The organism is Bradyrhizobium sp. MOS001 (assembly GCF_004634465.1).
GTDB classification, from domain to species: domain Bacteria; phylum Pseudomonadota; class Alphaproteobacteria; order Rhizobiales; family Xanthobacteraceae; genus Bradyrhizobium; species Bradyrhizobium barranii.
Map to the genome: position 1 here is coordinate 220,967 of NZ_SPVJ01000001.1, position 225,934 is coordinate 446,900.

At 64.2% G+C, this 225,934-nt stretch carries 214 protein-coding genes, 2 tRNA genes and 3 pseudogenes (2 of these 219 cut by a window edge); 112 read left to right on the top strand and 107 right to left on the bottom strand.

Going from position 1 to position 225,934, the window contains the following annotated elements; genetic code table 11:
• From CT676_RS01085 to CT676_RS01160, 16 genes and pseudogenes are all read left to right on the top strand, one after another.
• Positions 1–274: the end of an arylsulfatase gene (locus CT676_RS01085; RefSeq protein WP_135213602.1), read on the top strand. Its footprint begins 1,436 nt before the window's first position; 274 of the gene's 1,710 nt are visible here — the last part of the coding sequence; its start codon lies beyond the left edge, outside the window; it ends in the stop codon at positions 272–274.
• A gap of 72 nt (positions 275–346) precedes the next feature.
• Entirely contained in the window at positions 347–2,167 is a 1,821-nt protein-coding gene (locus tag CT676_RS01090) for an arylsulfatase (protein ID WP_135213603.1), read from the top strand.
• A gap of 83 nt (positions 2,168–2,250) precedes the next feature.
• A complete protein-coding gene (locus CT676_RS01095) occupies positions 2,251–3,294 on the top strand; it encodes an HAD family hydrolase (protein ID WP_135213604.1) in 1,044 nt (347 codons plus the stop codon).
• Positions 3,295–3,368: 74 nt separating this feature from the next.
• Positions 3,369–3,860, top strand: coding sequence for a hypothetical protein (locus CT676_RS01100; RefSeq protein WP_244623025.1), 492 nt, complete (start codon positions 3,369–3,371; stop codon positions 3,858–3,860).
• Between the two features lie 32 nt (positions 3,861–3,892).
• Positions 3,893–4,132 carry a DUF3302 domain-containing protein gene (locus CT676_RS01105; protein ID WP_014495358.1) on the top strand — a complete coding sequence of 80 codons (240 nt, stop codon included), beginning with the start codon at positions 3,893–3,895 and terminating at the stop codon, positions 4,130–4,132.
• A complete protein-coding gene (locus CT676_RS01110) occupies positions 4,132–5,073 on the top strand; it encodes an efflux RND transporter periplasmic adaptor subunit (RefSeq protein WP_085399542.1) in 942 nt (313 codons plus the stop codon). The genes CT676_RS01105 and CT676_RS01110 overlap by 1 nt, the downstream gene beginning before the upstream one ends.
• A gap of 11 nt (positions 5,074–5,084) precedes the next feature.
• Positions 5,085–6,103, top strand: a pseudogene (locus CT676_RS01115) (DUF1214 domain-containing protein).
• A 23-nt stretch (positions 6,104–6,126) separates the two neighbouring features.
• Positions 6,127–7,554, top strand: coding sequence for a DUF1254 domain-containing protein (locus tag CT676_RS01120; protein ID WP_244623026.1), 1,428 nt, complete (start codon positions 6,127–6,129; stop codon positions 7,552–7,554).
• Positions 7,555–7,615: 61 nt separating this feature from the next.
• Positions 7,616–8,632 carry a transporter gene (locus CT676_RS01125; RefSeq protein ID WP_135213606.1) on the top strand — a complete coding sequence of 339 codons (1,017 nt, stop codon included), beginning with the start codon at positions 7,616–7,618 and terminating at the stop codon, positions 8,630–8,632.
• Positions 8,633–8,654: 22 nt separating this feature from the next.
• A complete protein-coding gene (locus CT676_RS01130) occupies positions 8,655–10,760 on the top strand; it encodes an adenylate/guanylate cyclase domain-containing protein (RefSeq protein WP_135213607.1) in 2,106 nt (701 codons plus the stop codon).
• Complete coding sequence (locus CT676_RS01135) at positions 10,757–11,761, top strand: ABC transporter substrate-binding protein (protein ID WP_135213608.1); 1,005 nt, start codon at positions 10,757–10,759, stop codon at positions 11,759–11,761. Before CT676_RS01130 ends, CT676_RS01135 begins: the two co-directional genes overlap by 4 nt.
• Before the next feature lie 270 nt (positions 11,762–12,031).
• Entirely contained in the window at positions 12,032–12,208 is a 177-nt protein-coding gene (locus CT676_RS01140; RefSeq protein WP_094183926.1) for a hypothetical protein, read from the top strand.
• A 137-nt stretch (positions 12,209–12,345) separates the two neighbouring features.
• Positions 12,346–13,002, top strand: coding sequence for a protein-L-isoaspartate O-methyltransferase (locus CT676_RS01145; RefSeq protein ID WP_167767893.1), 657 nt, complete (start codon positions 12,346–12,348; stop codon positions 13,000–13,002).
• A gap of 217 nt (positions 13,003–13,219) precedes the next feature.
• Positions 13,220–14,611, top strand: coding sequence for a TolC family outer membrane protein (locus CT676_RS01150; protein WP_071914064.1), 1,392 nt, complete (start codon positions 13,220–13,222; stop codon positions 14,609–14,611).
• A gap of 339 nt (positions 14,612–14,950) precedes the next feature.
• A complete protein-coding gene (locus CT676_RS01155) occupies positions 14,951–15,685 on the top strand; it encodes a DUF2497 domain-containing protein (RefSeq protein ID WP_223154042.1) in 735 nt (244 codons plus the stop codon).
• A 150-nt stretch (positions 15,686–15,835) separates the two neighbouring features.
• Positions 15,836–18,712 (top strand): valine--tRNA ligase, encoded by a 2,877-nt coding sequence (locus tag CT676_RS01160; RefSeq protein WP_135213609.1) that lies wholly within the window; start codon positions 15,836–15,838, stop codon positions 18,710–18,712.
• An 86-nt stretch (positions 18,713–18,798) separates the two neighbouring features.
• On the opposite strand, the gene CT676_RS01165 is transcribed toward CT676_RS01160, so the two are convergent.
• The gene (locus tag CT676_RS01165; RefSeq protein ID WP_135213610.1) at positions 18,799–19,407 is read right to left on the bottom strand and encodes a DNA-3-methyladenine glycosylase; all 609 of its coding nucleotides are present in this window, start codon (positions 19,405–19,407) and stop codon (positions 18,799–18,801) included.
• Between the two features lie 130 nt (positions 19,408–19,537).
• On the opposite strand from CT676_RS01165, the gene lipA reads away from it, so the two are divergent.
• Together lipA and CT676_RS01175 are read left to right on the top strand one after the other, a co-directional pair.
• A complete protein-coding gene (gene lipA / locus CT676_RS01170; RefSeq protein ID WP_135213611.1) occupies positions 19,538–20,494 on the top strand; it encodes a lipoyl synthase in 957 nt (318 codons plus the stop codon).
• A 6-nt stretch (positions 20,495–20,500) separates the two neighbouring features.
• Complete coding sequence (locus tag CT676_RS01175) at positions 20,501–20,971, top strand: type II toxin-antitoxin system RatA family toxin (RefSeq protein WP_071914058.1); 471 nt, start codon at positions 20,501–20,503, stop codon at positions 20,969–20,971.
• A 110-nt stretch (positions 20,972–21,081) separates the two neighbouring features.
• Here CT676_RS01175 and CT676_RS01180 read toward each other — a convergent pair whose 3' ends face one another.
• Genes CT676_RS01180 through CT676_RS01200 form a run of 6 tightly spaced genes read right to left on the bottom strand, consistent with a single transcriptional unit; the run spans position 21,082 to position 26,138 of the window.
• Positions 21,082–21,897 carry a c-type cytochrome gene (locus CT676_RS01180; protein ID WP_166096541.1) on the bottom strand — a complete coding sequence of 272 codons (816 nt, stop codon included), beginning with the start codon at positions 21,895–21,897 and terminating at the stop codon, positions 21,082–21,084.
• Complete coding sequence (locus CT676_RS01185) at positions 21,897–23,519, bottom strand: b(o/a)3-type cytochrome-c oxidase subunit 1 (RefSeq protein ID WP_135213613.1); 1,623 nt, start codon at positions 23,517–23,519, stop codon at positions 21,897–21,899. Before CT676_RS01185 ends, CT676_RS01180 begins: the two co-directional genes overlap by 1 nt.
• On the bottom strand, positions 23,506–24,069 hold the full coding sequence (locus CT676_RS01190) for a cytochrome C oxidase subunit II (RefSeq protein ID WP_135213614.1): 564 nt from the start codon (positions 24,067–24,069) through the stop codon (positions 23,506–23,508). The genes CT676_RS01185 and CT676_RS01190 overlap by 14 nt, the downstream gene beginning before the upstream one ends.
• Positions 24,066–24,242 carry a hypothetical protein gene (locus tag CT676_RS43810; protein ID WP_166096542.1) on the bottom strand — a complete coding sequence of 59 codons (177 nt, stop codon included), beginning with the start codon at positions 24,240–24,242 and terminating at the stop codon, positions 24,066–24,068. The genes CT676_RS01190 and CT676_RS43810 overlap by 4 nt, the downstream gene beginning before the upstream one ends.
• A 19-nt stretch (positions 24,243–24,261) precedes the next feature.
• The gene (locus CT676_RS01195) at positions 24,262–25,518 is read right to left on the bottom strand and encodes a cytochrome c (RefSeq protein WP_135213615.1); all 1,257 of its coding nucleotides are present in this window, start codon (positions 25,516–25,518) and stop codon (positions 24,262–24,264) included.
• Positions 25,519–25,526: 8 nt separating this feature from the next.
• Positions 25,527–26,138, bottom strand: coding sequence for a c-type cytochrome (locus tag CT676_RS01200; RefSeq protein ID WP_225048829.1), 612 nt, complete (start codon positions 26,136–26,138; stop codon positions 25,527–25,529).
• Positions 26,139–26,700: 562 nt separating this feature from the next.
• Between CT676_RS01200 and CT676_RS01205 the strand changes: the two genes are divergently transcribed.
• Both CT676_RS01205 and CT676_RS01210 read left to right on the top strand, forming a co-directional pair.
• A complete protein-coding gene (locus CT676_RS01205; RefSeq protein ID WP_071914051.1) occupies positions 26,701–26,880 on the top strand; it encodes a hypothetical protein in 180 nt (59 codons plus the stop codon).
• A pseudogene (locus CT676_RS01210) lies at positions 26,881–26,997 on the top strand (small-conductance mechanosensitive channel); the annotation flags it as partial.
• A gap of 61 nt (positions 26,998–27,058) precedes the next feature.
• On the opposite strand, the gene CT676_RS01215 reads toward CT676_RS01210, so the two are convergent.
• Together CT676_RS01215 and CT676_RS01220 are read right to left on the bottom strand one after the other, a co-directional pair.
• Positions 27,059–27,670 (bottom strand): CinA family protein, encoded by a 612-nt coding sequence (locus CT676_RS01215; RefSeq protein WP_028161429.1) that lies wholly within the window; start codon positions 27,668–27,670, stop codon positions 27,059–27,061.
• 3 nt (positions 27,671–27,673) lie between these two features.
• Positions 27,674–28,855 carry a bifunctional 2-C-methyl-D-erythritol 4-phosphate cytidylyltransferase/2-C-methyl-D-erythritol 2,4-cyclodiphosphate synthase gene (locus tag CT676_RS01220; RefSeq protein WP_135213616.1) on the bottom strand — a complete coding sequence of 394 codons (1,182 nt, stop codon included), beginning with the start codon at positions 28,853–28,855 and terminating at the stop codon, positions 27,674–27,676.
• A gap of 282 nt (positions 28,856–29,137) precedes the next feature.
• Between CT676_RS01220 and dusB the strand changes: the two genes are divergently transcribed.
• Genes dusB through ntrC form a run of 3 tightly spaced genes read left to right on the top strand, consistent with a single transcriptional unit; the run spans position 29,138 to position 32,763 of the window.
• Entirely contained in the window at positions 29,138–30,139 is a 1,002-nt protein-coding gene (gene dusB / locus CT676_RS01225) for a tRNA dihydrouridine synthase DusB (protein WP_193560863.1), read from the top strand.
• Complete coding sequence (locus CT676_RS01230) at positions 30,136–31,311, top strand: nitrogen regulation protein NR(II) (protein ID WP_135213617.1); 1,176 nt, start codon at positions 30,136–30,138, stop codon at positions 31,309–31,311. The genes dusB and CT676_RS01230 overlap by 4 nt, the downstream gene beginning before the upstream one ends.
• 9 nt (positions 31,312–31,320) lie before the next feature.
• Complete coding sequence (ntrC, locus tag CT676_RS01235; RefSeq protein ID WP_008133472.1) at positions 31,321–32,763, top strand: nitrogen regulation protein NR(I); 1,443 nt, start codon at positions 31,321–31,323, stop codon at positions 32,761–32,763.
• 167 nt (positions 32,764–32,930) lie between these two features.
• On the opposite strand, the gene CT676_RS01240 is transcribed toward ntrC, so the two are convergent.
• Positions 32,931–33,215, bottom strand: coding sequence for a histidine kinase (locus tag CT676_RS01240; RefSeq protein ID WP_135213618.1), 285 nt, complete (start codon positions 33,213–33,215; stop codon positions 32,931–32,933).
• 45 nt (positions 33,216–33,260) lie between these two features.
• On the opposite strand from CT676_RS01240, the gene CT676_RS01245 reads away from it, so the two are divergent.
• From CT676_RS01245 to hflX, 4 genes are all read left to right on the top strand, one after another.
• Positions 33,261–35,648 (top strand): PAS domain-containing sensor histidine kinase, encoded by a 2,388-nt coding sequence (locus CT676_RS01245; protein WP_135213619.1) that lies wholly within the window; start codon positions 33,261–33,263, stop codon positions 35,646–35,648.
• A gap of 17 nt (positions 35,649–35,665) precedes the next feature.
• Positions 35,666–37,036, top strand: coding sequence for a sigma-54 dependent transcriptional regulator (locus CT676_RS01250; RefSeq protein ID WP_071914044.1), 1,371 nt, complete (start codon positions 35,666–35,668; stop codon positions 37,034–37,036).
• A gap of 248 nt (positions 37,037–37,284) precedes the next feature.
• Positions 37,285–37,533 (top strand): RNA chaperone Hfq, encoded by a 249-nt coding sequence (gene hfq / locus CT676_RS01255; RefSeq protein WP_007591126.1) that lies wholly within the window; start codon positions 37,285–37,287, stop codon positions 37,531–37,533.
• An 11-nt stretch (positions 37,534–37,544) separates the two neighbouring features.
• Positions 37,545–38,924, top strand: a complete 1,380-nt coding sequence (gene hflX / locus CT676_RS01260) for a GTPase HflX (protein WP_167767894.1) — start codon at positions 37,545–37,547, stop codon at positions 38,922–38,924.
• A gap of 78 nt (positions 38,925–39,002) precedes the next feature.
• Here hflX and CT676_RS01265 read toward each other — a convergent pair whose 3' ends face one another.
• The gene (locus CT676_RS01265; protein WP_135213621.1) at positions 39,003–40,025 is read right to left on the bottom strand and encodes a DUF2278 family protein; all 1,023 of its coding nucleotides are present in this window, start codon (positions 40,023–40,025) and stop codon (positions 39,003–39,005) included.
• Between the two features lie 194 nt (positions 40,026–40,219).
• A complete protein-coding gene (gene mazG, locus CT676_RS01270; protein WP_135213622.1) occupies positions 40,220–41,074 on the bottom strand; it encodes a nucleoside triphosphate pyrophosphohydrolase in 855 nt (284 codons plus the stop codon).
• A gap of 137 nt (positions 41,075–41,211) precedes the next feature.
• On the opposite strand from mazG, the gene queC reads away from it, so the two are divergent.
• Positions 41,212–41,925 (top strand): 7-cyano-7-deazaguanine synthase QueC, encoded by a 714-nt coding sequence (queC, locus tag CT676_RS01275; RefSeq protein WP_135213623.1) that lies wholly within the window; start codon positions 41,212–41,214, stop codon positions 41,923–41,925.
• A gap of 149 nt (positions 41,926–42,074) precedes the next feature.
• Here the strand turns inward: queC and CT676_RS01280 are convergent, their stop codons facing one another.
• From CT676_RS01280 to nthA, 3 genes are read right to left on the bottom strand one after another with little or no spacing between them, the layout of a single operon-like run.
• Positions 42,075–42,452: a nitrile hydratase accessory protein gene (locus CT676_RS01280; protein ID WP_167767895.1), complete on the bottom strand. Its 378-nt coding sequence runs from the start codon at positions 42,450–42,452 to the stop codon at positions 42,075–42,077.
• On the bottom strand, positions 42,452–43,111 hold the full coding sequence (gene nthB, locus CT676_RS01285; RefSeq protein ID WP_135213625.1) for a nitrile hydratase subunit beta: 660 nt from the start codon (positions 43,109–43,111) through the stop codon (positions 42,452–42,454). Before nthB ends, CT676_RS01280 begins: the two co-directional genes overlap by 1 nt.
• Positions 43,108–43,731 carry a nitrile hydratase subunit alpha gene (gene nthA / locus CT676_RS01290; RefSeq protein WP_135213626.1) on the bottom strand — a complete coding sequence of 208 codons (624 nt, stop codon included), beginning with the start codon at positions 43,729–43,731 and terminating at the stop codon, positions 43,108–43,110. Before nthA ends, nthB begins: the two co-directional genes overlap by 4 nt.
• Positions 43,732–43,851: 120 nt before the next feature.
• On the opposite strand from nthA, the gene CT676_RS01295 reads away from it, so the two are divergent.
• The 5 genes from CT676_RS01295 to CT676_RS01315 all read left to right on the top strand — a co-directional run bounded on the left by CT676_RS01295 (position 43,852) and on the right by CT676_RS01315 (position 49,088).
• The gene (locus tag CT676_RS01295) at positions 43,852–44,658 is read left to right on the top strand and encodes an enoyl-CoA hydratase/isomerase family protein (RefSeq protein ID WP_135213627.1); all 807 of its coding nucleotides are present in this window, start codon (positions 43,852–43,854) and stop codon (positions 44,656–44,658) included.
• Between the two features lie 128 nt (positions 44,659–44,786).
• The gene (locus tag CT676_RS01300) at positions 44,787–46,259 is read left to right on the top strand and encodes a DASS family sodium-coupled anion symporter (RefSeq protein ID WP_135213628.1); all 1,473 of its coding nucleotides are present in this window, start codon (positions 44,787–44,789) and stop codon (positions 46,257–46,259) included.
• A gap of 232 nt (positions 46,260–46,491) precedes the next feature.
• Positions 46,492–47,631 (top strand): methionine ABC transporter ATP-binding protein, encoded by a 1,140-nt coding sequence (locus CT676_RS01305; protein ID WP_193560861.1) that lies wholly within the window; start codon positions 46,492–46,494, stop codon positions 47,629–47,631.
• A complete protein-coding gene (locus CT676_RS01310; protein ID WP_135213629.1) occupies positions 47,621–48,286 on the top strand; it encodes a methionine ABC transporter permease in 666 nt (221 codons plus the stop codon). Before CT676_RS01305 ends, CT676_RS01310 begins: the two co-directional genes overlap by 11 nt.
• Before the next feature lie 28 nt (positions 48,287–48,314).
• Positions 48,315–49,088, top strand: coding sequence for a MetQ/NlpA family ABC transporter substrate-binding protein (locus CT676_RS01315; RefSeq protein ID WP_135213630.1), 774 nt, complete (start codon positions 48,315–48,317; stop codon positions 49,086–49,088).
• Between the two features lie 177 nt (positions 49,089–49,265).
• On the opposite strand, the gene CT676_RS01320 is transcribed toward CT676_RS01315, so the two are convergent.
• Positions 49,266–50,255, bottom strand: a complete 990-nt coding sequence (locus CT676_RS01320) for a helix-turn-helix domain-containing protein (RefSeq protein WP_135213631.1) — start codon at positions 50,253–50,255, stop codon at positions 49,266–49,268.
• A 179-nt stretch (positions 50,256–50,434) separates the two neighbouring features.
• Between CT676_RS01320 and CT676_RS01325 the strand changes: the two genes are divergently transcribed.
• The 5 genes from CT676_RS01325 to fsrB all read left to right on the top strand — a co-directional run bounded on the left by CT676_RS01325 (position 50,435) and on the right by fsrB (position 57,527).
• A complete protein-coding gene (locus CT676_RS01325; protein ID WP_135213632.1) occupies positions 50,435–51,631 on the top strand; it encodes a serine hydrolase in 1,197 nt (398 codons plus the stop codon).
• A 16-nt stretch (positions 51,632–51,647) separates the two neighbouring features.
• Positions 51,648–53,648, top strand: a complete 2,001-nt coding sequence (locus CT676_RS01330; RefSeq protein WP_135213633.1) for a primary-amine oxidase — start codon at positions 51,648–51,650, stop codon at positions 53,646–53,648.
• A gap of 247 nt (positions 53,649–53,895) precedes the next feature.
• A complete protein-coding gene (locus CT676_RS01335) occupies positions 53,896–54,252 on the top strand; it encodes a hypothetical protein (RefSeq protein WP_244623027.1) in 357 nt (118 codons plus the stop codon).
• 95 nt (positions 54,253–54,347) lie between these two features.
• Positions 54,348–55,736, top strand: a complete 1,389-nt coding sequence (locus CT676_RS01340) for a hypothetical protein (protein WP_244623029.1) — start codon at positions 54,348–54,350, stop codon at positions 55,734–55,736.
• A gap of 498 nt (positions 55,737–56,234) precedes the next feature.
• Positions 56,235–57,527 (top strand): siderophore utilization protein FsrB, encoded by a 1,293-nt coding sequence (gene fsrB, locus CT676_RS01350; protein WP_135213635.1) that lies wholly within the window; start codon positions 56,235–56,237, stop codon positions 57,525–57,527.
• A 30-nt stretch (positions 57,528–57,557) separates the two neighbouring features.
• Here the strand turns inward: fsrB and CT676_RS01355 are convergent, their stop codons facing one another.
• Complete coding sequence (locus CT676_RS01355) at positions 57,558–58,196, bottom strand: ClpX C4-type zinc finger protein (RefSeq protein WP_244623030.1); 639 nt, start codon at positions 58,194–58,196, stop codon at positions 57,558–57,560.
• A 290-nt stretch (positions 58,197–58,486) separates the two neighbouring features.
• Here CT676_RS01355 and CT676_RS01360 point away from each other — a divergent pair, with 290 nt between their 5' ends.
• On the top strand, positions 58,487–59,302 hold the full coding sequence (locus CT676_RS01360; protein ID WP_135213636.1) for a hypothetical protein: 816 nt from the start codon (positions 58,487–58,489) through the stop codon (positions 59,300–59,302).
• Between the two features lie 149 nt (positions 59,303–59,451).
• Here the strand turns inward: CT676_RS01360 and CT676_RS01365 are convergent, their stop codons facing one another.
• On the bottom strand, positions 59,452–60,648 hold the full coding sequence (locus CT676_RS01365) for a Xaa-Pro peptidase family protein (protein WP_135213637.1): 1,197 nt from the start codon (positions 60,646–60,648) through the stop codon (positions 59,452–59,454).
• 145 nt (positions 60,649–60,793) lie between these two features.
• Complete coding sequence (locus CT676_RS01370; protein WP_135213638.1) at positions 60,794–61,771, bottom strand: LysR family transcriptional regulator; 978 nt, start codon at positions 61,769–61,771, stop codon at positions 60,794–60,796.
• Between the two features lie 228 nt (positions 61,772–61,999).
• Between CT676_RS01370 and CT676_RS01375 the strand changes: the two genes are divergently transcribed.
• The 6 genes from CT676_RS01375 to CT676_RS01400 all read left to right on the top strand — a co-directional run bounded on the left by CT676_RS01375 (position 62,000) and on the right by CT676_RS01400 (position 69,591).
• A complete protein-coding gene (locus CT676_RS01375) occupies positions 62,000–63,208 on the top strand; it encodes an ABC transporter substrate-binding protein (protein ID WP_135213639.1) in 1,209 nt (402 codons plus the stop codon).
• Positions 63,205–63,954 carry a nitroreductase gene (locus tag CT676_RS01380; protein WP_244623031.1) on the top strand — a complete coding sequence of 250 codons (750 nt, stop codon included), beginning with the start codon at positions 63,205–63,207 and terminating at the stop codon, positions 63,952–63,954. Before CT676_RS01375 ends, CT676_RS01380 begins: the two co-directional genes overlap by 4 nt.
• Positions 63,933–64,472, top strand: a complete 540-nt coding sequence (locus tag CT676_RS01385) for a DUF4863 family protein (protein ID WP_135213641.1) — start codon at positions 63,933–63,935, stop codon at positions 64,470–64,472. Before CT676_RS01380 ends, CT676_RS01385 begins: the two co-directional genes overlap by 22 nt.
• Before the next feature lie 504 nt (positions 64,473–64,976).
• Entirely contained in the window at positions 64,977–65,996 is a 1,020-nt protein-coding gene (locus CT676_RS01390; protein WP_085401495.1) for a TRAP transporter substrate-binding protein, read from the top strand.
• Positions 65,997–66,028: 32 nt separating this feature from the next.
• Positions 66,029–67,918: a TRAP transporter large permease subunit gene (locus tag CT676_RS01395; protein WP_085401496.1), complete on the top strand. Its 1,890-nt coding sequence runs from the start codon at positions 66,029–66,031 to the stop codon at positions 67,916–67,918.
• Between the two features lie 23 nt (positions 67,919–67,941).
• Positions 67,942–69,591, top strand: a complete 1,650-nt coding sequence (locus CT676_RS01400; RefSeq protein ID WP_085401497.1) for an acyl-CoA synthetase — start codon at positions 67,942–67,944, stop codon at positions 69,589–69,591.
• A 15-nt stretch (positions 69,592–69,606) separates the two neighbouring features.
• Here CT676_RS01400 and CT676_RS01405 read toward each other — a convergent pair whose 3' ends face one another.
• The 6 genes from CT676_RS01405 to CT676_RS01430 all read right to left on the bottom strand — a co-directional run bounded on the left by CT676_RS01405 (position 69,607) and on the right by CT676_RS01430 (position 76,317).
• On the bottom strand, positions 69,607–70,404 hold the full coding sequence (locus tag CT676_RS01405; RefSeq protein ID WP_085401498.1) for an MBL fold metallo-hydrolase: 798 nt from the start codon (positions 70,402–70,404) through the stop codon (positions 69,607–69,609).
• 13 nt (positions 70,405–70,417) lie between these two features.
• Entirely contained in the window at positions 70,418–71,194 is a 777-nt protein-coding gene (locus CT676_RS01410) for a TatD family hydrolase (RefSeq protein ID WP_085401499.1), read from the bottom strand.
• Positions 71,195–71,206: 12 nt separating this feature from the next.
• Positions 71,207–73,213, bottom strand: a complete 2,007-nt coding sequence (gene metG, locus CT676_RS01415; protein WP_135213642.1) for a methionine--tRNA ligase — start codon at positions 73,211–73,213, stop codon at positions 71,207–71,209.
• A gap of 109 nt (positions 73,214–73,322) precedes the next feature.
• On the bottom strand, positions 73,323–74,369 hold the full coding sequence (locus tag CT676_RS01420) for a DNA polymerase III subunit delta' (protein ID WP_135213643.1): 1,047 nt from the start codon (positions 74,367–74,369) through the stop codon (positions 73,323–73,325).
• Entirely contained in the window at positions 74,366–75,052 is a 687-nt protein-coding gene (gene tmk / locus CT676_RS01425) for a dTMP kinase (protein WP_085401502.1), read from the bottom strand. Before tmk ends, CT676_RS01420 begins: the two co-directional genes overlap by 4 nt.
• 2 nt (positions 75,053–75,054) lie before the next feature.
• Complete coding sequence (locus CT676_RS01430; protein WP_085401503.1) at positions 75,055–76,317, bottom strand: D-alanyl-D-alanine carboxypeptidase family protein; 1,263 nt, start codon at positions 76,315–76,317, stop codon at positions 75,055–75,057.
• 152 nt (positions 76,318–76,469) lie between these two features.
• Here CT676_RS01430 and CT676_RS01435 point away from each other — a divergent pair, with 152 nt between their 5' ends.
• A complete protein-coding gene (locus CT676_RS01435; RefSeq protein ID WP_085401504.1) occupies positions 76,470–77,426 on the top strand; it encodes an alpha/beta hydrolase in 957 nt (318 codons plus the stop codon).
• Here CT676_RS01435 and CT676_RS01440 read toward each other — a convergent pair.
• The 4 genes from CT676_RS01440 to CT676_RS01455 all read right to left on the bottom strand — a co-directional run bounded on the left by CT676_RS01440 (position 77,423) and on the right by CT676_RS01455 (position 79,755).
• Complete coding sequence (locus CT676_RS01440) at positions 77,423–77,950, bottom strand: GNAT family N-acetyltransferase (RefSeq protein WP_244623032.1); 528 nt, start codon at positions 77,948–77,950, stop codon at positions 77,423–77,425. The genes CT676_RS01435 and CT676_RS01440 overlap by 4 nt on opposite strands.
• 10 nt (positions 77,951–77,960) lie before the next feature.
• The gene (locus CT676_RS01445; protein ID WP_085401505.1) at positions 77,961–78,509 is read right to left on the bottom strand and encodes a tail fiber protein; all 549 of its coding nucleotides are present in this window, start codon (positions 78,507–78,509) and stop codon (positions 77,961–77,963) included.
• A gap of 40 nt (positions 78,510–78,549) precedes the next feature.
• Positions 78,550–79,077 carry a tail fiber protein gene (locus CT676_RS01450; protein WP_085401506.1) on the bottom strand — a complete coding sequence of 176 codons (528 nt, stop codon included), beginning with the start codon at positions 79,075–79,077 and terminating at the stop codon, positions 78,550–78,552.
• A gap of 132 nt (positions 79,078–79,209) precedes the next feature.
• The gene (locus CT676_RS01455; protein ID WP_063983286.1) at positions 79,210–79,755 is read right to left on the bottom strand and encodes a tail fiber protein; all 546 of its coding nucleotides are present in this window, start codon (positions 79,753–79,755) and stop codon (positions 79,210–79,212) included.
• A 584-nt stretch (positions 79,756–80,339) separates the two neighbouring features.
• Here CT676_RS01455 and CT676_RS01460 point away from each other — a divergent pair.
• Positions 80,340–84,800 carry an IPT/TIG domain-containing protein gene (locus tag CT676_RS01460; RefSeq protein WP_244623033.1) on the top strand — a complete coding sequence of 1,487 codons (4,461 nt, stop codon included), beginning with the start codon at positions 80,340–80,342 and terminating at the stop codon, positions 84,798–84,800.
• Positions 84,801–84,847: 47 nt separating this feature from the next.
• On the opposite strand, the gene CT676_RS01465 is transcribed toward CT676_RS01460, so the two are convergent.
• A complete protein-coding gene (locus CT676_RS01465; protein ID WP_085401508.1) occupies positions 84,848–85,780 on the bottom strand; it encodes a septal ring lytic transglycosylase RlpA family protein in 933 nt (310 codons plus the stop codon).
• Positions 85,781–86,584: 804 nt separating this feature from the next.
• Here CT676_RS01465 and CT676_RS46025 point away from each other — a divergent pair.
• Entirely contained in the window at positions 86,585–86,713 is a 129-nt protein-coding gene (locus CT676_RS46025) for a hypothetical protein (protein WP_256374848.1), read from the top strand.
• Between the two features lie 31 nt (positions 86,714–86,744).
• Here CT676_RS46025 and CT676_RS01475 read toward each other — a convergent pair whose 3' ends face one another.
• Entirely contained in the window at positions 86,745–87,035 is a 291-nt protein-coding gene (locus CT676_RS01475) for a hypothetical protein (RefSeq protein ID WP_071913898.1), read from the bottom strand.
• Between the two features lie 162 nt (positions 87,036–87,197).
• Here CT676_RS01475 and CT676_RS01480 point away from each other — a divergent pair, with 162 nt between their 5' ends.
• Positions 87,198–87,788, top strand: coding sequence for a TIGR00645 family protein (locus CT676_RS01480; protein ID WP_063983282.1), 591 nt, complete (start codon positions 87,198–87,200; stop codon positions 87,786–87,788).
• Between the two features lie 18 nt (positions 87,789–87,806).
• Here CT676_RS01480 and CT676_RS01485 read toward each other — a convergent pair whose 3' ends face one another.
• On the bottom strand, positions 87,807–88,127 hold the full coding sequence (locus tag CT676_RS01485; RefSeq protein WP_063986370.1) for a DUF1476 domain-containing protein: 321 nt from the start codon (positions 88,125–88,127) through the stop codon (positions 87,807–87,809).
• A gap of 261 nt (positions 88,128–88,388) precedes the next feature.
• Between CT676_RS01485 and CT676_RS01490 the strand changes: the two genes are divergently transcribed.
• The gene (locus tag CT676_RS01490; protein ID WP_028153369.1) at positions 88,389–88,613 is read left to right on the top strand and encodes a hypothetical protein; all 225 of its coding nucleotides are present in this window, start codon (positions 88,389–88,391) and stop codon (positions 88,611–88,613) included.
• 58 nt (positions 88,614–88,671) lie between these two features.
• Here the strand turns inward: CT676_RS01490 and CT676_RS01495 are convergent, their stop codons facing one another.
• The 8 genes from CT676_RS01495 to CT676_RS01525 all read right to left on the bottom strand — a co-directional run bounded on the left by CT676_RS01495 (position 88,672) and on the right by CT676_RS01525 (position 97,816).
• Positions 88,672–88,863, bottom strand: coding sequence for a hypothetical protein (locus CT676_RS01495; protein ID WP_028153368.1), 192 nt, complete (start codon positions 88,861–88,863; stop codon positions 88,672–88,674).
• A 114-nt stretch (positions 88,864–88,977) separates the two neighbouring features.
• Positions 88,978–89,625, bottom strand: a complete 648-nt coding sequence (locus tag CT676_RS01500; RefSeq protein WP_135213645.1) for a DJ-1/PfpI family protein — start codon at positions 89,623–89,625, stop codon at positions 88,978–88,980.
• A gap of 31 nt (positions 89,626–89,656) precedes the next feature.
• Positions 89,657–91,864 carry a multicopper oxidase domain-containing protein gene (locus CT676_RS01505; protein WP_135213646.1) on the bottom strand — a complete coding sequence of 736 codons (2,208 nt, stop codon included), beginning with the start codon at positions 91,862–91,864 and terminating at the stop codon, positions 89,657–89,659.
• Positions 91,865–91,874: 10 nt separating this feature from the next.
• Positions 91,875–92,996 (bottom strand): tryptophan 7-halogenase, encoded by a 1,122-nt coding sequence (locus CT676_RS01510; RefSeq protein ID WP_244623034.1) that lies wholly within the window; start codon positions 92,994–92,996, stop codon positions 91,875–91,877.
• Positions 92,997–92,998: 2 nt separating this feature from the next.
• Positions 92,999–93,415 (bottom strand): hypothetical protein, encoded by a 417-nt coding sequence (locus tag CT676_RS01515; RefSeq protein ID WP_063983279.1) that lies wholly within the window; start codon positions 93,413–93,415, stop codon positions 92,999–93,001.
• The gene (locus CT676_RS45080) at positions 93,412–93,825 is read right to left on the bottom strand and encodes a hypothetical protein (RefSeq protein WP_343287525.1); all 414 of its coding nucleotides are present in this window, start codon (positions 93,823–93,825) and stop codon (positions 93,412–93,414) included. The genes CT676_RS01515 and CT676_RS45080 overlap by 4 nt, the downstream gene beginning before the upstream one ends.
• Positions 93,725–95,692 carry a LodA/GoxA family CTQ-dependent oxidase gene (locus CT676_RS01520; RefSeq protein WP_343287526.1) on the bottom strand — a complete coding sequence of 656 codons (1,968 nt, stop codon included), beginning with the start codon at positions 95,690–95,692 and terminating at the stop codon, positions 93,725–93,727. The genes CT676_RS45080 and CT676_RS01520 overlap by 101 nt, the downstream gene beginning before the upstream one ends.
• 18 nt (positions 95,693–95,710) lie before the next feature.
• Positions 95,711–97,816 carry a tyrosinase family protein gene (locus tag CT676_RS01525; protein WP_085401512.1) on the bottom strand — a complete coding sequence of 702 codons (2,106 nt, stop codon included), beginning with the start codon at positions 97,814–97,816 and terminating at the stop codon, positions 95,711–95,713.
• 458 nt (positions 97,817–98,274) lie between these two features.
• Between CT676_RS01525 and CT676_RS01530 the strand changes: the two genes are divergently transcribed.
• From CT676_RS01530 to CT676_RS01550, 5 genes are all read left to right on the top strand, one after another.
• Positions 98,275–98,361, top strand: a tRNA-Ser gene (locus tag CT676_RS01530).
• Positions 98,362–98,726: 365 nt separating this feature from the next.
• Positions 98,727–98,981, top strand: a complete 255-nt coding sequence (locus CT676_RS43815; protein ID WP_038937372.1) for a hypothetical protein — start codon at positions 98,727–98,729, stop codon at positions 98,979–98,981.
• A 42-nt stretch (positions 98,982–99,023) separates the two neighbouring features.
• On the top strand, positions 99,024–99,206 hold the full coding sequence (locus CT676_RS01540) for a hypothetical protein (protein ID WP_343287527.1): 183 nt from the start codon (positions 99,024–99,026) through the stop codon (positions 99,204–99,206).
• A 372-nt stretch (positions 99,207–99,578) separates the two neighbouring features.
• The gene (locus CT676_RS01545; protein ID WP_071911927.1) at positions 99,579–99,839 is read left to right on the top strand and encodes a DUF3551 domain-containing protein; all 261 of its coding nucleotides are present in this window, start codon (positions 99,579–99,581) and stop codon (positions 99,837–99,839) included.
• A gap of 815 nt (positions 99,840–100,654) precedes the next feature.
• A complete protein-coding gene (locus CT676_RS01550) occupies positions 100,655–104,053 on the top strand; it encodes an AAA family ATPase (RefSeq protein WP_085401513.1) in 3,399 nt (1,132 codons plus the stop codon).
• 47 nt (positions 104,054–104,100) lie between these two features.
• Here CT676_RS01550 and CT676_RS01555 read toward each other — a convergent pair whose 3' ends face one another.
• The 8 genes from CT676_RS01555 to CT676_RS01580 form a co-directional block, all read right to left on the bottom strand.
• A complete protein-coding gene (locus tag CT676_RS01555) occupies positions 104,101–104,292 on the bottom strand; it encodes a hypothetical protein (RefSeq protein WP_063983274.1) in 192 nt (63 codons plus the stop codon).
• 204 nt (positions 104,293–104,496) lie between these two features.
• On the bottom strand, positions 104,497–106,110 hold the full coding sequence (locus tag CT676_RS01560; protein ID WP_085401514.1) for an NAD(P)/FAD-dependent oxidoreductase: 1,614 nt from the start codon (positions 106,108–106,110) through the stop codon (positions 104,497–104,499).
• Positions 106,111–106,792: 682 nt separating this feature from the next.
• Complete coding sequence (locus CT676_RS01565; protein ID WP_085401515.1) at positions 106,793–107,482, bottom strand: MarC family protein; 690 nt, start codon at positions 107,480–107,482, stop codon at positions 106,793–106,795.
• A 24-nt stretch (positions 107,483–107,506) separates the two neighbouring features.
• Complete coding sequence (locus tag CT676_RS46030; protein ID WP_275552074.1) at positions 107,507–107,638, bottom strand: hypothetical protein; 132 nt, start codon at positions 107,636–107,638, stop codon at positions 107,507–107,509.
• 41 nt (positions 107,639–107,679) lie between these two features.
• On the bottom strand, positions 107,680–107,829 hold the full coding sequence (locus tag CT676_RS43820; RefSeq protein ID WP_167767879.1) for a hypothetical protein: 150 nt from the start codon (positions 107,827–107,829) through the stop codon (positions 107,680–107,682).
• 49 nt (positions 107,830–107,878) lie between these two features.
• Complete coding sequence (locus tag CT676_RS01570; RefSeq protein WP_071913875.1) at positions 107,879–108,229, bottom strand: phasin; 351 nt, start codon at positions 108,227–108,229, stop codon at positions 107,879–107,881.
• 27 nt (positions 108,230–108,256) lie between these two features.
• Positions 108,257–109,120, bottom strand: coding sequence for an alpha/beta hydrolase (locus tag CT676_RS01575; RefSeq protein WP_085401516.1), 864 nt, complete (start codon positions 109,118–109,120; stop codon positions 108,257–108,259).
• A gap of 9 nt (positions 109,121–109,129) precedes the next feature.
• A complete protein-coding gene (locus CT676_RS01580) occupies positions 109,130–111,637 on the bottom strand; it encodes an alpha/beta hydrolase (RefSeq protein ID WP_085401517.1) in 2,508 nt (835 codons plus the stop codon).
• A 132-nt stretch (positions 111,638–111,769) separates the two neighbouring features.
• On the opposite strand from CT676_RS01580, the gene CT676_RS01585 reads away from it, so the two are divergent.
• The 5 genes from CT676_RS01585 (at position 111,770) to CT676_RS01605 (ending at position 115,157) form a co-directional block, all read left to right on the top strand.
• Entirely contained in the window at positions 111,770–112,696 is a 927-nt protein-coding gene (locus CT676_RS01585; RefSeq protein ID WP_085401518.1) for an alpha/beta hydrolase, read from the top strand.
• The gene (locus tag CT676_RS01590; RefSeq protein WP_085401519.1) at positions 112,693–113,289 is read left to right on the top strand and encodes a hypothetical protein; all 597 of its coding nucleotides are present in this window, start codon (positions 112,693–112,695) and stop codon (positions 113,287–113,289) included. Before CT676_RS01585 ends, CT676_RS01590 begins: the two co-directional genes overlap by 4 nt.
• 93 nt (positions 113,290–113,382) lie before the next feature.
• Positions 113,383–114,030, top strand: coding sequence for a CoA transferase subunit A (locus tag CT676_RS01595; RefSeq protein ID WP_063983266.1), 648 nt, complete (start codon positions 113,383–113,385; stop codon positions 114,028–114,030).
• Positions 114,031–114,034: 4 nt separating this feature from the next.
• Positions 114,035–114,685, top strand: coding sequence for a 3-oxoacid CoA-transferase subunit B (locus tag CT676_RS01600; protein WP_071913865.1), 651 nt, complete (start codon positions 114,035–114,037; stop codon positions 114,683–114,685).
• Positions 114,686–114,698: 13 nt separating this feature from the next.
• Complete coding sequence (locus CT676_RS01605; protein WP_135213648.1) at positions 114,699–115,157, top strand: MaoC family dehydratase; 459 nt, start codon at positions 114,699–114,701, stop codon at positions 115,155–115,157.
• A 6-nt stretch (positions 115,158–115,163) separates the two neighbouring features.
• Here the strand turns inward: CT676_RS01605 and fabI are convergent, their stop codons facing one another.
• Genes fabI through CT676_RS01625 form a run of 4 tightly spaced genes read right to left on the bottom strand, consistent with a single transcriptional unit; the run spans position 115,164 to position 120,383 of the window.
• On the bottom strand, positions 115,164–115,952 hold the full coding sequence (fabI, locus tag CT676_RS01610) for an enoyl-ACP reductase FabI (protein WP_028147828.1): 789 nt from the start codon (positions 115,950–115,952) through the stop codon (positions 115,164–115,166).
• Complete coding sequence (locus tag CT676_RS01615; protein WP_135213649.1) at positions 115,949–117,163, bottom strand: acetate kinase; 1,215 nt, start codon at positions 117,161–117,163, stop codon at positions 115,949–115,951. The genes fabI and CT676_RS01615 overlap by 4 nt, the downstream gene beginning before the upstream one ends.
• A 5-nt stretch (positions 117,164–117,168) precedes the next feature.
• Positions 117,169–118,131: a phosphate acetyltransferase gene (locus CT676_RS01620; RefSeq protein ID WP_085401521.1), complete on the bottom strand. Its 963-nt coding sequence runs from the start codon at positions 118,129–118,131 to the stop codon at positions 117,169–117,171.
• 29 nt (positions 118,132–118,160) lie between these two features.
• A complete protein-coding gene (locus CT676_RS01625; protein WP_085401522.1) occupies positions 118,161–120,383 on the bottom strand; it encodes a DUF3141 domain-containing protein in 2,223 nt (740 codons plus the stop codon).
• Positions 120,384–120,535: 152 nt separating this feature from the next.
• Here CT676_RS01625 and CT676_RS01630 point away from each other — a divergent pair, with 152 nt between their 5' ends.
• Positions 120,536–121,057, top strand: coding sequence for a GNAT family N-acetyltransferase (locus tag CT676_RS01630; protein WP_085401523.1), 522 nt, complete (start codon positions 120,536–120,538; stop codon positions 121,055–121,057).
• A 350-nt stretch (positions 121,058–121,407) separates the two neighbouring features.
• On the opposite strand, the gene CT676_RS01635 is transcribed toward CT676_RS01630, so the two are convergent.
• The 3 genes from CT676_RS01635 to CT676_RS01645 all read right to left on the bottom strand — a co-directional run bounded on the left by CT676_RS01635 (position 121,408) and on the right by CT676_RS01645 (position 124,875).
• The gene (locus CT676_RS01635; RefSeq protein ID WP_085401524.1) at positions 121,408–121,731 is read right to left on the bottom strand and encodes a hypothetical protein; all 324 of its coding nucleotides are present in this window, start codon (positions 121,729–121,731) and stop codon (positions 121,408–121,410) included.
• 222 nt (positions 121,732–121,953) lie between these two features.
• Positions 121,954–123,804, bottom strand: a complete 1,851-nt coding sequence (ilvD, locus tag CT676_RS01640) for a dihydroxy-acid dehydratase (RefSeq protein WP_085401525.1) — start codon at positions 123,802–123,804, stop codon at positions 121,954–121,956.
• A gap of 201 nt (positions 123,805–124,005) precedes the next feature.
• Positions 124,006–124,875, bottom strand: coding sequence for a VOC family protein (locus tag CT676_RS01645; RefSeq protein ID WP_244623036.1), 870 nt, complete (start codon positions 124,873–124,875; stop codon positions 124,006–124,008).
• A gap of 905 nt (positions 124,876–125,780) precedes the next feature.
• On the opposite strand from CT676_RS01645, the gene CT676_RS01655 reads away from it, so the two are divergent.
• On the top strand, positions 125,781–128,027 hold the full coding sequence (locus CT676_RS01655; RefSeq protein WP_135213651.1) for a TOMM precursor leader peptide-binding protein: 2,247 nt from the start codon (positions 125,781–125,783) through the stop codon (positions 128,025–128,027).
• Positions 128,028–128,122: 95 nt separating this feature from the next.
• Positions 128,123–129,499, top strand: a complete 1,377-nt coding sequence (locus tag CT676_RS01660; RefSeq protein WP_167767923.1) for a SagB family peptide dehydrogenase — start codon at positions 128,123–128,125, stop codon at positions 129,497–129,499.
• Positions 129,500–129,546: 47 nt separating this feature from the next.
• Here CT676_RS01660 and CT676_RS01665 read toward each other — a convergent pair whose 3' ends face one another.
• The 9 genes from CT676_RS01665 to pncA all read right to left on the bottom strand — a co-directional run bounded on the left by CT676_RS01665 (position 129,547) and on the right by pncA (position 140,208).
• Entirely contained in the window at positions 129,547–130,407 is an 861-nt protein-coding gene (locus CT676_RS01665; RefSeq protein WP_135213653.1) for an ABC transporter permease, read from the bottom strand.
• Positions 130,404–131,333, bottom strand: coding sequence for an ABC transporter permease (locus CT676_RS01670; protein ID WP_167767896.1), 930 nt, complete (start codon positions 131,331–131,333; stop codon positions 130,404–130,406). The genes CT676_RS01665 and CT676_RS01670 overlap by 4 nt, the downstream gene beginning before the upstream one ends.
• Positions 131,333–132,325: an ABC transporter ATP-binding protein gene (locus CT676_RS01675; protein ID WP_085401530.1), complete on the bottom strand. Its 993-nt coding sequence runs from the start codon at positions 132,323–132,325 to the stop codon at positions 131,333–131,335. Before CT676_RS01675 ends, CT676_RS01670 begins: the two co-directional genes overlap by 1 nt.
• On the bottom strand, positions 132,322–133,308 hold the full coding sequence (locus CT676_RS01680) for an ABC transporter ATP-binding protein (RefSeq protein WP_085401531.1): 987 nt from the start codon (positions 133,306–133,308) through the stop codon (positions 132,322–132,324). The genes CT676_RS01675 and CT676_RS01680 overlap by 4 nt, the downstream gene beginning before the upstream one ends.
• Positions 133,309–134,946 (bottom strand): ABC transporter substrate-binding protein, encoded by a 1,638-nt coding sequence (locus tag CT676_RS01685; protein ID WP_135213655.1) that lies wholly within the window; start codon positions 134,944–134,946, stop codon positions 133,309–133,311. It lies immediately after the preceding gene.
• Positions 134,947–134,976: 30 nt separating this feature from the next.
• Entirely contained in the window at positions 134,977–135,792 is an 816-nt protein-coding gene (locus CT676_RS01690; protein WP_063983251.1) for a sugar phosphate isomerase/epimerase family protein, read from the bottom strand.
• Between the two features lie 472 nt (positions 135,793–136,264).
• The gene (locus tag CT676_RS01695) at positions 136,265–138,298 is read right to left on the bottom strand and encodes an NAD(+) synthase (RefSeq protein WP_085399013.1); all 2,034 of its coding nucleotides are present in this window, start codon (positions 138,296–138,298) and stop codon (positions 136,265–136,267) included.
• 151 nt (positions 138,299–138,449) lie between these two features.
• A complete protein-coding gene (locus CT676_RS01700) occupies positions 138,450–139,565 on the bottom strand; it encodes an alpha/beta fold hydrolase (protein ID WP_085399012.1) in 1,116 nt (371 codons plus the stop codon).
• Between the two features lie 16 nt (positions 139,566–139,581).
• Positions 139,582–140,208, bottom strand: coding sequence for a bifunctional nicotinamidase/pyrazinamidase (pncA, locus tag CT676_RS01705; RefSeq protein ID WP_085399011.1), 627 nt, complete (start codon positions 140,206–140,208; stop codon positions 139,582–139,584).
• Between the two features lie 257 nt (positions 140,209–140,465).
• On the opposite strand from pncA, the gene glk reads away from it, so the two are divergent.
• The 3 genes from glk to CT676_RS43825 all read left to right on the top strand — a co-directional run bounded on the left by glk (position 140,466) and on the right by CT676_RS43825 (position 142,097).
• Positions 140,466–141,452 (top strand): glucokinase, encoded by a 987-nt coding sequence (gene glk / locus CT676_RS01710; RefSeq protein WP_085399010.1) that lies wholly within the window; start codon positions 140,466–140,468, stop codon positions 141,450–141,452.
• Positions 141,453–141,591: 139 nt separating this feature from the next.
• Positions 141,592–141,795: a hypothetical protein gene (locus CT676_RS01715; protein ID WP_014495215.1), complete on the top strand. Its 204-nt coding sequence runs from the start codon at positions 141,592–141,594 to the stop codon at positions 141,793–141,795.
• Positions 141,796–141,941: 146 nt separating this feature from the next.
• Complete coding sequence (locus tag CT676_RS43825) at positions 141,942–142,097, top strand: hypothetical protein (RefSeq protein ID WP_166096600.1); 156 nt, start codon at positions 141,942–141,944, stop codon at positions 142,095–142,097.
• 95 nt (positions 142,098–142,192) lie between these two features.
• On the opposite strand, the gene CT676_RS01720 is transcribed toward CT676_RS43825, so the two are convergent.
• Positions 142,193–142,570 carry a response regulator gene (locus CT676_RS01720; protein ID WP_028158777.1) on the bottom strand — a complete coding sequence of 126 codons (378 nt, stop codon included), beginning with the start codon at positions 142,568–142,570 and terminating at the stop codon, positions 142,193–142,195.
• Between the two features lie 111 nt (positions 142,571–142,681).
• Positions 142,682–143,485, bottom strand: coding sequence for a Spy/CpxP family protein refolding chaperone (locus CT676_RS01725; protein WP_167767897.1), 804 nt, complete (start codon positions 143,483–143,485; stop codon positions 142,682–142,684).
• A 483-nt stretch (positions 143,486–143,968) separates the two neighbouring features.
• Between CT676_RS01725 and CT676_RS01730 the strand changes: the two genes are divergently transcribed.
• The 6 genes from CT676_RS01730 (at position 143,969) to CT676_RS43830 (ending at position 150,089) form a co-directional block, all read left to right on the top strand.
• A complete protein-coding gene (locus CT676_RS01730; protein WP_063983245.1) occupies positions 143,969–145,309 on the top strand; it encodes an extracellular solute-binding protein in 1,341 nt (446 codons plus the stop codon).
• Between the two features lie 148 nt (positions 145,310–145,457).
• Complete coding sequence (locus CT676_RS01735) at positions 145,458–146,396, top strand: sugar ABC transporter permease (protein WP_085399008.1); 939 nt, start codon at positions 145,458–145,460, stop codon at positions 146,394–146,396.
• Positions 146,396–147,307, top strand: coding sequence for a carbohydrate ABC transporter permease (locus CT676_RS01740; protein ID WP_063983243.1), 912 nt, complete (start codon positions 146,396–146,398; stop codon positions 147,305–147,307). Before CT676_RS01735 ends, CT676_RS01740 begins: the two co-directional genes overlap by 1 nt.
• Positions 147,308–147,313: 6 nt before the next feature.
• Entirely contained in the window at positions 147,314–148,414 is a 1,101-nt protein-coding gene (gene ugpC, locus CT676_RS01745) for a sn-glycerol-3-phosphate ABC transporter ATP-binding protein UgpC (protein ID WP_071913821.1), read from the top strand.
• A gap of 34 nt (positions 148,415–148,448) precedes the next feature.
• Positions 148,449–149,438 carry a hydroxyacid dehydrogenase gene (locus CT676_RS01750; RefSeq protein WP_135213657.1) on the top strand — a complete coding sequence of 330 codons (990 nt, stop codon included), beginning with the start codon at positions 148,449–148,451 and terminating at the stop codon, positions 149,436–149,438.
• A 168-nt stretch (positions 149,439–149,606) separates the two neighbouring features.
• Entirely contained in the window at positions 149,607–150,089 is a 483-nt protein-coding gene (locus CT676_RS43830; RefSeq protein WP_166096603.1) for a hypothetical protein, read from the top strand.
• Here the strand turns inward: CT676_RS43830 and CT676_RS01760 are convergent.
• Positions 150,086–150,589, bottom strand: a complete 504-nt coding sequence (locus CT676_RS01760) for a DUF1993 domain-containing protein (RefSeq protein ID WP_135213857.1) — start codon at positions 150,587–150,589, stop codon at positions 150,086–150,088. The genes CT676_RS43830 and CT676_RS01760 overlap by 4 nt on opposite strands.
• Positions 150,590–150,702: 113 nt before the next feature.
• On the opposite strand from CT676_RS01760, the gene CT676_RS01765 reads away from it, so the two are divergent.
• A complete protein-coding gene (locus CT676_RS01765) occupies positions 150,703–151,485 on the top strand; it encodes a transporter substrate-binding domain-containing protein (RefSeq protein ID WP_135213658.1) in 783 nt (260 codons plus the stop codon).
• Between the two features lie 16 nt (positions 151,486–151,501).
• On the opposite strand, the gene CT676_RS01770 is transcribed toward CT676_RS01765, so the two are convergent.
• Entirely contained in the window at positions 151,502–152,485 is a 984-nt protein-coding gene (locus CT676_RS01770; protein ID WP_135213659.1) for a dienelactone hydrolase, read from the bottom strand.
• 225 nt (positions 152,486–152,710) lie between these two features.
• On the opposite strand from CT676_RS01770, the gene CT676_RS01775 reads away from it, so the two are divergent.
• Positions 152,711–153,604, top strand: coding sequence for a DUF2147 domain-containing protein (locus CT676_RS01775; protein WP_135213660.1), 894 nt, complete (start codon positions 152,711–152,713; stop codon positions 153,602–153,604).
• Between the two features lie 180 nt (positions 153,605–153,784).
• Positions 153,785–154,141, top strand: coding sequence for a hypothetical protein (locus CT676_RS01780; protein ID WP_135213858.1), 357 nt, complete (start codon positions 153,785–153,787; stop codon positions 154,139–154,141).
• A gap of 142 nt (positions 154,142–154,283) precedes the next feature.
• On the opposite strand, the gene CT676_RS01785 is transcribed toward CT676_RS01780, so the two are convergent.
• Together CT676_RS01785 and CT676_RS01790 are read right to left on the bottom strand one after the other, a co-directional pair.
• Positions 154,284–154,688: a cupin domain-containing protein gene (locus tag CT676_RS01785; RefSeq protein WP_135213661.1), complete on the bottom strand. Its 405-nt coding sequence runs from the start codon at positions 154,686–154,688 to the stop codon at positions 154,284–154,286.
• Between the two features lie 18 nt (positions 154,689–154,706).
• On the bottom strand, positions 154,707–155,405 hold the full coding sequence (locus tag CT676_RS01790) for a ribonuclease activity regulator RraA (RefSeq protein ID WP_008129640.1): 699 nt from the start codon (positions 155,403–155,405) through the stop codon (positions 154,707–154,709).
• A 258-nt stretch (positions 155,406–155,663) separates the two neighbouring features.
• Between CT676_RS01790 and pxpB the strand changes: the two genes are divergently transcribed.
• Genes pxpB through CT676_RS01805 form a run of 3 tightly spaced genes read left to right on the top strand, consistent with a single transcriptional unit; the run spans position 155,664 to position 158,232 of the window.
• Positions 155,664–156,395, top strand: a complete 732-nt coding sequence (pxpB, locus tag CT676_RS01795; RefSeq protein ID WP_071913808.1) for a 5-oxoprolinase subunit PxpB — start codon at positions 155,664–155,666, stop codon at positions 156,393–156,395.
• The gene (locus tag CT676_RS01800; RefSeq protein ID WP_085399000.1) at positions 156,392–157,429 is read left to right on the top strand and encodes a biotin-dependent carboxyltransferase family protein; all 1,038 of its coding nucleotides are present in this window, start codon (positions 156,392–156,394) and stop codon (positions 157,427–157,429) included. Before pxpB ends, CT676_RS01800 begins: the two co-directional genes overlap by 4 nt.
• Positions 157,430–157,461: 32 nt before the next feature.
• Positions 157,462–158,232, top strand: a complete 771-nt coding sequence (locus tag CT676_RS01805) for a 5-oxoprolinase subunit PxpA (protein WP_135213662.1) — start codon at positions 157,462–157,464, stop codon at positions 158,230–158,232.
• On the opposite strand, the gene CT676_RS01810 is transcribed toward CT676_RS01805, so the two are convergent.
• From CT676_RS01810 to CT676_RS01830, 5 genes are all read right to left on the bottom strand, one after another.
• Positions 158,233–158,385, bottom strand: a complete 153-nt coding sequence (locus CT676_RS01810; protein ID WP_014495196.1) for a hypothetical protein — start codon at positions 158,383–158,385, stop codon at positions 158,233–158,235.
• Between the two features lie 331 nt (positions 158,386–158,716).
• Positions 158,717–160,324: a sulfite reductase subunit alpha gene (locus CT676_RS01815; protein ID WP_135213663.1), complete on the bottom strand. Its 1,608-nt coding sequence runs from the start codon at positions 160,322–160,324 to the stop codon at positions 158,717–158,719.
• Positions 160,321–162,102: a NirA family protein gene (locus tag CT676_RS01820; RefSeq protein ID WP_135213664.1), complete on the bottom strand. Its 1,782-nt coding sequence runs from the start codon at positions 162,100–162,102 to the stop codon at positions 160,321–160,323. Before CT676_RS01820 ends, CT676_RS01815 begins: the two co-directional genes overlap by 4 nt.
• Before the next feature lie 333 nt (positions 162,103–162,435).
• Positions 162,436–163,599: a CmpA/NrtA family ABC transporter substrate-binding protein gene (locus tag CT676_RS01825; protein ID WP_135213665.1), complete on the bottom strand. Its 1,164-nt coding sequence runs from the start codon at positions 163,597–163,599 to the stop codon at positions 162,436–162,438.
• Positions 163,596–164,186, bottom strand: coding sequence for an ANTAR domain-containing protein (locus CT676_RS01830; RefSeq protein WP_027559205.1), 591 nt, complete (start codon positions 164,184–164,186; stop codon positions 163,596–163,598). Before CT676_RS01830 ends, CT676_RS01825 begins: the two co-directional genes overlap by 4 nt.
• A gap of 111 nt (positions 164,187–164,297) precedes the next feature.
• On the opposite strand from CT676_RS01830, the gene rimO reads away from it, so the two are divergent.
• Positions 164,298–165,623, top strand: coding sequence for a 30S ribosomal protein S12 methylthiotransferase RimO (gene rimO / locus CT676_RS01835; protein ID WP_135213666.1), 1,326 nt, complete (start codon positions 164,298–164,300; stop codon positions 165,621–165,623).
• Positions 165,624–165,830: 207 nt separating this feature from the next.
• On the opposite strand, the gene CT676_RS46035 is transcribed toward rimO, so the two are convergent.
• The 5 genes from CT676_RS46035 to CT676_RS01855 all read right to left on the bottom strand — a co-directional run bounded on the left by CT676_RS46035 (position 165,831) and on the right by CT676_RS01855 (position 168,630).
• On the bottom strand, positions 165,831–165,956 hold the full coding sequence (locus CT676_RS46035; RefSeq protein ID WP_275552075.1) for a hypothetical protein: 126 nt from the start codon (positions 165,954–165,956) through the stop codon (positions 165,831–165,833).
• A complete protein-coding gene (locus CT676_RS01840; protein WP_014495189.1) occupies positions 165,953–166,372 on the bottom strand; it encodes a carboxymuconolactone decarboxylase family protein in 420 nt (139 codons plus the stop codon). The genes CT676_RS46035 and CT676_RS01840 overlap by 4 nt, the downstream gene beginning before the upstream one ends.
• Positions 166,305–166,736 (bottom strand): MerR family transcriptional regulator, encoded by a 432-nt coding sequence (locus tag CT676_RS01845; protein WP_071913796.1) that lies wholly within the window; start codon positions 166,734–166,736, stop codon positions 166,305–166,307. Before CT676_RS01845 ends, CT676_RS01840 begins: the two co-directional genes overlap by 68 nt.
• 142 nt (positions 166,737–166,878) lie before the next feature.
• Positions 166,879–167,646 carry an SH3 domain-containing protein gene (locus CT676_RS01850; RefSeq protein WP_135213667.1) on the bottom strand — a complete coding sequence of 256 codons (768 nt, stop codon included), beginning with the start codon at positions 167,644–167,646 and terminating at the stop codon, positions 166,879–166,881.
• 42 nt (positions 167,647–167,688) lie between these two features.
• On the bottom strand, positions 167,689–168,630 hold the full coding sequence (locus tag CT676_RS01855; RefSeq protein ID WP_063986364.1) for a hypothetical protein: 942 nt from the start codon (positions 168,628–168,630) through the stop codon (positions 167,689–167,691).
• Between the two features lie 358 nt (positions 168,631–168,988).
• On the opposite strand from CT676_RS01855, the pseudogene CT676_RS45085 reads away from it, so the two are divergent.
• The 3 genes and pseudogenes from CT676_RS45085 to CT676_RS01865 all read left to right on the top strand — a co-directional run.
• Positions 168,989–169,324 (top strand): annotated as a pseudogene (locus CT676_RS45085) (tetratricopeptide repeat protein); the annotation flags it as partial.
• A gap of 172 nt (positions 169,325–169,496) precedes the next feature.
• Entirely contained in the window at positions 169,497–169,910 is a 414-nt protein-coding gene (locus CT676_RS45090) for a tetratricopeptide repeat protein (protein WP_244623040.1), read from the top strand.
• A 287-nt stretch (positions 169,911–170,197) separates the two neighbouring features.
• A complete protein-coding gene (locus CT676_RS01865) occupies positions 170,198–171,388 on the top strand; it encodes an acetylornithine transaminase (RefSeq protein ID WP_135213668.1) in 1,191 nt (396 codons plus the stop codon).
• Between the two features lie 105 nt (positions 171,389–171,493).
• On the opposite strand, the gene CT676_RS01870 is transcribed toward CT676_RS01865, so the two are convergent.
• The 3 genes from CT676_RS01870 to pcsA form a co-directional block, all read right to left on the bottom strand.
• Positions 171,494–172,468: a quinone oxidoreductase gene (locus CT676_RS01870; RefSeq protein WP_014495182.1), complete on the bottom strand. Its 975-nt coding sequence runs from the start codon at positions 172,466–172,468 to the stop codon at positions 171,494–171,496.
• A gap of 81 nt (positions 172,469–172,549) precedes the next feature.
• Positions 172,550–173,284, bottom strand: a complete 735-nt coding sequence (locus CT676_RS01875) for a TerC family protein (RefSeq protein WP_063983222.1) — start codon at positions 173,282–173,284, stop codon at positions 172,550–172,552.
• Entirely contained in the window at positions 173,281–174,048 is a 768-nt protein-coding gene (gene pcsA, locus CT676_RS01880) for a phosphatidylcholine synthase (RefSeq protein WP_167767898.1), read from the bottom strand. The genes CT676_RS01875 and pcsA overlap by 4 nt, the downstream gene beginning before the upstream one ends.
• An 87-nt stretch (positions 174,049–174,135) precedes the next feature.
• On the opposite strand from pcsA, the gene CT676_RS01885 reads away from it, so the two are divergent.
• Positions 174,136–175,320, top strand: coding sequence for a UbiH/UbiF family hydroxylase (locus CT676_RS01885; RefSeq protein ID WP_135213669.1), 1,185 nt, complete (start codon positions 174,136–174,138; stop codon positions 175,318–175,320).
• Between the two features lie 6 nt (positions 175,321–175,326).
• On the opposite strand, the gene CT676_RS01890 is transcribed toward CT676_RS01885, so the two are convergent.
• Positions 175,327–176,280, bottom strand: a complete 954-nt coding sequence (locus CT676_RS01890) for an AEC family transporter (protein WP_135213670.1) — start codon at positions 176,278–176,280, stop codon at positions 175,327–175,329.
• Positions 176,281–176,386: 106 nt separating this feature from the next.
• On the opposite strand from CT676_RS01890, the gene hspQ reads away from it, so the two are divergent.
• Positions 176,387–176,719: a heat shock protein HspQ gene (gene hspQ, locus CT676_RS01895; RefSeq protein ID WP_014495177.1), complete on the top strand. Its 333-nt coding sequence runs from the start codon at positions 176,387–176,389 to the stop codon at positions 176,717–176,719.
• A 97-nt stretch (positions 176,720–176,816) separates the two neighbouring features.
• Here hspQ and CT676_RS01900 read toward each other — a convergent pair whose 3' ends face one another.
• The gene (locus tag CT676_RS01900; RefSeq protein ID WP_135213671.1) at positions 176,817–177,641 is read right to left on the bottom strand and encodes an invasion associated locus B family protein; all 825 of its coding nucleotides are present in this window, start codon (positions 177,639–177,641) and stop codon (positions 176,817–176,819) included.
• A 272-nt stretch (positions 177,642–177,913) separates the two neighbouring features.
• On the opposite strand from CT676_RS01900, the gene CT676_RS01905 reads away from it, so the two are divergent.
• From CT676_RS01905 to CT676_RS01915, 3 genes are all read left to right on the top strand, one after another.
• Positions 177,914–179,761, top strand: coding sequence for an extracellular solute-binding protein (locus CT676_RS01905; RefSeq protein WP_167767899.1), 1,848 nt, complete (start codon positions 177,914–177,916; stop codon positions 179,759–179,761).
• Between the two features lie 4 nt (positions 179,762–179,765).
• Positions 179,766–181,268: a class I adenylate-forming enzyme family protein gene (locus CT676_RS01910; RefSeq protein ID WP_135213673.1), complete on the top strand. Its 1,503-nt coding sequence runs from the start codon at positions 179,766–179,768 to the stop codon at positions 181,266–181,268.
• 84 nt (positions 181,269–181,352) lie between these two features.
• Positions 181,353–182,576 (top strand): GGDEF domain-containing protein, encoded by a 1,224-nt coding sequence (locus CT676_RS01915; protein WP_135213674.1) that lies wholly within the window; start codon positions 181,353–181,355, stop codon positions 182,574–182,576.
• 55 nt (positions 182,577–182,631) lie between these two features.
• On the opposite strand, the gene CT676_RS01920 is transcribed toward CT676_RS01915, so the two are convergent.
• From CT676_RS01920 to CT676_RS01930, 3 genes are all read right to left on the bottom strand, one after another.
• Entirely contained in the window at positions 182,632–183,762 is a 1,131-nt protein-coding gene (locus tag CT676_RS01920) for an acyl-CoA desaturase (protein WP_167767924.1), read from the bottom strand.
• A gap of 296 nt (positions 183,763–184,058) precedes the next feature.
• Positions 184,059–187,577 (bottom strand): transcription-repair coupling factor, encoded by a 3,519-nt coding sequence (gene mfd, locus CT676_RS01925; RefSeq protein ID WP_135213675.1) that lies wholly within the window; start codon positions 187,575–187,577, stop codon positions 184,059–184,061.
• Complete coding sequence (locus CT676_RS01930) at positions 187,574–187,864, bottom strand: succinate dehydrogenase assembly factor 2 (RefSeq protein WP_028147879.1); 291 nt, start codon at positions 187,862–187,864, stop codon at positions 187,574–187,576. The genes mfd and CT676_RS01930 overlap by 4 nt, the downstream gene beginning before the upstream one ends.
• A gap of 185 nt (positions 187,865–188,049) precedes the next feature.
• Here CT676_RS01930 and recG point away from each other — a divergent pair, with 185 nt between their 5' ends.
• Positions 188,050–190,158, top strand: coding sequence for an ATP-dependent DNA helicase RecG (gene recG, locus CT676_RS01935; protein WP_135213676.1), 2,109 nt, complete (start codon positions 188,050–188,052; stop codon positions 190,156–190,158).
• Here the strand turns inward: recG and panE are convergent.
• Positions 190,155–191,084 carry a 2-dehydropantoate 2-reductase gene (gene panE, locus CT676_RS01940; RefSeq protein WP_135213677.1) on the bottom strand — a complete coding sequence of 310 codons (930 nt, stop codon included), beginning with the start codon at positions 191,082–191,084 and terminating at the stop codon, positions 190,155–190,157. The two genes, recG and panE, sit on opposite strands and share 4 nt — an antisense overlap.
• A gap of 216 nt (positions 191,085–191,300) precedes the next feature.
• On the opposite strand from panE, the gene CT676_RS01945 reads away from it, so the two are divergent.
• The gene (locus CT676_RS01945; RefSeq protein ID WP_085404732.1) at positions 191,301–191,822 is read left to right on the top strand and encodes an AAA family ATPase; all 522 of its coding nucleotides are present in this window, start codon (positions 191,301–191,303) and stop codon (positions 191,820–191,822) included.
• Between the two features lie 28 nt (positions 191,823–191,850).
• Here CT676_RS01945 and CT676_RS01950 read toward each other — a convergent pair whose 3' ends face one another.
• The 3 genes from CT676_RS01950 to glmS all read right to left on the bottom strand — a co-directional run bounded on the left by CT676_RS01950 (position 191,851) and on the right by glmS (position 195,500).
• Positions 191,851–192,708 (bottom strand): NAD(P)-dependent oxidoreductase, encoded by an 858-nt coding sequence (locus CT676_RS01950; protein WP_135213678.1) that lies wholly within the window; start codon positions 192,706–192,708, stop codon positions 191,851–191,853.
• Between the two features lie 105 nt (positions 192,709–192,813).
• Positions 192,814–193,584, bottom strand: a complete 771-nt coding sequence (locus tag CT676_RS01955; RefSeq protein WP_135213679.1) for a DUF502 domain-containing protein — start codon at positions 193,582–193,584, stop codon at positions 192,814–192,816.
• 89 nt (positions 193,585–193,673) lie between these two features.
• Positions 193,674–195,500: a glutamine--fructose-6-phosphate transaminase (isomerizing) gene (gene glmS / locus CT676_RS01960; RefSeq protein WP_135213680.1), complete on the bottom strand. Its 1,827-nt coding sequence runs from the start codon at positions 195,498–195,500 to the stop codon at positions 193,674–193,676.
• A 220-nt stretch (positions 195,501–195,720) separates the two neighbouring features.
• On the opposite strand from glmS, the gene CT676_RS01965 reads away from it, so the two are divergent.
• A complete protein-coding gene (locus CT676_RS01965) occupies positions 195,721–195,939 on the top strand; it encodes a hypothetical protein (protein WP_071913760.1) in 219 nt (72 codons plus the stop codon).
• Between the two features lie 9 nt (positions 195,940–195,948).
• Here CT676_RS01965 and CT676_RS01970 read toward each other — a convergent pair whose 3' ends face one another.
• Positions 195,949–196,134, bottom strand: coding sequence for a hypothetical protein (locus CT676_RS01970; RefSeq protein ID WP_135213681.1), 186 nt, complete (start codon positions 196,132–196,134; stop codon positions 195,949–195,951).
• A gap of 12 nt (positions 196,135–196,146) precedes the next feature.
• The gene (gene glmU / locus CT676_RS01975) at positions 196,147–197,514 is read right to left on the bottom strand and encodes a bifunctional UDP-N-acetylglucosamine diphosphorylase/glucosamine-1-phosphate N-acetyltransferase GlmU (protein WP_135213861.1); all 1,368 of its coding nucleotides are present in this window, start codon (positions 197,512–197,514) and stop codon (positions 196,147–196,149) included.
• Positions 197,515–197,685: 171 nt separating this feature from the next.
• On the opposite strand from glmU, the gene CT676_RS01980 reads away from it, so the two are divergent.
• Complete coding sequence (locus tag CT676_RS01980; protein WP_135213682.1) at positions 197,686–199,056, top strand: hypothetical protein; 1,371 nt, start codon at positions 197,686–197,688, stop codon at positions 199,054–199,056.
• Positions 199,057–199,202: 146 nt separating this feature from the next.
• On the top strand, positions 199,203–199,583 hold the full coding sequence (locus CT676_RS01985; protein WP_028147889.1) for a hypothetical protein: 381 nt from the start codon (positions 199,203–199,205) through the stop codon (positions 199,581–199,583).
• Here the strand turns inward: CT676_RS01985 and CT676_RS01990 are convergent.
• Positions 199,543–201,207, bottom strand: coding sequence for a beta-(1-6) glucans synthase (locus CT676_RS01990; RefSeq protein ID WP_135213683.1), 1,665 nt, complete (start codon positions 201,205–201,207; stop codon positions 199,543–199,545). The two genes, CT676_RS01985 and CT676_RS01990, sit on opposite strands and share 41 nt — an antisense overlap.
• A 222-nt stretch (positions 201,208–201,429) precedes the next feature.
• Between CT676_RS01990 and CT676_RS01995 the strand changes: the two genes are divergently transcribed.
• From CT676_RS01995 to CT676_RS02005, 3 genes are all read left to right on the top strand, one after another.
• Positions 201,430–202,026, top strand: a complete 597-nt coding sequence (locus CT676_RS01995; RefSeq protein ID WP_135213684.1) for a beta-1-3, beta-1-6-glucan biosynthesis protein — start codon at positions 201,430–201,432, stop codon at positions 202,024–202,026.
• A gap of 214 nt (positions 202,027–202,240) precedes the next feature.
• Entirely contained in the window at positions 202,241–204,910 is a 2,670-nt protein-coding gene (locus CT676_RS02000; protein WP_063983203.1) for a glycosyltransferase, read from the top strand.
• 327 nt (positions 204,911–205,237) lie between these two features.
• Positions 205,238–205,313 (top strand) — tRNA-Lys (locus CT676_RS02005).
• A gap of 210 nt (positions 205,314–205,523) precedes the next feature.
• Here CT676_RS02005 and CT676_RS43835 read toward each other — a convergent pair.
• Positions 205,524–205,685 (bottom strand): hypothetical protein, encoded by a 162-nt coding sequence (locus CT676_RS43835; protein ID WP_167767900.1) that lies wholly within the window; start codon positions 205,683–205,685, stop codon positions 205,524–205,526.
• Positions 205,676–205,873 carry a hypothetical protein gene (locus CT676_RS02015; RefSeq protein ID WP_193560862.1) on the bottom strand — a complete coding sequence of 66 codons (198 nt, stop codon included), beginning with the start codon at positions 205,871–205,873 and terminating at the stop codon, positions 205,676–205,678. The genes CT676_RS43835 and CT676_RS02015 overlap by 10 nt, the downstream gene beginning before the upstream one ends.
• Positions 205,874–206,346: 473 nt before the next feature.
• Between CT676_RS02015 and CT676_RS02020 the strand changes: the two genes are divergently transcribed.
• From CT676_RS02020 to CT676_RS02040, 4 genes are all read left to right on the top strand, one after another.
• The gene (locus CT676_RS02020) at positions 206,347–206,619 is read left to right on the top strand and encodes a hypothetical protein (protein WP_135213685.1); all 273 of its coding nucleotides are present in this window, start codon (positions 206,347–206,349) and stop codon (positions 206,617–206,619) included.
• Between the two features lie 191 nt (positions 206,620–206,810).
• Positions 206,811–207,098: a hypothetical protein gene (locus CT676_RS02025; protein ID WP_135213686.1), complete on the top strand. Its 288-nt coding sequence runs from the start codon at positions 206,811–206,813 to the stop codon at positions 207,096–207,098.
• Positions 207,099–207,543: 445 nt separating this feature from the next.
• Entirely contained in the window at positions 207,544–207,702 is a 159-nt protein-coding gene (locus CT676_RS45095; RefSeq protein ID WP_244623041.1) for a hypothetical protein, read from the top strand.
• A 61-nt stretch (positions 207,703–207,763) separates the two neighbouring features.
• The gene (locus CT676_RS02040; protein WP_135213688.1) at positions 207,764–208,588 is read left to right on the top strand and encodes a hypothetical protein; all 825 of its coding nucleotides are present in this window, start codon (positions 207,764–207,766) and stop codon (positions 208,586–208,588) included.
• Positions 208,589–208,897: 309 nt separating this feature from the next.
• Here the strand turns inward: CT676_RS02040 and CT676_RS02045 are convergent, their stop codons facing one another.
• Positions 208,898–209,560: a hypothetical protein gene (locus CT676_RS02045; RefSeq protein ID WP_167767901.1), complete on the bottom strand. Its 663-nt coding sequence runs from the start codon at positions 209,558–209,560 to the stop codon at positions 208,898–208,900.
• Between the two features lie 271 nt (positions 209,561–209,831).
• Between CT676_RS02045 and CT676_RS43840 the strand changes: the two genes are divergently transcribed.
• The gene (locus CT676_RS43840; protein WP_166096634.1) at positions 209,832–210,002 is read left to right on the top strand and encodes a hypothetical protein; all 171 of its coding nucleotides are present in this window, start codon (positions 209,832–209,834) and stop codon (positions 210,000–210,002) included.
• A gap of 101 nt (positions 210,003–210,103) precedes the next feature.
• Here the strand turns inward: CT676_RS43840 and CT676_RS02050 are convergent, their stop codons facing one another.
• On the bottom strand, positions 210,104–210,472 hold the full coding sequence (locus CT676_RS02050; RefSeq protein ID WP_049807936.1) for a hypothetical protein: 369 nt from the start codon (positions 210,470–210,472) through the stop codon (positions 210,104–210,106).
• Between the two features lie 97 nt (positions 210,473–210,569).
• Here CT676_RS02050 and CT676_RS02055 point away from each other — a divergent pair, with 97 nt between their 5' ends.
• The 3 genes from CT676_RS02055 to CT676_RS02070 all read left to right on the top strand — a co-directional run bounded on the left by CT676_RS02055 (position 210,570) and on the right by CT676_RS02070 (position 212,211).
• Positions 210,570–210,860, top strand: coding sequence for a hypothetical protein (locus CT676_RS02055; protein WP_135213689.1), 291 nt, complete (start codon positions 210,570–210,572; stop codon positions 210,858–210,860).
• Positions 210,861–211,538: 678 nt separating this feature from the next.
• The gene (locus tag CT676_RS02065; protein ID WP_028152129.1) at positions 211,539–211,781 is read left to right on the top strand and encodes a hypothetical protein; all 243 of its coding nucleotides are present in this window, start codon (positions 211,539–211,541) and stop codon (positions 211,779–211,781) included.
• Between the two features lie 187 nt (positions 211,782–211,968).
• Positions 211,969–212,211, top strand: a complete 243-nt coding sequence (locus tag CT676_RS02070) for a hypothetical protein (RefSeq protein WP_063983193.1) — start codon at positions 211,969–211,971, stop codon at positions 212,209–212,211.
• A gap of 136 nt (positions 212,212–212,347) precedes the next feature.
• Here the strand turns inward: CT676_RS02070 and CT676_RS02075 are convergent, their stop codons facing one another.
• The 3 genes from CT676_RS02075 to CT676_RS02085 all read right to left on the bottom strand — a co-directional run bounded on the left by CT676_RS02075 (position 212,348) and on the right by CT676_RS02085 (position 214,833).
• Positions 212,348–212,740 carry an NUDIX hydrolase gene (locus CT676_RS02075; protein WP_028152127.1) on the bottom strand — a complete coding sequence of 131 codons (393 nt, stop codon included), beginning with the start codon at positions 212,738–212,740 and terminating at the stop codon, positions 212,348–212,350.
• 97 nt (positions 212,741–212,837) lie between these two features.
• Positions 212,838–213,923: an AI-2E family transporter gene (locus CT676_RS02080; protein WP_063983192.1), complete on the bottom strand. Its 1,086-nt coding sequence runs from the start codon at positions 213,921–213,923 to the stop codon at positions 212,838–212,840.
• Positions 213,924–214,113: 190 nt separating this feature from the next.
• On the bottom strand, positions 214,114–214,833 hold the full coding sequence (locus tag CT676_RS02085; protein WP_135213690.1) for an outer membrane beta-barrel protein: 720 nt from the start codon (positions 214,831–214,833) through the stop codon (positions 214,114–214,116).
• Between the two features lie 256 nt (positions 214,834–215,089).
• On the opposite strand from CT676_RS02085, the gene CT676_RS02090 reads away from it, so the two are divergent.
• Positions 215,090–215,317, top strand: coding sequence for a hypothetical protein (locus CT676_RS02090; RefSeq protein ID WP_135213691.1), 228 nt, complete (start codon positions 215,090–215,092; stop codon positions 215,315–215,317).
• Positions 215,318–215,874: 557 nt separating this feature from the next.
• Complete coding sequence (locus CT676_RS02095; RefSeq protein ID WP_135213692.1) at positions 215,875–217,920, top strand: acetoacetate--CoA ligase; 2,046 nt, start codon at positions 215,875–215,877, stop codon at positions 217,918–217,920.
• A 6-nt stretch (positions 217,921–217,926) separates the two neighbouring features.
• Here the strand turns inward: CT676_RS02095 and CT676_RS02100 are convergent, their stop codons facing one another.
• The gene (locus tag CT676_RS02100; RefSeq protein ID WP_244623042.1) at positions 217,927–218,142 is read right to left on the bottom strand and encodes a hypothetical protein; all 216 of its coding nucleotides are present in this window, start codon (positions 218,140–218,142) and stop codon (positions 217,927–217,929) included.
• Between the two features lie 203 nt (positions 218,143–218,345).
• Between CT676_RS02100 and CT676_RS02105 the strand changes: the two genes are divergently transcribed.
• Positions 218,346–218,648, top strand: a complete 303-nt coding sequence (locus tag CT676_RS02105) for a hypothetical protein (RefSeq protein ID WP_063983186.1) — start codon at positions 218,346–218,348, stop codon at positions 218,646–218,648.
• A 5-nt stretch (positions 218,649–218,653) separates the two neighbouring features.
• On the opposite strand, the gene CT676_RS02110 is transcribed toward CT676_RS02105, so the two are convergent.
• Positions 218,654–218,887: a hypothetical protein gene (locus CT676_RS02110; RefSeq protein WP_135213693.1), complete on the bottom strand. Its 234-nt coding sequence runs from the start codon at positions 218,885–218,887 to the stop codon at positions 218,654–218,656.
• 335 nt (positions 218,888–219,222) lie between these two features.
• On the bottom strand, positions 219,223–219,507 hold the full coding sequence (locus CT676_RS02115; protein ID WP_063986359.1) for a hypothetical protein: 285 nt from the start codon (positions 219,505–219,507) through the stop codon (positions 219,223–219,225).
• A 189-nt stretch (positions 219,508–219,696) separates the two neighbouring features.
• Between CT676_RS02115 and CT676_RS02120 the strand changes: the two genes are divergently transcribed.
• From CT676_RS02120 to CT676_RS02130, 3 genes are all read left to right on the top strand, one after another.
• Positions 219,697–220,284 carry a formyltransferase family protein gene (locus tag CT676_RS02120; protein WP_063983185.1) on the top strand — a complete coding sequence of 196 codons (588 nt, stop codon included), beginning with the start codon at positions 219,697–219,699 and terminating at the stop codon, positions 220,282–220,284.
• A gap of 208 nt (positions 220,285–220,492) precedes the next feature.
• Positions 220,493–220,837, top strand: coding sequence for a hypothetical protein (locus CT676_RS02125; protein WP_014495138.1), 345 nt, complete (start codon positions 220,493–220,495; stop codon positions 220,835–220,837).
• Positions 220,782–221,327 (top strand): hypothetical protein, encoded by a 546-nt coding sequence (locus CT676_RS02130; protein ID WP_167767902.1) that lies wholly within the window; start codon positions 220,782–220,784, stop codon positions 221,325–221,327. The genes CT676_RS02125 and CT676_RS02130 overlap by 56 nt, the downstream gene beginning before the upstream one ends.
• Positions 221,328–221,386: 59 nt before the next feature.
• On the opposite strand, the gene CT676_RS02135 is transcribed toward CT676_RS02130, so the two are convergent.
• Complete coding sequence (locus tag CT676_RS02135) at positions 221,387–221,785, bottom strand: RidA family protein (RefSeq protein WP_071913733.1); 399 nt, start codon at positions 221,783–221,785, stop codon at positions 221,387–221,389.
• A gap of 147 nt (positions 221,786–221,932) precedes the next feature.
• On the opposite strand from CT676_RS02135, the gene CT676_RS02140 reads away from it, so the two are divergent.
• Together CT676_RS02140 and CT676_RS02145 are read left to right on the top strand one after the other, a co-directional pair.
• Positions 221,933–222,808 (top strand): DMT family transporter, encoded by an 876-nt coding sequence (locus tag CT676_RS02140; RefSeq protein WP_135213695.1) that lies wholly within the window; start codon positions 221,933–221,935, stop codon positions 222,806–222,808.
• 205 nt (positions 222,809–223,013) lie between these two features.
• The gene (locus CT676_RS02145; protein ID WP_135213696.1) at positions 223,014–224,441 is read left to right on the top strand and encodes a caspase family protein; all 1,428 of its coding nucleotides are present in this window, start codon (positions 223,014–223,016) and stop codon (positions 224,439–224,441) included.
• 67 nt (positions 224,442–224,508) lie between these two features.
• On the opposite strand, the gene CT676_RS02150 is transcribed toward CT676_RS02145, so the two are convergent.
• Positions 224,509–225,474, bottom strand: a complete 966-nt coding sequence (locus tag CT676_RS02150) for a LysR family transcriptional regulator (RefSeq protein WP_343287528.1) — start codon at positions 225,472–225,474, stop codon at positions 224,509–224,511.
• A 119-nt stretch (positions 225,475–225,593) separates the two neighbouring features.
• Here CT676_RS02150 and solA point away from each other — a divergent pair, with 119 nt between their 5' ends.
• On the top strand, positions 225,594–225,934 hold the beginning of the coding sequence (solA, locus tag CT676_RS02155; protein WP_135213697.1) for an N-methyl-L-tryptophan oxidase. 829 nt of this gene lie beyond the right edge of the window; the window shows 341 of its 1,170 coding nt (coding positions 1–341); its start codon is at positions 225,594–225,596; its stop codon lies off the right edge, out of view.

A 225,934-nucleotide genomic window follows, 5' to 3' on the forward strand; every position in this document is an offset into this window, starting at 1 on the left:
TACATTAAGAATTTGGGCCGAGCCGTTTACCAAATTGCGCGTGCCGAAAATCTTCGATCTGCGCTCGGACCCCTACGAGCGCGCGGATATCACGTCGAACACCTACTACGACTGGCTCATGACGGACGGCGCGGGTGTGTTCATTGCTGCGCCTAGAATTGTGGGGGAGTTCCTCGCCACCTTCAAGGAATTTCCCCCGAGTCAGCGGCCGTCGAGCTTCAGCATCGATCAGATCGTCGAGAAGATGCAGAGGAGTTTTCAAGTCACGCAATAGCGTGGCGTGACCGCCTGGCAGCAACGCCGAGCGGCTGACGTGAACGACCAATGAAACACAGGGAGCGTAGAAATGAGCGGCGAACTAAAGAACAAGAACAATTCCTCCGACGCTGAACAAACGATCAACCGCAGAAATCTGCTCCTTGGAACATCATCGATCGTCGCAGCAGCGACGCTGACCTCGGAAGCACTGGCGCAAGCGCAGCAAGCAGCGCCCTCTCGCGCGCCGGCGGCAGCTCAGCCAGCGGGAGGCAAGCCCAACATTCTCGTGATCTGGGGCGACGATATCGGCATCGCCAACATCAGCGCCTACTCCAACGGATTGATGGGCTACGAGACGCCCAACATCGATCGCATCGGACGCGAGGGGATCAAGTTCCTCCACTATTACGGCGAACAATCATGCACGGCGGGTCGCGCGGCGTTCCTGACCGGCCAACACGGCATTCGCAGCGGCCTGACCAAAGTCGGCTTTCCCGGTGCGCCGATGGGCATGAGCCAGCTCGACCCATCGATTGGCGGCCTCCTTAAAAATCTCGGCTATGGCACCGGACAGTTCGGCAAGAACCACGTCGGCGACCGCAACGAGTCGCTGCCGACCGTCAACGGCTTCGACGAATTCTTCGGCAATCTCTATCATCTCAACGCCGAGGAGGAGCCGGAACTACCCGACTATCCCAAAGACCCCAGCTACCTCGCCAAGTTCGGCCCCCGAGGCGTGCTGAGGTGCAAGGCTGCAGACCGCGACGATCCGACCGTAGACCCCCGCTTCGGCAAGATCGGCAAACAGACCATCGAAGATACCGGCGCGCTGACCAAGAAGCGCATGGAAACGATCGACGACGAGACGTCGGCCGCGGCCATCGACTATATGAAACGGCAACAGGCCGCCGGCAAACCGTTCTTCTGCTGGTTCAACGCCACGCGCATGCATTTGCGCACCCATGTGCGTACCGATCATCGCGGCCGCTACACGCATGGCGACAGCGAATACATCGACGGCATGCAGGAGCATGACGATACGGTAGGTACTCTGCTCAAAGCCCTCGACGATATGGGGATCGCCAACAACACCATCGTCGTCTACTCCAGCGACAACGGTCCTCACATGAACAGCTGGCCGGACGGCGCGATGACCTGGTTCCGTTCCGAGAAGAACACCAACTGGGAAGGCGCTTTCCGCGTGCCGTGCCTGGTGCGCTGGCCGGGCGTCATCAAGCCGGGCACGGTCACCAATGAGCTGATGAGCCACAACGACTGGATTCCGACGTTGTGCTCGGCGGCAGGTGAGCCCGACATCGTCAACAGGCTGAGCGCCGGGTACACCGCCAACGGCATCAACTACAAGGTCCATCTCGACGGGTTCGACCAGACCGCATTCCTGCGCAACGTCAGCGGCACGGCCGGCAACAACAACGGCACCAAGAGCGCTCGTGACAAGTTCTTCTACTCGGATGATGACGGCTTGCTCGTGGCCTTGCGCAAGGGCGACTACAAGTATGTCTACGCCGAGCAGCGTCTGCCCGGCACACTGGGCGTCTGGGCCGAGCCCTTCACCAAGCTACGCCTCCAGAAGATATTCAACCTGCTTCAGGATCCGTTCGAGAGGGCTGACATCACCTCGAACACATTCTGGGACTGGCAACTCAACCATGTCGGGCAGGTCTACGGCGCGATGGACGACGTCGGCGCCTTCGTCATGACCTTCAAGGATTTTCCGCCGCGGTCGTTCCCACCGAGTTTCGTACCGGCCACGATCCTTGAAGAGCAGCTCGATGAGATCAAGGACAACCGCGCCAGGGCGGGACAACGCGCCCAGAGCATCGACAAGATACGCTCGGGCGTCAATCAGATGATCGAACAGCAGCTCCAGCAACGCGGAGTCAAATAGCTGACACCCCATCCTCACCGGCCCGCGTCGTTGCGGGCCGGTGCCACCTTCGTAGTTACTCACTTGCGCCTGTGAGATCCAGAATGCCCGTTTCCCTCGCATCTGCCACCCGGCGTGGGTTTCTGATCGGTTTCGCCGCCATCAATGCTGTCGCGGTCTGGAGTGCGGCAGCTTTTGCTCGAACCGGACCTCTACCTTCGTGGAACGACGGGGTCACGAAGACATCAATCATCGACTTTGTTGGGCGGGTGACCTCGCCAGGCGGAGTCGATTTCGTGCCGCCGGCGGAGCGCGTTGCCGTGTTCGACAACGACGGTACACTTTGGTGCGAACAGCCAATTTATTTCCAGGCGGCCTTCGGCCTCGATAGCGTCAGGGCGATGGCGCCGCAGCATCCCGAGTGGAAGCAGCAGCAGCCCTTCAAGGCGTTCCTCTCAGGCAACAAGGACGCGCTGGCGGCGCAGGGTGAGAAGGGTCTGCTGACACTGATCGCGGCCTCCCACAGCGGCGTGACGACCGACGCTTACGCTGCCTCGGTTGCCGACTGGCTCACCCGGGCGCAGCACCCGCGCTTTCATCGCCCTTATAACGAGCTCGTCTACCAGCCGATGGTGGAGCTGCTCGCCTACCTGCGCGCGAACGGCTTCAAGACCTTCATCGTATCAGGCGGCGGTGTCGAGTTCATGCGGGTCTGGGCCGAGAAGGCTTACGGCATTCCGCCGGAGCAGGTGGTCGGCTCCTCCGGCGTCACGCAATTCAAGATCGACGCCGATGGCAAACCCGTCCTGATGAAGCTGCCAAAGGTCGAGTTCATCGCCGACGGTCCCGGCAAGCCGTCGGGCATCAACCGCTTCATCGGCCGCCGCCCGATTCTTGCCTTCGGCAATTCGGACGGCGACCACCAGATGCTGCAATGGACTGCGGCCGGCCCCGGCGCGCGCTTCGTCGGCATCGTCCATCACACCGATGCGGCCCGCGAATATTCCTACGACAGGGAGTCCAAGATCGGAAAGCTCGACAAGGCCTGGGACGAGGCCATGCAGCTCGGCTGGACCGTCGTCGACATGACAAAGGACTGGACGACGATGTTTGCGTCCGAACGCGGCACCGCGGAAGCGTCGCAATGACGAGGACGCGTGCGGGAAGCTGCATCAATGACAGCAATAACAAAGGGAGGACAAGGATGTCTGGACATATGCGCATGTTTCGGTGGACGAACTGCCTGCTGGCGTTGGCAACCGGCGCGTCGCTTCCGGTCGGAACGGTGGCGGCGGCGCCGCTCCAGCCAGCGGCAATCCAGCAGGGCGCGACTGGACCATCCGATCTGATCGAGGTGCGTGCCGCTGTTCGCCGCGGCGGGGCCGCCATGGGGCCGCGTGGTGGGGCCGTGGTCCATCGTGGCGGCGCCGTGGTCGGCCCCCGAGGCGCCGCCTATCGCGGCCGGACCGCAGTGGTCGGACCGCGCGGCAACGTCGCCGTCCGCAGCACCACGGCCGTGGCCGGGCGCGGCGGCTGGGCGCGACCCGGCTATTACCACTGGCCGAGGGGCGGCGCGATCGCCGCCGGTGCTGCGATCGGCTTCGTGACAGCGGCCACGGCTGTGGCCTGGGCGGGTGCTGCGCCCGCGCCGGGGATGTGCTGGTACTACACCGATCCATCCCGCACGCAGGGTTTTTGGGACTACTGCCAATGAAGGCACGTCACTGACGCAATGAGGCGGCGGTCATGAGCGGCTACGACATCTTCGCCTGGATCGTGTTGGTGATCCTGCTCGCCAGCGCGATCGGCGTGGTCTGTATCGCGGGCTGGCTGCCCGGCCACATCGCGAAGTCGCGCAACCATCCTCATGCGCAGGCAGTGACTGTCGCCGGCTGGATCACGCTGTTCTTCGGCTTCGCGCTGTGGCCGATCGCGTTGATCTGGGCCTATCTCGACGTGCCCGCACGCAAGGCGGGAGATGCGTGATGGGTGTCGCGCTCTTTAATACCTATCTCGTGCTGCTGTTCCTGCTGGTGCATTTCGGGATCGTACGCTTCAACCTGTTCTGGAAGGCGTCGCCCGCGATCGTGCTGGTGCTGCTGCTGTTCGGACTGCTGATCCCGATGGGGTGGGGCGCACCGCAGGGCAATGCGCTGGTCGTGCGCAATGCAGTCTCGATCGTGCCTGATGTGGCGGGCGAGGTGACGGATGTTCCGGTTCTCGCCAACGCGCCGTTGAGGGCAGGCGATGTCCTGTTCAAGATCGACCCGACGCCTTACGCGGCGCAGGTCAAGGCGATCGACGCGCAGTTCAAGCTCGCCAAGACGCGCCTCGGCCAGATGACGCAGCTCTACGAGCGCGACGCCGGCCGCGGCTTCGATGTCGAACAGCGGCAATCGGAGGCCGACCAGCTCTCCGGCCAGCTCGAGGCCGCGCAGTGGAATCTCGACAAGACAGTGGTGCGCGCGCCGGCCGACGGCTACGTCACCAATCTCGCGCTGCGCAAGGGCGCGCGCGTGGCGAACCTGCCGCTGGCGCCGGTGATGGCGTTCATTGACGTCTCAAGCACCATCATCGGCGTCGAGATCAACCAGAACGATGCGCGCTACGTGGCGCCCGGCCAGGAGGTCGAGGCCACATTCAAATTCGCACCTGGGCAGATCTACTCCGGCAAGGTCGAGAGCGTGCTCCAGGCGATCGCGACCGGACAGGTGCAGACATCGGGCACGGCAGTCCTGCCGAAAGCCATCGAGGCCGCCCCCTTCGTCGTGCGCGTCAAGCTCGACGACGCCGATTTCGTCAAACGGTTGCCGGCCGGCAGCGCCGGAACGGCTGCGATCTACACCGATCACGTCAAACCGACCCACGTCGTGCGCCGCGTGATCCTGCGGCAGGTCGCGATCCTGAATTACGTCAATCCGTTCTAGCGAGAGGGCGCATGAAAAGAGCAGTGCTGACGGCTTCGTTCCTCATCCTCACCTCGGCCACGCAGGCGCAGTCGCCGGTCCCGGTGACGGTCGATAATTTTGGGCGCGCGGAATCCGACCTGTACTTCGGCAACGGCGTCAAGGACGCCGGTGGCATCGGCAAGCTGTTTCACCATCGCGAGCCGATGGCGATCGATAAGCAGGGCGTCATCCGGTCGAATCGTGACACGCTGTACTCCATGACCGTCGTTGATCTCGATGCGGGACCGGTAACGATCAAGTTGCCGGACGCTGGCAAGCGGTTCCGGTCGTTGATGGTGGTCAACGAGGATCACTACATCGTCGGCGACATAGAGTATCGCGCCGGAAGTTACACCTACGATCGGAAGAGGGTCGGCACACGCTATGCGCTGATCGGGCTTCGAACCCTCGTCGATCCCAACGATCCCAAGGATGTCGAGAAGGTCCGCGCAGTCCAGGACGCCGTCACGATCAGCCAGAAGGCCCCGGGCAAGTTCGAGATACCGAATTGGGATCCGGTCAGCCAGAAGAAGGTGCGGGACGCGCTCCTGGTGCTGTCCTCAACCGCAGGCGGCTTCAAGGATGCGTTTGGCGCCAAGGGGCAGGTCGATCCGATCCGGCACCTGATCGCGACCGCCGCGGGATGGGGCGGCAATCCCGACAAGGACGCCACCTATCTCAGCGTCACCCCCGAGAAGAACGACGGCAGCACCTCTACAAGCTGACCGTCCCCGGCAATGTGCCGGTGGACGGCTTCTGGTCGATCAGTCTCTACAACGCCGAGGGCTATTTCGAGAAAAACCCCTACAACGCTTACTCGCTCAACAATCTGACGGCGACGAAATCAGCCGACGGCTCCACGGTGGTCCAGTTCGGTGGCTGTGACGGCAAGATCCCGAACTGCCTGCCGATCATGAAGGGCTGGAATTACACCGTCCGGCTCTATCGGCCGCGCCCCGAAGTCCTGAACGGCAAGTGGAAATTCCCGGAGCCGAAGCCCGTGAGCTGAACGGCGAACAGATGGAGGTTGTCATGAGACATTTGATCACCGGGGTCGTCGCCGCGATGCTGATGGCCGCAAATGTGCACGCGCAGAGCCTGTCGCCGGATGAACTTGCCGCGCGCACTATCCAGCGTCGCGCGGTCGAGGCTATGATCTGGGGCATGCCGGCGGTGAATGCCGATCTCATGCTGCAGACCATGCTTGGGACGACCAAGGCAAAGCCGAACGAGGTCATTTACTGGTCGAAGCCGGTGAACTGGAAGAACCAGACGCTGACGCCCAATCCGGACTCGATCTATCTGATGTCGTTCTGGAACGTGAAGGACGGCCCGGTCGTGATCGACATTCCCCCGGCGCAAGGCGGCTCGATCGCGGGCAACATCGTCACGGCGTGGCAGATGCCGCTGGAGGACGCAGGTCCCGAAGGCGCCGACAAGGGGCAGGGCGGCAAATATTTGATCCTGCCGCCCGGTTACAAGGGCGACGCGCCCGCGGGCTACATCTCGCTTCAGTCGGACACGTTCAGCGGCTTCGCGCTGCTGCGCTCCAATCTCGCAAGCCACGGCGATGCCGACGTGGCGAAGTCGGTCTCCTACGGCAAGCAGGTCAAGGTCTACCCCCTCGCGCAGGCGAAGGATCCGCCGCAGACCAATTTCACCGACGCCTACGACGTGCTGTTCGACTCCACGATTCCCTTCGATGCGAGCTTCTATCGCAGCCTCGACCGCGTGGTGCAGAACGAGCCGTGGCTCGATCGCGATCGCGCCATGATCGACCAGCTCGCGAGCATTGGCATCGAGAAAGGCAAGGCTTTCAATCCGGATCAGAAGACCGTTGCGCTGCTCGATCAAGCCGCCCGCGAAGCCCACGCGATACTCGAACAGCGCTACGACGCCGGCTTCGCCGTAATCAACCCGGGCATCCGCTGGTTCCCGGCTGCGGTAGCGGAGATGGTCAAGGCGGCGAGCACTGGATACGCCGATCCGAACACCTATCCGGTCGACATGCGCGGCGTCTCCTACACGCTTGGCTTCACCGGTATCAAGCGACTGGGCACCGCGCAGTTCTACCTGTTGGCCAACAAGGACAGGGATGGCCAGCCGTTCGACGGCGCCGCCACCTATCGCCTGACGGTGCCCGCCAACGCGCCGGTCAAGCAATACTGGTCCGCAACCGTCTACGACCGCGAGACGCACGCGCTGGTGCGGAACATGCCGAGCGCAAGCCGGGCTTCGATCAGCCCGGGCATCCAGAAGAATGCCGACGGTTCGGTCGATGTCTATTTCGGTCCGAAGGCGCCGGAGGGCAAGGAAGCCAATTGGGTGCCGACCGATCCGGCGCGGAAGTTCGAGTTGCTATTCCGCCTCTACGGGCCCGAGCAGCCGCTGTTCGACCACAGCTGGAAACTGCCCGATGCCGAGCGTGTCGCCACCACGATCGGGGGCGCCAAGAAGTAGTGCAATTGGACGAGCGTGATGCGTTTGGGTGGAAGACGTGACGAGAATAGGGAGACGCGACGTGACGGGACACATTCGCAAAGCCGGGCTCGGGACTGCATTGGCGCTGGCGAGCTTTACCGCTCAGCCCGCGCTTGCCGCTTCCGGCGGCGTGAGCTTCTGGCTTCCGGGCATCTTCGGCAGCTTGGCCGCCGTTCCCGTAACGCCTGGATGGGCCTACTCGACGATCTACCTTCACCTCAACGAAAAGGCCGGAGGAGGGCAGAACTTCGTCACCAGCGGCGGCATACCCGGCTCGGTGACCGCCGGCCTCAACGCACATGCCGACGCGCTCGTCATGGGCATCACCTACACCTCGCCGATGCCGGTGCTCGGCGGCCAAGCCGGCTTCACCGTGCTCACCGCGCCCGGCAACATTGGCGCCGGCATCGATGCGACGCTGACCGGTCCGCGCGGCAATACGATCTCGGGCAGTGCCACCGACAACCGCACGACGCTGACCGACGTGTTCTACCAGGGCACGCTGAAATGGAATCAGGGCGTCCACAACGAGCTGGTCTACATCACCGGCAACATCCCGAGCGGCACCTATGATTCCAGCCGGCTCGCCAATCTGAGTTTTGGCTTCCCCGCGATCGACGTCGGTGCCGGCTACACCTATCTCGATCCGAAGACCGGACACGAATTCTCGATCGTCGGCGGCCTCACCTATAGTTTCATGAACGGGGCCCTCCAGTATCAGAACGGCATGGATTTTCATGTCGACTGGGCTGCCTCGCAGTTCGTCAGCAAGAACGTTCACATCGGCATCGCCGGCTATTTCTTCCAGCAGATCACCGACGATAGCGGTCCCGGCGCCAAGCTCGGTGGCTTCCGCGGCCAGGCGGTCGGCATCGGTCCGCAGATCGGCTTCATGATCCCGATGTCCGACGGCTACCAGGGCTATCTCAATGTCCGAGGCTACAAGGACCTTGAGACCGAGAACCGGCCGAACAGCTGGTCGACCTGGGTTACTTTCTCGGTCTCGCCGGCAGCGCCCGCGCCGGCGGCGACGAAGCCCATCGTTCGAAAGTACTGATGGAGGCGTTCAGGCAGCTCCGATGACCGGAGAGAAAACCAGCAAACGCGTATTTCGCATTGGCTACCAGACATCGATCATCACGGTGTTCGTGGGCGTGGTGCTGCTTGTGGGCCTGACGCTGGTCTATCTCAGCTTCGAACGCGTGACCGCCATCACCAGGACGGCCGCCTCTGGCTTCATCGAGAAGGTGGCGCAGCTTGGCGCCGATCACATCGACGAGCAGTTCAAGAATGTCCGCGACAATCTCGACATCCTGTCCGGCCTGCCGCCGATCCAGGAGGCCGACATCGCGGACAATACGCGGCTCTACAGCCTGATGGCGGCGATGCTGCGCAACAACCCGCAGCTCTTCAACCTCTATGTCGGCTACGAGGACGGCTCGTTCATCGAGATGGACGTGATCGATCGGGCCCAGCCGTCGTTCCGGAAGGGTTTGAATGTCGATGAGGATGCAGCCTTCCGGCTGGTCGTGATCTCGCGCACGGCGGGGGCCGCGCCTGTCACGCAGTATCTTTCCGAAAACCTCATTCAGGTTGCCGAGGTCGCCGGACCCGCGAGCTACGACCCGCGGCAGCGGCCCTGGTATGTCGAGGCGTTCAAGAACGACAAGACGCTGTTGACCGGTCCTTACGTCTTCTACGCCACGGGCGAGCCGGGCTACACGCTGAGGACGCCGTTGAGGGAAGGGCGCCGCGGCGTCATTGCGGGTGATTTGCTGCTGAACCGGTTCGAGGACATGCTGGCGGAGCAGAAGCTCGGCCAATCAGGGCTGGCGTTCCTGTTCAACGATGCCGGGCGCATCGTCGGTCATCCCGAGATGAACCGCCTGATGGCGGAGATTCCGGAGCGGCAGGACGACTTGCCACAGATCGGCGCGCTCCGGCTGCCTGCGCTCGTGCCGGTCATCCGCTCCTGGCGGGACGGCGGGGCGGCCCAGCAGTTCTTTGCCGACGCGTCGGGCCGAACCTACGTTGCAGCGGTTCACAGGCTCGAGACGGCCGGCTCGGCCAATATCCGGATGGCGATGGTCGCGCCGCTCGACGAGTTCTATGCGCAGATCATCGACGAGCGCCGCACGCTGTTCGCGTTGGCGCTGGCCTTTGTCGGAGCCACGCTGCCATTTGCGTTCTGGCTGGGATCGCTGATGGCGCAGCCGCTGCGCAAACTGGCCGACGAGACCGACGCGATCCAGCGGTTCGAGATTACCGAGCGGCCGCGCGTCCATTCCGTCATCGCCGAGATCGAGGAGCTTGGCCGCTCGGTGTTCACGATGCGCAGCGTGGTCCGCAGCTTTGCGAGCTTCATCCCGCGCCAGATCGTGCGGCAGCTGATCGAGACCGGCTCTTCGCTCAGCCTCGGCGGCTCCAGGCGTGAGGTCACGGTGCTGTTCACCGACGTCGCCGACTTTACCGCCAAGACGGAGCGCGCCGACCCGTCGCAGGTGATGATCCACACCTCACGTTATTTCGCGGTGCTGTCGGATGAGATCATGCGGCACCAGGGCACGGTCGACAAATATATCGGCGACGCCGTGATGGCGTTCTGGAACGCGCCGGCCGACGATCCCGACCACACCGTCAATGCCTGCCGCGCCATCCTGGCATGCCTTGCGGCCAACGAAGCGCTCAACCAGGAGTTTCGCCGCGAGGGTTGGCCGCCCTACGACACCCGCTTTGGCCTGCATGTCGGCGATGCCGTGGTCGGCAACATCGGCTCGAGCGACCGGATGAACTACACCGCGCTGGGCGCCACCATCAACCTGGCGTCGCGGCTGGAGGGACTGAACAAGAATTACGGCACGCGCGTGCTGGTCAGTGCGGCGGTCCGCGCCAGCGTCGGCGATACATTTCTGTTCCGCAGCGTCGACAGCATCACGCCCAAGGGATTTGCCGACGCGATCGAAGTCAGTGAGCTCCGCGGCGAGCTGGCGCACGCCGATGAAGCCGAGGTTGCGATGTGTCGACGCTGGGATGAAGTCTTTGCGGCGATCGCGCAGGACGGCGCGGCCGAGACGACGCGGGTCCGGCTGTCGGCCTTCCTGCACGACTATCCCAAGGATAGCGTCGCGCTATTTCATGCCCAGCGATTTCGGTCCGCGGCCCGGAATGCGGGAGCGGCGGCATGAACATCTTCGGTGTCAATCGCCGGCAGTTGCTGCGGCACGGCGCGGCGCTGGCGGCCGCGTCAATGTACGCGGCGCCAGCCATCGCGCAGGCGCGCAGCAGAATTCGGCTCGGTTATCTCCACGTGGTCGCCGTAGACGGACACATCTGGACCGGGCTCGATCGCGGCTCGTTCGACCGCGAGGGGATCGATTTCGAATTGCACGAGTTCAACACCGGACCTGAGGTCTTCGAGGCGATGGCGCGGGGTGAGCTCGACGTCCTCTCGGCCGGCGGCGTCATCTCCAACTATCTGGCGCTCGGCCGCGGCCGGGGCTTTCTCATCAACGACATTGAGATCGCGACCGCGCAGCTCTGGGTCCGGCCGACGCTCGGCGTCAAGGGGATGGCCGATCTCAGGGGCAAGCGGATCGCGACGACGATGAAAACCACGGCGCACATTTTTCTCGATCGCGCGCTGCGGGCCAACAACGTCAATCCGTCCGAGGTCGAGATCGTCAACGGCAGCATGGCCGCCGCCGTCAAGGCGTTCATTGCCGGCGAGGTGCCGGCCGTTGCGCTCTGGGTGCCGTTCAACATTGCCGTCCGCGAGGCGTTGCCGGATGCGGTCAAGCTGGTGGACGCCTCCGCCTTCTACCCGCAATCCGCTGTGCTCGGCGGCTGGGCCGCGCGGATGGATTTTTATGCGGGGAACAGGGACGTGCTGGCCCGGATCATCCGCGCCTGGGCGGAAGCGAACGACCACATGGTGCGCAACCCGGCGGCCGCAGCGGAGGCGCTCCAGACACATTACGGGCAGTCGCGTCCCGCCGACATCGCGGAAGCCTTCAAGGCCCAGAAGCTCTATTCCTCGCGCGAATGGAAGCGGCTGTATTCCGACGGGACCGTCGTGAAATGGCTCCAGCAGGTCAGTGACTTCTTCATGACGGATGCCGGCGTCACCACACCCGTGCGGGCCGCAGACTATTTCGACACGCAGCTCTACCTTGCAACCGTCGCCTGAACTTGCAGGGGGCACAGGCTCGCACGGACACTCCCTTCGGGCCATGCATCGGCGTGCCCAGCATCCAGATCATATTTCAATGTGTTTTCAATATCCTGCGCCCGCATTCTAATGTAGCCGCGGCACCTCTTCAGGTGATATCCGCCCCAGCGCAGAATCGCACTCAAGCAGTTGTGTTTGTCGGGCGCGGTCGCGTCATGAGGGCGACGCCAATTCGACCCAATTCAAATCGAGCTTGGCAGGCGCCGGATCCTTACGGAGGTGATTCCAATGCCAGACGTCCTCGACCGTTCCGAAATGGCCCCCTCGATTCTGCCGGCGGACGTTCCCGAGCTCAGCGATGATGAATGCCTGGCCTGCCTCGCGCGCGCCGTCGAGGCGCACGATTCGGCGCGGCTCGACGAAGTCGCCGCATTGATCGGCCGCCTCGCAGTCACGATCGAATAGCTCATCGATCACCTTGACGCCTCGGGTTGCGCAGCCTGGTCCGCCGGGCCAACGGACGTGTTGCGTTTTCGCGGAGCCTGTTCCAAAGATGCCGCCAAATTTCGTCCGCGGCATCGTCCGCATTGCAGGGTCCGCAAATGTCCGGTTTCTCGACCGCGCGCCTAAAAATGGTCGATGGCCAGGTGCGCACCAATGACGTCACCGATCGCCGTATTCTCGACGCGATGCTCACAGTTCCGCGCGAGGCGTTCGTGCCGGTTGCCAGGCAGGCATTGGCCTATCTCGACCTCGATCTCGACGTGAGCGAAGGCGGGGCCAAGCGGTTCCTGATCAAGCCGCAGCTGACCGGTAAGCTGCTCCAGGCCGCCGAAATCGGCGAGGGGGACAACGTGCTGGTGGTCGGCTGCGCCACGGGCTACCTCGCCGCGCTGACGGCTACGCTCGCCCGTCAGGTCACCGCGACGGAATGTGATTCGGCCCTGGCCGCGAAGGCCAAGGATGCTTGCGCCAGCCTCGCCAACGTCACGTGCAAGGCCGCAGCCTGCGCCGAAGGGGATCCCTCTGCCGCTCCCTATGACGTCATTATCCTCAACGGCGCCTTCGAGGTGACGCCTGAGGCGCTGCTCGGGCAGCTCAAGGAGGGCGGGCGCCTCGTGGGGGTGTCGGCCCAATCCACGCCCCCCCGGGCCATGATCGTGACCCATACCCACGGTGAATTCGGCCATCGGGCGCTGTTCGATGCCGCAGCTCCGGTTCTTCCCGGGTTGGAACGGGCCGCCGCTTTCGTCTTCTGAAGTCCCGATTGAGGGCTTTGGCCCGTTAAAATCCCGTTCTGAATCAGAAGTGTGGCCCGGATGCTGCACGTGAAGAGTTTCCACCGGGAACTACCTTCAGGTGGTTCCGTTGCGCCAATTGGCGGCCTATGTTGCTGAGGGGCAACGACTCCACTCGGTAGACGGTATCCTAGCTCGCGGGCACGAGCGGGGCGTTAGAATGAACGGAATTTAAGGGATGCATGGGGTGAAGCTCTTCACCGGAGCTGCGGTTTCGGTCCTGCTGCTGGCGCTTGCCGGGCCGACGCCTGCCTTGGCGGACACGATCGAGGCCGCCTTGGTGCGCGCCTATCAGAACAATCCGCAGCTCAACGCACAGCGCGCCCAGGTGCGCTCGACCGACGAGAACGTGCCTCAGGCGTTGTCGGGCTATCGCCCCAGGGTCGCGCTGACGGCGAACGGCGGCTATCAATATCAGGATACGTTGAGTTCGCCGGGGCCGGGTAACACACCAATCAACGGGCCCAGCGTGCCGCGCAGCGTGGGTGTGACCGTCACGCAGACGCTCTATAACGGCAACATCACCGGCAACAGGACGCGCGCCGCCGAGAGCCAGGTTTCCGGCTCCCGCGAAGCGCTGCGCAGCCTGGATCAGAGCGTGCTGCTTCAGGGCGCGTCGATCTACATGGACTATCTGCGCGATGCGGCTACGCTCGAAGTCCAGCGCAGCAACGTGCGCGTGCTCGAGCAGACGCTGAAGCAGACGCGTGATCGCTTCAACGTCGGCGAAGTGACGCGCACCGACGTTGCGCAATCGGAAGCGCAGCTGGCGGCTGGCAAGACGCAGGCCCTCACGGCCGAAGCAAATCTCACCACGACGCGCGCGAACTTCCGCCGCATCATCGGCAACGAGCCGACGAACCTCGCGCCCGGTTCGCCGGTGGATCGTTTCTTGCCCGCAAGCCTCGCCGGGGCAGTCGAGCTCGGCCTGATCGAACATCCCAACGTCACGGCCGCGATGTTCGGCATCGACGTCAACTTTCTGCAGGTCAAGGTCGCCGAAGGCGCGCTGCTGCCGACGATCGCGTTGCAGGTGGGGGCCACGCAGGGGAACGAACAGTCCTTGATTCAATACAGGTCGTTCAACGCGTCCGCCATCGCGCAGGCCAATTGGCAGCTCTACGATGGCGGCAATACATATTCGCTGATCCGCCAGTCCAAGGAAAACCTGGCGCAGCAGCGTCTCAACCTCGAAACCACCCGCGACCAGACCCGCGCGACGGTCGTGCAGTGGTGGGGTTCGCTGCAGGCCGGCAAGGCCCAGGTGCAGTCCGCGCAGGCGCAGGTCACGGCGTCCGAGATCGCGCTGAACGGCGTGCGCGAAGAAGCCAAGGCTGGTCAGCGTACCACCCTCGACGTGCTCAACGCGCAGCAGGCGCTGGTCAACGCGCGCGTCGCGCTGGTGACCGCACAGCACGACCGCGTGGTCGCGTCCTATCAGGTTCTGGCCGCCATCGGCCGTCTGTCGCCGCAGGTCCTCGGCCTTGCGACCACGGTTTATGATGCGAGCGTTCACTACCATCAGGTCCGCGACAGCTGGGCCGGCGTGCGCACGCCTGACGGACGCTAAGGTCCGTAGTCATCCGGTCGGCCTCGCAAACAGCCGAGGCCGACTGGTGCTTTGCTTGCAATCATCAAAATCCCTGACATAGCCTTGCCAAGAAGATGCGGGTCGATTCGCCCGGCACCTGATGTCGTGTGCGTAAAGGCTTGAGTGCCGAGGGCAGGGGCGCACCGCCGCACGTTGAGCCGTGAACTGGGGACAAGTCGGGCCGCCGCGACGAAAATGTCGGGGCGTCCGTTGCGGAACCGGCCAATCCTGTCGTGCTTGGTGTAAAACAACGCATGCGAGGGCGTTGATGATGTGGAGTCGGAGATGACGCAGCCTGCAAAGGTCACAGAACCCTCGATGGAGGAGATTCTGGCCTCGATCCGGCGCATCATTGCCGACGATGAGGCCAAGCCGCCGCCGGCCGAAGCTGCCAAGCCAGCGCCCGCTGCAGCTGCGCCGAAGCCGTCAGCAATGAACGACATTCCGCCATCCAAGGTCGCTCCCGCGAAACCTGCTGCCGAGAAGCCCGCGCCGCCGCCGGTTGCGAAGCCGGCTCCAGCGCCGCCGCCGCCCGCACCTGCGGCGGATGCATCCAATAACCAGGACGATATTGATGCTCTGCTGGCGGGGCTGGACGCGGCTACGCCTGCGCCCGAGGTCCGTGCACCTGAGCCAGAGCCCGAACCTGAACCCGACGTGCTCGAATTGACCGACGAGATGGCGGTGGATCCGGAGCCGACGCCGCCTCCGCCGCCGCCGAGCTTCCGCAAGGTCGAGCCGCGCGACGATCTGGAATTCGCCGAATCGCCGCTGCGCCTGATGCCGTCATCGTCCTATGCGGCGGTGGACTACGATGCGCCGCCGGTACCGCCCCAACAGCCGATCCTGGCCCAATCGACGGTCTCGGCGGTCGAATCCGCCTTCAATTCCCTGGCCCACACGGTGCTCAGCAGCAATGCGCGGACGCTGGAAGATCTGGTCAAGGAGATGCTGCGTCCGATGCTGAAATCCTGGCTCGACGACAACCTGCCGGGCCTCGTTGAACGCATCGTGAAGGCCGAAATCGAGCGGGTCTCGCGCGGCGGCAGGTGAGGGCGGCTCCCGAGCCCTCATAAAGCCCCTCTTATGCGCCTGTTTGGCCCGCCGACCGGCCGGAAAGCCGTTTTTCCGCCGGGCTTTCCGTTGATCCTCTCCCGGACCTTTTCGTTGACTTGCCCCCCGCGCGCGGCTTTCTAGCAGCCCATGATCGAGAAAAATTACCAGCCCGCCGATATCGAAGCCCGCATGTCCGTCGTGTGGGAGGACAGCCTTGCCTTCAGGGCCGGCCGCCCCGACCGCCGCGACGCAGTGCCCTTTACCATCGTGATCCCGCCGCCGAACGTGACGGGCTCGCTGCATATGGGCCACGCCCTCAACAACACCCTCCAGGACATCCTGTGCCGGTTCGAGCGCATGCGCGGCCGCGACGTGCTGTGGCAGCCCGGCACCGACCATGCCGGCATCGCCACCCAGATGGTGGTCGAGCGGCAGCTGATGGAGCGCCAGCAGCCCAGCCGCCGCGAGATGGGCCGCGAGAAGTTTCTGGAGCGGGTCTGGCAGTGGAAGGCCGAGAGCGGCGACACCATCATCAACCAGCTCAAGCGCCTCGGCGCCTCCTGCGACTGGTCGCGCGAACGCTTCACCATGGACGAGGGCCTGTCGAAGGCCGTCATCAAGGTGTTCGTCGAGCTGCATCGCGACGGCCTGATCTACAAGGACAAGCGGCTGGTGAACTGGGACACCAAGCTGCTGACCGCGATCTCCGATCTCGAAGTACAGCAGACCGAGGTCAAGGGCAGCCTGTGGTATCTGCGCTATCCGATCGAGGGCAAGACGTTCAGCCCCGAGGATCCCTCGAGCTTCATCGTCGTCGCCACCACGCGGCCCGAGACCATGCTCGGCGATACCGGCGTGGCCGTGCATCCCGACGACGAGCGTTATCAGAAGCTGGTCGGCAAGAACGTGATCCTGCCGTTGGTCGGTCGCAAGATTAAGATCATCACCGACGAGTATTCCGATCCGGAGAAGGGCTCGGGCGCGGTGAAGGTGACGCCGGCGCACGACTTCAACGACTTCGAGGTCGGCAATCGCCATGGCCTGCGCCGGATCAGCGTGCTCGACAAGGAAGGTTGTCTCGATCTCCTCGACAACGAGGATTACCTGCGCGACCTGCCGGAAGGCGCTTCGCAGTTCGCCGAGGAGTTCAACAAGGTCGACCGCTTCGTGGCGCGCAAGCGCATCGTCGAGCGACTGGAATCCTTCGGCTTCGTCGAGCGGATCGAGCCGCACACCCACATGGTGCCGCACGGCGACCGCTCGAACAGCGTGATCGAGCCCTATCTGACCGACCAGTGGTACGTCGACGCCAAGACGCTGGCAAAGCCCGCGATCGCGGCGGTGCGTTCGGGCGAAACGACGTTCGTGCCGAAGAACTGGGAAAAGACCTATTTCGAGTGGATGGAGAACATCCAGCCCTGGTGCATCTCGCGCCAGCTGTGGTGGGGTCATCAGATCCCGGCGTGGTACGGCCCCGATGGCAAGGTGTTCGTCGCCGAGACCGAGGAGGAGGCCGTCAGCCACGCGCTCGGCTATTACGTCGAGCAGGAGGTCATCACGGCCGAGCAGGGCCGCGAGATGGCGCTCGACCGCAACAAGCGCGAAGGCTTCATCACGCGTGACGAGGACGTGCTCGACACCTGGTTCTCCTCGGCACTGTGGCCGTTCTCGACGCTCGGCTGGCCCGAGGACGCGCCGGAAGTGCAGCGCTATTACCCGACGAACGCGCTGGTGACCGGCTTCGACATCATCTTCTTCTGGGTCGCCCGGATGATGATGATGGGCCTGCACTTCATGAAGGAAGTGCCGTTCTCGACGATCTACATCCACGCCCTCGTCCGCGACGAGAAGGGCGCCAAGATGTCGAAGTCGAAGGGCAACGTCATCGACCCCCTCAACCTGATCGACGAATACGGCGCCGACGCGTTGCGCTTCACGCTGGCCGCCATGGCGGCGCAGGGACGCGACATCAAGCTCGCCACCAGCCGTGTCGAGGGTTACCGCAATTTCGCGACGAAGCTCTGGAATGCGTCGCGCTTCGCGGAGATGAACCACTGCGCCGTGCCCGAAGGTTTCGAGCCGGCGAAGGCCAAGGAGACGCTGAACCGCTGGATCGCGCATGAGAGCGCCCACACCACGCGCGAGGTGACCGAGGCAATCGAAGCCTATCGCTTCAACGACGCGGCCGGTGCGATCTACCGCTTCGTCTGGAACGTCTATTGCGACTGGTATGTCGAGCTCGCAAAGCCCGTACTGCTCGGTCCGGACAGCCCCGCCAAGGACGAAACCCGCGCCATGGTCGCCTGGGCGCGCGACGAGATCCTGAAGCTGCTGCACCCCTTCATGCCCTTCATCACCGAAGAGCTGTGGGAGGTGACGGCCAAGCGCGACGGCCTGCTGGCGCTGGCGCAATGGCCGCTGAAACCGTCCGAGCCGACGCCGGAGCAACTCGCGATGCTCGCCGCGGCAGCCGGGCCGACTGATCCGCTGATCTCGCCGGTCCTGATCATGCCGATCTTCGACCATGCCGACTTCACCGATCCCAAGGCGGAAGCCGAGATCGGCTGGGTGATCGACCTCGTCACGCAGATCCGCTCGGTGCGCGCCGAGATGAACATCCCGCCGTCGACGCTGACGGCGCTGGTGCTCGCGGGCGCCTCGACCGAGACGAAGGAACGCGCGCCGCGCTGGACCGACGTCATCAAGCGCATGGCACGGCTGTCCGACATCTCCTTCGCCGACCGCGCACCTGATGGTGCGGTCCAGCTCCTCGTGCGCGGCGAGGTGGCCGCGTTGCCGCTGAAGGGCGTGATCGACGTCGCCGCCGAGCGCACGCGCCTCGACAAGGAGATCGGCAAGGCCGACGCCGACATCAAGCGCGCCGAGTCCAAGCTGGCGAACGAGAAGTTCGTCGCCAATGCGGCCGAAGAGGTCGTCGAGGAGGAGCGCGAAAAGCGCGAGGCGGCGCTGGCGCGGAAGGCCAAGCTGCTGGAGGCGCAGGAGCGGCTGAAGCAGGCGTCGTAGAGCGTTTTCGAGCGAAGTGGAAACCGGTTCGCGTCAAGAAAACGCGTCAAAACTAGAATCTAGAGCCCGTTCCATCGGAACGGGTTCTAGGCCTCCTTCGGGAACGGCTTGCTCAAGAACTTCGAGCCCTTGACGCCATAGCGCCAGGGCAGCTCGACGGCCTTGGTGATGCCGATCCGGATCCCGGCCGCCACCTCGACCTCCTCTGTCCGCGCATGCAGCGCGATCGGCGGCCGGTCCAACGGCAGGGCGTTGTGCGCGATGGTGATGCCCAGCGCCTCGGTCAGCTTGCCGGGGCCCGAGCACAGCGCGTGCGCCTCCTGGAGATGGCGGCGGCGGCGCATCGCCGCCAGGCCATGCGTCGGCTCCAGTGCGCGGATCAGCACGGCGCTGGCGGAGCCTTCCTCCTCGCAGACGAAGTTCACGCACCAGTGAATGCCGTAGGAGCGGTAGACATAGGCAAAGCCGGGCGGGCCAAACATGATTTGGTTCCGCGGCGTCGGGCCATTGTAGGAGTGCGCCGCCGGCTCGGTATGATGATAGGCCTCGACCTCGACGATGAGGCCGCCGACGCCATTGACCAGCATGGTGGCCCCGATCAGGTCGGGCGCGACCTCGTGGACGCTGCGGCCGAAAAACGCACGCTTCAGGGCTTTGCCGAGCCGCGGTGGTGAGGCTTTCGATGTTGGAGCCATTCGAGGTGAGAATCGCCTGAGAACAGAGCAGGATATTGCCCATATCTGCCATGTTCCCTGAAGCGGCGCGAGCCGGGTTGCGGCAGGCAGCCAGACCGACTAGGTAGGACCTGAACAGACCGGACAGCCCATGGTCGTTATTGTCGACACCATCTCGAACCCGTTGCGCCCCCGCCACCCTGAAAAGGTGAATCGCCCTGATTCCGCTTCGCCGCCGAAGCCGGACTGGATTCGCGTGCGCGCTCCCAATACCCGCGGCTATGCCGACACCCGCAACATCGTGCGCGCCAACGGCCTGCACACGGTGTGCGAGGAGGCGGGCTGCCCGAACATCGGCGAGTGCTGGGACAAGAAGCACGCGACCTTCATGATCATGGGGGACACCTGCACCCGGGCCTGCGCGTTCTGCAACGTCAAGACCGGCATGCCCAATGCGCTGGATGCGGTCGAGCCGCAGAACGTCGCCGAAGCCGTCGCCAAGCTGGGGCTGGCCCACGTCGTCATCACTTCCGTCGACCGCGACGATCTGGCCGATGGCGGCGCCGAGCATTTTGCAGAGACCATCCGTGCGATCCGGGCCGCGTGCCCGTCGACCACGATCGAGATCCTGACGCCGGACTTCCTGCGCAAGGAGGGCGCGCTGGAGGTCGTCGTCGCGGCGAGGCCCGACGTGTTCAACCACAATCTCGAGACCGTGCCATCGCGTTACCTCACTGTGCGGCCCGGCGCGCGCTACTTCCACTCGATCCGGCTGTTGCAGCGGGTCAAGGAGCTCGATCCCACCATCTTCACCAAGTCCGGCATCATGGTCGGCCTCGGCGAGGAGCGCCACGAGGTGCAGCAGGTGATGGACGATCTGCGCTCCGCCGACGTCGACTTCCTGACCATCGGGCAATATCTCCAGCCGACCCGCAAGCACCACGCCGTGATGCGCTATGTGCCGCCCGACGAGTTTTCGTCCTACGAGAAGGTCGCCTACACCAAGGGTTTCCTGATGGTGTCGGCGAGCCCGCTCACCCGTTCGTCGCATCATGCCGGCGAGGACTTTGCGAGACTGAAGGCCGCACGGGCCGCGTCTGCCCGCTGAACCGCCATGCCCAAGTTTTCAAGCAAGCGCCGTGTCCATCACAGCGCGTCCGAGATGTTTGATCTGGTCGCCGACGTCGAGCGCTACCCGGAGTTCGTGCCCCTGTGCAGCGCGCTCAAGATCCGCCAGCGGATGGCCAAACCCGACGGCACCGAGGTGCTGGTCGCCGACATGACGGTGTCGTTCAAGCTGGTCAAGGAGTCCTTCACCAGCCGCGTGACGCTCGACCGCGCCAATCTGAATATCCGGGTCGAATATCTGCAAGGCCCGTTCAGCAACCTCGAGAACCGCTGGACGTTCGAGCCCAAGGGTGAGGGCGTCTGCGACGTCGGATTCTTCCTGGCCTACGAGTTCAAGAGCCGGATGCTGGCGATGCTGATGGGCTCGATGTTCGATGCCGCGTTCGCGCGCTTCTCCATCGCATTCGAGAAGCGGGCGGATGCGATCTACGGCCGGCCAAAGCTGGCGTCGTCGTAAGGCGTACTCTCTCCGCCGTCATTGCGAGGAGCCCTTGCGACGAAGCAATCCAGGGTCTTTCCGCGGAGGGATTCTGGATTGCTTCGCTGCGCTCGCAATGACAGTGAGGCTCAATCCACCGCCTTCACCACATCCGGCGGCTGCGAGGCGTAATAGGCCGCGGCCGCCTCGATCTCTTGCGGCGTCATCGCGCGGGCGATGTTGCGCATCTGCTGGCTGATGTCGTTGCGCCGCTCGCCGGATGCGAAGGCCTGGAGCTGCGCCTTCATGTAAGCTTCGGACTGGCCTTCGAGCCACGGACTGCCGGTCTTGTTGTCGAGGCTGCCATGGCAGGAGCCGCAGGGCGCGATCCCGCGCATCGGCGCGCCGTAGATGACGATGCTCGGTTTCGGCAGCTGCGGCGTCGGGTGATAGGCTGCCGGCCGCGGCAGATAGGCGTAATAGTTCGAGAGATCGGCGATCTCCTGGTCCGTCAGATTGACGGCGAATGGCGACATCACGGCATTGGTGCGCGCGCCGGATCGGAAATCGTGCAGCTCCTTGTAGATGACGGCCGCGTACTGGCCGGCGAGATTGGGCGAATCCGCGCGGCTGATGCCGGTCGGGCCGTGGCAGATCGCGCAGCGCTGCGCCAGCGTCGCGCCGCGGCCGATCGCTTCCTGGCTCGGACGCGACAGCGTATGCGAGGTCAGCACGACCTCCGACAGGCGTTTTGTCTGCTCGGGCGCAGTAACATTCGCCGCGCGCTGTGGCACGCCGGCGGCGCTGCAGATCGCATCCCAGACATTGGCGAACTGAACCCAGGGCTGTGCGAAGGGCAGCACGATGAAGCCGGTGATCGCCGTCACGATCAGGATCGCGGCGGTGATGCCGACGCCCATCCTGAAATGGCTGTTGCGGAAGGTGAAGAGGTCGCGCGCGCTCATCACTGCGCTCCCACATAGACGGCCGGCACCGACGTGCCCTCGGTCAGCGCCAGCGTCACGATCGGGTAGCCGTAATTGGTGAGGGTGAGGACGATCATCAGCGCCACCCACAGCGCATGCGTGTTGAGCGCGACCGGCACGGTCGCGGGCTGATGCACAGCCAGCGCAAAGCGGTACGGGCCGGCGTCAACCCGGGGCGCACGCATGCCACGTGCGAGGATGACGATGAACATGATGCCCGACGCCAGCAGGATGAAGCCGCCGATCGCGGAGAACGTGACCGAGAGCGCCTGCGGCGCGATCGCGGGATCGCCGAAGTCGAAATAGGCCATGCGGCGCGGCATGCCCAGGATGCCGACCCAGTGCCACGGGAAGGTCGTGATGATCATACCGATGAACCAAAGCCAGAGCTGGGTGCGGATCAGGCGGATGTCGATGAGTTCGCGCCCGGTCAGATGCGGCCACAGATCATAGGCGATCGCAAAGTACATGATCACGATGGCGCCGCCGAAGATCAGGTGGAAATGGCCGGTGATCCACTGCGTGTTGTGGATCGACGCATCGAGCTGGTAGCTCATGTTGATCAGGCCGCCGGCGCCGCCGAAGCCGAGCATGACGAACGAGAACGCCAGCGCCAGCATCATCGGGTTGTCCCAGGGCAGCGCCTTGATCCAGCCGAATAGGCCGCGGCCGCCGCGCAGGCGCGCCGCGATCTCGACCGAGGCGCAGATCGTGAACACGGTCAGCAGCGTCGGCAGCGCGACCAGCGCCGTGAAGGCCGAATGGATGAACTTGAAGCCGGCGCCGACCTGCGGATCGGCGAAGGTGTGGTGCATGCCGATCGGCATCGCCACCACCAGGAACAGGATGAAGGAGATCCGCGCCATGCTGTCGGAATAAACCCGGCCGCCGATCGCGCGCGGCACGATGGTGTAATAGGCGATGTAGGTCGGCATCAGCCAGAAATAGACGATGGCGTGCAGCGTCCAGGAGAAGAACACGCGGGCAAGACCCGCGTCGATCGTGGCCTTCAGCCCGGCCGCGACGGGAATGATCTGGAGCAGCAGCTCGAGCGCGGCACCAACCGCGGTCCAGGCCCAGAGATAGGAGCCCGCAACATTGGCGAACATCGCCAGCGGCACCGGTGCACCGGGATGGGCCTTCCGCCAGACGCGCAGATTGATCGCCATCAGCGCGACCCAAATCCAGGAGCCGACCACGACCAGCACGACGCCGAGGTAGTAGAAAACGTTGCCGATCAGCGGCGGATAGAAGGTGTAGAGCACCGACGCGCGCCCCAGCGCGACCGGGATCAGCGCCATGACGCTGCCGATCACGATCAGCCAAAATCCGGTCCAGGCCCAGCGCACGCCGACCAGGCGCTGCTCCAGCGCGGACTCGCTGATGGCATAGCCAAAGCCCATCGCGACGAGCGTGGGAAAGACGTAGCCCATCACCGTGCCGTGCGCGGTCAGCGAGCGGTAATAGAGCTCGGGATTGGACAGCCAGGTGCCGATCGGGCTGCGGATGAACATCTGCCAGGCGCCGAGCGTGAGCGCGATGCCGAACACGCCGAAGGCCAGCCAGAAATGGGCGAGGATGAGTTTCCTATTCGCCAACACAGCTCAGCCTCCCGCCACCCTTCGCGCGATCGGCGAAGTCGGTCTTGTTGATCACCTTGACCTTGCCCCACATGCCCTCGTGGCCGAAGGAGCAAAACTCCTGGCAGGGCATCAGATAGTCGCCGGTCTTCGTAAAGCGCATCAATTGCTCGGAGATGTAGCCCGGCACCAGCATGGTGTTGATGTTGGTGCCCTGGATCAGGATGCCGTGGACGACGTCGGCGCTGGTGGCGCGCATCGTGATCGGCGTATCTACGGGCACCACGATGCAGGCCGGCGTGAAGGAATATTGCTGGCCGATCGCGCGCACGGTCACATTGCCATTGGCCTCCAGCACGCTGCCGAGATTGCTCTCGACGAATTCGCCGGACAGATGAATGCGCGAGGGATCGGTGGTCTCGACGCGCGGCTGCGGCATGGTGGCGCGATGGATGCCGGCGAAGGCTGCCAGAAGCGCCATGCCGACGACGATTATCACGGCAATGGTCGCCCAGCGCCGCTCGACGCGGGCCGCGACCTCGGCGCTGCCATGGGTGTCCTCTGCGCTCATTGCAGTGATCCGCGCGGCAGGAAGACGAAGAGATAGAAGGCAAGCCACATCGCGACCACGCAGGCCGTGGCGATGCCGGCCAGCACGATCGCGCCAGACGGTCCTTGCGAGACGACTTCCTCGACGGCCTGGTCGGCGGCGGCTGGGCTGGTCGGCGGATCGGAATTGAACATGACGGTTCTCTGGCGCCTCTCAGTTCAGCGGTGCGGAGCGCAGCTCGTTGGCCTCGCGCGCCGACACCGGCGTGCCGCGATTGCCCCAGGCGGTGCGGATGTAGGAGACGACGGCGGCGACCTCGTTGTCGGAGAGGAGGCCTGCGAAGGGCGGCATGCCGTAGGGCATCGGATTGCCCTTGGTGCCCGGCGGATAGCCGCCATTGAGCACCATGCGGATCGGGTTGACCGCCGACTGCATCTCGATCGACTGGTTGTTGGCGAGCGGCGGCCAGTGCGGCGGCTTGCCTTCGCCCTGGAGGCCGTGACAGCTCGCGCAATTCTTGTCGTAGACGGTCTTGCCGAGGCTGATCAGCAGGCTGCTCTCGGTGGTCGGCAGCGCCGAGCTCGGCGCCGGCGGAGGCGAGGGCTCCGCGATGCCCTTGAGGTACACCGCCATGGCGCGCGTGTCCTCGTCGTTGAGATATTGCAGGCTGTTGTGCACGACCTCGGCCATCGGGCCGTAGACCACGCCGCGCATGGAGACGCCGGTCTGGAGCAGGTCGGTGATGTCCTTGATGCTCCAGTCGCCGAGCCCCGCCTCACGGTTGGAGGTGAGGGACGGCGCGTACCAGTTCTGCATCGGGATCAGGCCGCCCTTGAAGGCGTCCGATTGCGAGGTGCCGCCAAGCGCGTTGATCGGCGAATGGCACATGCCGCAATGGCCGAGCCCCTCGACCAGATAGGCGCCACGATTCCATTCCGCCGACTTGGTGGGGTCGGACTTGAACTCACCCTCGCGGAAGAACAGCGTGCGCCAGCCGAGGATGAGCTGGCGGTTGTCATAGGGAAAGCGCAGCTCGTGCGGCTTGTTCTTCTGGTTCACCGGCTGAATCGAGCGCAGATAGGCGAAGATCGCGTCGCTGTCGGCGCGTGTCACCTTTGTGTAGGACGCGAACGGCATCGCCGGATAGATCAGCCCGCCATCCGGGAAACGGCCGTTGTGCATGGTTCTGTAGAAATCGTCCGCGCTCCACTTGCCGATGCCGGTCTCCGGATCGGGCGTGATGTTGGAGGTGTAGATCGTTCCGAACGGGGTCGGCATCGGGCGCCCGCCGGCAAACAGCCGGCCCTCAGCCGCAGTATGGCAGGCCGTGCAATCGCCGGCGCGGGCGAGATATTCACCCCGCGCAATGACGTCGCCGGCCTTGTCCTGCGCCTGCGCGGCCGTGATGAGCGCGGCGAGGGCCAGGAGCTTGATCGAAAGCAGCGTGATCGACAGTCTTGAGCCCATCATGCGCCTCGTCAGTTGGGCTGGCTGCCGCAGCCGAACGGCAGCGCGTAGGTGCCTTTCGGGACGGGGGCCGGGTTGGTGGGCGCGGGTCGCGTCGCGAGCCAGGCCGCAACGGCGGTAACATCTGCTTCCGTCAGATGGCCGGCGACGAGCTGCATGCAGTCCGGCGATTTTGCCGTTCGCGTGCCGTAGCGCCAGGCGCCGAGCTGCGCACTGACGTAAGCGGCGCGCAAGCCCAGCAGACCGGGGATGCCGGGCTGCATGCCGGTGAGGCCCGGGCCGTGACAGCTCACGCACGCCGGTATGTTACGACCGGCATCGCCGCTGGTCGCGAGCAGCTCGCCCTGCGCCAGCACTTCCTTGCTGACTTCGCTCGGCGCGGGCTGCGGCAGCGGCGGATGCTCGCTGGCGAAATATTCGGCCATCGCCTCCAGATACGGATCAGGCAGAAACTCCAGCAGATAGTTCATCGGCGGGTATTTGCGCCGGCCGCTGCGGAAGGCGAGGAGCTGGTTGTAGAGATAGCCGGCCGGCTTGCCGGCAAGCCGCGGGAAATAGACGTCGCTGGTGCCTTCGCCCTTGTTGCCGTGACAGGGCGTGCACGCCTCCACCCGCGCCGCCATGGTATCCGGCGGCTGGTTGGCCGTTTGTGCTGCAGTACCATCAATAGCGGCCAAGGTAGCAATAGCGATTGCCAGTGCAGTGTCGCGAGCGAACACGCCGTCGCCCTCCAGAAAGCAGGACCGGGTTGATTCCTGGCCACAGCGTAGAGCCGCATTATTGCGCCAATACAGTCGCGCGCAAGATCGGACATGGCGATGACGCTTGGTCGCGGTTGCACATTTGCGATCCTGATCGAATTCGACAAGAATTGCGTGCTTTTTGAAAACCGGCGTAACGCCGCGATCTCGCGGCGTATTCCGCCCGAGCTTTGCTTCACAAGCGGGAAGCGCGGCAATGTGGAATCCGTTCGCGCGCGCGCGGATGTTCTGCCGCTTGGGCCGGGCAGACGACCCATCATCAGAGTGCATCTTCCCGTCGGGCGACAAGTGCAGTTTGTGCCAAAACGCACCGCGCTGACGCAACACCCCTTGCCGGAAACGGCGCACCGCGAGCTCTGCCCTTCGCGAAAGGTTCGACTACAATCCGAGTCGGGCGCGGGCGCCTTATCGCGGGATCGGGGAGATGGGACGCTGGAAGCAGGCATGGAGCGAAGAAGACCTTGGCAGGCTGAAGGTCCTGGCAGGCACCAAGCCGATTGCGCTGATAGCGAAAGAGCTCGGCCGGACCCGCGGCACGGTGCTGGCGAAGGCGATTGAGCAGAAGCTCCCTGTCATTTGTCGGACGAAGCGCCAGGAACAATAGGGCGCGATATCGCTCGCGATCGGTCTGGCGTTACAGGGCACGCTGTCCAATCTCGCTGCCGGCGTGATGCTGCTGCTGTTCCGGCCCTTCCACATCGGCGCCGACGTCGAGGTCGGTGTGGGGCGTGGCGATCATCAATCACAGCGCGAGCGCGCTGCTGGCGGCGGCATGAAGTGGCTCAGCCGCGCGGTGACCGCGGCGTCCTGCGCTTCACCGCATGCCGGCGCGGCGAGCGGGTCACGCGGGGACGCAGGCGGGTTGCCGCGGCGGCGCGCCGGGGCTTGGGCTGGGCCTTCGGGCCGCGGGCGAGATCCATCAGCATGCGCAATGCCTCGACCACCGAGCGCTGGCGCACGGCGGTCCGGCCGATCGCGCCAAAGCGATGCTCGCGATGGACGATGCGGCCGTCGCGCGCGGCAACCGCGAAATGCACGAGACCGACCGGCTTGCCGGGCGTGGCGCCGCCGGGGCCGGCGATACCGGTAATGGCAACGGCGAGATCGACGCCGGCACGCTCCAGCGCGCCGACCGCCATCGCGGTTGCGGTCTCCTTGCTGACGGCGCCGAAATTCGCGAGCGTGCTCGCCTCGACCCCTAGCATCGCGCGCTTGGCGTCATTGGAATAAGTGACGAAGCCGCGGTCGATCACGTCGGAGGAGCCGGGAATGTCGGTCAGCGCGCCGGCAACCAGACCGCCGGTGCAGGACTCGGCGGTGGCAATCGTCAGCTTGCGCATCCGGCACAGATCGAGCAGCGAGCGGGAGAGGGCGCGTGCGTCGCTGCCGCCCATGACCTAGACGCTCCAGGGCAGACGGATGGTGGCGCTCGCGGTGGCCGCGATGCCTTCCTCGCGGCCGGTGAAGCCGAGCCGCTCGCTGGTGGTCGCCTTCACCGCGACGCGCGAGATATCGACCCCGGAGATCTCGGCGATGCGGGCGCGCATGGTGTCGCGCAAGGGGCCGATCTTCGGCCGCTCGCAGATCATCGTCACCTCGAGGTTGGCGACGCGGCCGCCGCGCTGCGCAACGCGCTCGATGGCGTATTTCAGGAACTGGTCGGAGGAAGCCCCCTTCCATTTCGCATCGCTCGGCGGAAAGTGCGAGCCGATATCGCCGTCGGCGAGTGCGCCGAGGATGGCGTCGACCAGCGCATGCAGGCCGACATCGCCGTCGGAATGGGCGAGGAAGCCTTTGGTGTGCGGCACCCGTACGCCACAGATCATCACGTGGTCGCCTTCGCCGAAGGCGTGCACGTCATAGCCGGTGCCGGTCCTGATGTCGCCGAGCAGGCTGGCCAGGCGCGCTTCCTCGCGCACGAAATCCTCGGGAGTGGTGAGCTTCATATTGGCAACATCGCCTTCAAAGGTTGCGACCGTCAATCCCGCCCATTCGGCAATCGCGGCATCGTCGGTGAAATCGCTGCGCCCATCCTTTGCCGCGCGACGATGCGCCTCGAGGATGACGTCGAAACGAAAGGATTGCGGCGTCTGCGCGATTCGCAAGGCTGCGCGGTCCGGCGTGTCCTCGACATTGCCGCTCTCGCCGGTGACCTTGATCGTGTCGGTGACAGGGACGACGGGGAGCGCAGCGCCGGTGCGGCTGGCCGCCTCGATCGCGCGCGAGATCACGCCTGCCGAGACGAAGGGGCGCGCGGCGTCGTGGATGAGCACGATATCGGGCTTATGCTTGGCGAGTGCTTCGAGCCCTGCGAGCACGGAGGCCTGCCGCGTCGCGCCGCCATTGGTCGGCGGCTCGTGGCTGAGACCTGCGACCGCTGCCGTGAACATGGCGCTGTCGTCGGGGTTCACTACCGGCTGCACGGCGAACACGTCGGGGTGGCGGCTGAAGGCTTCCATGGCGCGGTAGATCACGGGGACGCCGCCGATCTCGCGATATTGCTTGGGACCACCGGCGCCAGCCCGCAGGCCGCGTCCGGCCGCGACGAGGACGACTGCGGTGCGCTGTGATTTCGCCATAGGACTCAAATACTCAGTTGGTGATGAAGAGAGTCGGGGGAGTGGGGTGATTGCCGCATGCCTCTAGCACGGCAGGCCCGCAAAAAAAGGGGTTTCCCCGGATTGTGGGAAACAGCATTTTGCTGCACTGCACTTGAAAGATTTGCAGAACTGTCTAAACTGTAGGCATGACGCTTGACTGCACAAGAATTGTGCGCAAGATAGGTCATGGCAGGCGCGATGAGGCCCTGCCTACGCAACGAGACCCCTGTGACCGGCTCGGCAGTATCAGGCTCTAAGCCGTTGAAAATTGGCGATATCGAGGTCGCCACCCCGGTCTTCCTGGCGCCGATGTCGGGGGTCACCGACTCGCCCGTCCGCCGGCTCGCCGCCGAGCTCGGGGCCGGTCTGGTCGTGTCCGAAATGACCGCCAGCGATGAGCTCGCGAATGGCCACAAGATGTCACGGTTGCGCTGCGAAGCGACCGGGATCGGGCCTCATGTAGTCCAGCTCGCCGGCTGCGAGGCGCACTGGATGGCCGAAGGGGCCCGGATCGCCGAAGCCGGAGGCGCCGACATCATCGACATCAACATGGGCTGTCCGGCCCGGCATGTCACCGGCGGCCAGTCCGGCTCCGCCCTGATGCGCGATCTCGACCATGCCGTCAGCCTGATTGATGCGACGATCGCGGCGGTGAAGGTGCCGGTGACGCTGAAGATGCGGCTCGGCTGGGACGATCACACCCGCAACGCGCCGGAATTGGCGCGGCGTGCGGAAGCCGCCGGCATTGAGCTCGTCACCGTGCACGGCCGCACCCGCTGCCAGTTCTACAAGGGCGAGGCCGATTGGGATGCGATCCGCGCGGTGCGCGAAGCGATCTCCATTCCGCTTGTCGTCAATGGCGACATCACCACTTACGAGAAGGCGCTCGCGGCGTTGGAGGCCTCCGGCGCCGATGCCGTGATGATCGGCCGCGGCGCGCAGGGGCAGCCCTGGTTGCCCGGCGAGATCGGCCGCCGCCTGAAGGGCGGGGCGGTCGAAGCCGCGCCGTCGCTCGAGACCCAGCTGCATTATGTCCGCACGCTCTATGAGGGCGTCTGCGCGCTCTACGGCCTGCGGATCGGCCTCCGGCACGCGCGAAAACATCTCGGCTGGGCGCTCGACGTCGCGGCCGATGTGAGCCGTGCGCCGGCCGAGAAGCTGAAAGCCTGGCGCCAGAAGATCCTCACCTCCGAGGATCCGCGCCTCGTCCACCAGTCGCTGCAAGATGCCTTCGACGATTTCGCATGGAGCGCTGCTGCATGAGCTCAGTTGCTGACCATCGCCGGCCGCTTCCGTCCGAGAGCGACGCGATCCTGGATGCGCTGCCCAATCCCGTGCTCATGATCGGGCCGGACGGCAAGATCGTCGCCGCCAACATCGCGACCGAAGCCTTCTTCGACATCTCGACGCAGTTCCTGAAACGGCAGTCGCTGAAAGAGCTGGTGCCGTTCGGCAGCCCCTTGCTGGCGCTGATCGACCAGGTTCGTTCGTCGAACTCGCCGGTCAACGAATACAAGGTCGATCTGGGCACGCCGCGCATGGGCGGCGACCGCCAGGTCGACCTGCATGTCGCCCCGCTGACGGAGCGGCCCGGCCATATCGTGGTGATGCTCCAGGAGCGCTCCATCGCCGACAAGATGGACCGCCAGCTCACCCATCGCAGCGCCGCGCGCTCGGTGATCGCGCTGGCCGCCATGCTCGCGCATGAGATCAAGAATCCGCTCTCCGGCATCCGCGGCGCGGCGCAGCTGCTGGAGCAGCAGGCCTCGTCCGAGGACCGCATGCTGACGCGGCTGATCTGCGACGAGGCCGACCGCATCGTGACGCTGGTCGACCGCATGGAGGTGTTCGGCGACGAGCGCCCCGTGGTGCGCGGTCCCGTCAACATCCATTCCGTGCTCGATCACGTGAAGCGACTGGCGCAGTCGGGCTTTGCCCGCAACATCCGCTTCATCGAGGATTATGATCCCTCGCTGCCGCCGGTCCTGGCGAACCAGGATCAGCTCGTCCAGGTGTTCCTCAACCTCGTGAAGAACGCCGCGGAAGCGCTGATCGACGTCCCCGACGCCGAGATCCAGCTCACCACGGCGTTCCGTCCCGGCGTGCGCCTGTCAGTCCCCGGTCAAAAATCCCGTGTATCCCTGCCGCTCGAATTCTGCGTGAAGGACAACGGACCAGGCGTGCCGGACGATCTTCTGCCCAACCTGTTCGATCCCTTCGTGACCACCAAGCAGACCGGCTCGGGTCTTGGCCTGGCGCTGGTCGCAAAGATCATCGGAGATCACGGGGGCATCATCGAATGCGAGTCTCAGCCGCGCAAGACCACCTTCCGCGTGCTGATGCCGATGTATTCCACATCGGTCAAACATGCCGATCCAAGCAGCCGCGACGGCTCTGCCGGGAAGTCGTCGTCTGCGTCACAGGGGGCGAAATGAGGATTAACGATGCCCGCAGGTAGCATTCTCGTTGCTGATGACGACACCGCCATCCGCACGGTTCTCAATCAGGCGCTATCCCGCGCCGGCTATGAAGTCCGGCTCACCGGCAATGCCGCAACGCTGTGGCGCTGGGTCAGCCAGGGGGAGGGCGATCTCGTCATCACCGACGTGGTGATGCCGGACGAGAACGCCTTCGACCTGCTGCCGCGGATCAAGAAGATGCGGCCCAATCTGCCCGTCATCGTCATGAGCGCGCAGAACACGTTCATGACCGCGATCCGCGCCTCCGAACGCGGGGCGTACGAATATCTGCCAAAGCCCTTCGACCTGAAGGAGCTGATCGCCATCGTCGGCCGTGCGCTGGCCGAGCCGAAGGAACGGGTCTCGACGCCGGACGAGGACGCCGAGATGGAGGCGATCCCGCTGGTCGGCCGCTCGCCCGCGATGCAGGAAATCTACCGCGTGCTGGCGCGTCTGATGCAGACCGACCTCACCGTGATGATCACGGGCGAGTCCGGCACCGGTAAGGAGCTGGTGGCGCGCGCGCTGCACGATTACGGCAAGCGCCGCAACGGCCCGTTCGTCGCGGTCAACATGGCGGCGATCCCGCGTGACCTCATCGAGTCCGAACTGTTCGGCCACGAGCGCGGCGCCTTCACCGGCGCCAACACCCGCGCCTCGGGCCGGTTCGAGCAGGCCGAGGGCGGCACGCTGTTCCTGGACGAAATCGGCGACATGCCGATGGAGGCGCAGACCCGCCTGCTGCGCGTACTCCAGCAGGGCGAATACACCACCGTCGGCGGCCGCACTCCGATCAAGACCGACGTGCGGATCGTCGCGGCGTCCAACAAGGACTTGCGCGTCCTGATCCAGCAGGGCCTGTTCCGCGAGGATCTGTTCTTCCGCCTCAACGTCGTGCCGCTGCGGCTGCCCCCCTTGCGCGAGCGCATCGAAGACCTGCCGGACCTCGTGCGGCACTTCTTCACGCTGGCCGAGAAGGACGGCCTGCCGCCAAAGAAGCTCGATACGCTGGCGCTTGAGCGGATGAAGCAGCACCGCTGGCCCGGCAACGTGCGCGAGCTTGAGAACCTCGCCCGGCGCCTCGCGGCGCTCTATCCGCAGGACGTGATCACGGGCTCCGTCATCGACGGCGAGCTCGCGCCGCCCACGGTCAGCCCGGGTGCCGCTGTCCAGCAGGGCGTCGACAATCTCGGCGGCGCCGTCGAGGCGTATCTGTCCTCGCACTTCCAGGGCTTCCCGAACGGCGTACCGCCGCCGGGCCTCTATCACCGTATCCTCAAGGAGATCGAGGTGCCGCTGCTCACGGCCGCGCTCGCGGCCACTCGCGGCAACCAGATTCGCGCCGCCGATTTGCTCGGCCTCAACCGCAACACGCTGCGGAAGAAGATCCGGGACCTCGATATCCAGGTGTATCGGAGCGGGGGCTAGTTTTTTCGAACGGACGGTGGCTCAGCTCCCCCTACCAAAGCGGAGCTGAGCCTGTCCGGATCGCGCTGGCCGTTGTGGCTAACGCGGTGAGCAAAAGTCCGAATCAGACCGAAACGTTCCGCTGGAACGTATGAATTGTTATTCAACCGCCGAGCGCTGCGTCGCGCTCATCTGATCAGCCGCGCCGAGACCTGCTGGGCACTGGCGACGTTCGCCAGCGGCTGCTGCACCCCGAGACCATTGACCAGGAGGTCGGCGGCTACGATCAGCAGCAGCACGGCCGACACCATCATCGCGAGAAAGAACCTGTCCATGGCGGTCAAGCCGCAGGGGCGGGAATCCGTTCCCGCAGGCGAGGTTTGCCAGAACAGCGGCCTGTGGATGCGCCGGTCCGTCGCGGCGAGGGCGCCGCGGAATTGTCGCAATTCGGCAACAATGTGGTACGAATACATCAGTATCCGCCCGCCGCGGACCCCGTTTTCAGCACCATTGCCGGAATGACCAGCGCAGACACCTCGGCCGCACACTTCGACACGGCCCCAGCGGAAGAGCCCCGGCGTTGGTCGGTGCGTCGCTGGCTGGCACCCCTTGCCGTGGCGATGGCGTTGCTGTCGGCCCTCCTGACCTTCCTGGTCCTGACCGGTCTCACGAGGATCGAGCCGACGCCGGAGGTGGTCCGCTCTTTCTATCTGATCAATGCGGCCACGATCCTGCTGCTGGTCGGCATCATCGTCCGCGAGCTCTGGCAGCTGATCCTGGCGCGGCGGCGGGGCCGGGCGGCGGCGCGCCTCCATGTCCAGATCGTCAGCCTGTTCTCGATCGTGGCGGTGCTGCCGGCAGTGCTGGTCGCCGTCGTCGCCAACGTCACCATCGAGCGCGGCCTCGACCGGCTGTTCTCCGGCCCGACCAAGGAGGTGATCCAGAATTCGCTGACGATCGCGCGCGCCTACATGCAGGACCACGCGCAGCTGATCCGCGGCGACATTCTCGGCATGGCCAATGACATCGCCCACGCCCGGCCGCTCTACGACCAGGACCGCCGCTCGTTCCGCGAGCTGCTGACCGCCAGCGCCGGCTCCCGCAACCTGCCGGGCGCGATGATCATCGACAAGAACACCAATATCCTGGAATCGGCCGACACCGGCATGCGGCTAGCCTATTCGCCGCCGGCGCCGGACTTCCTCAGCAACGTCAACGAATCCGAGCCCGAGATCGCGGTGCTGCCGGATGCGAGCTTCGTCGCCGCGGTGATCCGCCTGCGCGCCTTCAGCGACACCTTCCTCTATGTCGCGCGGCCGCTCGATCCGAACGTCGTCAACCAGCTCAAGCAGACCGAGGTCAGCGTCGCCGAATACGCTCAGATCGAGTCGCGCCGGCTCGGCATCCAGGTCGCCTTCGCGCTGATGTTCGCGGTGATCGCGCTGACCATCCTGATGGCCTCGGTACTGATCGGCCTCAACTTCGCCAACTCGCTGGTGGCCCCGATCCGGCGGCTGATGAACGCGGCCCACACGGTCTCGACCGGCGACCTCCATGTGAAGGTGCCCGTGCATCAGTCGGAAGGCGACCTCGCCCAGCTGGGTGAGACCTTCAACAAGATGACGCAGGAATTGCGCAGCCAGCGTGACGAGCTCGTCAACGCCAGCGATCTCATCGACAGCCGCCGCCGCTTCATCGAGGCCGTGCTGTCCTCGGCGAGCGCCGGCATCATCGGCGTCGACAATTCGGGCAGCGTCGGCATCCTCAACCGCTCTGCCGAGAAGCTGATCGGGCACTCCGAAGCCGAGACGCTCGGCCATCCGCTCTCCGACGTGCTGCCCGAGCTCGAGGAGATGATGAAGACGGCGCGGGAAGGGACCCAGCGCCTGGTACAGGGCCAGATCACGATCACGCGCGACGGCACCGAGCGCAACCTGTCGGTCCGCGTCAGCGCCGAGAAGACCAGCCAGCCGCACGACAGCTACATCATCACGCTCGACGACATCACCGAGCTGGTCTCGGCGCAGCGCACCTCGGCCTGGGGCGACGTCGCGCGCCGCATCGCGCATGAGATCAAGAATCCGCTGACGCCGATCCAGCTCTCGGCCGAGCGCATCCGCCGCAAGTTCGGCAAGGACATCACCGAGACCAAGGACAAGCAGATCTTCGAGCAGTGCACCGATACCATCGTGCGCCAGGTCGACGATATCCGCCGCATGGTCGACGAGTTCTCGCGTTTCGCACGGATGCCGAAGCCGGTGATGGAGGGCGAGGACGTCGCCGACACCGTGCGGCAGGCGGTGTTCCTGATGAAGGTCGCCCATCCCGAGATCGATATCGAGGCCGAATTCAAGGAAGATCCGCTGCGCGCGCAGTTCGACCGGCGGCTGATCTCGCAGGCGGTCACCAACATCGTCAAGAACGCCACCGAGGCGGTCGAGCAGGTGCCGCCGGAGGAGCTCGGCAAGGATTACGGCAAGGGCCGCATCGACGTCGTGGTCTCGCGCGAGGGCGAGGACGTGCTGATCGATGTCATCGACAACGGCATCGGCCTGCCCAAGGTCGCGCGCTCGCGCCTCCTCGAGCCTTATGTGACGACGCGGGCCAAGGGCACCGGCCTTGGCCTGGCGATCGTCGGCCGCGTGCTCGAAGACCATGGCGGGCGTATCGAGCTGAAGGACGCTTCCGATTTCCGCGAGGGCCAGCGCGGCGCGTGGATGCGGATGCGTTTTGCAATCTCCGGTGCCCCCGCGAAGAGCGAGGGGACCGTGCAGGCAGCGTCGGCCGCAAACGCGGTCACGGACATCGCCAAGCCGCCCGAAACAAAACAGCCGGCCGCCGAAACCAAAGAGGCGGCTGAAAAGACCAATGATTCAACGAAGATCGAAGCCTCAACAGGCATCTGACAAGACAGGCACGAACCATGGCAAGTGAAATTCTGATTGTCGATGATGAGGCCGATATTCGCGATCTCGTCGCGGGCATTCTCGAAGACGAGGGCTTCGTGACAAGGACCGCTCGCGACAGCGATACGGCGCTCGCCGAGATCGCCAATCGCAGGCCGCATCTGGTGTTTCTGGACATCTGGCTCCAGGGCTCCAAGCTCGACGGCTTGCAGCTGCTGGAGCAGGTCAAGAAGGACAATGCCGATCTGCCGGTCGTGATGATCTCCGGCCACGGCAACATCGAGACCGCGGTCGCCGCGATCAAGCGCGGCGCCTACGACTTCATCGAGAAGCCGTTCAAGGCCGACCGGCTGATCCTGGTCGCGAACAGAGCGCTCGAGAACTCGCGGCTCAAGCGCGAGGTCAAGGAGCTGAAGCAGCTCGCGCCGAGCGCAAGCTCGCTCGTCGGCCGCTCGCCGAGCATGAACCAGCTGCGCCAGACAATCGACCGCGCGGCCAAGGCCAACAGCCGCATCCTGATCGTCGGCCCGGCCGGCGCCGGCAAGGAGCTGACCGCGCGCACGCTGCATACGGCCTCGGGCCGCGCCGATGGTCCGTTCGTCGTGATCAATGCCGCCGCGATCACGCCCGAGCGCATGGAGCACGAGATGTTCGGTGTCGAGCAATCTAACGGCGAGCAGGCGCGCAAGCCCGGTGCGCTCGAGGAAGCCCATGGCGGCACGCTGTTCATCGACGAGATCGCGGACATGCCGCGCGAGACCCAGAACAAGATTTTGCGCGTGCTGGTCGAGCAGTCGTTCCAGCGCGTCGGCGGCACCGGCAAGGTGCAGGTCGACGTCCGCATCATCTCCTCCACCGCGCGAAATCTCGAAGAGGAGATCGCGGCCGGCCATTTCCGCGAAGACCTCTATCATCGGCTCTCGGTGGTGCCGATCCGCGTGCCCGCGCTCTCGGAGCGGCGCGAGGACATTCCGGAATTGATCGACTATTTCATGGAGCAGATCTCGGCCGGCAGCGGCCTGCCCAAGCGGCAGATCGGGCAGGACGCGATGGCGGTGCTGCAATCGCATGTGTGGCCGGGCAACGTGCGCCAGCTCCGCAACAACGTTGAGAGAGTCATGATTCTGGCCGCGGGCGGACCGGAGGTGATCATCACCGCCGACATGCTGCCGCAGGACGTCGGCTCGATGGTGCCGGCGATGCCGACCAGCAACAATGGCGAGCACATCATGGGGCTGCCGCTGCGCGAAGCGCGCGAAGTGTTCGAGCGCGACTATTTGATTGCACAGATCAGCCGTTTTTCAGGAAATATTTCTCGCACGGCTGAGTTTGTTGGCATGGAACGTTCGGCGTTGCACCGGAAGCTGAAGGCGCTCGGTGTCGGCTGACACCGCGACGTCGCGGCCGCAGCTCAGGGATTAGCGAGGAAAATCATCGATTTCCGTAGTTTTTCGGGGCAATTGGGCGTTGCCTGCCGCGTGAAGCGGCTTGCCTAATAACCCGTCCTGTCCTCTAATCGAACCGCTGTTCCTCCGAGGGGGATCTCATGAGGAATAGCAACCGGAAGAGGCCCCGAATGTCACAAAGAGGGCCGCAACCGGCGCAATAAAAAGAAACTCAAAGCGAGAAAAAAACAATGGCGGCAGACCGCGCACAAAACCTACAGGACACCTTCCTCAATCACGTTCGCAAAACCAAGACGCCACTGACGATCTTTCTGGTCAACGGAGTGAAGCTCCAGGGCATCGTGACCTGGTTCGACAATTTCTGTTTGCTGCTTCGGCGCGACGGTCACTCGCAGCTTGTCTACAAGCATGCGATCTCGACCATCATGCCGGGCGCTCCGATCCAGTTGTTCGAAGGCGGCGAGGATCAGCCGGCTTGAGAGTGATCTGATTGGAACCCCGGAATTTCGACGGGGAGGCCGACCGTCCGCGGTCGGCAGGGGCGAAGCAGACGGGGCGTGTGCTTGTCATCGGCCCCTACTTGCGTGTGCGCGCGGGCGGTGCCGACGCGCAATCGGAAAGCCATGTTCAGCGTGACGCGGAGGCCCGGCTCGATGAGGCCGCCGGCCTCGCGCGGGCGATCGACCTCGTCATTGCCGATGCCATCATCGCGCCGATCAGCCAGATCCGCCCCGCGACCTATATCGGCAAGGGCAAGGTCGAGGAGATCGCCGCGCTGGCCAAGAGCCTCGATGTCGAGCTCGTCGTGATGGATTGCGCGCTGGCGCCGATCCAGCAGCGCAATCTCGAGAAGGAGTTGCACGCCAAGGTGCTCGACCGCACCGGCCTCATCCTGGAGATCTTCGGCCGCCGCGCCAAGACCAAGGAAGGCTCGCTCCAGGTCGAGCTTGCGCATCTCAACTACCAGCGCTCGCGCCTCGTTCGCTCCTGGACCCATCTGGAACGCCAGCGTGGCGGCTTCGGCTTCATGGGCGGTCCCGGCGAGACGCAGATCGAAGCCGATCGCCGCCTGATCCAGGAGCGCATCTCGAAACTCGAGGGCGAGCTGAAGAAGGTGCAGGCGACGCGGCGGCTGCATCGCGCCGGACGCCAGCGCGTGCCGTATCGCGTCGTCGCGCTGGTCGGCTACACCAATGCCGGCAAGTCGACGCTGTTCAACCGCCTGACCCGCGCCGACGTTCAGGCCGCCGACATGCTGTTCGCAACACTCGATCCGACCCTGCGCGCGCTCACTTTGCCGCATGGCGGCAAGGCGATGCTGTCTGACACCGTCGGCTTCATCTCCAACCTGCCGACCCAGCTCGTCGCGGCCTTCCGCGCCACGCTGGAAGAGGTGCTGGAGGCCGACGTCATCCTGCATGTGCGCGACATCTCGCACGAGGATGCCGAGGCCCAGCAGAGTGACGTCGACGCGGTGCTGCGCCAGCTCGGCATCAACCCCGACGATTCCGGCCGCATCATCGAGGTCTGGAACAAGATCGACCGTTACGAGCCTGACAAGCGCGAAGAGCTCTTGAACATCGCCGCGCGCCGGCCGGAGGATCATCCGGCGATGCTGGTGTCGGCCGTGTCAGGCGAGGGGATCGACGCTCTGCTTGCGGCGATCGAGGAACGGCTCGCCGCAAAACGCACCACGCTCGATCTCTCCATCGACGCCGCCGACGGCGCCGGCATCAGCTGGCTGCATCGAAATGCGGAGGTGCTGGCGAAAGAGCTGCACGACGGCCGCTTCGACATGACCGTACGGGTCGACGAGACCAAGCGGGATATCGTGGTGAACCGGTTCGATGCCGTGCCGCGCGTGGCGTGATCCGAAGGGCGCGGTGCGCCCGACCGGCTTGAGTGCGATATCGACCGTATCCGCGTTTCTGGGTTGAGACGCGTAACGCTAGAATGGAATGGTCAGGCCCGGATTCTTCGCTTGCGCCTTGGTATAGGCGACGCCGTGGATCTTGATCCCGCGCTCGTCCAGCAACGAAATGATGCCGCCCTGGTTCGACAATTCCATCGGCTTCTGCACGACGATTGCGAGCGTGCCCCCGGCTGCGATCTTCCCTGACAGGACCATCTTGTTCTTCTGCTTGTCGGCCAGCATCCAGCCGGTGAGATCGATGTCGCGATCGGCTGTATTGAGCAGCGTGACGACTTCCCGCTCGGGCGTCTTCAAGGCATTGACGAGTGCTGCGATGATGCGCACGAGTCCGTCCGGCATTTGCCCGGTCGGAGGAGCCGTCGGATCTGGCGGCTGTGTCGGCGCGCCGAGATCGATGGGGTCACCGGTCTTGTCGTCGGTGTGCCAGGCCTGCGTCTGGAATTTGAGGAAGACCGCCGTCCATAGCTTCTGATCCGGGAATTCGAACACCAGCCCGCCGTCTTGCCATGGCCCGTTGTCGCCCGAGAACCTTCCGATCGGATTTCCCTGATTCATATGGATGTCGTGAATGCCGCGACCCGGCCGGAAGCCGAAATAATTGTCCGCTTTGGTCTCCGGCCCCCACGTCTCACCGAATGCGTAGATCATCGCGCTTTCGTTTGAGAGCGCGCGCTGGACGAACTGGTCGAGCTTCTCGTTGAGGTCATTGTCGGGTCCGGGCACCGACAGCGGCAGCGGGATCATCTCCTGGGGCTGCATCAGATTGCCGCGAATGAAGTCCAGCGCGATGCTGGCCGGCTTCGGCGGCTGCGGGTGCAGGCCCTCCGGCAGCGCCGCGAGATGATCGGTGATCGGATGGACAAAGTGCGATCGCACCAGGAACTCGACTTCGCTTCCGTCGGCTGACTGCACATTGACGGCGATGCGGAAATCCGCGTTGTCGGCCACGACATGGACTTGATAGTGCGGCGACTGGCCGGTGCCGAAACGCATCGCGATCGGGCGTCCCTTGAGGACCGAATAGTGCTTTAATGGCATCGCACTCACCTGAGGTGGGATTTCGGCTGCGCGGGCTCCGTTGCTCAACTTTAGACTGCTTGTCGTGACGGTTTCATGGCTTGACTGCGATCCGCCATGACCGCCTCGCTGCATTCGGGAAAAGATGCTGACCTATATCTCCTTCGCGACCGCTTCGATCCTTGCGGGTACGCCGATGGAGCAGGCCCACAACGCTAGCGGCGGGCCTGCGAACGAGTCTCCGATACCGGTTTCGCCTCACTCTTAGCCGCATTCCACAGCGCGTCCATCTCCGCCAGCGACGCCTGCTGGAGCGTCCGGCCCTGCGCCTCGAGCGCGCGCTCGATGAAGGCGAACCGCCGCTCGAACTTTGCATTCGTCGCGCGCAGCGCGGCTTCCGGATCGGCGTCGACGTGGCGGGCGAGATTGACGAGTGCGAACATCAGATCGCCGGTTTCTTCCGCCAGCCCCTCGCTGTCGTTGCGGTCGAGCGCCGCCTCGATCTCGTCGGCTTCCTCGCGGATTTTCGCCAGCACCGCGCGCGGGTCGTTCCAGTCGAAGCCGACGGTGGAAGCCTTGCGCTGGAGCTCCATCGCGCGGGTCAGCGCGGGCTGACCGGCCTTGACGCCCGAGAGTAACGACTTGTGCGTCGGCGTTTCCTCCGGCGGCCGGCGCGCCGCACGTTCGGCTTTCTCCTCGGCCTTGATGCGGTCCCAGACTTCCTTGACGTGGGAGGCGGCGAGGTTGCCGTCCTTGTCGGCGAAGACATGGGGATGGCGCCGGATCATCTTGCGGGTGATGGCCTCCACGACGTCGCCGAAGGCAAAGGCATTCTGTTCTGAAGCCATCTGGGCGTGGAACACGACCTGGAGCAGGAGGTCGCCGAGCTCCTCGCGCAGATCGTCGAGATCGCCGCGGCTGATGGCCTCGACCACCTCATAGGCTTCCTCGATCGTGTAGGGCGCGATCGTCGCGAAATTCTGCTCGAGGTCCCAGGGGCAGCCGGTCACCGGCGTGCGCAGCGCCGCCATGATCTCGATCAGACGGGAAATGTCGCGGGAAGGGGTCATTGCGGGGCAGTCTCCTGGCTCCAAAGCCTTATGCCAAAAGCGGCCCGCCGTTCCCAGCGCGGCGCGGCGGAACAGGCCGATTTCCACCGATTGGCGGCAGATTGGCGAGGAGCGCCCGCAGTGCTAAAGCGCGGGCCATGAGTGACGCATTTTCATCACAAACCGCATTGGTGCTGTTTTCCGGCGGCCAGGATTCCACCACCTGCCTCGCCTGGGCGCTCAGCCGCTTTGCACGCGTGGAGACACTGGGTTTCGAGTATGGCCAGCGCCACGCCATCGAGCTCGCCTGCCGGGACCGGCTGTTCGACGGCATCAAGGGTCTGCGCGCAGACTGGGCCGCAAGGCTCGGCGAGAGCCACACGCTGTCGATCCCAACGCTGGCGGCCGTGTCCGAGACGGCGCTGACGCGCGACGTCGCCATCGCGATGGGCGCCGACGGCCTGCCGAATACGTTCGTGCCCGGCCGCAACCTGGTGTTCCTGACGTTTGCCGCGGCGCTCGCCTACCGGCGCGGCATCACCCACATCGTCGGCGGCATGTGCGAGACCGATTATTCCGGCTACCCCGATTGCCGCGACGACACCATCCGCGCCATGCAGGCCGCGCTCTCGCTCGGCATGGCCAGGCCATTCGAGCTGCATACGCCGCTGATGTGGATCGACAAGGCGGCAACGTGGAAGCTCGCCCACGAGCTCGGCGGCGCAGGACTGGTCGATCTCATCCGCGAGCACTCGCACACCTGCTATCTCGGCGAACGCGGCGCCCAGCATGAGTGGGGTTTCGGGTGCGGCGAGTGCCCGGCGTGCAGCCTGCGGGCTAAGGGGTGGCGGGAGTTTGTGGCGGGCCGCTGAGGCCACATATTCGGTGTCATCACCCGCGAAAGCGGGTGATCCAGTATCCCAGAGACCGTGCTTGAGTCGAGAGGCCGCGGCCTACTGGATTCCCCGCCTTCGCGGGGAATGACAGCGGAGGGCTTGGCACGAGCGTGCCTCTTACCGACCTACCGAAAATCCTCCGGCCGCAGCTCGATCGGCTTGCCGTGCGGGGTGCGGTCGGCGGCGTGGTCCCAGGCGTCGCGGTAGCGGTGCAGCGTCTCCGCCGATGCGACGCCCTTGCTTGCGACCAAACCTTCCAGCGTGGCGAGCCAGTGCAGGTAATAGGTCTCGCCCGTATCAGGATCGCCAGCGGCTTGCGCGCGCTTGATCTCGGAGGCCAAGGCTGCGGCCCATTCCGGCCAGGTGAAGACACCGCGCTCGTGCAGCGTCAGCGCCATCGCAAACGCATGCGCTTCCCAGGGCGCGCGGAACACCGGGCCGTCGTCATCGCGCGGAATGCTCGGAATGGCCGCCGTCGCGGCGGCCGCAGCCGTGCTGCTCATCACGCCGGGTCCAGATAGGGTTCGAAGGCATCGATCGAAACCTTCAAGGTCGGATCACCGTCCGCGCCCCAGAGATCGAGGCCCTCGAACACCACCGTGTAAAGCCATTGCGGATTTTCGCCGAGCTCCATCGCCGCCGAATCCGGAAATACGTGGCAGCCGTGGTTCAGCTCGACGACACCGACATGGCCGCGCACATAGCGCGGCAGCCGCGTATGCGTGGTCGGATGAATGTTCCTGGCGCGGACGCGGTCGCCGATGTTGAATTTTGCCGGCGCGGGGGCAGGGCGGGCGAACTTGCCGCGCACCATGACGCGCTCGACATTGGCGAGGTCGAACTTGCCGTGCTTGAGCGCCCTTGCAGGCTGCATCGCGTGCCCGGCAGCAACCTCGTCCCGGGTGAGGTAGCCCTTCTCGATCAGCATCTCCTCGAGCCCGAGAAACCATTTCTTGTAGTAGGAGCTCGAGAGATAGACGTGCGGCGGCAGCGTCTCGCGATAGAAGCGCGAGGTGTCGATGTTGAAGGCGCCGGCGGCGCCCATCGCGCGCACCATGGCGAGAACACGCGATTCCCACTCCTCGTGAAACATCGGCTCGTTCGGCTCGGCCTCGACCTTGCCGAACCCGTCCATGCCGCCCATGTCGTGGACGCCGTTCACGAGGGCGCTCCAGGCGTCTTGGGAAAGCCGGTGCCAATCATGGAATCGCGCGTGACGAGCTCGGCGAGCTGCTCCTCACTCCAGCCTTCGGTGCCCGCGGGGCGCATCGGCAGCACCAGGAAGCGGGTCTCGGCGGTGGAATCCCACACTCGGATTTCCATGTCCTTGGGCAGCGTGACGTCGAAATCGGCGAGCACGCCGCGCGGGTCCTTCACCGCGCGCGAGCGATAGGGCGCAGCCTTGTACCAGACCGGCGGCAGCCCCAGCATCTCCCAAGGGTAGCAGGAGCACAGCGTGCACACGACCATGTTGTGTCGCTCTGGCGTATTCTCGACCACGACGAGATGGTCGCCGACGCGGCTGACATGGCCGAGCGTGCCGATGGCCTTCGAGCCATCCTCCAGCAGCGCCTTTTTGAACGACGGATCGGTCCAGGCCTTGGCGACGACGCGCGCGCCATTGTGCGGTCCGATCCTGGTCTCATAGGCCTGGATGATGGCGTCGAGCGCGGCCGGCTCGACATAGCCTTTTTCTGTCAAGATCGTCTCGAGCGCGCGCACGCGCAGCTCGGTCTCCGACAGCTCGGAATGGTCGTGATGATGGTCGTGATCGTGGCTCATGGCGCAAAGATAGGCGCAATGGTCCCTGCCTGTCGAGTATGCGCTGGGGCGCAACCGGGTCCCATATTCGTGAGGCTGGATGTAGGCTAGCCTCGCAGCAAAGCGGATAGGGAGACATCGGTGACGGACTTCGTGACGATCGAGAAGGGGCTCGGACCGGAGGGGCGGATTGCGGTGGTACGGTTCGACCGCGGCGACGGCATCAACGCGCTCTCGCCGGAGGCGCTGCGCCAGCTCACCGCGGCCGCGCGCAGCTTCGAGGATGATGCCGCAACGTCCGTCGTGGTTCTGACGGGCAGCACCAGCGCCTTCAGCGCCGGCTTCGACTTGAAAGATGCCGAAGGGCGCTCGCGCAAGGACATGGATCTCGGCACGCTGCGGCGGCATCTCAAGCTCGGGCCGCGTCTGACCCATGCCTGGCATGAGATGGAGCAGATCACGATCGCCGCCATCGAGGGTTTTTGCGTCGGCGGCGGCGTCGCGCTGGCCGTGGCGCTCGACTTCCGCGTGATGGGGCACGACGCGCATCTGCGCGTGCCCGAGATCGGGCTCGGCATGAACATGAGCTGGCAGAGCATCCCGCGCATGCTGCATCTGATCGGGCCGGCCCGCACCAAGCAGGCGGTGATCCTGGCCGACCAGCGCATCTCGGCCGATGAGGCCTACGAGTGGGGTTTGGTGGAGCAGGTGGCCGATCCCGGCCATGCGTTCGATGCCGCCATGGAGCTTGCCCGGAAGGTCGCCGCGCAGCCGCCGCTCTCGGTCGCCATGACCAAACTGACCGTCAACCGGCTGGCACACGCGCTAGACGATCTCGCCAGCCACATGGACGTCGACCAGTTCGCGCTGGCGAGTCTCACCGAAGACCACAAGGAGGGCATCGAGGCGTTCCTGACCCGCCGCAAGCCGCGCTTCAAGGGGCGGTAGCAAGGGGCGGTAGAACGTGAAGTCAGGCCATTGATCGCGCCGCGGACAGTCCGTATACGCCGCGCTAGGACAAAAACGGCTCGGCCAACGGGCGGTACAATGCGACGACAATCGAGGGGGGAGGGCCCATGGCCGCTAGCTCGCAGACGCCTCAGGCAAAAGGGTTTAGCTGGAAGCTGATCGCGCCGCTCGTGGTGTGGCTGGCCATCTATCTGTGGCCGGTGCCGACGGGTCTCAACGCCAACCAGTGGCACTATTTTGCCGTGTTCGCGGCCGTGATCACCGGGCTCATCCTGGAATCGATGCCGGTCGGCGCGGTCGGGTTCATCGGGCTGACGGTCGCGGGCGTCGCCGGCTATATCGATCCCGATCCCGGCAAATCGCTGCGCTGGATGCTGGCGGGATTTGCCGAGAGCACGGTGTGGCTGATCGTCGGCGCCTTCGTATTCTCGATCGGTTATCGCAAGAGCCAGCTCGGCCGCCGTATCGCGCTGGTGCTGGTGCAGAAGCTCGGCCGCAACACGCTCGGTCTCGGCTACGCGGTGGCGATGTCGGACTTCCTGCTGGCACCAGCGACGCCATCCAACACCGCGCGCAGCGGCGGCATCGTCTATCCCATCATCAGCAACATCCCGCGCATCTACGGCTCCGAGCCGGGACCGACCGCCGGCAAGATCGGCACCTATGTGATGTGGACGGCGTTTGCGGCAACCGCGATCACCAGCTCGCTGTTCTTCACCGCGCTCGCGCCCAATGCGGCCGCGCTTGCTATCGCCAAGAAGACCGCCGGCGTCGAGGTGAGCTGGGCGCAGTGGTTCGTCGGCTTTGCGCCGCTCGGCATCCTCCTGATGATCCTCGTGCCGCTGCTCAGCTATGTGGTCTGCCGTCCCGAGGTGAAGCACAGCCCGGAGATCTCCGAATGGGCGGCCAGGGAGGTCAGCGAGATGGGCCCGATGTCGCGCAACGAGTGGATCATGCTGGCTCTGATCGTCCTCGCGATGTTCCTGTGGATCGCGGGCTCGAGCCCGGACATCCACGTGCCGCTGCTCGGCTCGAACTTCGTCAACGCCACCACCGTCGTGTTCATCGTGATCTCGCTGATGCTGGTGACGGGCGTGATCGAGTTCGCCGACATCGTCAGCGAGAAGAGCGCCTGGGAGGTGTTCTTCTATTTCACCTCGCTGCTGACGCTGGCCTCGGGCCTCAACGAAATCGGCTTCGTCAAATGGTTCGCGACCGAATACGCCAAACCGCTCGCGGGGCTGTCGCCGTCGACCGCGATGCTCCTGCTGGTCGCGCTATTCTTCTGGATCCACTACTTCTTCTCGAGCATCACCTCGCATGCCGCAGCCGTGCTGCCGGTGGTGCTCGCGGTCGGATCGGGCATTCCCGGCCTGCCGGTTACGACGCTCGCCATGCTCTGCATGTATTCGCTCGGCCTGATGGGCGTGATCTCGCCTTACGCGACGGGACCCGCGCCGATGTATTTCGGCAGCGGCTATATCGGGAAGGGCCAGTTCTGGGGCTTTGGGCTGCTGTTCGGGCTGCTCTATTTTGCGGGACTCCTGCTGATCGTGCTGCCCTGGTTGCAGATCAGCTGAGCGGGCCCGGAAGCTCATACCCCCGGCAGACGAATTTTCTTCGCCGGGGTGGGATTAGGAAAACTTCGTCCAACTCCCCGCAAATATCTGACATTGCAAGGAAGACCTGAAAAGGCGATGGTGCTTGCTGCAGTGCAGCGCGTTCCACCCGAACCCTCGCCGCGATTTCACTCTCCGTCGCTTGACGCGACCGGTTCCCGCATGCCCCACGGGGCAGCAGGAACTGTTGTGCATGAAGGCCGCCTCCATGAACGCCCACCAATCGCTCGCGATCGGACAGAAGATCGAAACGCTTGAAGCGATTTCACCTGCCGCCCAGAACGCTGACGCGATGGTCCGTTTCGAAGGCATCTCGAAGATTTATCCGGCCTATCGCGGCAAGCCCGGTGTCAACGCGCTGCAAGACATCGACTTCGCGATTGCGCGCGGCTCGATCACCGGCGTTATCGGCCGCTCCGGCGCCGGCAAGTCGAGCCTGGTCCGGCTGATCAACGGGCTGGAGAAGCCGACCACGGGCCGCGTGATCGTCGACAACAGCGACATCTCGGCGCTGGCAGGTCGCGAATTGCGGCTGGCGCAGCGCTCGATCGGGATGATCTTCCAGCATTTCAACCTGCTGTCGTCGCGCACGGCGGCCGACAACATCGCGCTGCCGCTGGAGATCGCCGGCTGGGCCAAGGCCGACATCAAGGCCCGCGTCGCCGAGCTGCTGGCGCTGGTCGGCATCGCCGACAAGCACGACCGCTACCCTTCTGAACTCTCGGGCGGCCAGAAGCAGCGCGTCGGCATTGCCCGTGCGCTGGCGACGCGGCCGAGCGTGCTGCTGTCGGACGAGGCGACTTCGGCGCTCGACCCGCAGACCACGCGCGCGATCCTCGATCTGCTCGCCAACATCAATCGCGAGCTCGGCGTGACCATCGTGCTGATCACCCACGAAATGTCCGTGGTGCGCCAGCTCGCCAAGGAAGTGGTGGTGCTCGACGCCGGCCATGTCGTCGAGAGCGGCCATGTCGCCGACATCTTCACGCACCCCAAGCATCCGATCACGCAGTCCTTCCTCGCCGAAGTCATCGGCGACAGCCTGCCGGTGTCGCTTGCGAGCCGGATCGTGGCGGAGCCGTCCGCCGGCGGGCAGGCCGTGATCCGCGTCCAGGTGCGCGGGGCAGGGGCCGGCGACACGGTGGTGGCGCGGCTTGCCCGCGAGCTCGGTCTCGACGTGGCGCTGCTGTCGGCGCGCATCGACGAGATCGGCGGCCAGCATGTGGGCTCATTGACCCTCGGTATTCCCGGTGGCGAGGACGCGGTGACGCGCACGCTCGCCTGGCTCTCTCAATATCAACTCCCGGCGGAGCGTCTCGGCTATGTCGCCTGAACTCATCAACCTCATCGTCCAGGCAACAGGCGAAAGCCTGTACATGGTCGGCATCGCGGCACTGCTCGGCACCGCCTTCGGCCTGCCGCTCGGCGTGTTCCTCGCGACCAGCCGGAAAGGCGAGCTGTTCGCGGCGCCCACCATCAATCGCGTGCTCGGCATCGTCGTCAATGCGACGCGCTCCACGCCCTTCATCATCCTGGTCGTCGCCATCATCCCGTTCACCCGGCTCATTGCCGGCACCTCGATCGGCTCGACCGCAGCGATCGTGCCGCTGGTCATCGCATCGACGCCGTTTATCGCGCGCCTGGTCGAAGCTGCGATCCGCGAGGTCGATGGCGGCCTGATCGAAACCGCGTCCTCGTTCGGGGCATCACCGATCCAGATCGTTCTCAAGGTACTGATCCCCGAAGCGTTGCCCGGCCTGCTCCTGGCACTGACGCTCGCGGTGGTCAGCCTGCTCGGCTACTCCGCCATGGTCGGTGCCGTCGGTGGCGGCGGGCTCGGCGATCTCGGCATCCGCTACGGCTATCAGCGCTTCATGCCGGAGATGATGCTCGCCGTCGTGGTCGTTCTGATCGCACTGGTGCAGCTCGTGCAGAGCGCGGGCGATTATCTCGCACGCCGGGTCAACCGCCGGCTGCGGCAGCGCTGATACACATTCCCTGAAACTGGAGACTACAATGCGCTTTCTCGCAACCCTTGCGGCTGCAGCCTTGCTTGCGACCACCGCTCAAGCTGAAACCATCCGCGTCGGCGTTACAGCCGGTCCCCATGCCGAGATCATGGACGTCGTGAAGAAGGTCGGCGCCGAGCGCGGCCTCGACATCAAGGTGGTCGAGTTCACCGACTACGTCATTCCGAACCAGGCGCTGGCGCTGAAGGACCTCGAAGCCAACTCGTTCCAACACGAGCCTTACCTGAAGAACCAGATCTCCAAGACCGGTTGGAAAATCGTCAAGGTCGCGAACACGATCGGCTCGCCGCAGGGCGTCTATTCGCAGAAATTCAAGAAGCTCGCCGATTTGCCAGAAGGCGCCCGCGTTGCAATTGCCAACGATCCCTCCAACGGCGCGCGCGGCCTGATGATCCTGGCGCTGCACGGCGTGATCAAGCTGAAGGACCCGACCAACGTCGCTTCGACCATCGCTGATATCACCGACAACCCGAAGAAGCTGCGCTTCGTCGAGCTCGATGCCGCCCAGCTTCCGCGCGCGCTGCAGGACGTCGACGTCGTCTCGATCAACAACAATTACGCCGTGCAGGCCGGCCTCAATCCGGCGACCGATGCGATCGCGCGCGAGAACCCCGATGGTCCCTGGGTCAACATCCTCGCCGTCCGCGAGGAGGACAAGGACAAGCCGTGGGTGAAGCAGTTGATCGCGGTCTATCACTCCGATCCCGTGAAGGCGTTTCTTGAGACGCGCTTCAAGGGTACGTATTTGCCGACCTGGTAACGTGCCCGGCCTGCATGGTTCGAGACGCCCGCTTGCGCGGGCTCCTCACCATGAGGGTCCAATATCTCGCCGCAAAACCCGACCTCATCCTGAGGGCCCGCCAGAGGCGGGCGTCTCGAAGGATGGCCGCAAGCGAGCTGCTAGCCACGACTTGTCCTGGAGTAGAAGACGCGCGCGTCAGGCGACAAGCCTCGCGCGCCGCAGCGTCTCCGAGGGCAGCTCGGAGAAGTGGCGCTTGTAGTCGAGCGAGAACTGGCTGAAGTGCCAGAAGCCGTGTTGCACGGCGACGTCGTAGATCGACGTCTCGGCGCCACTGGCGCGCTTCAGGTCCCGCCGCACCCGGTTCAGCCGCATCGCGCGCCAGTAATGCATCGGGCTCGTGCCCACGACTTCCTGAAAGCAATAGCCGAGCTTGCGCGGGCTCGCGCCGACCGCCTTGCAGACCTCCAGCAGCGACAGCGAGCGATCACCGCTGCCATGCATCAGCTCACGGGCGCGATCCACGGTGCGCTTGCGCGCCGTGGCGCTGCGGCCGGGATCGCTGGGCTGGGCCGTCGGCAGCATGTCCATGATCTCGACGAGGAGGGCGTCCTCCAGCGCTTGCCGCGCGGCCGGATCGTCGAACCGTTCGGGTGCGGCCGTGATGGTCTCGTGAATGGCGGCGAGGTGGGCGCGCAGCCGCGCGACCGGCGCCGCCGCCATCTCGATCACCCGCAACTGGTGCCAGACGGCGCGCGGCAATTCGATGTCGAGCCGTGCCGCAAGCTCCGCGATCAGCACCGCGCTGGCGACGACACCGCGCAACTCGAACGCCTTCGGCGTACACATGTCGATCTCGGCGTCGATGCTGGCGATGACCTGGGAGCCCGCAACACTGGCCCCGTTGCAATTCACCTCGCCATCGCCGTGCCAGGGCAGACCGATGCCAAAGCTGTCGGCACCTAACTGGCCATATTGGCGCACCTGCTGGCTGGTGATCTCGCAGAACACTTCGAGCCGGGGCAGGGAGAGTTGCGTGAAGCTGCCCCGGAACGCCCCGGCGCTGATCTGGTCGTAGCTCAGCCGCCAGCGGCCGAGCGTGGCGCAATGCTCGTCGACATCCGTGCTGCTCGCTTGAAGTAGATTGGCAGCCGAGTCTTGAATCGGAAGAGTTGCGCTTAAGGCCATGACAGCACGTCAGAATTTGCAAGCCGAATAGCCAGCAAGAACTACGCCAGACTGGCACGGCCATGGCCGCTGTCCAGCAAAATATTGCCGGATCTCGATAACGCCCGATGCGGCCTGTGTGCAGTCTTCTCCCTTGCCGTTCCGGCATCGCAGTCGGGATGGCCTTGCGGAGGATCGAGATGCGACCGACGGACATCATGCGCGGCAGCCCGCCCACGCCCGAGGCCCAGGTGACCCGCGCCAACTGGCGCAGCTTTCCCGCCATCCGCTGGGGCTTCACCCACACCCGCGAAGTGCTGCCGACCGCGGAGGTTCGCCGCTCCGCGCATCCCACACCGATGGCAAGCGCGCCGCGCGAGCTGCAAAAGCTCAGCTTCACCGCGCCGGACGGCAAGCCGACCACGGTCGAGGCCACCTTGCGCGAAACCTTCGGCGATGCGCTGCTGGTCATGCACCGGGGCACGCTGATCCACGAATGGTACGGCGACGGCATCAGCGTCACCACGCCGCATCTGATCTGCTCCATCAGCAAGTCGATCGCCGGCACGCTCGGCGGCGTGCTGGCCGCGCGCGGCCTGCTCGATCCGGAGGCAAGGGTGGTGCGCTACGTGCCGGAGCTGGAGAGCTCGGTCTATGGCAGCTGCACCGTCCGCAACGTCCTCGACATGGCGGTCGCGATCAAGTTCGAGGAGGATTACGAGGATCCGGCCGGCGACGTCGCACGCTATCGTTTCTCCTCGGGCTGGGACGTGCCGCCGCCGGGCGTCGAAGCCGGCCATCAGCGCGCCTATCTCACCACGCTGCGCGGGACCGGCAAGCCGCACGGCAAGGTGTTCCACTACGTCTCGACCAATACGGAAGTGCTCGGCTGGGTCTACGAGCGCGCCTGCGGCATGCCTTACCATCGCATCCTCTCCGACTATCTCTGGCAGCCCTTGGGTGCCGAAGAGGACGGCTCTCTCACGCTCGACAGCCACGGCATGGGCCGCATCGCTGGCGGCCTTTCCGTCACCGCACGCGATCTGCTGCGCTTCGGCGAAATGATCCGCTGCCGCGGCGTGGTCGAGGGACGGCAGGTGGTGCCGGGCTGGTGGATCGACGACATCCACGAGAACGGCGATCCCCAGGCGTGGAAAGACGGCGATCTCGCCGACATCTTCCCGGGCGCCCGCTACCGCAGCAAATGGTACACGATCGATCCGTCGCGGAACGATCTCGCGGGGATCGGCATTCACGGCCAGTGGCTCTACATCGACGCGGCCACCGACACCGTCATCGTCAAGCTCGCGACGCAGCCGAAGGCGATGGACGTTCCGCTCGACCACCGCTGGCTCGCCGCCTTCCGCGCCATCACCGCGCATCTCGCCCCGCGCTGATTTTTTGGTCATCATCATGCTCGATACCGTCAAAGCCAAATCACCGATTCAAGCGGCCGCACCGCATCCGCTCGATCCTCTGACAGCCGAAGAGATCACGGCCGCCTGCACGCTGGTTCGTGCCGCCGCGACCTCGCCGGAGAACTGCCGCTTCCCGACCGTCCGGCTGGAGGAGCCGACCAAACAGGAATTGGCTACGGGCGGAGCAGGGCGCCGCGCCTTCGCGCTGACGCTCGACGTCACCACGGGCGAGGCGATCGAGCACATCGTCGATCTCGGCCGCAACGAGATCGTCAGCCGCAAGGTCATTCCGAACCGCGAGGCGCCCTATGGGCAGCCGCCGGTGATGCTGGAAGAATTTTTCAAGTGCGAGGCCGTGGTGAAGGCCGATCCAGGCTGGCGCGCGGCGATGGTCCGCCGCGGGCTCACCGACAAGGATATCGAGCTGGTCCAGGTCGATCCGTTCTCCTCGGGCTTCTTCGATTTTGAGTACGAGCGCGGCGCCCGTATCGTGCGCGCCGTCAGCTTTTTCCGCGAGCACCTTCAGGACAACGGCTACGCGCATCCGATCGAGGGCGTGGTCGCCGTGGTCGACCTGATCGGCGGCAAGGTCATCGACCTCACGGACGCCGATCCGATCGTGCCGATCCCGCGCAAGAAGCGGAATTACGGCGCGCACGAGGTCAAAAACCCGCGCACCGACATCAAGCCGCTGCATATCGAGCAGCCGGAGGGCGCGAGCTTCAAGGTCGATGGCTGGAACGTCGACTGGCAGAAATGGAGCTTTCGCGTCGGCTTCACGCCGCGCGAGGGCCTGGTGCTGCATCAGCTTGCCTACCAGGACGGCGATCGCAAGCGCTCGCTGATCCATCGCGCCAGCGTCACCGAGATGGTGGTGCCTTACGCCGATCCGACCGAGAACCATTTCTGGAAGTCGGCGTTCGATGCCGGGGAATACGGGCTCGGCATGCTCGCCAACGCGCTCGAGCTCGGCTGCGACTGTCTCGGCAACATCCATTATTTCGACGTGCCCGCCGCCGACAACAAGGGCGAGCCCTTCGTCATGCAGAATGCCATCTGCATGCATGAAGAAGATTACGGAATTGCCTGGAAACACTACGAATTCCGCAACGGCCTGTTCGAGGTGCGCCGCTCGCGGCGCCTCGTCATCTCGTTCTTCGCCACCGTCGGCAATTACGACTACGGCTTCTACTGGTACCTGTACCAGGACGGCACGATCCAACTCGAAACAAAACTCACCGGCATCATCCAGACCGCCGCCGTGCCATCGGGCGAAAAATACAAATGGGGCGGCATGGTCGACGACAATCTGGGCGGCCCGACGCACCAGCATTTCTTCAACGTGCGCATGCACATGGATCTCGACGGCGGCGGCAACACGGTCACCGAGCACGAGTTCGTGCCGCGGCCCTGGGGCGCGGACAATCCGCACGGCAATGCGTTCGATACCACCACGCGCGTGCTGTCGCGCGAGCGTGATGCGGCTGCCATTGCGAACGGCGAGACCGGCCGGTTCTGGAAGATCAGCAATCCCAACGAGACCAACTCCGTCGGCAACGCGCCGGCCTACAAGCTCGTCGTCAATCCGAGCCCGCTGATGCTGGCGCAGGAGGGCAGCTACGTGCGCAAGCGCGGCGGCTTTGCGACGAAGCACGTCTGGGTCACGGCCTTCGACAAGGACGAGAAATACGCGAGCGGCGATTATCCCAACGTCCATGCCGGCGGCGACGGCCTGCCGCGCTACGCCGCGCAGAACCGCAACATCGAGAACACAGATCTCGTGGTGTGGCACTCCTTCGGCCACACCCATGTCTGCAAGCCCGAGGATTTTCCGATCATGCCGGTCGAATATGCCGGCTTCATGCTGAAGCCGACCGGATTCTTTTCGGCCAATGCCGCCGGCGACATTCCGCCGGAGCGCAACAGCCGCAGCGTGCTAGCGGGCGACCCGAAGGATGCCGCCGGCGGCTCGTGCTGCCACGCCGGCAAAGCCTAGACTCGTCGCGCGACAACAATGTTCGCAGCAGGCCGACCGGCGCTGGTTCGCTGGTCGCATGCGCTCGCGGTCGAATTGTCAGGGGAGTATTGCTGCCCCTTTCGAACGGCCCGCGACGCGACGGCCGGCCGCAGGTCGAAAAGATTGCTTCCAATTCCTTTCGAGAGTGATACCATCTTAAGGTTGTATTCTTTAAGGAGATTTCCCATGACCCATGCACTCAATCTCACGCTGCCGATCAAGCAGGATGCCGAGACCCTGGCAAAGCTGCGGAATCTCGAGGCGAGCTTCACTGAGAAGGTTCAGCGCGGCGGCGCTGAAGCAGTCCAGGATCGTTCATTTCGCCCGGGTCGTCGTCATCGAGGACAAGTACATCCAGGTCATCACCGAATATGAGGGAACGCACCAGGAATACACGGAGTTTTTCCGGCGAGCGCTCACGCCGATATTTGCCGCGATATTTTCCCTGGCAGATACGACTGGCCTGGACATCAACGATCCCAATGCGTTCTTCGAATTCTCGAAGAACCACAACGCGCGCTCGCTGGGCACTGCGACCGACGGCATGACTGTCGCAGACATTCTGGCAAAGCTCGGGAAATAGCTCAGCGTATTTGCGCTTTCGGGATAGGCCGGCTTTGAGGCTGCCTATCGGCTGACCGTTCTTGCAGGACAGGCGCCATGGTGGATCTCGACAATTTGCAGGCGATCGTCGCTCGAAGCTCCGCCAAGCCGCTACTCGCGGTTCTGTTGTTTAGGTTTGGCGACGCCGGCGGTGCCAGGTCCTTCCTGCGGCAATGGATACCGCGAGCCGCGGTGGGGGCGGGCCCGGACGCAGATGGTCCCGCGTTCCACTTCATGTTCAGTTGGAACGGCATCGCGACGTTGATGTCGGGTCGCCCCGACCTTGACGTCGCACAGGGGCGGCAGCAATTCGAGGTATCGTTCGTGGACCCGGCGCAGGCGCCGGATGGCGGCATTGCGACACAGCTTGGTTTCTTCGACGCCAGCGCTCCGGCGGGATGGTGGGATGGCAAGTTCAAGTCGGGCGATATCGATCTGGCCATCCATATCGGGTTCGATACGCCCGAGCAGAAAGCCGATTGCCTCGCGCAGGTGCGGCAGTCGGCGACAGGTTTCGGTGTCCGGGAATTGTCACTCGAAAGTTGGGACGACGGCGCGCTGTCCGGCTGTCGGCCAGCCGACGGCCGCCTGCATTTTGGCTATCGTGATGGAATCACCGCGCCCAATGTTGACTGGCAGGATGCGCCGGCTGCCAGGGCTTCCGACGCCGTCGATTGTCGCGAGATCGTCGTCGGCTATCCGAACAGCGATTTTCCCACTGCACCGTTCAAGCCCGGTCCGTGGCAGGACTTCGCGCGCGATGGATCGTTCGTCGGCCTGTCGTGGCTTTATCAGGACGTCGCGGCCTTCAACAAATTCCTGGTGGCGAATGCACCGCAGGCGGCGCCGCATGTCGGCCCGGAACTGGCCGAGGAATGGATCGCGGCCAAGATGATGGGGCGCTGGCGACACGGGTCGCCGCTGTCACGCTTTCCGGATGCACCACCGTCGACCCCGCAATTGAACGATGCTTTCGGCTATGGCGACGATCCAAACGGCGTCAAATGCCCGCTCGGGGCTCACATTCGCATTGTCAATTGCCGCGATCAGCCGCTGAAATTCGCCAATCAGATTCGTTTCCCCAAGGGGCCGCCGCGAGTCATACGCCGCGGATTTTCCTACGGCCCTCATCTGGAGGGCACGGAGGACGACGGCAAGGACCGCGGCATCGTAGGGCTGTTCTACTTCGCCAGGATCAACGAGCAATTCTATACCATCCTGCGGTGGATGCATCAGACGGACTTTGCCGACGCCTACATGCGCCTTCCGAACGGGGCCAACGCGCAGGATGCGTTGACCGGAAACCGGGCAGACCCAAAGGCCGAGACCCGGTTCCAGGTTCCGCTTGCGGGGGACGCCTCCGTGACGTTCCAGATGAAGCAATTTATCCGCTACAAGGGCGTCGCAGTGCTGTTTGCGCCGAGCGTTAAAGCGCTCAACACGATGATTGCCGCGCAAGGTTGAACTGCCGGGCTCCCGTCAGCCGTCGCATCGTCGCCGCAGCCATTCGTTCGCGGCAGCGAGTCCGCCGTTGTCACGCGTTTGCGGACAAGCGGCGAATGTTCTCACTCTAGAAGCATTCCATATCGAAGTGCTCATAGAAGCCGGCGATGCGCCTCGACGCGCAGATGGGCGCATTGGTCGCACGATTTATTCCCCGGTCTCGATAGATTCTAACTCCTCGTCCCTCGCACTGAAGATGTCCCCGCGTTAGGGCGAGAGTCCAAAAATCATTCCGGCAAAGCCGGCAGTGCGTGGGACCTCGATAGACGTGTCAGACTTCCAACTTCGTTCGTGCTCCAATGCGCTTGTTCGACAGCTTCAGGTGCTTTTCTTCGGCGCCGTCAGCATATTCGCTCTCTGCGTTCCCTTCGCGCCCGTGCAGGCGCAAACTCAAATTCCCACGGTCTCGGTGGAAGCGCCGGCGCAGCGCGCCGGACCCGCTTGATGAGAGTCGAGACGATGAGAGCGATATTCGGCAGGCTGCATCGCTGGGCGGGACTGCTCACGGCCGGATTCCTGTTCTTCTCCGGCATCACCGGCGCGATCATCTCATGGGATCATGAGATCGACGAGGTGCTGAACCACCACCTGTTCGATGTCACCAGCAAAGGCCCGGCGCTTCCCTCGATCGAGCTCGCGAAGATGATCGAGCAGCGCGATCCCCGCGCACGCGTCGTCTACCTCTTCATGACGCCGGAGGAGGGGCACTCGCTGTGGTTCTTCGTGATGCCGCGGATCGATCCGGCGACGGGAAAACGCTTCGCGATCGACTACAACCAGATTTTCCTCGATCCCAACACCGGTGTCGAGCTCGGCCGGCGCTATTGGGGCGCGGTGTGGCCGGTGACGCGCGAAAACTTCGTCTCGTTCCTCTACAAGCTCCACTACACCATGCACATCCCGGAATTCTGGGGCAGCGATCGCTGGGGCATGCGCGTGCTCGGCGTGATCGCCATCATCTGGACCATCGATTGCTTCGTCGGCTTCTATCTGACGCTGCCCTCGCGACGGCGCGCCAAGGCCGCGCGGGCACCCCAGGTCACGCGCCAGCTCGAACGGGGCTTCTGGGCGCGCTGGGCGCCGGCCTGGACCATCAAGGCATCGGGCAGCGCCTACCGGATCAATTTCGATAACCATCGCGCCTTCAGCCTGTGGACCTGGGGCGTGCTGTTCATCATCGCCTTCACGGCGTTCTCGCTGAACCTCTATTTCGAGGTGTTCTCGCCGATGATGAAGATGGTGTCGAACTACACGCCGACGCCCTATGAGCAGCGGCCCTATCGCGATCTCGACGATCCCATCGAGCCCAAGGTGACGTTTGACGACATCGCTGCGCGCGCGGCGGCCGACGGCAAGGGGCGAGGGTGGACCGTCCCGGTCGGCTCGATCAATTACGGCCCGGCCCATGGCGTCTATGCCGCGGCGTTCTTCCATCCCGGCGACGATCACGGCGCCGGCGGCGTCGGGCCGGCGCAGCTCTATTACGACAGCGAGGACGGCCGCCCGATCGGCGAACGGCTGCCCTGGGTCGGCACCGCCGCCGACATCTTCGTGCAGGCGCAATTCCCGCTGCATTCGGGCCGCATCGTCGGGCTGTTCGGCCGCATCCTGATCTCGATCATGGGCCTCGTGGTGGCGGCACTGTCGGTCACCGGCGTCGTGATCTGGTGGCGCAAGCGCCGCGCCCGCGTCCGGGCGCGCGAGACGGCGGCGATGCGCCTGAGCCGGCAGCAGCTCACGCCGGCGGAGTAGGGCCGGCGTGCCGCTCGATCGTCTGCGCATTTACCGGGTCCGCTCGTTGACGATGGGCATCGCGGTCTGCAGCGCCTGCTCGTAACGCTTCAACTGACTTAGCGAGAATTTCTTCATCGCCAGCAGTTCGTCGGACGTCTTGCCTCTCAATCGAGCGACTTTGGATGTCTTGAACACGTCATCATTCGCCGCCGAGGCGTTCTGTCGAAGCGCAAAAACCCTTTCGATGCTCTGCGACAACAGCCGATTGCGCTCCACCCCTTTGTTCGCGTGCTCCACATAGGGAAGCAGTCTATCGGTGGGCATGGCGCGAGCACTGTCTGCATCTCCTTCGATGAGGCGAAGCAGCTGCTCATCAACGATATCGGTGCATAGGTCGATACATTCGTCGCAGATAAAGACAGCCGGCCCGGCCACCAGCTTGCTCACTTCGTGCTGGTTCATGCCGCAGAACGAACAGTAGATGGGACGATCCTGCTGGGCAGGATTCTGCACGCCAGCACTCGGCTGCGCCGCATCAATCTTGGCCGACAGAATATTCCAGTTCTCGTACCCGAACGCTTTCGCGATCAGTTCCAAAGCTTCGCTGTGAGTGGTTTGCACGGCTTTGGCATTCAAGGCATCGCGCAAGGAACGAGCCATGGCCTTCGCATCGCGGAAATCGCGCATGAGAGCACCCGTATCGGCGAACGGAGAAGATCAGTGCCTGCCTTGCCGACCCGCTCGCCAATAGCGAGGGTGAGGGCGACTTTGATACGTTCACCATCCCCAAAGGGCGCAGGCAGCGGGTGTATCGACCCGATCGAATTTTGGCGCTGGACGGCCGCTCTTGTCAACCTGAAACGGGTACATCGACACCTCCGGCCGCCACGCACGTTCGCAGTTCAGGAGCCGATGAACCTTCCCGTCCGGCACCGGCACAAAGACTGGAGATCGCTCCCAGTCTTCCGGAAATTGCAATGAGATCGCTCGCGTTGCTCTGCCTGCTCGTTTTCGCGACGCCCACCTACGCGGCCACGCCCGAGCAGCACTATCTCGACCTGCGCGATCGCTACATCGCAAAATTCTCCAAAGCCAAGGAGAGCGACGAGACTTTCAAGCAGCACGATGCGGCGCTCAACGAGCTGACCGGTGTGCTGCGCGGCCTGGTCGGACCGGTCACGATCAAGGGGCTGCCGGCGGAGGGCAAGTCGAACGCCGACACGCTGTTCAAGGGCGACTCGGGCTTCGGCCATCTCGACGGTCTGGGCTTTGCCTCCGAAGGCGACAAGATGCAGGCCGTGGTGACCACCACAGGTCTGCTCAAGCACTGGCTGCGCGAGCACCGCGAGGATGGCCTGCCGCAGGAGATCGCCGCAGCCTTCAAGTCGGATCGCTTCTACTATCAAGCCATCCAAGACTCGGCCTTCGCCAAATATGCCGAGCTGCCGATCGCGAAGCCCGCATCCGCCAGTGCCGCGGTCGCCGTGCTCGGCGTGCGCGGCAACGGCGACCTGAAGGGCGCGCCGCACGAAATCGATGTCGTCGCGATCCAGGGCGAGAAGGTCTTCTTCCTCGCCGTCACCGATGCCGTGAAGACGGCCGAGATCCCGGCCTGCGAAAAAGTCTGGAAGCAAATGATGGCCAGGAAGACTCCAGAGGACGCCATGGCCAAGGAAGACCAGGCCATGGACGCCTACACAAAGTGTTTCGCCAAGGAAGCGCCGAGCCAGAGCTGGTTCGCGGGCGCGGTGAAGAAGGCACAGAGCCAGCTGGAGATGCTGTTGACGCGGTAATTGCGCAGCTTCACCACACTCCGCACCTCATCCTGAGGAGCCCGCAAAGCGGGCGTCTCGAAGGATGGCCACACGCGAGAGGCTGGCCTTCATGGTTCGAGACGCGCGTGCCGCGCTCCTCACCATGAGGGTCTTGCAACGTCCTTAGGCTAAAGCGCACTCCCACCCAAATTCCAGCCCCGGCCACCTTCGCCAAAAATCTCATACCCCGTCGCCGTCACCACAACCGTATCCTCGAGCTTGATGAAGCCGCGCTTCGGATGCTTCATCGTCGTCTCGATCGAGACCACCATGCCTGTTTCGAGCGGCAGCCGGGCGTCGGTGTCGTCGTAGGGGACCGGACCCTTGGCGGTCAGGCGAGGGGCCTCGTGGCTGACGAGACCCATGCCGTGGGCCAGGAAATCTGTGCAGTCGCGCTGGGTGATCCGGGCAAGCTGCCGCTCAGCCGCGACGTAGATGTCGCCGCCCAGGGCGCCCGGTCGGACCGCGGCAAAGGCGGCGCGCTGAACCGCCTCGATCTCGGCCAGGCAATCCTTCAGTTCGCTGTCGGGTTCGCCCAGCACGGCCATTCGGGCGAGGTCGCCGATATAGCCGTGATAATTGCCGCCGGAGTCGAGCGACAGCACGTCGCCTTGCTCCCAGCGCTGCGCAGACGGCGCCCGGTTGTGGCTGCTGCCGCAGGCCAGCAGGCAGTATTCGAAAGTCAGGCCGCGATTGGCCTCGGCGACACGCAAGCTGTCCGACAATTGCTGCTTGGTGGTGCCCGGCCCGTGCGCGGCGATCACCTCCAGCATTGATGCAATGACGAGCTCGGACGCCGTCTTGAGCTTGGCCAGCTCGTCCGCCGACTTGACCGCCCGCAGCCGCTCCAGCACCAGCAGCGCGTCCTTGAGCTCGGCACCGGGCAGGGCGTCAGCGAGCGCCCTTCCAGCATCCATCGGCAGGAACGCCATCTCGACGCCGACCCGCTTCAAGGGCACGCCGGCGTCGCGGATCAGGCCAATGGCCCGTGTGACCGCGTCGACCGAGCCATTGGATTCGGTGCGGACCTGCGGCACCCACGGCGGCGCCACGGCACGCTGATGGGTTTCCAGACGGTGACCGATATAGACCGCCTTGTCCGGCGCACCCCTGGGATAGATCAGGACCGGCAGATAGCGGCTGACGCCCATCGCGTCCATGTAGTCGAAGAAGATCGCGCGCTCGGCCCCCAGCAGGTACTGCACATTGTGCTTGGAGGTCGCGACCAGCACGTCGAGGCCGGCGGCCTCCATGAGACGGTCGAGCTTGGCGGCGTCGAACGGAATGGCGCGCGAGCTGTTCGCGCGGGTGACGTTCTCCTGCATGACGGGCTCCTTGAGCGGCGGTTGAGACCGCCTTGTATCGTTGACCTCTACAGGACTGCGACGCCCAGTCTAGCACAACCTCCACTCGCGCGCCCCAACCGAACGCCCCGATGGAAAATGGAACCACGACTGAGACCGTCTCCAGCTAGCGTCCACGCCTGAGGTCCGCGGTCGCACGCCTGAGGATATCGTGAAGCCAGTCATGCGATGGCTCGCCCTCGATACGTTCGTGCCACAGCAGCCGGACCTCGACCGGGGTTGTGGCGTAAGGCAGCTCGTACGTCGTGATGGCGTGCGCCTGTTCGAACGCCCGCGCCAATGGGCGCGGAACGATGGCCGCCAATTCGGAGTCCGCGAGCAGGGCGGGCAGCGCCAGGAAATGCGGCAGTGAAACCGCTATGCGCGGCGGCCGGTCGCTTTCGGACAATGCCCGTTCGAGTGCCGCACGGTCATACATTTCCGATCGCCTGGCGAGGCCGCGCTCGGAGATGAAGCCCCCGATCGCGCCCTCCTGCTCGCCGCCGAAGGAGACGACGACCAGCGGCATGCGCGCCAGGGCCGCGTTGTCGATCCGGCCGAGCTTGCGCTTTCCGCCGACGATCAGCACGTCGTCATATTCGAACAACAGCGAGGTCCGGAAGCGGCTCGGCGGATCCGAGAAGACGCCGATCGCAACGTCGATGCGACCAAGGTCGATCTGCTCGGCAAGGTCGATCCGTGTCACCGGCTTGATGATCAGGTCGATCGCCGGCGCCTCAAGCCCAAGGATCTTCAGGAGCGGTGAGGCCAGCACCATCGTGGTGAAGTCGTTGGCGGCGAGGGTGAATTGCCTGGTGGAGGCCGCCGGAACGAAGCGCGGCTGCTCGACCGCCGCCTCGAGAGATCGCAGCGCTTCGCGAACCTGTGGCGCCATCGTCAATGCGCGCGCGGTCGGCTGCATGCCGGTCGCCGTGCGCACGAACAAATCGTCTTCCAGCATCTCGCGGAGCCGGGCGAGCGAATGGCTCACGGCGGATTGACTGAGCGCGACCCTCTGGCTTGCCCGCAGCACGCTGCGCTCCTCCATCACAGCGTCGAAGACCTTGAGCAGGTTCAGGTCCAGGGTCTTGAAGGAAACAGCCACGTGCAGGACACCGTCGCAGGCGGATCGCGCGCCCGTTGCGTACTTGCGATCGATTCCAGTTAAGGCCAACCACGCAGCCGACGCAACCGAGCAGGGCGCCCGGACTGCGACGCCCGGGCGTTCGCGTCACCAATCTGAAGGCGGTTCAGGATCACTCTGCAAGAGTTTCACTTCCGCAATTGCGCGATCCCGTCATGATCGCGGCGCCGGATTTGGAGGAGATGGGCAATGAAATCCTGCGGGATGTCGATCGGAATTCTCGGAGTCGCACTGGCGCTATCGACGGCGCCGGCCATTGCGCAGGATGGTCCGGTCAAGCTCGGCGTCCTCACCGACATGTCCTCGCTCTACGCCGACAATGGCGGCCAGGGCTCGGTGGTCGCGGCGCAAATGGCGGTCGACGATTTCGGTGGTCAGGTGCTGGGGCGCAGCATCCAGATCGTCACGGGAGACCACCAGAACAAGGCCGATGTGGGAGCGACCATCGCCCGGCGCTGGATTGAAAACGAAAACGTCGAGGTCGTCCTCGACGTACCGAATTCCGCGGTCGCGCTGGCGGTGCAGGGCATCACACGGGACAAGAAGAAACTGTTCCTCGCCACCGGCGCCGCCACGTCGCGCCTGACTGGCGACGAATGCTCGCCGACCGGAATTCACTGGACCTACGACACCTATGCACTGTCGCAGGGAACAACGCGGGCGATGTCGCGTCTCGGCGCAAACTCCTGGTACTTCATTTCGGTCGACTATTCCCTCGGCGCGCAACTCGAGGCCGACAGCCGCAAGGTCATCGATGCCATGGGCGGCAAGGTGATCGGCGCGGTGAAACATCCGCTCAATACGCCGGATTTTTCGTCCTTTCTGCTCCAGGCACAGTCCTCGAAGGCGGACGTGATCGCGCTCGCCGACACCGGCGGCGACTTCATCAACGTCGTCAAACAGGCCGGCGAATTCGGCATCACGCAGCGGCAGAAGCTGGTCGGGCTGCTCGTCTTCATTGCCGACATTCACAGTCTCGGGCTCCAGAGCGCCCAGGGCCTGATGCTGAGCTCGGCGTTCTACTGGGACCTGAACGAAGACACGCGGGCGTGGTCGAAGCGCTTCATCGCCAAAACCCAGAAGGTCCCGACCATGATCCACGCCGGCACCTATGGCGCGGTGATGCACTACCTTAGGGCGGTCCAGGCGGCCGGCACGCTGGATGGGCCGACCATAGCCGCCAGGATGCGCGCCATGCCCGTGAACGATTTCATGACGAAAAATGGCCGGATCCGCGAGGACGGCCGGCTGGTCCGCGACATGTATCTGTTTCGCGTCAAGTCGCCCGAGCAGTCCAAATACACGTTCGACTATTACGAGCTGCTGGCGACGATTCCGGGCGAGGAAGCCTTCCGGCCGATGGAGCAAGGCGGATGTCCGCTCCTGAAGCAGCCATGATCGGCGAGGGCGCAGCCGTGCAGAGCGGCATCGACGAGATCATCGCAGGCCGATTTGCATGCCGCGACTTCTCAAGCGCGCCGGTCGGGCGAGGGACCATCGAGCAAATTCTGCGCGTGGCGCGGTTTGCGCCAAGCGGCGCCAATATCCAGCCTTGGCACGTCTACGTGCTGGCCGGCGATGCCAAAGACAGGGTCTCGGTGGCGCTGCGCGAGGCGCACGAAACCGCCCGCGACGCGCATATGTCGGAATACAGATACTACGCCAGTGACCTGCCCGAACCCTACCTGCAACGACGACAGGAGTTCGGCCGGTTGTTCTACGGTTCGCTCGGCATTGCCCAGGCCGATATCAAAGCCAGGAGCGGCCAGACCGCCAAGAACTATGCGTTTTTCGGCGCGCCCGTCGGGCTGATCGTCACGATCGACCGGCGCCTGGAGGTCGGCAGCTGGCTCGACCTCGGCATGTTCATCCAGAACGTGCTGCTGGCTGCGGCAGGCCATGGGCTCCAGTCATGTCCGCAGGAGACGTTCTCGAAATACCACCGGATCCTGCGTCCGCTGCTGTCGATCCCGGCGGAGCAAATGGTCGTGTGCGGCATTTCGATCGGCCGTGCCAGGGACCAAATCGCGGGCAGGCTGATGCCGCGCGCGGACATCGCGGACTTCGCCTCGTTCGCGGGCTTTGAAGAACAAAGTGCAACCCAAATGGAAAGGACAACGCCATGGCAAGCCGAGACGACCTGATTGCGCGCAGCATTCCGTTTCTCCGCGAGGTCAAGGACATGACGCCCGGCGCGGAGATGGAGCGGTGGCTCAACCAAACCTACGGCGAGGGCAGCCAGCTCTACCAGGACCTGGCGCGGCTGATTAAGCGCGGCGTCGAGGAAGGCTGGGCGGCCAACCAGGAGGTCGACGGTCCGAACTACCGGCGCAGCCGCATCCTGGAGCCGACGCCCGAGACATTCCAGTTCAGCATCACGGCCGTCTACATGAACAGCACCGATCCGCGCCGCTTCAAGGACGAGGACGACCACGACGTGCTCCGCGGGCAATATCACGGTCACCCATACGGGGAACTGAACCTGGTCGTGCCGATGGACAAGGGCGCCGAGCTCAAGGGGCTGCAGGGCTGGCAAGGGCCCGGCTGGACCGCGCCCGATCCCGGCAGCCGGCACTATCCTGAGGTGCGCGGCGGCGCCGTCATCGCTCTGTTCTATCTGCCCGCCGGACGCATCTCCTACGACTTCGCCGCGCCGTCCTGACTGCCGGCCGGACCATCTCGGGTGACGCCGTGCGCGAGCGTCACCCGTTCAGAAGAATGCACAGCTGAGTCCGCGCGCGGCGATGCGCCGCGACGCCACGGCCTGCAAGGCGGCTCACCATGAACGGTGGGGAGGGATTTCGGCGACCATGCGCCAGGTGGCACCCAGCCCGGACCGCCATATCCGTAATTCGCATAAGGTATATTATGGAATATCTTTATAAACAATTAGATCAGATATTTAGATCGAATTCCTGACACCGCGCCTTCGCTTGCCGTCCGTTTTCGGTCTACGCCGCGACCGGCCTCTCGGCTCTTGACGGCTACTGTGCATGGGGTTGTTTTTCAGATTTTGAATCCGGCCCATCTGCCGAAAGCCGATATTGCCGCGACGGTGTCCGGCTGCAATAAGCGAGACCTCGCGAGATCGCAGATGACCTTCAGGCCTTCCATCCGTATAGGTTTGCATCTCAGAACAACAACAAACTTCCGAGGAAGCAGACCCATGAGCTTTTCCCGACGCACGCTTCTCAAGGCCTCCGCCGCGACCGCGGTCCTGGGCGGCCTCGGTGCGCCCCATGTGGCCCGCGCCCAGAGCGCCGAGTTCACCTACAAATACGCTAACAACCTGCCTGACACCCATCCGCTGAACGTGCGCGCCAAGGAGATGGCGGCGGCGATCAAGGCCGAGACCAACGGCAAGTTCGACCTCCAGATCTTCCCGAACAACCAGCTCGGCTCCGACACCGACATGCTGAGCCAGATCCGGTCCGGCGGCGTCGAATTCTTCACGCTGTCAGGCCTGATCCTGTCGACCCTGGTGCCGGCCGCGTCCATCAACGGCATCGGCTTCGCGTTCCCGGACTACGGCACGGTCTGGAAGGCCATGGACGGCGACCTCGGCGCCCATGTCCGCGGCGAGATCAAGAAGGCCGGCCTCGAGGTCATGGACAAGATCTGGGACAACGGCTTCCGCCAGACCACGTCGTCGAGCAAGCCGATCAACGGTCCCGACGACCTCAAGGGCTTCAAGATCCGCGTGCCGGTGTCGCCGCTGTGGACCTCGATGTTCAAGGCGTTCGACGCCGCGCCCGCCTCGATCAATTTCGCCGAGGTCTATTCCGCGCTCCAGACCAAGATCGTCGAGGGCCAGGAGAACCCGCTGGCGATCATCTCGACCGCCAAGCTGTACGAGGTGCAGAAGTACTGCTCGCTGACCAACCACATGTGGGACGGCTTCTGGTTCCTGGCCAACCGCCGCGCCTGGAGCGCGCTGCCGGAGGACGTCCGCACCATCGTCGCCAAGAACATCAACGCCGCCGCCGTCAAGGAGCGTGAGGATACCGCGAAACTCAATGCGAACCTCCAGCAGGAGCTCGCGGGCAAGGGCCTGACCTTCAACCAGCCTGCGGTGGCGCCGTTCCGTGACAAGCTGCGCTCCGCCGGCTTCTATGCCGAGTGGAAGGGCAAGTATGGCGACCAGGCCTGGGATCTCCTGGAAAAGGCCGTCGGCAAGCTGTCGTAACGCGCTTTGGGGCCGCCGAGGTTCTTATCGAGATGGCTCATGTCGAGGTTGAGGCGACCGGAGTGGTGGGCGAGGTGGCTGTTCAGCCCCCTCGCCGATCCCTCGTGCTGGCCTCGCTGGAGCATGTGCTCGGTCTCGCCGTCGAGATCCCCGCGGCAATCCTGGTCGTCGCCGAGATCGTGATCCTGTTTGCCGGCGTGGTCGCACGCTACGGCGTGCACCGGCCGCTGATCTGGTCGGATGAGCTCGCCTCGATCCTGTTCTTGTGGCTGGCCATGCTGGGCGCGGCGGTCGCATTCCGCCGCTCCGAGCACATGCGCATGACGGCGCTCGTCGCGAGTGCGCGGCCGGCCGTGCGCGCCTATCTGGACGTGGTCGCGACCTGCGCGGCGCTGGCGTTCCTGGCGCTGATCGTCTGGCCATCCGCCGAATACGCCTACGAGGAAAGCTTCATCACCACGCCGGCGCTCCAGATCTCGAACATGTGGCGCGCCGCGGCGCTGCCGGCCGGCGTCTGCCTGATGGCAGTGTTCGCGCTGCTGCGGCTGCTGCGCGCCGCCGATTACCGCATGGTGCTGACGGCGGCGATATCGGTTGCCGTCATCGTCGGCCTGTTCTGGCTGGCGCAGCCTTTTCTGCGGCCGCTCGGCAATCTCAACCTCGTCATCTTCTTCGTCGGCGTCGCCGGCTTCTGCGTCTTTGCCGGCGTTCCCATTGCGTTCGGGTTTGGCCTCGCGATCTACGGCTATCTGGCGCTGACCACGCGGACGCCGGTGATGGTGCTGGTCGGGCGGATGGACGAGGGCATGAGCCACCTCATCCTGCTCTCGGTGCCGCTGTTCGTGTTCCTGGGGCTTCTGATCGAGATGACCGGCATGGCGCGGGCCATGGTCGCGTTCCTGGCGAGCCTGCTCGGCCATGTCCGCGGCGGCCTGCATTACGTGCTGGTCGGCGCGATGTACCTCGTCTCCGGCATCTCCGGCGCCAAGGCGGCCGACATGGCGGCGGTGGCGCCCGTGCTGTTCCCGGAAATGAAGCAGCGCGGCGCCAAGCCCGGCGACCTCGTGGCGCTTCTTGCGGCTACCGGTGCCCAAACCGAGACCATTCCGCCGAGCCTTGTGCTGATCACGATCGGCTCGGTCACGGGCGTCTCGATCGCCGCCCTCTTCACCGGCGGCCTGCTGCCTGGCGTCGTGCTCGCCATCACGCTCTGCATGCTGGTGTGGTGGCGCTACCGCCACGAGGACATGAGCCATGTCCGCCGCGCCACGGGTGGCGAGATCGGCAAGACCTTCATCATCGCCCTGCCCGCGCTCGCGCTGCCCTTCGTGATCCGCTACGCCGTGGTCGAGGGCATTGCGACCGCGACCGAAGTCTCCACCATCGGCATCGTCTACGGCGCCCTGGTCGGCCTCCTCGTCTACCGCCGCTTCGACTGGCGGCGGCTGTTTCCCATGCTGGTCGAGACCGCGGCGCTGTCGGGCGCGATCCTCCTGATCATCGGCACGGCGACCGGCATGGCCTGGGGGCTCACCCAATCCGGCTTCTCGCGCTCGCTGGCTGCAGCCATGACCGGATTGCCCGGGGGACCTGCCACCTTCATCGCCGTGTCGATCCTGGCCTTTACCGTTCTCGGCAGCGTGCTCGAGGGCATTCCGGCAATCGTGCTGTTCGGGCCGCTATTGTTTCCGATCGCCCGCGCCGTCGGCGTGCACGAGGTGCACTACGCCATGGTGATCATTCTCGCCATGGGTATCGGGCTATTCGCCCCGCCCTTCGGCGTCGGCTATTATGCCGCCTGCGCCATCGGACGCGTCGATCCGGCCGAAGGCATCAGGCCGATCTGGGGCTATCTGCTGGCGTTGCTGGTGGGATTGATCATCGTCGCGATCTTCCCCTGGATCTCGATCGGATTCCTGTAGAGCGCGGCGTCAAGGAGGGTTCGATGAGCGAGCGGCAGAACCAGTACAATATCGGCCTCGACAAGACCCCCGCCAACTACGTCCCCCTGAGCCCGCTGAGCTTCCTCGCGCGCAGCGCCGCCGTCTATCCCAACCACGTCAGCACGGTCTATGAGGGCCGCAGCTTCACGTGGCGCGAGACGCATGAGCGCTGCAAGCGCTTTGCGTCCTGGCTCGGCGGCAAGGGCATCGGCGTCGGCGATACCGTCGCGGCGATGCTGCCGAACATTCCGGCGATGAACGAGGTGCACTTCGCCGTCCCCATGACCGGCGCCGTTCTCAATGCGCTCAACATTCGTCTCGATGCGCCTTCGATCGCGTTTCAGCTCGATCACGGCGGCGCCAAGATCATCCTGGTCGATCCGGAGTTTTCGACTGTCATCACCGACGCGCTCGCGCAGATGAAGGGCCCGAAGCCGTTCGTCGTCGACGTCGACGACGCCGCTTTCAAGGGCGGCAAGCGCATCGGCGAGATCGAGTATGAGGCGGCGGTTGCGCAAGGCGACCCGGGCTTCGCGGCGATCCCGCCCAAGGACGAATGGGACGCCATCGCGCTGAGCTATACCTCGGGCACCACGGGCAATCCCAAGGGCGTCGTCACCCATCATCGCGGCGCCTATCTCAACGCCGTCAGCAACATCCTCGCCGGCCAGCTTGGCCAGCATCCGATCTATCTCTGGACGCTGCCGATGTTCCACTGCAACGGCTGGTGCTTCCCCTGGACCATCGCGGCGGCCGCCGGCATCAACGTCTGCCTGCGCAAGGTCGAGCCGACAAAAATCTTCGAGCTGATCAAGCAGCACGGCGTCACCCACATGTGCGGCGCGCCGATCGTCTATAACACGCTGATCAACGCACCCGACGCGCCGAAGGGCAGTGCCGCGCGCCGCGTCGTGGGCCTGATCGCCGGCGCCGCACCGCCGGTCGCGGTGCTCGAAGGCGCAGAAAACATCGGCATCAGGCTCACGCACGTCTACGGCCTGACCGAGGTCTACGGCCCCGCCTCCGTCTGCGCCGAGCAACCCGGCTGGGACGATCTGCCGGCCGCCGAGCGCGCCAGCATGAAGCGGCGGCAGGGCGTGCCCTACCCGCTCGAGGAAGGCGTCACCGTCATCAATCCGCAGACGATGCAGGAGGTGCCCCGCGATGGCGAGACCATCGGCGAGGTCATGTTCCGCGGCAACATCGTGATGAAGGGCTACCTCAAGAACGAGAAGGCGACGAAGGAAGCCTTCGAGGGCGGCTGGTTTCACACCGGCGACCTCGGCGTGCTCGACGAGCACGGTTACGTCATCATCAAGGATCGCTCCAAGGACATCATCATTTCCGGCGGCGAGAACATTTCCTCCGTCGAGGTCGAGGACATCCTCTACAAGCATCCGGCCGTGCTGTTCGCAGCCGTCGTCGCAAAGCCCGATCCGAAATGGGGCGAGGTGCCCTGCGCCTTCGTCGAACTGAAGGACGGCGCCAGCGCGACCGAAGCCGAGATCATCGCCTTCTGCCGCACGCATATGAGCGGCTTCAAGACGCCGAAGGCCGTCGTGTTCGGACCGATCCCGAAGACGTCCACGGGCAAGATCCAGAAATTCCTGCTGCGTAACGAGGTCGGCTCGTCGAAGGCGATCTCGGCCTGAACCGAGCCGGCGCGATCAGTGCGTGTCGAGCCGCATGCCGTCATAGGCCGGCACCACGCCCGCCGGCAGCGATTGCCGGATCACCTCGTAATCGACGTCGGCCGTCATGTTGGTGATGACGGCGCGCTTCGGCTTGAAGCGCTCGATCCAGGACAGCGCATCGTTGATACTGAAATGGCTGGAATGCTGGGTGTAGCGCAAGCCGTCGACGATCCAGAGATCGAGATTCTCCAGCGCGCCCCAGCTCTCGCGCGGGATGTCGTTGAGGTCGGGCGTGTAGGCGGCATTGCCGATGCGATAGCCGAGCGCGGGGATCTGGCCGTGTTGGACCAGGAAGGCGGTCATGGTCACGTCGCCGCCCTTGCCGGTGATGGTCCGGCTTTCGCCGGCCTCGATCGAATGCCGGTGCAGGATCGGCGGATAGTCGCTGCCCTCGGGCGAGATGAAGCAGTAGGAGAACCGCGCCATGATGTCTTTCGCGGTCGACTGGTTGAAATAAACCGGAATGCGCTTGCGCATGTGGAGCACGACGGAGCGCAGATCGTCCATGCCGTGGGTCTGGTCGGCATGCTCATGGGTCAGGAACACCGCGTCGATGTGGTCGACATTGGTATCGATGAGCTGCTCGCGCAGGTCGGGCGAGGTGTCGACCACGATGCGCGTGGTCCCGTGGTGTGATGTCTGCTCGACAAGCAGCGAGCAGCGGCGGCGGCGGTTCTTTGGATTGTTGGGATCGCAGGCGCCCCAGCCGAGTGCCGGGCGCGGCACGCCGGCGGAGGAGCCGCAGCCCAGGATCGTCAGCGTCAGCGTCATGCGGCTCCCAGTCCTAAGATTTCACCTTGGAGAACAGGCGGAAGAAGTTTTCGGTGGTCTGGCGTGAGATCTCGTCGAGCGACACGCCGCGCGTTTCGGCGAGCACCTTGGCGACCTCGACCACATAGGCCGGCTCGTTGCGTTTGCCCCGGAACTTGCCGGGCGCAAGATAGGGCGAGTCTGTTTCAACCAGAATACGGTCAGACGGCAGTTCAGCCGCAAGCGCGCGCAGGGTCTCCGATTTCTTGAAGGTCAGGATGCCCGTGAAGCCGATATAGAGCCCGAGCGACACCGCCTTCAGCGCCAGCTCGCGCCCGCCCGTGTAGCAATGCAGCACGGCGCGAAACGATCCCTTGGCCGCTTCCTCCTCCAGGATGCGGCCGCAATCCTCGTCCGCCTCGCGGGTGTGGATCACCAGCGGCAGGCCGGTCGCACGAGCCGCCGCGATATGGGCGCGAAAGCCCCTCGCCTGCGCCTCCGGCGCGCCGTTGTCGTAGAAATAGTCGAGCCCGGCCTCGCCGAGCGCGACCACCTTGGGATGCCCGGTCAACCCGATCAGCTCGTCCGGCGAGATGCCGTCTTCCTCGTCCGCGTTGTGCGGATGGGTGCCGACCGAGCAGTAGACGTCGTCGTAGCGCTCAGCGATGGCCAGAAGCTGATTGAGCTTTCGCACCCGCGTGGAGATCGTGACCATACGGCCGATGCCGGCCGCACGTGCACGCGAGACGATCCCGTCGAGGTCTTCCGCAAAGTCCGGAAAATCCAGATGGCAGTGGCTGTCGACCAGCATCGCCCGAACGCCCTAGGCCGCCGGCTCGATGTAGCGCGGGAACGCCGGTGTTGGCGCCGGCAGCGTCGAGCCTGGCGCGATCCGTTTGGCGCCCCCGAGCATCGCGAAGTTCCGCTCGCCCGCGGGAATGCCGAGGCTGTCGAGCAGCAGGCCCGAGGCGGTCGGCATCGCCGGCTGGGCCAGGATCGCGATCTGGCGCACGACTTCGGCGGTGACATAGAGCACCGTCTTCTGCCTGACAGGATCGGTCTTGGCGAGCGCCCACGGCGCCTCGCCCGCGAAATAGCGGTTGGCCTCCGCGACCACGGCCCACACGGCGTTGAGCCAGTGATGGATCTGCTGCGTCGCCATCGCTTCGCGCGATGCGACGATCATGCCGTCCGCCATCGCCAGAATCGCCTTGTCGTTGTCGCTGAACTCGCCCGGCTCCGGCAGCACGCCGCCGAGCTGCTTGGCGATCATCGAAAGCGAGCGCTGCGCGAGGTTGCCGAGGTCGTTGGCGAGATCGGCATTGATGCGCGCGACGATGGCATCGTGGTTGTAGTTGCCGTCCTGGCCATACGAGACCTCGCGCAGGAAGAAATAGCGCATCTGGTCGACGCCATACTGCTCGGCAAGATTGAAGGGGTCGACGACATTGCCGACCGACTTCGACATCTTCTCGCCCCTGTTGAACAGGAAGCCATGGGCATAGACCCTCTTCGGCAGCGAAATGCCGGCCGACATCAGGAATGCGGGCCAGTAGACCGCGTGGAAGCGGATGATGTCCTTGCCGATGATGTGCACGTCGGCCGGCCAGTAGCGCCAGTTCTTGTCGCTCTCGTCGGGGAATCCGACGCCGGTGATGTAATTGGTCAGCGCGTCGACCCAGACATACATCACGTGCTCTTCGTCGCTGGGCACTTTCACGCCCCAATCGAAGGTCGTGCGCGAGATCGAGAGATCGCGCAAGCCGCCGCGTACGAAGCTCACCACCTCGTTCTTGCGCGAGTCCGGGCCAATGAATTCAGGATGATCTTCGTAGAGCTTCAGAAGCTTGTCCTGATAGGCCGACAGGCGGAAGAAATAGCTCTTCTCCTCGACCCATTCGACTGGCGTGCCTTGCGGTCCGAGGCGCACGCCGTCGTCGTTCAGGCGCGTCTCGTCCTCGGCGTAATACGCCTCGTCGCGCACCGAGTACCAGCCGGCATAGCTGTCGGCGTAGATGTCGCCGTTCGCTTCCATGCGCCGCCAGATCTCCTGGCTGGAGCGATGGTGCTGCTCTTCGGTGGTGCGGATAAAGCGGTCGAACGACACGTTCAGACGCTCGTCCATCTCCTTGAAGCGGCCAGCATTGCGGGTCGCGAGCGCGGACGGGGTCAGGCCCTCGTTCTGCGCGGTCTGGACCATCTTCTGACCGTGCTCGTCGGTGCCGGTCAGGAAGAACACGTCCTTGCCGTCGAGCCGCGCAAAGCGCGCCAGCACGTCGGCCGAGATCGCCTCATAGGCGTGGCCGATATGCGGGCTGCCGTTGGGATAGGCGATGGCGGTCGAGATGTAGAAGACGTTGTCGCGCGCGGGCGCAGCAACGGGAGTTGCGGCTTGCGAAGCTGCGACGGGCCTCAGTGCGGGCGGCGCCTCAGGCTTCGACACCTTGGGCTTCGACACCTTGGGCTTCACAACCTTTGGCGGCGTGGCGACAGGAGCCGGTGCGGCGGTCACGGCAGGCGCGGTCACTTTCGCTTTCTTGGCGACCTTCTTCGCCGGAGCCTTGCTCTTCGCCGGAGACTTGGCTGCCTTTTTGGCCGCTTTCACCGCCTTCTTGGCGACGACCGGCTTCTTCGCGGCCTTCTTGCCGGCCTTCTTTGTCGTCTTCGCAGCGCTTTTCTTCACGCCCTTCTTGACGGCAGGCTTCTTGGTCTTCTTGACCTTCTTGGCAGCTTTGCGCGCGAGCGCCTTCACGGCCTTCTTCACGGCCTTGTTGGCAGCCTTCTTCTTGCTGCTCTTGCCTCTAGCGGTTTTCTTAGCTCGCGTGGCCACGACGAATTCCTTTACCGGCTTCTCGAAATTTGGAAACGAACCTGCGTTAGGTCATTATTTGGAGCATGATCCTGTCGGAAAACCGCTGCACACTTTTCCGGATCATGCTCTAGCGCGTTGCGTCCGCCAGCCAGCCGAACACCGAGAAAACCAAGGGCTTTCGCTCCAGATTGTAGGTTTCGGTGTCGCGCGCGGCGCGGACGATCTTTTCCCATACCTCAGCTAGGCGCGCAAGGCGCGGCAGATTCTGGTTGGCATTGGCCTCGTCGGAGTGCAGGCGTTCCGCTATCCAGCGATCGATGCCGTCGATGAAGGCCGCCAGCGCGACTCGATCGCTGGTGCCAAGCGAATCGCCGAGCGTGTGCAGTTCGCGCGGATCCACCTGTGGCAGGCGCGCAAGCAGCGCCGCCGTGCGCTGCTGCAGCTTCAGGGCATCGCCGCCGAGCAGCGTCAGCGCCCGCGCGACACTGCCCTCGGAGGCCTCCGCGGCCTCGCGCAGCGCCGGATCGTTCGGATCGAGGTCAGCCGTCGAAGCTGCGGCGCCGATCACATCATCCGTGTCGAGCGGGCGCAGGCGCAGCTTGCGGCAGCGCGACTGGATCGTGGCGAGCACGCGCGCCGGCGCGTGGCTGACCAGGAGAAACAGCGATTGCTGCGGCGGTTCCTCGAGGATTTTCAGCAGCGCGTTGGCGGCATTCGGATTGAGCTCGTCGACGGTGTCGACGATGCAGACGCGCCAACCTTCTGCCGCGGCAGTCGAGCCGAAGAAACCGATCGTCTCCCGCGTCTCGTCCACGGTGATCACGGTGCGCATCACGCCGCGATCGTTGGCGGTGCGTTCCAGCGTCAACAGCCCGCCATGCGAGCTGGCCGCAACCTGCCGCGCCACGGCGTTATCAGGATCGACCGCGAGGGTCTCGGCGCGCTGCACGGACGGCGCCAGCGGCTGGCCGTTGGAAAGCACGAAGCGCGCCATGCGATAAGCCAGCGTCGCCTTGCCGATCCCCTGCGGCCCGCCGATCAGCCAGGCATGCGGGATGCGCCCGCTGCGATAGGCCGCGAGTAGCGCCGTCTCGGCCTCGCGATGGCCGAAAAGAAGGCTCGTCTCGCGCGGATGCGGAATGGCGGTTTCGCGTTCGGCCTGGCGCGGGCTCATAGGGAAACCACCGATGCAGGGGTTGGGAGAAGACGGTCGCGCAGCGCCGTCCAGACTCGTCCAGCAACCGTGTCGGGATCGGAATTGGCATCGATCAGGACGCAACGGCCGGGATCGTCCTCGGCGATCTTGCGATAGGCCTCGCGCAGGCCCTGATGGAAGCTGAGCTGCTCGCCCTCGAACCTGTCAGGTGTGCCGCTACCACGACGCACGGCGGCGCGCTGCAATCCAATCTCGACCGGCAAATCGAGGATGAGGGTGAGGTCCGGCTTGAGATCGCCGATCGTGACCCGCTGCATCGCGTTGATCAGGCCCATCGGCACGCGGCCGAGGCTGCCCTGATAGGCCCGCGTCGAGTCGGCGAAGCGGTCGCACAGCACCCAGGCGCCCCGATTGAGCGCAGGCTGGATCACGGTGCGGACATGGTCATCGCGAGCAGCCGCGAACAGCAGCGTCTCGGCTTCGGGCCCGAGCAGCTTGCCCATCCCCGACAGCACCAGGTGGCGCATGATCTCGGCACCCGGCGAGCCGCCGGGCTCGCGCGTGACGAGGGTCCGCATCCTGGCCGCAGTGAGGCGGTCGGCGAGCTTCTTGATCTGGGTCGACTTGCCGGTGCCCTCGCCGCCTTCAAAGGTGATGAAGCGTCCGCGCCCGGACGGCCGCTGTGCTGCGCTCTCACTCATGATCAGAGCTTCTCGGCGCCCGCGCGGAACATGCCGATCACGAGCTCGCTGGCACCGTCGATCGCGCGGCGCATGGTCGAGCCGGTGCCGATCGCTTCGGCGGCATAGACGGGCGTTTCCACCGCGATGTTGCCGCTGCGCCAGACCTTGACCACGCCGACCTTCTGGCCGGCTTCGATCGGCGCACGCACCGGTCCGCTATAGACGACGCGCGCAATCAGCTTGTCGCTGCCGTTCTTGTGCACCATCACCTTGACGGGCGTCTTGGCGACAAGCTTGACCGAGCGGCTCTCGCCGCCAAACACTTTTGCGTAGCCAACCTGCTGGTCGGCCGCGATCAGGGTGCGGGTCTCGAAATTGCGAAAGCCCCATTCCAGCATCTTCTTGGCTTCGGTGGCGCGATCCTCGGGATCTTCCAGGCCATTGACGACCACGATCAGCCGCGTTCCGTTCTGCACGGCCGAGCCGACCATGCCGTAGCCGCCTTCCTTGGTGTAGCCGGTTTTCAGACCGTCGGCGCCTTCCATCGAATTGAGCAGAGGATTGCGGTTGGGCTGGCGGATCTTGTTCCAGGTGTACTCCTTCTCGCCGAACAGTTTATAGAATTCGGGGAAGTCGAGAATGATGTGGCGGGCAAGGATGCCGAGCTCGCGCACCGTCATCTTGTTGCCGGGATCGGGCAGGCCGTTGGAATTGCCGAAAGTCGACTTCGTCATGCCGAGCTCGCGGGCACGCTTGGTCATGAAGTCGGCGGCAAAGATCTTCTCGTTGCCGGCAATGCCCTCGGCCAGCGCGATGCAGGCGTCATTGCCGCTCTGGATGATCGCGCCATGCAGGAGATCGTCGACCGAAACCTTGCTGTTGATGGCGGCGAACATGGTCGAGCCGCCCGAGGGCGCCCCGCCCTTGCGCCAGGCGTTCTCGCTGATCCGGTACTCGTCGGTCGGCTTGATGTCGCCCTTCTTGATGGCATTGAAGACGACTTCGGCCGTCATCAGCTTCATCATGCTGGAGGGCGCACGCAGCTCGTCGGCGTTCTTCTCGAACAGCACGCTGCCGCTGGAAGCCTCGATCAGAATCGCGGTTGGGGCGTCGCCATCGAAGCCGGAATCCTCGGTTTTCTTGGCGCCCTGGATGCTCTGGTTGGCGGCGTAGAGCGCCCCGCCCCAGCCGATGCCCGCCACCAGAACCGCAGCGATCAGCCCGCGCGCCAGCGCACCGGCGGAGAACCGGGTGCGACGGAGCGGAAAAAGACGAAATGCCATGGCGAAGCCCTGAGAGCGGCGTTCTAACAGCAGGAACCGGTGCGAACAACACGGGGCTGGCCGCCGAACCCGAGATTGCACGATTCTCGGCGCGCCCCTATCGTGGCACCTCATATTTCCCGACCAAACCCCTGAAACAAGGCGGAAAAGCGATGTTGTCCACCCGCGTCATCAAGGCCAACGGGATCGACCTGTTCATCCGCGAAGCCGGCCAAGGTCCGCTGGTGGTGCTGTGCCACGGCTGGCCCGAGCTATCCTACTCCTGGCGCCACCAGATCCCGGCGCTGGCGGACGCCGGGTTTCGCGTCGTCGCCCCTGACATGCGCGGCTACGGCCAGAGCGCGGCACCGGCGGACGTCGCCGCCTACTCGATCTTCGACACGGTCGGCGACATCGTTGGCCTCGTGCACGCGCTCGGCGAGACCAAAGCGATGGTGGTCGGCCACGACTGGGGCGCGCCGGTCGCCTGGCATGCGGCGCTGTTCCGGCCCGACATCTTCACGGCGGTGGCGGGCCTGAGCGTGCCGCCGCCATTCCGCGGCCGCGGCAAGCCGCTCGATCTGCTGCGCCAGGGCGGCGTCACCAATTTCTACTGGCAGTATTTCCAGACGCCCGGCGTCGCCGAGGCCGAGTTCGAGCGTGACATCGCCCGCACCATGCGCATCGTGCTCGGCGGGCGCGGCCTTGCCGATCCCAGTGCCGCGATGTTCGTCCAGGAGGGCAAGGGCTTTCTCGGTCACGCGCTCGCCGAGGAGCCGCTGCCCAACTGGCTCAGCGAGGCTGACCTCGCCTATTTCACCGAAAGCTTCCGCAAGTCCGGCTTCCGCGGCGGGCTGAACTGGTACCGTAACCTCGACCGCAATTGGGAGCTGACGGCGCCCTGGCAGGACGCGCAGATCCATCAGCCGTCGCTCTTCATTGCCGGCTCCAAAGACGCCGTCATCACCGGCCTGATCGGCGCCAAGCGCGTCAACGAGCTCGAGCGCGTCCTGCCCAATCTGACGCGGAAGCTGATCATCGAAGGCGCCGGCCATTGGGTCCAGCAGGAACGGTCCGACGAGGTCAATGCTGCGCTGCTGAAGTTCCTGCGCGAGGTGACTGTGCGTTAGGCGAGATCCTTTTTCATCGCGATATGGGCGGCGCCCGCCTGCCCGGTCTCGGCAAATCCTCGCCGCAGGTAAAACCTGAGCGCGGCCGAATTGTCCGCGAGCACCGAGAGGGTCAGCGCGCCGAGACCCTGCTGCCGTGCGCTCGCTTCGAGCGCGTCGAGGATCTTCGTACCGGCGCCGCGACCGCAATCGGCCGGCAGCAGCGCGATATCGATGATGTGCCAGTGCTCGCTTTCGCAATGAAGCAGCAGCCGGCCGATCGCGGTCCCGTCCTGTGTGACGATCAGCGAGATCGCACCCGGAAACTGCGCGGCATAGCCGGCCGCCTGGCCGCGGAACTGTTGCGCGATGATCTGGCCGACGATCGGCCCGGACAATCCGGTCGCGGTGAATTGCCCCGTCCGCACCTCCTCGAAGAGATGCCGGATGAACGGCTCGTCGATCGGACTTGCGGGCCGAAGCCGAAGAGCCGGATCGTCCGGAACGATGTCGAGCGGCGCGCCGTCAATCATGCCGTCGCGCACTCAAGATCGTTCAGGAGCTGCCAAAAGCCGGAAAGATTCCCGCGTAGGCGATACACCACACGATCGCCTGGGTCGGCTGCATGTTGTCGTGCGGCAGGTTCTGCCCGGTGAGTGTGACGGCGCTTGGCACCAAGGTGAGACTGCCGGGTGGCGCCGTGAAGCCGGTGAAGTTCGGGTCGATCGCAACCGTGGTCCCCGCCGCGCCGGGACCTGCCGTAGCGCCTGTCGCGCTCTTGTCGCCGAGTTGCAGGGCGTGCGTGTGCCTCGCCATGTTGTCGCCGATCAGCGTCACCGTCGAACTGCCGACGGTCTCGCCGACGACATAATTTTGCAATCCCGGACCTTGCCCCTGGCCGATCGCGACCGAACCGTTCAGGTTCGGCAAGGCGAAATTGGTCGTGCCATTGCCGCCGTAATAGGTACCGATGAGTGCAAATAACGCACTGTAGCCCTGAATTGGCAGGAGCTGGCCGCCGCACGGTAGCCAGGCGCTGTTGAAGCCGCCGACTGCAAAAGGAAACGTAAAAGCCTGGATTTCTCCGACGAACGGATCTGACATGTTGTCTTTCCTTGAGACTGAATACGGATGCGTGCGCAGCCTAACCGGACGAAGGGAAGACGCCCGCGTAGCAAATGCAGTAATTGGCAACGACGCTCGGCATCATGTTGTTGTGCCCGATGCTGTTGCCCGAAGTGGCGACGCAGGGGGCCATCGTGGAGTACGTCCCGGCGTTCGCAATCGGTGCGTAGAGTTCACCTGCTGACGCCGTGGCAAGATGGAGGGTCGGCCCGGGCGTTACATCCGTTGCTGTCGCGGTCGAGGACATCAGCGCATGACTGTGGGTCGGCATTTCGGCTTCGATCAGGGTGTGGTTCTCCTCACCCCCGGGCTGGCCCAGCGTATAGTTCGGAAGGCCTGTCCCCTGTCCCTGTCCGATCGGCACACGGCCGCGCAGATCGGGAAGGTTGAACGTGTTGACGCCATCGCCGCCATAGGTGGTGCCGATCACGGCGTAAAGCGTCTCAAACTGGGCAATCGAGACCGACTGTCCATTGCAGGCGAACCAGCCGTCCGGCACCCGCGGAAAGCCAAACAACCTGATCTCGCCGATAAACGGATCTGCCATCGCATATGATCCTTTGGTGTGCGCCCGTTCCGATCCGATCGGCGAATGCGCGAATTCCGATCGGCGAATGCGCGAATATGGGAAAATTGAAGTGGGCGGATTACGTTTGCGAAAATGCGGCCGTGCAGCCGCTCAGCTTCGCGACGGAAAAATCCCCTGCGTCGCGATCAGATAGCTGATCGTGAGATAGGGCTGCATGTTGTTATGCTGCTGGTTGCCGCCTTCGTTCACCAGATTGGTGGCGGTGGCCAATGGCGTGTCGCCGCTCCCGGCTGCGGCAAAAATCTTCGTCGGGTTGGTCGCCGGCAGTGAGTTTGTCGCGAAGACGTTGCCTGTGGGAGGGACGCTCCCGCGTCCGCCTCCTCCGACCGCTGCAGACACTTGAATGAGATGATTGTGGGCCGGGAGCTGCTGCACATTGAGGCTGGCCATATACGATCCGCCGGTCATGCCCACGGGATATTGGCCGGCGCCACTCGAGCCGAGGATCGCGCGACCGCGCAGATCCGGGAGTGCAAACGTCGTCACTCCGTTGCCGCCATAATAGGTGCCGAGCAACGAGAACAGCGCGGAATTTTGCTGGATGGCCAGCAGCGCACCGTTACACAGCGCCCAACCTCTGGGAATCACTGCGCCCGCAAAAGGCATGATCTGTCCGAGAACCGGCTGTAACGGCATGACCCCTCCCCCAAAAAACTAACGACCCGTCGCGTGATGATGCAGACCACGACGGCGGCACTTAAATTAAAGAATGAATTTATTGCGGCCCACTCGCCAAGATTGTTGAACAGCCAGCGTCGACAGTCAAGCGCAAGCGCAACCATAAATTGACACGCCAAGCGTTTCCGTCGATTACTATCAAAGCACGCTTTTGTTGCCGCTATGCAACGGTTCGCCGGAAAGTAGTGCTTGCGACTTGGTTTGAGCAGTTTGGCTGGCTCGCTCGCTTGCGTTGCGCACCGCGTCCCGTCAAATGCACGCAACGATATAGGCGAATAATTTCACAATCAGGGATTTTAGGCGGATGCTCTATCGAGAGCTGCCGCTAAGGGGGGCCGGTGAGTCACGCAATTGCGGTGGCCATTCCAGCGATAATCGGGAAATTGGCGATCCCGACACGTGATGGTGAAGCTACGCCTTCGCGGATATTGCGCTCTCTCTGGCGGGCGGCTCAACGCATCTGCATCGCGGCCGTCGTGATGCTCGGCGCGATGGCAGCGGCGAACGCGGCTTGCGATCAAACGACGGATTCGACGTCGGGCGTGACCATCAACTTCACGTCGGTCGGTCAGATCTATCGCCTGTGTCTGACCGTCGGCGCAGCCGCGGCCGACGACTCGGTTGTATACGGCGTCTATTCCGTCGCGGGCACAGACGCCTTTTACAATGCACCGATCGCAAATTCGAGCGGCCATTCGGGCAGCCCACTGCTCACAGCGGCCGATTATAATCCGACCACGTCAAAGGCAACTTACACATTTCATCCAACGAACCCGAACCAAAACGGTCAATCCGCGAAGGCCGGCCAGGCCGAGATCGATATCACGCTGAACAGCAAGACAGGTGGCGGACAGGACTCGATCACCCTGTATTACACGCCGGGCTGCAGCGATTTCAACGTGGGCTGCTCCGGCAGCTCGATCGCAAACACCCCTTATACGTTCACGATCAATCTACCCAGCCCCACGGTGACGTCGGTTTCACCGACGACCGGGCCGCTCGCCGGCGGCACTTCGGTGGTGATCACGGGTACCAACTTCACCGGGACGACCGGCGCGGCCGGCGTCAAGTTCGGCGCCACCAACGCGACGGGTTACACCGTCAATTCCAATACGCAGATCACGGCGACGGCGCCGGCGGGGTCCGCCGGGACCGTCGATGTCACCGTCACCAACGGCTCGACATCGCCGACGTCGGCGGCGGACCAGTTCACCTATGTCGCCGCGCCGACTGTAACCTCGATATCGCCGACATCAGGTCCAACCGGTGGCGGCACATCGGTGATCATCACCGGCACGAATTTCAGCACGACCACAGGCGCTGCCGGCGTGAAGTTCGGCGCCAACAATGCCGCGAGCTACACGGTCAATTCCAATACCCAGATCACGGCCACTGCGCCTGCCGGAACCGGCACCGTCGACGTCACCGTCACGACAGTAGGCGGAACGTCCGCGACCACGGCCTCCGACCAGTTCACCTATGTGGGCGCGCCCACCGTCACCTCGATTTCGCCGACCTCGGGTCCGGGCTCTGGCGGCACCACCGTAACCATCACCGGCACCAACTTCACAGGCGCGACGGCCGTGGTGTTCGGAGCAGCGGCTGCGACTGGCGTCACGGTTAATTCGGCGACCCAGATCACCGCGACGTCGCCGGCAGGAACCAGCACGATCGACATCAGGGTGACGACAGCCGGCGGCACGTCCGCAACATCTGCAGCGGACCAGTTCACTTATATTGCCGCTCCCACCGTCACCTCGATCTCCCCGACCGCAGGTCCGGCGGCCGGCGGGACGTCGGTGACGATCACCGGCACCAACTTCACCGGAGTCACGGCCGTGACGTTCGGCGGGACCGCGGCGGCCGGCTTCACATTCAATTCAGCGACATCGATCACGGCGACCTCGCCGGCGGGTGCCGCCGGTGCTGTTGACGTCAGGGTCACAACACCGGGCGGGACATCAGCGACCTCGGCTGCGGATCAGTTCACCTATGCCGCGCCGCCGACCGTGACGTCGATCTCGCCGACATCGGGTCCGCAGACCGGCGGCACGACCGTGGTCATCACCGGTACGAACTTCTCCGGAGCAACTGCGGTCACGTTCGGCGCAACGGCGGCAACCGGTTTCGCGGTCAATTCGGCGACCCAGATCACCGCGACATCGCCCGCAGGCACTGGTACGGTCGACATCACGGTGACGACCGTGGGCGGAACATCGGCAACGTCAGCAGCCGATCAATTCACTTATGTTCCGGCACCGACGGTCACTTCGATTTCGCCGACCTCGGGTCCGGGCGTTGGCGGCACCACCGTAACCATCACCGGCACCAACTTCACAGGCGCGACGACCGTAGTGTTCGGAGCAACGGCTGCGACTGGCGTCACGGTCAATTCGGCGACCCAGATCACCGCGACGTCGCCGGCAGGAACCAGCACGATCGACATCAGGGTGACGACAGCCGGCGGCACCTCGGCCACCTCCGCCGCCGACCAGTTCACCTATGTCGCCACGCCAGCCGTCACGTCGCTTTCGCCGACGTCGGGGCCGGCGGCCGGCGGCACGGTGGTGACGATCACGGGCACCAATTTCACCGGCGTCACGGCCGTGTCATTCGGCGGGACGGCCGCGGCCGGCTTCACGTTCAATTCAGCGACCTCGATCACCGCGACCTCTCCGGCGGGGGCCGCCGGTACTGTTGACGTCAGGGTCACGACGCCGGGCGGGACGTCCGCGATCTCGGCGGCTGATCAGTTCACCTATGCCGGCCCTCCCTCGATCACGTCGATTTCGCCGACAGGCGGCCCCCTAGGCGGCGGCACCATTGTCACGATCACCGGCGCCAATCTGTCAGGTGCAACGGTGGTGACGTTCGGCGCCACGGCGGCGGCCGGCTTCACCGTCAATTCGGCAACCCAGATCACCGCGACATCGCCTGCCGGGGCCGGCACCGTGGACATCAGGGTAACGACGGTAGGCGGAACGTCGGCAATGTCCGCGGCGGATCAGTTCAGCTACGCCGCGACGCCGGCGGTGACGTCGGTTGCGCCGAATGCGGGCCTGCTCGCCGGCGGAACGTCGGTCACCATCACGGGCACCGCGTTGTCCGGAGCCACCGCGGTGAAGTTCGGCGCAACCAATGCGACCAGCTTCACTGTCAATTCGGCAACCTCGATCACCGCGGTCTCGCCGGCCGGCGCCGGTACGGTCGATGTCACCGTGACGACGCCAGGCGGAACGTCCGCCACATCGGCATCGGACCAATTCAGCTACACGCCGGCACCAACGGTCGGCTCGATCTCACCGAGCTCCGGATCCGCGATCGGCAGCACCTCCGTGGCGGTCACGGGGACCGGATTCACCGGCGCCATCGCAGTGAAGTTCGGCGCCAACAACGCGACCAGCTTCACGGTCAATTCGGCAACGTCGATCACCGCAACCTCGCCGCCCGGCGCCGGCACGGTCGATGTCACCGTGACGACGGCCGGAGGGACGTCGCCGACCTCGGCGGCAGACAGGTTCACCTATCTGTCCGCGACGACCACCACGGAGCTCACGTCGTCGAAGAATCCGAGCAGCTACGGCGAGTCTGTAACTTTCACGGCCAAGGTGAGCAGCTTGGGCGGAACGCCGACGGGAACGGTCACTTTCAACGACGGCGGCACGCCGATCGGCACGTCTACCCTGTCGGCCGGTGTCGCCACCTTTGCCACGACCACACTCGCCGTCGGCAATCACAGCATCACGGCAACCTACAACGTCAGTGTGGCCTTCAACGCCTCGACCTCGCCGGCTCTGAACCAGTCGGTCGACATTCCCGCCGACAGCGCCAAGCTGCGCGCCCTCCAGCTCAACGTCACCAAGATCGTGGCGCAGAGTTCGGGACAGGCGATCTCCGGTTCGATTGACACCGCGATTTCCGAAGGGTTCAGCGACGGCGGGCAATACATCACGCCAGGCGCGGGCGGACTGCGCGTCAATTTCGCCGCCGCGCCCGACGGCGATGAGGACGACAAGCCCAAATCCGGTCAGCAGCCCGGTTCTCAAAGTTTGAACGCCTATTCGGGCGACGGCGGCCCCGGCCGGACCGGCGGCCGCGGGCGCGGCTCCTCGCGGATCGATGACGCCTTCGCCGCGATCGATCGGGCGGCTCCGACCAAGGCACCGGCTGCGCGCTTCAGGGAGCAGAAGGACTGGCTGTTCTGGATCGACGCGCGCGGCAGCGGCATCGATCAGTGGGGCTCGTCCGGCAACATCGGTCAGGGTGCAACCCAGGCCACGCTCTTCGGCCAGCAGATCAACCTGCTGTCCGGACTGACCTACCGGGCGAGACCCAATTTGCTGGTCGGTGTGACCGGCGGCTATGAGAACTTCAGCTACACCCAGACCGACATCAACGGAAAGCTGAAGGGCGACGGCTGGACCGTCGGTGCCTATCTCGGCTGGAAGATCATCCCGACGCTGCGTTACGACGTGGCCGTGACCTATTCCGGCATCGGCTATGACGGCACCGCCGGCACGGCCCAAGGCAACTTCAACGGCAATCGCTGGATATTCGCGACCGGCTTCACCGGCAGCTACAGCTGGGCCAATTTCAATATCGAACCGTCGGCCAAGGTCTACGCGATCTGGGAGCGGGAAAACGCCTATGTCGACTCGCTCGGCACCCAGCAGGCGGCCCGCACCTTCTCGAGCGGCCGCGCGTCTGCCGGCAACAGGGTCTCCTACCCCATACCGTGGCTCGATAGCGTGCTGCTGGCGCCCTATGCCGGCGTCTTTGCCGACTATTACTTCACGCAGGACGATGCGGCCGCGATCGTTGCTGCGGGCGGCATCCCGCTCGCTTCGACACCATTGCTCCAGGGCTGGTCAGCCCGCATCACGGGCGGCATCGGCGCAAGGCTGGCGGGCGGCACCACGGTCGGCTTCGGCGCCGAACTCGGCGGCATCGGCAGCAACACGCAGATCTGGACGTTCACGGGACGCGCGCGCATCCCATTCTGATCCCTGGGCGCTACGCCGCTCGCCGGATTTGCCGGCTTGGTACCTGCTTAGTAGAGGCCGCGGCCGCTCAGGATGCTGCGGGCCTCGGCGGCGCCGTCGGCCGATGACGGCGCGTTCTCGGTCGCGTAGCGGCCATCCTCGTCATAGGACACTGCGCGCGCGTTCTGGAGCGCTCGGCCGCGGCCCCGGCTGCGGCTCGAGGCCGACATCTCCGAGGTCGCGTTGAGCGACGCCATGTCGGCAGAGGTGTTGCCGAGATTGTAGGGCCGCCCCTCCGGCGTCGGAACCTCGCCGCGAATGGCGCTGCGGTTCGACGATGGCAGCTCCGGCACGAAGGGCCTTGCCGAGGCGACCCGCACCATCGAGGGCGACGGCGCCGGGATCCCGGTGCGCAGGGTCGCCATCAACTGGCGATCGTCGGAGCCTTCCAGCGGCGCCCGGCCGACGTATTCGACACGGACCTTGGCGACGCCATTGCCTTTGAATTCAAGGAGTTCAGCGGCTTTGTTCGAGACGTCGATCAGCCGGTTGCCGTGATAGGGCCCGCGGTCGTTGACGCGCACGATCAGCGATTTGCCGTTCGAGACATTGGTCACCCGCGCATAGGACGGCATCGGCAGGGTCGGATGCGCCGCTGTCAGCGAGGTCATGTCGAACACTTCGCCATTAGCGGTCAGGCGGCCGTGGAAATCGTCGCCGTACCAGGACGCCATACCCTCGGCGCGGTAGTTGACGTCCTCCTCCGGCACGTAGGTCCGGCCGGCCACAACATAGGGCTTACCGACGCGGTAGGTGCCGCCGCCTTTCGGAACCGGATCCCCAAGCGCCACGACCCGCGGGCTCGAGGACACGCCGTATTTCGGATCGACCCGGCTGGCGAACTTGTTCGAGGAGGCGCAATTGGCGAGCGCGAGGCAGGTCGCGACCGCCGCAACACCGCGTGCGGCCCGCAAAACCGAATCTGACCGTCGGATCCCCATGAGCCCCAAATACCACTTCGCCGGAGGCGTACCCAACCCGCTTTGGCTACGGGGGAGCGCTGTCCGGTCCCAAAATCCGAGGCGGCCCACCACCGCGTCGGAAGCAGTAAGGATAACGCAACCCGAACACGGCGGAAATGGGGAGCCCACAGCGTTCACGCCGAGATGGTAAACGGGGCGTTCGCTTCTCCCCGTTGATCTACGGAGCGCAGGCACCCTGCTCTGTGCCACTCCTGGACATTCTGTTGCGCCAAATCCTCACTCCACCCCCATTGTCTTGTGGCTCACTGGAATTCTTTTGACTGTGCAAGGCCGCACGCGTTTTCTCGGTTGCAGGGGCGAACTGGAATTTGACGATGATCGAGACGGTTTCGGCACTGATGGGTCTGGTAAGCGCGGGGATCTTCCTGGCCCATGCGTTTGAAGGTTACCGCACGAGGGCCTGAGGGCATTCGCGCGGACGGCAAGGATCACCTCTTTCAAGACGGCACGTTCGGACAATCTTAATCGATCCGACCGAGCATCAAACACGAGAGCGGCAGGTGTCCCATGCGCAACCATGACTTCGTATCCGATGGCTTCCTGGCACTGACCGCCGGCGGCTTGTTTCTTCTCTGCTCGAGCCTCGTGGCACTGGCCTTCGCCTGAGCACCACCACCAGTCTCCTTCTTTCTAACCACAACTACACCGCGATGCAGCATACAGCGCTGTCCGGTATTGCCCTGCTCCCGTTTAGTTGATTGAATTTCTGCGTTCGGCGCGTCGACTCATTTCAAGAGGCCATCACCAACGAGGGTGACGCAAATGCTTGCTGAGAAATTTTTTCTGGTTCTGGAATCGCTGATCCGCGGCGACCGCACCTATCCCGACGGAAGCCCCCGGGTGATCAGCACCTCCCCGCACGTGCCGGTGAAGCTGCCGGACCGGAAATAGCCGTTCCCCAAACCTCCGAATCACGCGCTGCTCAGCGCAGGCCCAATAGCGAGCGGCGATAAAGGCTGTCGCGGGCCTCGCTCAGGCAGACGAAGCTGCCGTCGAAACCCTGGCCGTACCGCTTCTGGCCCTTGCCGTAGTAGATGCCTTTCCTGAAATCGAGCCAGACCACCTGATCGTGTGGGCAATGACGTTGCGCCTGCGCCTCGTAGCGAAACGGCGTCAGCGGCGTCGCCGAGACCTCCGCGCCACCGGCGCCAACCACGATTGCGACGGCGACCGCGATGCCGCCGAGCCCTTTGCCGAAGCCGCTCCAAGACACCCCCGCCTCCCGATTCAAGCCCTGACTCTTTGGCCGTTCGGCACGGTAGCACGAGACTGCGCGATCTGCCGGCCGCAGCCAGCGGCTTGGCCGTCTTCCACCGGCCATCTTGTCGGGTTACATGAAGGCGAGATCATCTCAGCTCGCGAGGATGCTGCCTGAATGTCGGTTGAGCCTGGACCCGAGTCCGAACTGCGCACCGAGCCCCGCCCGCCGTTGCCGCGTTTGGGCCTGCTGCCGATGATCATCTTCGGCTCGCGCTGGCTGCAACTGCCGCTCTATCTCGGACTGATCGTGGCGCAATGCGTCTACATCGTGCTGTTCCTCAAGGAGCTCTGGCATCTGTCCTGGCACGCGATCGACCTCACCGAACAGCAGATCATGATGAGCGTGCTGGCGCTGATCGACGTCGTGATGATCTCCAACCTGCTCGTGATGGTCATCGTCGGCGGCTACGAGACCTTCGTTTCGCGGCTCGACCTCCAGGGTCATCCGGACGAGCCGGAATGGCTCGGCCACGTCAATGCGAGCGTCCTGAAGATCAAGCTCGCCATGGCCATCATCGGCATCTCCTCGATCGCGCTGCTACGCACCTTCATCGAGGCCGGCAATCTCGGCTCGAACCGCGCCGGCTTCACCGAGACCGGCGTGATGTGGCAGGTCCTGATCCACATCACCTTCATCGCCTCGGCGATCGGCATTGCCTACGTCGACAGGCTCAGCGACTCCGGAATGCGCAAGCACGCCGAGTGAGGGCAACGGCCGGCCTTCTCATTGTTTGCTTGCTTCGAGCTGCGCGAGCGCCTGGTGCAGGCACTCCTGAAGCTTCTGCGCGACCTGCTCGCGCGCCACGCCCTTGGCGGCAAGATCGCCGGACACCTTGCCCACGACATCGTCGATGCTCTGGCTCTCCAGATTGTCTGTCACCAGCGCCGTTGCGTAGCTTGCCGCGGCGTCGCCGCTGAGCCCGAGCTGGCCCGCGGCCCAGAGCCCGAGCAGCTTGTTGGACCGGGCCGTGGCCTTGAACATGAATTCCTCGTCGTGGGCGAATTTGGCCTCAAAGCCCTGCTCGCGCTTGTCGAACGTGGTCATGGTCAGCTCCAATGCGTTTTCGCTGAGGAGAATCGGACTGGCTGGGAGCGAACGTCTCCGTGGTTCTCGTCAGTTTAGGATCATTTGAATCTTCCTCCCGGAAGGCAGAGGCCGTCAAGCCTGCGCGGTGGTGCACCGCAGCCCGGGCGTGGGCACGGCACGCACCAGCGCCGCGCCAGCCAAATCGGCTAGGCAGAGATGTTTACCGTCCGTTAAGCAGACTCGGCGCCGGATGGGCCGGGGGACATCGAGAGCTGGCGCATGAACAAAGAGCTGCGGGAGTTTCGACGGCTTGAACGGGTCTGCCTGGAGCAGGCTGCCCTCTCCACCATGGATCTCGCGCGAAGCGGGTTGCTCAAGGTCGCCGACGATTGTCGCATCGCGGCCGAGGCGATCGAGGCGCAAGCGCCCCGCGGCGCGTTCGCCGGCGCCGTCCAGGCGCTCAAGCTGGCTTTGAGCGCAACGGGAATGTCCAACCGGCATTAGCGGCCGGTCTCCGGTTGGGAGATCGCTTCAGAAGATTGTGGGCGGCGACCGCGTTCGGTCAGCCCTTCGCCTCGGCCGCTTCGCGCGCGAGCCGCTCGGCCCTCAGCCGTTCCTTATTGGCGTAAAACGCCTTCTGGGCCTCTTCGTGATCGCGCATGGCCTTTTCGGCCTCGATCCGGCGTGCGGCATCACGAGCCTGGCGCTGCTCAGGGGTCAGGGGTTTGCGTCGGAAGGAAAGGTCTTCGGTCATGCGGAGACAACGCGCAAGCAACGAAACGGTTCCATGAGTTGAACCCGGCAGTCGACGCGGCCGATGAAGTATCAACATATCAGATAGTTAGATGATGCATTCGGTCGGCCGGACCTATTGCGTCGACCCCGGCGGCTTGACGCCTGGGAGAGGGCACTGCGGCGCTGCGGGAATCGCGCTGCGCACGGGCGGATCCGGATAGTATTCGGTGTTTTGCTGAACCTGTCGCGCCAACTCCGTGCCTCCGAGCAGCGTGATCAACATCAGCGCCTCGTCGAGGCCCGCGGATATTCCGGCTCCGGTCAGGCGATTGCGATCCAGCACGAAACGCGGATGTCCGTCGGCAACCTTCACCTTCGGGAACAGCGTCGGAAAGCATTCCAGGAAAGCCCAGTGGGTCGTCGCCCAGTGGTCGTCGAGAAGACCCGATGCCGCGAACAGCATCGCCCCCTCGCAGACCGAGCACATGTACTTCGCACCGGTGGCCTGCCTGGTCAGAAATTGGAAGTAGGTCCGGTGCGGATCGTTGATGATCTCGGTGAGCGCGTCTGGATCGCCGCCGGGAATCCAGACGGCATCATACTGGGCGCATTCCGCGAAGGATTTTGCGACCTCGAACGGAAATCCCCGGTTGCGAAACCGTTTCATTCCCGGCTTTGCCGCGACGATCTCGACGTCGAAGTCGGCCCAGTCGATCATTTCGAAGGGACCGGCGACGTCGAGCATGTCGACGCCGTCGTAGACGGGAATGCCGATCTTCATCGCGCGAAATCCTCCCTGCTTCCTGTGACGATCAATGTTTGTGGCCTACGGGCGTCGCCGCGGGTGTCGCCGTCGGCTGCTTGGCATGACGCATCCCCGCCATCCCGAGGCCGCCGCCCGGCGCGTTGAGGTCGGGAACGATTGCGATGTTGGCCATCATGCCCGCGTCCTCGTGGTCCAGGATGTGGCAATGCAGGACATACTCGCCGATGTAGCGGTCGTACCGCGTCCTGACGCGGATCTGATAGTTGTTCTCGACGATGATCGTGTCGCGGAATGTGTGCCACATGCCGCAATACTGGTTGGCCAGTTGCTGCTTGTCGGCATACACGATGTCAGGTTTGCAGGTGCCGTCGGGATTGTAGATCGATATCTGCTGACCGTTGGTGTTGGTGGTGGTGACGTCGATCACCTGGAACGGATTGACGTGGATATGGAAGATGTGCGGCTCGCCTTGCGCGGACAGCAGCCAATCGTCCGTGGTGTTGACCTCGCGCGTGAAGTTCACCACGTCGGGATCATACGAGGCGTTGTTGACCGTGAAGGCCGGGAAGTTGATCGCGAAGGCCGCCTGCTGCTGCTGGCTGCCGGCAGCCGGCGGCGCAAGGTCTTCGAATGGCGCCCACGGCCGCAGATCGCCGTCACGCAGCCCGGTGCGAACGGCGTCCGGCAGCGTCGGATTGGCATCGTACAGCGCCTTGCCGACATAGGCCTGCAGGTCCCCCGTCACGGGCTGCCCTCCGCGCACATGGACATAGGCCAGCAATTGCGGCGTCGTCGGCCCCTGCCCGCCGCCATTGCCGTTGGACACGCGCTCAGCCTTCGGCGCCGCCTGGTTGAGCAGGCAATAGTCCCCGTCCGAGGGGAATACGACGAGGACGTCGCTGCGATAGCCGGGCTGCATGTAGTTCGATTCAAGCACGCCGCCGACTTGCGAGGCGTGCACGGTGCGCAATTTGGTCCGGGTCAGACCGTCGGATGCGATCTCGAACTGCGGGATCAGCGTGCCGGCCGAGGCGTTGCAGGCAGCCAGAAGATCGGCCTTCTGCTGCTCGCGGTTGCCGCTCAGCGCCGAGGTCGCGATCAGGTTCGTTGTGCCGACCGGCGTGGCGCGCACGAGCTGAATGTTGATCGTGTCGTGAATGCCGGCATGCACGAAGCGCCAGCGCTGGATCTCGCCCGCCGGCACGGTGAGCGTCGGCTGCACGATGCCATTGACGCTGGTGAAGCGGCCATTGGTGTCCCAGATCGACGATGAGTCCAGTTGCAAGCCAAAGTTCTCGACGACGCCGGGGCTTACCGGATTGCCTGACGTCGCCAGCGGGCACGTCCACGGCGCGTTGGCGATATTTGCCGGACTGTTGGCGTTGTAGAGCCCCTGCGTGGTGTAGATCTGCTGCCACGGGCCGCCGGGCTGGTTCGGCTGGTTGGCGAAGCAGGCATAGGCGATCTGCTGAAACAGGAAGAGCTGCTCCTTGAACGGGGCGCCGTTGACGTCATGCAGGACCGTGTCGATATCGGCAATCGGCTTCGGGTTCTGCGGCGACGGTGGCGTATAGGGACGCTCGCCCTTGACGACCAGCACGCCCGAGGCGCCGCTCGCCACCTGCACTGCCGTCGAGCCATGACGGTGGGCGTGATACCAGAACGTCCCCGCCGGATGGTCGTTGGGGATGTTGATCTCATACGGAAACTTCGTCTGCGGGGCGATGTTGAGCAGCACGTTGTCGCTGTTGCCGGCGGGCGAAACGTGCAGGCCGTGCGTGTGCAGGTTGGTGGTGTTGAAGCACCCGACCAACGCCGGCAAGCCAAGCCCCTCCGGCGGATTGGGCAAACAGCTCGGGTCGTCCTTCGCGAGCTGGTTGATCAGGTCGACGCGCAGCGTATCGCCGGGCTTGACGAAGATCGCCGGGCCCGACTTGCAGCCGCCATAGGAGCGCAGCTCGACGGGGTCGAGGCCATCCGGTTGCGGATCGGTCGGATCCGGGTTGTTGATGAAGAAGCGGCCGCGCACGAAGTTGAGCACCACCGAGACGATCGAGCCGCTGCGCGAGATCGATCCTTGCGGCCGGCAGCCGCCAACGGCCGGCGCCACGCCGGCCTCCAGGGCCACGACATTGCCCTGTCCGGGCAGCGTCGGCGGCGGTTCGAAAGCACGGGGAACCGGCGCCGCGAATGCTGGAAGGCTCGGTCCCAGCGCGGCGATGACAAGACCAATTCGCGCGAAGCTCTTCATCATGTTGTCCGCCCTACTGTTCCAGAAGACTGCTCGAAGGATTGCGTGAAGGCGCGTCGGCACGCCGGCGCCGCCAGAACGGCCGCTCGGGCCAGCGCGAGACACTGCCGTAGTGCTCGCTTAGCGTCGTCGCGTAGGCCGCAGCTTCGCGCGCGATCCACGCGCCGTAGCGATCGAGAGCGGCCGCATCACCGCGTGCGAGGCAATCGCTGGCGGCATAGGCGGCGAACACACCCGAGCGCATGGCCTTGACCACGCCATGACCCGAGATCGGATCAAAAGCGCTTGCGGCATCGCCTGCACAGAGGAAATGGAAGCCGGCAGTCGTTGCGGCGTACCGGCTGCCCGCAGGGATCAAGCGGGGTGGTTCGAGCCGAATGATCTTGCTCGCGAGCGCCGAGACGAATTGCGTCCTGGCGAGAGCTCTGCGCCAGCCGTCCGGCGTGTTCAGCCTGAGGCCACGCGCGAGATCGGCATCGGTCATGCAGGCAAAGGCGCGCCTGCCCTGGTCGAGTGCCATCGTGTACCACCAGCCGTCTTCAAAGGCCTCGACGAGCAGTTCCGGTGCGGCCGGTCCCGATGTCGTCGCCTCGGCATAGGCCGCAATCAGGCGGTCCTGCGCTTTCGCCCGCGAACCCTGGCGGTCGGCGAGTGCGCGGGCGCGGCCCGTCGCATCGATGATCAGCCGGGCCGAACGGCTGGTGCCGTCGTCGCAAACGACCGACCAGCCGTCCGCCTCGCGCGCGAGATGACAGACCTTCGCATCGACGCGCTCGGCCGCGCGGCAACCCTCCGCCGTGAGCCAGCCATCGAACGCCCTGCGGTCAACGCGCCATGACGGCCCGCGCGCTTCCAGCAGCAATTCGCTCGACGTCAGGCCGGCCTGGTCCCAGGAGGTGAGCGTGCGGTGCGACGGCGCAAAGCCCTGCGCCAGGAAAGTCGGCCACAGACCGAGCTGCCGCAGCACCGGCTGGACCAGCGGTGACAAGACCTCGCCTCGTCCTTCGCCTCGCCCGCGCCGCTCGGACGGCGCGATCACGGCCACCCGAAGCTCCGGCGCGCACATCGCAAGCGCGCGGGAAGCGGCCGCGCCGGCTGGACCTGCGCCTGCAACGATGATGTCGAACGCGGCCAAGGTCAGTCGGCCCGGACTGCGTAGAACGACGCCACCACACCGGCCGGCGCCACCGTGCCGGGCGAGCCGCCGCTGTGCGGGATGGTCCGGATCACCGAGCCGACGATGGCCGGACGCTGGTCGACGCCATTGGGCCAGGCCGGCACCAGCGAGCCCCAATAATCGTAGATCCATTCCTCGCCGCCGACGACGCCGGTGCCCTGGAAACGTACCTGCATCGGCGATCCGTAGGCGCGCGATCCCTTCAGCGCGAGCGACCAGCCTGGGCCGCCGATCGTTCCGGTCAGCAGCTGCATCGGCCCGTCCGCGATATCGATCGTGCCGCGGCCGAATTCGAGATTGTTGAAGGCCGTGTTGACGTCGGGATCATTGAGCAGGCTGCGATAGGTCCAATGTCCGACGAATGGATTGTCGCTCATGATGCCTCGCTTTTGGGATCGGGCCGCGACCCGGTTGTTCGCTCGACGCTGATGTATTTGGGCCCTTGATAACTGTCGGCGGGCTTGACAGCCGGCTCGTAGGGATTGCGCACGATGAAGCCGAGCAGCGACCACTCGGTGACCATCTTGAGGTCGCCGACCGGCGTCTGCGGGACGCCGCGGCTCCACGTCGTCCAGACGTAATTGGGCTTTCCGTTCGAGACCGAGGCGATCTCGAACGACTGCAACGGCCGATGCGCCGGCCACCACAGCGTGGTCCAGGTCTTCTCGTCGCGCCGCAAGCGATCGTCATTGTCGCTGTCGGGCCACAGATTGTTCCAGTCGGCGTAGGTGATGTTGATCGGCTGCGTGGTGCACTCGTTGAAATCGGACTGCCAGGGCAGCCCCATATATTTGGTGAGGTCCCCCGGCTGAAGACCGGTCTCGAAGTCGTTGTCCTGGCTGAGTGGCGAGTTGACGTTGAAGGTCGGGTCGGCAATCACGAGTGCCGTGGTCCTGATTGGCCTGGGCGGCGCTCTGCAGGAAATCCGAGACGCTGCGATCGGCGTTGATGCGATACGGCGCCCAGTAGATCGAAGGGTTGCGCATCACCCAGCCGAGCTCGGCGCCCGGACAAAAGGCGCCGCCGAGCACGTTGCTGAGCACGCCGCGGTCGAGCTCGCGGCCGGTCTTCGGCGGTGTCTTCGGATAAGGCGCGAAGGGTGAATAGCCGTCGGGCAGCCAGCCCTCCTCCTTCTCGTTGATGAACCAGCCGCGCGCCCACTGGCCGAGGATGAAGAGCTGGTACTGGGTGAGATGAAGGAACTTCGACGGCGTCTCGTTGGTCAGCGGATTGTCGCCGCACAGCAATGGCATCAGCGGCAGCGAATGGACGCGCGACGATGCACGGTCCTGCACCTGGAAGGAATTGGCCTCGCCCGCACGGCGCAACAGATCGAACAGGAAGCGGCGCATCGGTCCGTAGGGATCGTCGGCCTTGGAATAGTGGGTCGGATCTGCGACCGCCGCCACCGCCATGACCGCTTCGCCCTGACTGGCATCGCGCAACGGTGCATCCGACGGTGTTGCCGTCGCCGTCGGCCGCGTCGCGCGTTTCGGAGTCTTCGATAATTTGTCGGGATCGAACGTGCCGCGCTGCGCCTGATCGTGCGGGTAGTTCGATTGCTGAAGGATATCGTTCAGATATCTGAATTCATCCGGCCGGAACAGGATCGGCCAGATGTCGCGATAGAACCACGGCCGGTAGTTGCGATTCCAGGCAAGCCGGCCGGCCTGCCAGTGGCGCAGCGCCGCCTCGTCGCGGAACGGGATCTGCTGCGGATCGTCATAGGTGCCGAGCGTCCCATAGATGCCGGTATCGGTGGCGAACTGGCGCACATAGAGATCGTACAGCACCTCGTCCATCGTGATCATGTCGAGGATCTCAGGGACGAAGCGCGGATAGCCGACCACGACCCAGGCCGGAAACTCGACGTCGATGTAGCGGGTCTGGCCGACCTGTTTCGAATACATGATCAGCCGCGCCATCACCGGGCCGTCGGAGATGTCGTCGTACCAGCCGTCGGTGTTGGCATAGTCCTCGATCTTCGGACCGAAGCTGCCGTTGACGTCCATGCCCGAATTGCCGTGACCGCCGAGCACGACCATGCGGCCCTTGTTGTCGGTCATCATCTCGCCCAGCGTGTCGATGTCGAACGGCTGGAGGCCCCTGGGCGGGAACGTGGTGGCATAGCCGCCGGGGCCGCCCGAGCGATCGAAATGCGCGCGCCGGTTGGTGGTCGCATTCACGCTGCGCGGGCCGGGATCGATGATGAGCAGGTCGCGGTCCTGGCCAGTGATGTCGGCGTTGCGGCGCGCACTGCCGGGGGCGTAGCCATGCTCGCCCTTGAGCTCGGTGAACGGGTACCAGGAGGCTTTCTTGTTGGCGACATAGACGCGCCACTGGATGTCGACGAGCACACCATGATTGCCGCCGCCCTCCACGGCATCGCCGAGCGCCAGCGGCCTGCCTTCCGGGGACTCATCGTCATAGACGAAGATCTGGAAGCGCGCGGCCTGGCGCTTCACGCGGCCCTGCGCATCCTTGAAGGTCTTGACCGGAACAGGTGTGACCCCGTCGGGGCCGTGCACGGGATTGCCGAAACTGTCGCAGGCGATCGGCATCGCCGCGGGCGTCTCCGGCGCGAGGTAGAATTCGCTGTCGCTGTTGCCCAGGCGCGCGATGCCGATGCCCGGATGGATTCGATACGTCGCCATGACTTCCCCGCCGCTTTCTCAATCCAGGAAACTGATCGACACGCCTTCCAGCTTCAGAAGCTCCCTCTCCTCCTGGTAGTCGCCGCCGATCACGACCAGTGTGATCTGAAGCGGGCCCTTCTTCTTGAGCGCCTGCCTGGCGGCGGCCGTGACGTCGATGCGATGGACGCGTGGCGTGTTGTGGCTACGCCCGCGCTGGTCGAAGCGCCGCGGCTGCGGCGGCGGGATATCGCAATGGCCGGGACCGCCGTAGCAGGCCCCATGTCCGAAGATCGAGATGTAGCCGGCGTAGTGCGGATTGCCCTTGATCGGCGTCGAAGCGTCGGCCCCGGGTTCGTTCAGGAAGGCGCGCACGAAGCAGGAGCGCATCAATTGCGGCACCTGATGCAGGCGGATCTCCGCGCGTTTGAAGCTGCGCGCGGCCTGCGGCACGTTGATCGGCTGCGACACGAAGCGGCTGACCGGCGCCTCGAGCCCGACCGGCATGAAATGCGAGCTGCGAACGTATTCGTAGCCGAACGGCGCGATGTCGAGCGTGTCGCGGATGGTGTAGTTCCACGGCGACAGCACGGAATCGAGATCGGCCGGCAGCGCATTCGGATTGAGCTTCTGCCACTCCCACCAGATCCGATCGATATTGACGTGGATCGGCCAGAACACCGGGTCGTAGGAGGCCGTCAGGTTGCTGAACATGTCGCCGGAGCGCGGCTGCGAATAAAGATCCGGGCGGGCGTGGAAACGGCGCCCGCCGACCTGTACGGCATCGTTGCGCCGCTTGGCGAGCGCGCGCAGACGTGTGGTCTCGGCGTCGGATTGCGACGCAGCCGCCGCGGTCGGGGCATCTTTGCAGACATAGGTCGCCTGCCCTGCATCCGGATTCTGCCCACCGGTCCAGATGTGCATGGTGTTGTGCGGATTCTGGTCGAGGAACCCGAACGCGGCGTCGTAGATGCTGCCGCCGCCGAAGTCGCGGAAATTGTTGAGGCTCAGGATCTGGGCGATGTCGTCGGCCGACGGGTAATGATAGTTGATCGCCTGGTTGATAGTCTGTCCCTTGGGATATTCGGCCGGATAGCGCAGCGGATACCAGAGCGAGTTCGACTGAAGCAGCGCGTCGATGAAGCGCTGGCGGTTGGCATTCTCAGGATCCGGCGTGACGGCCGCATAGCCGATCTTGCTGATGACGTAGCAGAAGAAGCCGTGCTGTGAGGTGAAGGTGACGCGGTCATGCGCGAGCGCCAGGATCGCCTTCTTCTGCGCCGCCGTCGGCGCCGGGTCGAGCGCCGCCAACAGCGTCTCGGCCGCTTCCTCGGTGAGATAGGCCTTCATCGAATTCGGAATGATGCGGCCCTTGTCCGGCTCCTCCGGCCGGTACTCCGGCATCGTGAAGTCCCAGTACGGGAGCATCAGCCCGGGCTCGAAGTCCTGAAGGTTCTGCTCGAACTCGTAGAGATAGGCGCGGTGCCAGGGCAGGAAGCGCTCCCAGCCGTGCTGGCAATGATTCTGGTGGATCAGCGCCTGGTTGTTGTAGTTGCGCCGGTCTTCCGGCCAGTGGTCGAGATCGTAAAGCCGGCGGAAGCCGCGGCGCAGGCGTTCGAGCTGCGGCTCGCTCATGCAGTCGATGTTCATGCGCCGCCGGGGCTCGCCGGCATCCGCGGCCGGCGAATAGCCGTCGGCAGCCACCGCAAATTCGGCGATCTCGCTCACCTTCACCGTCGCCGTCTTCGCCGGCTTGCCAGGCGCAAGCTCAACTGCGACGCTGGTCGCATCATCCGGGCAGCCGGCATCGATCCAGTCGGCAATGCGGTCGACGTCAGCGGGCGCGACGCGCTTGCCGCCCCATGGCAGCGCCGGGAACCGGCCGCCATCGAACGGTGCGTCACCGCGCAATCCCTTGATCAATCCGGATGCGTCGCTGCGCGCATGCGGCGGGATGCAGCAGGCGTGGCCCTCCGGCACTGGAGCAACCATCTTGATGCCGAAGATCTCGGCCGTCTCCAGCGCCTGTGCGCCCTTGTCCCAAAACCGCCCAGCACCACCATAATCAGCGGTGCTATCGCCGGCAGCTTCATCCAGGATCGCCTTCACGCGCGCATAAGCAACGGTCAATGCTTCGGTGTCCATTCCAGCCCCCGGACAGCAAGACGAAGAAGGCGGCCGGAGACTAATCACAACTTTTGGGTGATGTCACGTAGACACGCACCTTCAACGTCGAAGCAAGCGCGAATATTTTTCGGGGTTGCGTGATCTATTTCATACAACCTCTATCGAAACGACAGATCTGGCCATGCGTCGTGTGGATGAGGCGGATGCGAGCACGAGTGCGTTGCTCAAGCTCAGCGCCGGCCATCGGACGTGTCCGGTCATCAAACGCTGCGTGATTGAGCGTAGCGTGCATTCCAGTCGTCGTGGGATGAAGCCGAGCCACACCGGGAGCGAATCCGCGCCGAACGACTGCTCGACGAAGCCGAGCTTCGCCCTTCCCGGCCCGTTTCCCCATCGGACTTGGTTTTCCCCCGCAAGCGCCAACTTCGCGTTGCCTTGCGCGGTCGACTGCGTTAAGCGACAACCATTCTCTGTCCGGAAGGGTGGCCGAGTGGTTTAAGGCACCGGTCTTGAAAACCGGCGTGCCCGCAAGGGCACCGTGGGTTCGAATCCCACCCCTTCCGCCCAAAACATCAACAAAATCAATTAGTTAGCTCGTGGTTTTCGCTTCAGCGCACAATCGAACGTACAATCGTCGCTTGGTGGCGCCGTAAGCGTCGCGGTGAGATCGAGTCGATTTGTCGCAGTTCGGACGAGGCGACGCCCGATCCCAACACTGATGCCGCCGCCGATCTCATCAGCTTTCCGACGTCGCGATGGACTGTCGTGTTTCGACGCGATGCATCGAAGGAGCGACAAGACGGTCCTTGAATCACAGCGATGGCGTCGCGCATCTATCCACACCCACGACCGGCAGTAGCTCGCGAGCATTCCGCGCCGCTAGGAATCGATAATTTGACTCTCGCCTGCGCCGCGGTTCGATGGCGTCATGACCAAGGCAGAGAACAGAGCGGCGGCGAGAGCTTGGCACCAAGAGCGCATGCGTCAGCGCGCGGAAGAAGTGCGGGCCGAGGCGGTAGCAGCCGACCTGGCCGAACTCGGCCGGCTTCGCCACTACCTCATCTTTGGCAGGAAGGATCGCCGTGCCGACCGCGAGAAGCTGATGAGCGCCATTGACGACTACGTCGGTGAGATGACTGGCGACCGAACCGCGCTGCACGCCAAAAACCACAAGTGCGGGTGAAGCAGTACGGCCTGGGGACGAAGAATCGGGTAGTCGATCTGCATGAAACTCGCCGCCGAACGTGCCTTTGCCGCTCCTGAAGCCGCCGCCCGCAAACTGGTCGAGCTCGCGAAGACCATTGAAGCTGTCCAGGACGGTCGCATTCACATCGAAAAGCTCAATGCTCCGTTTCTCTACACGCTCAAGGCCACCGGGTCGGAGTTCGGCGCCGGCATCAAGCATTGAGAAGGGCTGGCTCGAGCTGCACGAGAGCGGGACCTATGTCCGGCTGATCGACACCAGCGCAAAAGCGGCCCCAGCAAAAGACTAAGTTGCCGGGGCCGTTTGGAGGCTACCTTGGCGGTAATGGGGTCGCCAGGTGGTCATGAGCATAGGAAAAACCGGCAATCAGTTCTGTCCACTTGTGCCCAAAGCGGTATAGGTCCTCATCGGGAACGGAACCGATCGCAATGAAGTTTAGAAGGGACGGCCCGCCAGCGTGACCAGCGGGCTGGTAGCGATCGTCAGGCGCAGTCGCGACCTCCGCGGGGTACGATCGAAGTACTGGCTGGCTCGTGGAGCTTCGCGCGCGTTCTCAATGTCCGAAAGGAGGTTCCAATGCGTACTCCGGCCTTGGCGATTTTGGCAATCGGGATGGCATCAACAGAGCCGGCGGCAGCTCAGACGTATAATCCGGCCTATCCGGTTTGCCTGCACGTTTACCGCGCGGGGGCCAACTATTACGATTGCAGCTACACATCGCTGCCTCAGTGCAATGCTTCGGCATCGGGCCGCGCCGCAGAGTGCGCCATAAATCCATACTTCGCGGGCGTGGAAAACCCCGCAGCTTATCGGCGGCACGGCCGCCGCGCCTACTAGGGCAGTTGCGAGAGACGCCCAGCCCGCCAGCGTGAACCGGCGGGTTGCTGCTTGGGCCGCCTGCGTTTCGGTACCGCAATCCCTAGCGGCTTGTGTCGACGCTACCACCGCGCTTCTATCGGACGATCCGATCAAGACGGCAGCCCGTTATACAACCAAATATCTGATCTTTCATTTGGGTGCCTACCCGGCAACCCCTAATGCAAGCGCGCACATCGTCGCCCCACACACGGCCCTTGGTTTGAGAACTCGAGATACATCGATTGTTGCATGCCTTGTCGTTATCGGGGCATTTGGACAAACACGCCGCAAGGCCAAGTCGCTCGCCTTCTGAAAATGTCGCTTCTTGGGCGGTTGCGAGCGTCGTTGTTGTCGCCGCAGTATAAAGGGCTAGCGCGAGCGCGCTCTTTAGGATTTCTGTAGCCGACATTATCTCCTGCCTCTGTTTGAGACCTCGGAAAGCAGCGTACGCCGGATACACCACCAAGGCGCAAGGCGGCCAGGAAATATCGGATCGCGAAGTAGGCCGCCCGCGTGAGCCGGCGGGCCTGGCTTCACGGACGTATCGTCCGCTCAATTTCACGGGCCGCCCAGGTCGCAACCATCATCGCGAACCGGAAGCGCTCGCGCGTTTCCGCAGGTATTTGGATGCTGCGAATTGCGAGGCTGTTCACATGTTCGGACCCGACAGCATGCTATTGTCGGTGCGGTCATGCCGAACTGTTCGTTTGAATGGCTTCCAATAGAATTAAGTAGGACGAGCAAATATTCGGCTCTGATGCGCTGAAGCTGTTCGTACACACAAGGGTCCTGCCATGGAAATCGGGACTTGGCTGAAAAGTTTGGGCCTAGGACGACATGAGTCCCTGTTCATCGCGAACGCCATAGATTGCGATGTGTTGCCGCAATTGACAGAAGTTGACTTCGAAAAGGTTGGCATCCCACTCGGCGACCGGAAACGCCTCGTGAATGCGATCAGTGCGCTTCCCTCCAGCCTTCCCTCCACTGTCGTGAATGCTGCAATTGCGCAATACGCGGAACGGCGCCACCTCACGGTAATGATCTGTGACTTGGTCGATTCGACCGCCCTGACGGCACGCCTTGACCCGGAAGATATGGGCGCCGTCATCGATGCCTATCACGCTGCTTGTGCTCGTATCACGCGCTCCTATGACGGCTTTCTCGCCGACTTTCGCGGAGACGGCATTCTTGCGTATTTCGGCTATCCCATTGCGCACGAGGACGATCCCGAACGAACTGTAAGAGCTGCGCTCGATATCATTGCTGCTGTCGCACGGCTTGAAACCCGCGCTGGAGAACCGCTCGCGGTGCGTATCGGTATCGCTACCGGCATGGTGGTAGTCGGTGACCTGGGCGGCGAAGGCAAACTTCGGGAGCACTCCGTGGTTGGGGGCGCTCCCAATATCGCGGCTCGCGTGCAAGCCTTGGTCGAGCCGAACACCGTGGTCGTCGCAGACTCCACCCGTCGTCTCCTTGGCGATATCTTTAGTCTTCGCGACCTTGGCGCCCACCACCTCAAGGGCATTAGCGAGCCGGTGAGCGCGTGGGCCGTCCAGGGCGTCTCGGCTTCCGAGAGCCGCTTTGAGGCGGTGCGTCCGACAGAACTCGCCCCTGTCATCGGCCGCGATTCCGAGTTGGAGTTCTTGTTGGAACGTCAACGTTTGGCTCGCACGGGCGAAGGCCAGATCGTTCTCATCTCAGGCGAGCCGGGTATCGGGAAATCGCGCTTAGCAGCGGCTCTGGCTGAACGTGCAGCTAAGCATCAACCACACGTGCATTTCCGTTATCAGTGCTCGCCTTACCACGCCAACAGCGCACTTCATCCCGTGGTCGAGCAGTTGGAAAGGAGTGCCGGATTTAAGGCGGACGATCCCGTCGAGACGCGGCTTGACAAGCTGGAGGCACTCCTCTCGTTGAGAGCACCGCAAGTTCAGACGGTAGTACCACTTTTTGCTGAGCTGCTATCGATCCCATTCGCGAGCCGTTATCCAAAACCGCAGCTAAGCCCCGCCCAGCAGCGTCGCCGCACACTTGCCGCGCTGCTCGATCAATTCGAGAGCCGTTCTCGCAAACAGCCCATCCTGTTGCTTATCGAAGATGTTCAGTGGGCCGACGACACCACCCTCGAATTGCTCGACCTCATCGTAGAGCGAGCCCGACAGTTGTCTATCCTTGCGCTGGTTACCTTTCGACCAGAGTTCGAGCCTCCCTGGACCGGTCTTGCAAATGTCGGAAGCCTGGTCCTCGGACGGCTCAACCCAGATGATGTCAAAGGTGTTGCCACGCAGGTGGCCAATGGCCGAGCGCTTCCGATCGACGTGATGAAGCAGATCGTAACAAAGACTGACGGAAATCCGCTCTTCGTGGAGGAACTCACCAAGGCTGTCCTCGAAGCTGGCATTCTGATCGAATGCCAGGATCGCTATCAGCTCGGGGGACCGTTACCGCCCTTTGCCATCCCGGAAACCCTTCACGACTCCCTGATGGCGCGGCTCGACCGCCTGCATTCGGTGAAGGAGATCGCCCAGATTGGCGCCACCATCGGTCGCGAATTTTCCTATTCCTTGATGCGGGCTGTGGTCGCTCGAGAGGAAACACGGTTGCAGCATTCCCTCTCCGAACTCGAGGAGGCCGGGCTTATTTTCCGCGAAGGTGACCTGCCGGATGCCATTTATAGCTTCAAACACGCATTGGTGAGGGATGCGGCTTATCAGAGCCTGCTGAAGACACGGCGGCGGCAACTCCATGCGCAAATAGCGCGCGTGCTTGAGGAAGGATTCCAGGATGCCGTCGTGAACGACCCTGAAATCCTTGCGCACCATTTCACCGAAGCCGGCATGCTTGAGAAGGCAACGGACTATTGGCTCAAGGCCGGAAAGCGCGCGCTCGGGCGCTCCTCCAATGCCGAGGCTGTAAAACATCTCACGCGAGGAATGGAGCTGACCCAGCAACTGCTCAGCTCGCCGCAACGCGATCGCAAAGAACTGGATTTCTATCTGGCCCTTGGTCCTGCAGTCGCCGCAACTGAGGGCGATGCCGCGGCTGAAACGTCGCGGGTCTTCTCACGGGCTCGCGCGCTGCTAGGCGAAAGTGTCAGCCTAGAAGAACGGATGACGATCCTGTGGGGCAGCTACCTAGCCCACAGTATGCGCGCGGAGTATAGCTCAGCGCTGGAGGATGCCCGGTACGGCCTCGCGTTGGCCGCAGAGCATGATCATCCCGGCGTGGCCGTCCTAGCCACGCGCTTTATTGGACAATCATTGCATCTCACGGGTGCCTTCGCCGACGCACGCGAACACCTCGATCGCGCCCTCGCACTGTGCTCAACCAATCCAGCCACGATATCGACCTATCGCCGCTTCGGAGTCGATGACGCGGTGAACAGCCTGGCGTGGCTCTCGACGACGCTATTGGTCCTTGGCTATCCTAAACAGTCTACAACAATCGTCGAGCGTACTGAAACTCTTGCTCGAACGAGGGAACAAAGCTTTACGACGGCCCTGGCCCTGGGGAACATAGTCGTTTTGGGCACAATCGGCGGCGACGCAAAGCGCGCTTTGGCTCACGCCGACGAAGCGATATCGCTCAGCATCGAGCATGAATTTGCGGCAATTGAACGAAGAGCACGTTTTTTCCGCGGAGCGCTATTAGCCCAAGGAGGGGATCTTCAAGTCGGGATCGAACTGATGCGCGGCGCTTTGACGGCAACTTACCAAAACTCTGAACGGTGCCGCCGCACTCTCTATTTGGGCCATCTCGCCTTCGCTCATGCCCAGCTCGGAGAGCTTGAAGTTGGACTGCGCCTGCTGGACGAAGGCGTTCAGCTGGCCGAAACAACAGGGGAGAGTTTCTTTGAGGCCGAGTTGTATCGTCTTCGGGGCAACATCAACCTAAAACTCGGCAGGCGTGACCAGGCAGAGGCCGCACTGCAGCGAGCCGTGGCGATTGCGCGGCGACAACAAGCTCGCTGGTGGGAGTTGCGTGCCTCGATCTGTCTCGCGCGGCATTGGAGTAACGAAGGCAGATATTTCGAGGCTTGGTCCCTCTTAGAGCCTATATACACTTGGTTCACCGAAGGTCGGGATACACCCGATCTGACAGACGCGAAAAATCTCGTGGACGAACTACGCTCAGTTTCAGGAATGAAATCGGTTTCAGGAATGAAAGATGAGCCAAAGCGTGGCAGCTGTTGACCAGCACCGCTCAACATCATGCCTGACGTAAATTGATCAGCGTCCGATCAACGCCTGCCCTTCGCCCGCTTTCCGGACTTGCCACCTGTTCGTTCAAGTTTGCTAAGGGCGCTCTCGACATCCTTGATTGCCTTCTTGAGCTGCTTCTCGCGCTTTCCAAGAATGCTCTTGAGTTGTCTTCGCTGCTCGGCGGTCAATGTCGTAAAATCGATCACCTTCGTAAACGCGATGAAGGCCATTGCTTACCTCCCGATGGTGGTGGTCGTTAGGCCGTGATCAATATGTGCAAGGCAGTGAAACAAATATTCTCCAATATCATCGACCTATAGTCAAACGGCATTTCTTCCAGAAATACTCGATCGGCCTTCCGACCCACGGGCCCTCGTGGTGAGCGCGAGAGAAAGCGGTAGCAACTGACATCGCGCTACCACGCCGTCGTTATTTCACTTCCGCTTTTTGTTCTTGAGCCGCGCCGGTCGCGAGGTGCGCTTCGTGCGACCGAGTCGGGAAGACCTTACAGTCGGAGATTTCTCGTGGGGCCTTGATCGCTGCAACAAGGCGCGGAGCGTGGCAAACTGGCGTTGATCCAGCTGATTGGCGAAGCTCTCGAAATCAGTGGCGTCACTGCCAAGCTGGCTCAACCAGACAAATGCACTGTCCAAGGTGCGCAACTCAGGCGTCTGGTATGACAGCAGATCTCGGTAATAAGTTGCCGACTCCTCGCAAAACAGATCACGCGCGATGCCATTTACGAGCCGCCGCACTCCATATTTTATTCCCGTGATGGCCGCTCCTGATATTCCATGGCTCAGCATCGCTCCGAACGTAAAGTTGTGTAGCCCTCGCAGAAACGGAGCAGTGCCGCGGTGCCGCTCCGTGAATTCAAAGGCTTGGCCCAAATAGGGATAGCGCGCGAGGGCCTCGCTTTCCTCGCCCGATGGAGGCGTGAAGCGGTCGCGCCAAAGGGCTATTTGTTCAAAGAATAGGGCGAGCTCGGGACGCGCCGAGAGATCCGCCTCAACGCCGCTCGCAAAAATCATGAAGTCGAATTCGAATCTACGATTGCTGCTTTGAACCCTTGCAATACCGCAAGCTTCGTCGATGAAACTCCATCCGCAGTCGGGGTGCCAGGCGAAATTCTCAAACTCGCGGCATCGCCAATAAGCGTCCTGTGTAGGCGGGACCGGAAGCTCCTCAAGAATGTGACGCATGAACCGCCAGCGGTCCAGGTCCGTCAGATCGCCGAAGTGGCCCAACATACCGGCAAAATTCATCCAAGTGAGTGGATTGACCCGCGGCATCTCCGAACGGCGGAAGCAAAGGTCTACTCGCGCGGCGCCCGCCTCAAGTGCGAGAGCTGCGTTGTCAAAGGCGGATGCCCCGGCACCAAGGATACCAATGCGCTTTCCTGCAAGCTTGCGAAAATCGATATCATCGGCCGAATGTGCGTAAAGATCTGCCGACAAATGGGCGACCAGAGACTTAGGAGCGCCCCACCTTCCACTTCCCTCAAAGCCTGTCGCAAGAATAATCTTTCTTGCATACACCCGCTCAATTCCTTCGGAACGACGGAGATGGGCAAGGAAGATGCCATTCGCCGGCTCAATCAACATTAGTTCGACCTCGTTCTCAACCGGGAGGTCCAGGACGTCTCGGTACCAATCCAGATACGAGCGCCACACCTCCCGAGGGACGGTATCTATGCGACCCCATGCTCGCCGCCCAAATTTTTCCTCGTACCACGCACGCACCGTTAGACTCGGGACGCCGAAATCAATCCCAGTCACCTCCTTCGGAGTCCGCAACCGTTCCATCCGAGCGAAATTGCGCCAAGGTCCTTCGAAACCGCGCTGGCAACGATCGATGATCCTGAAGTTTGCTATGCGCTCAAGCCTCAAGCCGAACGCGATACCCAGTCCGCTCTGTCCAGCGCCGACAACCAGCACGTCCAGAACCGGCACTCCGTCCATAAATCGCGGGACGGTCCACTCCCGAGCCGGATAGTCCAAATAAGTCAGCTCGCGTCGAACGCGCTTCGTGAGTTGGGAGACGCTCATGGGACATTCCTGCCGCTGCGCTCTTGTTAGAAATGACTTTTGCCATTCGGCTTAGTTCTGTCCCATTACCACAGGTCTGATTGCAGAAAAATCGACCGCCCGACCGCCATTGGGTTTCGCACAGAGCGATTTTGGCCCGCAAGACAGCGGGCTATTATTCTAGCGCTCACTCAAATGCTGATCCGCTCGACGATCGAGCCATCAGTTGCCTCCGATCGCGAGACACGCAACATCGACAATCAACGCGCCTATCGGTGACGATCTGAGCGTCAATCGACTGAAAGACTCAGGCTAGCTCGCCCATCAGGTAGCCTCATAGCGGCACGCTTAGCCGCGTTCCTGACGAAGTCCCCTGCCCGCCCAATCGGCGTAGTGCCGAATTTGCGAGGGTCCATTCGTAGCTCGTCACCGTAGCATTGTACGCGAGCTCCGCGCGGATCGTCAGAATTTGCAATGAGTTCAACTTCTTGGCTAGCGTTGTTTGGAGGAGCGGTGACAGATCACTGACCGCGGCTTTTTGACCGTGGGTTCAGAGGACGGTTTTTCCTGAGGAATGGCTGGAAGGCTCAAACCGCTCGAGGTAGAGCGCCAAACGCCGATGGAGACGGACTCTACCTGATCATCACCGGACCAACCTCGGAGTCGCATTGGCCGATTGGTGTTGCGGTCGGCGCGCTTCTATCTATTGGATAGCGCGCGGAGCGCTGTCCAATATGGACCGCGCGACCTCGGAAACGCCGGTGAGGATGATCTGCACGCCGATGCAGAGCAGCAGGAAAGCTGACAATTTCGTCACCACGCTGGTGCCCTCCTCGCCGAACAGGCGCGCCATTGCGCTCGATTTCCGGTAGGCGTGGTAGATCGCCGCGGTGACGGCGAACGCCACCAGAAGTGAAACGATCGATGACTGGAACATCGCATCGAGGCTGCTGGTGCGGCTGATTCCGATCGCGATGGCTGTCGCGATCGTTCCCGGCCCGGTCGTCAGCGGAATTGTGAGAGGAAAGAAGGCCATGCGCTTCATGGTCGCATGATCGGGGGACGAGACCTCGTGAGGCCCGGCCGGGCCCGAGGGCGCGTTGAGCATGGACCAGCCTGTCGCTGCGACCACGAGGCCGCCGGCAATCCGAAGCGCCGGGATTGTCACGCCGAAGAAGTTGAGGATCTGGCTGCCCAGAAACAGCGACACCAGCAAGACCACGAAGGCATATCCGGCAACCCGCAGCGCAAGGCTCGCGCGCTCGTCTTCAGAAAGACCTCTCGTCTTGTCGAGGAAGATGAAGGCCAGTCCGTAGGGATTGATGATCGCGAACAGCGCGCCGAAGCCGAACAGGAAATCGGCAACGAGCCCCGATGTGGCGATATCACGCATGCTGCGCCCGCTCCGCTCTTCGGCTTACGGGCATGTGAAGCCGGGCGCTTTGAAATCGGCCAGATTGTCGAGCGTCTTGCGCAGAACCTCGAACAGCACGGCCGACCAGCTGTTGGCGACACGGACCAGCATGCCGACGAAAAACCGGGGCATCATCCGATGATACCGGATCTCACTTGTCCTTGCCGGGTGATCGCTCAAGACGCGATCTCTGCGCGCATGCGCTTGATCTCCTCCCTGAGCGCCTCGGCTTTTTCGTCTCGTTGCTCGCTCGCCGTTTCCAAGGGTTCGTCGCGAAGCAACTTCTGGAGTGCCTTTTCGACAGAAAGCTTGTTGGTCTCGGCCATACCAGACCTTTCTGACGCTACCGCGTCTGTCAGTACCGTGGTTGCAGTCTCAGCTCTTCGGACTGAACATGCCGCCGGCCGCCTTCATCGCCGCCTCACCCATGGTCTTGGTCTGGTCGGTCAGGGCCCGCATCTGCTCCTGGAAGAAATCGGCTTGAAGCTTGAGCGCGTCCTGGACATCCTTGGCATGGATCAGCTTGTCGCTGAGGTCCAGGGTCGCTGTGACATTGCGCTGCATGAAACTGCAAAACTCCTTCGCCTGGTTCGCGATCGGCAGAGGCGACGAACTGATCCCCTTCTCCAGCATCTCGAAATAGTCCGCGTTGGCCTTGCGCAGGCGGCCAAGCGCCTCGGTCAGCGCCGCACGGACGTTATCTGCCGATAGATTGATCTCTGCCATGACGTCTCTCCCTTCAGGTGTTAGCAGTTACGCGGTAAGTCCACCGAACCAGGCGCCGAAATAGCCGGCGTAGAGCGCGGGTACTTCGAGATTCATCGAGTGCCCGACGCGAGGCACGATCACGAGACGGCAATCCGGCATCGCATCGGCCATGACGTGAAGATCGGCTGGCAGAATCCAGCCGTCCCATTCGCCCCATAGCACCAGATGCGGATGCTTCAGCTCCGGCATGCGGCGCTCGAGCTCTCTGCTCTCTCTTTCCTTCGTGAGGTTGACCGGCGTCCCGATCCAGATGCCCTCGGAGACGCCAAAGGTCTGCTCGATGATGCGGTCGAATAACGCCTGGATGTCCTTCAATCCCTCCCGAAATCGAGGCACGGCGTTCGGCGCCATGCTCTCGGGCACGAACAGCGAGGACGCCGCCGTCGCCATGATCGTCCGTGTCAGGTCCTTGCTCGCCATCATCGCCCGAAACAGGCCGATTTGATCGGCATTGAAAGCCATGCCGAGCGGCGTCACCGGATCGAGTGCGAACACGCGCCCGAAACGCTGCGGCTGCATCAAGAGCATGCGGGCAGCGATGATGCCGCCGGTCGAATGCGTCGCGAGATGGCAATAACCGATGTCGAGCATATCGAGTGCCGCCAGCATGTCCTCGGCATGCTGCTGCATGGAGTAGTTCGAATAATCGGCGGCAGGCTTCGGCCGGTCGCTGTCCCCGCAGCCGCGCCAGTCGATGGCGATGACGCGCAGGCCCGTTGGAAACAAGGGCGCAGCCAGCTCGATCCAGTCCTTGCTGGCGAGATTGCCATGGATGAAGACGACGGTCACTTCGCCTCGGCCCCACTCCCGCCAGCCAAGCTCGATTTCACCCGCCTGCACCCGTGGCATAGACCGATCCTATTTGTTGAGACCGGCGGTTGGTGCCGCACCGGGAGGTGTCGGCGCCACCGGCAGGGCGGATACCACGGAACCCTTGATCATGCGATCTGTGCCGAGGGGCGATGAGGTGTCGACCGTTCCTTTCGTGACGAAGTCCACGACGTCGGCGGAATATTCCACCGGATTGTCGGTATGGATGAAGTGCCCGGTCTCCGGATAGATTTTCAGAATCGGCCGGTTGCCCGCATTGGTCATGCGCGTCATGAACGGCGTGATGACGTCGCGTCCGAGATCGGTCAGCCCGTTGAAAGCCGGCGTCGGGATGAACGGCTCCTTGTCACCGAAAGCGAGGAAGATCGGCGCCTTGATCTGGGTAACCCGCTCGTAAAGGTTCTTCGGATCATCCTGCTGGAGCTCGGCCCCGATCGTGTAGATGTCGAAGATGAAGACGTTGCACCACTGTTCGAGCTCCTTGGGATTGCCCTTTGTAAGCCCGACGCGCTGCTCGGTATGGAAGCGCGCATATTCGCTGTCGCTGAAGAAGTAGCCGCTCTTGGCCGCCGACACCACGCCGGTGTCGGGGTCGCGCTTCTTGAAATAGAAGAAGTCGCGAATGCCCTGCTCGTCGCGGGCCTTCTCCGCCGCCAGGATGCCGGTCTGGTCCCAGATCTGCTTCCACTTGTCGAAGTCGCGACCGAGTCCCGGTTGGAACAGAGGTGCCTTCTTGTCTTTCGCGATCGTAATGTCGCGCGGGTATTCCTCGAGCCCGGATGGTGCTTCGAGCGCGAGGCCCTGCACCGCATCCGGCCAGGTCAGGGCGTACCCCGTGACGAACTGACCGCCCAGCGAGTGGCCGAGATAATAGGCTTTCTTGACGCCAAGCTGGTTTACGACGAGATCGTAGATGACCTCGCGCATATCCTGCATGGTGCGCGCCGGGCTCTTATCGAGATTACCGGGCCCGGACATGCCGTAGTTCGGCAAGTCCGGCACGATCACACGCAAGCCACTCCGCAGCGCATATTGCATGATGTTGCCATAGTGCCCGCCGAATGCGCCCTTGCCGTGGATGATGACGAGGACCTTGGGATCCTTGTCGGTGCCGGCATACTCATCCATGTAACCGATCTGCCAGGTGTTGCCGATCTTGTCCTTGGCGTTGGCGTATTTGACCGGATAGGGATAGGTCACGAAGTCCTTCCAAAAGGACTTGCTCGGATCGATGTTTTCGGCGACGCCCGGCACACGATAATTCTTGTCGACGAACATCCTCGCACGATCGAGAGCCGCGACGTCGTCCATGAAGGCGACGAACTTCGGATCGTTCTTGCGCTGGTTGATGATTGGGAACACGCCGTAATGTGCGACCGGGCTCTCCTGCGCGATCAGGTCCGCGCCCGGCACGCGATCTACGGCCTTCTGCGCCAGCTTGAAGTTCAGCCAGAGGTCGTTGGTGATGTGCATCACCAGTGTGCGCGACTGGATGCGGCCGAGATATGGATTGATGTTGTGGGTCTCACCGACCCGGTTGCGCCAGACGAGATCGACGGCGTCATAGAGCTTGGCACGGTTGGTGACACTCAGACCGGCCTTCTCGTTCGGCGGATCCCAGTAGAATATCTCGGGCTGGACCGCGGCCCAGTTCTGGGTCGTGCGGAAGCCGAAGTCGTAGCCCGTCATGCCCAGAATCGACCAACCGAACGCCACACCCGGCATAGGGTGCTTCTCCTTGGGCAGATTGTAGTAGTCGCCCTTGGTCGCCTGCCAGACCGGATCGCCCTCGATCGCGGCCGTCATCATCTGGAAGGTCCAGTTGCCGACGGGGTCTTCACCGTCCGACTGCGTGGTGCCGCCGATCGGCATCAGCGCGCCGATATATTCGGGATGCATGACCCCCCACACATAGGTCTGGGTGCCGCCCATGGAGACGCCCGTGACAAGCGCGACGCGCGCGACCTTCAACTCGTCGCGCAGCAGGCGGTAGTTCGCCTGCACCATGTCGTAGTAGCTGTACTGCGGAAACTTGATGCCGAGGCCGTCGGACGGTTTGCTGGCGCCCCACGTCCCGAGCGGGTCGACCATGATGACGTAGTAGCGGTCGGTGTCGATCGGCCGTCCGGGGCCGATGATCGGGACGCCGCCCGACAGGGCCGCGCCCTTGACCCACTGTTCGTACATATCGGTGGAATCGCCGGAATAATAGGAATTGATCACGACCGCGTTGGTGATCTCACCGGCGGCATTGCGCCGCGCGTTGCCGATCGCGATGTATCCGGTACGCAGCTTGCCTGCCCCGAGCGATTCCAGCGTCACGCCGCCCTCGCCGCCATTCTCCCATTTGGAGGGATTGGCCAGGTCGTACTTGCCGCCAAGCCGGAAGTTCGCGATCTCATAGGTCTTTTTGAGCCCGTCATGCTGCATCTGCGACGAGCGCCGCGTGAACGGCTGGGCGACCGCGAGCGCGGCGCCGAGCAGCAATAACATCAGGCTGACGAGGCAACGCTTGAGTGCGCTTCTCCCGTTCATGACGAACTCCCTCCTGGCGGTGTTTTGCGCGAACGCTAGGCTGGACCTCCTCCTGAGGCTTGATTTAGCTCAATGGAATCCTTGAGCCTGCGTTGAGGATCGTGGTCATCGTCACGCTGGCCGGTCCCCGCAATGCCCTTCCTCAGTCATGGCTCATATCGTATCCGCTATGAGCTCGACGGACCGGCGAATGCGCCTGCCTATGTGCTGGTTAACGGTCTGACGCAGTATTCCGAGCTTTGGGGCGCGTATCGCGACACGCTAATCGCACGGCGGTTCCGGGTCGCTACCTTCGACCTGCTCGGCCAGGGCGTCTCCGACAAGCCCGCGCTGTTCATCGATCAGGACGACCACATCGCCGTGCTGCATCGCCTGATCGGCGAGCTTGGCGACGGTCCGGTCTTCCTCAGTGGCATCAGTTTCGGTGGCCTGATCGCGTTGCGCTATGCCATCGAGCATGGCGCGCGGCTGTCGGGCCTTGTGCCGATGAGCTGCTTTGCCGAGCTTTCGCCACAACTGCTTCTGATCGGCAACGCCTTGCGCACCGGCCTCATCCTGGGCGGCACCGGCTACCTCCAGGATCTGCTGCTGCCGATGAACCTGTCCGACCAGTGGCTGAAGCCGCTGCTGGACAAGCTCGACAGCGTGAAGCGGCAGGGCTGGCTGGTCAACGACGTGTACGCCCTTCAGAACCTGATGGAGTCTTTCCTCGACTTCAAGCCGCTGACGCCGCAGCTCTCCTCAATATCCGTCCCGACCATGATCCTGAACGGCGAGTTCGACTTCCTCACGCCGCGGGCGCTGCACGAGACGTTGCGTGTGGAAATTCCTGACAGTGCGCTCGTCATCATTCCGAGGGCCTATCACGCCTTCACGCTCGAAAAGGCTGCCTTAACAGCCGACCTGCTGGCGCGCTTCGCCGAGGACGTGTTGGCTGGCCGCTGGCAGGGCAACAAGCAGGTCTTGATCGCGCCGGAAGATGCCGGCGGAGACTTTTCGCCGTTTCCCGCCGGCTATGACCATCTGCGCGCGATCCCGGTGCACAGGCCAGCGACATGAGCGCGTTCTTCGGACCGTTGCAAGCCGACGGGCGCGTGCCGCCGCGCCAGCAGACGCGGGTCGCCGCGTTCCTGGTTTCTGCGCATGGTGCGCTGGCACGGCAACTCGCGGTCGCCCTGCCCGCGAGATTCGATGCCGCCTGGCAGACCGAATTGAACGCGCAGTTCTATCGCGAGAGCGAGATCGTCTCGCTTCTCATGCGCGCGACCGCCTGGGTCCCGGACCTCGCGCTGGGCCCGATGGCGGCATCCTGGGAGATGGCCTGGCTCCCCGCCCCGATCGAAGGCATCGCCGATCACACCCGCGCGCAGACCATTCACCTCGCGACGCTCGCGCATGCGGTTCATGCCGGGATCCGGCCGGCGGCCCTGCTGCCGACGGAAGCGAACGCGAACGATCCCTTCGTGATGGCGCTGCGGCGCATCGAGTTCGAGAGCGGTCGGCTGTTGCAGGCGCAGATTCTGTTCCTGAAGGGCCCAGACCTCCTACCTTTCCGGGATGCCGTCAACGCGACGCTCGAACGGCGGCACGCCGAGGTGCGCAGACTCTGGCACGAGACCCTTGCAGGCGTCGGCGTTGGCCTGCGCGAATGACCCGGCAACCTTGACGCAGATCAAAGCCGAGAGTCTGCCCGCCCCCAACATCGATCCAGTATTCACCTGCGCCTGCCGACCGGAGTTCCGCCCATGAAGGCCGTTTCCGTCGAAGAAGCCGTTGCGATGATCCCGGCCGGTGCGAGCGTCATGGTCGGCGGCTTTATGGGCGTCGGAACCCCGGAGCGCCTGCTTGACGAACTCGTGCGGCAGAACAAGACCGGCCTGTCTCTGATCTGCAATGACGCCGCTACTCCCGGCAAAGGCGTCGGCAAGCTGTTCGACGCTGCGCTGGTCTCAAGGCTGACGGCAACGCATATCGGCCTCAATCCGAAGGCGCAGCAGCAGATGCTCGCGAACCAGATCGCCGTCGATCTCGTGCCGCAAGGCACCTTCGTCGAACGCATCCGCGCGGGCGGATGTGGCCTCGGCGGCGTGCTGACGCCGACGGGCGTCGGAACGCTGGTTGCCGAAGGCAAGCGTCAGATCGAGGTGGATGGCAAGCCGTTCCTGCTGGAGACGGCATTGCGGGCGCAGTACGCGCTGGTTCACGCGTTTCTCGCCGACTATCTCGGCAATCTCGCTTACGCACTGACCTCCCGCAACTTCAACCCGGTCATGGCGATGGCTGCCGACACGGTCATCGTCACTGCAGAGAACATCGTGCCCGTCGGTGTCATCGCGCCCGATCACGTCGTGACCCCGGCGCCGCTCGTCGATTACCTCATTACCAACGGGTGAGATCATGGACCCGCAGATCATCATCGCCCGACGCGTCGCCAGGGAGTTGAAGAGCGGAAACCTTGTCAACCTCGGCATCGGCATTCCGACCCTGGTTGCGAATTACGTTCCGGCCGATTTGAAAGTCTTCTTTCAGTCGGAGAACGGACTGATCGGCACCGGGCCGATTCCCGAACAAGGCATGGCGCATCCGACGCTGACAGACGCCGGCGGCCGCCCCATTAGCGCGCTCCCGGGTGCGGCGACCTTCGACAGCGCGATGTCGTTCGGACTGATCCGCGGCGGCCATGTCGACGTCACCGTGCTCGGCGGCCTCCAGGTCGATGCGCATGGGCTTCTCGCCAACTGGATGATCCCAGGCAAGATGGTCCCGGGCATGGGCGGGGCGATGGACCTCGTCAGCGGCGCCAAACGGGTCATCGTCGCCATGCAACATGCCGCGAAGGGCAAGTCGAAGATCGTCAAGACATGCAACTTGCCCCTGACCTCGGCGCGCCCGGTCCATCTGGTCGTGACCGACATGGCGGTCATCGGTTTTGCGGACGGCAAGGCGACGCTGCTCGAGACCGCCCCCGGTGTCAGCGTTGGCGAGGTTGTGGCGGTGACAGAGGCCGAATTGGTCATTCCTGACAACATCCCGGAAATGACGATCTGACGAGGTCACGACCATGCGGATATTCAGCGACTTCAACGAGATCAAATCCGCGGTCGGCACCGAGATCGGCGCGAGCGACTGGATCGAAGTGACCCAGGATCGGATCAATAAATTCGCCGAAGCAACCTGTGACGAACAATGGATCCATGTCGACCAGGACCGCGCCAACAAGGAAGCGCCCGGCGGCACCACCATCGCTCACGGCCTGCTGTCGCTCTCGCTTGCTCCGCTGTTCATTCGATCCGTGATGGGTTTGAAAGGGCTGCGCAATACGCTGAATTACGGCGCGGATCGCATCCGGTATCTGGCGCCGGTGCCGGCCGGCTCGAAGCTTCGCGGCCGGGTCACCGTGGCTGAAACCGAGGACGTGCCGCCGGACGGCTTGCGCGTCAACTATCATCTCGTGATCGAGATCGAGGGCGGCAAGAAGCCCGCTTGTGTCGCCGAGCTGATCGCCCTGCACTATCGCTGAGTGCGCTCAGTCGATGATGTGATACCCGCCATCGATATAGAGAACGCCCCCGGTGATCAGCTTGGCGCCATCTAGGGCCAGGAACGCGGTGGCATTGCCGACGTCGTCGATGCTGACCAGGCTGCGCGCCGGCGCTTTGGACTGCGCCTTGTCCATGAGCTCGTCGAACTCCGGGATACCTGACGCCGCGCGCGTGGCGAGCGGGCCGGGCGAGATCGCGTGCACGCGGATGCCCTTTGGGCCAAGTTCGGCGGCCGCGTAGCGGACGGCCGCTTCAAGCGCCGCTTTCGCCACGCCCATGATGTTGTAGTTCTCCACCACCATCTGGCTGCCATAATAGGTCATGGTGAACATCGTGCCGCCGTTCTTCATCAGCGGCTCGGCGAGATGCGCCATGCGCAGGAATGACCAGCAAGAGACGTCCATCGTCTTAAGGAAGCCATCGCGGCCGACGTCCACCACGCGGCCATGGAGCGCCTCCTTCGGCGAGAAGGCGATCGAATGCAGCAGGAAATCGAGCTGTCCCCATTCCTTCGTGATCCGCTCGAACACCGCCTCGGTCTGCCCCTCCGTCATCACGTCCAGCGGCATGAAGATCGGCGCTTCCAGCGCCTGTGCCAGCGGTTCGACGTGTTTCTTGGCGCGATCGTTGAGGTAGGTGACGGCCAGATCGGCCCCAAGCGCACGAAATGCCCTCGCGCACCCCCAGGCGATGGACTGGTCGTTCGCGATGCCGACGACGAGGCCCTTCTTGCCCTTCAGGGCAACCTTTGTATCCGGGAACACGGGGATCATGACACCCTCTCTTGCCTTGGATTGGTCGATTGTCCGTTCATCAACAGCGACAGCGTATGCTGTGCGATCATCAGTTCTTCGTCGGTTGGCACGACGTAGACGGGGATGCGGCTGTCGGAACGCGAGATCAGCCTGGAATTGCGCGCGTTCTCGACGGGATCGAGCGTGCCGCCGAGCCATCCGAGCTGCTCGACCACGCGCGCGCGAATGTTCGCCGAATTCTCGCCGATCCCGGCCGTGAAGACGAAGGCGTCGAGGCCCTGCAAGGCGGCCGCGAGCATGCCGGCACTGAGACCGATCCGGTAGACGAAATAGTCGACCGCGAGCTTCGCCTTGGGGTCGGCGCTCGCCTCCAACTCGCGCATGTCATTGCTGACACCGGAGAGCCCCTTCAATCCGCAGTCGCGATAAAGGAAGTTCTGCACGTTTGAGGCGGACATCCCTTTCTCGGAGATAAGATAGATCACCACTCCGGGATCAATCTGCCCTGGACGCGTTCCCATCGGGAGGCCATCGAGCGCTGTGAAACCCATGGTGCTCTCGACGCTGCGCCCGTCCTTGAGCGCGCACATCGACGCGCCGCTGCCGAGATGGGCAACGATCACGCGCCGCTTCGCGATATCGGGCGCCACGCCCGGCAGGGTCCGGGCGATATATTCGTAGGACAGCCCATGAAAGCCATAGCGCCTGACACCCTCGGCATGAAGCTGATGCGGAATAGCATAATGGTCGGCGACGGCATCATGCGTGCGGTGAAATGCGGTGTCGAAGCAAGCAACCTGCGGCAGCGTCGGGAAATTCGCCAGCAGCGAACGGATCGGCGCCAGATTGTGGGGCTGGTGCAGCGGCGCCAGGGGCACAAATCGTTCGAGACGGGACACGACACCGTGGTCGATCAGTACCGGCCGCGAATAGTCCGGCCCACCATGCACGACCCGGTGACCGACCGCGATCGGCGTGACGCGAAGTTCGTCCCGCAGCCAGTCGCCGGCAACGGCCATCGCCGCCGGAACATCAGGCACAGCCTCGATCGGATAGGCCCGATCGGCCATCGGATCGCCGCTCGGGCCACTTGCCCGCAGACGCGGTCGGCTGCCGATACCGTCCATCTGTCCCTTGATCTGACGACGAAGCGCACCGTCGCCTTCGATCGCATAGACCTGAAACTTCACACTGGACGAGCCGGCATTGACGACGAGGATCGTATCCATGGCGATCACGCGGCAACCGTCGGCGCCTTCTGGCGCCGGGCATGAGCATAGAGCGCGGCGACCGCACAGGACGCCATCCGCGCACGTGGCGAATCCGCGCGCGAGGTCAGCACGACGGGCACGCGCGCACCGAGCACGATGCCGGCGCCATCGGCCTTGGCGAAATAGGCAAGGTTTTTGGCGAGCATGTTGCCGGACTCGAGGTCCGGAACCATCAGGATCTGAGCCCGCCCGGCGACCTCGGATGTGATGCCCTTGATCCGCGCGGCTTCCAGATCGATGGCATTGTCGAAAGCCAGCGGGCCGTCGAGGATGCCGCCGGTGATCTGGCCGCGATCGGCCATCTTGCACAGGGCCGCGGCTTCGATCGTCGAGGGGATTTTCGAGGTCACGGTCTCGACGGCAGACAGAATCGCCACCCGCGGCGTCTTGCCGAACCCTGCCTGATTGTAGAGGTCGATCGCATTCTGAATGATGTCGCGTTTGGCGTCGAGATCGGGGAAAATGTTGATCGCCGCATCCGTCACGAAGATGGTCTCTGCATAGGCAGGCACATCCATCACGAAGACATGGCTGATACGCCGGTCGGTGCGCAAGCCACCGGTCTTGGCCGTGACGGCGCGCATCAATTCGTCGGTGTGCAGGCTGCCCTTCATCAACAGCTCGCCTTTGGCGGCATGGATGAGCTCGACGCCCTTGGCCGCGGATTCGTCGCTGTGCGCGGCATCAACGATCTCGAAACCGGACACATCGAGATCGCACCGGGCGGCAGTATCCTTGATCTTCCGCTCGGGCCCGACGAGCACGGGCCGGATAATGCCGGCGCTTGCGCTATCGATGGCGCCGCGCAGCGAGGTCTCGTCGCAAGGATGCACCACGATGGTCGGCGTTGGCGGCGCGCCCTTCGCGGCCGCAATTAAGCGATCGTACTTGCTACCGGGTTGGGTTTGCGTCGTGTCGGCCGACATGATGTCACTCCCGATCCTGCCAATCCGCGTTACGACGCCCGTGCCTTGGGATCGAAAGGGGCGACGTTCGATGTCAACTCCGCCTCTCCGTCCAGACCGAACAGCGCGGCGACGCGCTTCAGGCGATTGGCCCGCTCGCCGGTGATGTCCTCACTCGCCGACAGCACCTCGCGCATCGCCACGAAGGCCGCACGCCGCTGGCTGGTGTCGTCGGGCAACAATTTCGGGATCGCAGCGAGAGCACCTTCGCGATCAAGAAGCAGTATGAAGAACTGCTCACGCACCAGCTTCTTGAATTCCGACAGCGTCATGCGGGCGCCGGCATGGTCACGCCGAACCTGCCGCAACGCCTCGATGCTGCGCTCATCCACCATGCCGCGTGCGGAGCCAACATAAAGCAGCGCGCGGAGGGCCGCTTCGCGGAGCCCGCCCTCAGCGATGTGCGATTTCAGCTCGGCGATCCGTGCCGCGAGCATGGCGCGATGCTCCAGCGACATCTCCCGGTGGCGCGAGGGCACGGAATTAGGGTCGACGCCGACCGCGGCCTGGAGCAGCGGCGAGCCGTAGAGGTTGAGGAAGACGGCCTCGCTCAGCGCCTCCTGCGCATCGCGCCAGCTATCCAGCGTGTGCACGATCTGCTTCGACATTTGTTCCTGGAATGCCAGGAATGGATTGTCCTTTGAAACCGGCTTGCGGTCTGTCTCGACACGATCTGCAGCCGATTTGACCGTGGACATCCAGGGGTTCTGGCTGCTGAACGCCTCGTATTGCAGCCGCAGCGGATGCATGTTGCGGGCCCATTCCGCGAGTTGGGGCGTCACCATGCCCTTCACCCACGGCCGCAAGAATTTTTGATAGGCCGCGAGATTGAGCTCCGAGACACGCTTGGCCGCAGCGAAGCGCCGCTCGTCCTCGGGCGAATTTCCGCCCATCGCGCGGATATCATCCAGCGTGCGGGCCTCGCAGCGCATCACCCACTGGCCTGCCGCAAGATCCGCATTGAGCGTCTCGTTGCCACGGGCCTCGAACGTGGCTTCATAGAGCCCTGGCGGCAGCACGTCGATCAGGTCGATGTTGCTTGAGAACTCAGCGTGCTCCTTCTTGGCCACACCGCCGGATACGAAGATGCCGAGATGGCCGATGCTCTCGTGAACGGTATAGACGATGGTCTGGCCATAAGCTCTGATCTCGTCGACGTCGGCGTAGCAGTCTAGGATCCAGTCCAACGCCTGCTGCGGCGGGGTGACGTTGTCGCCCTTGGAGCAGAACACAACGATCGGCGAACGAATGTTGCGCAAATCGACCTTGCGGCCGTCGGACATCTCGATCTTGCCGGCTGCGAGATTGTTGCCGATGAAGAGCTCGTCGACGATGAACTGGATTTCCTCAGCATTGAGATTGACGTGTCCGCCCCACCAGCGCTCGAAATCGAGATAGCGTTCCGCCTCGCTATCGACCTTGGAATAGACGTTGTACTGCTTGGTCCAGAGCGTATTCGACGGGTTCTGGTTCTCGAAATTCTGCACCAGCCAGGCGCCGTCGAATTTGCCGGCGCCGAGATCGCTCGTGAGTGCCGTGAGCCAGCTTCCGCCCAGCAGGCCGCCGGAATAACGCATGGGGTATTTGCCATGCACGCCTGCCCAGTAAGCCAGCGGCGCACCAGCGATGATCAGCGGCCCGAATAATTCCGGCCGCAGTGACGCCAGGATCATGACGGCCCAGCCGGCCTGACAATTGCCGATCACGCAGGGCTTTCCGTCGGCGTCCGGATGACGGCTGATGACGGTCTCGATAAAGATGGCTTCCGCGCGCGCAATGCGTTCGATGGTCTGCCCGGGCATCGGCTCCGGAAGGAAGCCGATGAAGTAGCAGGGATGCCCCGCCTTCATGGCGACGCCGATCTCGCTATCGGCCTTGAAGCCGCCGATGCCGGGTCCATGGCCGGCGCGCGGATCGACCACGACGAACGGACGCCGGCTCATGTCGATCTCAACATCCTTCGGCGGAACGATGCGCACCAGCGCGTAGTTGACCGGTTCGTCCAGCTTCCGGCCGTCCGTGATCAGTTCGGCGGCATATTGCAGGACGTGCGGCGCGGTCTGGGCGACGTGCTCGCGGTACTGGTCGCCGCGCTGGCGCATGATGTCCAGGAACAGGACGCTACGCTGTCCCGCATCGACCATGTATTCCACGGCCGAGGCGACCAGCCCCGACATTGGGCCATCAGGCAGCTTTAAGTCTTTGATCGCCATGTTCGACCTCGTCGTCGCGCGAGGTCATTCAATTAAGGTCGGCGGTCGCTGACGTTGATTTAGGTCAACGGTTGGCGACGGTGTTCGCGTCAATCGGGATCGACCAACTGCCCCGCGGGGGCGCGCCGCAATCGGGCCGCGGGAGAGCTTAAGTGCCGGATGCAGCAAATTACAGCCGCCAGGAGAGACTACGCGACGGACGATTGGTCGATATCCGGGCGCTTCGTCCCGAGGATGAGCCCGACATGCTTGCCGCGCTCGAGGAGACCAGCGCTCAATCGCTCCAACGCCGCTTCTTTGTGACGAAGCGTCATTTTTCCGAACGGGAACGCGCTTTCTTCATGGAACCCGATTTCAGAAACCACGTGGCGCTGGTTGCGTGCACGGAAGAGGCGAACCGCAGCATGATCATCGGCGGTGGTCGCTATGTCATATTCGAGCCTGGACGGGCCGAAGCAGCTTTCGTCGTGATCGATGCCTGGCAGGGACGTGGCGTTGGCGGGCTGCTGACGCGCCATCTGATCGCTATCGCCCGCGAGGCCGGATTGACGGAGTTGACCGCGGAAGTGCTACCGGAGAACGCAGCGATGCTCCGCGTCTTCGACAAGTTTGGCTTCAAGCCCGCAACGATCCGCGAACCCGGTGTAATTCACATGGCATTGAAGCTGTCCTAATACGCGGCCGGCACGGGAGCTTTAGCATCGAGAGAAATGGCGGCGGCGCGTCGCGCCACCGTCCGTTGGTACCGGCACCTCCAAGCGCGCGCCCTCACCCCAAGCCTGAATTTTCCGCCGCACGTGATCTGTCAGGCGAGCGTCAGCCTGTTCGTCTAGCTTCGCAACATGTCGGCCGCCGACACACGCCGCCCCTCAGCAATCCCGGACACTGGCGACACCGCCCAGGGCGTCGCTGGTTGCGAGGCCCGGTTGGATTCGCGTCCATTTCCGGGCCTCGTTTGCTGGTGCGCAAAAGAAAACGGCGCCCCGCGAGGAGCGCCGCATGGAATTGTCGTAGCTGCGTTGGCTCAGTAGCCGCAGGACGCGCAGCCCATCTGCACTGGCGCGTAATAGGAATAGCCGGGCGAAACCATCTCGACGCGCTGGCGCGTGGCGTATTGCGGCGGGATGCGTTCGTACTGGACGCTCGGCGGTGCCACCATCACGGTCTGCGGCACCATCACGGTGCGGTACTGCGCCGCCGTGCGGTGTGCGACGGTTGCGCCGGGCGACACCATCACGGTCTCGTCGACGGTGCGGTATTGCGGCTGCACGTATTGCTGCTGGTAGCAGGTCTGGCACGGCGGCGGCGCGTAGCAATTGTAGCAGCCGGCAGAGGCCGCGCTCGTCATGGAAATCGCGGCGACGACTGTTGAGATAACGATAGCGAGAGTACGAGACATTGTGGTGGTGCCCCAGTTGCCCAAAATGGATTTGCGAAGGTCGCGAGCAGTATACGCTGCAACATCCCAAGTTGCCGAACTTCGTCGAGGCATCCTTAATGCGAACGGCCGGCTTTCGCCGGCCGTTCAGAACTTGTTGACCATGCGCGCGAGGCGCGGACGGTACAGCGCTTACTTCGTGCGCCGCTTTACCTCACGCACCGCACCGCGTGCGGCGCTGGTGGTGAGTGCTGCGTAAGCCTGAAGCGCGGTCGAGACGTTGCGCTTACGGCCCGTCGCCTGCCAGGCGGCATCGCCCTTGGCCTCTTCCGCCGCGCGGCGCTTGGCGAGCTCCTCATCGGAGACCTCCAGGCTGATGCTGCGGTTCGGGATGTCGATGGCGATGCGGTCGCCGGTGCGCACCAGACCGATGTTGCCGCCTTCCGCCGCTTCCGGCGACAGATGGCCGATCGAGAGGCCGGACGAGCCGCCGGAGAAGCGTCCGTCGGTGACGAGCGCGCAGGCTTTGCCGAGGCCCATCGATTTCAGGTAGCTGGTCGGATACAGCATCTCCTGCATGCCGGGGCCGCCGCGCGGACCTTCGTAAATGATGACCACGACCTCGCCGGCGACGACCTTGCCGCCCAGAATGCCTTCAACGGCCGCGTCCTGGCTCTCGAACACGCGTGCCGGGCCGGAGAACTTCAGGATCGAGGCGTCGACGCCCGCGGTCTTCACGATGCAGCCGTCCTGCGCGAGGTTACCGTAGAGCACGGCGAGACCGCCATCCTTGCTGAAGGCATGCTCGAGGTTGCGGACCACACCCTTCTCGCGATCGCTATCGAGCTCGTCGTAACGGCGCTCCTGGCTGAAGGCGACCTGCGTCGGGATGCCGCCGGGCGAAGCGCGGAAGAACGTGCGGACAGACTCGCTCTTGGAGCGCTTGATGTCCCAGCGCTCCAGCGCGTCGTTCATGGTCGGCGCGTGCACGGTCGAGACCGAGGTGTCGATCAGGCCGGCGCGGTCGAGCTCGCCCAGAATGCCCATGATGCCGCCGGCGCGATGCACGTCCTCGACATGGACGTCGGCGACCGATGGCGCGACCTTGCACAGCACGGGTACGCGGCGCGACAGCCGGTCGATGTCCTGCATGGTGAACTCCACCTGCCCTTCATGGGCCGCCGCCAGCAGATGCAGCACGGTGTTGGTCGAGCCGCCCATCGCGATATCCAGCGTCATCGCGTTCTCGAACGCCTTAAAGTTGGCGACGTTGCGCGGCAGCACGGAGGCATCGTCCTGCTCGTAATAGCGGCGCACGATATCGACGATGGTGTGGCCGGCCTCGACGAACAGGCGCTTGCGGTCTGCATGGGTCGCCACCACCGTGCCGTTGCCGGGCAATGCGAGGCCAAGCGCTTCGGTCAGGCAATTCATCGAATTGGCCGTGAACATGCCCGAGCAGGAGCCGCAGGTCGGACACGCCGAGCGCTCGATCACCTTGACGTCCTCGTCGCTGACCTTGGAGTCGGCGGCCGCCACCATGGCGTCGATGAGGTCGACGGCCTTGGTCTTGCCCTGCAGCGTGACCTTGCCGGCCTCCATCGGGCCGCCCGAGACGAACACGGCGGGGATGTTGAGCCGCAGCGCGGCCATCAGCATGCCGGGCGTGATCTTGTCGCAGTTGGAGATGCAGACGAGGCCGTCGGCGCAGTGCGCGTTGGCCATGTATTCGACGCTGTCGGCGATCAGCTCGCGCGACGGCAGGCTGTAGAGCATGCCGTCATGGCCCATGGCGATGCCGTCATCGACCGCGATGGTGTTGAATTCTTTGGCGACGCCGCCGGCCTGCTCGATCTCGCGCGCCACGAGCTGGCCGAGGTCCTTGAGGTGGACGTGGCCGGGCACGAACTGGGTGAAGGAGTTCACGACCGCGATGATCGGCTTGCCGAAATCGGCATCCTTCATGCCCGTCGCGCGCCAGAGGCCGCGGGCGCCCGCCATGTTGCGGCCGTGGGTGGTGGTGCGGGAGCGATAGGCTGGCATGGCGGTTTCCGTCCTCGGTTGGGTCAGCCGGGCGGAAAAATGGAAGCCGCCTCAGGCCTTTCCGGCCGGATAGCGCACGGGCTGGGCGCGCGCAACGGGAACTTGCCCCGAAACGGCCCGGATCGGCCCCGCGCAGGCCTCCCCTGCTCCCGGCGCGGGTTAATGCAGTGTCGCGCCAGCGCCGGACGGACGCTGCCGTAGCTAGCGCTTCGGCTTGGGCAGCACAATTCTCCCCTGGGAGGCAATGCCGCCCCACTTGGCGGACCACCCGACTTCCGAGGCCGAGAATGGCTCGATGCCTGCATGCCCCTGGGCACCCTGCAGCGCAAACAGGGCGCCCTGGGGATCCACACATCGTGCGATCCAGCAGCCATCAGGCAATTCGATCGGACCCTGGAGGATCCGGCCTCCACCAGCATTCACATGCTTCGTCGCAGCGCCGATGTCGTCGACATTGAAGTAATGCAGCCAACATGGCTGCGCTACGCTCGAAAGTTTCGTCAGCATGCCGCCGACCGTTTGCCCCTCCGCCGAAAACAATTGATACCAGTCCGCTGGATCGGTTTGAGCGTCAGCCTTCTGCCAACCAAACAGTTCTCTGTAGAAATCGAAGATCACGGTCCGGTCGGCGGCCAATAGCTCATGCCAGCCTACGCGCCCCGGCTCGTCCAGTCGGCCCGGTTTCCATCGGCCATATGTCGGTTTCTCGATCAGCCCGAACGTCGCTTTCTGCGGATCGGCAGCGACTGCTATTCGGCCAATATTGGTGTCGGTCGGCGGCACAAAGATCGTGCCTTCGAGACGCCTGATCTGCGCGGCAGCCCCGTCCAGGTCGTCGACAGCGACGTAACCCATCCATCTCGGCGTTGCCCCTGATCTCCGCCCCTCGTCCGGGATGTCCATAAGGCCGCCCAGCGGGGTGCCGCCGCTACGAAGCACCGTGTAAGGCAGTTCCGGAGTCGATTCATCCGTCACGCCCCAGCCGACGACCTTGCGATAGAATGCGCCCGCCGCCGCGACGTCCGTGGTCAGCAGCTCGTACCAAGCGAAACGTCCGAGTTGATCCGCCACGCCGATCTCTCCGTTCAAACCTGGAAGCGATTGCGGCACTGCACCAAGTTGCACGCGCACCGAGAGCGTGGATCGTTGACGCGGCCGTGCCGATTGCCGTTCATGAAGATGAATACATCCCGAACGTGCAGCGCCGCGCTTTTGTGCGCGTAATTGTTGCCCGCGTTATTTCCTGGGCGTAGACTTACCGCGGCTGGGATACTTCTTGCAATGCTCGGAGGTTGGACCATGCGGCAGGCGAAGAAGACTTCTAAAGGGAAGAAGCGAGTAAGCAAAGTCGCCGTGCCGGCGTTCGGAGCCGCAGGGTTGACGTTCTCGCTGGCGGGAGGCGCATCGGCGTCCGCCGTGCCGACACCCGACGTACAGCAATTGCCGCACCTTGGAACGGGCCAGGCAATCACGCTCGATGAAGAGGAAATGGCTGACGTCAGCCTGGCCACCTTCCATCTCTTCGACAAGGAAAACGCCGGTAGCCGCGTGCAGCTGGCATGGCGCGGATGCGGCGGTTGCCGCGGCTGCGGAGGCTGTCGGGCTTGCCGTGGTTGTCGATGTGGCGTCGGTTGCCGATGTGCGGGTTGTGCAGTTGGCTGTGCTGTCGGCTGTGGCGTTGGTGTGGTGGGATGCGCCGTATCATGCGCGGGTTGCTGCGCATCGTGGGGCCGCTGCCGCGTGTGCTAGACCCCGGCGCATTCCGAATGTCAAATTCACGGGTTGATAGGTCATTGGCCGGCCTCAAGAAAGGGTCCGGCCAATTGCTTGAATTCGCTACGACGCTTGCATCGGCGGCTTGCGGGTGACGGCTGAATTCGTTTCAATTCTCTGGGAAAATGCCGGCGCGCGGTCGCGACGATCCATCTTGCGCCGGGGATCTAGCGTGACGGCAACAGGATCAGCGTGCTGACTCAATGACTGCAACTCGCAAGACCCGCGTTGCGCGGCAGACCCGCAAAGACATTCTCCGATTTGCACCGAATTTCACCGCTTACTTGCTGCCTCCCGATGCGGTTTGTCTCTATTCCGAGAACCGCAAATTCTTCCTGCACGGCGAGCTCTACTGCGCCCTCGCCAGTGCGATCGGGCAACACGGCAAGGCCAGGTCGGAGATCATTCGCCAGCTTTCGAAGCGCTTCCCGGCTGACAAGATCGAGGAAGCAATCAAGCGGCTGCTCGATCGCCGATATGTCGTTGCGCGGACCCCGAAAGCGTTCGACGACGCCGTCGGCGGTTTCCTGGCAAGCCTCGGCATGCCCTTGGAGATCGCCGAACAAAATCTTCGCAATTGCCCCGTTCAGGTCGAGTCGATTGACGTCAAAGGCGCCAAGGAGCTGACCGCGGCCTTGGGTAAGCTCGGCGTTCAAATCGCCAAGCGCTCGCCGAAGCTCACGATCACGCTGGTGAACGATTATCTTGACGGGCGACTTGCCGAACTGAACCAGGAACGCGTGGCCGGCAAGACGTCCTGGTTGCTGGTACAGCCGTCCGGCGCGTTTCCGCTGGTCGGGCCCATGTTCAAACCGGGCGAGAGCGCCTGCTGGACCTGCCTGTTCGATCGCATGATCCGCAACCGGGAGATCAAGGGGTTTCTTGACCGGGGACCGGCGCGTGCGGTTGCCATGTCGCCTCTCGTCAGAGAAAGCGTCGGCAAGACTGGAATCCATTTTGCGGCCGTCGAGATCGCCAAGGCAATTGCCTCGGATTTTCGCACCGATTTGTGCGATCACATCGCAAGCTTCGACCTGACCGGCGCCGCCATCGCCAAGCACTACGTGACGCGACGTCCGCAATGTCCGACCTGCGGCAGCAGGAAGCTGAACAACCCGCGCCGATCTCCGGCCCTGGTCGAGATTGCCGAGGGCAAGAGGCTCGTCATGACCAGCGGTGGATATCGCACCGTGACGTCGCGGTCGACGGTGTCGCGCTTCCGCAAGCATGTGAGTCCACTGACAGGGGTGGTGACCCGACTCGAGCGGATCGACGTCGACCTGCCGATGAACACCAATTACTTCGCCCAGCACAATTTCTCCGCGCCGGCCCACAGCATCGACCAGCTCAGGTCTGGATTGAGCGGGGGCAGTTTTGGCAAGGGCTCGACGGCTGAACAGGGTGAGGCAAGCGCGCTGATGGAGTCGATCGAACGCTATTCGGGCATTTTCCAGGGCGATGAAATCAGGACGACGCGCCGCTTCGACGATTTCGCGCCTAGCGACGCGCTTCTTCCCAACGACGTCCAGCTCTTCAGCGAAACGCAGTTCAAGACCAGGTTTCTGCAGCAGCAGGACGATCCCCATCCGGTGCCCGAGCCGTTCGATCCCTCGACGGGGACCGAGTGGTCGCCGGTCTCGTCGTTGCGCGACAAACGCTTCAAATATCTGCCGACCGGCCTCCTGTACTTCTTCTATGGCGGCTTTCATACGGATTCCAACGGCTGTGCGGCCGGCAACACCCGCGACGAAGCCATCGTTCAGGGCTTCCTCGAACTGATCGAGCGCGATGCCTACGCGATCTGGTGGTACAACCGGGTGCAACGCGCCGAGGTCGATCTCGGGCAATTCGACGATTTCTATGTTCGGGATCTCCAGGCTCAATTTGCGGAAGCCGGGCGCAAGCTGTGGGTGCTCGACATCACCACGGACCTCGGCATTCCGACTTACGTGGCGATCATGCACTGGATGCAGAATGGACACGAGAATATCGAGTTCGGTTCCGGCGCGCATTTCGACCGCCATATAGCGCTGCTGCGATCCCTCACCGAACTGACCCAATTTATGTCCGTCGGCATGATGGGCGGCGCAAGCGGCGAGAAGCCGACCCTCGACGGTGTCACGCCGCTGCGCCTGGAAGACTACCCGTTCCTGACACCGAGCGACCACCCGATCGTCCCCCCAGCGCCGAGCCTCAAGCTTCACGACAATACGCGTGACCAGGTCATTGCCTGCGTCGAGATCGCCGCCCGTGCAGGCTACGATTTCCTCGTCCTCGACCAGACACGTCCCGACGTCGAGGTTCCGGTCGTCAGAGTGCTCGTTCCCGGCCTGCGTCATTTCTATCGCCGTTTCGCACCGGGTCGCCTTTACGATGTGCCGGTGAAGCTCGGATTGTTGGACCGGCCGCGACCGGAAAGCGATCTGACTTCATTCCTTCCACACACCTGAAGGGTTGCTCTTTCGTGCGCGCTCCCCGGAAAAAGCCGACCAGGAAGATCGCGCCAGACATTGCCGCCCGGTTGAGCCATCATTTCTCCCTCCAGATGCAGCCGGACGGAAACATCACCGCCATTCTGGGCGACTATTCCGTCAACCTCGGACAATTCAGCGCGGCCGCGATGGACTGCGCGCGACATCTGAGCACCGGCCTTCCGCTCGCGTCCTTTGCGGGCAAGAGCGCCCTCGCGAGAGACGTCGACGCCCTGGTGCGTCGCCTGGCCCGGCAGGGGCTTCTGGAATACCGCCTCTCCTCTTCGCGTAACACGCAGGACTTCGTGGTCATCGAACCCCAAGTCCCCGAATACTGGCCGCGGCGCGCGAAGCTGGGCAGTCGTGACACCATTGTCCTATCGCGCTTTGCCTTTCTCCGTCGGCGCGGCAACGAGCTGGTGCTGGAATCGCCACGCGCCGGCGCGTTGTTCCGGATTGGCGATCCCGCCATCGCCGCCACCCTTGCGGCGCTGTCGCAGCCCCGGAAGATCGGCAAGCTCAACCAGAAGGTGGCTTCCTCCACCGTCCATCTGCTCGAACTGTTGCTGGACAGCCAGATCCTGCTCAAGCTCGATGCGAAAGACGGAGAAGGCCTGCGGGTGAACGAAGGCGACGGCAACCTCGTACTCTGGGATTTCCACGATCTGGTGTTTCACACGCGGAGCACGGAGGGTCGGCAAGCCAATCCGGTCGGCGCCGCTTTCACCTATGCCGGCGTCGTTCCGCCGTCGCCAGCGGTGCGTCCGCCCTGGGCCGGCAGCAAGATTGACCTGCGCAAATTCTCCTCCCCGGAACCGAACTCCCGCTTCCCGAAGCTGTTGCGCGAACGCCATTCAACACGGGATTTCGACGACAAGAATCCGGTCACGCTCGGCGAACTCGCGCAGTTTCTCGACACCAGCGCGCGCGTCTTGTCCGAATGGACGAGCGAGCCGTATTTCGAAGGCGGTCCCGACGTCACCTACAGCACAAGGCCTTATCCGTCGGCGGGCAGCGCGTACGAGCTGGAATTGTACCTTACCGTCGCGAACTGCGACGGGCTTGCGCGCGGATTCTACCACTACGATGCAGGGAGCCACGCGCTCGTCGCGATCAGCGCCTCCCCCCAACAACTCCAGGCGCATTTGGCGGCTGCCCAGTTCGCCATGGACGCGCCGGGTCAGCCGCAAATCCTCATCACGATCGCGGCGCGTTTTGGACGGGTCTCCTGGAAATACAGCTCAATCGCATATTCGCTGATCCTGAAGGATGTCGGCAGCCTGATTCAGACGCTTTACCTGGCGGCGACCGATATGGGCCTCGGCGGCTGCGCCATTGGCAGCACCAACATCGATCTGTTCGCGAAAATGACGGAGTTGGAATTCCATATCGAGGGCCCGGTCGGTCAATTCGCGCTCGGGCGCGGCCGGACGCCGGAGGTCCAAGGCTAGAAGCGGGTGTCCGATGGCAAGTCGGCGCACGCGTCAGGCCGGTCGCCCTATTGCAGGGTCGGATCGAGCCGGTCGCGCAGCCAGTCGCCGATCACGGAGACGGCCAGCGTGGTGATCACGATTGTGGTCGCCGGCGCGAGCATGATCCAGGGCGCCCGGGTCAGGTACTCGCGGCCATAGCCGACCATGTTGCCGAGGCTGGTCATCGGGGGCTGCACGCCGAGGCCGAGGAAGGACAGGCCGGATTCCATCAGGATCACCTCGGGGAAGACGAGCGTCGTCGAGACGATCAGGGTCGAGGCGATGTTGGGCAGGATATGCCTAAGGTAAATCCGCGACGGCGTCGCGCCGAGCTGGCGGACGGCGGCGGCATAGCCTTGCGCATTGGCGGAGATGGCGAGGCCGCGGGCGATGCGGGCGTAGCGCTCCCAGCCGAACAGGCCCATCAGGCCGATCAGCAGCGGCAGCGAATTGCCGAAGAAGGCCAGCACCGCGAGCGCCATGATCAGGAACGGCATGCTGGCCTGGAAGTCGGTCAGCATCAGCACGAGCTGCTCGACGGCCCCGCGGAAATGCGCGGCAAGGAAGCCGAGCGTGGTGCCGACGATCGCAGAGATCGCAGTCGCGCCGAACGCAATTAACAGCGAGATGCGGATCGAGACGAGGAGCCGCGACAGCACGTCGCGGCCGAGCTCGTCGGTGCCGAGCCAGTGCGCGACATTGCCGGGCGCAGCCAGCCGGTTGCGCAGGTCGAGCTGGGTGAAGCTGTAAGGTGCGATTTTCTCGGCGAACGCTGCGATCACCAGCATGGCGACGATCCAGCTGATCGCGAGTGCGACCGAGACAGGGATCGCGGGAAGGCTGATGCGGTGGCGGACAGCCGTATCCTTCAGCGTCGCATCGGTCATGCGTGGGCCCCCTTGGCGCGGAGGCGCGGATCGAGGAAGCCGTAGAGGAAGTCGACGATCAGATTGGACGTGACCATGGTCATCGCGACCAGCAACAGGATGCATTGCACGACGGCAAGGTCGCGGTTGGCGACGGCGACGACCAGCAGGCGCCCTACTCCCGGCCAAGCAAATACGCTCTCGACCACGACCGCGCCCGCGATCAGCGTGCCCACCATGAAGCCGAGGATGGTGACGGTCGGGATCGCCGCGATCGGCAGCGCATGCGACGTCACCACCTTGCGCCACGGCACGCCCTTGGCCGAGGCGGTGCGGATGTAGGGCTGGCCCAGCACCTCCAGCATGGCGCTGCGAGTGAAGCGCGCCAGCACCGCGGCGCCGCCGAGGCTGAGTGTCACGATTGGCAGGATGGCGTGACGCCAGCTGTCCTGCCCGCCCGACGGCAGCCAGCCGAGCTGCACGGCGAACACGAGCACGAGCAGCAGCGCAAGGACAAAACTCGGCACGGTGAAGCCGGCGACCGCCGTCATCATCACGGCGCGGTCGATTCCCGAGCCCCGGTGCAGCGCCGCGTAGATGCCGGCGGGAATGCCGAGGGCGACCTTGAAGAAGAACGCCGGCAGCGTCAGCGCCAGCGTCGCCGGAATCCGCTCCAGCACGAGCTCAATCGCCGGTCGCCCGTCGCGCATGGAGCGGCCGAGCTCGCCCTTGGCGATGGCGCCGAAGTAGTCGAGGTACTGGAACCAGATGGGATCATCTAGCCCCCAGGCCTTGCGGAAAGCAGCGAGCACTTCCGGCGGCGCCTCCGGTCCCAGGATCATCAACGCGGGATCGCCGGAGAGGCGCAGCACCACGAAGGCGAAGGTGACGACGAGCACGATCGTCAGCGCCGCGCGTCCGATCCGAATGGCAAGGTAGCGTCCCATCAGGCCGCGTCCCGCGTCTCGGCCTGCGGCCCCGTCACGAGGTGGCAGGCGACTTGCCTGTCACCGCTGACGGCCGACAGCACCGGCACCTCGCTCGCGCAGCGCGCGATAGCGCGCGGGCAGCGCGGATGGAACGCACAGCCTTGGGGCCTGGCCGCCGGGTTCGGCGGATCGCCTGCCAGCACGATGCGGCCCGCGCTGCGGCGGCCCGGTGCCGGCGAGGCCGAGACCAGCGCCTGCGTATAGGGGTGTTCGGGACGCGCGAAGAGATCGTCGGCGCTGCCGATCTCGACGATGCGGCCGAGATACATCACGGCGACGACATTGCTGATCTGCCTGACAACGCGCAGATCGTGGCTGATGAACAGCAGCGTCAGCCCGAGCTGCGCCTGGAGGTCGCAAAGCAGGTTCACCACCTGCGCCTGGATCGAGACGTCGAGCGCGCTGACCGGCTCGTCGCAGACGAGGAAATCGGGCTTTGTCGCCAGTGCCCGCGCCAGCACGATACGCTGACGCTGGCCGCCGGAGAGCGCGCCCGGATAGCGCGCGCCATGCGCCGGCGTCAGCTCGACCGCGCGCAGCAATTCGCGGACACGCTCCTCGCGTTCGGCCGGCGTGCCGAGACCGTGAATGTCCAGGGGCTCGCGGATTTGGGTGGCGACCGGCAACCGCCGGTCCAGCGCCCCCAGCGGATCCTGGAAGATCATCTGCATGCGCGCCCGCTGCGCGCGCCACGCCTTCGTGCCCGGCGCGGCCATCGCCTTGCCGTCGAACCGCACCTCGCCGCGATCGGGCGGCTCGAGACCGAGCACGATACGACCCGTGGTCGACTTGCCCGAGCCGGATTCGCCGACGAGGCCGAGCGTCTGGCCCTTGCGGATCGCAAGTGACAAGCCGTCGACCGCGTGAACCGCTGTGCTGCGGCCGAACATCCCGGAGCGCATCGCGTAGCTGCGCGAGATCGAGGACACCTCGACAAGCGGCCCGCTCATTCGGCGGCGATCCCGAGCAGCGCGCGGCGCGAAGCTTCGGCACGGATGCAGGCAACCACGCGATCGTTCGCGATCGGCGCCAGGCTCGGCACGGCAAGTCCGCACGGCTCGGCCGCCAGCACGCAGCGCGGCGCGAAGGCACAGCCGCTTGGCATGTGCGCGGGATCGGGAACGGTCCCCGGAATGGCCGTGAGACGTCGACGCGGTCCGTCGAGCGGCGGCAGTGCGCCGATCAGGCCCTGCGCGTAGGGATGCACCGGATCGGCAAAGAGCTGGTTGGCGGGCGCCTGCTCGACGATGCGGCCGGCATACATCACGGCGACGCGGTCGCAGTTTTCCGCGACGACGCCGAGATCATGGCTGATCAGCACCATCGCCATGCTCATCTCGCGGCGGATGGTCGAGAGCAGCTCCAAAATCTGCGCCTGGATGGTGGCGTCGAGCGCCGTGGTCGGCTCGTCCGCGACGAGGAGATCGGGATTTCCGGCCAGCGCCATCGCGATCATGATGCGCTGGACCTGGCCGCCCGAGAATTCGTGCGGATAGGCTTCGAGCCGCCGCGCCGCATCGGGAATGCCGACGAGATCGAGCAGCCGCCGCGCTTCGGCTCTCACCGCCTCGCCCGAGAGAGCGCGATGCAGCGCCAAAGCCTCGCAGAGCTGCTTGCGAATGGTGAGCACCGGATTGAGTGCGCTTGCGGGGTCCTGAAAAATCATGGCGACCCGCCCGCCCCGCACCCGGTCAAGCTCACCCGTGGGTGCGCCGAGGATTTCGCGTCCGTCGAGCCGCACGGAGCCCGAGACTTTTGCATGCCGCGGCAAGAGGCCGAGCGCAGCAAGCCACGTCACTGACTTGCCGGAGCCGGACTCGCCGACGAGGCCGAGAGCCTCGCCCTTCTGCAAGGTGAGATCGACGCCGCGCAGGACCGCTACACCGTTGAAGGCGACGCTGAGGCTCTGGATGCTGACCAGCGGCGTCGCCATTTACGCCTCGAAATTGCCGGCGCGGAAATCCATCGCGAATGCCGGCGACGCCTTCCACTTGATCGACTTCGGCTTCGCGGTGAAGGTCGCGTTCTGGTGCAGCACCGTATAGGCGGGATCCTCGCGCTCGGCGATCTCCAGCATGCGGCGGAACGCCTTCTTGCGGGCGGCCCGGTCGGTCGAGGTCTCCAGGAACTCCGAAAGCTTGTTCAGTTCGGCGTTGGTCCACTCGCCGATCTGCTGCTGCTGGCCGTTCGGGCCGTGCTGGGCGACCAGCGACGAGACGGGATCGTTGAAGGCAGCCGAGTTCGACCAGTCGCGTACCGCGCGGGTCTGCGCGCGTTCCATGATCTGCGACCAGTTCTCCTTGGTCTCGATCTGGACGTTGAGGCCGACCGACTTCCACATCTCGACCAGCACCTGGGCGGTCGCAACCTGGTTGGTGTAGTAGTTGTTGAGCAGGCGATACGGAATCGGATCGCCCTTGTAGTTGGCCTGCTTCAACAGATCCTGCGCGAGCTTCGGATCGTAGGCCGGCACGCTCCAGTCGGCGTTGAACATGTCGCCGTAGAATTCCCACTGAAGACCCTTCGGCACGCGGGTACGGCCCGCCCACAGGCTGTCGACGATCGCCTGGCGGTCGATCGCGTGGGTGAAGGCGCGCCGCACCAGCGGATCGGCGAGCTGGGCGTGGTTCTTGTCGAACACGGTCAGGCGGTGATTGAGGATGGTGCCGCCCTGCACTTCGAACGCAGAGTTCTTCTCGATGCCGGCAATCTGGTCCGGCGGGATGTCGCAGGCGAATTGGTATTCGCCCGACAGCAGCCCGTTGATGCGGCTCGCAACCTCGGGCACTTCGAGGAAACGGATGCGCTTGAGCGGCGGCCGGCCGCCCCAATATTCGTCATGCGCTTCGAGGGTCAGCGACACGTCGGGCTTGAGCTCGACGACCTTGTACGGCCCCGTCGTGATCGGCTTGCGCGCCCAGTCGAGATAGCTCGCGGACTGCTCCCAGGCGCGGCGGTTCATGATGTCGGAGCCGTAGCGCGACAGCCGGCCCTCGATCGTGACGTCGGGCGTCGCGTTGTAGAAGCGCACCGTGTACTTGTCGACGGCATCGACGCGCACGAGGTCCGGCCAGATGCGGCGGGCGACCGCCGGCACGTCAGGCGGCAATTCCTTGCCCGGGCGCGGCGTCGGGATCTTCTCGAAGGCCTGGATGGTGGAGCGGCTCTTGGCCTCGGTCTCGCCGAACATGCGCTCGCGGCTGAAGGTGAAGACGACGTCTTCGGCCGTCAGCTCGTCGCCATTGTGGAACTTCACGCCCTGGCGCAGCTTCACCTCGACGGTCTGGTCGTCGATGCGGCGCCACTCGGTGGCGAGGCCCGGCACGGCCTCCAGGCTGCCGCGCCAGTTCTTGGAGATCAGTCCCTCCCAGATCGAGGAGAAGAACACGCGTTCGCCGACGTTCGATTGCTCGCGCAGCACGTCGAGCACGTTCGAATTCGTCACCTTCTGCACGGCGATCGTCACCGACGGACGGTTGTCGGCCTGCCCGATCGCAAAGCGCGGCAGGAGAAGCGTGCCTGCGGCAGCGCCGCCGGACTTCAGGATGGTGCGACGGGTGAGTTTGCTCATGACGATAAGCCCTGACCTTTGTGATGCCGGTTATTCAGCGAGACCGAGCGCGGCCAGATGGGCTGCGCCGGCGCGAACGTCGTCGTGATTGCGGAGTTCGAGGATCAGCCGCGGGTTGGAGGTCAGCCGGCCCAGCGCGCGGAACACGGCCACCCACGGGATGTTGCCTTCGCCCGGCGCCCAGTGCCGGTCGGCAAAGCCGTCGGTGTCCTGGAGGTGCACATGCGTCAGCATGTCGCCGGCGGTCTCGACGTAGTAATCGACCGGCGGAGCGCCGGTGGAGATGTGGGCATAGTTGGCGTGGCCGGTGTCGAGGGAGACGCGGACCTTGTTGCTTTCGAGCGCCTTGGCGAGGCGCACGCGGTCGCGCGGATCCTTGTCCTCGATGTTCTCGATGACGACCTCGCAGCCGATCGTCTCGGCCCGCGCGATCACCTCGGCAAGCGTCGTCTTGACGCGTTCGACGAGATTGCCTCGGTTATCAGGATAGAGGTCGAGATTGTTGTGGTCCCAGGTCGTGAACGGTGAATGGATCACCATCTGCGTCGCGCCGAGGAATTCCGCGGCATCGAGGCCCTGAAGCAGCCGCTTCGTCACCGCCTTGCGGATCAAGGGATCATGGCTGTCGATCTTGAAGCCCCAGAACGGGCCGTGAATGCCGAGCCGGCCGGTATGGCCCGAGAGCATCTGCTTGATCTCGCTGGCTGCACTCCGCCAATCGCCGTCGAGCAAATCCGCGCGGAAAAAATCCTGGATTTCGAGATCGCGCTGCCGTTCCAGAAGCCAGTCGCGGTGAGCAGGGATCGATTTGATGGACAATGCTGCGCCCAGCACCGGCTTCGACATGGCTTGCTCCTTGACCGTCAGCGATGACGGGAGCAGCGCTAGACCAGTTAAGTGACAGGCCCGTGAAATGCAGGTGCCGCGGCGATGCGCTGATGTGGACATCCCCGCCGATCGCCTGCATCGAATTCAGGCAGCAGTGATCGCAGCAGATGCGGACGAATGCACCAGCGTGCAGCATCAAGCGCGTTCGTGTCCGTAGTGACACGGAATGGAATCCTAACGATACTTCGCGTACATCGCGCGCATCGATCGGCGGCCTTCCAGGGGCATCACCCTCTGATCGCGCTACATGGGGTTGGGGGACCGCATGGGGCGGGGGGATCAAAGGCTGGGGCAAGGTGACGAGGTCCGGACTCCTAGGCACTCCGGACCTCGGAACTTTCTAGATTGAACGCAATTTCGCGCCGCCGGCTGTATGAGCCGCGCGGCGCGAAGTCGTTTTGAGGCGCCCTGCCCGATCAGTCTTGCCTAATCACTTCGGAACGTTCCGCTCGAGATCCTCAAGCCATGCCGCCGCGCTTGAATCCGACGGCGCGCGCCAGTCGCCGCGCGGCGACAACGAGCCACCGGCCGAAACCTTCGGCCCGTTCGGCATCGCCGAGCGCTTGAACTGGCTGAAGGCGAAGAAGCGGCGCAGGAACACTTCCAGCCAGCGCCGGATCTCCGGCAGATCATAGGCCCTGCGCTTATCGGTCGGGAACGCCGGCGGCCATTCGCCCTTGGCGACGTCATTCCAGGCGTGCTGCGCCATGAACGCGATCTTGGACGGCCGCATGCCGAACCGCAGCGTGTAGAACAGGTTGAAATCCTGCAGCTCGTAGGGCCCGACGGAGGCTTCCGTGCTCTGCGGCTTCTCGCCGGGCTTGACCGGAACCAGCTCTGGCGAGATTTCGGCGGACAGGATCGACGCCAGCGTCCGGTTGACGTCGTCGCTGAACTGTTTTGAGGCGATCACCCAGCGGATCAGGTGCTGGATCAGCGTCTTCGGCACCCCGGCGTTGACATTATAATGCGCCATCTGGTCGCCGACGCCGTAGGTGCACCAGCCGAGCGCGAGCTCCGAGAGATCGCCGGTTCCAATGACGATGCCGCCATGATGGTTGGCGAGCCGGAACAGATAGTCTGTCCGCAGGCCCGCCTGCACGTTCTCGAACGTGATGTCGTAGACTTTCTCGCCCTTGCCGAAGGGATGGCCGATGTCCTTCAGCATTTGCGTCGCCGTGGGGCGGATGTCGAGCTCCTGCCACTCCGTCTGCAACGCCTTCATCAGCGCCAGTGCATTGGTCTTGCTCTCGCTGCCGGTGGCAAAGCCCGGCATCGTGTAGGCCAGGATGTTGCTGCGCGGCAGTCCGAGCAGGTCGACCGCCTTGGCGGCGACGATCAGGGCGTGGGTGGAATCGAGCCCGCCCGAGACGCCGATCACCACGCGCTTGGTTCCGGTCGCGCGCATGCGCTGCACGAGGCCGGCGACCTGGATGTTGTAGGCCTCGTAGCAATCCTGCTCGAGCAGGGCTTCGTCGCTCGGCACGAACGGGAAGCGCTCGATCTTGCGCAGGAAGCCGACGTCGGTGGCCGGCGGCTTCAGGGCAAAGGTGATCCTCCGGAAAAAGGCTTCGCGTTGCCGGCGATTGTCGTCGAACGTGCCCATCAGTGCGCGTTCCTGCCTGAGCAGATCGAGATCGACATCGGCCAGCGTGATCTGGCCGTCCTGGCGGAACCGCTCGCCCTCGGCCAGCAGCACGCCATTCTCATAGATCGAGGTCTGGCCGTCCCAGGCCAGATCCGTGGTCGATTCCCCTGCTCCGGCGGCTGAATAGACGTAGGCCGCAAGACAACGCGCCGACGTCGATTGGCACAGCAGTGCGCGCGAGCGCGCCCGACCGATCGTGATCGGGCTGCCGGATAGATTGATCAGCACGCTGGCGCCGGCAAGCGCGAGTTCGGATGCCGGCGTCACCGGAATCCACATGTCCTCGCAGATCTCGACGCCGATGATCAGGCCTGGAACATCCTCGGCCGCAAACAGGAGGTCAACGCCGAACGGTGCATGCAGCCCGCCAAACGCGATCGTCTCTCCGGCCACGCCGGCACCGGAGGCGAAATGCCGTCCCTCGTAGAATTCGCGATAGGTCGGCAGATAAGACTTGGGCACGACGCCAAGGACGTTGCCGCGATGAATGACGACGGCGCAATTGTAGATGCGATGACCGAAGCGCAGCGGCGCGCCGACGATCAGAACCGTCATCAGCGCCGAGGAGGCCTCGACGATTGAGGCGAGCCCGCGCTCGACCGCATCGAGCAGCGGGTCCTGCTTGACGAGATCCTCGATCGCGTAGCCGGACAGGCACAGCTCCGGAAACACGGCAACCGCCACCGACTGTTCATGGCAAGCGCCTGCCGCCGCCAGAATCGCCTTCGCATTGGCCGTGGGATCGGCCACATGGGAGGTGGTGACGCAGGCCGCCACGCGCGCAAATCCGTGGGCGTAGATCGAGTGGAAGCTCATCGAGCGCGGTACCCTTAATCTTGTCGCGGCCGCAGCCGCCAGTTCCCCATGATATGTAACCCATCGACCGAGCCCCGTGCAGGCCATCCGCCGTCATGCATAACGGATTTGCGTGTTCGCCGGCCCGGCCGGGCCAAGGCACCCGACAAGGTCAGGCGCTGCGGGCCAGCACTCCGGAGAGGTCGTTGCGCAGCCACTCGGCGATCCGGGGCCAGGCATGGGCGTGGGTGCGCGCCCCCATGAACAGGCCGAGGTGATTGCTGGGCTCAGAGGCCGCGGCAATGAAGGCCGGCGGCGTTCCGAGCAGACCGGCGGTCGCAAGCGCCTGTCTGGCCGGCACGACGTCGTCATCGAGCCCGGCGAGCAGGAAGACCGGCGCCTTGACGTCCCTCAGATCAACCTCGCGGCCGAGCGCCGTGAAGTTGCCGCCGGCAATCCGATTCTCCCGGAAGATTCGGTTGACGATCTCCAGATAATAGGTGCCGGGCAGGTTGAGCGTCTCGGTATTCCAGCGATCGAAACGCGCGAGCAGTGCCGCGCCCTCCTCGTCCGAGAGATCCCTCTGCAATGCCGCCGCAATGTCGTCGCGGCTCGGCGCCTTCGTCCAGAAGCGCAGCATCTCGTCGCCGCTGACATTGCCGCCGCCGCGCGCCACGAGCTGGTCGTAGAGCGCCTCAGGCGAATTGCGAGCTAGCCGGGACAGCGCGGAATCGATCGAGAGATCGACGGGCGCCCCCACCAGCACCAGCCGCCGCACCTTGGCGGGAAAGCGCGCCGCATAGAGCAGCGACAGCCAGCCGCCCTGGCACAGGCCGACGAGATCGACCGGCGCGCCGATTTCGTCAACGGCGACGTTGAGATCGCCGAGATAGCTGTCGATCGAGAGATAGCGCATGTCCGGCGAGGCCGAGCGCCAGTCGGTGAGGTAGACCCGATCGATGCCGCCATTCTGCAGCGACTGCACCACGCTGTGGCCCGGTGCGAAGTCGGCGATCAGGGCCCGATGCAGCGCATAGGGCGCGCAGACCAGTGCCGGCTGGCCGGATTGCGTCCGCGTGCAATCGCGCAGGCGCATGGTCGCAAGCTCCAAGCCGACCGTGTTGGGTGTCGTCCACGGCAGATTGCTCGCGTCCTGTTCCGGCGGATCGCGCTCCAGCCACCAGAAGCAGGCGTCCATCGCGAGCCGCGCCGCCGCAAATGGCCATAGCAGCGGATCATCCGGAGGACGATCCGATCCACCCAGCGGTTTGCCGCCCTTCTCCACCATGACTATCTCAAGGTCCTCACAGCAAGGCCTCCAGGCTGACGATCGAAATACCGCGCTCGCGAAAACTCCGATGGGTCGCGGCCACCGAGCCGTCGAGATCGATGCCGCGGCATGCATCCTCGATGACGGCGACCTCGAACCCCGCCTTGCGGGCATCTTCCGCCGAGAAACGAACACAGAAATCCAGCGCCAGACCGGCGATGAAGACGGTCTTCAGCTCGCGCTCGCGCAAATAACCGAGCAGCCCGGTCGGCGTCCGGTGGTCGTTCTCGAACAGCGCCGAATAGGAATCGATGCCGCGACGAAAGCCTTTGCGCACCACGAGGTTTGCCCTGGTAATTTCAAGCTCCCCATGGAATTCAGCGCCCGCCGTGTCTTGCACGCAGTGCGTCGGCCACAGCACCTGGGTGCCGTAGTCGAGCTCGATGGTCTGGAACGGCTGCTTGCCCGCATGGTTCGGTGCGAACGAGACGTGGTCGCCCGGATGCCAGTCCTGGGTCAGCACCACATTGGTGAAATTTGCGGCAATTCGGTTGATCGCCGGGACAACCTTCTCGCCGCCGGGAACGGCGAGCGCTCCGCCGGTGCAAAAGTCGTTCTGCACGTCGATCACCAGCAGCACGTCGCGGTCGGAAATCTGCATCGCAAGGTCCCGTTCCAGCCGTCCGGCGCGACGGGCGCCGAACGCTCCGTCCAATGTCGATCTTCCCGCGCGGCTTCGCAACCATCGACACATGCGGCGATATCGCGCCCGTCGCACCTGGGATGCAACGGTTTGGCGTTGTCCGAGTTGACTAGGCTCACCCGAGGACGGATTCTAGAGACGTTCGCAAATTGCGGATCGGATGGAGCGGAGGGAACGGTTCCCGCGAGCCTGCAGGACGCGGCAGCCACAAGGTCATGAGTATCGGCAAGACAGGACAGATTCTTCTCGCCGATATCGGCGGCACCAATGCGCGCTTTGCGCTGAGCGAAAGCGCATCGGACAGCGGCGACCAGGCCGGGCCCATCGACTATGTGAAGGTCGCTGACTTCCCGACCGTCCGGGAAGCCATCGCGGACGTCCTTGCGCGCCGGTCCGGCGGCAAGCAGCCCAAACGAGCCGTGCTGGCCGTCGCGGGTCCCGTGACCAATAACCGCTGCGTCATGACCAACAGTCCGTGGGTCATCGACGGCAACGAGCTCCAGCCGGCCCTCGGCTTCGAGAGCGTGCATGTGCTCAATGATTTCGAGGTCGTGGCCTGGTCCCTGCCCGCCCTGAAGCCTGCCGATTTGATCCCGCTCGGGGGCCAGGACGGCCTCCCCGGAGAACCGCTGCTAGTGGTTGGGCCTGGAACCGGCTTCGGCGTCTCCTGTCTGGTCGAACGCCACGGCGCCCGGCTGGCGGTCGTCACCGAGGCAGGCCACGCCACTTTGCCGGCGGAAAACGAGCGCGAGGAACGCGTGATCGCGTGCTTGCGCCGACGTTTCGGCCATGTCTCCATCGAGCGCGGGGCGCTTTCGGGCTCCGGTCTGCAAAGCCTCTACGAGGCGCTGGCGGAGGTCGACGGCGCCCAGGTGCCGCACCGCGACGCCGCCGCCATCACCAAGGCCGCCCTGGAGGGCAGTTGCGAACTCAGCCGCGCGACGCTGGAGATGTTTTGCGCCATCCTCGGCTCGGTCACGGGCAATCTCGCGGTGACCTTCGGCGCCCGTGGCGGCGTCTACATCGCTGGCGGGATCGTGCCGCGCTTTCCGGAGTTCCTTGCCGCCTCCGCGTTCCGGGCGCGCTTCGAAGCCAAGGGACGCTTCCAGGACTATTTGCGCAACATCCCGACCAGGCTGGTGACGAAACCCGACGCGAGCTTCGTCGGCCTGAAGATGTTCGCCGACCACAATCCGGATTGATGAGCCGCGATCGGCTCCGACGCCGTCCAGTCCGTTAACTATACACAGCTGATTGCAGCCAAGGCGCGGTTCCACGCAGGATCGTGCTTGCCCGACTGTGTCCGATGGGAAACAATTCCCGTAGTTGCGGGGGCGTGACATGCGTAAGCAGGACTTCGGTTTCGACTATCACCGCTATCACCGCCTGCTGACCGAGGCGGACGACGATGACAAGCGGCTGGCCCTGATCGAGCTCCTGATCGAGGAAAAGGCCCGCGACCGGCTGGCCGCGCAGCGCGCCTCTGATCGCGCCGCCATGACGGCCCATACCATCGCCACCGTGCTGAAGAACGGCCGCAACTGAGACTTGCGGGACCGCTCGCTGCTCGCGAAAACACGCGAGCGATTGCGATTCCGTTAACGATCCCTCGCAAGCTCGCGTCAAACTTTTTGCTCTAAGAGCTTCCCTTACCTGATGCAATTCAGGGGTCAACAAAGGGGGGAATGAACATGAGCATGATTTCGCTTGCCGCGATCCCGGTCGCCGTCGAAACCCGTTTTGCCGATTCTTCGTTCAAGATCATCTTGCTGTTCTGCTGCATGGGCCTGGTCGCCTCGTTCGGCGTGATGGCGCGCGGCATCGACCTCAGCGCCGGCCTGATCTGAGACGACGAGACATTCTTTCGCCAAATGGCCGCCCCTCACGGGCGGCCATTTTCGTTGGCGATCTCGGTACGGCGCCTTCTCGGTGAGGAGCCTTTTCAGTGAGGAGTTTTGGCGACCGCGCCCGGAAACAGCGAATCGATCATCACCTTGAGCTGGTCGAGGGAAATCGGCTTGCGCAGGATCGGCCGCCGCCGGAGCAAGGACGGCAGCAGCTCCGGCCCGTAGCCGGTGGCGAACAGAAACGGCTTGCCGCGGCGCTCGATCAGGTCGGCGACCGGATCGACGTAGAGGCCCTTCAGGTTGATGTCGAGGATGGCGAAGTCGTATTGCGCGGTCATCGCAAAGGCGCTCGCGTCCCGGACATTGTCCGCTTCTGCGACGACATGATGGCCGAGTTCCTCCACCATGTCGGCGATCATCATCCGGATCAACGCCTCGTCTTCGACCAGGAAAACGGAGAGTCCGTCCGCCATATCAACCCCGCAGTCAGCTTACGAAGCTAACCATATCCGAAATGCGGAGAGGATTCACGAATTCGTGGCGGGCGCCATTAATTCAGACGCCCGCGATCGGATTCAACTTGATTAATCCAGCCCGCGCTCGTGGCTGAGGCGCACCATCTCCTGGATGAAGACCTGCTTCTGCTTGTCGTCGAGGCTCGAATAGAGCGGCTCGGCGGCATCGGCGACGTTGCGCTGGTCGGCGGCGCGGTCGATCAGGAATTGCGATTCGTTGCGCATCTGCTCGATGATGTCGTCAGGCGGATCCCGCTTGGCGCGGGCGATCCGCAGGTTGAGCCGCTCCGCGCCATTATGCCCCAGATAGTGCATTGCGCTCGAGAAGCCGAACCAGTGCTTCTCCTGATCGGGCGTCAGGTTCAACTCGGTCTTGATCCGCTCGATATAGGAATCGCTGTTGGCGACGATCTGCTCGGCGGACTGTTGCGGCGCGCCGGGCTGGGTGAGGACGGTGACGTCCTTATTGTCCTTGTTGTCCTGCGGCGCATTCCTGGCTTCCTTGCTCGCCTTGGCGCCCTTGCCCGCCTTGGCGGTCTCCTTGGCGCCCTTGTCCTTGCCGGCGCCCGGCTGCTTGGAATCCTTGCTCGCGTCCTTGCTGGCATCCTTGCTCGCGTCCTTGGCAGCCGGAGCCGGCTGGTTGTTGACGCCGAGCACGCCGGTGAAGACACCGACCACGCCGCCGATCGCACCGCCCAGCACGCCGCCAACGGGTCCGGCCGCCTTGTTGCCGGCCGCGGCTCCATCCTGAACGCCCTTGACCAGGCCTTGCGCCTGCGCAACGGCGGCGGCGCCCAGCAGCACCGCGAGCACGGAGCCCAGCGCGAACCATCGCCGCAGGTGAAGCCGCGCAGGCGGCGCCGGGTTGATCATTCTGGTCTCCATCGTCGATCCGATTGTCCTGTCCGGGTGGGGGCCACCCGCCGGTTGCAACTCTATCGTTTTCGCCGCTTCGCGGTCCAGCCGCAGCCAATTGCTGTCCACGCCCGAAAACTGTTTGGCGCGAAGCGGTTATGAAGGCTTATTCGAAACTGCGGCGTAATTGCGCACGAGATGTCCTGCGGTCCTTGACCCGAAGTGTGCGTCGCAAAATGCGCCTCCGAGGTTCACCTCCGGCGCGCGTCGCGAGACGGCGCTGCCGCGTTCCCGGACGCAACGTTAGTTCTAGACGGCGAGCCGTTCGGCTTCCTCGACAGACGGGATCAATCATGATCTGATCGCGCTACCAATTTGCTGCGCTTCGCGCGATTTCACGGCGAGGCGGTAGCACCAAGAAACGCGAACAAAAATCAAAAACAAAACTCGGAATGCCAGAGGAAACGCGAAAACAATAAAACATCCAGGTGAGGAAACGAGATGTCACGCAAGACACTGACGCGACGTCAATTTGTAGCCGCCACTGCAATGTCCTCCGCCGCGCTGATCACAGCGCCCTATGTCCGCGGCGCTTACGCCGCCGGCAAACTCTCGATCGGCTTCTGGGACCACTGGGTGCCCGGTGCCAACGACGCCTCCACCGCCATGGTCAAGGAATGGGCTGAAAAGGAGAAGGTCGAAGTCTCCATCGATTACATCACCAGCAACAACAAGAAGATCGAGTTGACGGTCGCGGCCGAAGCGCAGGCCAAATCCGGTCACGACATTCTTCAGATGTATACCTGGTGGCCGCATGCGTATGCCGAGCAGTTTGAACCGGTGAACGACGTGGTCGAGGAGGCGATCAAGCAGAACGGCGAGGTCAACGACACGGTCAAATATCTCGGCAAGGCCAACGGCAAATGGCTTGCGGTCCCGGCAACCCCGGGGAGCCAGATCAAGGGGCCCTGCTCGCGCATCGACCTCATGAAGAAGCATGCGGGGATCGACGTCCAGGAACTGTACCCCGTCGGCGCGCCGCCCAAGGCCGATAGCTGGAATATGGATACATTCCTGAAGGCGGCGGAAGCGTGCCAGAAGGCAGGTTTCCCATTCGGAATCGGTCTCGGCGAGACCACCGACAGCGTCGATACCGCGGGCGCCATCTTCCAGTCGTTCGGCGCCGAACTCGTCAACGCCAAGGGCGATGTCACGGTGAAGACCGATGAGGTTCGCCAGGCGCTCGAATACTACAAGAAGCTGATCGCCTTCCTGCCGCCGGACGCTCCGTCCTGGGACGACGCCTCGAACAACAAATGGCTGATCTCCGGCCGCGGCGCCCTCATCATGAATCCGCCGAGCGCCTGGGCGGTCGCCAGGCGCGACGCGCCGCAGGTCGCCGAGCAATGCTGGACGCACGGCTTCCCCTCCGGTCCTAAAGGCCGGTATGCGCCGTTCCTGCCCTATTTCTGGGGTCTCTGGAATTTCTCCAAGAACAAGGCATCGGCCAAGAGCCTTCTGGCTTTTCTGTCACAGCCATCATCGATCGAAAAGTTCGTCGCGGCGAGCGGCGGATACGATTTGCCGGCCTATGCGAAGATGACGACGCTGAAGACCTGGGCCGAGGTAGGCCCGCCGAAGGGCACGCTCTATCACTATCCAAATCCCTACAATCATCAGACACTGTCGATTGCGGCCTCTCCGGCGCCGCCGAAGATCGCCCAGCAGATCTACGCGCAGGCCACGCTGACCAAGATGGCGCTGCGCTTTGCGCAGGGCGAAAAGTTGGAGACCGCACTCGCCTGGGGCGAAGGCGAGTGTGAAGGCTTCATGCGAACCTAAGCCGGGGTGTGCCACGGCGGTTCACGCATCCCCGCGTGAGCCGCCAGGGCACCCCACCGTTCGATGGAATGAGCAGATCGAGCCGACACGCGGGTGCCGGCTCCGCCGTTGGACATTCCGCAAGGAAGCTTGACCCAAGGACACTGACATGGCCGATGTCGTCGTTGAGGACGGTCGCGTCGCCCGCACGGCGAGCGCGCGCAAACGGACGGGCCTGCACAATGCGTTGAAGCGGAAATCGACCGTGGCGTTCTTCCTGACGCTGCCGCTGATCCTGCTGATCGCGCTGTTCGTGCTTTACCCTGCCCTGTTCTCGATCCACCTCGCGACGCTGAACAAGTCGATGCAAAAATTCGTCGGCTTCGGCAACTTCACCTTCCTGTTCAAGCGCGAGACGTTCTGGATGGTGGTGGAGCAGTCCTGCATCTTCGCGATCACCGCCGTGTTCTTCAAGGCGCTGATCGGCTTCATCGTCGCGCATTTCGTGCACAACATACCGGCCAAGGGCCAGCGCAAATGGCGCGGCATGCTGCTGGTGCCCTGGGTGATCCCGCCGGCGATGAGCACGCTCGCCTGGCTGTGGCTGTTCGACCCCTCCTACAGCGCCTTCAACTACACGCTCTCCTTCTTCGGCATCGGTCCCATCAACTGGCTCGGCAATGCCGCCTGGGCGCGCTTTTCCGTCATCCTCGTCAACGTCTGGTACGGCGCGCCGTTCTTCCTGATCATGTACCTGGCGGCGCTGAAATCGGTGCCGGACCAGCTCTACGAGGCCGCCGCAATCGACGGCGCCAATTGGTGGCAGAAGATGTGGTACGTGACACTGCCGATGATGCGCAACATCATCGCGATCACGACGCTGTTCTCGCTGATCGTCACCTTCGCTAATTTCGACATCGTCCGCATCCTGACCTCAGGCGGGCCTCTCGACCAGACCCAGATCTTTGCCACCTATGCGTTCCGGGTCGGCATCGAGAGCAACGACATTCCGCTCGGCGCCAGCGTCTCGCTGTTTATGGTCCCGATCCTCGCCGTCGCAGCGATCTTCATCCTGCGCGACGTCAATAAACGCGGGAACGAATCCTGATGAGCACAATAGCGATCGACAAGGCCGGCCCCCGGCGCAAGGTTAAATATGGCAGCATGAGCCGCGACCGTACCTGGGCGCTGCGCTGGTCCTATTTCTTCCTGGTGCTGTTTGCGATCTTCTTTCTGACGCCGCCGCTCTACATGGTGATAACCTCGCTCAAGAGCAGCGCGGAGATCTCGGCTGCGACCAATCCGTGGTGGGTGTTCCACCCGACGCTGGCGAACTATGTCGAACTACTGACGTCGAACCAATTCCTCCGGTTCTTCTGGAATTCGACCATCGTGTCGCTGGTGGTTGTGCTCGTCACGATGCTGATCAGCATCCCTGCCGCCTTCGCGCTCGCGCGGATGAAGTTCTGGGGCTCGACGACGCTCGCCACCGGCGTGTTCCTGACCTACCTGGTTCCGGACAGCCTCCTCTTCATCCCGCTGTTCAAGATGCTGGCGCTGGTTCAGGACATCACCGGCATCACGCTCCTGAACCGATGGTACGTTCTGCTATTCGTCTATCCGACGCTGACGGTGCCGTTCTGTACCTGGATCATGATCGGCTATTTCGCCTCGATCCCGAAGGAGCTCGACGAGGCCGCGATCATCGACGGCGCCTCGTGGCTTCAGACCCTGACGCGGATCTTTATTCCGGTCGCGCTGCCGGGCCTGATTGCCGCGACCATCTTCGCCTTCACGGTGTCCTGGGCGCAGTTCCTCTATCCCCTGGTGTTCACGACGTCCATCGACCAGCTCGTGCTCCCGGTCGGCATCACCACCACCCTGATCAAGGGCGACGTCTTCAACTGGGGCCAGATCATGACCGGCGCGCTGCTCGGCGCAGCTCCGCCGCTGGTCATCTACGCCTTCCTGATGGACTACTACATCGCCGGCCTGACCGCCGGCGCGACAAAGGGTTGATGTCTCATGGCTGACGTTGCATTGCGGAAGGTGGTCAAGCGTTACGATGATGTCGAAGCCGTGCGCGGCATCGACTTGGACATCGCCGACCATGAGTTCATCGTGCTGGTTGGGCCTTCGGGCTGCGGCAAGTCGACGACGCTGCGCATGATCGCGGGCCTCGAGGACATCAGCGACGGCGACATCATGATCGGCGGCGACGTCGTCAATGACGTACCGCCGAAGGATCGCGATATCGCCATGGTGTTCCAGAACTACGCGCTCTACCCGCACATGACGGTCGCGGAGAACATGTCGTTCGGGCTGCGCCTGAAGCACTTTCCCAAGGCCGAGATCAAGGCGCGGGTGACGGAAGCCGCCCGCCTCCTCGACATCACCGACCTGATCGACCGCAAGCCGAAGCAGCTCTCCGGCGGCCAGCGCCAGCGTGTCGCGATGGGCCGCGCCATCGTACGCAATCCGAAAGTGTTCCTGTTCGACGAGCCGCTGTCCAATCTCGACGCCAAGCTGCGCGTGCAGATGCGGATCGAGATCAAGAAGGTGCACCAGAAGGTGCGCACCACCACGGTCTACGTCACCCACGACCAGGTCGAGGCGATGACGTTGGCTGACCGCGTCGTTGTGATGAACAAGGGCCGCATCGAGCAGATCGGCACGCCCAACGAGCTCTACCACAAGCCGGCGACGCGCTTCGTCGCCGGCTTCATCGGCTCGCCCGCGATGAATTTCATCCCGTGCCGGCTGGAGGATGTCGGTGGCGCGCTCCAGATCCGTCTGACCGACCGCATCGCCTTTGCGCTGCCACAGGCTCGCGCCGCGCGCTACAACGCGCTGCCGCGCACCGACAAGCTGCTGCTCGGCCTCCGGCCCGAGCACCTCACCGAGTCGCACGCGCATCTGGGGCCGGGCGTCGAGACCTTCGACACCGTGCTCGACGTCACCGAGCCGATGGGGATGGAGACCCTGGTCTATTTCGGGCTCGACGGCACGCCGGTCTGCGGCCGCGTCGATCCCAACGCCGGCGCCAAGGACGGGGCACCCATGCGTTTGGCGATGGACCTCAACAATATGCACCTGCTAAACGAAGACACCGGCGTCGTGCTGTGACGCAGGTCCAAGAAATGCAAGCAGGCAGGGAGCGATGGCGACCAACAAGAAGAAGATTTTCGTTACACAAACTTTGTCGCAAGGGGCCCGCGCCCTCCTCACCCAGCGAGACGATATCGAACTCGTCGAGTTTCCGAACCTGATCTCGGCCAAGGATTTCGAAGCCTTGCTGAAGAACCACGCGCCGGTTCACGGCGTGGCGCTGGGTGCCACCGCCTTCGGTGAGACCGAGCTCGAGGCCTCGAAGGACATGAAGGTGGTGACCCGCATCGGCGTCGGTTACGACGCCGTCGACGTGCCCGCCCTCTCCCGCCGCAAGGTGCCGCTGATGGTGGCGGGCAGCGCCAACTCGCCCTCGGTCGCCGAGCAGGCGCTGTTCATGATGCTGACGCTGGCCAAGCGCGCCAATGAGATGCACGCCTGCGTCAAGGATGGCCAATGGGCCAACCGGCTCGGCATGCTGCCGTTCGACCTCTACGGCAAGACCGTGCTGATCATCGGCTTCGGCCGCATCGGCAGTCGCACCGCCAAGCGCTGCCTGGCGATGGAAATGAAGGTGCAGGTCTACGATCCCTACAAGCCTGCCGCCGAGATCAAGGCCGCGGGCTGCGAGCCCGTCGCCGATCTCGACGCAGCGCTGCCCAACGCCGACTTCGTCACTATTCACTGCCCGAAGACCCCGGAAACCGTCGGCCTGTTCGATGCGGCGCGGATCGGCCGGATGAAGCCGAAATCCTATCTCATCAACACCGCACGCGGCGGCATCGTGAAGGAGCCCGCGCTATACGACGCCCTGGTCTCCGGCAGGATTGCCGGTGCCGGGATCGACGTGTTCGAAGTGGAGCCGCCGCCGGTCAGCAACGCGCTGTTCGCGCTGCCCAACGTCATCATGGCCCCGCATGTCGCCGGCGTCACCGTCGAGGCGGTGAGCCGCATGAGCGAGCAGACCGCTCGCAATATCCTGAGCGTGCTGGACGGCGATCCCATCCGGCAGAACATCATCAACCAGGACGTGCTCGGCTGAGCCGACCTCCGGGCGGGCGGTTATCCGCCCGCCTCCGGAACGCCAGAATGCGTCCCATTTTGGTGCAGATCGAGCCCCAACTCAGCCTTAATCAAACCCGCGTAATAAGTCCGGCCGCGGCGGCAGTGGGACAGACTTGCCGGCCGCGTCGAGCTGGAGGATGAACCCTTGTCAGAGATCGACCCGACCGACCACGCGCTGGCAACCATCGCCAGCATTTTGGAGCACCCCGAGCCCGTCCGCGAGACCGAGACCGAAATGGTGGTCGACGGTGAGCAGGTCGTCGCCGACGAGCATCCGATCGCCGACGAGCATGTGGTGGTCGACGAGCACGAGCATCCCGTGGTCGAGGAGCAGCCGCTGGTGCCGGAGCACACCGATGCCGATGGCTACAGCAAGGTCGGTCCGGGGCCGATGGTGGCGATCCGTCTGAAATGGACGGTCCATCGCGGCGATGATGGCCAGTTCTACGTCCACGAGACCATCGGCGAGCAGTCCGCGCCCGTGGTCAGCGGCCCGATGACGAGCGAAGCCGCGGTGCATTTCGTCGACGCGCACGAGGATGAGGCACATCGGCGCTTCGAGGAGCTGCGCAGCGAGATCGCCGGCCGCAGCTCGCTCGCCGATTACGAGCGCAAGGGCGAAGCCTAGCGCTCGCGGGGGCCGAGAAAATCCCGCTTCACGAGCTCGACGCCGGCATGCCGGAGCAAGTCGTAGGACGTCGTGACGTGAAAGAAGAATTGCGGGACGCTGAACGTAAGCAGCAGCGTCCGCCCGGTGAAGGGCAGCTCGGTCCCGTTTTTCAGCCTGAAGAAGACATTCCGTTCCGCCGCACTATCGATCTCGGCGCGCGACAGGCTTTCGATGAACTCGATTGACGTCGCAATGCGCGCCTGAAGCCCGGCGATGTCGTGCTCCAGCGCCGGCAGCGTCACCGGCTCCTGGTCGGCCAGCAAGGCCGGCGCGACCGTGGCATGGCGGCACGCCTCCCCTATCTGCTGCGCCAGATCGTACATATTCGGCGCCATGCGCATGCCGAGCAGGACGGCCGGATTGAACTTCCGGCTTTCGGCATAGGCGACGCCCTTGTCCAGCAGTGCCGACAGGTTGCGCAGATACGGCACGAAGACGCCGACCGAGGCGTCATACATCGAGATCGTCACCCTAAATTCCCTTCAATTCCGCCTCGCCAGCGACGGGCATCTGGTCTAAATCCAGGTTTCAAGAGCTGCACAATGACAGCTCGGGCATGGGTGGAAAAGAGATGATCGTTCGAATCGTGGCGGCTTTGGCCGCGGTCCTGCTGGCGAACTTTTCGGCATATGCGCAGCAGCCGGCGCCGTCGCGCCTCGACGAGATCGTCAAGCGCGGCACTTTGCGCGTCGGCATGACCGGCGACTACAAGCCTTTCACCTACCTGGACAAGGCGACACAGCAGTTCAGCGGCTTCGACGTCGACATGGCGGGGGCGCTCGGCAGGGCGCTCGGCGTCAAGGTCGAATTCGTGCCGACGGCCTGGCCGAAGCTCATGAAGGACTTCGAGGCCGACCAGTTCGACATCGCCATGGGCGGCGTCTCGGTCACGCTCGACCGGCAGAGGAAGGGCTTCTTCTCGATGCCGATCATGCGTGAAGGCAAGACGCCGATCGCACGCTGCGCCGACGTCGGCAAGTACCAGACCATCTCCGACATCGACAAGAAGGGCACCCGCGTCATCGTCAATCCCGGCGGCACCAATGAGCGGTTCGCGCGGGCCAACGTCAAGGACGCCGACATCACCGTCTTCGCCGACAACACCGTGATCTTCGACGAGATCGCCAAGGGCAACGCCGATTTGATGATGACGGACGCCTCCGAGACCCGCTACCAGCAGAAGCAGCATTCCGGCGTGCTCTGCGCGGTACATCCCGAGAAGCCGTTCGACTTCTCGGAGAAGGCCTACTGGCTCCAGCGCGACATGGCGCTGAAGGCTTTCGTCGACCAGTGGCTGCACATCTCGATGGAGGACGGCAGCTACAGGAAGATCTACGCCGCCTGGTTCGACTAGCGACCGATCTTGTCCGTCACTTCAGTTGCGTGCGGAAGAAGCTCACGGCCGCGTCGTTGAAGGCGCTGTGAAACGCTTTCCTGTCGAACCCGGGCGGATCAGTGCACAGGATCGGCACGGCTTCGGCCAGCTTGGGCGGACATGGCGCAAGAAAGGAAAAGTGCGACGAGTTCGGCACGATCCGGAAGTCAGGGCGCACGGGAAGCATTTGTTCCAGCGTATCGACTGAAGCGGGCACGACACCGTCGCCGCCGAGCGCCGAACGCCACAAGAGAATCGAGATCGTCACATTGGCGAGGCGCTCCTGGTTGAAAAGGCCTTCATAAAGCGGCGGATCCGCCAGCACGGCGGCTCTGATGCGGGAGTCGTGTACGGCCGCCCCAGTTGGCACAAGGCCATCGCGAATGGCCTGGCATTTTGGCGTCGTGGCTCCATCTCCGTCGCAAAGCGGAGCGAGCGCGCCGAAATCGGGGTTGCCGCCGATCACGACGAGACCGGTATAGGCGCCGCGCGAGAACCCGAACAAACCAACCCGCTTGGGGTCCAGGACCGCCGCTTCCTTCCAGGCGCCGAGCATGAAATCCGTAAGCCGCTTCATGTCGGCGGGACGCTCGACCAGGACGGAGAACTCATCGGTCCGGCTGCTGTCGCTGGCAGTGTCGCCCGGGTGATTGATCGCGGCGACCACGAAGCCGGCATCGGCCAACGCGGCCGCCGTGTCGATGTGGCCCAAAAACGAGCCGCGCCGTCCGTGCGACACGACAATCAGCGGCAGTCGATTGCCCGCTACCGGACAGTCCTTCACGCCCGGCAGGACGACACCGCCGTCGAGAGCGACCTCGGAGGGCGCCGCACAAGGTGTCCACACCATGCCCGCGAGCGCGGGGCCGCCGGCGTCCGCCGGCACTTCGATAAACCGGAGCCCGGCCGTGTTCGCCGGCGTCGCAGCAAGGCAAGCGACTACGATCAGAACAAGTTCGCCAAGACGCGGCCGTAGCATTTGCGTGTGCTTTCGGAAGCTTCAACCACAACGGTTGTACCTGCCCATCCCATACCCCGTCCAGAGGTGCGCCGCGCCGCCGTCCAACTCTGGACGGAGTCCGGCGTTATTGAACCCGAACCCGCTGGAGCACGACTCATACGGACAACAGTGATCTAGATCACTTTTTGCGATCGAACCGGCGCGTAAGCGTTGGTACGGGGACCAGCTGTTCAGGAGACCGAAATGAGGAAGCTGTTGGCCACGGCCGCATTCCTTTTGGCGAGCACCGCTGCGCAGGCGCAGTACACTTTCGAATATGGCGGGCGCACCATCCGCATCGATCCGGACCGCGGCACGGTGCAGATCCCCGGCGTCTACGATAACACCGGCCAGGGCAAGGCGAAGAAAGCCAAGAAGAACGAGACGACCCCGGGCCAGCAGGCGCCGCAACAGGCCAAGGTTGATCCGCAACCTCAGGCCGCTCCGGCGCCAGCTCCCGCCCCTGTCGCCGCGCCGCCTGCAACCGAACAGGCGCCGGCCGCTGCAGCGCCGCCGCCAGTTCCGCCCCCGCCCGCTCCACCGCCGTCTGCAACCGCCAGCAACGCGCCGGCTGAGGCGGCCGTGTTGCCGCCACCAGCACCGCCTCCGGCGCCCGCTCCGGTCGAGCAGCAGGCAGCGCCCGCCGTGGCGCCGCCGCCGGCCCCGACCGTGGCTGCTGCCCCCCCGGCGCCGCCTCCAGCCCCCGCTCCGGCGCCGGCCCCCGCACCCGTTCAGGCGGCTGCCGTCGCGCCGCCGACTCCCGCAGCCGCGCCCGCGCGCGATCTCAATTCACCGCTCGGCATCTGGCTCACCGAGGAGAAGGAAGGCAAGGTCCGCATCGAGCAATGCGGCACCAATCTCTGCGGCTATTCGGTCGACAGCAAATCGAACCAGAACGGCGAGCAGGTCCTCATCAACATGAAACCCGCCAAGGACCAGAACAAGGATCAGAAATGGTCCGGCCGCATCCTCGATCCCAACTCCGGCTCGACCTACGATTCCACGATCGCGATGAAGGGCACCGACCGCCTGCGCGTGCAGGGCTGCGCCTTCGGCGGCATGTTCTGCGGCGGCCAGACCTGGACGCGCGTGAACTGAGTCCGGCTTCGACGTTCGAACCGAGACAAGGGGCCCGCGATCCGGGCCCCTTTGCTTTTGCCCGCGATCTCTTTGCGGAGTGCGCCACCTCACTGAGCCCCTTGCGCACGTGACAGCCCTCACATCGCGGGTTCCGCGCTCATGCCACGATCCCCCCATGGTCAACCAACGGGGCGTGTCATGAACGGATTTTGCAAAGGTCTCTTCGCCAGCATTGTCGCCATCGCCGTCCCGCTGACGCAGGCGGGCGCGGCGACCTCCACCTTCGACGGCGCATGGAATGTCCGCATCTCATCAACGAGCGAGACTTGCGGTAACGGCGCAACGGTCTCGATCGGCATCAGCAACGGTCAGATCGCATCGAGCAGCGCTGTGGTTTCAGCATCCGGCCGCGTGGCCGATGCCGGCAGCATCAATGTCACCTTGAGCACCGGGATCAAACGCGCCGTCGGCTTCGGCCGGCTCAGCGGCACTTCAGGCTCCGGCACATGGCGCGGCCCCCTGTGCACGGGCACGTGGACGGCGGAGCGGATGTGATTTGCCGCGTCCCGGACGCGCTGCAACGCGCAGCGTTGCTGCACTGAGCCGGGACCCAAGGGCACTTGCTTTGAGGAAGCTTGCGGGCCCCGGATCGGCAACGCCGCGCTTACGCGCTGCATTGGATCCGGGGCACGAGAGATTAGCCGAGCGGCGCGCCGTACTCCGTGTCGGTCACCGGCTCCAGCCAGGTCGAATAGACGCCGTCGAGCGCCTCCTGCATGGCGATGTGGCACATGCTGTTGTTTGGCGAGGCGCCGTGCCAGTGCAGTTCACCCGGCGGAATCCAGACGGTGTCACCGGGACGGATCTCCTTGACAGGGCCACCCTTGGTCTGGACGCGGCCGACGCCCGAAATCACGTAGAGCGTCTGCCCAAGCGGATGGTGGTGCCAGTTGGTGCGCGCGCCCGGCTCAAAGGTGACGCGCGAGCAGTTCAGCCGCGCCGGCGCCGGCGCCATGATCACGGGGTCCTGCAACACGGTGCCCGTAAAATTTTCCTTGGGCGCGCGGCGGGTCGGCCGCGTGCCTGCGACGGTGATTTCCATGGGATACCTCGTTTCCTGTTACTTCTTGCTGGCGGCATAGCGCGCCTTGGTTTCGGCGTTCATGGGATAGAGGCCCGGCAGCACCGCGCCGTTGTTCACCTCGTTGACGATCCAGGCTTCCATCCGCTCCTGCTCGACGCCCTCATTGAGCACGTGATCGAGCATCGCCTGCGGGATCAGCACGCAGCCGTCCTGGTCGGCGACCACGATGTCGTTCGGGAATACCGCAACGCCGCCGCAGCCGATCGGCTCGCCCCAGCCGACGAAGGTGAGGCCTGCAACCGACGGCGGCGCGGCATAGCCGTCGCACCACACCGGAAGATTGGTGCCGAGCACGCCCTCGACGTCACGTACCACGCCGTCGGTGACGAGTGCGGTCACGCCGCGCTTCATCATGCGGGCGCAGAGGATGTCGCCGAAGATGCCGGCATCGGTGATGCCCATGGCATCGACCACGGCAATGCAGCCGTCCGGCATCGCCTCGATCGCGGTGCGGGTCGAGATCGGCGACGACCAGGATTCCGGCGTCGCCAGATCCTCGCGCGCCGGCACGAAGCGCAGCGTGAAGGCCGGCCCGACCAGCCGCGGCAGGCCCGGGCGCAGCGGACGCGCGCCGCGCATCCACACGTTGCGCAGGCCCTTCTTCAGCAGGACCGTGGTGATGGTGGCAGTGGTGATGCCGGCGAGGGTCTTGCGGGCTTCGGGGGACAGCGACATGGACGAGAACGAGCTCCGGATGGGCGGGAAAGAACGCGCGCATCTTGCGAGCCGCAGCCCTTGCGTCAAGGGCCAAAGAGCCAGCAAGAACGCAGGGCCGCTGGGCTGTTATGCGACGCGATAACAACGCTTTATCGTTTCCCCTTGCATTAATTTATTGGACTTGCGGGCGCATTTACGCGAAGCAAGGAAAAGCGGAACTCAAGGATGAGCCCGCATTTCCTGAGAAGCCCGATTTCGACAGCCCTTCGACAGCTCATGGCCGCGACGCTTCCCCCGCCCCGCCTTCTGCCCAGTGGCGACAGCGCCGTCACGGTCGAATTCAGCCGCACCATCGATGACGCCGCCAACGAGCGCGTGCTCGCGCTCGACAAGGCGCTCGCAGCAAGCCCCATCGACGGCATCACCGAGACCGTTCCGACCTATCGCTCGCTGCTGGTGCATTACGATCCCGGCAAGATCGGCTTCGACGCGCTCGGCGAAAAGCTGCTCGCGCTCGCCAGCCAGCCGCTGCCGCCGGCCGCGAAGGCGCGGCGCTGGCGCATTCCCGTCGCCTATGGCGGCGAACACGGCATCGACCTCGAGGATGTCGCCAAGGCGCTGAACACCACGCCCGACGACATCGTCGCCCGCCACGTCGCCGGCGACTACCGCGTCGCCATGATCGGTTTCACCCCGGGCTGGTCCTATCTCAGCGGCCTCGACAAATCCCTGCACATGTCGCGGCGGCAGAGTCCGCGGCTGTTCACGCCCGCCGGCACGATCTCGATCGGTGGCATCCAGGCCGGAATCCAATGCCTGGCCGCGCCAAGCGGCTGGCACCTGCTCGGCCGCACGCCGGTCAGAACCTATCAACTCCACCGGAATCCGACCTTTCTCACCGAACCCGGTGATCGCGTGACGTTTTTTGCCATCGACCACAAGACCTTCGAGGAACAGGATCGCGCCGCCGAGGCTGGCGAGATCATCGCCGAGCAGGTGGTCGCATGAGCCGGCTCGTGATCGCCAGCATCGGTCCCGCAAGCTCCGTCCAGGACGGCGGCCGCCACGGCGCGCAGCGCTACGGCCTGACGGTCAGCGGTGCGATGGACCGGCTTTCGCTGGCGGCAGCGAACACGCTGGTCGGCAACGAGCCGTTTGCGGCCGTCGTCGAGATCGGCCCCTTCGGCGCCACGTTCACTGCCAAAGACGGCGCCGTGCGCGTCGCGATATCAGGCGCGCCGCGCAATGCGGACGTCGCCGGTAAGCCGGTGGCCATGGACACGTCAGTGACGCTCAAGGACGGCGAGACGCTGACGCTGGGCTTTGCCCGCGGCGGCGCGTTCACTTATCTGGCGATCGAAGGCGGGATCAAAGGCGAACTGGTGTTCGGCAGCCTTGCGGTGAACGCCCGCGCGGGCCTCGGCAGCCCCTACCCGCGCCCGCTGCAGGCCGGCGATGAGTTCACAGTCGATGCCGCAAGCGGCGCGCCCGAGCTGCGCATCGAGCTACCGAAGCCTGCAACAGGCCCGATCCGCGTCCTGCTCGGACCGCAGGACGACGAGTTCGACGACGCCAACAAGGCGCTGTTCCTCGATAGCGAGTGGAAGATCTCGGCGACCTCCGACCGCATGGGCTACCGGCTCGAGGGCCCGGCGATCAAGCATCTGCATGGCCACAACATCGTCTCCGACGGCACCGTCAACGGCAGCATCCAGGTCCCTGGCAACGGCTCGCCGATCGCGCTGATGATGGATCGCGGCACGTCCGGCGGTTATCCGAAGATCGCAACCGTGATCACGGCCGATGTCGGCCGCCTCGCGCAGACCTCGGCGGGAACCGCGTTCCGCTTCCTTGAGGTCACCATGGCCGAGGCGCAGGAGGAGGCGCGCAAGTTCGCGCAACTCATCCGCAACCTGCCCGATCGCCTGCGCTCTTCCGATACCGTCGAGCTGAACATCGAGGCGCTCAGCGATGCTAATGTCGCGGGCTATGCGGTGAGCGCTATGGATGCCGGGACCTGGCAGGTCACGGCGGAGCCGTAAGCGACAAGACGACCAGAGGCGGAGAGCACCCCATGAAGACGATCGATCTCAATTGCGACCTCGGCGAAGGTTTTGGCGCGTGGGAGATGGGCAACGACGCCGCGATGATCGACCTTGCCAGCTCGGTCAACGTCGCCTGCGGCTTCCATGCCGGCGACCCCGACATCATGCGCCGGACGGTGGAACTGGCGAAGGCGCGCGGCGTCTCGGTCGGCGCCCATCCCGGATATCGCGACCTGCACGGTTTCGGCCGGCATCCGATCGCGGGCCTGAAGGCCTCCGAGATCGAGAACCTTGTCGCCTACCAGATCGGCGCGTTGCAGGCGATCGCGACCGCGGCCGGCCACAAGGTCACGCATGTGAAGGCGCACGGCGCGCTCTCCAACGTCGCCTGCGAGGACGACATGACGGCCAAGGCGATCGCCGCCGGCATCAGGGCGGTCGATCCGAGCCTGATCTTCGTCGTGCTCGCCAATTCGAAGCTGGTGAAGGCCGGCGAAGACGCCAATCTGCCGATGGTGCACGAGGTGTTCGCCGACCGCGCCTATGAGGACGACGGCAACCTCGTCTCGCGCAAGAAGCCCGGCGCGGTGCTGCACGATGCCAAGGCGATTGCCGATCGCGTGGTGCGCATGGTGCAGGACGGCGCGGTGGTGTCGGTGACGGGCAAGGTGATCAAGATGCGCACGGACACGGTGTGCATCCACGGTGACACGCACGGCGCCGTCGAGATCGCGCGCACGCTGCGTCAGGCGTTGAAGGATGCGGGGATCGAGGTCGCGCCGTTCAAGCGCGGGGCGTAATCAGAACGGGTGCACCGAGAGCGTGCCGAACACGATCGCGGCGATGACCGCGAAGGCGCTGTAGAGCCCAACGTGGTGCATGCTCGCCCCGGTCCGACGCGAGAGCGAGCGCGCGTAGAAGTGCAGCCTGGCTTCCGCCGATAGTTCGCGCATGGTCGATCTCCAACGCCCCATTTGTGGGAGTATGAAGGATCAACCCTGGCAGGAGGCAAGATGGCGGCGAAAATAGCGATGGAGGTTCTCTGAAGGCGCCCCGTCGCAGGCGCAAATTCTCTGCACCCGAGGGTTCCGAGAATCTTATTCGTTAAGATCCGAGCCAGCTGGAACCGGCCCGAATGACGGTGAGATGACAGCCGGGCGGAGGCATTCAGACCCCCTCCAAACAAAATTGTCGAAAACAACCCCATGCACAGTAGAAACGGCCCGGCGGCGCGACGTCCGGCGGTTGCGCCGCCGGGACGATTTGCGCTGATCGGCTCGCGCCTTAGTAGACGTCAGCCTGGAAGCGGCCCGTCTTCTTGAGCTCGGCGACAAAACTGACGGCCTCATCCGTAGAACGTGCCCCGAACTGCGCGACGATGTCGACCAGCGCGCGCTCGACGTCCTTGGCCATGCGTTTGGCATCGCCGCAGATGTAGAGATGCGCGCCTTCGGCAAGCCAGGTCCACACCTCGCGGCCGACCTCACGCATACGGTCCTGCACGTAGAACTTCTTCTCGCCGTCGCGCGACCAGGCCAGCGACATGCGCGTCAGCAGCCCCGAGGTCTTCATCGCGTTGAGCTCTTCCTGGTAGAAGAAATCGCAATCGCTGCGCTGGTGGCCGAAGAACAGCCAGTTCTTGCCGGGCGCGCCGGTCGCCTTGCGATCGAGCAGGAAGGCGCGGAACGGCGCGATTCCGGTGCCGGGGCCGATCATGATGACAGGCGTCTTCGGATCCTGCGGCAAGCCGAAACCATGTGCCTTCTGCACATAGACCTTGAGCTTCTCGCCCTCGGCGATGCGTTCGCCGAGGAAGGTCGAGGCCACGCCGATCCGCTTGCGCTTGCCGATGACGTAACGCACGGAGTCCACCGTCAGCGACAGTTTTCCCGGCGTCGCATTGTGCGAGGACGAGATCGAATAGAGCCGCGGCTGGAGCGGCTCCAGCGCCTCGACGAAGGCCTCCGGATGCGGCCGCGTGCCCGAAAACTTCTGGAGCGCCGCCATGACGTCGAGCGTGGCGGCGTCGCCATCGGGATCCTCGCCCTGCGCCAGCGCCCGCGCCTTCTCGCGCTGCGCGCCGCCGGTGATGAAGGAGATCAGCTCGAACAGCGTGTCGGGCGCCGGCGACAGCGAGACGTCGTCGATCAGCACCTCGCGCAGCGTCTTGCCGTTGACCTTGGTGGTGTGGGAGGCGCCCAGCAGCGCGATGATCTGATCGACGAGGCCGACCTCATTGCGTGCGAACACGCCGAAACTATCGCCAACGACATAGTCGAGCTTGCTCTCGGCGAGATCGAACTCGACGTGATAGGTCTCTTTCTCCGACTTCCCCTTGTTGAGCAGGCGCCGCGACAGGAATGTCGCCGCGATCGGATTGTCGCGCGAGCGGCCGGGCTCGGCGATCGTCACCGTCACGGCCGGCGCCGCCACCGCATCCACCTTGTCGGCCGACTTGGCCGCCGGCGCCTTGTCCAGCTCCTCGTACAGCGACTTCAGCATCCGCGCGGTTTCCTTGCCGCCGGGGACGCAGAGATTGAGCCGTGCTTCGCTACGGGTGGCGATCGCCTCCGAATAGTCGTGGCAATTGTAGCCGCACTGGCCGCAATCCTGCTGCGCCATCGCGGCCATCATCTTGCGGCGCACGGGACGGCCTTCGGCGAGCTTCATCCGGTCCGCGATCGGCATGGTCTGGTCGTGCCATGGCGCTTCACCGTCGTCGCCATCACCGGCTTGCATGACGGCGGCGCCCTGCTCCGCCGACAGCGGCGTGGCCACATCAGGCGACAGCAGCCCGGCAAAGAAGCCGTTGAGCCAGGAGCGCTGCGCGTCGGAGAACGGCGCGCTGGCGGGAATGATGTCGAGTTTCGGCGGAGGCGTGATCTGGTTCATGCGGACACCTGTGCATCGGCAAGCTTGCGCAGCGTTTCGCCATCATGGCGGCGCGCAAAGGACAGGAAGGTCTCGTCGGGCGACGAGCGGTGGGCGATATAGGCCTTGAGCAGTCCCTCGACCGTCTTCGGCGCGTCTTCGGCCTTGAGGTCGTGATAGACCTCCTGCCCGACATCCGCATCGGGACCGAACCCGCCGCCGGTGAAGAGGTGATAGCCGTCCACCGTGTCTTCGTCGTTGATCGGCACGCGCGCTCCGATCAGGCCGATGTCGCTGATGTAATGCTGCGCGCAGGAATGATGGCAGCCGGTGACGTGGATGTTGACCGGCTTGTCCATGGCGACGCGCGGCTCGCACCAGTCGCCGATCTCGGCGGCATTGCGCTTGGTATTGGAAGCCGCGAAACGGCAACCGGCACTGCCGGTGCAGGCGATCAGGCCGGCGCGGATGTGCGAGGCCTCGACCGCGAGCCCGATCTGCTTGATCGCCGCAATGGCGAGCTCGACATTCTCGTCGCGCACGCCCGATATCAGCAGGTTCTGCCAGACGGTCAGGCGGATCTCGCCGTCGCCGAGGTCCTGCGCCACTTTGGCCAGACCCCGCATCTGATCGCAGCTGATCTTGCCGAGCGTCAGCGAGACGCCGATCCAGTTCAAGCCGTCCTGCTTCTGCTTGTGCACGCCGATATGCGCCATGCGGTCCGCGGCTGGCCGCGGCGCAAACGCCTCTTCCGGCACGCGCGTGAACGGGGTCTTCAGCCGCTCCTCGACGAGTTTAAGGAAACCGTCGTGGCCCATGGCATCGAGCACGTATTTCAAACGCGCCTTGTTGCGGTTGGTGCGGTCACCTTGATCGATGAACACGCGCACGATGGCGTCGGCGACGGCGGTGGCCTCCTCCGGCTTGACGATGATGCCGGAGTACTTTGCGAAATCCTTGTGTCCGGTGATGCCGCCGAGACCAAGGCGGAACCAGATTCCGGGCTCGACGCCAAAACCGTCCTTCACCTCGAACGCGGTGAAGGCGATGTCGTTGGTTTCCTCCAGCACCGCGATCCTGCCGGCGCCGTCGAAGGCGACGTTGAACTTGCGCGGCAGGCCGTAGAGCGAGCGGTCGTTGAGGATGTGGTAGTGCCACTCACGCGCATAGGGGCGCGTGTCGATCAGTTCCTGCGGGTCGATGCCGGCCGTCGGCGTCCCTGTCACGTTGCGGATGTTGTCGGCGCCGGAGCCGCGCGAGCACAGGCCGAGGTCCTGGATGCCCTCGATCAGCCTGATCGCATTCTTCGGCGGGATCTCGCGGAGCTGGAGATTGGCGCGCGTCGTGACGTGGCTGTACGGGCCGCAGAGATCGTCGGCGAGATCGGCAAGGCCGGACAGCTGCCAGTGCTTCATGATGCCGTTCGGGATGCGCAGCCGGCACATGTAGGAGTCCTGCGTCGGCGCGACGTAGAAGATGCCGTAATAGCGCCAGCGGAAATTGTCCGCAGGGCTCGGCGGCGTGTTGTCGAGCGCCTGCTGCCGCAGTCGCGGATAGGCATCGAACGGATGCTCGTCGCGCTTGAACTTCTCCTGGTCGGCGAGCTTCTTGCCGGCTGCGATGACCTTGTCCTGCGCCTTGATGTGGACGGCGTCGGGGCCCGTGGGCTCGGCATTGGCCTTGCCGGCACTGCCGCCGAGACCGCGACCGACCCGGCTGATCTGCAAACCGGTCGTGAAGCCTTCGAGATAGCGTTTCTGCTCGTCGGAGAAGTCGACTGAGAGCGTATCGATTTTCATGGTCGGTAACGAAGCTCCTGCGGCCACCGGGTGGCATCGACGGAAAATTGCGCGACCCGCGAGGAACTCGGCTGGCTCAAGAAGCCGGCTGCGCACCCAACGGTCCGGTCAGCTTCGTTGCTGCGGGACTTGGCTCAGCAGGCGTCTGTGACAAGCTGGCCGCACTGCAACATACAAGTTGCGTGCCAGCTTCAATGAAATGAAAATTTCTTTGATTTCATATGGATACAGACGAGCCCGGAAAATCGCGGTCCGGAACCCTCATGAAATTCGAGCAGGCGGCCCAAAATTTAGCCGATGATCTCTTCCGCCCAAAAACGATGCAGGACCGAATCAGGCCTTCCAGCGTCCGACCTCGAAGGCCTCCAGATGCCCCCGGATGTTGCCGGGATCGAAGGCCGGGCCCGCAAATGCCCCGAACGCCGCGGGGGCTTCAGCGGGCGATTGCTGACCGAGGGCTGCGTCGTAGAGGTCGGGCCTGAACACGGCCATCGCCGTCCTGACGCCGTCAGGCGTCAACGCCGTTTGCCCCCAGCGCACCATCTGCGCATAGAGCCAGGCCGCCTGAACCGGATCGGGGCGCCCTGCCCCTTCGCGTCCAACCAGGAGATAGCGACCGCTCTCGCGGAGGGTGCCGTCGGGAGAAATCTTCAGGCGCCCGGTGAGGGTTCGCTGGATGACTTCGGCATCGACGCCGATCCGTTCCGGCTGCGCCAGGATCCGCGCCGCCTCAGACAGGTTCGCGGGATTCTCGATGAACTCGGCGCCCTTCACGGCCGCGCGCACCAGCGCTGCCACCACATCCGGATGCTTGTCGGCCCAGACCTGGCGAACCGCCAGCACCTTCTCAGCCGCGCGCAAGAGAATGTCGGAGACGAAATGCAGGATGTGGCCGATGCCGAGATCGACCGCGACCGAGTTCCAGGGCGCGCCGACGCAGAACGCATCGACATGGCCATTGGCGAGGCTATCGACCATGTAGGGCGGCGGCAGCACCACGAGACGCACATCCTCATCCGGATCGACGCCGGCCGCCGCCATCCAGAACCGCAGCTGGTAATTGTGGGTCGAGAACGGGAAGGTCATGCCGAAGGTCAGCGGATCGGCACCTAGCTTGCGCCGCTTCGCGACGACCTTCGCCAGCGCTTTCGCCGTGACAAGCGGATCGAAGCGGTCACCGTCGATCTCCTCCATCAGCGCGGCATGGAGCGCCGGCGAGACTGTGATCGCGTTGCCGTTGATACCGAGATTGAAGGGCGCCGCGATCGGCACCTTGACGTGGCCGAGCCCGAGCGAGGACGCGATCGCCACCGGCGCCAGCAGATGCGCGGCGTCGAACAGGCCGATATTGAGCTTGTCGCGCACGTTGGACCAGGAGACCTCGCGCACCAGCTCGACCTCGAGCCCTTCGGCGGCGGCAAAGCCCTTGTCGACGGCGACGATCAGGGCGGCGGCGTCGACCAGCGGGATGAACCCGATGCGGAGGGGACCGGTCATTTCAGCATCTCCGACGCGGTGATGATCGACTGCGCGATCTCGCCGATTTTCTTCTTCTCGCGCATCGCCGTGGAGCGCAGCAGCACGTAGGCCTCGTCCTCGGTGAGGCCCTTGACCTTCATCAAAATTCCCTTGGCCTTCTCGATGATCTTGCGGTCCTCGAGCTGCGACTTGGTGCGCTCCAGCTCCTCCTGGAGTTTTGCGAAGGCGTTGAAGCGGGACACGCAGAGGTCGAGGATCGGCTTGATGCGCTCCTTCTTCAACCCGTCGACGATGTAGGCGGATACTCCCGCCTCCACGGACGCCTGGATCGAGGCTGAATCGCTCTGGTCCACGAACATCGCGATCGGCCGCTTCACGGCGCGGCTGACCTGGAACATCGCCTCAAGCACGTCGCGGCTGGGGTTTTCCAGATCGATCAGGATGATGTCGGGATCCACCGCATAAATACGGGCGAGCAGGCTCTGCATCTCGCGGATATGGACGACCTGCGTGAATCCGGCCTCCCGCAACCCCTCCTCGAGGATCGCAGCCCGGATCGGGCTTTCGTCGACAATCACGATTTTAGGCGACTGTTCGGCGCTCATAGCTCACTCACCACCCGGCGATTCATCCATAGCATGCCGGAGGGCGATGCAAAGGGTTGTAATTATGGGCAATTGGGACTAGCTCAGGCCTGTCAATCAGGCAGATCAGATATGGATCAGACGGCTGCGCCCAAGGTCAGCTTCGTGTCGCTCGGGTGTCCCAAGGCATTGGTGGATTCCGAGCGCATCATCACGCGCCTGCGCGCCGAGGGCTACGAGCTCGCCCGCAAGCATGACGGGGCCGACATCGTCATCGTCAATACGTGCGGCTTCCTCGACAGCGCCAAGCAGGAATCGCTTTCGGCGATCGGCGAGGCCATGGCCGAGAACGGCAAAGTGATCGTGACCGGTTGCATGGGCGCGGAACCCGAGCAGATCGAGCAAGCCTATCCCGGCGTGCTCTCCATCACCGGCCCGCAGCAATATGAGAGCGTGCTGGACGCCGTGCATCGCGCGCTGCCGCCCGCCCACAATCCGCATCTCGATCTGGTGCCGCCGCAGGGCATCAAGCTGACGCCGCGCCACTACGCCTATCTGAAGATCTCCGAGGGCTGCAACAACCGCTGCACGTTCTGCATCATCCCGAAGCTGCGCGGCGACCTCGTCTCGCGTCCGGCCAATGACGTGCTGCGCGAGGCCGAGCGCCTCGTCGGTGCCGGCGTCAAGGAGCTGCTGGTGATCTCGCAGGACACCTCGGCCTACGGCGTCGATCTCAAATACGCCGAGAGCCCGTGGAAGGATCGCCAGGTCCGCGCCAAATTCCTCGACCTCGCGCGCGAGCTCGGCGAGCTCGGCGCATGGGTCCGCCTGCAATATGTCTACCCCTACCCGCATGTCGACGAGGTCATCGCGCTGATGAACGAGGGCAAGGTGCTGCCCTATCTCGACATCCCGTTCCAGCATGCAAGCCCCGAGGTGCTGAAGGCGATGAAGCGCCCCGCAGCGCAGGACAAGACGCTGGCGCGGATCAAGCGCTGGCGCGAGGAATGTCCCGATCTTGCTCTGCGCTCGACCTTCATCGTCGGCTTCCCCGGCGAGACCGATGCCGATTTCGCCTATCTGCTCGACTGGCTGGATGAGGCCGAGATCGATCGCCTCGGCTGCTTCAAATACGAGCCGGTTGCCGGTGCGACGTCGAATGCGATCGAGAACCCCGTGCCCGAAGAGATCAAGCAGGAGCGCTACAACGCGCTGATGACCCGCCAGCAGAAGATCTCCGCGCGCCGGCTGAAACGCAAGGTCGGCACGCGCCAGCAGATCATCATCGACGAGGTCGGCCCGACGGTTTCAAAAGGCCGCTCCAAGGCCGACGCGCCGGAGATTGACGGCGCGGTTTACCTGTCGAGCCGCCGCCCGTTGCGCGTCGGCGAGATCGTCACCGCGAAGATCGAGCGCGCCGACCAATACGACCTGCACGGCAGCGTCGCAGGGTTCTGACGGCGCCAACGATCGCGTCACCTCTCTTGCGGGTCGCTGCAACCGGATATGAAGAAGGTCGTCGTGCCCGGGCTTGTCCCGGGCATCCACGTTCTTCGTGCCACTGGGCAATGCGTGGATGGCCGGGACAAGCCCGGCCATGACGCTGTGGAAGCCTCTGTTGCCTCAAGCTTGCAGGGAGCAGACCGTCGCTGGGCTACAGCTCCGTCAAACCAGCCATTTCGGCACCCAGCGCTCCGGGCGTCGGGCGCGGGCGAGACCGGCCTGGGCTTCGGTCAGCTTGGCGGGCTCGCCGTCGATGGTCGGGCGCACAACGTATTCGAAGTTCGTCATGTCGCTTCTCCCGATGCCTGCCGTCCGTCATGCGCGGAAAACACCTCCTTGGCTGCGAACAGCCCGTTCACCGCCGCCGGGAAGCCCGCATAGACGGCCATCTGCATGATGATCTCCACGATCTCGTCGCGAGACAGCCCGACGTTCAGACCCGCCTCGATATGCACTTTGAGCTGAGGCGCGGCATTTCCGAGCGCCGTCAGCGCGGCGATCGTCGCGATCTCTCGATCGCGCAGGCCGAGGTCCGGGCGGCTGTAAATGTCGCCGAAGGGAAACTCGATCACGTATCGTGCGAAATCCGGAGCGATGTCGGCGAGTGAGGCGACGACCTTTTCGCCGGCTCTGCCGTCAATGCGTGACAGGGCCCGCTGGCCGCGATCGAAGCGGCTTTCGGCTTGTGTTTGGGCGTGCGTCATTTTCCTTCGTCCTCTGTTCATCGCCGGCATAACCGGAGATCTTGGTATCAAGGACGAGCAGGCATTCCTGGAGTTCGGCAATCTGCGTGCGAACCTGTTCCCGGTGGATTTCCAGCATCTGCCGCCGGGCTGGCCCGGTGGCATCGCCTTCATCACGAAGCGCCGCATAACGCAACATGTCCCGGATCGGCATTCCCGTGGTCTTGAGCCGACCGAGGAATGCGATCCATGTGAGGATCGATGCGTCAAAGTCACGCTGGCCGGAACGATCCCGGTCTGCGTATGGCAGCAGCCCGACGCGCTCATAATAACGCAACGTGTGCGTCGACAAGCCGGTTCGTTTTGCGAGGTCGCCGATCTTCATGTGTGCCCGTTCTCGTACTGACGCACGTACAGATACCCCTTCGAGCGCACTCTAAGTCAAGGGGGATCGCAAGGGGGATCGAAGGTGCCGTTCCCGCGAGGTCAAGACGGCGCGACAGCAGAAGAATACCGGTTCGACGCGACTAGTCGCCGGCAAAAAGGATCCCCTCGATGTCTTCCGCTTGCTGACCTCCGGCCAGACTGACCCAACCAGTCAGTCCATTCTTGTTCCGAACGAGGAAATGGTAGCGCTCGGACGAGTCCTCCTCACGTCGGTCGCTTGCGACGAGCACCTCAACGAACTCACCCTTCGGAATGGTGCCGACCGCATTCGTCGCAGCCTTATCGAAATAGAACGTCAAGTCATGCAGCGCCTTTGACTTGAGGCCGACGTAATGAAACGGCTGGTTAACCTCCTTCAACCGGTCGTCGTCAAGGCAGTACTTGCGTCGATGGTCGAACATCGTATTGACGTGACCGGAGGCGTAGACGCAACCGTCGCCGGGTATCTCGAATCGGAGGCCTTCGATCTGGTCTTGATAGAGATCGCCCGCGCCTCCAATCAGGTTAAATACGCAATTGTAGTCGGCACTACCGCCGGAGCTGCAGACAACCAGGAAGTACCTCTCCGACCGAAGGCGAAGCTTCGTTTCAAAAACGTAGGTGAGAATAACGCCGCCAGCATCGGCCTCATCGCTGTTTTTCTTTTCGTCCGGTGTGATCACGTGAGGCCGCGTGAGCGCGGGATCGGTAGCCAGCACGATCGGAAGGTCGGCAACGGCGCTTTCCACGAGCTCGGCTTGCGCGTCTGCGGCCGAGGCCGCTGACATCAGCAGGATCGCGACAATCAACCGGTGACAAAGGCCGCGCATCAGCGAACTACCCCGACGAGAAGCTAATTCAATCAGCAACCTGATTGCACGGCTCCGTGACGGGATTCTGACGGTGTTCCTTCACGCCAGCCATTTCGGCACCCACCGCTCCGGGCGCGGGGCGCGCGCGAGATCGGCCTTTGCTTCGGAGAGCTGCGCCGGCTCGCCGCCGATGATCGGACGCACATCGTATTCGAAGTTCGGCATGACGCGGCCGTCGACATAGAGACCGAATTTCATCGCGTGCCACAGCCCGAGCTCGGGCTGTGCCTTGCGCATCTCCTCGCGCAGATCGCGCAGCAGCGATTCGATCGAGGCGGCCTCCTCGAACGGCTGCGGGCCGAGGGTCAGGACGCGGGCCTCATACTGCTTGCCGACGATCGCGACCTCGAAGCGGGTCTTGTCCCAGGGCTTCTTGCCCTTGGGCAGATGCGCGGCGAGCCGCCAGCCGAGCTCGGCCATCAAGCGATGATTGGCCCAATAGTCTTCGCGATCCCGGCTCCATTTTTCCACGAAGCCGCGGAAATCGGGAAGCTCCGCGGCACCGTCGTCACATGCCGCCTTGTCGCCGATCGGCTGCCCGGCAAGCCATTTCGCGAGCTCGTCCGTCTGACACTCGACCTCGTCATGCGGCTTGAGATCGCTCCAGGCCTTGTCGAATTGCTGCGACGTCAGCTTCGCCAGCAAGCCGTCGAGGCTCGGCGCGAGCAGCTCGTAATCGCCCTCGGAGCCCAGCCCCACGATCGGCGGATTGTCGCGATCAAGACCCGCGCCATACCAGCCGCCGACGGCCGAGCCATCCGGCAGCCGCATGAACAGTGAAAACCTGTCGCGCAAGGGACTGCCGTCGAAGATCGGCGCCTGATCGGAGAACTGGCCTTGCAGGGAGAAACGGCCGACGCTGCCCCACGGGCGCCCGTTCAGCCAATCGGCAAAGTCGACCAGCAGGGATGGCGCCTCGATGCCCGGCGGAAACGCGCCGCGAATGCTGTCGAGGTCGATTGGATAAGGCGTATCGGACAAGGTCTTCAAACTATCTGGTTGGTCCCGCCTTCTTGGTCTGATCCGTGATGCATTCGGTTCGAACCAAGTCGCGTCCTTCGATCACAAACGCGCTAGAGGCGCAATGGTTTCGATGTGGAAAACAATGAAACACACTGAAACGTCAAGGATTCTCTTCAAGCTGTCTGCGATCGGCATCGCAATGGCCGTGTTCGCCCTGTCCGCCCCCGCCACCGCGCGATCGCCGTCAGCCGCGCAGGCACGCCAATGGTGCTATAGCGACGACGACGGGGACCGCGAGGACCAGCGCATCGCCGGCTGCTCGGCCGTGCTCAAGGCCGATCCCTCGAATGTGCGGGCGCTGGCCAATCGCGGCGAGATGTTTCGGCGAAAAGGCGACACGGAGCGTGCCCTGGCGGACTTCAACCGTGCCATCGATCTCGATCCGAAAGACGCCGACCTCTGGTACAATCGCGGCATCGCCCATGACGATCTCGGCGACACCGACCACGCCATTGCCGACTACACGCGCGCGATTCGGCTGAATTCCCGCGACGCGCTCTACTACAACAACCGCGGCAATTCCCACATCCACAAGAACGACTACGAGCATGCGATGGCCGACTACGATCAGGCCATCAAGCTCGACCCTAAATTTGCGCTGGCCTATTTCAATCGCGGCACTGCCTATCGCAACCATGGCGACGACGCTCGCGCACTGGCGGATTTCGATCTCTCGATCAAGCTCGACCCGAATTACGGCCCGGCCTACGGCAACCGCGCGAGTCTTCCGCGACCGCGGCGACCGTGCGCGTGCGCTGGCCGACTTCGCAAAATCGCTTCAGCTCAGTCCGAACAACGATCGCGATTTCTTTGCGCGCGCGAACATGTATTTCGACACCCACGACTATGCGCAGGCGCTGGAGGATTACGATCGCTCGATCAAGGCCAATGCGAGCTATCCGGGCGTGTTCAATTCGCGTTGCATGACGCGTGCGATCCTTGGCCGCCTGCAGGAGGCGCTGGCCGATTGCGAGCAGTCGCTGCGGATGGCTCCCAACGACCCCTATACGCTGGACAGCCGCGCCCTCACGTATCTGAAGCTCGGCAATCTCGACGCGGCGATTGCGGATTACGACGCGGCGCTGAGCGCAAAGCCTGAGCTCGACGGCTCCCTCTACGGCCGCGGACTGGCGAAGCGAAAGAAGGGCGACAGCGAAGGCGCTGAGCAAGACATCGCGGCCGCCAAGGCAATCAACGCCGGCATCGCGGACAGTTTTGCGCGCTACTGCGTTCAGTGACGTGCTCCCATCTCGCCGATGCACGCCGGACGGGTGTTCTTCAAAACGCCCGCTTGACAAGCCCTGCCCTTCGGCTGTAGGGACCCGCCCCATGATCAACGCTCGGACCCATCAGCGCACCGAAATGCTCCGCCGTCGCTTCCGCGACGACGAGAGGGTGCGCCATGTCCGACGACGCCGCTGAACCACTGAATTCAGCCGAGTTTTCGAGAAAGGCCGCACCCGCAAGGTGCGGCCTTTCTGCTTTTTGCGCCCCTTTTCCACCCCCGTCCCCACAGGAGTTCGACATGACCACGCATCCGTATGACGCGCTGATGGACATCACCGCACGGCCCAAGGCCGTGTTCGTCCGCGGCGCCGGCTCCTACCTCTGGGACGACAGCCGCAAGCGCTATCTCGATTTCGTGCAGGGCTGGGCCGTGAACTGCCTCGGTCACTCCCCGCCCGCGATCGCCGATGCGCTTTCCGCGCAGGCCAAGCGGCTGCTGACGCCGAGCCCGGCGTTCTACAACGAGCCGAGCCTGAAGCTTGCCGAGCGGCTTGTCGCAAACAGCGCGTTCGACCAGGTGTTCTTTGCCAACTCGGGCGCGGAAGCCAACGAGGGCGCGATCAAGCTCGCGCGTAAATACGGCAGCCTGCACAGGAACGGCGCGTTCGATATCATCAGCTTCGCAGGCGGCTTCCACGGCCGGACGCTGGCGACGATGTCGGCCTCGGGGAAGAAGGCGTTCGAACCGCTGTTCGAGCCGAAGGTCGCCGGCTTCAAGAAGGCGAAGCTGAACGACATCGCCTCGGTCGAGGAGCTGATCAACGACAACACCGTCGCGGTGATGCTGGAGCCGATCCAGGGCGAGTCCGGCGTGTGGCCCGCAACCGATCAGTTCCTGAAGGAACTGCGCGCGCTCACCGAAGCGCACGGCCTGCTGCTCATTTTTGACGAGATCCAGACCGGCATGGGCCGGACCGGAAAACTCTTCCACTACGAGCACACAGGCATCGCGCCCGACATCATGACGCTTGGCAAGGGCATCGGCGGTGGCGTGCCGCTCGCAGCCCTGCTGGCAACCGAACGTGCCTCCTGCTTCGAGCACGGCGATCAAGGCGGGACCTTCAACGGCAACCCGATCATGTGCGCGGCAGGGCTCGCGGTGCTGGAAGAGATCAGCAAGCCCGACTTCCTGAAGACGGTCACCGAGACCGGCCTGCTGCTCGAAAGCGAGTTGCAGAAGGTCTCGGCCCGGCACGGCCTCGGCGGCGTCCGGGGACGTGGCCTCCTGCTCGCGCTCGACCTCAAGCTGCCGATCGCGCCAGGCATCGTCGCGCAGGCGTTCGAGGCCGGCGTGCTCCTGAACGCGCCGCAGCTCGACACGCTGCGCTTCATGCCGGCGCTGAACGTCACGCGGGCCGAGATCGTCGAGATGATCGATTGTCTCGACGGGATTTTGACCAGGGCCGGCGCGGCAAGACGGGTGGCGTGAGGCCAGTCTCGTGCCCCGGACGCAGCGCAGCGCCCCTTCGGCTCTGCGCAGCAGCGTTTCACGCTGCGGCGCGTCCGGGACTCGGGAGCCGAGGATGACGAGAGACTACGGCTTCAGGATCGACGCGCCGGTGGTCTTGCGGCTTTCGAGATCGATATGCGCCTTGGCGGCGTCCTTGAGCGCGTAGGCGTGGTTGATCGGCACGTGCAGCTTGCCGTTGATGACGGCGGCGAACAGCGTGTCGGCGCCTTCCAGCAGCTCCTTGCGCGTGCCGACGTAGTCGTTGAGCTTCGGCCGCGTCGCAAACAGGGAGCCGTGATTGTTGAGCTCGGCGATCGAAAACGGCGGCACGGGCCCCGAGGCATTGCCGAACGAGACGAACATGCCGCGCGGCTTCAGGCAGGACAGCGAGCCCGGGAAGGTCGCCTTGCCGACGCCGTCATAGACGACGTCGCAGCCCTCGTTGCGGCTGATCTGCTTCACGCGCGCGACGAAATCCTCCTCGTTGTAGAGGATGACGTGGTCGCAGCCATTTGCCTCCGCAAGCTCCGCCTTCTCGCGCGAGCCGACGGTGCCGATGACGTGCGCGCCAAGCGCCCTCGCCCATTGGCAGGCCAACAGGCCGATGCCGCCGGCCGCGGCATGGATCAGCACGCGATGGTGCGGCTCGACCTTGAAGGTCTTGTGCAGGAGATACCAGACCGTCAGCCCCTTCAGCATCAGCACGGCGCCCTGCTCGTGCGTGATGTGGTCGGGCAGCTTGACCAGCTTCTCCCAGGGGATGTTGCGCTCGCCGGTATAGGCACCGAGATTGTGGTAGTAGGCCACGCGGTCGCCGGGATGGAAATGTGTCACGCCGGGCCCGACGGCGATGACCTCGCCCGAGGCCTCGTTGCCGGCGATGAAGGGCAGCCCCGGCGCCTTGTAGAGGCCGGTGCGATAATAGACGTCGATGAAGTTCAACCCGACCGCATGCTGGCGGATGCGCACCTCGCCGGAAGCCGGCGCCGGGACATCGACGCTCTCATAGACCAGGGCTTCGGGGCCTCCGACCTTGTGCACACGGACGGCTTTGGTCATCACCTGACCTCCTCTCGGTCTTCTCGCCGCTGAGCGAAAGACATCGCGCCCGCCTTGTCAACTCGACCCAGATTGGAACGGCTAAACGGACGACTTGCGGACTTTCCTGCGGTTGCGCTTCGCCAGCACGTTGAAGAATTCCACCGCCGCCGAGAACGCAATTGCGAAGTAGATGTAGCCGCGCGGAATGTGGAATTGGAATCCGTCCGCGACCAGCGCGACGCCGATCAGCACCAGGAACGCCAGCGCCAGCATCTTGGTGGTCGGATGCTCCGCGACGAACCGCGACACCGGCCCCGATGAAATGTACATGATCAGGCAGGCGATCACGACCGCCGCGATCATGATCTCGATGTCCTGCGCCATGCCGATCGCGGTGATGATCGAGTCCAGGGAGAACACGATGTCGATGACGATGATCTGGACGATCACCCAGAAGAACGCGCTGCCTCCGGACTCCCGATCGCCCTCGCCGTCATCGGCTTCGACCTCGGCGTGGATCTCGTGCGTCGCCTTGGCGATCAGGAACAGGCCGCCGCCGATCAGGATGAGATCGCGCCAGGAGAAGCCGTAACCTGAAAACGAAAACACCGGCGCGGTCAGGCCGATCAGCCAGACCAGCAGGCTAAGCAGGATGATGCGGAAGATCAGCGCCAGCGCGAGCCCGATCTGGCGGGCGCGGTGGGCCTGCTTCTCGGGGATGCGCGAGACGATCACCGACAGGAAGATGACGTTGTCGATGCCGAGCACGATCTCGAGCGCGGTCAAGGTGAGCAGCGCGGCCCAGGCTTCAGGACTAGTGAGGAGGTGCATCATGCGAAGGATCTTGCCAGGCGGATCAATGCGTCGCTGAAGCTGATCCAGAGCGCGATGGCGCAGAGCACGATGGTCACGCCGGTGCCGACGCGAAAATCCATCTCCAGCACATAGAGGCCGAGCACGGCCCAGATCGCGATCAGCGACATCGTCAGCCAGCGCAGCCGAACCACCCGGACCGGATGCAGCACGTGGAACGGCACGAAGGTCAGCACGACAAGCGCCGCGACCAGCAGCGTCGATGCCAGCGGCGGCCAGTGCAGCAGGAACAGATAGAACGCCGCCGCATTCCACAGCGCCGGAAAGCCGCGAAAATGATTGTCGTCCGCCTTCATGCGCAGATCGGCAAAATATAATGCGCTGGTGACGATGATGGCGATGCCGAGCAGCGGCGCGGCCACCGGCAGCAACAGCCCGCTCGCCACGATCGCATAGGCCGGCACGAAGACATAGGTGACGAAGTCGACCACGAGATCGAGCACGTCTCCCGACCAGTTCGGCTGCACATCCTTGACCTTCAGCAGGCGGGCGATCGGCCCGTCGATCGCATCGATGATCAGGGCAACGCCCAGCCACTGAAACATCGCCGCCCAATGCTCGCGCACGGCCTCCAGCATCGCCAGCAGCGCGATGGCCGCGCCGAATGCGGTGAAGATGTGCACCGAGAAGGCCGCGGCGCGTATCGCCGGTCTCGGCTTCAGGGAATCCTCTTGGGTATCCATGGCTTCTGCTATCAGAATGGGACCGGTTTGCACATCCGCCATTGCGGCGCGCGGTCGCACAATTCGCCACAAAATCAAGGAAATATAGCCGGGCTTGAATTTGCCGCGCAGCATGTCAATTGTCGTTCCATGACAGATGCATCGACACTCCATGACGCGGCCGTGGTCGGCGGCGGACCGGCGGGACTGGCGGCCGCCATCGCACTGGCGCAGGCCGGCGCGCGGACCGCGCTGGTGGCGCGGCGCATGCCCTACGCCGACAACCGCACCACCGCCCTGCTCGGCGCCTCCGTCGATCTCCTGGAGAGCCTCGACGTCTGGCCGCGCTGCAAGGGCAAGGCGGCCGCGCTCGAAATCATGCGCCTCGTCGACGACACCGGCCGGCTGTTCCGGGCGCCGGAGGTCCGGTTCTCCTGCCACGAAATCGCGCTCGACGCCTTCGGCTACAATATCGACAACCGCTCGCTGATGCTGGCGATGGAAGAACGCGCGGCCGAGTTGCCCAACCTCGTCCGTTGCGATGACGAGGCCGAAAGCGTCGTCATCGAAGCCGACGACGTCGCGATCCGCACGGCGTCCGCTGAATTCCTCACGGCCCGGCTCGTGGTCGGCGCCGACGGCCGGCACTCGCTGTGCCGGGAAGCCGCCGGCATCGCGATGACGCGACGCGACCTGACGCAGACCGCGCTGACCTTCAACGTCGGCCACGCGCGCCCGCATCGCAACGTCTCGACCGAGTTCCACACGCCGCATGGCCCTTGCGTGTTCGTGCCCCTGCCAGGCGACCGCTCCAGCATCGTCTGGGTCTCGGCCCCCGCCGAGGCCGAGCGGCTTCGCGGCTTGAGCGACGCGGAGCTGTCCGCCGCGATCGAGAAGCAGTCGCATTCCATTTTGGGGCGCATGACGGTCGAGCCGGGCCGCAACCTATTCCCGCTGGCGATCGAACGTCCAAAATCCTTCGGGCGCGACCGCATAGCGCTGGTCGGCGAAGCCGCCCATGTGGTCCCGCCGATCGGCGCCCAGGGCCTCAACCTTGGTCTGCGCGATGCCGCTGACATCGCCAGGCTTGCGGGCGAAGCCATCGCTGCAGGCCAGGATCCGGGCGCGCCCGACGTGCTCAAGCGCTACGACCGGGCGCGGCGTCCGGACATTTTGAGCCGCACGTTTGCGATCGACATCGCCAACCGCTCCCTGCTCAACGATTTCCTGCCGCTCCAGCCGGTCCGCGCGGTCGGCATGCACCTGCTCGGCGCCATCGGCCCGCTGCGGCGCTTCGCCATGCGCGAGGGCCTGACCCCGACGTGGCGGCGATAGGCTCGCTTACGGAAACGCCAGCCGGCCGGTCTGGATCGCCCACATCACGCTGGTCAGCGTGACCACCGACGCGAAGGTCCCGAGCAGCACCGCGACAGAGGCGGATTCGATCCAGGCGTCGTTCTGCCGGGCGATCACGAACACGTTGAGCGCCGGCGGCAGCGAGGCCATCAGCACGGCGGTCGCGGCCCAGGGCTGCGCGAACGGTCCGAACGCCAGCATCAGACCGAACGCGGCGAGCGGGTGGATCAACAGCTTCACCGCGATCACGCCCGGCACCTCCCACGGCACCCGGTTGAACGGGCGGAGCGCCACGGTCACGCCGAGCACGAACAGCGCGGTCGGTGCGGCTGCGTTCTGAAGGAACGTGATGGTGCGATCGAGTGCGACCGGCAGCTCGATATGAAGCGCCGCTACGGCGGCGCCAAAGCAGGCCGACATGATCAGCGGGTTGAGCACGATCTGCTTCAGCACCACGGCGAAGGCATGGACCAGCGAGGGATGGTCGCGGTCGGAGAGCTCGATCAGCAGCGGCACGATTGTGAACAGGAAGATGCTGTCGCAGCAGAAGATCAGCGCGGTCGGCGCCGAGGCCTTCGGTCCAAGCACGGCGAGCGCCAGCCCCGGCCCCATATAGCCGATATTGCCATAGCCGCCGGAGAGGCCCGCAAGCGTCGCCTCGCGCAGCGTCAGCCGTCCCAAAACCTTGCCGACCACCAGCGCCAGGGTGAATGCCGCAACCGTGGACAGCGTGGTCGCGACCAGGAACGGCGGGTTGTTCAATTCCGCAAACGGCGTCTTCGACATGATCGCAAACAGCAGCGCCGGCAGCGACACGTAGAGCAGGAAGAAGTTCATCCAGGCGAGGCCCGATTCCGGTAGCGATTTGGCCTTGCCGCAGGCGAATCCGACGAAGATCAAGCCGAAATAAGGTAGCGCCAGATTGAGGATATCGACCATTGATGAAGTGTTTTCTGAAGATTTGGGGGCTATCTGCCCCTTAGCCGAAGGTCAATTACAGATCAGGGCACTAGCATCGGCCACAATCCTGGTCTATCGACGGGGAATGATTAAAGCGAGGACCGCCAAATTCCAGATCGGACAGGTCGTTCGCCACCGGATCTTCTCGTTCCGGGGGGTGATCTTCGACATCGATCCGGAATTCAACAACACCGAGGAGTGGTGGCTGTCGATTCCCGAAGAGGTGCGGCCTCACAAGGACCAGCCGTTCTACCACCTGCTCGCGGAGAACGCGGAGTCGGAATACGTCGCCTATGTCTCCGAGCAGAATCTGGTGCCTGACGATTCCGGCGAGCCGATCCGCCATTCCCAGGTCGCCGAGATCTTCATCAAGGACAAGACCGGCGGCTATCGCCCGCGCAATCCGTCGCTGAACTGAGCCGACCGCGCTTGAAGTGAGTTTTGCCGCCATCAAGCGGCCAGCAAAAAAGGCGCTCGAACCGAGCGCCTTTTTCATGTCCGGGATTTTAGCCCGCTTACTTCTGACCGGCCGGAGCCGCGCCGGGCGCGCCACCGTTCTGCTCGAGCTTCTTGCGCTGCTCGTCGGCCTTCTTCTGAAGCTCTTCCTGAAGCTTCTTCTGGGTTTCCTCGAACACCTTCGGATCGGTCGGCGGACCGTCATAGGCCTTCTGGAATTCGCCGGCGAGCGGCAGCGGCAGCGTCAAGGGCGCACCGTTCGCATTGATCGCCTGGACAACGAGGTTCTGGCCCTTCTTCATGTTGCCGATGAGCTCGGGCGTGGCCTCGTAGTCGGACATGCAGCCATTCTGGAAGCAGATCACGTAGGGGCTCTGCAACGGCGCATTGTTGTCCACGATGATGCGGGTGCCGTGCACGAGCTGCATGCCGAGCGGCAGCGTCACGCGCAGGATCTTCTTGGGCTCGCCTTCCGGCTCGATGATCACGGCCGCGATGACCGGCTGGCCCGACTCGATACGGCCGTCCTTGCCGGTGAAGCAGACCTGCTTGGCGTTGGCGTCCTGGCCCTTGAGGCAGAACTTGGTCCAGGGGGCGTAGATCAGCTGGATCTGCTGATCGGCCGGCTGGGCCGCGGCGCCCTGCTGCGCCGGAGCGCCCTGCGCGGGAGCCGGCTGGGCGGGAGCCTGGGCAGCCGGCGCCGGAGCCTTGGGGGCAGCCTTTGGAGCAGCTTTCGGGGCCGCCTTGGGCGCGGCGGGGGCACCGGGGGCCGGCGCCGGGGTCTGGGCCTCAGCGGCAAACGGAACGGCCAATGCCGTCGCCGTCAACAAGGCGAGAAGTCGCCCGCGCGGCCGGACGGACGCGGCCAAGTAACGGAAATTCATTGCGGAAAACCCTTTCTGAACGGGAAGTGCCCGAACCGCTCCAAAGCGACGAACCTGGCCGCGTTGGGCGCGGCTCTCTCCCCGTCAATTGAGGCGGATAAGTGACGGGCTCGACGCTCTTGCGCGATTGCGTGCCTTCTTAACGTGGCCGACGAAAAGATCAATGCCGACAAGCGTCTTTGGCCACGCCTTGAACCGCTCCCTGGCCTGCGATCCGTGAAATTCCTTGTGATAGGATTCAGGCCCGCAGGTCCTCGAATCAACGTGTGCCGATGTCCATGTTCCAGCGCCTTCTCGAGGGCCTTCCTGAGGGCCTTGGCACCCGCCTCTGTCTTCTCGCCTTCGTCGTGGCCTCCGTGCTCTCCGCAAGCGGCGCAGGGGCTGAGGAAGCCCATGCCATCGCGATGCACGGCAAGCCGGCGATGCCGGCCGATTTCACCCACATGCCCTACGCCAACCCTGATGCCCCCAAGGGCGGCCGGCTGACCTGGGGCATTCTCGGCACCTTCGACAGCCTCAATCCCTTCATCGTCAAGGGATTGGCCGTGCAGCCGGTGCGGAACTATGTGGTCGAGAGCCTGCTCGCACGCGGCAATGACGAGGCGTTCACGCTCTACGGCCTGCTCGCCAGATCGGTCGAGACCGATGACGCGCGGAGCTTTGTCACGTTCCGACTCGATCCCCGCGCCCGCTTCTCCGACGGCAAGCCGGTCCTGGCGGAGGATGTGCTGTTCTCCTGGCAGCTGCTGCGCGATCACGGCCGCCCCAACCATCGGCAATATTACTCTAAGGTCGCCAAGGCCGAGGCGCCTGACCCTCTCACCGTCCACTTCGACCTGGCTGGCGCCAACGACCGGGAATTGCCGCTGATCCTCGGCCTGATGCCGATCCTGCCGAAGCATGCCGTGGATGTCGCGACCTTCGAGGAGACGACGCTGACCAGCCCGATCGGCTCGGGCCCGTATCGGATCACGGCGGTGAAGCCCGGCGCCAGCGTGACCTTGACCCGTAATCCCGACTATTGGGGCCGCGACCTGCCCATCAATCGCGGGCTCTACAATTTCGATGAGATCAGGCTCGACTATTTTCGCGAGGCCAATGGCCAGTTCGAAGCCTTCAAGCGCGGCCTCTATGATTTCCGCGTCGAGCATGAGCCGCTGCGCTGGCACGACGGTTACGACTTTCCAGCCGCCAAAAGCGGCGAAGTGATCCGCGACACCATCAAGCCCGGCGTGCCGCAGACTTCCGAATTCCTGGTGTTCAACACGCGCCGTCCGATCTTTGCCGACATCCGCGTGCGCCGGGCACTGACGCTGCTGTTCGATTTCGAGCTGGTCAACCGCAACTACTTCTTCGGACTCTATTCGCGCGTTGCCGGCTATTTCGCCGGCTCCGACCTGTCGGCCTATGGCCGGCCTGCGGATGCGCGCGAACGCGAGCTGCTGAAGCCCTTCGCCGCGCAGATCCCGCCCGACGTCATGGACGGCAGCTACCGCCTGCCCGTCACCGACGGCTCGGGGCGCGACCGGACGACGCTGCGCGCGGCACTCAAGCTCCTGTCGGACGCCGGCTACGATCTCGACGGCACCGTGCTGCGCAACCGCGCGACAAAAGCCCCCTTCACCTTCGAGATGCTGGTGACGACCCGCGACCAGGAGCGCATCGCGCTCGCGTTCCAGCGCGACCTCAAGCGCGCCGGCATCGAGCCGAGCGTTCGCGCGGTCGATCCCGTGCAGTTCGACCAGCGCCGGCTCGGCTACGAGTTCGACATGATCCAGAACCGCTGGGACCAGTCGCTGTCGCCCGGCAACGAGCAGTATTTCTATTGGGGGAGCGCGGCCGCCGACAATCCGGGCACCCGCAACTACATGGGCGCCAAAGATCCCGCCGTCGATGCCATGATCGACGCTCTCCTCGAGGCCCGTGATCACACGGCCTTCGTCTCGGCGGTGCGGGCGCTCGACCGCGCCCTGATCTCCGGTTTCTATACAATCCCCCTGTTTAACGTATCCGAGCAATGGATCGCGCGCTGGAATCGGATAGAACGGCCAAAGGCCACCGCGCTGTCCGGCTACCTGCCGGAGACCTGGTGGTCGAAGGGGCAGCCGCAAGCGAAGTGACGCCGTGAATCAGCCAGCCGTATCGCCGACGCTCGACACGCTGTTTCAGCGCACGCTGATGCGGCAACCGCACGCGCCCGCTTTGCTCGATCCCCTCAACAAGGCCCGCGTGACCGGCCACCAGCCGCGGCGCATGACCTACGCCGAGGCCGACACCGCCATCGAGGCCCTGTCGGCGCATTTCGTCGAATCGGGCCTGCCGGCCAATTCCGTCATCGCGATCCAGCTGCCTGCTACGGTCGAGTTCGTGCTGACAGTGCTCGCCGCGCATCGCGCCGGGCTCGTCGTCGCCGTGCTGCCGCTGCTCTGGCGCCATGCGGAACTGACCGCCGCGCTGAACCGCACCGCGGCGCGCGCCATCGTCACCATGAGCAAGGTCGACGGCGTCAGCTATTCCGACCTCGCGATGCACGCCGCCGCGGAGGCCTTCTCGATCCGCTACGTCTGCGGTTTCGGCGCCGACCTGCCCGAGGGCATGGCCTCGCTCGACGACGTGCTGGCCCGCCCGCCCGGCACCACGCGCGCCGTGATCCAGGACGGCCGCAAGGCGGCGATGATCTCCTTCGACGTCACCGCGGAAGGCTTTCGCCCGGTGCCGCGGCCGCATTTCAGCCTGATCGCCGGCGGGCTCGCGATGTCGCTGGAAGCCGACATCAAGCAGGGCGCGACCGTGATGGCGGCGTTTACGCCGATGTCGTTCGCAGGCCTCGCCTCCTCGCTCGCGGTGTGGCTGCTCTGCGGCGGCACGCTGGCGCTGCATCATCCCTTCGAGAACGACGTGCTGGAACGGCAAATCAACGAGCACGAATGCGAGGTGCTGATCGCCCCCGCGCAGCTCGCGCTGCGGCTCGGCGATGCCGATCTCGCGGCGCGGATGCCGAGCTTGCGCAACGTCATCGGCCTCTGGCGCGCCCCCGAACAGGTGGCGGCGAGCGATGCCTGGATCGCGCCGCATGCACCGCTGACCGACGTCTATCTGTTCGGCGAGGCCGGGCTGTTCGGCGCCCGCCGCGGCGAGGACGGCATGCCTGTTGCGGTGATGCCCGGACCGCACGGCGCCCCGCGCGAGCAGTCCGGTTCCTCCATCGCCGGCGAGATCCTGCTGACGCCCAGGGGCACGCTCGGCCTGCGCGGAGCGATGGTGCCGATCGCGGCCTACGCGCCGCCGCAGCCGGTCGGCGACACGCTGACGGCGCAGCCGCCGCGCGATTATGTCGACACCGGCTATGCCGCGCGGCTCGACCGTCCGAGCGGCGCGATCTGCATCACCGCACCGCCCTCCGGCATCATGGCCGTCGGCGGCTACCGCTTCCTGTCCAACGACCTCCAGGAATGGGCGCGCCGGCTCGGCCAGGGCGCCCTGCTCACCGCACTGCCCGACCGGCTCTCGGGTCACCGGCTCGCAGGACGGGCGCAAGACAATGCCCGCGCCCGCGAAGCGCTCAATGAACTCGGGCTTAACCCCCTGATGGTCGAGGCTTTTCGCGACCGCTCCGGGCCGGTTTAAGCGTAGTTTCGACCCGTCCATTGACGCTGCATTAAGGCAACCGGACTAGATTGCGCAGCATCTGTTGCGTGATCAGAGTTTGCGATGTCCCAGGCGGGCCCGATCCTGTTTGTGTCCAACGCCCAGCGGCCGCCTTTCATTGCGGCCCTGGACGAGGCCCGTCTGTTTCCCGTCGTCGACGCCGACTGGGCCAGCGCGGCGCGCGCGGTCGAGCAGGTGCAGCCGGCCGCGGTTCTCGCCGCGATGCATGCCGGGCACGAGCCCCATCTGGCGACGCTCGCCAGGAAGATCGCGGACCAATCGCCCTACCTGCCGTTCGTGGCGCTCGATGCTGCGGGCACGCTGCCGCAGAACGCCCTGCCCTTCTCCTCGCGCGGCGGCAATTCCGACCGCCTCGTCGCGCGGCTCCGCGCCGCGCTGCGCGTACGGACTCTCCATGCGACGGTTCTGCGCCGGCTGCCGGACGCGAAAGTCGGGTTGCCGGAGGGGGATCCGGCACGCGATGCGACGGTGCTCCTGATCGGCCGCGGCACAGCCTATCCTGCGCTCTCCGTCGCACTCGGCGAACGCGTCGGGGTCGTCGGCGCGCTCTCGATCGAGGCCGCTGCCAAGCATCTCAACACCCGCGACATCGATGGCGTCGTACTCGCCGAAGGTTTTACCGCGCGCGTCACCGACGCCTTCCTCACGGTGCTCGCCGAAGACACCCGATTCCGCAGCCTGCCCGTGGTTGTCACCGCGCACCAGCTCGCGCAGACTTACGACCTGCCCAATCTCGAGCTGATCCCGGGCGAGCCGGCGAAGGTCGCCGCCAACGCGCTGCCGCTGATCCGCCAGCACGCGATGGAAGCGCAACTGAGCCGCACGCTGCGTTCGATCGATGCCGGCGGCTGGCTCGACCCGCGCAGCGGCCTGCTCACGGTGGAAGCTTTTGCCCGCGATTTCGCCAAGGCGGTCGAGCAGGCTCTTGCCCGCGGCGGCGGCCTCTCCGTGGCGCGCTTCGCCTTCGAGCCCGGCAATTCCCGCGCCCAGCTCGACGCCGCGCGGATCCTGAGCCGCCTGATGCGGCAGATGGATTTTGGCGTGGCGCAGAAAGACGGTTCCGTCGTCGTCGTGTTCGCGGAGACCGACTTCCGCACCGCCCACATGATCGCCCGCCGCCTGTCGGCGGTGATGCGGCACACCTCCAACGGCAAGCACGAGATGCGCAGCGATCCCGTCGTCAGCGTGGACTCGCTGTCGCCGTCGGATACGGCGCGGTCACTGCTCGGGCGTCTCTCAGCCGACGCGTCGCGCGCGGCGTCGTAGTCGCGCGTCAGCAATCCCTGATCTCGTGCGCGCCCCTTGTCCGGGGAACGTGGCGCTAAACGCCGCTATTCGCGTTCGATTTCGGTGCGGCCGCCAGAGCGGGAGTGGCCAGGAGAAAGCCGACAGTCTCGTTCAGGAGCTCGTGGGCCCGGTCGACGATGTCGTCCAGCGACATCGTCTTTGCGAACATGCGCTGCGCTTCAGCCAGCAACTGGTCGCGAGTCGGCATGCTGGACAGACGCAAATCGGCACGCTGCTGCAACAGAATGATCGCGTCCCGGACCGACAATTCGGTCTCATGGATCGACGTCTTGATCGCCTGTGCGATGTGTTCAGGATTGAAGCGAGCGGCGAGCTGCTCGGCCGCTTGCTTGATCGCGCGTGATCCCAACCGATGCTCATTGCGCAGGACCTGCTTGGGCGGCATCTTCAGATCCCGGACAATCCCGAGCCAGGACAAAGCCACCAGGATATAATAGGTGAGATCAATCTCGTACCAGTGGAAGCCCTGTCGAGCACTGGCCTGATAGGCGTGGTGATTGTTGTGCCACCCCTCACCCATCGTGACGAGAGCGAGCAGCCAGTTGTTGCGGGAATCGTCGCCGGTCACATACCGCCTGCGGCCGTGAACATGTGCGAGGGAGTTGATGCAGAACGTGCCGTGATACACGAGCACCGTGCTCCAGAGGAAGCCGACCACGAGCCCTGACCACCCCGCAATGAGGAAGCAGAGGCCCGCGAGCACGAACGCCGGCAGAAGCTCCAGTTTGTGCAGCCACATCAACTCGGGATACGACGCCAGATCCGATACTTTCACCAGGTCGGTTGCATCGTGCTGCCGGTAGAAGATCCAGCCGAGATGACTGTAGAGGAAGCCCTTGTGCCGGGGCGAATGCACATCCTGCGCCGTATCCGAGTGAAGATGATGATGGCGATGTTTGGCAGCCCACCAGAGGACGCTTTTCTGAGCGCTGCTCTGGGCCAGGAAGGCCAGGATGAACTGAAACACCCGGCTGGTCGCGTAAGCCCGATGCGAGAAATACCGGTGATAGCCGGCGGTGATCGCAAACATGCGCAGCCAGTACAGAACCGCGCAAATGGTAACGGCTTGCCACGAGACGCCCGACCAGATCGCCGCGACGCATCCCGCGTGGACCAATATGAACGGCAGGACCTGCGGATACATGACGTCGTCGTGTTCGTCACCGTGTTCCTGGCCTGAATCGATATTGATAGACACGCTCGCGACCTCAGAAGTTTCAATGGGCGGGGCAGCCCCGCTTTGCGGTACAAAAAACCCGCGGCCGGTAAACCAGTCGCGGGTCACACGAATCAGGTCATCAGTCGGGCACGCTATCAGCGGCGAGGCCAAATCGTCGGCCAAACTCGACGAATCGAACATGGCTGTCGTTCGATCATTCCGCAAGTGGCCATATGCCGCTGTCTTGTATCCAAGTACCGCTCCGGTGGCGCTCGGAACAATTACGCCGCCTTCTTGCTCTGCGCGAGCTGTGCAAGCTGGCGCATGATCTCCGTGGTGCCGGCGAGCCGCTCTTCCGGCGTCTCCCAGTCCTGCAGGAACACCACCTTCATGTCCGGCCGCACCTTGGCGGCCTGGCCATAGCTGCGGATGAACGACACCAGGCGGTCGGGATGGGCAAACGAATTATCGCGGAAGGCGATGACGGCGCCCTTCGGACCGGCGTCGATCTTCCCGACATTGGCCGTGCGGCAGAACGCCTTGATCGCGGCGACCTTGAACAGATAGCGCACCTCGTCGGGCAGCACGCCGAAACGGTCGCGCATCTCGGCGCCAAAGTTCTCGATCTCCTCCTCGGTGTCGAGATCGGCCAGCCGCCGGTACAGCGACAGCCGCACCGAGAGGTCGCCGACATAGTCTTCCGGAATGAGCACGGGCATGCCGATGGTGATCGAGGGCGACCAGCGGTCGGCGGCGGGCTCGGACACGCCGGCCTTGAGGTTGACGATCGCCTCCTCCAGCATCGACTGGTAGAGCTCGAAGCCGACTTCCTTGATGTGGCCGGACTGCTCCTCGCCGAGCAGGTTGCCGGCGCCGCGGATGTCGAGGTCGTGCGAGGCGAGCTGGAAGCCCGCGCCCAGCGTCTCCAGCGATTGCAACACGGTGAGCCGGCGCTCGGCCTGCGCGGTGATCTTCTGCTGCGCCGGCAGCGTGAACAGCGCATAGGCTCGCAGCTTGGAGCGGCCGACGCGGCCGCGGAGCTGATACAGCTGCGCCAGGCCGAACATGTCGGCACGGTGCACGATCAGGGTGTTGGCGTTGGGAATGTCGAGGCCGGATTCCACGATGGTGGTCGACAGCAGGATGTCGAACTTGCCGTCGTAGAAGGCGGTCATGATGTCTTCGATCACCGCGGGCGGCATCTGGCCGTGCGCGACCGCGACCTTCATCTCCGGCACGTTCTTGTCGAGGAAGTCCTTGACCTCGGCGAGGTCGTCGATGCGCGGCACCACGTAGAACGCCTGGCCGCCGCGATAACGCTCGCGCAGCAGCGCCTCGCGGATCATCAGCGGATCATGCGGGGCGACGAAGGTACGCACCGCGAGGCGGTCGACCGGTGGCGATGCGATGATCGAGAGCTCGCGGACGCCGGTCAACGCCAGTTGCAGCGTGCGCGGGATCGGCGTCGCCGACAGCGTCAGCACGTGCACCTCGGACCGAAGTGCCTTCAGCCGCTCCTTGTGGGTGACACCAAAATGCTGCTCCTCGTCGACGATGACGAGGCCGAGATCGCGGAACTTGATCGCCTTGCCGAGCAGCGCGTGGGTGCCGACGACGATGTCGACCGAGCCGTCGGCAATGCCCTTCTTGACCAGGTTCAGCTCTTTGGTCGGAACCAGGCGCGAGGCCTGCGCCACATTCACTGGAAAGCCCTTGAAGCGGTCGGTGAAGGTCTTGTGGTGCTGGCGGGCGAGCAGCGTGGTCGGCACCACGACCGCGACCTGCTTGCCTTCGAGCGCGACGGCAAAGGCCGCGCGCAAGGCCACCTCGGTCTTGCCGAAGCCGACGTCGCCGCAGATCAGCCGGTCCATCGGACGGCCGAGCTCAAGGTCCTTCAGCGTGGATTCGATGGCCCCTAACTGGTCCTCGGTCTCGTCATAGGGGAAGCGCGCGCAGAACTCGTCGTAAAGTCCCGGCTGCACCGGCAGCTTTGGCGCCTCGTGCAAATGGCGCGCGGCGGCGATCTTGATCAGCTCGCCGGCGATCTCGCGGATACGGTTCTTGAGCTTGGCCTTGCGGGTCTGCCAGCCGCTGCCGCCCAGACGATCCAGCTCGACCGCGGTCTGGTCGGAGCCGTAGCGCGACAGCAGCTCGATGTTCTCGACCGGCAGAAACAGTTTTGCGTCGGCGGCGTAATGCAGCTCAAGACAGTCATGCGGCGCGCCGGCGACGTCGAGGGTTTGCAAGCCGATGAAGCGGCCGATGCCGTGGTCGGCATGGACGACGATGTCGCCGGCGGTGAGGCTCGTCACCTCCGAGATGAAATTGTCGAGCTTGCGGCTCGCCTTGCGGGGCCGCACCAGGCGGTCGCCAAGGATGTCCTGCTCGCTGATCAGCGCGATCTCGTCGGTCTCGAACCCTGCCTCCAGGCCGAGCACGGCGAGCATGGTCTCGTTGCGCGGGGTCGCCTGCACCGTCCGCCAGGCGTTGACGCTGGTGGTATGGGTCAGCTTGTGGTCGCGCAGCATCGAGGTCATGCGGTCGCGCGATCCCTCGCTCCAGAGAGCGATCACGACCTTCTTGCGCTGGGCATGCAGCGCCATCACGTGGCTGACGACGGACTCGAACACGTTGACGGTGGCGTCGTTGCGTTCGGGTGCGAAGTCGCGGCCCTTGCGCGCGCCGGCATCGACGATCGTCGCACCATCGGCCGGAACCGAAAACTGCGTCAGCCGCACCAGCGACATCTCGCTTTCGCGCCTGGTCCATTCCTCGTCGGTGAGATAGAGCCTGTCAGGCGGCAGCGGCTTGTAGATGGCACCGCCGCCGGGATGCTCCATCGCATCGCGGCGGGCTTCGTAGTAATCCTGGATCTGCTTGAAGCGCTCACGAACCGCGTCCTCGGCCTGCGGCTCGATCGCGATGGCTGCGCCTTGCAGATAGTCGAACAGCGTGTCCATCCGGTCCTGGAACAGCGGCAGCCAGTGCTCCATGCCGGGATGGCGGCGGCCCTCGCTGACGGCCTCGTACAGCGCGTCGTCGCGCTCGGGCGCGCCGAACTCGGCGACATAGCCCATGCGGAAGCGACGGATGGTGTCGGTGACGAGCTGGAATTCCGAGATCGGCACGAGGTCGAGCGAGCGCATGTCGAGCATCGTGCGCTGGGTCTCGGCGTCGAAGGAGCGGATCGATTCCAGGCTGTCGCCGAAGAAGTCGAAGCGGACCGGCTGGTCGAGGCCGGCCGGAAACAGGTCCAGGATACCGCCGCGCACGGCATATTCGCCGGGCTCGCGCACGGTCGAGGAGCGGTTGTAGCCGTTGTGCTCGAGCCAGGCGACGATGGTGTCCATCGGCACCACATTGCCGGGCGCGACCGACAGCGCCTGCGCGGCAACGAGTTCGCGCGCAGGCACGCGCTGCACGATTGCGTTCACCGTGGTCAGCACGATCAGAGGCTTGTCGCTGCCGGTCAGCGGCGCAAGCCGCGCCAGTGTGGTCAGGCGCTGCGCCAGGATGCCGCCATGCGGCGAGACGCGGTCATAGGGCTGGCAGTCCCAGGCCGGAAAGGTCAGCACCGGCAAATCGGGCGCGAAGAATTGCAGCGCGCGCTCGAGCTGCTGCATTCGCCCACCGTCGCGGCAGACCACGGCGAGGCTGACGGCCGGTTTCTTCGGCCGCGCCGCGATGGCGCGGGCCAGATCGGAGATGACGAGGCCCTCGGCGCCCTCGGCAACATTGGCAAGCGTCAGCGCGCGGCCGGGCGTGAGCAGCTCGGCCGGCGACTTCATCCCCTGTTTCATAAATCGCCGTCCGTAATCGGGAACGCCTTGATGCGGGCAAACAGCGCGCCGGTGACATCAGCTGGCAGCACCTTGTCACCGGTGATGGCGGCATAGAGATCGGGATCGGACTCCTCGAGCAGGGTCTCGAGCTCGGTCAGCTCGTCATCGGACAGATTGCCGATCTCGGCATCCGCGAAGCGGCCCAGGATCAGGTCCATCTCGCGCGTGCCGCGGTGCCAGCAGCGGAACAGAAGCCGCTTGCGGCGATCGTCCAGCCCGTTGCTCGATCGTGTCGTTCCCGTCATGTCTCAGATCCAGTCAAACGCAGAAAGCCCGGACGTGCCGGGCCGGGGTGATATAGCCACTCGGACCGCCCCTGTCAGCCCTCGATTTGGCATGGCCCGCTGCCCGCGCGGGCGCCGCGAAAAAAGCCGTGGATGCCCGGCATAAAGCCGGGCATGACGGGCCGAAACGATCCTAGATTCGCCTGATGCGCCCCAGCCTGCTCAATCCGCTGTTTGCTCCCGTGACCAGCCTGCCCGGCGTCGGTCCGAAGCAGGACAAGCTGCTGCAGTACCTGCTCAGCCGCAATGAGACGCCGCGCCTGATTGACCTGCTGCTGCATTTGCCGAGCCAGGTCATCGACCGCCGTGCGCGGCCAAAGATCCGCGACGCCGTCCAGGGAACCATGGTGACGCTGGAGGTCACCGTCGATCGCCATCGCCCGCCTCCGCCGCGCAACGCCCGGGCGCCCTATCTCGTCTACGCCAGCGACGACACCGGCGACGTCGTGCTGACCTTCTTCCGCGCCAAGCCCGGCTATGTCGAAAAGCTGCTGCCGATGGGCGAGAAGCGCTACGTCTCGGGCACACTGCAGATGTATGACGGCATCCCGCAGATCGTGCATCCCGACCGCGTGCTCGACGAAGAGGCGATCTCGAAGCTCTCGGGCATCGACCCGGTCTATCCGCTGACCACGGGTCTGGCGCTCGGCTCGCTGCGACGCGCGGTCGCGCAAGCGCTGCAGAAGCTGCCCGCCCTGCCGGAATGGATCAGCCCGGAGGTGATGCGCCGCTGCAGTTTTCCGACGGTCACCGAGGCGCTCAGCCGCGTGCATCAGCCGGTCGAGCTCACCGACATCCTGCCCGAAAAGCCCTACTGGTCGCGCCTCGCCTTCGACGAGCTTTTGGCCGGCCAGCTCGCGCTGGCCCTGATCCGCGCGCAATTGCGCCGCCCGGCCGGCGTCCGCAACGCCGGCGACGGTCACTTGCGCAACAAGATCATCGACGCCCTGCCCTATGCATTGACGTCGTCGCAGCGAGAAGCGACCGCCGCGATCGCGAACGATCTGCAACAACCCGTGCGCATGCTGCGCCTGCTTCAGGGCGATGTCGGCTCGGGCAAAACCGTGGTGGCGCTGCTGGCGGCCGCCGCCGTCGCCGAAGTCGGCAAGCAGGCCGCGCTGATGGCGCCGACGGAAATTTTGGCGCGGCAGCACATCAAGACCATCGCCCCGCTCGCGGAGCGCGCAGGGCTGCGCGTGGCCATCCTCACCGGCCGCGAGAAGGGCAAGGAGCGGCGCGAGCTGTTGGCACAACTCGAAGCCGGCGAGATCAATCTCCTCGTCGGCACCCATGCGCTGATCCAGGACGACGTGATCTTCAACGATCTCGCCCTGGCCGTCGTCGACGAGCAGCATCGGTTCGGGGTGCGCGAACGCCTCGCGCTGACCTCGAAGGGCGCCGCCGTCGATGTGCTGGTGCTGAGTGCGACGCCGATCCCGCGCACGCTGGTGCTAACCTATTTCGGCGACATGGACATCTCCGAGTTGCGCGAGAAGCCCGCCGGCCGCCAGCCGATCGAGACCCGCACCATATCGATGAGCCGCCTCAATGAGGTCACGGACAGCATCGGCCGGGCCTTGGAGGCGGGCAAGCTGGTCTACTGGATCTGCCCGCTGGTCGAGGAATCCGAGGCCGAAGGCACCGAGCACCTGACCAATGCGACCAAACGCTTCGAGAGCTTGCAAAAGCGTTTCGGCGACCGCGTCGGCCTCGTCCACGGCCAGATGAAGGGCACCGAGAAGGACCGCGTGATGGGCCAGTTCGCCGCCCATGAGATCGGCCTTCTGGTTGCGACCACCGTGGTCGAGGTCGGCGTCGACGTGCCGGCCGCGACCATCATGGTGATCGAGAACGCCGAACGGTTTGGCCTTGCCCAGCTGCACCAGTTGCGCGGCCGCATCGGTCGCGGCTCGGAAGCCTCGACCTGCCTCCTTCTCTACTCGGAGCCGCTTGGCGAGATGTCGAAGGCACGTCTGAAGGTGATCCGCGAGACCACCGACGGTTTTCGCATCGCCGAGGAAGATTTGAAGCTGCGCGGCGAAGGCGATGTGCTCGGCGTGCGCCAGAGCGGCCTGCCGGGCTACCGCATCGCGCGGTCGGAGGTGCACGGCCAGCTCATCACCCAGGCTAGAGACGAGGCGCTGCGGATCCTCAAAGACGATCCGAAGCTGAAGGGCGAGCGCGGCGAGGCGCTACGGTGCCTGCTGTATCTCTACGAGCGGGACGAAGCGATCCCGCTGATCGGGGCGGGTTAGCCTGCTGCTCTTCGGCGTCCGACCTCATAAGCCGCCACATGCGCGCGGGCCAGATCCAGCAGCGGCGTATCGATACCGAGCGTGCGGGCGCGATTGGCCATATCGCCCAGGATATGCTCCGCTTCGGTAACCGAACCACGCTCGATATCGCGCAACATCGAGGCCTTGAGCAGCGAGTCCAAGGTGGTGAAGAGCTTTCGGTCAAACTCGATGAACGGAGCGCGCGGCTCAAAACCCGACGCCGTTGCAACGGCACAGCATTCCGCGAACAGCCGGAAAATGGACTGCTCGCCGTTCGGCACCGCCAGGATGTCGCCGATACTTGCGCGCATCAGGCAAGTGATGCCAGCGAGCGTGCTGAGCTGGACGAACTTTTCCCACATGTCCTGCATGATCGCTTCGCTGGCGCGCACGTCGATGCCGGGGACATGGAGCAATGTTTCCAGCGCGAGCGCACGCTCGCTCAGCGCCCCGTTGGTCTCGCCGAAGACGATGGTCTGATTGGCCATGAACTGAACGACACGACCATCCGCATCGAGGCCGGCGCTGACGTTCGCCAACCCGCCGAGGACGCGCGCTGCACCGAACTTCGCGGTCAAGGTGTCGATATGTTTCAACCCGTTGAGGATCGGCAGGATCATCGTATCGGCGCCAACTGCCGGGGCAAACTGGGCCATCGCATCGTCGAGCGAGTAGGATTTCACTCCGACGAGCACGACGTCGAATGTCTCCTTGAGATCGTCTGCCAAGATGATCTTCGGCTGTACGGCAAAGTCGCCATGCGGACTCGCGACCTGCAATCCATTCCGCCGCAATTGCTCGGCACGCTTCGCTCGCACCAGAAAGGTCACGTCGCCGCCCGCTCGGACCAGGCGAGCTCCGTAATAGCCTCCAAGCGCGCCTGCGCCGATCACCAGCACTCTCATTCGAACTCCGATTGCATCCATCTGTCTCCGCAGAAACGATAGCAGACGGGGCGTGCGGCGTCTCCTCCCCGTCATTGCGAGCGCAGCGAAGCAATCCAGAATCTTCCCACGGAGACAGGCTGGATTGCTTCGCTGCGCTCGCAATGACGAAGTGGATAGAGCCGCTTCAGAAGACTCACCCTTTCGCCGCGGTCGACTTTATGAAACCTTGCGCTCATGCGCAGGGTCATCGTCGTCGGTTCTCAGGGAAGCGGAAAGACGAGCCTCTCCCGAAGTCTCGGGCGGAAGCTTGGACTGCCCGTGGTGCATCTCGACGTGCTCTACTGGCGGCCGGGATGGAAGCCATCCGACAAGGCCAGCTTCCGTCTACGCGTCGCGGAGGAGATCGCGGGCGACGCATGGGTCATCGACGGCAGCTTCTCGGGGCTCGCCTTCGATCTCACGCTTGCGCGTGCCGACACCCTGGTCGTCATCGACCGCCCACGCTGGCTCTGCCAGTGGCGCATTCTCTGGCGCTCCGCGTTCGATCGCGACACGACGCGACCCGATCTGCCCGAGGGATGTCCGGAACAGTTCGACTGGAAACTGATGAAGGAGGCGTGGCGCTACGACACCGAGCGCGTGCCCGTCATCGAGGCCGAGCGCCTTCAATATGGCCCCGATGTCCCGGTCGTGCGCCTGAGACGCGACCGGGACATCCAGGGTTTTCTGGAGTCGGTTTCAGTGCACGGCGAGTGATCCATCGCCGTGACGTCGGACTGGACGGTCAGGCCTTCTTCTGCGCGACACGCGCTGCGAAGGCCTTCAGCAGTGCCGCATCCACCGCTTCGCCATTCGCATCCGCGGCGAGGTGCTCGAACCAGCGTGCAAAGCCTTCGTAGATCTGGCTCGCCGGATGGTCGGGCCCGAGGAAACCCGAGATCTCCCGCATCTCCGCGACCCAGCGATAGGCCTTCGGGATCATGTCCGGCAGCGCGACTTCGAGCCGGGCCAGGACCGCGGGCTGGCTCAGCGCGAGCTCGTCGCGCAGCGCATCGGCCGCGCCCGCTTTCGTGGCCGCGACCACCATGGCCGAGCCGATGCCGGCCAGGCCCTTGACGATACCGGCATAGGACATCTTCAGCGCGGAGGCCGCGCCGACGGGTCCCTCGACAATCCGCACGTCGAGCCCGAGATCCTTCAGCACCGCGAGATCCCCAGCGTACTCGCCGGACAGGTAGAAAGCCGGGCTCTTGCTGCCGGGCTGCGGCGGGAAGCCGATGATGCCGCCATCGACGAACGGCGCCTGCGCCGAGCCGATGATCTCCTCGATTCTTTGAACGGTATCGACATTGACCGCGTTGCAGTCGACGACGATGGGCTTCTTCTCGCGCCGGACGATCAGCGCGGCCAGGCGTTCGGCCAAAGCCACGGCTTCGCCCGGCGGCACGATCGAAAGGATGATGTCGGCCTCCACGATCGCGTCGTCCTCGGCGCCGATCATGCCGGCATCCGCGGCGCGCTTTTGCGTCGCCTCGCTGCGCCCCTTCAACGATGTCAGCACGCGCGCACCGTTTTCGCCGAGGCGGCGGGCCACGGCGCTGCCCATGGCGCCGGGCGCGAGGATCGCAATGGTCTTCGTCATCATGCACTCCAGGTCGAATTCCGAGCGAGGCGCTCAATTCAACCGGAAGACTAGCAGAGGACGAAAGTGCTTGCGTGAATGCGGCCATCCGAAACGGGAATGGCCCTACTCCACCTTCGCAGGCTGGGGCTGGAGCGCCGACGCGTTGGCGATGCGCGCGGCGTTCGCCATGCCCGCGAGCGCGGCGGCCTTCTTCGGGTCCGGCGCCAAGCCCGGCTGCACCACGCCGGCCGACATGATCAGGGTCGCGGCGTCCTCGGTGCTCATGTCGACTTCGACGATCTTGCTCTTGGGCACGTAGAAGAAGAAGCCCGTGGTCGGGTTCGGCGAGCACGGCAGGAATACGGAGACGTGCTCCTCCTGCCCCGGCAGGCTGCGCGCGACCTCTTCATTCGGCGACTGCGAGATCAGCACGATCGACCACATTCCCGGCGACGGAAACTCGACCAGGCCGACTTTGCGGAAGCTCGAGCCCTTGCCCGAGAACAGCGTCTCGAACACCTGCTTCAGGCCGCGATAGATGGCGCGCACCGCCGGGATGCGGCCGAGGAAGGTTTCGCCGATATCGACCAGCGTCCGGCCGATCAGGTTGGCCGCGAGGAAGCCGACCAGCGTCAGCGTGAAGAATGCGACAATCAGTCCCCAACCTGGAACGACATACGGCAGATAGGTTTCGGGCCGGTAGGCCAGCGGCACGAACGGCCGCACCACGCCGTCAACCCAGGTGACGAACCACCAGACCAGATACAGCGTGATGGCAATTGGCCCCGTCACGACGAGGCCGGTCAGAAAATAATTGCGGAAGCGGCCCATCAGGCCGGTATGCGGTTCCGGGATGGGATCAAGCGGCGCAGGCGCGTCGTCGCGGGGGGTCATTCGGGTTCCAGGTCGGTCGCTGCACTCAAGCTAGGGTCTTCTAGCAGGTTTTGGAAGACTACCTAGTGTTCCGGCCTGATCCCTTCTGCCTATTCCACGGTCACCGATTTCGCGAGGTTGCGCGGCTGGTCGACGTCGGTGCCCATGATGACCGCCGTATGATAGGCGAGCAGCTGAACGGGGACGGCATAGACCATCGGTGTGAACGCGGCCGCCATGTCGGGCATGACGATGGTGACGAGGGACTCGACGGTCGCCTCCTCCGCGCCTTTGGCGTCCGTCATCAGGATGATTCTGCCGCCGCGGGCGGCAACCTCCTGCATGTTGGAGACGGTCTTTTCGAACACGCGGTCATAGGGGGCGATGACGACGACCGGCATGGTCTCGTCGATCAGCGCGATCGGCCCGTGCTTCAGCTCGCCGGCGGCATAGCCCTCGGCATGGATATAGGAGATCTCCTTCAGCTTCAGCGCGCCTTCGAGCGCGAGCGGGAAGCTGGTGCCGCGGCCGAGATAGAGCACGTCGCGCGATTTGGCGATCTCACGCGCGAGCTTCTCGATCTGGAGCTCGGTGGTGAGCGCGTCCGACATCAGGCGCGGGATCTCGACAAGGCCATGAACGAGCTTGGTCTCGTCCTCGTCGGACAATTCGCCGCGGGCCTTGCCGGCCGCGATCGCAAGATTTGCCAGCACCATGAGCTGGCAGGTGAAGGCCTTGGTCGAGGCGACGCCGATCTCGGGGCCGGCGAGCGTCTGCAGCACGGTCTCGCTCTCGCGCGCGATCGTCGAGGTCGGCACGTTGACGACGGCCACCGTGTGCACGCCCTCAGCCTTGGCATAGCGCAGCGCGGCCAGCGTGTCGGCGGTCTCGCCCGACTGCGAGATGAAGATGGCGAGATCGCCCTTGCGCAACGGCGCCTCGCGGTAGCGGAATTCGGAGGCGACATCGACCTCGACCGGCACGCGCGCAAAGCGTTCGAACCAGTATTTCGCGACGAAGCCGGCGTAGCTCGCGGTGCCGCAGGCGGTGATGTTGATGCGCTGGATGCTCTTGAAGTCGAACGGCAGCTTGACCGGCAGCGAGACGCGCTCGGTCGCCATGTCGACATAGCACGCTAGCGTGTGGCCGACCACTTCCGGCTGCTCGTGGATTTCCTTCGCCATGAAGTGGCGGTAATTGGCCTTGTCGACCAGCGAGGTCGAGGCGGCGTGCTTGATCTTCTCGCGCTGGACGGCGTGGCCGTCCTTGTCGAAGACCGTGGCGCCCTTGCGCGTCAGCACGACCCAGTCGCCGTCTTCGAGATAGCTGATCGTGTCGGTGAAGGGGCCGAGCGCGATGGCATCGGAGCCGAGATACATCTCGCCGTCGCCATATCCGATCGCGAGCGGCGGGCCGTTGCGGGCGCCGATCATGAGGTCGTCGTCACCGGCGAAGATGAAGCCGAGCGCGAAGGCGCCACGCAGCCGCGCCAGCGTCAGCTTCACCGCTTCCACGGGCTTGTTGCCGCGCGTGAGCAGATCGTCTACGAGATGCAGCACGATCTCGGTGTCGGTCTCGGTGTGGAACACCGTGCCCTTTTTCTCGAGCTCCTCGCGCAGCTCGCGGAAATTCTCAATGATGCCGTTGTGGACCACGGCAACGCGTTCGGTCGCGTGCGGATGGGCATTGTTGACGGTCGGCTTGCCGTGGGTGGCCCAGCGGGTGTGGCCGATGCCGGTTGTGCCTTTGAGCGGCTCGGCTTCGAGACGCTTCTCCAGGTTCTTCAGCTTGCCCTCGGCGCGGCGGCGCTCGAGATGCTTGCCTTCGAGCGTGGCGACGCCCGCGGAGTCGTAGCCGCGATATTCAAGACGTTTGAGCGAATCCACCAATTGCTCTGCAACCGGCGTGCGCCCGAGAATGCCGACAATCCCGCACATGCGGATCAATATCCCCCAAATCGTCGAAAAATCGCCTAAACGATCCGCTCGGTCTTTAGCGAAGTTCCTAAGGAACCAGATACTCAATAATTATTGCTGATTGAGACAGCACCGTTTCGCATCCGGCTTCGACTGCGTCGAATTGGCCGGCCTTAAACCGCGCGCATTAACTCCTTGTCAACAAGTTTGGCCAACGATTCCGGGACAGGAGAATAAGGCCATGAAAGGCTCATCCGACCGCAAAGGTCTGTCATCGACGTTCTTGCGCGCCAGCGAGACCACTGGCACGCACCTTGCGCATTGGCCGCCGCCCCAGCGCGGCAAGGAAAGCAAGCCCGTCTTCGTCAAGCACGCCGCCGGAGAACCTGCGAAACGGGCAAAGCCGCGCGGCTGGCGCCTGACGCGCGCGATCTTCTCGGAATTCTCCGACGACGAATAGCGGCGCGCCCTACCACCCCAGCGTCACGGCCCAGACGAGGGAAATGAGGAGCGCCCAGAACGCCAGCCCGATGACGAGGGCCAAAATCTCGGGCGGATCGTACTCGTTCACTTCCCGCAGCAGCAGTCGCCCCATCCCCGTGACGAATGTGTCGATCAGAAAACTGAAGAGATCGCGCACAAAGCGAGAGGACACGGCAGTTGGCGCTCAGTTCTCCGGCTTCTTTTCCGGCTTCTTGCCGCCGGTCTTCATCTCGCGATAGCGCGCGGCGCCGCCTTCCCTGATGGTCTGCTGGTTGCGCTCCAGCGCCATGGCGTCGTCGGGCACATCGCGCGTGATCACCGAGCCCGAGCCGATATAGGCGCCGTTGCCGATCTTCACGGGCGCGACGAGAGAAGAGTTGGTGCCCACGAAGGCACCCTGCCCGATGATCGTCTTGTGCTTCTTGAAGCCGTCGTAGTTGCAGGTGATGGTGCCGGCGCCGATGTTGGAATTGGCGCCGATGGTGGCGTCACCAATGTAGGAGAGATGGTTGACCTTGACGCCGGCCTCCAGCGTCGCGGCCTTGGTCTCGACGAAATTGCCGATCCGCGCGCCGTCGCCGAGCGAGGTGCCGGGTCGCAGCCGCGCATAGGGGCCGATCGAGACGTTCTTGCCGAGCGTGGTCTGCACGATATGCGAGAAGGAATGGATCACCGTGCCGTCGGCGATCGACACGCCCGGACCGATCACCACGAACGGCTCGATGGTGACGTCATTGCCGAACACGGTATCGGCGGACAGATAAACGGTCTCGGGCGCGATCAGCGTGACGCCTGCTTCCATCGCCGCTTTGCGCAAGCGCGCCTGCATCACGCCTTCGGCCTCCGCGAGCTGCGCCTTGGTGTTGATGCCGCGCACCTCGTCCTCGCTGGTCTCGATCACGACGGCCTCCCATCCCTGTTCACGAACGACGCCGACCGCGTCGGTCAGATAATACTCGCCCTTCGAATTCGCATTGCCGATCTTGTCGAGGATCGCGAGTGCACGGCGCCCGTCGATCGCCATCAGGCCGGCATTGCACAGATCGATCTTGCGCTCTTCCGCGCTGGCATCGGCATGCTCGCGGATCGCGACCAGACGGTCGCCCTCGACGATGAAGCGGCCATAGCCGGTGGGATCGGCGGCGCGAAAGCCGAGCGCGGCGATTGCTGCGCCCTTCGCGAGCGGCGCGCGCAGCCGCGCAAAGGTCTCGGCCGAGATCAGCGGCGTGTCGCCGAAGGCAATCAGCAGATCGTCGGCGCCCCGCGCAATCGCCTCGCGCGCCGCCAGCACCGCATGCGCGGTGCCGAGCCGTTCTGCCTGCACGAAGGTGAGCGCATCGGGACGGATACGTTTCGCCTCGTCCCCGACCGCCTGATGGTCGGGGCCGATCACGACGGCGAGCGAGGTGCCGGTTCCCTTCGGTGTGGCGGCGAGCACGTGCGCGAGCAGGCTCTGGTGGGCGACCGGATGCAGCACTTTCGGCAGGTTCGATCGCATGCGCGTGCCTTCGCCGGCGGCGAGTACGATCGTGAGGCTGGAACGGGCGGTCATCGAAATCCTGTCAAACATGGCCGAATCAACGGGCGGCGCCAGGCCGATGCCGTCATGAGCTGTCGCCTTGCTACCCCCGCAAACGCCCGGAATTCAAGTGCGACGGGGTTTTCCTGTTAATGTTCCCTGATTGATTCGGGGAAGCAGCTCGGGGCTGGGCACTTAACGTTCATGGCAAAGGATTCCGACCCACTGGCGGACGCCTTCGGGACCAAGGAGACCGGCGGGCTGTTCTCCGGACTTCTGGCCGAGGAAAGCGCGGTCGACCGCAGCATGATGTGGCGGCTGGGCGCGTGGGGCGTGGTTGCCGTCGGCGCTGTCGTGATGGCCGTGATGGCCAATCAGGCCCAGCTCGGCTGGCGCCGTGACCAGGTTGCGTCCGCCGATCTGTCGCGCCAGGCCGACCGGCTCCAGATGCTGACCAAGGAGAGCCAGAACGAGGCCCGCCGCCTCGCCTCCGCCATCGAGACGCTGAACACCGATCGGGACCGGCTCTATTCGCGCGTCACCGTGCTCGAGCAAGGGATGGATTCCGTCACCGGCGCCATCGCCAAGCAGAGCGCGAAACCGCAGGACGCGCCGGCGCCTGACGCGCAGCCCGCGGCGCCTAGCGTCGCGCCGGTCGCCTCCACGCCGGCTCCCTCGAGTGACAAGCCGCGCGCGGGAGCCGCGAAGGACCAGGCGAAGGAGCCGACAAAAGACGCTGTGAAGGAGGCCGCAAAGGATCAGTTGATCCCGCCGCCGCAGAACGACGCCATGGCCTCGCTGGTATCGCAGTCGCCGCTGACAACGTCGGCACTGCCCATGCTTCCGCTGGTGCCATCCAAGTCGATCATGGCGCCACCCGATCCCGCCGCATCGAAGCTGACGCAGCCCGAGACGACGGAGAAGGCCGCCGAGAAGAAGCCCGAACAGGCGCCCACCCCGACCGAGGTCGCCGCGGCGCCAGCCAAGCCGCCGGAGACGGCCGAGAGCGAGGCCCCCGCGATCGCTGTCCAGCAGACGCGCTTCGCCATCGACCTCGGTGGCGCCAACTCGCTCGACGGCCTGCGCGCGCTCTGGCGCGGCCTGATCAAGTCCAATCCGGAGGTCGCGGCGCTGCGGCCGATCATCATGATCAAGGAAGGCAACACCGGCCTCGGCATGCAGCTCCGCTTGGGCGCCGGCCCGCTGATCAATGCCGCCGCCGCCGCAAAGCTCTGCGCGGGCCTTGCCGAAAGCGACCGCCATTGCGAGACCACCGTGTTCGACGGCCAGCGGCTGTCGATGCGCGGCGGATCGGAGAAGGGACAAGAGAAGACTCAGGACCGGGTTCAGGAGAAGAACGCGGACAAGAACCAGGACGCCGTCCCGCAAGCCGAGACTGCGCCAGCGCCCGCTCCTGGCGCCAAACCGGAGAAGCGCCGCCGCAGCTACTCCTCAAAACGCTCGTCGAAGCGCGAGGAGCCCGCGCCTGCACCCGCGCCTCAGCCGCCGGCCGCACCGGCGAAGCCGGAGACGGCCTCGGCGGGATCGACGCTGTCGTCGTTCTTCAGGCGGTAGGAACGCGGACGAGTTAGATCACTGCGGCCTCTCATCAAATTGGGGCGTCAATGGCCGTCGACCAATGACTCGTCGAACAGCGCAAGCGATCAGAAATATCCACCTCGCCTGTTGCCCCCTCCCGTCATCCCGACCATATTGCGCCCATGACAAAAAAGCCCTTCCGCCTCACGCCCTACCAGGTGCAGTTCCTGATCGTCGTCGGTTTCGTGTCCGTCGGCTATGCGATCTATCTGCGCTATCTCGGCATCGAGAACTCGACCGTCGGCCTCGCCTGTGACGCTGGCCTGCAGACGCTGATCTGCAAGGCGCGCACAGTCTCGACGGTGCTGTTCAAGAATTCGGTGTTCGGCATCGTCGCGCTGGTGGTTGCGACGCTGAACCTGATGCGGCCGTCGATCGTGCTGCTGACCGTCGGCATCGTCGCCGCCGGCCTCGGCATCGTGCTCTACAATGTCGTGCTGTCGGGCCTTGCGATCGGCCTGTTCATTCTTGGATTTGCTCGGCCCGCGCCCGCCACAGCGTGAACGCGAACAGCAAGTAGATCGCGCAGGTCCACAGCGACTGCCAGTTCTCGCGGCCCTCGTTGAACAGCACATAGGCGGCCGCCAGCGTGAGCAGGCCCGCGAATACCGATTCCGCGATCGGACGCTGGCCGATCTGCGGCCGGTTCAGCATCAGCACCGCGAACGGCACCACCGCCATCGTCAGCGAGGCGTAGGGGAAGTCGTGGTAGCGCGAGTCGAACACGAAGGCGAGCGCGGTCTGCGCCGCGATCACCGCGGTCACCGCCAGCGTCAGGCCGAGCACGGCGGTGAGCTTCGACCATTTGCGGCCCTCGCGCGGGCCGAGCAGATCGAGGAAGGTCGGAAGGCTGCGGCCGATCACCATCGCCTGCGAGCAGAAGATCGGCGACAGGATGCCGGCCAGAAGCAGCGCGCCCCAGTGCAGCCAGCCGCCGATGCCGTAACTCTCATAGTACATCTTGTCGGCGCCGATCCCGAGCAGGGTGCCCGCTGACGTCGCCGAGATCGCGACGCCGAGCCAGGCCGAGAAGCGCGGCGTCCACGGCCGCCTGCGCAGCGTGAGGCCGGCGACCGCGAACACCAGCACGCAGAGGCCCATGCCGGCGCCCATGTACCATTTCCAGTACGGGAAATTGCTGATCGGCTGGCCCGGCGGATATTTCAGGTTCCGGCGCACCGAGTCGTACAGGCCCCAATAGCCGCCGACGGTGCCTTCCAGCTTGCGCTTCCAGGGCTGGTCATAGGACTCGATCAGATTGACGCGAAACTTGTTTGCTTTCGCCAGGCCCAGGATTTCCGAGACGACGCGCGCCTGGTTGGTGCGCGACGGCAGCGCGCCCTCGCGCATGCGCCCTTCGCTGGGCCAGCCGGTTTCGCCGATCAGGATCTCCTTGCCGGGGAACGCGACCGCCATGCGCTCGCGGATCGCCTCGACATGGCTCGCTGCGAACTTCGCCTTCACCGGAACATCCTCCCAATAAGGCAGGATGTGGATCGTGACGAAGTCGACGGCGTCATAGACCTCGCGATTCCTGAGCCAGAACTCCCAGACGTCGGCATAGGTGACGGGCACGCTGACCTGCGCCTTCACCGAGCGGATGATGGAGACGAGGTCCGCGGTCGTCATCTCGCCGCGCAACAGCACCTCGTTGCCGACGATGACGCTGGTGATGATGCCGGGAAATTCCTTGGAGAGGCGGACGGCGAGCGCGGCCTGCTCAAAATTCTTGGCGCGGTTGCTGGAGAGCCAGATGCCCTGGAGCACCTTCAGCCCGCCGACCTTGGCGGCGATCGCCGGCACCTGGTCGAGCCCGTTCTCCATCGAATAGGTGCGGACGCAGTCGGTGATCTCCTTGAGCTGGCGCAAATCCTGCTCGATTTGGTCGGCCTCGATATGGGTCCACGCGTTCAGCGGCGACTGTTCCCCGCGGAACGGCGCATAGGAGACGCATTGGACCTTGTCGGCCGGGTCGATCGGGGCGCGCGCGAGCGTGATTGGCGTGGCCAGCCACCACCACACGGCAGCAATCGCACCCAGTGAAACGAGCAGAAGCGCCAGTGGCGTACGAAGAGAAATCGGTTCCGTCCTCCGCGAGGTGCCGTCGATTACCTGCTCACGCGCCATCTGCCAAGGGGTGTGTCCGGGATGGATCCTTCCCTCCCCCGAGGAATTTACCTGCGGCCGTTCGACAGAGGCCTAGGATCGTGACTTTGCTGGACAAAATTTCAAATTCAGGTCATGGACTCGGCAGGACTTTGCCGCCGCATTGGGGACCCATTTGGACGCCATCACCGGCGAGTCCGCGAGGTCCTGGCGCGGGCGGTCAGCTGATATATTGGGGAATTCATGCGGCAACGGGTGTTCGAGTTACGAAATGCGGTCCTGCGGCAGTTCGCCGCCACCTTGGCCGTCTCCTCCCTGGTCGTGATGGTCGGTCTCGGTGGCGCCTCCGCCCAGAGCGGCACGCCCGCCCCGGACCAGGGCAAGGCAGCCACCCAGCCCGCCGATGCCGCCGCCAAGGACGCCGCCCAGAACCAGCGCCGCACCGACGAGTTCGCCGAAGCAGCCCAGGTCATCAACGGCCCGGCCGGCAACCCCGAATGCGTCTGGCTCGGCCGGCGCGTGGTGCGGCTGATGTGGCGCGACGACCTCGATACCGCGTTCCGCCATCTCGACCTCTACGACCGCTTCGGCTGCCCCGGCGGCCACATCCAGGCCGCCTTCCGCTGCCTGACCCGCTTTGGCGGCCAGATCGATCCCAAGGTCGCCGAGACCCTGGACAGCCGCGTGCACGCCTGCTGGATCAACCCGGCATCCCAGCCGCAGCAGGCGTCAGCCAGCGCCTCCCAGCCGGCGGCGCCAACCACGGGCAATTCGCAGGCCCCGCAGCCGGCCGCGAGCCCCGCGCCTGCGGCAAGCCCGACACCGGCGCCCTCGAAATAGCCGCGATCGTTTCAGCCGCCGTTCAGGAACGATCGGCGATAGAAGCGGTTGGCACTGCCGCACATTCCGAAACTGTCATGCCCTCATACGGTCATGAGGCCATGACAGTAGTGAAACCGCGCGGCAGAGGTATGCTCCATTTGCCGCGGACTCGGTCGGATCTCGGGGTCGGATCCGCTTCCCTGCCACCTCAGCCCCTTTTGGTTTAGCCGCGATGCGCGTTGTCGCCGCCGTTCTGTTGCTTGTGTCCGTGCTTCACGCCGGCATCTGGGGAGTCCTGCGCGACAAGGAACCCGCGCCCGACTTCAAGGGCCTGCTGCCCAGCGTCTCCTACGCCCCGTTCGAAGGCGCGGCGCACCCCGACATCGACAACATCCCCACCGTCGAGAAAATCCGCGCCGACCTGAAGACGCTGTCGACGATGACGCGCGCGATCCGTCTCTATTCGTCCACCGGCGGCGTGGAGCTGGTGCCGCCGATCGCGGCCGAGTTCGGCCTCAAGGTCACCGTCGGCGCCTGGATCGACAAGGACAAGGATCGCAACGAGCGCGAGATCAAGGCCGCCATCGAACTCGCCCGCAAGAACAGCAACGTCGTCGGCGTCGTGGTCGGCAACGAGGTGATCTACCGCGGCGAGCAGAAGGTCGAAGACCTCATCGACATGATCAAGAAGGTGAAGGGCTCGGTCCGCGTGCCCGTCACGACCGGCGAGATCTGGAACATCTGGCGCGACAATCCCGACCTTGCCTCCAACGTCGACTTCATCGCCGCCCACGTGCTGCCCTATTGGGAAAACTTCCGCTCGGACCAGGCCGTCGACCAGGCCGTCGATCGCTACAACCTGTTGCGCAACCTGTTCCCGGGCAAGCGCATCGTGATCGCCGAATTCGGCTGGCCGAGCCAGGGCTACAACCTTCGCAACGCCGACCCCGGTCCGTTCCAGCAGGCGCTGACCCTGCGCAACTTCGTTAGCCGCGCCGAAGCCATCGGCATGGAATACAACATCGTCGAAGCCATCGATCAGCCCTGGAAATATTTCGAGGGCGGCGTCGGCCCGTACTGGGGCATCCTCAACGCCAGCCGCGAGCCGAAATTCGCCTGGACCGGCCCGGTCGAGAATCCCGACTACTGGAAGCTGATGGGAATTGCGCTGCTGGTCGGCATCCTCCTGTCGCTGCCGATCCTGCGGCTGGAACAGCCGACCGCCAGGCAGGCGTTCCTGCTATCGGCGACCGCCAACGGCGTCGGCGCCTGGGCCGCGACCGTGTTCGCGTTCTGGAATGACCACTATTTCATCTTCGGCTCGGCCTTCGCGCTCACGCTCGGCATGATCCTGCTTGTTCCCCTTGTCCTCATCGCGATGGCGCGCGTCGACGAGATCGCGGCAGTGGCCTTGGGCCGGCCGCCGCAGCGGCTGCTCTCCAAGAGCAAGCCGGTCGAGAACGTTCCCGAGAATTACTACCCGAAGGTCTCGATCCACATCCCCGCCTATTTCGAGCCGGTCGAGATGCTGAAGCAGACGCTCGATGCGCTGTCGCGGCTGAACTATCCGAACTACGAATGCGTCGTCATCATCAACAACACGCCCGATCCCGCGTTCTGGCAGCCGATCCAGGACCATTGCCGCGCGCTCGGTGAACGCTTCAAGTTCATCAACGCCGAGAAGGTGCAGGGCTTCAAGGCCGGTGCGCTGCGGATCGCGATGGATCGCACCGCCGTCGATGCCGAGATCATCGGCATCCTCGATGCCGACTATGTCGTCGATCCCGACTGGCTGAAGGACCTCGTGCCTGCTTTCGCCGACCCGCGCGTTGGCCTCGTGCAGGCGCCGCAGGAGCATCGCGACGGCGACCTGTCGATCATGCACTACATCATGAACGGCGAATATGCCGGCTTCTTCGACATCGGCATGGTCCAGCGCAACGAGGCCAACGCCATCATCGTGCACGGCACGATGTGCCTGATCCGCCGCGCCGCGATGGACATGGCCGGCGGCTGGTCGTCCGACACGATCTGCGAGGACAGCGATCTCGGCCTCGCGATCCAGCAACTCGGCTGGACCACCCACTACACCAATCATCGCTACGGCCAGGGCTTGCTGCCCGACACCTACGAGGCCTTCAAGAAGCAGCGTCACCGCTGGGCCTATGGCGGCCTCCAGATCGTGAAGAAGCACTGGCGGAACTTCCTGCCCGGCCGCAGTCGGCTGACGCCCGATCAGAAGCGCGAATATGGCTTGGGCTGGCTGAACTGGCTCGGCGCCGAGAGCCTCGGCGTGGTGGTGGCGCTGCTCAATCTCATCTGGGTGCCGATCGTCGCCTTCGCCGACATCGCCATCCCCGACAAGATTCTGACGCTGCCGATCATCGGCGCCTTCATCGTCTCGCTCGCGCACTTCCTGTCGATGTACCGCGCGCGCGTCGCGATCAAGCCCGGCCAGATGATGGGCGCGATGATCGCCGCGATGAGCGTGCAATGGACGGTGTCGCGCGCGGTCGCGCAGGGGTTGATCACCGAGCACATCGCGTTCGCGCGCACCTCCAAGGGCGGCCTGTCCAGGATGTCGATCGAGTTCCAGGCGTTCTGGGAGGCCGTGATCGGCACCCTGCTGGTGATCGGCGCCGGCGTGCTGATCGCCTCCAACAGCTATCGCCAGATCACCGAGATCTACATCTTCGCCGGCGTCCTGGTGCTGCAAAGCCTGCCGTTCCTGGCCGCGGTCGCGATCGCGATCCTCGAGCTCAGCCGCATCAACTCGTTCCAGTTCTGGCGCGACAGCGCGATCCGCACCGCCGAACTGATCGGCCTGCGCCCCGTGGCCCTGCCGACCCCCGCCGGCACGCCGCAACCGGTGCCGAGCGAAGTCCGGCGGGAAGCGAACTGACGGACGAACGGCCTCTCGGCGCGGGTGAAACCTCCGCGCCGGCAAGCCACCGGCGCTGTTCGGCGTGGATAGCGGGCCGCCAATCGGGTTGAAAATTCCGGTCTAAGCGGCGGAAAGCGCGAGCGAATCCCCGCCTCCGCCAAGAGTTTGGGCCGCCACTCGCACTATTGACCTCAGCGCCCCGTCCCCCTACACAGCGCGGGCCGAAAGCATGATCCGGAAACAGCCGGTTTTTCCCCGCGACGCCAGTTGAGGCAGCGGCAAGACATGCTTCTCGAATGTCCGAAGACGATGGCGATCGATCTTGAAAGCCATCAGCGGCCATGGGAGCGCGTAGCTCAGCCGGTAGAGCACGTGACTTTTAATCACGGGGTCCTGGGTTCGAGCCCCAGCGCGCTCACCAAGCCAAAACAATGACTTAAGCGAAATCACAAGCCGACCGAAAAAGCCGTGTGTGGGCACTGTGTTGGCAAACTGATTGCCGATCTGCGTCGAGGATGGCAGCGCGGCAATTGCTCGCGATCGCCACTAGGCCGGCGCGCTCAAGCGGCAGCACGCCCTCCCCGTCCGCCAGATCCGGGCAGATGCGCTCCATGCGCGCGAAAGAGCCCCACTAGGGCCGGCGCAACACCCCAAGCAGGTCGGCGACATCGATCACATCAAGGTCTTCGCGACGGTGGGCGCCGCGGAACGACGGTTTGAGGAGAACGACCCGGAGGGCGTCGCCTTCGAATACGATGTGATCGAGTGATGTGGAGCGGATAATCAGCGCCACATCGTTGGTGGGCTCAGGGCCTCGCGACCCGCCGCTTTCAACGCGTCGGTCGAGAGCTGTCCATGTGCCGCGGCATCGAGCAGCTTCGAAGCAACGTACGCTCTGGCGCCCGTCTCGCTTACAGGAATATTTTCGCAAACTTCATCGAGCACCGCCCTGAGCAGCGCAGTCATTTCAGCATCAAACACGCCGAACTCCCGAAATTGAGAGGATACTGAACGCTGCACAAGCGGAATATATTCGCTTGGCAGCGTTCGCCGCGTATTCCGGTCTGGGCTCTGAAATCCCAGCGCCTTCCAAATTGGCACCTGTCTGTCAAAGTAATGTGACAGCTTCCTCGGCCACATCAACAGGAGTTTGCAGGGCCTGCCAAGGCCCGCCAGCGTGAACCGGCAGCCTGAAACCTTCCCAGGTTTCGTACGTAAAATCTCTATCCGAGGTTTTTGTTAGTTCCCATCTCGGGGCTGGAAATGAACACCGCCGCCGGGACAATGTATTAGAGCCCGGCGGCGTATTTGTTGGTGCCTGAACCGGCGCGCGCCTCGAGCGGCGGCTTCCACCTGAATTTGTAGGGCAGATTTTTTCTAACCTGAGTTAGTTTTTTCTATGCCCAGCGTCGACTACCCCAATTTTTCTGCACGTAGAGCAAGGGGTCGACCGGGTGGTTCAACAACTGGGACTGGAGGATTGGGCCTGGCAAATCGCCGCCGACGTGTATCGCTTGAATCTGTATAGCCGACTCACCGGACGAGCGGCCCCTGGAGACGCCGTTTCAGACGAACAGCTTGCCAGAGCAATCCGCGAAAGCTTCACTCAAACGAACGACGCCGCCTATCGAGAAATGGTTGAGTTAGCGACCGATGCCGCTTTATCGGCCTACGATCGTGTCGTCTCACGCAATGTCAAACAGGCGCGCGCTCAACTAGCGAACTAACGGCTCGTCGGCGGATGATGACTAGCCTGCCCCGCAAGAGAACCCCGCCGACCTTGTGAGCCGCCGGGCTTATCTCTACCGCTTCAACCGGCGGCGGCGATGCGTCATCAGCCGTTACCGGACGCCACTCCGATGCATTGATGCCGCAATCGGCGCGATGTTATGCTAGTCGCAGAACCAGGAGTTTCTCGATGCGCAAAATCGCCGCCGCTGTCATGTTTGCCCTGATCGCACAGACCGCATTGGCTCAGGACCATGTTCCAATGTACGGCGAGTCCAAGGACAAGACGGAGGCCGAGAAGGCGGACGACATTCGGGCCGAGCGCGCCTATCAACGCTCCCTCGGCAATGTTCCCGACCAGAAGGCAGTCGATCCGTGGGGAACTGCCCGCGGCGACGAAGCGAAGAAGCCGGCCACGCCAGCCAAACCGGTAGTGAAACATTCGTCCAAGGCCAAGAGCGGCAGCCCCCCCAACTAGCGAATTCTAAAGGGGGGCCGCCAGCGTGAACCGGCGGGTCAGCGCTTCACTGCGTTGCCAGCTAATTCCATCGCGAGATCTAGGGCTGCGATTCCAATTTGGTCGGTCGGACGAGATCTACAGCGCCGGTCCATCCAAGCAATTAGCGCTGTGAAGTCACCGCCGCCGACAATCGCCTCCATCATAGAGCGAAGGCCGGCGAGGCTGACATCGAGCATCCAGCCAAAGCTTATGCCGTGGCGACGGCAATAGCCGGCCAATTCTTGTGAAGCGCAGAAGCCTGGTGTGTGCGGAGCCGGATCCTGAGCGCGGTGGCTCAAGGGCTACGAGTGTTGGTCCACGGGTCTGCAACCTTGGGGAAAACGCTCCCTAGGTCAGTCGGACTGCATTTTCCGAATCAACCAGATGTGCGCGCCCTCGTGTGTGATCTTGCTTGGGGGTATGCGTGAGCCAGTTTCTGTCGGTGCTGCTATTGCTGACGACATTGACGCTGACGGTGTGTTTCGGCGTGGCGGCCTGGCGCCAGTCCGCCGGCAGAGACGTCGATATCACCGCCACCATTTCACATCGGGAAACCGGCTGGAGGTCGGAACGGAGCAACTGAGGACCCTTGCGCTCGCCCTCCGGTTGAAGTCTGATGTTCTGGCGGAGCTCGGAACGGCTGCATGAATGAGAGACATTGGCCAGGCGTCGCGACTGCCGTCGCGATCCTGTGGATATTTGCGACGATGATGTGGCTTGGAATCGCTGGGCCAATCTGGCACGCGAGCAACGCCGCCAATCCAGACGCTTGGATAGGATTTGCCGGAAATGCCTTAGGAGCTGCCGTATCGCTTCTCGCAGCGATTGTTGCTGGCATAGCCGCTTATCGAACGATCCTGCCAATGCAGCGCCAACTTTCTGAGTTGGTCAGGCAGAACAACTTTGCGCACTATGAGCGTCTGCGACAGCGTGCTGCCGAACTCATCGACATGAAAATCCTAATCGAGAACGTTGCCGCGAATCTCGAATCTATGGAAACCGGGCTATTGCTTTCCGGCCTTGGCGCCAACGAAGGCAGGCAAGCCGCTTTTGATCGCCTCGAACAAAGCGCTGGAGTCCTAAATGCGGCGCGGCGAACTTTGTGGGGCGACGAGAATGCACAAAGCTTGACTGTCTACTTTGTCGACAACGCTCTGCGAGCGGTAAATGAAGTAAGAAACGCCTTGCTTGGAACCCGGCGGCCGTTTGATCGAGACGCGTGGACTAAGTTCAAAGGGATCGCCTTCCAAGGTGGGGTAGCGCTCCACAATAGGATTAGGCTTGAGACGGACTTTGTTTCCGCTGAAATTGCGGCGCTCGAACCATCGATTTTGAACCGGCGACCATTTCCTCAGCTTTGGAAAGGCGAATATCCCGGACCGGAGAAGCTTGCTGAAATGTATGCGCGTCGCCCGGCCCAACCGCAGTCTCGGGATAAGCCAGCGGCCACCGCCCCATTCGCGAGCTAGGGGTTCGGGCCTCCAAGTCGAGCAGCCCCTCACGGATAACGTCTCGGTGAATGAAACCGTTCGCCGCATCACGCGAAGCACTCAGGAAACAATCCGGGTCCAGTGTCTCGTCACCCACGAGGGGATCTCAAAATGATTATTCTCAAGGTCTCTGCTGTTGTTCTTGGCGCTGGCATCCTTTTCACGATGTACTCAGGGGAGCTAAGCGCAGACGTCGTGCTTGCCATCGTGTCCTGCTTGGCATGACAAGAAGACCGGCCAACGTGAACTCGAGGGCCAGTAATGCCAACTGCTTCGCTTGAACTATCTTTAGCTTTCCGGAGCCGACGTCGCAGCCGGCACACTCAGCGGCGCTCCCCCAACTGAAACCGGCCCGACAGACTTCGACTGCCGAACCATCCGCTTCCGCATCGCTGCCGACAGTCCATAGCGTGCATTCGCTTTTCGGATCGAGGACGTGACGTCCGACATCATCGCATTTTGCAGCGTATCGACCTTCGCGATGAGCGTGGACAGCTGTGAAGATATCTTCCTCACATCCACCCGTTCGTCCGTGATGCTCTGTCGCAGAGACAGCAGCACCATTGAATCCTGCTGCAGCAGGGCTGCATTTTGCTGCAAGGCGTGGTTGTTCTCCTGCAGCGAAGCCGTGTGTTGCTGCTGGGCCGACTGAATGTCCTTCAAGGCAGCGACAACCGGATCCGCCTTTGGCGCGGACGCTTCCCGGCGCGGAAGCAGTTCAGCCAGACTGCTGAGATTCGGCGACGGAAGATCAGCCGGCAATGTATAGATCGCCGCCGCACCATTGATGGCCAGGGCACACACCGACAGTGCCAGGACCGATTTCCGGCTGGACCGCTTGGCCGGAGCTTCCGGGGCTGCGGGCTCGAGTCCTGCGACTGCGAGCGCGAGCGCCGCGGGGTCGAGTTGTTCGACGAGGCCTTGCGCCTCGGATGTCGTGGCCATGTCCATTGACCTCAAATGAGCGAGCAACAGGAAGCCGACGCCGGAACGTCCTCGCGACGGCTCCTCTACGCAGCACCCACCTACAACTGCCTAAAATTGTGGGCATTTTGGATTAATTCCACGTTAGCGACGTGGCCGCCTGGCAGGCCCGGCCGCCCCGGCCGATTACGGGGGGCTATGCGACCGAATGAGTCACGCGGCCGCCTGCTTCGAAGCACCAAAGCCGAGAGACAAGGCCCCCGAAAGGTGTAAGATTCACGAGAACCGGAGGAACGGCATGTTTGAAATCAGCGGTTTCGACACGGCAGGCGTCGTCAGCCTCAAGCGGCTGTCACTCGCGGCCGCCCTCAAGAAGGCCCGAGAGCTTGTCGAAGACGGGTGCTGGGACGTTCAGATCGTCGATCCAACCGGGCGCGTACACACCTCGTTTGAGGAGCAGGCCGCTTAGCGTAGCGCTGGACCGGCTCCGCGGCTAGCTCATCAAGAGCACGCTGATCAGGAGCACACTGATCCGGAGCACACCCGGTCTCACGCCTGACGGCCCGTCTCTCAGTACCGCCGATAATAATTCTCTGGCCGGTCCTGGAATTGTAGTGGAACCGTGCCGTTGGGGTAGCAGACACCGTCGCGGATATCGACGTCAGCGCCGTGGCCGCATGGCACCGGACGCCGGCGCATTCCATAGTAAGGCCGCGGGCCCTGATAGTATCCCTGCAGCGCCGCCTGGTCTTCGGGACGGAGATAGCCGTTGGGATAGCACATCCCGTCGCGGGCGCTCTGATCCCAATGATCGCCGCACGGCGGCGGATGCCTCGGTACGCCGCGATACTGCACCTCGAGCGGGCGTTCGACAGCTGCGGCAGGCGCCGTTGCACCGCCATGAAGAGCAAGGATTGTCGCAATAGTGGTGATCAACATCGAAGCGGTCCTCCAAGGCCGCAAGATAGACAACCCCTCTGAATGACGCCTGAACGCGACGAGAGCGCCACGACCATCAGGGTCGGCCGATGGCACGATGGCGGCCACCGCGCTGCACTGGACGCTGCAGCTGTCTGCAGTTCCAAGGGCCTTGCCACAAAAGCCGGGAGACAACGCCCTCGAAAGGTGTAAGATTCAGGAAAACCGGAGGAACGGCATGTTTGAAATCAGCGGTTTCGACACGGCAGGCGTCGTCAGCCTCAAGCGGCTGTCACTCGCGGCCGCCCTCAAGAAGGCCAGAGAGCTCGTCGAAGACGGGTGCTGGGACGTTCAGATCGTCGATCCGGCTGGGCAGGTCTACACCTCGTTCGAGGAGCAAGCCGCTTAGTCGCGCCCGCCCCTCGGCACTTTTCAGAAATCATCCGCCCGATCCGATCACGCTTCGCGAGCCGTGGCCGTGACCGCGATCGAAATGAAAACCCCAGCGCCTGGTAGGGAGCGCTGGGGCGTTTTCAAAATATCAATCGGTAAAAGCAATGAGGCCTTCATAGCACCGGTCTCGAAGCGCGAGTGTGAACTGGTTCACACTGCTCCGCCGATCTTCGCGTACCGCGTCCGGGTGTGGCTATCCGCCTCGGCCGACGTTGGACGAGGCATCATTGAGCCAGCGCGCCGTTGCTTCATCGCTCCAGCCGGGGACCGCGAAGCGCACGCGAGGATTCACTTCCGTGCCGAAACGATCAACCGGAGGATGGCGTGTCGCAGGATTGTGCGCACGAGCGTGGTGCGCGGCGTCCGCAGACGTACACAAGACGATCAGGAGGCCCAGGGCCAAAACAACACGCATCGTATCGGCTCCAATCGAGTCCGTTCCCGCTCATGTAATACGCCGACCGACCCACCGCGATCTGACGCGGCTTCACAGCTAGGAGAGCGAAGCGCGAACGCGACGCTCTTGCGATCGAACGGACCGCCGCTCAACTCCCGCGCGCCGCACCGTTGCCAACCAATTCGTTTGGGAGCACGCTCTCTCCAGGCGCTTAAGACGCCGCACAGGGAGAACCACATGAAGGAACCGGGCCTGGACGGCCGCCATCGGGACAAGGATGGCGCGATCAGCAAGAAGCACGGCAACACGCTGGTCGGTACGTTGCGCAAGATCTACGGAAAGGCGTTTGCGGCCGGTTATCCCGATGCGACCCCGCTCAGCGAGGTCTTGCATCAATTGAACGAGACCTCGCTGAGCCAGTTGCGTCGCGATCACGACACCGGGCATCTCGGGCACAAGATCGACCACGCCTCGAAGTGAATGGACTTCACTTGGCCGATTTCGCTTGGCCCACTTCATTTGGCCGACTTCAGGTCGTCGAAACCGACTCCGCCGACAGCCTCTCGGACGCAGCTTGGACAGGCTGCGCGATCGGTCGCCTCGCCGTACTTGCCGTTTGAGCCCTCGCTACCCTCGCGCTAGCATGAGCCCTTTTACGGAGGCTCATTTGAAGCAGTTCATTATCATCATCGCCGCCATCGCGCTCGCCGTGACTGCTCCCGCCCGCGCGCAGGCGCTGGTCGATCCCAACAAGGTTGCCCCCGAATATCGCGAGGCGGCCGAGAAGCGCCGGGCCGAGCAGATGCGGCAGCGCGAATGCGCACTGAAGGCGGATCTCGACAAGGTGCTGCCCAGGGATCGCACCGTCTATCTCAACCATTGCCTGGACACGCTGGCGGTCAAGCAATAGCAGCTGGCTGGGGCCGTCTCGATCAGACCACGACCGTAGGCCGACCTGACCGCACGATGATCTGTCGATTTCGGGCTCGTGTTGTGGACCAGCGGGCGATTTGTCGCACCGGCGCCGCGAAGACGCGGCCCCCTCCTCACTGGCGCCGCGGCTTGCTCGGAAACAGCCGATCGCGGATGTAGCGCGAGGTCGGCGTCAGGCGGATGCCGCGCGGCTTCTGCCAGGCGGCGCGGTCGATCTCCTTCTTGTCGCCGATCTCGAGCCTGCCCTTGGCTCCCTTGGCGATGAAGATCGCGTCGCTCATCTTGCGGCCGGAGCGCTTATTCCTGGCCGTCACTTCCTTCCACAGGCTGATCCGGCCGAGCTTGAGCTTGGGCAGCTCCTCCTTGATCTCCCGCCGCAGGCAGTCCTTGTCGGACTCGCGCGAACGCTTGCGGCCGCCCGGGAACATCCACAGGCCGTCCGACCGCCGTCTGACCAACAATACCTTGCCGCGTTTTGCGGCAACCAGCTTGGAAGACTTCGCCATTACTGCCGTAGATCGAAAACAGAATCGCCCTATCGTAACTTGTCTAGTTGAATAGACAAGTTCGCGGGGCGCTTTGACCACAGCCCGTGCGAGCAGCTCAGCTTTCGCTCGCCGCCGCCCGGTCCTCGGTCCTGATCCAGGCCATCATCAACTCCCAGGCCACCGACAGGATGATCGGCCCGATGAACAGGCCGACGATGCCGTGGGCGAGCGTGCCGCCGATCACGCCGACGAAGATCACGATGGTCGGCGTGGTGAGGCCGCGCCCCATCACCAGCGGCTTCAACATGGTGTCGATGAAGCCGACGAGGACGAGAAACACGGTGAGCAGCAGCGCCGTGGTGACGTCCTTGGCGGTCCAGATCCAGATGATCACCGGCAGGATCACCAGGAACGCGCCGATCTGCACGATCGACAGCAATAGCACGATGAAGGCGAGCAGGCCGGCGCTCGGCACGGCTGCCATCTTGAAGCCGATGCCGGCGAGCAGCGCCTGCACGATGGCGACGCCGATCACGCCTTGCGCCACGGCGCGGATGGTGGCGCCACCAAGCTCGAGAAAATGCTCGCTCTGCTCGGGCACGATGCGAAACAGGAAGCCGCGCCCGGCCGCAACCAGCCGCGGCCCATGCGGAAACAGGAAGCCGGCGACGAACACCGAGACCAGAAACTGGAGCGTGCCGAGGCTCGCATCGCCCGCAAGCGACAACAGGGGTCCCGCCAGCGGCTGGAGATAGGGCGCGACCTCGCGCAGCACCGCACGGATGTTGTTGTAGGCCTGATCCCAGAGATCGTAGAGCCAAGGGCCGACCACCGGCCACGACTTGAGCTGCTCCGGCGCCGACTGCAGCGCGAGGTCGCCGGTGCCGAGCTGCTTCGCCAGTTCGCGCGCACCGTCCACCGCGCTGAGGCCGAGCCAGGTCGCCGGGCCAATGACGATGCCGAGCGTGATCAGGGTGAGGATCGCGGCCGCAGTCTTCGGGCGGCCGCCGAGGATCTTGGCGACCCAGCTGAAGGCCGGATAGAACGCGACCGCGAGCACGGCGCTCCAGGCCAGGATCGGCACGAACGGGCGGATGATCAGGAAGGTCCAGATGATCAGCAGGCCAAGCAGGCCGACCCGGATCAGGAGCTGGATAATGTCCTCTCCCGTCAGGAGCTGACGGAGACTTTTCACGGGCACGCCTTTCCTTGCGGCATTGACGCGGGTTCCGACACTTGCGCGGCAAAGCGTTATTGCCAGCCGCGCATCCGGCGTCAAGACGACCGGACCCGCGGCGGCGCAAGGGATCGGACCGCTGCGCCGCCCGGCGCGGCATCAGCTGTCGCCGAACGGGTTGGTCCAGTCGGCCGAGCGGTGGCGCTCCGTCCGCTCAGAAGTGGTAGTTCACGCCCACCGTGCCGGTCTGGATGTTCAGCTTCACATTGGCTGGAGTCGCCACCAGATTGCCTGTCGTCACCGGCTGCTCGGTGATCGTGCCGAAGCCCATATAGTTGTACTCGGCCCGCACCGACCAGTTCGGCATGAACATCCACTCGATGCCGCCGCCGGCAAGCCAGCCGGTGCGATTGAAGCTGCCCGAGGCGGAACCGGCGAGCGGGCCGGCAAGGCCGTTGTTGACGCTATACTTGTCGCGGGTGAAGGCCGCGCCACCCTTGGCGTAGAGCAGCACGCGGTCGAAAGCGACGCCGAAACGGCCGGCGACCGTGGCGATGTAGTCGTTCTTCAGCGACAGGTTGAAGCCGGCACCGCCACCGAACGGGCCGCCGGCATTGAGTGTGACGCTGGACCAGGCGCCGGTGCCTTCGAGGCCGATCACGAAATTGCTGATCTGGTAGTTGCCGCCGATCTGGCCCCCGACGATGCCGCCGCTGGCCGTGGCCGAGCTCCAGGTCGCTGTCGGATCGGTCGGGTCGATGCCGGTCCATTTGCTCCAGGCGCCGCCGCCATGCGCGCCGATGTAGAAGCCGGTCCAGCTGAAGATCTGGGCCGCCACCGGCGCTTTGACCGGCGCGGGCGCAATGATGTCAGCTGCACATGCTGGCGTTGCCAATGACAGCAGCGCAGACGCCAAAACCAGTTTCTTCCGCATGATCTCACCCCCAAATTGTCCGCCCTCCGACCGAGGCGACGATGAAATCTAGCTGTGGGATCAAGCGCGCGCTTGGACCAATCGGCGGCGCGATTTGGACTGACGGGCGCTCGTCAGACCCGGGAAGCTCCTGCAACGCCGCGACCGGAGCCCGGTTTGGCTAACGGCGATTAACCGGATTTCCCGAGGTCAGTTTACGCCGATGCAAATCCCCGCACCTACGCTTCTCGCCAACATTCAAAAACACTGATGTGCAATGGCCAACAGCATCTGGACGACCGAAGAATTCACCTGCGCGGGTTGCAGCATGAACTACACCGCGACACGGGAAGAGCACAGCGAAGCCCACACCGGCAGCTTCAAATGCAGCATCTGCAGCGGCGTGGTGCACACCTGGTCGGGGAAGCATCACTTCTTCGGCTGGCGGGCGGTGAAGACAAAACCGCCGGTGTTCGGACGGCGCTGGGCGGGCGTGCAGTGGTAGGCCAGTGGAGCTCAACAAACGAAAAATAAGTTGGCTTGGAAGATGTCCGACGCGGGCCGAGACAATGGGAATCTTGTTCGCGCTCGCCCTGATTTGCATTTCCGCTGTCGTGCTTGTGTGGTTCCCATCCGCCAATCAAGCCACAGGCTTCGGCTCAAATTGGAAATGCAAGAGCATCCCCAATAGTGAGCCGGTCTGCATGAAGACGATCAACCCGTAGCTACCGTCGGGACACCGGGCGCCCATCGTCAAGCCCTCATCGCAATTGCATTCCACTTTACCGAATTTCAGATTTATCGCACACGACACACCCTGGCCCGAGACAAGGGGCGGATCGGGCGCGCGCATCTCCAGCGCACGGACCTGCGGGTGCCAGTCGGCGCCCGGCCTTTCCTGCGCCCTTGTTTCGACGAGACCAAAAGGACGACGCAAGACTCGGGCGAAATGCGCCGCGAGAAGGCGACGTCATGTCTGCCATCCGCCCATCGAGGTGCGCCTTCTGCTACGCCGAGACACCGGATAAACTCCCCCTCCCCGCAACAGAAGCCGACACGCAAATGACCGCCCCCTTCGTTCCCCAGATCGCCCTCTACCGCAACTGGCTCGCCGAGCAGCGTGGCCTCTCCTTCGCGAATTACGAGGAGATGCGGCAGTGGTCGGTGCGCGATCTCGACGGCTTCTGGCGCAGCATCTGGGACTATTACGATCTGCAATCGCCGACGCCGTTTGCGGCCGTGATCGCCGAGCGCAAGATGCCGGGCGCGGTGTGGTTTCCCGGCGCGCAGGTCAACTATGCGCGGCAGGTGTTCCGGCATGTCGAGGCCGCCGACGCCGCCGGCCTGCCCGCGATCGTCAGTAGCGGCGAGGACGGCAAGCTCAACGAAACGAGCTGGCCGGAGCTGCGGCGCAAGGCGGCGGCGCTCGCGCTGCATCTGAAGGATCGGGGTATCAAGCCCGGCGACCGGATCGCGGCCTACCTGCCCAACATCCCCGAAACCATCATCGCGTTTCTGGCGAGCGCCAGCATCGGCGCGGTCTGGAGCGTCTGTGCGCCCGATATGGCTGCGCCGGCCGTGATCGACCGCTTCAAGCAGATCGAGCCGAAGGTGCTGATCGCCTGCGATGCCGTCACCTATGCCGGCCGCCGGCATGATCGCAAGGACGTCGTCGCGGAGCTGCGGCGATCGCTGCCGACGGTCGAGCACGTCATCCTGCACAGCGAGGCCGCGCCCGCAGCGCCGGACGCCCGGCTCGCCGACATCGCCGCAAGGACAGGCGCCGCGATCGACGCGTTCGAGCCGGCCTGGCTGCCGTTCGATCATCCGCTCTGGATCGTCTATTCCAGCGGCACCACCGGCCTGCCGAAGCCGATCGTGCACGGCCATGGCGGCATCGTCATCGTGGTGCTGGCGCTGCTGGGCCTGCACAACGACCTCGGCTGCTCCTACCACGCGAACTCGTTCGGCGAGCGCTATCACTGGTACTCTTCGACCGGCTGGATCATGTGGAATTCGCAGGTCGGCGGCCTGCTCAGCGGCACCACCTGCTGCATCTTCGACGGCAGCCCGGGCGGCACCAAGGACAAGCCGGACTGGACCACGCTGTGGCGGTTCGTGGCACAGTCGAAAGCGACCTTCTTCGGCGCCGGCGCGGCGTTCTTCGCCAACTGCGCCAAGGCCGAGATCGATCTCACTGCGGCCGGCGATCTGTCGCGGCTGCGCTGCCTCGGCTCGACCGGCTCGCCGCTCAGCGCCGATACGCAAGCCTGGTTCAACGATCGCTTCGCGGCGTTGTCGAAAATCAACGGCAGCAAGGCGCAGGCCGACATCTGGTGGGCGAACATCTCCGGCGGCACCGATTTTGCCGGCGCCTTCATCGGCGGCAACCGCGAACTGCCGCAGACGCCGGGCGCGATGCAGTGCCGCCTGCTCGGCGCGGCGGTCGAAGCCTTCAGCGAGCAGGGCCGCGCCGTCATCGACGAGGTCGGCGAGCTCGTCTGTACCGAGCCGATGCCCTCGATGCCGCTCCGTTTCTGGAACGACAGGGGCGATGCGCGCTATCGCGCCAGCTATTTCGAGACCTATCCGGACAATTTCGACGGCAGCGGCCGCGGGCCGGTGTGGCGGCACGGCGACTGGCTCAAGGTCAATCCGGACGGCTCCTGCATCATCTATGGCCGCAGCGATGCGACCATCAACCGGCACGGCCTGCGCATGGGCACGAGCGAGCTCTATTCCGCGATCGAAGCGCTGCCGGAGGTGCTGGATAGCCTCGTCGTCGACCTCGAATATCTCGGCCGCGACAGCTACATGCCGCTGTTCGTGGTGCTGCGCGAGGGCACAGCCTTCGACGCTGCGATGCAGGCCAGGATCAACAAGACGATCGAGGCCGGCCTGTCCCGGCGATTCCTGCCGAACGAGATCTTTGCCGTCGCCGAGATCCCGCGCACGCTCTCGGGCAAGAAGCAGGAGCTGCCGATCAAGAAGCTGCTGCTGGGCCAGCCCGTCGAAAAGGTCATCAACAGGGAGGCGATGGCCAATCCCGCCTGCCTCGACTGGTATCTCGCCTTCGCCCGCGATTATCTCGCCCGAACCGCGGCGTAGCTTCGATCAACCGCCGCCGAAATTGGAGGGATCGAGATTCCTGTTCTCCGACGGCGGGATCGGCGGCCACCCGGGAAATTTGTACCAGCCGGGCGGGACCGGCGCGTCCTCGGGCAGATGGGCGACGACGTGATGGCGCGGGCGGGCATGATGCGCCGGCGCGGCAGCCGCCGACAGACATGTTGCAATCAGGAGGACCAAAGCCAGGATAGACCGCATCATACGTGCTCCAGACGTCCACCCGGGCACCATGTGGTGCGGGAACCACGCTGGAACGATGCGTCGCAACGTCACGATGTCTCACATCGGCGGCATCGCTGCTGCCACGAGACGCCGGAGATCAACCCAATTGCGCCAATGGCGTTTGGATTCCGTTCACCGATCGCCGCTAGATCAGAATGGATCCTCCGCGACGAACAGCAGCTATGGCCGATCTCAACGCAGTCCTCTCCAGGCTCAACGACCGCCTGCTCCGCCTCGAAGGCGAGCTGTTCGTGCTGCGCTCGCTGGCGCGCGCGACGCTGACGGCGGGCGACGACCATGCGGCGCGCATGCGCAAGCTGGTCGAGGCCGCAAAGGTCGCGCTCGACGACGAGGCCAAACGTGAGCTCGACAAACCGACGCGCAAATATGTCGATGCGGCAACCGCGCTGGTGGAGGAACTGCTGGTCGAGCCGACCCAGGCACGGCCGCTGTTCACCGTCATCGACGGTGGCCGGCGCGACTGAGCGCGTCAGATCGGACGTATCCCGCGAGGATCCACGGACTGGGCCTTCAGCCGGCTGAGCCCCTCCTCGATGATCGCGATCTCCTCGTCGATCTTGCCGATCGGCAGGCTGAAATCATAGCCGGACCTGCTCTTCAGATCGACCGCGAGCCGCTGCCTGTGCATCATCAGCTCGTCCAGCCCACGGCGGTTCTTCAGCCGCACATAGGCGTCCACGATCTGCTCAATTGCGCTCGGCATGAAATCGGTCCCGGCAAAAAAGCCCGCGGCGCACCCACGCCGGCGGGACATTTTTGGTGTCGCGGTACGCAATACAAATCCGCGACGGATTCGTCGATACGACAGGCAGGTTGAGAACGCGTTACCGTTTGATGATTTCGCGATGGCGCTGGCATGAAAAGCCGCTGGCGATCACTCGCCAGCGGCCAAAGCCGGGTTCGAAAACGGATTCGGAATCAAATTTGGCCAGCCCCGGTTAGTGCATTCTAGCGGCACACGGGGGCTGCTTATGTTAGAAATGAAACAGAGGAACCGGCGGGTACATCATTTGCTGTCGATGTGGCCGCCCGGCAACGCTAATCCGTGACGCAAAAATACTTGCGCGGCAGCCTGCGGTAGGCGCTGTAGCGGTAGTACGGCCTGTAGGCGTAGCCGCGATAGAGTGCGGGCGGCTCCTCGCCGTAATAGGCGTCGTGGTAGAAATTATAGACCGGCCCTTCGACGCAACGATAGGCATCCCACGTCGGACCGATGAACGGCGCCACCCCGACCTCGGGCGGGACCGCCGGATACGGCCCGCCGGCGCGCGCGGGCGTGGCTACGCTCAGTGCCGCGAGAAGGAAAAACCACGCGCTTCGCATGCGCTCGCTCCTGATACGGTGCAATACGCGCATGGAAGCACCGGAACGGCCGGCTGCGCAATCGCGGAGCCCGTCGCGCCCCGCGCCCGGTGCATTGTTGATAACCGGCACAAACCGCCCGCGGCTGGTGACAGGACGCACCGACGTGTTATCGGGGGATGACGCAGTTGCGAGACGGATCGGACACCCATGCGCATTACCCTCGTCGGCTCCCGCCATTTCGGCGTGACCACCCTGAACATGCTCCGGGAGCACGGCGTCCCGATCGTGCGGGTCGTCGTGGCCGACGCCGAGGATCGCCTCGCGGCGAGCGCCAAGGCGGCTGGCATCGAGGTGACGGTCCAGGCCAATCCGAAGCTGGTGGTCGCCTCCGAAATCGGCCCCGACACCGACCTGATCATCACCGCCCACAGCCACGCCCGGATCGGCAAGGACGCCCTGGCCGCCGCGAAGTACGGCGGGATCGGCTATCATCCCTCGCTGCTGCCGCGTCATCGGGGCAAAGCCGCTGTGGAATGGACCATCAAGGAAGGCGATCCGATCGCCGGCGGCACGATCTATCATCTTGCCGACCGCATGGACGCCGGCGCCATCGCCGCCCAGGACTGGTGCTTCGTCAGGAAGGGCGAGACGGCTCGCGAACTCTGGGAGCGCGCGCTCGCTCCGCTCGGCCTCAAGCTGCTGGCCGACGTGATCGACTACGTCAAGGTCCACAAGGCGCTGCCCTCCAAGGTTCAGGACGAGCAGTTCGCCACCTTGGCGCCAAGTCTTTCGTGAGTCCCTTCCGCAGTCCTTCCCCGGAGTCTCTCCTGACGTTTACCCTTAACGTGAAGGCGCGTTGATTCTGCTTCGAAAATTGGAGCCGGAAACACAAATAAACTATTGTTTCCACTGGAACAATTTTCGCTTTGGCAATGCAACAAATTTCCGTCACATTTGGGCCGAATAAGCGTCAGCATATCAGACAGATTCAAGGACGGAATTCATGCGTTTTGGTCGCATTACGGCATTCTGTGCCGCTTCAGTTATCACCCTCGCCGCTCCCGCTTTCGCCCAGACCCCCTATGACGGCAACTGGCATGTCACCATCGTGACCAAGAGCGGTACCTGCGAGCCGACCGCGAGCTCCATGCTGACGGTTGCCGACGGCAAGATCACCGCGCCCGGCGCTAACGTTTCCGGCACCATCGGCAGCGGGGGACTTGTGAAAGTTTCGATCAATGGTGCATATGCCAACGGTCAACTCAGCGGCAACGCCGGATCGGGGAAGTGGAATGGAGCATCTGCAGGCATACCGTGCAGCGGGCGGTGGGAAGCATCGCGCCAGTAAGAAATTCGGGATCAGCGTCGTAAGCCGGCGGCTGCTGATCGCGGCCGCCGTTTTGTTTGCGGCGGGGATCGCCAACTCTGAGAGCAAGGCCCAGTCCGGCCCGTTCGCCCCGCTGGCGGGGAGCTGGAGCGGTGCCGGCACCGTCACGCTCGATGACGGCTCGACCGAGCGGATCCGCTGCCGGGCCAGATACGCCCCGATCGGACCGACGATGGAGATGTCGCTGACCTGCGCCAGCGACGCCTACAAGTTCAATCTCGGCGCCAACGTCAGGGCTGAAGGCGGCACCATCGCCGGCAGCTGGTCCGAGGCCAGCCGCAACATCTCCGGCTCGCTCCAGGGCCGCGGCGCCGGCGGAAACTACGACCTGGTCGCCTCGACCGCCGGCTTCAACGCCAACATCTCGCTGAAGACGTCCGGCAACAAGCAGAGCGTCACGATGCGCGCGGACAGCCAGTTCCGCGGCGCCAACATCTCGCTGTCGCGCTAAGGCGGACCGCGTTCAAGCCAAAAGCCCCGGCGATTCCGCCGGGGCTTTTTTTATCCGTTTTATACGTTCGGCACGAACGCCGTGACCTCGATTTCGACCTTGGCGCGCTCGTCCACGAGACCGCCGATGTAGAGCAGCGTCGAGGGCGGAAAATTGCGCCCCAGCGTTTCCTTCCAGGCCGCGCCGATGCCGGCGCCCGCGGCCTCATATTCGCTGCGGCTGGTCAGGTACCAGGTCAGGCGGACGATGTGCTCCGGACCGGCTCCGGCCTCGCCAAGGAGCTTGATGATCCGCTTCAGCGCGGTTGCGACCTGCGCCGCCATGTCAGGCGCGTAATTGCCGGTCTCGTCGCCGCCGGTCTGCCCGGCCAGCACCACCCAGCGGCCCGGCCCTTCGGCCACCACGCCGTGAGAAAAGCCCCGCGGTTTCTTCCATTCGGCCGGCTGCAAGATTTGCATGAGCGAAGATCTCCCTTTTCTTGTTGTTCAATGATGCCTTAGCACGCCGCCCTGCATCGCTGCATCCGCAGTTTTGGCCGTTGCAAACGCCGGCGATGTCGCCGATACCGGCCCTCCCCTCGGGCTCGATCACCCGCACCAGCAACGATGACCGCGACACCGTCCAAAACGATGGCTGCACTGTGGATGGCCGGCTGGCTGGCGCTGATGCTGGTCATGGCGGTTGCCGGCCGCGAGACCACGCGCGAGCTGAACGTCTTCCAGATCATGGAAGTGCGCTCGGTGATCGGCTTCACGCTGCTGCTGCCGATCATCTACCGGGCCGGCGGTTTCAAGGCGGTCGCGACCAAACGCCTGCCCCAGCACCTCGCGCGCAACGGGGTCCATTATTTCGCGCAGCTCGGCTGGTTCTACGCACTGACGCTGATCGGGATCGGTCAGGTCGTCGCGATCGAATTCACCATGCCGATCTGGACTGCGGTGCTGGCCGCAACGTTTCTGTCCGAGCGCATGACCGTTTGGAAGATCGCCGCCATCGCGCTCGGCATCGTCGGCGTCGTCATGATCGTGCGGCCCGCCACCGGCGAGATCAATCCGGGCCAGTTGATCGCACTCGGAGCCGCGATCGGCTTCAGCATTTCCATGATCTTGGCGAAATCGCTGACCCGGACCGAGAGCGCATTGTCGATCCTGTTCTGGATGATCGTCGTGCAGATGGTCGTGGGCCTGCTGCCGACGCTCTATGTCTGGACCTGGCCGTCAACCACTCTCTGGGGATGGCTCTTCGTCATCGGGGTCTGCGGCACATTCTCGCACTATTGCCTCGCCAGCGCGCTCCGCTACGCGGATGCAACCATCGTGGTGCCGATGGACTTCCTGCGGGTGCCGCTCACCGCGACTGTCGGCTGGCTGCTGTATTCGGAGCGGCTCGACGCCTGGACCGTGCTCGGCGCGACGCTGATCCTGTGCGGCAATCTCCTGAACCTGAAGCCGACTGCCCCGGTTCCCGCCCGCGCGCAGTGAACCCGCGCGCAGCCTCACGCGACAAAAACGAAGTGGCCGTGTGATCTGGATCACGTTGGAGGGTCTTTCCATCGTGCACATTCGGCCACACAGCAGCGGGTTGAATACGACGTACTGCCGTTTTGGTGGCGCGAAGTCGGGCACTTCGTGTAGGTTCGTTGCCAATTTGTTGCTGCCTGCAATTCGATTCTGTTGGGGATTTCAGATGCGCACTCTCACCCTGCTCGTTTCGCTGATGTGCATGGCACTGTCGGTCAGTGCCGCGAAGGCCGACCGCCGTGTCGCCTTCGTCGTCGGCAACGGCTCCTACAAGAACGTCGCACAATTGCCGAACCCGCCGATCGACGCCAAGGCGATGGCGGCGACCCTGCGCAATGTCGGCTTCGAGGTGATCGAAGGATCCAACCTCACCCGCGACCAGATGACGGAGAAGCTCCTGGACTTCGGCCGCAAGGCGCAAGGCTCCGATGTCGCAGTGTTCTATTACGCCGGCCACGGCATCGCCGTCAGCGGCAGCAACTACCTCCTGCCCGTCGACGCCGACATCAAGTCGGAGATGGACGTCAAGCTCGGCGCAGCCATCAATATCGACCTGACGCTCGAGCAGACCATGGGCGACGCCAAGGTCAAGCTCGTCTTCCTCGATGCCTGCCGCGACAATCCGTTCGCCGCCAAGATCAAGTCGAACTCGGCAACGCGCAGCGTCAACGTGCAGAGCGGTCTTGCCGAGATGAAGTCGGGCGAAGGCACGCTGATCGCGTTCGCCACCGGCCCGGGCCAGACCGCGCTCGACGGCCAGGAGGGCAACAACAGCCCGTTCACACGCGCACTGATCGACAACATCACCAAGCCCGGCGTCGAGATCCAGCAGGCGATGACGTCGGTGCGCGCCCAGGTCAACGAAGAGACCCGTAAGGGCCAGCTTCCCTGGGGCCACACCAACCTGATCGGCGCGGTCTATCTCAACCCGTCGCAGCAGACGCAGGTTGCCAACGCAGCCCCGACCGCTTCCGGAAACGTGCCGGCGGCAGCGAGCAGCTCCGACGGTGTCGAGCTCGAGTACTGGCGCTCGGTCAAGGAATCCAACAAGCCGGAAGAGCTCAACGCCTATCTCTCGGCCTATCCGAACGGCCAGTTCAAGGCGCTGGCGCTGGCGCGGCTTGCGGCGATCAAGAGCGGCCCGTCCACGGCGACCCGCAATCTGAACTCCGGGATCGATCCCGCCACCTTCACCGACGACTCCACCCAGCTCACCGAGGACCAGATCGGCCTCGACAAGGGCCAGCGCCGCGACGTGCAGCGCCGCCTGACCGGGCTCGGCTTCGACACCAAGGTGACCGGTGCCTTCACCGACGAGACCCGCTCGGTGCTGAAGCGCTGGCAGGCCGCCCGCGGCTATCCGTCGACCGGCTACCTCAACAAGCTCCAGCACAAGGCCCTGCTGTCCGAGATCGTGGCGGCCGCGCCGGCCACCGCGAGCGACGACAGCGCGAAGCCGGCCCGGCGTGCTGCCCCGGCCCAGGCCCAGAGCGGCGCACCGGTTCAGCATCGCAACAGCGGCGGCGGCGATGCCGGCGCGGCCTTCGTCGGCGGTGTCGTCGGCGGCATGATGGGCGGCATGTTCCGCCGCTGAGGCGGGACCCGGCTCCAAAACGCAAAAAGGCCCGGCGAGAGCCGGGCCTTTTTCGTGGTGGCAATGGCTAGTAATCTTGGGTGAACCAAGGCACTAGCGTCCGGATCCGCGGCATCGCCTGCATCGTAATGCTCGTCCGAGCCATCTCCGCGATGCGCGGCGCCAGTGATGAGAGATCGCCACGGCGGGTCACCAGAAGCAGCTCACGAAAAAATCCGGGGCCCGGCAGAGGGAGAGCGCTGACTTGACCAGCGTGAGCGAGCCCCTGCAACAGACACAGCGGCGTGGTGATCGCTACGCCCATCCCGGTGGCGACCATGGCGACCAGGCTGTCCGAGGTGTCAAACTCAAAGGCCCGCGGTGGGCGAATGCCCAAACGGCTCAGGTGGCGCTCGACCTGAGCGCCTGCATAGGAGCGTTCGCTGTACCGGACCAGGCGATGCCGGGTCAGGATCTCCCGCAAATCAAGGTCAGCAAATTCGGCTTCCAATCCGCGCGGCACCACCAGCAGATTTGGCTCGCGGTAAAACGGGAAGCGCTCGATATCATACAGGTCATCCATCGCATCGCATGTGATCGCCGCGTCGATCGTTCGGTGGACCAGCGCCTCGGCATGCGAGTGAGCAAGGCCCGACCAAACGGACAGACTCAGTGCGACCTCGCCCGTCATGAGCTCCTTGACGAGGTGTGCGCCGACCGTGGCGGCATAGGAGTCGATGAGGCCGAGCCTCAGATCGACACGCTCAGGCAGTTTCGCTGCGTCCCGGAGTGCGCTGAGTAACGTGTCAAAGTCGCGATTCAGATCGCGAACACGGCCAGCAAGGATGCGACCCGCCCGCGTCAATGTAAGCGGCCTCCGGCTACGGTTGAAGAACGCGACGCCGATCGAGGCCTCGGCCCGCCGCACAGCCTGAGAAACCGCTGATTGCGTCATCCCGAACTGACGGGACGCCTGAAGCATGCTGCCGGACTCCGCGACGGCAGCGACAATCTGCAAGCTTCGCAAGTCTGGAACAGGTGGCGTCATATCCATAGCTTAAGCAGAAGTCATATTAACATGCAAATTGCCTTCATTATATGAATTATCCTTGTAGGAGAGCCGCATCCGAAAGCAGACTTCGGATCGTCCTAACAATTGAGCAGTCCCGATCCATGAGCGAGCAAGCGGATATTCTGGTGATCGGCCTCGGTGCCATGGGCAGCGCGGCCCTCTATCAACTGGCCAAGCGAGGGGTAAAGGCGGTTGGCCTCGATCGCTTTGCCCCGCCCCACACGATGGGATCCAGCCACGGCGAAACCCGCATCACCCGGCAGGCGGTCGGCGAAGGCCGCGATTACGTGCCCCTGGTGCTGGATACGCACCGGATCTGGCGTGAGCTCGAAGCCGAGACGTCTGCCGAGCTGCTGAACCCATGCGGCCTCGTCGTCATAGCGCCCGGTGTCGGCGAGACGTCGCACCACGGCAAGCCGGATTTCGTCGCGCGCTCGATTGG

Bases quoted from the DNA above. Each gene is read 5' to 3' on its own strand.
- CT676_RS02095 (WP_135213692.1), top strand. From the start codon at position 215,875: ATGACCGCCCCCTTCGTTCCCCAGATCGCCCTCTACCGCAACTGGCTC.
- CT676_RS43825 (WP_166096600.1), top strand. From the start codon at position 141,942: ATGAGCATGATTTCGCTTGCCGCGATCCCGGTCGCCGTCGAAACCCGT.
- CT676_RS01410 (WP_085401499.1), bottom strand. From the start codon at position 71,194: ATGCTGGTCGACAGCCACTGCCATCTGGATTTTCCGGACTTTGCGGAA.
- CT676_RS01160 (WP_135213609.1), top strand. From the start codon at position 15,836: ATGATCGAGAAAAATTACCAGCCCGCCGATATCGAAGCCCGCATGTCC.
- CT676_RS01920 (WP_167767924.1), bottom strand. From the start codon at position 183,762: ATGTATCCGCAGGTCCTGCCGTTCATATTGGTCCACGCGGGATGCGTC.
- CT676_RS01515 (WP_063983279.1), bottom strand. From the start codon at position 93,415: ATGAGCGACAATCCATTCGTCGGACATTGGACCTATCGCAGCCTGCTC.
- CT676_RS01965 (WP_071913760.1), top strand. From the start codon at position 195,721: ATGAAAGGCTCATCCGACCGCAAAGGTCTGTCATCGACGTTCTTGCGC.
- CT676_RS02085 (WP_135213690.1), bottom strand. From the start codon at position 214,833: ATGCGGAAGAAACTGGTTTTGGCGTCTGCGCTGCTGTCATTGGCAACG.
- CT676_RS02000 (WP_063983203.1), top strand. From the start codon at position 202,241: ATGCGCGTTGTCGCCGCCGTTCTGTTGCTTGTGTCCGTGCTTCACGCC.
- CT676_RS02105 (WP_063983186.1), top strand. From the start codon at position 218,346: ATGGCCGATCTCAACGCAGTCCTCTCCAGGCTCAACGACCGCCTGCTC.
- CT676_RS01450 (WP_085401506.1), bottom strand. From the start codon at position 79,077: ATGGCAGATCCGTTTATCGGCGAGATCAGGTTGTTTGGCTTTCCGCGG.
- fabI (WP_028147828.1), bottom strand. From the start codon at position 115,952: ATGATCCCCGTGTTCCCGGATACAAAGGTTGCCCTGAAGGGCAAGAAG.
- CT676_RS01875 (WP_063983222.1), bottom strand. From the start codon at position 173,284: ATGATGCACCTCCTCACTAGTCCTGAAGCCTGGGCCGCGCTGCTCACC.
- CT676_RS02045 (WP_167767901.1), bottom strand. From the start codon at position 209,560: ATGGACATGGCCACGACATCCGAGGCGCAAGGCCTCGTCGAACAACTC.
- CT676_RS01100 (WP_244623025.1), top strand. From the start codon at position 3,369: ATGTTTCGGTGGACGAACTGCCTGCTGGCGTTGGCAACCGGCGCGTCG.
- CT676_RS02090 (WP_135213691.1), top strand. From the start codon at position 215,090: ATGGCCAACAGCATCTGGACGACCGAAGAATTCACCTGCGCGGGTTGC.
- glmU (WP_135213861.1), bottom strand. From the start codon at position 197,514: ATGACCGCCCGTTCCAGCCTCACGATCGTACTCGCCGCCGGCGAAGGC.
- CT676_RS43815 (WP_038937372.1), top strand. From the start codon at position 98,727: ATGACCAAGGCAGAGAACAGAGCGGCGGCGAGAGCTTGGCACCAAGAG.
- CT676_RS02130 (WP_167767902.1), top strand. From the start codon at position 220,782: ATGGAGCATCTGCAGGCATACCGTGCAGCGGGCGGTGGGAAGCATCGC.
- CT676_RS01325 (WP_135213632.1), top strand. From the start codon at position 50,435: ATGCGACCGACGGACATCATGCGCGGCAGCCCGCCCACGCCCGAGGCC.
- CT676_RS01715 (WP_014495215.1), top strand. From the start codon at position 141,592: ATGCGTAAGCAGGACTTCGGTTTCGACTATCACCGCTATCACCGCCTG.
- CT676_RS46030 (WP_275552074.1), bottom strand. From the start codon at position 107,638: ATGATGCCCCGGTTTTTCGTCGGCATGCTGGTCCGTGTCGCCAACAGC.
- CT676_RS01550 (WP_085401513.1), top strand. From the start codon at position 100,655: ATGGAAATCGGGACTTGGCTGAAAAGTTTGGGCCTAGGACGACATGAG.
- CT676_RS02025 (WP_135213686.1), top strand. From the start codon at position 206,811: ATGCGCAAAATCGCCGCCGCTGTCATGTTTGCCCTGATCGCACAGACC.
- CT676_RS01820 (WP_135213664.1), bottom strand. From the start codon at position 162,102: ATGAAAATCGATACGCTCTCAGTCGACTTCTCCGACGAGCAGAAACGC.
- CT676_RS01110 (WP_085399542.1), top strand. From the start codon at position 4,132: ATGGGTGTCGCGCTCTTTAATACCTATCTCGTGCTGCTGTTCCTGCTG.
- CT676_RS01150 (WP_071914064.1), top strand. From the start codon at position 13,220: ATGCATGGGGTGAAGCTCTTCACCGGAGCTGCGGTTTCGGTCCTGCTG.
- CT676_RS01240 (WP_135213618.1), bottom strand. From the start codon at position 33,215: ATGTATTCGTACCACATTGTTGCCGAATTGCGACAATTCCGCGGCGCC.
- CT676_RS02040 (WP_135213688.1), top strand. From the start codon at position 207,764: ATGAATGAGAGACATTGGCCAGGCGTCGCGACTGCCGTCGCGATCCTG.
- CT676_RS01180 (WP_166096541.1), bottom strand. From the start codon at position 21,897: ATGAGCGCGCGCGACCTCTTCACCTTCCGCAACAGCCATTTCAGGATG.
- CT676_RS02135 (WP_071913733.1), bottom strand. From the start codon at position 221,785: ATGCAAATCTTGCAGCCGGCCGAATGGAAGAAACCGCGGGGCTTTTCT.
- CT676_RS01915 (WP_135213674.1), top strand. From the start codon at position 181,353: ATGTCCCAGGCGGGCCCGATCCTGTTTGTGTCCAACGCCCAGCGGCCG.
- CT676_RS01590 (WP_085401519.1), top strand. From the start codon at position 112,693: ATGAGCGCGTTCTTCGGACCGTTGCAAGCCGACGGGCGCGTGCCGCCG.
- CT676_RS01310 (WP_135213629.1), top strand. From the start codon at position 47,621: ATGTCGCCTGAACTCATCAACCTCATCGTCCAGGCAACAGGCGAAAGC.
- CT676_RS01545 (WP_071911927.1), top strand. From the start codon at position 99,579: ATGCGTACTCCGGCCTTGGCGATTTTGGCAATCGGGATGGCATCAACA.
- CT676_RS01635 (WP_085401524.1), bottom strand. From the start codon at position 121,731: ATGACGAGCGCGGCCTCTGCCGGCTGCTACAATTGCTACGCGCCGCCG.
- CT676_RS01485 (WP_063986370.1), bottom strand. From the start codon at position 88,127: ATGACCACGTTCGACAAGCGCGAGCAGGGCTTTGAGGCCAAATTCGCC.
- CT676_RS01675 (WP_085401530.1), bottom strand. From the start codon at position 132,325: ATGAGCGGGCCGCTTGTCGAGGTGTCCTCGATCTCGCGCAGCTACGCG.
- CT676_RS01655 (WP_135213651.1), top strand. From the start codon at position 125,781: ATGACTGCAACTCGCAAGACCCGCGTTGCGCGGCAGACCCGCAAAGAC.
- CT676_RS02110 (WP_135213693.1), bottom strand. From the start codon at position 218,887: ATGCCGAGCGCAATTGAGCAGATCGTGGACGCCTATGTGCGGCTGAAG.
- CT676_RS01760 (WP_135213857.1), bottom strand. From the start codon at position 150,589: ATGTATGACGCCTCGGTCGGCGTCTTCGTGCCGTATCTGCGCAACCTG.
- CT676_RS01520 (WP_343287526.1), bottom strand. From the start codon at position 95,692: ATGGCGACGTATCGAATCCATCCGGGCATCGGCATCGCGCGCCTGGGC.
- CT676_RS01665 (WP_135213653.1), bottom strand. From the start codon at position 130,407: ATGACCGATGCGACGCTGAAGGATACGGCTGTCCGCCACCGCATCAGC.
- CT676_RS01465 (WP_085401508.1), bottom strand. From the start codon at position 85,780: ATGGGGATCCGACGGTCAGATTCGGTTTTGCGGGCCGCACGCGGTGTT.
- CT676_RS01540 (WP_343287527.1), top strand. From the start codon at position 99,024: ATGAAACTCGCCGCCGAACGTGCCTTTGCCGCTCCTGAAGCCGCCGCC.
- CT676_RS02150 (WP_343287528.1), bottom strand. From the start codon at position 225,474: ATGGATATGACGCCACCTGTTCCAGACTTGCGAAGCTTGCAGATTGTC.
- CT676_RS01400 (WP_085401497.1), top strand. From the start codon at position 67,942: ATGAGCGAGCGGCAGAACCAGTACAATATCGGCCTCGACAAGACCCCC.
- CT676_RS01600 (WP_071913865.1), top strand. From the start codon at position 114,035: ATGGACCCGCAGATCATCATCGCCCGACGCGTCGCCAGGGAGTTGAAG.
- CT676_RS01245 (WP_135213619.1), top strand. From the start codon at position 33,261: ATGACCAGCGCAGACACCTCGGCCGCACACTTCGACACGGCCCCAGCG.
- CT676_RS02140 (WP_135213695.1), top strand. From the start codon at position 221,933: ATGACCGCGACACCGTCCAAAACGATGGCTGCACTGTGGATGGCCGGC.
- CT676_RS43810 (WP_166096542.1), bottom strand. From the start codon at position 24,242: ATGTTCAATTCCGATCCGCCGACCAGCCCAGCCGCCGCCGACCAGGCC.
- CT676_RS01380 (WP_244623031.1), top strand. From the start codon at position 63,205: ATGATCGGCGAGGGCGCAGCCGTGCAGAGCGGCATCGACGAGATCATC.
- ilvD (WP_085401525.1), bottom strand. From the start codon at position 123,804: ATGCCAGCCTATCGCTCCCGCACCACCACCCACGGCCGCAACATGGCG.
- CT676_RS01805 (WP_135213662.1), top strand. From the start codon at position 157,462: ATGAAGACGATCGATCTCAATTGCGACCTCGGCGAAGGTTTTGGCGCG.
- CT676_RS01560 (WP_085401514.1), bottom strand. From the start codon at position 106,110: ATGAGCGTCTCCCAACTCACGAAGCGCGTTCGACGCGAGCTGACTTAT.
- CT676_RS01575 (WP_085401516.1), bottom strand. From the start codon at position 109,120: ATGCCACGGGTGCAGGCGGGTGAAATCGAGCTTGGCTGGCGGGAGTGG.
- CT676_RS43840 (WP_166096634.1), top strand. From the start codon at position 209,832: ATGTTTGAAATCAGCGGTTTCGACACGGCAGGCGTCGTCAGCCTCAAG.
- CT676_RS01740 (WP_063983243.1), top strand. From the start codon at position 146,396: ATGAGCACAATAGCGATCGACAAGGCCGGCCCCCGGCGCAAGGTTAAA.
- CT676_RS01770 (WP_135213659.1), bottom strand. From the start codon at position 152,485: ATGCTACGGCCGCGTCTTGGCGAACTTGTTCTGATCGTAGTCGCTTGC.
- queC (WP_135213623.1), top strand. From the start codon at position 41,212: ATGAGTGACGCATTTTCATCACAAACCGCATTGGTGCTGTTTTCCGGC.
- CT676_RS01945 (WP_085404732.1), top strand. From the start codon at position 191,301: ATGCGCAGGGTCATCGTCGTCGGTTCTCAGGGAAGCGGAAAGACGAGC.
- CT676_RS01815 (WP_135213663.1), bottom strand. From the start codon at position 160,324: ATGAACCAGATCACGCCTCCGCCGAAACTCGACATCATTCCCGCCAGC.
- CT676_RS01220 (WP_135213616.1), bottom strand. From the start codon at position 28,855: ATGGCGAAATCACAGCGCACCGCAGTCGTCCTCGTCGCGGCCGGACGC.
- CT676_RS01845 (WP_071913796.1), bottom strand. From the start codon at position 166,736: ATGAAGATCGGCGACCTCGCAAAACGAACCGGCTTGTCGACGCACACG.
- CT676_RS01865 (WP_135213668.1), top strand. From the start codon at position 170,198: ATGACCACGCATCCGTATGACGCGCTGATGGACATCACCGCACGGCCC.
- CT676_RS02065 (WP_028152129.1), top strand. From the start codon at position 211,539: ATGAAGGAACCGGGCCTGGACGGCCGCCATCGGGACAAGGATGGCGCG.
- CT676_RS02120 (WP_063983185.1), top strand. From the start codon at position 219,697: ATGCGCATTACCCTCGTCGGCTCCCGCCATTTCGGCGTGACCACCCTG.
- CT676_RS01315 (WP_135213630.1), top strand. From the start codon at position 48,315: ATGCGCTTTCTCGCAACCCTTGCGGCTGCAGCCTTGCTTGCGACCACC.
- CT676_RS01930 (WP_028147879.1), bottom strand. From the start codon at position 187,864: ATGACGGGAACGACACGATCGAGCAACGGGCTGGACGATCGCCGCAAG.
- CT676_RS01525 (WP_085401512.1), bottom strand. From the start codon at position 97,816: ATGGACACCGAAGCATTGACCGTTGCTTATGCGCGCGTGAAGGCGATC.
- CT676_RS01320 (WP_135213631.1), bottom strand. From the start codon at position 50,255: ATGGCCTTAAGCGCAACTCTTCCGATTCAAGACTCGGCTGCCAATCTA.
- CT676_RS01695 (WP_085399013.1), bottom strand. From the start codon at position 138,298: ATGAGCTTCCACTCGATCTACGCCCACGGATTTGCGCGCGTGGCGGCC.
- CT676_RS02075 (WP_028152127.1), bottom strand. From the start codon at position 212,740: ATGGCGAAGTCTTCCAAGCTGGTTGCCGCAAAACGCGGCAAGGTATTG.
- CT676_RS01585 (WP_085401518.1), top strand. From the start codon at position 111,770: ATGCCCTTCCTCAGTCATGGCTCATATCGTATCCGCTATGAGCTCGAC.
- CT676_RS46025 (WP_256374848.1), top strand. From the start codon at position 86,585: ATGCTTGCTGAGAAATTTTTTCTGGTTCTGGAATCGCTGATCCGCGGC.
- CT676_RS01105 (WP_014495358.1), top strand. From the start codon at position 3,893: ATGAGCGGCTACGACATCTTCGCCTGGATCGTGTTGGTGATCCTGCTC.
- CT676_RS43820 (WP_167767879.1), bottom strand. From the start codon at position 107,829: ATGGCCGAGACCAACAAGCTTTCTGTCGAAAAGGCACTCCAGAAGTTG.
- CT676_RS01205 (WP_071914051.1), top strand. From the start codon at position 26,701: ATGGGACGCTGGAAGCAGGCATGGAGCGAAGAAGACCTTGGCAGGCTG.
- CT676_RS01265 (WP_135213621.1), bottom strand. From the start codon at position 40,025: ATGCCATTAAAGCACTATTCGGTCCTCAAGGGACGCCCGATCGCGATG.
- CT676_RS02100 (WP_244623042.1), bottom strand. From the start codon at position 218,142: ATGATGCGGTCTATCCTGGCTTTGGTCCTCCTGATTGCAACATGTCTG.
- CT676_RS02050 (WP_049807936.1), bottom strand. From the start codon at position 210,472: ATGTTGATCACCACTATTGCGACAATCCTTGCTCTTCATGGCGGTGCA.
- CT676_RS01375 (WP_135213639.1), top strand. From the start codon at position 62,000: ATGAAATCCTGCGGGATGTCGATCGGAATTCTCGGAGTCGCACTGGCG.
- CT676_RS01355 (WP_244623030.1), bottom strand. From the start codon at position 58,196: ATGCGCGATTTCCGCGATGCGAAGGCCATGGCTCGTTCCTTGCGCGAT.
- mazG (WP_135213622.1), bottom strand. From the start codon at position 41,074: ATGACCCCTTCCCGCGACATTTCCCGTCTGATCGAGATCATGGCGGCG.
- CT676_RS01625 (WP_085401522.1), bottom strand. From the start codon at position 120,383: ATGGCGATCAAAGACTTAAAGCTGCCTGATGGCCCAATGTCGGGGCTG.
- CT676_RS01090 (WP_135213603.1), top strand. From the start codon at position 347: ATGAGCGGCGAACTAAAGAACAAGAACAATTCCTCCGACGCTGAACAA.
- CT676_RS01810 (WP_014495196.1), bottom strand. From the start codon at position 158,385: ATGCGCGAACTATCGGCGGAAGCCAGGCTGCACTTCTACGCGCGCTCG.
- lipA (WP_135213611.1), top strand. From the start codon at position 19,538: ATGGTCGTTATTGTCGACACCATCTCGAACCCGTTGCGCCCCCGCCAC.
- CT676_RS01430 (WP_085401503.1), bottom strand. From the start codon at position 76,317: ATGGCATTTCGTCTTTTTCCGCTCCGTCGCACCCGGTTCTCCGCCGGT.
- hspQ (WP_014495177.1), top strand. From the start codon at position 176,387: ATGATTAAAGCGAGGACCGCCAAATTCCAGATCGGACAGGTCGTTCGC.
- CT676_RS01555 (WP_063983274.1), bottom strand. From the start codon at position 104,292: ATGGCCTTCATCGCGTTTACGAAGGTGATCGATTTTACGACATTGACC.
- rimO (WP_135213666.1), top strand. From the start codon at position 164,298: ATGGATCAGACGGCTGCGCCCAAGGTCAGCTTCGTGTCGCTCGGGTGT.
- CT676_RS01365 (WP_135213637.1), bottom strand. From the start codon at position 60,648: ATGCAGGAGAACGTCACCCGCGCGAACAGCTCGCGCGCCATTCCGTTC.
- CT676_RS01490 (WP_028153369.1), top strand. From the start codon at position 88,389: ATGAACAAAGAGCTGCGGGAGTTTCGACGGCTTGAACGGGTCTGCCTG.
- CT676_RS01130 (WP_135213607.1), top strand. From the start codon at position 8,655: ATGACCGGAGAGAAAACCAGCAAACGCGTATTTCGCATTGGCTACCAG.
- hfq (WP_007591126.1), top strand. From the start codon at position 37,285: ATGGCGGCAGACCGCGCACAAAACCTACAGGACACCTTCCTCAATCAC.
- CT676_RS01690 (WP_063983251.1), bottom strand. From the start codon at position 135,792: ATGTCGAAGCCGGTGCTGGGCGCAGCATTGTCCATCAAATCGATCCCT.
- fsrB (WP_135213635.1), top strand. From the start codon at position 56,235: ATGAGAGCGATATTCGGCAGGCTGCATCGCTGGGCGGGACTGCTCACG.
- CT676_RS01720 (WP_028158777.1), bottom strand. From the start codon at position 142,570: ATGGCGGACGGACTCTCCGTTTTCCTGGTCGAAGACGAGGCGTTGATC.
- CT676_RS01145 (WP_167767893.1), top strand. From the start codon at position 12,346: ATGTCCGGTTTCTCGACCGCGCGCCTAAAAATGGTCGATGGCCAGGTG.
- pcsA (WP_167767898.1), bottom strand. From the start codon at position 174,048: ATGGCGGATGTGCAAACCGGTCCCATTCTGATAGCAGAAGCCATGGAT.
- CT676_RS01995 (WP_135213684.1), top strand. From the start codon at position 201,430: ATGCGGCAACGGGTGTTCGAGTTACGAAATGCGGTCCTGCGGCAGTTC.
- CT676_RS01570 (WP_071913875.1), bottom strand. From the start codon at position 108,229: ATGGCAGAGATCAATCTATCGGCAGATAACGTCCGTGCGGCGCTGACC.
- CT676_RS45080 (WP_343287525.1), bottom strand. From the start codon at position 93,825: ATGGGGCTGCCCTGGCAGTCCGATTTCAACGAGTGCACCACGCAGCCG.
- CT676_RS01700 (WP_085399012.1), bottom strand. From the start codon at position 139,565: ATGGTGGAGAAGGGCGGCAAACCGCTGGGTGGATCGGATCGTCCTCCG.
- CT676_RS01955 (WP_135213679.1), bottom strand. From the start codon at position 193,584: ATGACCCCCCGCGACGACGCGCCTGCGCCGCTTGATCCCATCCCGGAA.
- CT676_RS01750 (WP_135213657.1), top strand. From the start codon at position 148,449: ATGGCGACCAACAAGAAGAAGATTTTCGTTACACAAACTTTGTCGCAA.
- CT676_RS01495 (WP_028153368.1), bottom strand. From the start codon at position 88,863: ATGACCGAAGACCTTTCCTTCCGACGCAAACCCCTGACCCCTGAGCAG.
- CT676_RS02055 (WP_135213689.1), top strand. From the start codon at position 210,570: ATGGCGGCCACCGCGCTGCACTGGACGCTGCAGCTGTCTGCAGTTCCA.
- glmS (WP_135213680.1), bottom strand. From the start codon at position 195,500: ATGTGCGGGATTGTCGGCATTCTCGGGCGCACGCCGGTTGCAGAGCAA.
- CT676_RS01140 (WP_094183926.1), top strand. From the start codon at position 12,032: ATGCCAGACGTCCTCGACCGTTCCGAAATGGCCCCCTCGATTCTGCCG.
- CT676_RS01615 (WP_135213649.1), bottom strand. From the start codon at position 117,163: ATGGATACGATCCTCGTCGTCAATGCCGGCTCGTCCAGTGTGAAGTTT.
- pxpB (WP_071913808.1), top strand. From the start codon at position 155,664: ATGGCCGCGACGCTTCCCCCGCCCCGCCTTCTGCCCAGTGGCGACAGC.
- CT676_RS01885 (WP_135213669.1), top strand. From the start codon at position 174,136: ATGACAGATGCATCGACACTCCATGACGCGGCCGTGGTCGGCGGCGGA.
- CT676_RS01405 (WP_085401498.1), bottom strand. From the start codon at position 70,404: ATGACGCTGACGCTGACGATCCTGGGCTGCGGCTCCTCCGCCGGCGTG.
- CT676_RS01785 (WP_135213661.1), bottom strand. From the start codon at position 154,688: ATGGAAATCACCGTCGCAGGCACGCGGCCGACCCGCCGCGCGCCCAAG.
- CT676_RS01565 (WP_085401515.1), bottom strand. From the start codon at position 107,482: ATGCGTGATATCGCCACATCGGGGCTCGTTGCCGATTTCCTGTTCGGC.
- recG (WP_135213676.1), top strand. From the start codon at position 188,050: ATGCGCCCCAGCCTGCTCAATCCGCTGTTTGCTCCCGTGACCAGCCTG.
- CT676_RS01420 (WP_135213643.1), bottom strand. From the start codon at position 74,369: ATGAGCCCGCGCCAGGCCGAACGCGAAACCGCCATTCCGCATCCGCGC.
- mfd (WP_135213675.1), bottom strand. From the start codon at position 187,577: ATGAAACAGGGGATGAAGTCGCCGGCCGAGCTGCTCACGCCCGGCCGC.
- CT676_RS01395 (WP_085401496.1), top strand. From the start codon at position 66,029: ATGGCTCATGTCGAGGTTGAGGCGACCGGAGTGGTGGGCGAGGTGGCT.
- CT676_RS01305 (WP_193560861.1), top strand. From the start codon at position 46,492: ATGAAGGCCGCCTCCATGAACGCCCACCAATCGCTCGCGATCGGACAG.
- glk (WP_085399010.1), top strand. From the start codon at position 140,466: ATGAGTATCGGCAAGACAGGACAGATTCTTCTCGCCGATATCGGCGGC.
- CT676_RS01790 (WP_008129640.1), bottom strand. From the start codon at position 155,405: ATGTCGCTGTCCCCCGAAGCCCGCAAGACCCTCGCCGGCATCACCACT.
- CT676_RS01385 (WP_135213641.1), top strand. From the start codon at position 63,933: ATGGCAAGCCGAGACGACCTGATTGCGCGCAGCATTCCGTTTCTCCGC.
- panE (WP_135213677.1), bottom strand. From the start codon at position 191,084: ATGAGAGTGCTGGTGATCGGCGCAGGCGCGCTTGGAGGCTATTACGGA.
- CT676_RS01800 (WP_085399000.1), top strand. From the start codon at position 156,392: ATGAGCCGGCTCGTGATCGCCAGCATCGGTCCCGCAAGCTCCGTCCAG.
- CT676_RS01890 (WP_135213670.1), bottom strand. From the start codon at position 176,280: ATGGTCGATATCCTCAATCTGGCGCTACCTTATTTCGGCTTGATCTTC.
- CT676_RS01840 (WP_014495189.1), bottom strand. From the start codon at position 166,372: ATGACGCACGCCCAAACACAAGCCGAAAGCCGCTTCGATCGCGGCCAG.
- CT676_RS01670 (WP_167767896.1), bottom strand. From the start codon at position 131,333: ATGGGACGCTACCTTGCCATTCGGATCGGACGCGCGGCGCTGACGATC.
- CT676_RS01230 (WP_135213617.1), top strand. From the start codon at position 30,136: ATGAGCTCAGTTGCTGACCATCGCCGGCCGCTTCCGTCCGAGAGCGAC.
- CT676_RS01135 (WP_135213608.1), top strand. From the start codon at position 10,757: ATGAACATCTTCGGTGTCAATCGCCGGCAGTTGCTGCGGCACGGCGCG.
- CT676_RS01735 (WP_085399008.1), top strand. From the start codon at position 145,458: ATGGCCGATGTCGTCGTTGAGGACGGTCGCGTCGCCCGCACGGCGAGC.
- CT676_RS01095 (WP_135213604.1), top strand. From the start codon at position 2,251: ATGCCCGTTTCCCTCGCATCTGCCACCCGGCGTGGGTTTCTGATCGGT.
- CT676_RS01725 (WP_167767897.1), bottom strand. From the start codon at position 143,485: ATGATCAACCCGGCGCCGCCTGCGCGGCTTCACCTGCGGCGATGGTTC.
- CT676_RS45090 (WP_244623040.1), top strand. From the start codon at position 169,497: ATGTATTTCGACACCCACGACTATGCGCAGGCGCTGGAGGATTACGAT.
- CT676_RS02115 (WP_063986359.1), bottom strand. From the start codon at position 219,507: ATGCGAAGCGCGTGGTTTTTCCTTCTCGCGGCACTGAGCGTAGCCACG.
- CT676_RS01870 (WP_014495182.1), bottom strand. From the start codon at position 172,468: ATGACCAAAGCCGTCCGTGTGCACAAGGTCGGAGGCCCCGAAGCCCTG.
- CT676_RS01390 (WP_085401495.1), top strand. From the start codon at position 64,977: ATGAGCTTTTCCCGACGCACGCTTCTCAAGGCCTCCGCCGCGACCGCG.
- CT676_RS01685 (WP_135213655.1), bottom strand. From the start codon at position 134,946: ATGAGCAAACTCACCCGTCGCACCATCCTGAAGTCCGGCGGCGCTGCC.
- CT676_RS01985 (WP_028147889.1), top strand. From the start codon at position 199,203: ATGACAAAAAAGCCCTTCCGCCTCACGCCCTACCAGGTGCAGTTCCTG.
- CT676_RS01200 (WP_225048829.1), bottom strand. From the start codon at position 26,138: ATGGCGGCGCGGGTGGAGGCGTGCACGCCCTGTCACGGCAACAAGGGC.
- CT676_RS01335 (WP_244623027.1), top strand. From the start codon at position 53,896: ATGCCGAGACCCTGGCAAAGCTGCGGAATCTCGAGGCGAGCTTCACTG.
- CT676_RS01175 (WP_071914058.1), top strand. From the start codon at position 20,501: ATGCCCAAGTTTTCAAGCAAGCGCCGTGTCCATCACAGCGCGTCCGAG.
- CT676_RS01445 (WP_085401505.1), bottom strand. From the start codon at position 78,509: ATGTCAGATCCGTTCGTCGGAGAAATCCAGGCTTTTACGTTTCCTTTT.
- CT676_RS01830 (WP_027559205.1), bottom strand. From the start codon at position 164,186: ATGAGCGCCGAACAGTCGCCTAAAATCGTGATTGTCGACGAAAGCCCG.
- CT676_RS01900 (WP_135213671.1), bottom strand. From the start codon at position 177,641: ATGAATTTCCGTTACTTGGCCGCGTCCGTCCGGCCGCGCGGGCGACTT.
- nthA (WP_135213626.1), bottom strand. From the start codon at position 43,731: ATGAGCCACGATCACGACCATCATCACGACCATTCCGAGCTGTCGGAG.
- CT676_RS01480 (WP_063983282.1), top strand. From the start codon at position 87,198: ATGTCGGTTGAGCCTGGACCCGAGTCCGAACTGCGCACCGAGCCCCGC.
- ntrC (WP_008133472.1), top strand. From the start codon at position 31,321: ATGCCCGCAGGTAGCATTCTCGTTGCTGATGACGACACCGCCATCCGC.
- CT676_RS02125 (WP_014495138.1), top strand. From the start codon at position 220,493: ATGCGTTTTGGTCGCATTACGGCATTCTGTGCCGCTTCAGTTATCACC.
- CT676_RS01215 (WP_028161429.1), bottom strand. From the start codon at position 27,670: ATGGGCGGCAGCGACGCACGCGCCCTCTCCCGCTCGCTGCTCGATCTG.
- CT676_RS01155 (WP_223154042.1), top strand. From the start codon at position 14,951: ATGGAGGAGATTCTGGCCTCGATCCGGCGCATCATTGCCGACGATGAG.
- CT676_RS01190 (WP_135213614.1), bottom strand. From the start codon at position 24,069: ATGAGCGCAGAGGACACCCATGGCAGCGCCGAGGTCGCGGCCCGCGTC.
- CT676_RS01500 (WP_135213645.1), bottom strand. From the start codon at position 89,625: ATGAAGATCGGCATTCCCGTCTACGACGGCGTCGACATGCTCGACGTC.
- tmk (WP_085401502.1), bottom strand. From the start codon at position 75,052: ATGAGTGAGAGCGCAGCACAGCGGCCGTCCGGGCGCGGACGCTTCATC.
- CT676_RS01360 (WP_135213636.1), top strand. From the start codon at position 58,487: ATGAGATCGCTCGCGTTGCTCTGCCTGCTCGTTTTCGCGACGCCCACC.
- CT676_RS01660 (WP_167767923.1), top strand. From the start codon at position 128,123: ATGCAGCCGGACGGAAACATCACCGCCATTCTGGGCGACTATTCCGTC.
- CT676_RS01980 (WP_135213682.1), top strand. From the start codon at position 197,686: ATGGCAAAGGATTCCGACCCACTGGCGGACGCCTTCGGGACCAAGGAG.
- CT676_RS01435 (WP_085401504.1), top strand. From the start codon at position 76,470: ATGTTGTCCACCCGCGTCATCAAGGCCAACGGGATCGACCTGTTCATC.
- CT676_RS01455 (WP_063983286.1), bottom strand. From the start codon at position 79,755: ATGCCGTTACAGCCGGTTCTCGGACAGATCATGCCTTTTGCGGGCGCA.
- CT676_RS01195 (WP_135213615.1), bottom strand. From the start codon at position 25,518: ATGATGGGCTCAAGACTGTCGATCACGCTGCTTTCGATCAAGCTCCTG.
- CT676_RS01120 (WP_244623026.1), top strand. From the start codon at position 6,127: ATGAGACATTTGATCACCGGGGTCGTCGCCGCGATGCTGATGGCCGCA.
- CT676_RS01990 (WP_135213683.1), bottom strand. From the start codon at position 201,207: ATGGCGCGTGAGCAGGTAATCGACGGCACCTCGCGGAGGACGGAACCG.
- CT676_RS02145 (WP_135213696.1), top strand. From the start codon at position 223,014: ATGCGCACTCTCACCCTGCTCGTTTCGCTGATGTGCATGGCACTGTCG.
- CT676_RS46035 (WP_275552075.1), bottom strand. From the start codon at position 165,956: ATGACGAACTTCGAATACGTTGTGCGCCCGACCATCGACGGCGAGCCC.
- CT676_RS01775 (WP_135213660.1), top strand. From the start codon at position 152,711: ATGAGGAAGCTGTTGGCCACGGCCGCATTCCTTTTGGCGAGCACCGCT.
- CT676_RS01580 (WP_085401517.1), bottom strand. From the start codon at position 111,637: ATGAACGGGAGAAGCGCACTCAAGCGTTGCCTCGTCAGCCTGATGTTA.
- CT676_RS01605 (WP_135213648.1), top strand. From the start codon at position 114,699: ATGCGGATATTCAGCGACTTCAACGAGATCAAATCCGCGGTCGGCACC.
- CT676_RS01730 (WP_063983245.1), top strand. From the start codon at position 143,969: ATGTCACGCAAGACACTGACGCGACGTCAATTTGTAGCCGCCACTGCA.
- CT676_RS01905 (WP_167767899.1), top strand. From the start codon at position 177,914: ATGTCCATGTTCCAGCGCCTTCTCGAGGGCCTTCCTGAGGGCCTTGGC.
- CT676_RS01595 (WP_063983266.1), top strand. From the start codon at position 113,383: ATGAAGGCCGTTTCCGTCGAAGAAGCCGTTGCGATGATCCCGGCCGGT.
- CT676_RS01330 (WP_135213633.1), top strand. From the start codon at position 51,648: ATGCTCGATACCGTCAAAGCCAAATCACCGATTCAAGCGGCCGCACCG.
- CT676_RS01680 (WP_085401531.1), bottom strand. From the start codon at position 133,308: ATGGCGACGCCGCTGGTCAGCATCCAGAGCCTCAGCGTCGCCTTCAAC.
- CT676_RS01505 (WP_135213646.1), bottom strand. From the start codon at position 91,864: ATGATGAAGAGCTTCGCGCGAATTGGTCTTGTCATCGCCGCGCTGGGA.
- CT676_RS01780 (WP_135213858.1), top strand. From the start codon at position 153,785: ATGAACGGATTTTGCAAAGGTCTCTTCGCCAGCATTGTCGCCATCGCC.
- CT676_RS01620 (WP_085401521.1), bottom strand. From the start codon at position 118,131: ATGTCGGCCGACACGACGCAAACCCAACCCGGTAGCAAGTACGATCGC.
- CT676_RS01765 (WP_135213658.1), top strand. From the start codon at position 150,703: ATGATCGTTCGAATCGTGGCGGCTTTGGCCGCGGTCCTGCTGGCGAAC.
- pncA (WP_085399011.1), bottom strand. From the start codon at position 140,208: ATGCAGATTTCCGACCGCGACGTGCTGCTGGTGATCGACGTGCAGAAC.
- CT676_RS01950 (WP_135213678.1), bottom strand. From the start codon at position 192,708: ATGACGAAGACCATTGCGATCCTCGCGCCCGGCGCCATGGGCAGCGCC.
- CT676_RS01825 (WP_135213665.1), bottom strand. From the start codon at position 163,599: ATGACCGGTCCCCTCCGCATCGGGTTCATCCCGCTGGTCGACGCCGCC.
- CT676_RS01165 (WP_135213610.1), bottom strand. From the start codon at position 19,407: ATGGCTCCAACATCGAAAGCCTCACCACCGCGGCTCGGCAAAGCCCTG.
- CT676_RS01300 (WP_135213628.1), top strand. From the start codon at position 44,787: ATGGCCGCTAGCTCGCAGACGCCTCAGGCAAAAGGGTTTAGCTGGAAG.
- CT676_RS01280 (WP_167767895.1), bottom strand. From the start codon at position 42,452: ATGAGCAGCACGGCTGCGGCCGCCGCGACGGCGGCCATTCCGAGCATT.
- CT676_RS01250 (WP_071914044.1), top strand. From the start codon at position 35,666: ATGGCAAGTGAAATTCTGATTGTCGATGATGAGGCCGATATTCGCGAT.
- ugpC (WP_071913821.1), top strand. From the start codon at position 147,314: ATGGCTGACGTTGCATTGCGGAAGGTGGTCAAGCGTTACGATGATGTC.